174 protein-coding genes, 1 tRNA gene, 7 pseudogenes and 4 riboswitches (2 of these 186 running past the window's edge) are annotated in these 230,686 nt (G+C 68.0%); of the genes and pseudogenes, 74 read left to right on the forward strand and 108 right to left on the reverse strand.

Annotation, left to right across the window (positions count from 1 at the left end; all coding sequences use genetic code 11):
- The 4 genes from Bsp3421_RS21165 to fliD all read left to right on the forward strand — a co-directional run.
- Positions 1 to 107, forward strand: partial view of a hypothetical protein gene (locus Bsp3421_RS21165; protein WP_274003109.1) — the end only. It extends 292 nt beyond the left edge of the window; only the last 107 of its 399 coding nucleotides appear in the window; its start codon lies beyond the left edge, outside the window; the stop codon is at positions 105 to 107.
- 407 nt (positions 108 to 514) lie between these two features.
- The gene (locus Bsp3421_RS21170; RefSeq protein ID WP_274003111.1) at positions 515 to 1,597 is read left to right on the forward strand and encodes a hypothetical protein; all 1,083 of its coding nucleotides are present in this window, start codon (positions 515 to 517) and stop codon (positions 1,595 to 1,597) included.
- A gap of 724 nt (positions 1,598 to 2,321) precedes the next feature.
- The gene (locus tag Bsp3421_RS21175; protein WP_274003112.1) at positions 2,322 to 2,489 is read left to right on the forward strand and encodes a hypothetical protein; all 168 of its coding nucleotides are present in this window, start codon (positions 2,322 to 2,324) and stop codon (positions 2,487 to 2,489) included.
- A 263-nt stretch (positions 2,490 to 2,752) separates the two neighbouring features.
- Positions 2,753 to 4,270 (forward strand): flagellar filament capping protein FliD, encoded by a 1,518-nt coding sequence (gene fliD / locus Bsp3421_RS21180; RefSeq protein ID WP_274003114.1) that lies wholly within the window; start codon positions 2,753 to 2,755, stop codon positions 4,268 to 4,270.
- Here the strand turns inward: fliD and Bsp3421_RS21185 are convergent.
- Positions 4,247 to 5,758, reverse strand: a complete 1,512-nt coding sequence (locus Bsp3421_RS21185) for a hypothetical protein (protein ID WP_274003138.1) — start codon at positions 5,756 to 5,758, stop codon at positions 4,247 to 4,249. The two genes, fliD and Bsp3421_RS21185, sit on opposite strands and share 24 nt — an antisense overlap.
- Positions 5,759 to 6,099: 341 nt before the next feature.
- Between Bsp3421_RS21185 and Bsp3421_RS21190 the strand changes: the two are divergent.
- Positions 6,100 to 6,297: pseudogene (locus tag Bsp3421_RS21190) on the forward strand (ISNCY family transposase); the annotation flags it as partial.
- A 79-nt stretch (positions 6,298 to 6,376) separates the two neighbouring features.
- Here Bsp3421_RS21190 and Bsp3421_RS21195 read toward each other — a convergent pair.
- The 6 genes and pseudogenes from Bsp3421_RS21195 to Bsp3421_RS21220 form a co-directional block, all read right to left on the reverse strand.
- Positions 6,377 to 6,712, reverse strand: a complete 336-nt coding sequence (locus Bsp3421_RS21195; RefSeq protein ID WP_274003140.1) for a hypothetical protein — start codon at positions 6,710 to 6,712, stop codon at positions 6,377 to 6,379.
- 396 nt (positions 6,713 to 7,108) lie between these two features.
- Complete coding sequence (locus Bsp3421_RS21200) at positions 7,109 to 8,698, reverse strand: YadA family autotransporter adhesin (RefSeq protein WP_274003142.1); 1,590 nt, start codon at positions 8,696 to 8,698, stop codon at positions 7,109 to 7,111.
- Positions 8,699 to 9,729: 1,031 nt separating this feature from the next.
- Positions 9,730 to 12,117, reverse strand: a complete 2,388-nt coding sequence (locus Bsp3421_RS21205) for an RICIN domain-containing protein (protein WP_274003144.1) — start codon at positions 12,115 to 12,117, stop codon at positions 9,730 to 9,732.
- A gap of 457 nt (positions 12,118 to 12,574) precedes the next feature.
- Positions 12,575 to 13,177 carry a hypothetical protein gene (locus tag Bsp3421_RS21210; RefSeq protein ID WP_274003147.1) on the reverse strand — a complete coding sequence of 201 codons (603 nt, stop codon included), beginning with the start codon at positions 13,175 to 13,177 and terminating at the stop codon, positions 12,575 to 12,577.
- Between the two features lie 135 nt (positions 13,178 to 13,312).
- Positions 13,313 to 14,023, reverse strand: a complete 711-nt coding sequence (locus Bsp3421_RS21215) for an OmpA family protein (protein WP_274003150.1) — start codon at positions 14,021 to 14,023, stop codon at positions 13,313 to 13,315.
- Positions 14,024 to 14,125: 102 nt separating this feature from the next.
- Positions 14,126 to 23,206, reverse strand: a pseudogene (locus Bsp3421_RS21220) (hypothetical protein); the annotation flags it as partial.
- A gap of 763 nt (positions 23,207 to 23,969) precedes the next feature.
- Between Bsp3421_RS21220 and Bsp3421_RS21225 the strand changes: the two are divergent.
- From Bsp3421_RS21225 to Bsp3421_RS21240, 4 genes are all read left to right on the forward strand, one after another.
- Entirely contained in the window at positions 23,970 to 25,463 is a 1,494-nt protein-coding gene (locus Bsp3421_RS21225; RefSeq protein ID WP_274003154.1) for a tetratricopeptide repeat protein, read from the forward strand.
- Positions 25,464 to 25,518: 55 nt separating this feature from the next.
- On the forward strand, positions 25,519 to 25,734 hold the full coding sequence (locus Bsp3421_RS21230) for a hypothetical protein (RefSeq protein WP_274003155.1): 216 nt from the start codon (positions 25,519 to 25,521) through the stop codon (positions 25,732 to 25,734).
- A gap of 262 nt (positions 25,735 to 25,996) precedes the next feature.
- Positions 25,997 to 26,443 (forward strand): hypothetical protein, encoded by a 447-nt coding sequence (locus Bsp3421_RS21235; protein ID WP_274003157.1) that lies wholly within the window; start codon positions 25,997 to 25,999, stop codon positions 26,441 to 26,443.
- Between the two features lie 218 nt (positions 26,444 to 26,661).
- Positions 26,662 to 27,429, forward strand: coding sequence for a 2-keto-4-pentenoate hydratase (locus Bsp3421_RS21240; RefSeq protein WP_274003160.1), 768 nt, complete (start codon positions 26,662 to 26,664; stop codon positions 27,427 to 27,429).
- 118 nt (positions 27,430 to 27,547) lie between these two features.
- Here Bsp3421_RS21240 and Bsp3421_RS21245 read toward each other — a convergent pair whose 3' ends face one another.
- The 5 genes and pseudogenes from Bsp3421_RS21245 to Bsp3421_RS21265 form a co-directional block, all read right to left on the reverse strand.
- Complete coding sequence (locus Bsp3421_RS21245) at positions 27,548 to 30,544, reverse strand: amino acid adenylation domain-containing protein (RefSeq protein WP_274003163.1); 2,997 nt, start codon at positions 30,542 to 30,544, stop codon at positions 27,548 to 27,550.
- Between the two features lie 286 nt (positions 30,545 to 30,830).
- Entirely contained in the window at positions 30,831 to 31,163 is a 333-nt protein-coding gene (cyoD, locus tag Bsp3421_RS21250; RefSeq protein WP_274003165.1) for a cytochrome o ubiquinol oxidase subunit IV, read from the reverse strand.
- Positions 31,164 to 31,770 (reverse strand): annotated as a pseudogene (cyoC, locus tag Bsp3421_RS21255) (cytochrome o ubiquinol oxidase subunit III).
- An 80-nt stretch (positions 31,771 to 31,850) separates the two neighbouring features.
- Positions 31,851 to 32,821, reverse strand: a pseudogene (locus Bsp3421_RS21260) (cbb3-type cytochrome c oxidase subunit I); the annotation flags it as partial.
- Positions 32,822 to 32,824: 3 nt separating this feature from the next.
- Positions 32,825 to 33,034, reverse strand: a pseudogene (locus tag Bsp3421_RS21265) (COX aromatic rich motif-containing protein); the annotation flags it as partial.
- Between the two features lie 269 nt (positions 33,035 to 33,303).
- Here Bsp3421_RS21265 and Bsp3421_RS21270 point away from each other — a divergent pair.
- The gene (locus tag Bsp3421_RS21270) at positions 33,304 to 34,095 is read left to right on the forward strand and encodes a class I SAM-dependent methyltransferase (protein WP_274003167.1); all 792 of its coding nucleotides are present in this window, start codon (positions 33,304 to 33,306) and stop codon (positions 34,093 to 34,095) included.
- A 12-nt stretch (positions 34,096 to 34,107) separates the two neighbouring features.
- On the opposite strand, the gene Bsp3421_RS21275 is transcribed toward Bsp3421_RS21270, so the two are convergent.
- The 8 genes from Bsp3421_RS21275 to Bsp3421_RS21310 form a co-directional block, all read right to left on the reverse strand.
- Positions 34,108 to 35,523 (reverse strand): UbiD family decarboxylase, encoded by a 1,416-nt coding sequence (locus Bsp3421_RS21275; protein WP_274003168.1) that lies wholly within the window; start codon positions 35,521 to 35,523, stop codon positions 34,108 to 34,110.
- Between the two features lie 13 nt (positions 35,524 to 35,536).
- Positions 35,537 to 36,796, reverse strand: coding sequence for an MFS transporter (locus Bsp3421_RS21280; protein WP_274003170.1), 1,260 nt, complete (start codon positions 36,794 to 36,796; stop codon positions 35,537 to 35,539).
- A gap of 23 nt (positions 36,797 to 36,819) precedes the next feature.
- Positions 36,820 to 38,040, reverse strand: a complete 1,221-nt coding sequence (locus Bsp3421_RS21285; protein WP_274003172.1) for a phosphoribosyltransferase family protein — start codon at positions 38,038 to 38,040, stop codon at positions 36,820 to 36,822.
- Positions 38,037 to 39,071 (reverse strand): anthranilate phosphoribosyltransferase, encoded by a 1,035-nt coding sequence (gene trpD / locus Bsp3421_RS21290; protein ID WP_274003173.1) that lies wholly within the window; start codon positions 39,069 to 39,071, stop codon positions 38,037 to 38,039. Before trpD ends, Bsp3421_RS21285 begins: the two co-directional genes overlap by 4 nt.
- Positions 39,068 to 39,664, reverse strand: a complete 597-nt coding sequence (locus Bsp3421_RS21295; RefSeq protein ID WP_274003175.1) for an isochorismatase family protein — start codon at positions 39,662 to 39,664, stop codon at positions 39,068 to 39,070. Before Bsp3421_RS21295 ends, trpD begins: the two co-directional genes overlap by 4 nt.
- Before the next feature lie 17 nt (positions 39,665 to 39,681).
- On the reverse strand, positions 39,682 to 40,758 hold the full coding sequence (locus Bsp3421_RS21300; protein WP_274003177.1) for an LLM class flavin-dependent oxidoreductase: 1,077 nt from the start codon (positions 40,756 to 40,758) through the stop codon (positions 39,682 to 39,684).
- Between the two features lie 618 nt (positions 40,759 to 41,376).
- A complete protein-coding gene (locus Bsp3421_RS21305; protein ID WP_274003178.1) occupies positions 41,377 to 41,568 on the reverse strand; it encodes a DUF3562 domain-containing protein in 192 nt (63 codons plus the stop codon).
- Positions 41,569 to 41,709: 141 nt separating this feature from the next.
- Positions 41,710 to 42,936, reverse strand: a complete 1,227-nt coding sequence (locus Bsp3421_RS21310) for a multidrug effflux MFS transporter (RefSeq protein ID WP_274003179.1) — start codon at positions 42,934 to 42,936, stop codon at positions 41,710 to 41,712.
- Here Bsp3421_RS21310 and Bsp3421_RS21315 point away from each other — a divergent pair.
- The gene (locus Bsp3421_RS21315) at positions 42,935 to 43,819 is read left to right on the forward strand and encodes an AraC family transcriptional regulator (protein WP_274003181.1); all 885 of its coding nucleotides are present in this window, start codon (positions 42,935 to 42,937) and stop codon (positions 43,817 to 43,819) included. The two genes, Bsp3421_RS21310 and Bsp3421_RS21315, sit on opposite strands and share 2 nt — an antisense overlap.
- A gap of 286 nt (positions 43,820 to 44,105) precedes the next feature.
- Here the strand turns inward: Bsp3421_RS21315 and Bsp3421_RS21320 are convergent, their stop codons facing one another.
- The gene (locus Bsp3421_RS21320) at positions 44,106 to 44,747 is read right to left on the reverse strand and encodes a DUF922 domain-containing protein (RefSeq protein ID WP_274003183.1); all 642 of its coding nucleotides are present in this window, start codon (positions 44,745 to 44,747) and stop codon (positions 44,106 to 44,108) included.
- A gap of 97 nt (positions 44,748 to 44,844) precedes the next feature.
- Between Bsp3421_RS21320 and Bsp3421_RS21325 the strand changes: the two genes are divergently transcribed.
- A complete protein-coding gene (locus Bsp3421_RS21325; RefSeq protein ID WP_274003184.1) occupies positions 44,845 to 45,381 on the forward strand; it encodes a hypothetical protein in 537 nt (178 codons plus the stop codon).
- A 16-nt stretch (positions 45,382 to 45,397) separates the two neighbouring features.
- Here Bsp3421_RS21325 and Bsp3421_RS21330 read toward each other — a convergent pair whose 3' ends face one another.
- From Bsp3421_RS21330 to Bsp3421_RS21345, 4 genes are all read right to left on the reverse strand, one after another.
- Entirely contained in the window at positions 45,398 to 46,153 is a 756-nt protein-coding gene (locus Bsp3421_RS21330) for a hypothetical protein (protein ID WP_274003186.1), read from the reverse strand.
- Between the two features lie 35 nt (positions 46,154 to 46,188).
- Positions 46,189 to 46,401: a hypothetical protein gene (locus Bsp3421_RS21335; RefSeq protein WP_274003187.1), complete on the reverse strand. Its 213-nt coding sequence runs from the start codon at positions 46,399 to 46,401 to the stop codon at positions 46,189 to 46,191.
- A gap of 361 nt (positions 46,402 to 46,762) precedes the next feature.
- Entirely contained in the window at positions 46,763 to 47,263 is a 501-nt protein-coding gene (locus tag Bsp3421_RS21340; protein WP_274003189.1) for a hypothetical protein, read from the reverse strand.
- A gap of 56 nt (positions 47,264 to 47,319) precedes the next feature.
- Positions 47,320 to 50,847 carry a CHAT domain-containing protein gene (locus Bsp3421_RS21345; protein WP_274003190.1) on the reverse strand — a complete coding sequence of 1,176 codons (3,528 nt, stop codon included), beginning with the start codon at positions 50,845 to 50,847 and terminating at the stop codon, positions 47,320 to 47,322.
- 415 nt (positions 50,848 to 51,262) lie between these two features.
- Between Bsp3421_RS21345 and Bsp3421_RS21350 the strand changes: the two genes are divergently transcribed.
- Together Bsp3421_RS21350 and Bsp3421_RS21355 are read left to right on the forward strand one after the other, a co-directional pair.
- Positions 51,263 to 51,568 (forward strand): HigA family addiction module antitoxin, encoded by a 306-nt coding sequence (locus tag Bsp3421_RS21350; protein ID WP_274003193.1) that lies wholly within the window; start codon positions 51,263 to 51,265, stop codon positions 51,566 to 51,568.
- A 167-nt stretch (positions 51,569 to 51,735) separates the two neighbouring features.
- Positions 51,736 to 53,085 carry an MFS transporter gene (locus tag Bsp3421_RS21355; RefSeq protein WP_274004312.1) on the forward strand — a complete coding sequence of 450 codons (1,350 nt, stop codon included), beginning with the start codon at positions 51,736 to 51,738 and terminating at the stop codon, positions 53,083 to 53,085.
- Positions 53,086 to 53,534: 449 nt separating this feature from the next.
- Here the strand turns inward: Bsp3421_RS21355 and cysS are convergent, their stop codons facing one another.
- On the reverse strand, positions 53,535 to 54,938 hold the full coding sequence (gene cysS / locus Bsp3421_RS21360; RefSeq protein WP_274003194.1) for a cysteine--tRNA ligase: 1,404 nt from the start codon (positions 54,936 to 54,938) through the stop codon (positions 53,535 to 53,537).
- Positions 54,939 to 55,232: 294 nt separating this feature from the next.
- On the opposite strand from cysS, the gene Bsp3421_RS21365 reads away from it, so the two are divergent.
- Positions 55,233 to 55,727, forward strand: a complete 495-nt coding sequence (locus Bsp3421_RS21365) for a cupin domain-containing protein (protein WP_274003196.1) — start codon at positions 55,233 to 55,235, stop codon at positions 55,725 to 55,727.
- A gap of 13 nt (positions 55,728 to 55,740) precedes the next feature.
- Here the strand turns inward: Bsp3421_RS21365 and Bsp3421_RS21370 are convergent, their stop codons facing one another.
- Positions 55,741 to 56,511, reverse strand: coding sequence for a class I SAM-dependent methyltransferase (locus Bsp3421_RS21370; RefSeq protein ID WP_274003198.1), 771 nt, complete (start codon positions 56,509 to 56,511; stop codon positions 55,741 to 55,743).
- Between the two features lie 293 nt (positions 56,512 to 56,804).
- Between Bsp3421_RS21370 and osmF the strand changes: the two genes are divergently transcribed.
- The 10 genes from osmF to Bsp3421_RS21420 all read left to right on the forward strand — a co-directional run bounded on the left by osmF (position 56,805) and on the right by Bsp3421_RS21420 (position 70,651).
- The gene (gene osmF / locus Bsp3421_RS21375) at positions 56,805 to 57,734 is read left to right on the forward strand and encodes a glycine betaine ABC transporter substrate-binding protein OsmF (protein ID WP_274003200.1); all 930 of its coding nucleotides are present in this window, start codon (positions 56,805 to 56,807) and stop codon (positions 57,732 to 57,734) included.
- On the forward strand, positions 57,731 to 58,909 hold the full coding sequence (locus Bsp3421_RS21380; RefSeq protein WP_274003203.1) for an ABC transporter permease: 1,179 nt from the start codon (positions 57,731 to 57,733) through the stop codon (positions 58,907 to 58,909). Before osmF ends, Bsp3421_RS21380 begins: the two co-directional genes overlap by 4 nt.
- Complete coding sequence (locus Bsp3421_RS21385; protein ID WP_274003204.1) at positions 58,906 to 59,835, forward strand: ABC transporter ATP-binding protein; 930 nt, start codon at positions 58,906 to 58,908, stop codon at positions 59,833 to 59,835. The genes Bsp3421_RS21380 and Bsp3421_RS21385 overlap by 4 nt, the downstream gene beginning before the upstream one ends.
- Before the next feature lie 17 nt (positions 59,836 to 59,852).
- Entirely contained in the window at positions 59,853 to 60,611 is a 759-nt protein-coding gene (locus Bsp3421_RS21390; RefSeq protein ID WP_274003205.1) for an ABC transporter permease, read from the forward strand.
- Between the two features lie 566 nt (positions 60,612 to 61,177).
- A complete protein-coding gene (locus Bsp3421_RS21395; RefSeq protein ID WP_274003206.1) occupies positions 61,178 to 62,425 on the forward strand; it encodes an MFS transporter in 1,248 nt (415 codons plus the stop codon).
- Positions 62,422 to 63,552, forward strand: coding sequence for a LuxE/PaaK family acyltransferase (locus Bsp3421_RS21400; RefSeq protein ID WP_274003207.1), 1,131 nt, complete (start codon positions 62,422 to 62,424; stop codon positions 63,550 to 63,552). The genes Bsp3421_RS21395 and Bsp3421_RS21400 overlap by 4 nt, the downstream gene beginning before the upstream one ends.
- A gap of 1 nt (position 63,553) precedes the next feature.
- Positions 63,554 to 65,959, forward strand: a complete 2,406-nt coding sequence (locus Bsp3421_RS21405; protein WP_274003209.1) for an acyl-CoA reductase — start codon at positions 63,554 to 63,556, stop codon at positions 65,957 to 65,959.
- 30 nt (positions 65,960 to 65,989) lie between these two features.
- A complete protein-coding gene (locus Bsp3421_RS21410; RefSeq protein WP_274003211.1) occupies positions 65,990 to 67,252 on the forward strand; it encodes a phenylacetate--CoA ligase family protein in 1,263 nt (420 codons plus the stop codon).
- Positions 67,249 to 68,163, forward strand: a complete 915-nt coding sequence (locus Bsp3421_RS21415; protein ID WP_274003213.1) for a GNAT family N-acetyltransferase — start codon at positions 67,249 to 67,251, stop codon at positions 68,161 to 68,163. Before Bsp3421_RS21410 ends, Bsp3421_RS21415 begins: the two co-directional genes overlap by 4 nt.
- Before the next feature lie 856 nt (positions 68,164 to 69,019).
- Positions 69,020 to 70,651, forward strand: coding sequence for a methyl-accepting chemotaxis protein (locus Bsp3421_RS21420; protein WP_274003216.1), 1,632 nt, complete (start codon positions 69,020 to 69,022; stop codon positions 70,649 to 70,651).
- A 25-nt stretch (positions 70,652 to 70,676) separates the two neighbouring features.
- Here the strand turns inward: Bsp3421_RS21420 and clpP are convergent, their stop codons facing one another.
- Positions 70,677 to 71,342 carry an ATP-dependent Clp endopeptidase proteolytic subunit ClpP gene (clpP, locus tag Bsp3421_RS21425; RefSeq protein WP_274003218.1) on the reverse strand — a complete coding sequence of 222 codons (666 nt, stop codon included), beginning with the start codon at positions 71,340 to 71,342 and terminating at the stop codon, positions 70,677 to 70,679.
- Positions 71,343 to 71,563: 221 nt separating this feature from the next.
- Here clpP and Bsp3421_RS21430 point away from each other — a divergent pair, with 221 nt between their 5' ends.
- Positions 71,564 to 72,469 (forward strand): sigma-70 family RNA polymerase sigma factor, encoded by a 906-nt coding sequence (locus Bsp3421_RS21430; protein WP_274003220.1) that lies wholly within the window; start codon positions 71,564 to 71,566, stop codon positions 72,467 to 72,469.
- Positions 72,470 to 72,550: 81 nt separating this feature from the next.
- On the opposite strand, the gene Bsp3421_RS21435 is transcribed toward Bsp3421_RS21430, so the two are convergent.
- Positions 72,551 to 74,296, reverse strand: coding sequence for a VWD domain-containing protein (locus tag Bsp3421_RS21435; RefSeq protein ID WP_274003222.1), 1,746 nt, complete (start codon positions 74,294 to 74,296; stop codon positions 72,551 to 72,553).
- A 483-nt stretch (positions 74,297 to 74,779) separates the two neighbouring features.
- On the opposite strand from Bsp3421_RS21435, the gene Bsp3421_RS21440 reads away from it, so the two are divergent.
- A complete protein-coding gene (locus Bsp3421_RS21440; protein WP_274003223.1) occupies positions 74,780 to 75,484 on the forward strand; it encodes a glutathione binding-like protein in 705 nt (234 codons plus the stop codon).
- 19 nt (positions 75,485 to 75,503) lie between these two features.
- Here the strand turns inward: Bsp3421_RS21440 and Bsp3421_RS21445 are convergent, their stop codons facing one another.
- Complete coding sequence (locus Bsp3421_RS21445) at positions 75,504 to 75,995, reverse strand: MarR family winged helix-turn-helix transcriptional regulator (protein WP_274003225.1); 492 nt, start codon at positions 75,993 to 75,995, stop codon at positions 75,504 to 75,506.
- A gap of 127 nt (positions 75,996 to 76,122) precedes the next feature.
- Between Bsp3421_RS21445 and Bsp3421_RS21450 the strand changes: the two genes are divergently transcribed.
- Positions 76,123 to 77,292, forward strand: coding sequence for an MFS transporter (locus Bsp3421_RS21450; RefSeq protein WP_274003226.1), 1,170 nt, complete (start codon positions 76,123 to 76,125; stop codon positions 77,290 to 77,292).
- Here the strand turns inward: Bsp3421_RS21450 and cobM are convergent, their stop codons facing one another.
- From cobM to cbiE, 4 genes are read right to left on the reverse strand one after another with little or no spacing between them, the layout of a single operon-like run.
- Complete coding sequence (cobM, locus tag Bsp3421_RS21455) at positions 77,293 to 78,021, reverse strand: precorrin-4 C(11)-methyltransferase (RefSeq protein ID WP_274003228.1); 729 nt, start codon at positions 78,019 to 78,021, stop codon at positions 77,293 to 77,295.
- A 31-nt stretch (positions 78,022 to 78,052) separates the two neighbouring features.
- On the reverse strand, positions 78,053 to 78,778 hold the full coding sequence (locus Bsp3421_RS21460; RefSeq protein ID WP_274003230.1) for a cobalt-precorrin-6A reductase: 726 nt from the start codon (positions 78,776 to 78,778) through the stop codon (positions 78,053 to 78,055).
- Positions 78,775 to 79,863, reverse strand: coding sequence for a cobalt-precorrin-5B (C(1))-methyltransferase (locus Bsp3421_RS21465; RefSeq protein WP_274003233.1), 1,089 nt, complete (start codon positions 79,861 to 79,863; stop codon positions 78,775 to 78,777). The genes Bsp3421_RS21460 and Bsp3421_RS21465 overlap by 4 nt, the downstream gene beginning before the upstream one ends.
- The gene (cbiE, locus tag Bsp3421_RS21470) at positions 79,863 to 81,086 is read right to left on the reverse strand and encodes a precorrin-6y C5,15-methyltransferase (decarboxylating) subunit CbiE (protein ID WP_274003234.1); all 1,224 of its coding nucleotides are present in this window, start codon (positions 81,084 to 81,086) and stop codon (positions 79,863 to 79,865) included. The genes Bsp3421_RS21465 and cbiE overlap by 1 nt, the downstream gene beginning before the upstream one ends.
- A gap of 783 nt (positions 81,087 to 81,869) precedes the next feature.
- Positions 81,870 to 82,062, forward strand: a riboswitch (cobalamin riboswitch).
- A 98-nt stretch (positions 82,063 to 82,160) separates the two neighbouring features.
- Between cbiE and cobG the strand changes: the two genes are divergently transcribed.
- From cobG to Bsp3421_RS21525, 11 genes are all read left to right on the forward strand, one after another.
- Entirely contained in the window at positions 82,161 to 83,555 is a 1,395-nt protein-coding gene (gene cobG / locus Bsp3421_RS21475; RefSeq protein ID WP_274003235.1) for a precorrin-3B synthase, read from the forward strand.
- Positions 83,548 to 84,174 (forward strand): precorrin-8X methylmutase, encoded by a 627-nt coding sequence (locus tag Bsp3421_RS21480; RefSeq protein WP_274003238.1) that lies wholly within the window; start codon positions 83,548 to 83,550, stop codon positions 84,172 to 84,174. The genes cobG and Bsp3421_RS21480 overlap by 8 nt, the downstream gene beginning before the upstream one ends.
- Positions 84,171 to 84,929, forward strand: a complete 759-nt coding sequence (locus Bsp3421_RS21485) for a precorrin-2 C(20)-methyltransferase (protein ID WP_274003239.1) — start codon at positions 84,171 to 84,173, stop codon at positions 84,927 to 84,929. The genes Bsp3421_RS21480 and Bsp3421_RS21485 overlap by 4 nt, the downstream gene beginning before the upstream one ends.
- A complete protein-coding gene (cobJ, locus tag Bsp3421_RS21490) occupies positions 84,926 to 86,917 on the forward strand; it encodes a precorrin-3B C(17)-methyltransferase (RefSeq protein WP_274004313.1) in 1,992 nt (663 codons plus the stop codon). Before Bsp3421_RS21485 ends, cobJ begins: the two co-directional genes overlap by 4 nt.
- 240 nt (positions 86,918 to 87,157) lie before the next feature.
- Positions 87,158 to 88,513, forward strand: coding sequence for a chitinase (locus Bsp3421_RS21495; protein ID WP_274003240.1), 1,356 nt, complete (start codon positions 87,158 to 87,160; stop codon positions 88,511 to 88,513).
- 542 nt (positions 88,514 to 89,055) lie between these two features.
- Positions 89,056 to 89,583, forward strand: coding sequence for a PAAR domain-containing protein (locus tag Bsp3421_RS21500; protein ID WP_274003243.1), 528 nt, complete (start codon positions 89,056 to 89,058; stop codon positions 89,581 to 89,583).
- Positions 89,580 to 90,353, forward strand: coding sequence for a VRR-NUC domain-containing protein (locus Bsp3421_RS34465; RefSeq protein ID WP_443111576.1), 774 nt, complete (start codon positions 89,580 to 89,582; stop codon positions 90,351 to 90,353). Before Bsp3421_RS21500 ends, Bsp3421_RS34465 begins: the two co-directional genes overlap by 4 nt.
- Positions 90,354 to 90,357: 4 nt before the next feature.
- On the forward strand, positions 90,358 to 91,476 hold the full coding sequence (locus Bsp3421_RS21510) for a DUF3396 domain-containing protein (RefSeq protein WP_274003247.1): 1,119 nt from the start codon (positions 90,358 to 90,360) through the stop codon (positions 91,474 to 91,476).
- Positions 91,477 to 91,617: 141 nt separating this feature from the next.
- Positions 91,618 to 93,063 (forward strand): IS1182 family transposase, encoded by a 1,446-nt coding sequence (locus tag Bsp3421_RS21515; protein ID WP_274003249.1) that lies wholly within the window; start codon positions 91,618 to 91,620, stop codon positions 93,061 to 93,063.
- A 324-nt stretch (positions 93,064 to 93,387) separates the two neighbouring features.
- On the forward strand, positions 93,388 to 94,398 hold the full coding sequence (locus Bsp3421_RS21520; protein ID WP_274003250.1) for a hypothetical protein: 1,011 nt from the start codon (positions 93,388 to 93,390) through the stop codon (positions 94,396 to 94,398).
- 1,247 nt (positions 94,399 to 95,645) lie between these two features.
- Entirely contained in the window at positions 95,646 to 96,491 is an 846-nt protein-coding gene (locus Bsp3421_RS21525) for a DUF2971 domain-containing protein (protein ID WP_274003251.1), read from the forward strand.
- Positions 96,492 to 96,681: 190 nt separating this feature from the next.
- On the opposite strand, the gene Bsp3421_RS21530 is transcribed toward Bsp3421_RS21525, so the two are convergent.
- The 3 genes from Bsp3421_RS21530 to Bsp3421_RS21540 all read right to left on the reverse strand — a co-directional run bounded on the left by Bsp3421_RS21530 (position 96,682) and on the right by Bsp3421_RS21540 (position 102,284).
- Positions 96,682 to 99,474 (reverse strand): ATP-binding protein, encoded by a 2,793-nt coding sequence (locus Bsp3421_RS21530; protein WP_274003252.1) that lies wholly within the window; start codon positions 99,472 to 99,474, stop codon positions 96,682 to 96,684.
- Between the two features lie 433 nt (positions 99,475 to 99,907).
- Positions 99,908 to 100,747, reverse strand: coding sequence for a DUF1460 domain-containing protein (locus tag Bsp3421_RS21535; protein WP_274003253.1), 840 nt, complete (start codon positions 100,745 to 100,747; stop codon positions 99,908 to 99,910).
- A 370-nt stretch (positions 100,748 to 101,117) separates the two neighbouring features.
- Entirely contained in the window at positions 101,118 to 102,284 is a 1,167-nt protein-coding gene (locus tag Bsp3421_RS21540; RefSeq protein WP_274003255.1) for an acyl-CoA dehydrogenase family protein, read from the reverse strand.
- 355 nt (positions 102,285 to 102,639) lie between these two features.
- On the opposite strand from Bsp3421_RS21540, the gene Bsp3421_RS21545 reads away from it, so the two are divergent.
- Positions 102,640 to 103,200: a GNAT family N-acetyltransferase gene (locus tag Bsp3421_RS21545; RefSeq protein WP_274003257.1), complete on the forward strand. Its 561-nt coding sequence runs from the start codon at positions 102,640 to 102,642 to the stop codon at positions 103,198 to 103,200.
- A 157-nt stretch (positions 103,201 to 103,357) separates the two neighbouring features.
- Here the strand turns inward: Bsp3421_RS21545 and Bsp3421_RS21550 are convergent, their stop codons facing one another.
- From Bsp3421_RS21550 to Bsp3421_RS21575, 6 genes are all read right to left on the reverse strand, one after another.
- Complete coding sequence (locus Bsp3421_RS21550) at positions 103,358 to 103,963, reverse strand: vWA domain-containing protein (protein ID WP_274003259.1); 606 nt, start codon at positions 103,961 to 103,963, stop codon at positions 103,358 to 103,360.
- Between the two features lie 62 nt (positions 103,964 to 104,025).
- Entirely contained in the window at positions 104,026 to 105,111 is a 1,086-nt protein-coding gene (locus Bsp3421_RS21555; RefSeq protein WP_274003261.1) for an ATP-binding protein, read from the reverse strand.
- The gene (cobN, locus tag Bsp3421_RS21560; protein WP_274003263.1) at positions 105,108 to 108,935 is read right to left on the reverse strand and encodes a cobaltochelatase subunit CobN; all 3,828 of its coding nucleotides are present in this window, start codon (positions 108,933 to 108,935) and stop codon (positions 105,108 to 105,110) included. Before cobN ends, Bsp3421_RS21555 begins: the two co-directional genes overlap by 4 nt.
- A 7-nt stretch (positions 108,936 to 108,942) precedes the next feature.
- Positions 108,943 to 110,016, reverse strand: coding sequence for a cobalamin biosynthesis protein CobW (gene cobW, locus Bsp3421_RS21565; protein ID WP_274003265.1), 1,074 nt, complete (start codon positions 110,014 to 110,016; stop codon positions 108,943 to 108,945).
- A gap of 56 nt (positions 110,017 to 110,072) precedes the next feature.
- The gene (locus tag Bsp3421_RS21570; protein WP_274003266.1) at positions 110,073 to 111,134 is read right to left on the reverse strand and encodes a HoxN/HupN/NixA family nickel/cobalt transporter; all 1,062 of its coding nucleotides are present in this window, start codon (positions 111,132 to 111,134) and stop codon (positions 110,073 to 110,075) included.
- Between the two features lie 158 nt (positions 111,135 to 111,292).
- Positions 111,293 to 111,550, reverse strand: a riboswitch (cobalamin riboswitch).
- Positions 111,551 to 111,569: 19 nt separating this feature from the next.
- Positions 111,570 to 112,067, reverse strand: a complete 498-nt coding sequence (locus Bsp3421_RS21575; RefSeq protein ID WP_274003267.1) for a GFA family protein — start codon at positions 112,065 to 112,067, stop codon at positions 111,570 to 111,572.
- Between the two features lie 81 nt (positions 112,068 to 112,148).
- Positions 112,149 to 112,382, forward strand: a riboswitch (cobalamin riboswitch).
- A gap of 141 nt (positions 112,383 to 112,523) precedes the next feature.
- Here Bsp3421_RS21575 and Bsp3421_RS21580 point away from each other — a divergent pair.
- From Bsp3421_RS21580 to Bsp3421_RS21590, 3 genes are read left to right on the forward strand one after another with little or no spacing between them, the layout of a single operon-like run.
- Positions 112,524 to 112,925: a cobalamin biosynthesis protein gene (locus Bsp3421_RS21580; RefSeq protein WP_274003268.1), complete on the forward strand. Its 402-nt coding sequence runs from the start codon at positions 112,524 to 112,526 to the stop codon at positions 112,923 to 112,925.
- 28 nt (positions 112,926 to 112,953) lie between these two features.
- Positions 112,954 to 113,556, forward strand: a complete 603-nt coding sequence (gene cobO, locus Bsp3421_RS21585) for a cob(I)yrinic acid a,c-diamide adenosyltransferase (RefSeq protein WP_274003269.1) — start codon at positions 112,954 to 112,956, stop codon at positions 113,554 to 113,556.
- Positions 113,557 to 113,560: 4 nt separating this feature from the next.
- Positions 113,561 to 114,877, forward strand: a complete 1,317-nt coding sequence (locus tag Bsp3421_RS21590) for a cobyrinate a,c-diamide synthase (protein WP_274003271.1) — start codon at positions 113,561 to 113,563, stop codon at positions 114,875 to 114,877.
- A 189-nt stretch (positions 114,878 to 115,066) separates the two neighbouring features.
- Here Bsp3421_RS21590 and Bsp3421_RS21595 read toward each other — a convergent pair whose 3' ends face one another.
- The 6 genes from Bsp3421_RS21595 to Bsp3421_RS21620 all read right to left on the reverse strand — a co-directional run bounded on the left by Bsp3421_RS21595 (position 115,067) and on the right by Bsp3421_RS21620 (position 135,604).
- Positions 115,067 to 115,909, reverse strand: coding sequence for a N(5)-hydroxyornithine transformylase PvdF (locus Bsp3421_RS21595; protein WP_274003273.1), 843 nt, complete (start codon positions 115,907 to 115,909; stop codon positions 115,067 to 115,069).
- Between the two features lie 169 nt (positions 115,910 to 116,078).
- Complete coding sequence (locus Bsp3421_RS21600) at positions 116,079 to 118,304, reverse strand: TonB-dependent siderophore receptor (protein ID WP_274003275.1); 2,226 nt, start codon at positions 118,302 to 118,304, stop codon at positions 116,079 to 116,081.
- Between the two features lie 42 nt (positions 118,305 to 118,346).
- Positions 118,347 to 119,741: a lysine N(6)-hydroxylase/L-ornithine N(5)-oxygenase family protein gene (locus Bsp3421_RS21605; protein WP_274003278.1), complete on the reverse strand. Its 1,395-nt coding sequence runs from the start codon at positions 119,739 to 119,741 to the stop codon at positions 118,347 to 118,349.
- 31 nt (positions 119,742 to 119,772) lie between these two features.
- A complete protein-coding gene (locus tag Bsp3421_RS21610; RefSeq protein ID WP_274003280.1) occupies positions 119,773 to 120,897 on the reverse strand; it encodes a GNAT family N-acetyltransferase in 1,125 nt (374 codons plus the stop codon).
- Positions 120,887 to 125,914, reverse strand: a complete 5,028-nt coding sequence (locus Bsp3421_RS21615) for a non-ribosomal peptide synthetase (protein ID WP_274003282.1) — start codon at positions 125,912 to 125,914, stop codon at positions 120,887 to 120,889. The genes Bsp3421_RS21610 and Bsp3421_RS21615 overlap by 11 nt, the downstream gene beginning before the upstream one ends.
- 12 nt (positions 125,915 to 125,926) lie before the next feature.
- On the reverse strand, positions 125,927 to 135,604 hold the full coding sequence (locus Bsp3421_RS21620) for a non-ribosomal peptide synthetase (RefSeq protein WP_274003283.1): 9,678 nt from the start codon (positions 135,602 to 135,604) through the stop codon (positions 125,927 to 125,929).
- Between the two features lie 255 nt (positions 135,605 to 135,859).
- Here Bsp3421_RS21620 and Bsp3421_RS21625 point away from each other — a divergent pair, with 255 nt between their 5' ends.
- Positions 135,860 to 137,614, forward strand: coding sequence for a cyclic peptide export ABC transporter (locus tag Bsp3421_RS21625; RefSeq protein ID WP_274003285.1), 1,755 nt, complete (start codon positions 135,860 to 135,862; stop codon positions 137,612 to 137,614).
- 85 nt (positions 137,615 to 137,699) lie between these two features.
- On the opposite strand, the gene Bsp3421_RS21630 is transcribed toward Bsp3421_RS21625, so the two are convergent.
- Complete coding sequence (locus Bsp3421_RS21630; RefSeq protein WP_274003286.1) at positions 137,700 to 138,503, reverse strand: alpha/beta fold hydrolase; 804 nt, start codon at positions 138,501 to 138,503, stop codon at positions 137,700 to 137,702.
- Positions 138,504 to 138,732: 229 nt separating this feature from the next.
- Positions 138,733 to 139,350, reverse strand: coding sequence for a histidine phosphatase family protein (locus Bsp3421_RS21635; protein ID WP_274003288.1), 618 nt, complete (start codon positions 139,348 to 139,350; stop codon positions 138,733 to 138,735).
- Positions 139,341 to 139,468, forward strand: a riboswitch (cobalamin riboswitch). (Overlaps the previous gene by 10 nt.)
- A 39-nt stretch (positions 139,469 to 139,507) precedes the next feature.
- Between Bsp3421_RS21635 and Bsp3421_RS21640 the strand changes: the two genes are divergently transcribed.
- A complete protein-coding gene (locus Bsp3421_RS21640) occupies positions 139,508 to 139,717 on the forward strand; it encodes a CbtB domain-containing protein (protein ID WP_274003289.1) in 210 nt (69 codons plus the stop codon).
- Between the two features lie 13 nt (positions 139,718 to 139,730).
- On the forward strand, positions 139,731 to 140,450 hold the full coding sequence (locus Bsp3421_RS21645) for a CbtA family protein (RefSeq protein WP_274003290.1): 720 nt from the start codon (positions 139,731 to 139,733) through the stop codon (positions 140,448 to 140,450).
- Between the two features lie 109 nt (positions 140,451 to 140,559).
- Here Bsp3421_RS21645 and Bsp3421_RS21650 read toward each other — a convergent pair whose 3' ends face one another.
- Complete coding sequence (locus tag Bsp3421_RS21650; RefSeq protein WP_274003293.1) at positions 140,560 to 140,682, reverse strand: hypothetical protein; 123 nt, start codon at positions 140,680 to 140,682, stop codon at positions 140,560 to 140,562.
- Positions 140,672 to 140,947, reverse strand: a complete 276-nt coding sequence (locus tag Bsp3421_RS21655) for a hypothetical protein (RefSeq protein WP_274003295.1) — start codon at positions 140,945 to 140,947, stop codon at positions 140,672 to 140,674. Before Bsp3421_RS21655 ends, Bsp3421_RS21650 begins: the two co-directional genes overlap by 11 nt.
- A 129-nt stretch (positions 140,948 to 141,076) precedes the next feature.
- Here Bsp3421_RS21655 and Bsp3421_RS21660 point away from each other — a divergent pair, with 129 nt between their 5' ends.
- The 3 genes from Bsp3421_RS21660 (at position 141,077) to Bsp3421_RS21670 (ending at position 142,873) form a co-directional block, all read left to right on the forward strand.
- Entirely contained in the window at positions 141,077 to 141,652 is a 576-nt protein-coding gene (locus Bsp3421_RS21660) for a hypothetical protein (RefSeq protein ID WP_274003297.1), read from the forward strand.
- A gap of 106 nt (positions 141,653 to 141,758) precedes the next feature.
- Positions 141,759 to 142,358, forward strand: coding sequence for an RBBP9/YdeN family alpha/beta hydrolase (locus tag Bsp3421_RS21665; protein WP_274003299.1), 600 nt, complete (start codon positions 141,759 to 141,761; stop codon positions 142,356 to 142,358).
- The gene (locus Bsp3421_RS21670) at positions 142,358 to 142,873 is read left to right on the forward strand and encodes an SRPBCC domain-containing protein (protein WP_274003301.1); all 516 of its coding nucleotides are present in this window, start codon (positions 142,358 to 142,360) and stop codon (positions 142,871 to 142,873) included. The genes Bsp3421_RS21665 and Bsp3421_RS21670 overlap by 1 nt, the downstream gene beginning before the upstream one ends.
- Before the next feature lie 408 nt (positions 142,874 to 143,281).
- On the opposite strand, the gene Bsp3421_RS21675 is transcribed toward Bsp3421_RS21670, so the two are convergent.
- The 7 genes from Bsp3421_RS21675 to Bsp3421_RS21705 form a co-directional block, all read right to left on the reverse strand.
- Complete coding sequence (locus Bsp3421_RS21675) at positions 143,282 to 144,298, reverse strand: ABC transporter substrate-binding protein (protein ID WP_274003302.1); 1,017 nt, start codon at positions 144,296 to 144,298, stop codon at positions 143,282 to 143,284.
- Positions 144,295 to 145,119 (reverse strand): siderophore-iron reductase FhuF, encoded by an 825-nt coding sequence (gene fhuF, locus Bsp3421_RS21680; protein ID WP_274003304.1) that lies wholly within the window; start codon positions 145,117 to 145,119, stop codon positions 144,295 to 144,297. Before fhuF ends, Bsp3421_RS21675 begins: the two co-directional genes overlap by 4 nt.
- Positions 145,116 to 147,233: a Fe(3+)-hydroxamate ABC transporter permease FhuB gene (gene fhuB / locus Bsp3421_RS21685; RefSeq protein ID WP_274003307.1), complete on the reverse strand. Its 2,118-nt coding sequence runs from the start codon at positions 147,231 to 147,233 to the stop codon at positions 145,116 to 145,118. The genes fhuF and fhuB overlap by 4 nt, the downstream gene beginning before the upstream one ends.
- Positions 147,230 to 148,099, reverse strand: coding sequence for an ABC transporter ATP-binding protein (locus tag Bsp3421_RS21690; protein WP_274003309.1), 870 nt, complete (start codon positions 148,097 to 148,099; stop codon positions 147,230 to 147,232). The genes fhuB and Bsp3421_RS21690 overlap by 4 nt, the downstream gene beginning before the upstream one ends.
- A 14-nt stretch (positions 148,100 to 148,113) precedes the next feature.
- Complete coding sequence (locus Bsp3421_RS21695; protein ID WP_274003311.1) at positions 148,114 to 149,127, reverse strand: TauD/TfdA family dioxygenase; 1,014 nt, start codon at positions 149,125 to 149,127, stop codon at positions 148,114 to 148,116.
- Positions 149,128 to 149,194: 67 nt separating this feature from the next.
- A complete protein-coding gene (locus tag Bsp3421_RS21700) occupies positions 149,195 to 149,440 on the reverse strand; it encodes an MbtH family protein (RefSeq protein ID WP_274003312.1) in 246 nt (81 codons plus the stop codon).
- A gap of 100 nt (positions 149,441 to 149,540) precedes the next feature.
- Positions 149,541 to 150,188, reverse strand: a complete 648-nt coding sequence (locus tag Bsp3421_RS21705; protein WP_274003313.1) for an RNA polymerase factor sigma-70 — start codon at positions 150,186 to 150,188, stop codon at positions 149,541 to 149,543.
- 453 nt (positions 150,189 to 150,641) lie between these two features.
- Between Bsp3421_RS21705 and Bsp3421_RS21710 the strand changes: the two genes are divergently transcribed.
- The gene (locus tag Bsp3421_RS21710; protein WP_274003315.1) at positions 150,642 to 153,020 is read left to right on the forward strand and encodes a tetratricopeptide repeat protein; all 2,379 of its coding nucleotides are present in this window, start codon (positions 150,642 to 150,644) and stop codon (positions 153,018 to 153,020) included.
- Between the two features lie 127 nt (positions 153,021 to 153,147).
- Here the strand turns inward: Bsp3421_RS21710 and Bsp3421_RS21715 are convergent, their stop codons facing one another.
- Positions 153,148 to 154,134, reverse strand: coding sequence for an NAD(P)H-quinone oxidoreductase (locus Bsp3421_RS21715; RefSeq protein WP_274003318.1), 987 nt, complete (start codon positions 154,132 to 154,134; stop codon positions 153,148 to 153,150).
- 179 nt (positions 154,135 to 154,313) lie between these two features.
- Between Bsp3421_RS21715 and Bsp3421_RS21720 the strand changes: the two genes are divergently transcribed.
- Positions 154,314 to 155,219, forward strand: a complete 906-nt coding sequence (locus tag Bsp3421_RS21720; RefSeq protein ID WP_274003319.1) for a LysR family transcriptional regulator — start codon at positions 154,314 to 154,316, stop codon at positions 155,217 to 155,219.
- A 70-nt stretch (positions 155,220 to 155,289) separates the two neighbouring features.
- Here the strand turns inward: Bsp3421_RS21720 and Bsp3421_RS21725 are convergent, their stop codons facing one another.
- The 5 genes from Bsp3421_RS21725 to Bsp3421_RS21745 all read right to left on the reverse strand — a co-directional run bounded on the left by Bsp3421_RS21725 (position 155,290) and on the right by Bsp3421_RS21745 (position 162,814).
- On the reverse strand, positions 155,290 to 155,580 hold the full coding sequence (locus Bsp3421_RS21725) for a hypothetical protein (protein ID WP_274003320.1): 291 nt from the start codon (positions 155,578 to 155,580) through the stop codon (positions 155,290 to 155,292).
- Positions 155,581 to 155,750: 170 nt separating this feature from the next.
- The gene (locus Bsp3421_RS21730; RefSeq protein WP_274003322.1) at positions 155,751 to 156,836 is read right to left on the reverse strand and encodes a hypothetical protein; all 1,086 of its coding nucleotides are present in this window, start codon (positions 156,834 to 156,836) and stop codon (positions 155,751 to 155,753) included.
- Between the two features lie 122 nt (positions 156,837 to 156,958).
- Entirely contained in the window at positions 156,959 to 158,455 is a 1,497-nt protein-coding gene (locus Bsp3421_RS21735; protein ID WP_274003324.1) for an efflux transporter outer membrane subunit, read from the reverse strand.
- Positions 158,455 to 161,589 carry a multidrug efflux RND transporter permease subunit gene (locus tag Bsp3421_RS21740; protein WP_274003325.1) on the reverse strand — a complete coding sequence of 1,045 codons (3,135 nt, stop codon included), beginning with the start codon at positions 161,587 to 161,589 and terminating at the stop codon, positions 158,455 to 158,457. Before Bsp3421_RS21740 ends, Bsp3421_RS21735 begins: the two co-directional genes overlap by 1 nt.
- A 19-nt stretch (positions 161,590 to 161,608) precedes the next feature.
- On the reverse strand, positions 161,609 to 162,814 hold the full coding sequence (locus tag Bsp3421_RS21745; protein ID WP_274003328.1) for a MexX/AxyX family multidrug efflux RND transporter periplasmic adaptor subunit: 1,206 nt from the start codon (positions 162,812 to 162,814) through the stop codon (positions 161,609 to 161,611).
- Between the two features lie 162 nt (positions 162,815 to 162,976).
- Here Bsp3421_RS21745 and Bsp3421_RS21750 point away from each other — a divergent pair, with 162 nt between their 5' ends.
- The 3 genes from Bsp3421_RS21750 (at position 162,977) to Bsp3421_RS21760 (ending at position 166,024) form a co-directional block, all read left to right on the forward strand.
- Positions 162,977 to 163,615, forward strand: coding sequence for a TetR family transcriptional regulator (locus tag Bsp3421_RS21750; protein ID WP_274003329.1), 639 nt, complete (start codon positions 162,977 to 162,979; stop codon positions 163,613 to 163,615).
- Positions 163,616 to 163,902: 287 nt separating this feature from the next.
- On the forward strand, positions 163,903 to 165,147 hold the full coding sequence (locus tag Bsp3421_RS21755) for a M23 family metallopeptidase (RefSeq protein ID WP_443111577.1): 1,245 nt from the start codon (positions 163,903 to 163,905) through the stop codon (positions 165,145 to 165,147).
- 115 nt (positions 165,148 to 165,262) lie between these two features.
- Positions 165,263 to 166,024, forward strand: coding sequence for a YoaK family protein (locus Bsp3421_RS21760; RefSeq protein ID WP_274003330.1), 762 nt, complete (start codon positions 165,263 to 165,265; stop codon positions 166,022 to 166,024).
- A 296-nt stretch (positions 166,025 to 166,320) separates the two neighbouring features.
- On the opposite strand, the gene Bsp3421_RS21765 is transcribed toward Bsp3421_RS21760, so the two are convergent.
- Positions 166,321 to 167,757, reverse strand: a complete 1,437-nt coding sequence (locus Bsp3421_RS21765; protein WP_274003331.1) for a DUF389 domain-containing protein — start codon at positions 167,755 to 167,757, stop codon at positions 166,321 to 166,323.
- A 219-nt stretch (positions 167,758 to 167,976) separates the two neighbouring features.
- On the opposite strand from Bsp3421_RS21765, the gene Bsp3421_RS21770 reads away from it, so the two are divergent.
- Positions 167,977 to 168,633, forward strand: a complete 657-nt coding sequence (locus Bsp3421_RS21770) for a phosphoribosyltransferase (protein ID WP_274003333.1) — start codon at positions 167,977 to 167,979, stop codon at positions 168,631 to 168,633.
- A gap of 9 nt (positions 168,634 to 168,642) precedes the next feature.
- On the opposite strand, the gene Bsp3421_RS21775 is transcribed toward Bsp3421_RS21770, so the two are convergent.
- Positions 168,643 to 169,092, reverse strand: a complete 450-nt coding sequence (locus tag Bsp3421_RS21775) for an Lrp/AsnC family transcriptional regulator (RefSeq protein ID WP_274003335.1) — start codon at positions 169,090 to 169,092, stop codon at positions 168,643 to 168,645.
- A 123-nt stretch (positions 169,093 to 169,215) separates the two neighbouring features.
- Here Bsp3421_RS21775 and Bsp3421_RS21780 point away from each other — a divergent pair, with 123 nt between their 5' ends.
- Positions 169,216 to 169,851: a LysE family translocator gene (locus Bsp3421_RS21780; RefSeq protein WP_274003336.1), complete on the forward strand. Its 636-nt coding sequence runs from the start codon at positions 169,216 to 169,218 to the stop codon at positions 169,849 to 169,851.
- A gap of 28 nt (positions 169,852 to 169,879) precedes the next feature.
- On the opposite strand, the gene Bsp3421_RS21785 is transcribed toward Bsp3421_RS21780, so the two are convergent.
- The 9 genes from Bsp3421_RS21785 to Bsp3421_RS21825 all read right to left on the reverse strand — a co-directional run bounded on the left by Bsp3421_RS21785 (position 169,880) and on the right by Bsp3421_RS21825 (position 181,813).
- Positions 169,880 to 170,620, reverse strand: a complete 741-nt coding sequence (locus tag Bsp3421_RS21785; RefSeq protein ID WP_274003337.1) for an amino acid ABC transporter permease — start codon at positions 170,618 to 170,620, stop codon at positions 169,880 to 169,882.
- Between the two features lie 2 nt (positions 170,621 to 170,622).
- Positions 170,623 to 171,348, reverse strand: a complete 726-nt coding sequence (locus tag Bsp3421_RS21790) for an amino acid ABC transporter permease (protein WP_274003339.1) — start codon at positions 171,346 to 171,348, stop codon at positions 170,623 to 170,625.
- A 124-nt stretch (positions 171,349 to 171,472) separates the two neighbouring features.
- Positions 171,473 to 172,288: an ABC transporter substrate-binding protein gene (locus Bsp3421_RS21795; protein ID WP_274003340.1), complete on the reverse strand. Its 816-nt coding sequence runs from the start codon at positions 172,286 to 172,288 to the stop codon at positions 171,473 to 171,475.
- 176 nt (positions 172,289 to 172,464) lie between these two features.
- Positions 172,465 to 173,622: a fimbrial protein gene (locus Bsp3421_RS21800; RefSeq protein WP_274003341.1), complete on the reverse strand. Its 1,158-nt coding sequence runs from the start codon at positions 173,620 to 173,622 to the stop codon at positions 172,465 to 172,467.
- Between the two features lie 53 nt (positions 173,623 to 173,675).
- Positions 173,676 to 176,687: a two-partner secretion domain-containing protein gene (locus Bsp3421_RS21805; RefSeq protein ID WP_274003342.1), complete on the reverse strand. Its 3,012-nt coding sequence runs from the start codon at positions 176,685 to 176,687 to the stop codon at positions 173,676 to 173,678.
- Between the two features lie 97 nt (positions 176,688 to 176,784).
- A complete protein-coding gene (locus Bsp3421_RS21810; protein WP_274003344.1) occupies positions 176,785 to 177,492 on the reverse strand; it encodes a fimbrial biogenesis chaperone in 708 nt (235 codons plus the stop codon).
- Between the two features lie 62 nt (positions 177,493 to 177,554).
- Positions 177,555 to 180,227 (reverse strand): fimbria/pilus outer membrane usher protein, encoded by a 2,673-nt coding sequence (locus tag Bsp3421_RS21815; RefSeq protein ID WP_274003345.1) that lies wholly within the window; start codon positions 180,225 to 180,227, stop codon positions 177,555 to 177,557.
- Between the two features lie 219 nt (positions 180,228 to 180,446).
- Positions 180,447 to 181,205: a fimbrial biogenesis chaperone gene (locus Bsp3421_RS21820; protein WP_274003346.1), complete on the reverse strand. Its 759-nt coding sequence runs from the start codon at positions 181,203 to 181,205 to the stop codon at positions 180,447 to 180,449.
- A gap of 23 nt (positions 181,206 to 181,228) precedes the next feature.
- The gene (locus Bsp3421_RS21825) at positions 181,229 to 181,813 is read right to left on the reverse strand and encodes a fimbrial protein (protein ID WP_274003347.1); all 585 of its coding nucleotides are present in this window, start codon (positions 181,811 to 181,813) and stop codon (positions 181,229 to 181,231) included.
- Between the two features lie 635 nt (positions 181,814 to 182,448).
- On the opposite strand from Bsp3421_RS21825, the gene Bsp3421_RS21830 reads away from it, so the two are divergent.
- Complete coding sequence (locus Bsp3421_RS21830) at positions 182,449 to 183,189, forward strand: hypothetical protein (protein WP_274003349.1); 741 nt, start codon at positions 182,449 to 182,451, stop codon at positions 183,187 to 183,189.
- Positions 183,190 to 183,467: 278 nt separating this feature from the next.
- On the forward strand, positions 183,468 to 183,926 hold the full coding sequence (locus Bsp3421_RS21835) for a YaiI/YqxD family protein (protein ID WP_274003351.1): 459 nt from the start codon (positions 183,468 to 183,470) through the stop codon (positions 183,924 to 183,926).
- 131 nt (positions 183,927 to 184,057) lie between these two features.
- Here the strand turns inward: Bsp3421_RS21835 and infA are convergent, their stop codons facing one another.
- The 18 genes from infA to Bsp3421_RS21925 form a co-directional block, all read right to left on the reverse strand.
- A complete protein-coding gene (gene infA, locus Bsp3421_RS21840) occupies positions 184,058 to 184,321 on the reverse strand; it encodes a translation initiation factor IF-1 (protein ID WP_252984958.1) in 264 nt (87 codons plus the stop codon).
- 383 nt (positions 184,322 to 184,704) lie between these two features.
- Positions 184,705 to 184,908, reverse strand: a complete 204-nt coding sequence (locus Bsp3421_RS21845; RefSeq protein WP_090549560.1) for a cold-shock protein — start codon at positions 184,906 to 184,908, stop codon at positions 184,705 to 184,707.
- 372 nt (positions 184,909 to 185,280) lie between these two features.
- Entirely contained in the window at positions 185,281 to 186,585 is a 1,305-nt protein-coding gene (locus Bsp3421_RS21850) for an MFS family transporter (RefSeq protein WP_274003358.1), read from the reverse strand.
- A gap of 242 nt (positions 186,586 to 186,827) precedes the next feature.
- Entirely contained in the window at positions 186,828 to 188,495 is a 1,668-nt protein-coding gene (locus tag Bsp3421_RS21855) for a SpoVR family protein (RefSeq protein WP_274003359.1), read from the reverse strand.
- A 6-nt stretch (positions 188,496 to 188,501) separates the two neighbouring features.
- Positions 188,502 to 189,767, reverse strand: a complete 1,266-nt coding sequence (locus Bsp3421_RS21860) for a YeaH/YhbH family protein (protein ID WP_274003361.1) — start codon at positions 189,765 to 189,767, stop codon at positions 188,502 to 188,504.
- A gap of 126 nt (positions 189,768 to 189,893) precedes the next feature.
- A complete protein-coding gene (locus Bsp3421_RS21865; protein ID WP_274003364.1) occupies positions 189,894 to 191,816 on the reverse strand; it encodes a PrkA family serine protein kinase in 1,923 nt (640 codons plus the stop codon).
- Between the two features lie 520 nt (positions 191,817 to 192,336).
- A complete protein-coding gene (locus Bsp3421_RS21870; protein ID WP_274003366.1) occupies positions 192,337 to 194,082 on the reverse strand; it encodes a methyl-accepting chemotaxis protein in 1,746 nt (581 codons plus the stop codon).
- Between the two features lie 217 nt (positions 194,083 to 194,299).
- Positions 194,300 to 195,247: a ribokinase gene (gene rbsK, locus Bsp3421_RS21875; RefSeq protein ID WP_274003368.1), complete on the reverse strand. Its 948-nt coding sequence runs from the start codon at positions 195,245 to 195,247 to the stop codon at positions 194,300 to 194,302.
- Positions 195,244 to 196,275, reverse strand: coding sequence for a LacI family DNA-binding transcriptional regulator (locus Bsp3421_RS21880; RefSeq protein WP_274003371.1), 1,032 nt, complete (start codon positions 196,273 to 196,275; stop codon positions 195,244 to 195,246). Before Bsp3421_RS21880 ends, rbsK begins: the two co-directional genes overlap by 4 nt.
- Positions 196,276 to 196,311: 36 nt before the next feature.
- Entirely contained in the window at positions 196,312 to 197,328 is a 1,017-nt protein-coding gene (locus tag Bsp3421_RS21885; RefSeq protein ID WP_274003372.1) for an ABC transporter permease, read from the reverse strand.
- Positions 197,328 to 198,929, reverse strand: a complete 1,602-nt coding sequence (locus tag Bsp3421_RS21890; protein WP_274003374.1) for a sugar ABC transporter ATP-binding protein — start codon at positions 198,927 to 198,929, stop codon at positions 197,328 to 197,330. The genes Bsp3421_RS21885 and Bsp3421_RS21890 overlap by 1 nt, the downstream gene beginning before the upstream one ends.
- 142 nt (positions 198,930 to 199,071) lie before the next feature.
- Positions 199,072 to 200,031, reverse strand: coding sequence for a sugar ABC transporter substrate-binding protein (locus Bsp3421_RS21895; RefSeq protein WP_274003376.1), 960 nt, complete (start codon positions 200,029 to 200,031; stop codon positions 199,072 to 199,074).
- A gap of 785 nt (positions 200,032 to 200,816) precedes the next feature.
- Positions 200,817 to 202,808, reverse strand: a complete 1,992-nt coding sequence (locus Bsp3421_RS21900; protein ID WP_443111594.1) for a S8 family peptidase — start codon at positions 202,806 to 202,808, stop codon at positions 200,817 to 200,819.
- A gap of 1,265 nt (positions 202,809 to 204,073) precedes the next feature.
- Positions 204,074 to 205,000, reverse strand: a complete 927-nt coding sequence (locus tag Bsp3421_RS21905) for a CysB family HTH-type transcriptional regulator (protein WP_274003381.1) — start codon at positions 204,998 to 205,000, stop codon at positions 204,074 to 204,076.
- 55 nt (positions 205,001 to 205,055) lie between these two features.
- Positions 205,056 to 206,117, reverse strand: a complete 1,062-nt coding sequence (locus Bsp3421_RS21910) for a sulfate/molybdate ABC transporter ATP-binding protein (protein WP_274003383.1) — start codon at positions 206,115 to 206,117, stop codon at positions 205,056 to 205,058.
- Between the two features lie 13 nt (positions 206,118 to 206,130).
- Positions 206,131 to 207,081 (reverse strand): sulfate ABC transporter permease subunit CysW, encoded by a 951-nt coding sequence (gene cysW, locus Bsp3421_RS21915; RefSeq protein ID WP_274003384.1) that lies wholly within the window; start codon positions 207,079 to 207,081, stop codon positions 206,131 to 206,133.
- Entirely contained in the window at positions 207,078 to 207,962 is an 885-nt protein-coding gene (gene cysT / locus Bsp3421_RS21920; RefSeq protein ID WP_274003387.1) for a sulfate ABC transporter permease subunit CysT, read from the reverse strand. The genes cysW and cysT overlap by 4 nt, the downstream gene beginning before the upstream one ends.
- 112 nt (positions 207,963 to 208,074) lie before the next feature.
- Positions 208,075 to 209,112: a sulfate ABC transporter substrate-binding protein gene (locus Bsp3421_RS21925; protein WP_274003389.1), complete on the reverse strand. Its 1,038-nt coding sequence runs from the start codon at positions 209,110 to 209,112 to the stop codon at positions 208,075 to 208,077.
- Positions 209,113 to 209,380: 268 nt separating this feature from the next.
- Here Bsp3421_RS21925 and lexA point away from each other — a divergent pair, with 268 nt between their 5' ends.
- Genes lexA through Bsp3421_RS21940 form a run of 3 tightly spaced genes read left to right on the forward strand, consistent with a single transcriptional unit; the run spans position 209,381 to position 211,037 of the window.
- Entirely contained in the window at positions 209,381 to 210,022 is a 642-nt protein-coding gene (gene lexA / locus Bsp3421_RS21930; protein WP_274003391.1) for a transcriptional repressor LexA, read from the forward strand.
- 47 nt (positions 210,023 to 210,069) lie between these two features.
- Complete coding sequence (locus Bsp3421_RS21935; RefSeq protein WP_274003393.1) at positions 210,070 to 210,387, forward strand: hypothetical protein; 318 nt, start codon at positions 210,070 to 210,072, stop codon at positions 210,385 to 210,387.
- A 38-nt stretch (positions 210,388 to 210,425) separates the two neighbouring features.
- On the forward strand, positions 210,426 to 211,037 hold the full coding sequence (locus tag Bsp3421_RS21940) for a DUF2939 domain-containing protein (RefSeq protein ID WP_274003395.1): 612 nt from the start codon (positions 210,426 to 210,428) through the stop codon (positions 211,035 to 211,037).
- An 87-nt stretch (positions 211,038 to 211,124) separates the two neighbouring features.
- Here Bsp3421_RS21940 and Bsp3421_RS21945 read toward each other — a convergent pair whose 3' ends face one another.
- Entirely contained in the window at positions 211,125 to 211,616 is a 492-nt protein-coding gene (locus Bsp3421_RS21945; RefSeq protein ID WP_274003397.1) for a universal stress protein, read from the reverse strand.
- 230 nt (positions 211,617 to 211,846) lie between these two features.
- On the opposite strand from Bsp3421_RS21945, the gene nodI reads away from it, so the two are divergent.
- Positions 211,847 to 212,761 carry a nodulation factor ABC transporter ATP-binding protein NodI gene (gene nodI / locus Bsp3421_RS21950; RefSeq protein ID WP_274003398.1) on the forward strand — a complete coding sequence of 305 codons (915 nt, stop codon included), beginning with the start codon at positions 211,847 to 211,849 and terminating at the stop codon, positions 212,759 to 212,761.
- A 3-nt stretch (positions 212,762 to 212,764) separates the two neighbouring features.
- On the forward strand, positions 212,765 to 213,592 hold the full coding sequence (locus Bsp3421_RS21955) for an ABC transporter permease (protein WP_274003399.1): 828 nt from the start codon (positions 212,765 to 212,767) through the stop codon (positions 213,590 to 213,592).
- Positions 213,593 to 213,610: 18 nt separating this feature from the next.
- Here the strand turns inward: Bsp3421_RS21955 and Bsp3421_RS21960 are convergent, their stop codons facing one another.
- The 4 genes from Bsp3421_RS21960 to Bsp3421_RS21975 form a co-directional block, all read right to left on the reverse strand.
- Positions 213,611 to 214,033, reverse strand: coding sequence for a hypothetical protein (locus Bsp3421_RS21960; RefSeq protein ID WP_274003401.1), 423 nt, complete (start codon positions 214,031 to 214,033; stop codon positions 213,611 to 213,613).
- A gap of 82 nt (positions 214,034 to 214,115) precedes the next feature.
- Complete coding sequence (locus tag Bsp3421_RS21965) at positions 214,116 to 215,174, reverse strand: permease (protein WP_274003402.1); 1,059 nt, start codon at positions 215,172 to 215,174, stop codon at positions 214,116 to 214,118.
- A gap of 285 nt (positions 215,175 to 215,459) precedes the next feature.
- Positions 215,460 to 215,645 (reverse strand): hypothetical protein, encoded by a 186-nt coding sequence (locus tag Bsp3421_RS21970; RefSeq protein ID WP_274003403.1) that lies wholly within the window; start codon positions 215,643 to 215,645, stop codon positions 215,460 to 215,462.
- 252 nt (positions 215,646 to 215,897) lie between these two features.
- Positions 215,898 to 216,836 carry a LysR substrate-binding domain-containing protein gene (locus Bsp3421_RS21975; RefSeq protein ID WP_274003404.1) on the reverse strand — a complete coding sequence of 313 codons (939 nt, stop codon included), beginning with the start codon at positions 216,834 to 216,836 and terminating at the stop codon, positions 215,898 to 215,900.
- 222 nt (positions 216,837 to 217,058) lie between these two features.
- Between Bsp3421_RS21975 and Bsp3421_RS21980 the strand changes: the two genes are divergently transcribed.
- Together Bsp3421_RS21980 and Bsp3421_RS21985 are read left to right on the forward strand one after the other, a co-directional pair.
- Positions 217,059 to 218,468: a M20 family metallopeptidase gene (locus tag Bsp3421_RS21980; RefSeq protein ID WP_274003406.1), complete on the forward strand. Its 1,410-nt coding sequence runs from the start codon at positions 217,059 to 217,061 to the stop codon at positions 218,466 to 218,468.
- 53 nt (positions 218,469 to 218,521) lie between these two features.
- Positions 218,522 to 219,808 carry an MFS transporter gene (locus tag Bsp3421_RS21985; RefSeq protein ID WP_274003407.1) on the forward strand — a complete coding sequence of 429 codons (1,287 nt, stop codon included), beginning with the start codon at positions 218,522 to 218,524 and terminating at the stop codon, positions 219,806 to 219,808.
- Between the two features lie 67 nt (positions 219,809 to 219,875).
- Here Bsp3421_RS21985 and Bsp3421_RS21990 read toward each other — a convergent pair whose 3' ends face one another.
- Positions 219,876 to 220,928, reverse strand: a complete 1,053-nt coding sequence (locus Bsp3421_RS21990; protein WP_274003409.1) for an NADP(H)-dependent aldo-keto reductase — start codon at positions 220,926 to 220,928, stop codon at positions 219,876 to 219,878.
- Between the two features lie 202 nt (positions 220,929 to 221,130).
- A complete protein-coding gene (locus tag Bsp3421_RS21995) occupies positions 221,131 to 221,568 on the reverse strand; it encodes a PaaI family thioesterase (protein ID WP_274003411.1) in 438 nt (145 codons plus the stop codon).
- On the opposite strand from Bsp3421_RS21995, the gene Bsp3421_RS22000 reads away from it, so the two are divergent.
- Together Bsp3421_RS22000 and Bsp3421_RS22005 are read left to right on the forward strand one after the other, a co-directional pair.
- Positions 221,483 to 221,764, forward strand: coding sequence for a hypothetical protein (locus Bsp3421_RS22000; RefSeq protein WP_274004462.1), 282 nt, complete (start codon positions 221,483 to 221,485; stop codon positions 221,762 to 221,764). The two genes, Bsp3421_RS21995 and Bsp3421_RS22000, sit on opposite strands and share 86 nt — an antisense overlap.
- Positions 221,751 to 222,257, forward strand: coding sequence for a winged helix-turn-helix transcriptional regulator (locus Bsp3421_RS22005; RefSeq protein WP_274003414.1), 507 nt, complete (start codon positions 221,751 to 221,753; stop codon positions 222,255 to 222,257). The genes Bsp3421_RS22000 and Bsp3421_RS22005 overlap by 14 nt, the downstream gene beginning before the upstream one ends.
- An 11-nt stretch (positions 222,258 to 222,268) precedes the next feature.
- On the opposite strand, the gene Bsp3421_RS22010 is transcribed toward Bsp3421_RS22005, so the two are convergent.
- Positions 222,269 to 222,685, reverse strand: a complete 417-nt coding sequence (locus tag Bsp3421_RS22010) for a hypothetical protein (RefSeq protein WP_274003417.1) — start codon at positions 222,683 to 222,685, stop codon at positions 222,269 to 222,271.
- Between the two features lie 184 nt (positions 222,686 to 222,869).
- On the opposite strand from Bsp3421_RS22010, the gene Bsp3421_RS22015 reads away from it, so the two are divergent.
- Complete coding sequence (locus tag Bsp3421_RS22015) at positions 222,870 to 223,175, forward strand: NIPSNAP family protein (RefSeq protein ID WP_274003419.1); 306 nt, start codon at positions 222,870 to 222,872, stop codon at positions 223,173 to 223,175.
- Positions 223,176 to 223,696: 521 nt separating this feature from the next.
- On the opposite strand, the gene Bsp3421_RS22020 is transcribed toward Bsp3421_RS22015, so the two are convergent.
- A complete protein-coding gene (locus Bsp3421_RS22020; protein ID WP_443111595.1) occupies positions 223,697 to 224,362 on the reverse strand; it encodes an ArsR/SmtB family transcription factor in 666 nt (221 codons plus the stop codon).
- Positions 224,363 to 224,468: 106 nt separating this feature from the next.
- Between Bsp3421_RS22020 and Bsp3421_RS22025 the strand changes: the two genes are divergently transcribed.
- Positions 224,469 to 224,972 (forward strand): DUF2938 domain-containing protein, encoded by a 504-nt coding sequence (locus tag Bsp3421_RS22025; protein WP_274003422.1) that lies wholly within the window; start codon positions 224,469 to 224,471, stop codon positions 224,970 to 224,972.
- Between the two features lie 82 nt (positions 224,973 to 225,054).
- On the opposite strand, the gene Bsp3421_RS22030 is transcribed toward Bsp3421_RS22025, so the two are convergent.
- Positions 225,055 to 226,041 (reverse strand): CPBP family intramembrane glutamic endopeptidase, encoded by a 987-nt coding sequence (locus Bsp3421_RS22030; RefSeq protein ID WP_274003424.1) that lies wholly within the window; start codon positions 226,039 to 226,041, stop codon positions 225,055 to 225,057.
- 297 nt (positions 226,042 to 226,338) lie between these two features.
- On the opposite strand from Bsp3421_RS22030, the gene Bsp3421_RS22035 reads away from it, so the two are divergent.
- The 4 genes and pseudogenes from Bsp3421_RS22035 to Bsp3421_RS22050 form a co-directional block, all read left to right on the forward strand.
- On the forward strand, positions 226,339 to 226,698 hold the full coding sequence (locus tag Bsp3421_RS22035) for a hypothetical protein (protein ID WP_274003426.1): 360 nt from the start codon (positions 226,339 to 226,341) through the stop codon (positions 226,696 to 226,698).
- Positions 226,699 to 226,984: 286 nt separating this feature from the next.
- Positions 226,985 to 228,013, forward strand: coding sequence for a tRNA dihydrouridine(20/20a) synthase DusA (dusA, locus tag Bsp3421_RS22040; RefSeq protein ID WP_274004315.1), 1,029 nt, complete (start codon positions 226,985 to 226,987; stop codon positions 228,011 to 228,013).
- Positions 228,014 to 228,079: 66 nt separating this feature from the next.
- Positions 228,080 to 228,155, forward strand: a tRNA-His gene (locus tag Bsp3421_RS22045).
- A 133-nt stretch (positions 228,156 to 228,288) separates the two neighbouring features.
- Positions 228,289 to 228,515, forward strand: a pseudogene (locus Bsp3421_RS22050) (helix-turn-helix domain-containing protein); the annotation flags it as partial.
- Here the strand turns inward: Bsp3421_RS22050 and Bsp3421_RS22055 are convergent.
- The 3 genes and pseudogenes from Bsp3421_RS22055 to Bsp3421_RS22065 all read right to left on the reverse strand — a co-directional run.
- Positions 228,470 to 228,790 (reverse strand): SOS response-associated peptidase family protein, encoded by a 321-nt coding sequence (locus Bsp3421_RS22055; protein WP_274003427.1) that lies wholly within the window; start codon positions 228,788 to 228,790, stop codon positions 228,470 to 228,472. The pseudogene Bsp3421_RS22050 and the gene Bsp3421_RS22055 overlap by 46 nt on opposite strands.
- The gene (locus Bsp3421_RS22060) at positions 228,787 to 228,996 is read right to left on the reverse strand and encodes a hypothetical protein (protein WP_274004463.1); all 210 of its coding nucleotides are present in this window, start codon (positions 228,994 to 228,996) and stop codon (positions 228,787 to 228,789) included. The genes Bsp3421_RS22055 and Bsp3421_RS22060 overlap by 4 nt, the downstream gene beginning before the upstream one ends.
- Positions 228,989 to 229,487: pseudogene (locus Bsp3421_RS22065) on the reverse strand (lysozyme); the annotation flags it as partial. The pseudogene Bsp3421_RS22065 and the gene Bsp3421_RS22060, both read right to left, overlap by 8 nt.
- 104 nt (positions 229,488 to 229,591) lie before the next feature.
- Between Bsp3421_RS22065 and Bsp3421_RS22070 the strand changes: the two are divergent.
- Positions 229,592 to 230,686, forward strand: the 5' portion of a protein-coding gene (locus tag Bsp3421_RS22070; protein ID WP_274003428.1) for a rhamnan synthesis F family protein. Its footprint extends 759 nt past the window's final position; the window shows 1,095 of its 1,854 coding nt (coding positions 1–1,095); it begins with the start codon at positions 229,592 to 229,594; the stop codon falls past the right edge of the window.

Consider the following 230,686-nt stretch of genomic DNA (forward strand, 5'->3'; position numbering starts at 1 on the left):
CGATCATGCACTGCCGCCGGACCATGCAGACGTCGGGCGTGCCTAATCGCGTGGTCGCGACGCTCGATGAGGCGTATGCAATCGCATCGCATCGGCTCGCGCGGTGAGGGGCCGGGGAAGTCGATGTCCGCAGGTTCGCCACGGGATGTGGAGTTGTTCCAGCGCAGGCTGACCAGATACGCCATACCTGTCTAGTTATAGGCGAACGGCGGGGGCATCTATTTTTATCAATAGTTTGCCGATTTATACGACATTGCCTCTCTTGGATTGGCAATTTCGCTCACCTCGATTATCCCTCTCCCTATCTTGGCCTGGTTGCCAATGGCAGCGATTTTATTCGATTGCAGTTAATTTTTAATGCAATGTCGCTCGCGGTCAAATTGACGTCGAATATCTTATGCATTACGAGAAGGTTTCATGCAAATAATAAAATGCCTTCATAGGCGTGCATTTTTCAATGCGGATAGTCGCGACTTGAGCGCTCTGTGTGTTTTTGCTGAGGGAGAAGGGTACCATGGATGGTAATCGTATGTTGCGGGTGAAAAAACTTTTATCACGCATCGCGGCTGGAATTGCCTGCATCAGCACTCTATGTTTCGCAACAGTGAGTTATGCGTATAACGAATCCAATCACAAACAAGCTGTCTCGGATGGGCTGAAATCATCTGGCGATATTTTTGACAACAAGACGATGAGCAATCTCACCAGAGAACTCATGAGGCCTGATAGTGATCAATGGTATAACTTGCCCGCACATTGTGATGGAGGGGACTATCTAAGCACCCAAAATAATGGCGGGAAACCATACCCGATTTCAAGGGAGCAGGCGAATGAGTACTTTAATCAGTGCGCCAGGGATATGGTTCGTTACCTGGATGCTGCCGTGAAGGCATCTGGCAAACTCATTTTACCCGCAGGCTCCGGATATGTAATTGACACCACTCAGCTGATCAACTCGAAAGATTGTGCAAATAATAACGAGTGGACCTGGGTTAAAGGGACTTATGTAAATGGTGTCTGGAAGATGGGCAATTACAAACCCTCGGGAGCCAGCCAGGATTTGAGGGCAAAATGTGTCGTTCTGAGAAATTTTGGGCGTATCCTTCATGCGACGACTGATTTCTATGCCCATACAAATTATGCCGACAAGGCGAACCCCGCGATGCCTATTGGCATAACCAATCCTCCGGGGCTTGATCTTGCCCCGACGCCGGCCCCCTTGCTGGAAATTTATTCCCTGTGGCAATATAGAAATACATTCTCGGATCCGAACGGCGCGCAAGCAGATCAGGCTCTGAAGGAGAAAATAAATAGCTCAAAAGATCGGCTTCCTGCGGACTTGGCATCGGGTTGCTGGGTTTATGGGGACGAGGAATATCAAAGCAAGTGTTTTAATAGAATTCGCGAGTCGGAGGACATGCAAAAAGATAGCCAGGGCGACAACCGATCCTTGGCTTCGCCGAATAATTTCAAAAATGCCTTTAACACCGCAGCCGCGGATTCCCGGAGGCAATGGGAGCTTTTGAAAAAAGCCTTAACTGAAAAATATGGCTTGGAGAAAGCAAGGCTGATGGCTGACGCGATTAGTAAAAATTAATCGCGCCAATGTTGACGAGCCCTGCGTGAGCAGGGCTTTCGTTTTGGTGAGTAGTAATTCGATCGATCGACAGGTTCGACGTCGCCGTGCAATCTGTAGGGAAGGGGATCCGGGTGGACGTCAATTAAACCTCGATTTGTGGGATTTTACTGGCTGAGATGTGAAGTAGACGTATACAGACGAACCACATCAGCCAATCGGACGCGCCACCACTGGCTGCGTCGCGCCAGCCGTTTGTCGGCCGACGAACAGGCACAACTCGAAGCGTTATCGGCGAGCCTGATCGAAACTGCTATTTAAAGAGCGAGCAAGAAATCTCTGGCATAAGCCCTTCACGTCTCACACTGGAGCGAAGTGGCGTCGTTGGGTAATAGCAGCTGTGGAAGCAGCTATACCTGCGCTCACGCGCGTTACCATATCGTCAGTGTGTGCCAGTTTTTTCTATTACGCAGATTGGATAGCCGTTTGGAAATCGCCCTCCGCCAGGCAGTTGCCCTCCACCCAGATCCAAACATGTATCGTCATAAGCAAAGCGCTCAAACTTTCTTCCCCCGTAGAATCCAAGAAGAACGCACACGATCATGCCTAAAGCCAATAAACCTCGTTTCATCTAATTTCCCCAAGCCCTAAACAAGACACTTCGATCGTGGGAAGGGTCTTTGGTTCATGCGGCAACAGGCATATTTTTCCTCTGGCTGAGGAAGGATCATCGCGGTGCAGGTCGGTGTGGCTCGTCGAGGCTGGCCGCGAACGCAGGTCCTGCGGCGCGCTGCTGCTCGACTCCTGCGACGACCGGGAGCGGGCGTTCATGTCCCCGCTGATCGAGCGCAGCCGGCAGGCCCGTCGACGGCGGCGGATGAGCCAATGCGCGGAGAACAGCGACATTGAGTGACGAAGAAGGCCCGAAGCGACCGAAAAAGGTGAGGCGCTGCATTTTTTCTACGGTCACCTTGCTGTCCGGCTCCGAGATGGAGGAGGGCGGAACTGTTTCCGAATGGGCAATCCACAGTGACAAAGGTTGACGCAGCATCCCTTCGAATGGCGGCAGGATGCCGCTTACGCAGAGCGTTTCACATCCAGGATGCTGACATTACGACGGCCTTTCCGAAAATTGCTGCCGTAATAGTCAGACCAATCAACTTGCGGGGGGAGTCCATGGCGATCGACAGGTTAACCAACAACACGACAATCAATTCCAACACCGCGCTGCAGGACGCGACGCAGTCGATCATCAACGGCACCACGGGCAAGAGCAATCTGAACATTGCGGGGCTGATCGGCGTTCTGGTCAATGACAGGACCAAGGGCTTGAACGTGGCGATCAGTTCCGCCACCACCCGGAACAACGATTTGTCCGCCGCGTTCGGCCGCGTGCGCACCGAACTGGCGTCGCTGCAGAAGACGCTGACCTCGCTGTCCGACGGCACGCTGCAGCAGAAATTCGCGGTCAACGCATCGGGCAAAGGCCTGACGGCCACCACCGAGAAGGGCGCGACGGCCGGCAGCTACCAGGTGGAAGTCAAGCAGGTCGCGACTTCCCAGACTCTCGTGTCGAGCGCGTTCGATCCGAAGCAGAAGCTCGGCACCGGCACGATGACGCTCAAGGTCGGCGACAAGTCGATGCAGCTCGACGTCACCCCGGAGAACAACACCCCGGCCGGCATCACCGCCGCCATCAACGCCTCGCAGAAGAACCCGGGCGTGACGGCCACGATCGTCAATGGTACCGACGGCGCGCACCTGGTGCTGCGCACGGTCGCCTCGGGCAGCGCGAACGTCATCAACATCGACGTCAGCAGCGTCAAGGACGACGGCGGCCTGTCGAAGTTCGCGGTGCAGTCGGTGGTCGATCCGAAGGGCGGCCCGTCGAAGGTGATGGACGGGGCTCACACCTGGACCCAGAGCAAGGACGCGGCGGCCCAGGATGCGATCGTCTCGGTCGGCGGCATCACGGCGCGCCACGCCGACAACGCGATGAAGGACGTGATCGCCTGCGTGACGCTGAACGTCACGCAGGAGGCGCTCGGCTCGACCCAGACGCTCACGATCTCGCCCGACATCGATGCGCAGGCGAAGGTGGTCACCGATTTCGTCACCCAGTACAACTCCGTGATGAAGACGGCGGCAGATTACTCGAAGTTCGACAAAACTGCGGAGAAAGGCAAGCAGGGCGGCATCCTGCTCGGCGATCCGACGCTCAACGCGATCCGCAACTCGCTCGGCAAGATCATGGCGGGCGGGATCGACAACGGCACGGCCAAGGCCGGTTTCGCGGAAATCGGTGTGAAGTTCGCGCCGGCGGGCTCGAACCTGCCGGACGGCTCGCTGGTGGTCGACAACGCCGCGTTGAAGGCGGCGCTGCAGAACAAGCCCGCGGTCGTGGCCCGGGTGTTCAACGCAACCGACGGCCTCGGCAAGCAGATGAGCAACCAGATCAACCAGCACATCCGCGACGACGGCACCAAGTTGACCGACAAGGGTACGCTTGCGGTCCGCCTCAGCGAGATCGATACGAGCATGAAGAGCCTGTCGCAGCGCCGGGAACAGCTGGCGGGCTACGCCGAGCAGCTGACCACGCAGTACAAGTCGCAGTTCACGATGCTCGACGCGCTGATGGCGAAGATGAAGACCAACGGCGACTACCTGACGCTATTGTTTGGCGGCAATAAGTAAGCGCCCGGCGCGCGGCGTGCGCGCCTCTTGCGGTTCCGTCGTCGCGACAGGATCATCGCCCGATCCTGCCGGCGGCCGGTGTGACCGGTCCGATCGCGCGCCACGCAGCACGGGCGCGCCCGCCAACTCGTATTCGGAACGCTGGCGGTCCCAAACTCGCATGGTCACGGCACGATAGTGGCCGTGCTGCGCGGGAAAGTGCACGAACCGATGTTCGCGGGTCGCATAGATCGGCGATGCAGCGAGCGTAATCGCATCGACGATATAGCGGGCATCAAGCATTCCAAAATGTTTCATGCCCTCCTGAATAGCCTGCTGATCGCCGCCATTCGAATAGACGGACGAACGGTCGCCGATTGATTCGATACTCGCACACAGGTGATCGACCAAGTTGCGCATCTCCGCTGTGTCACGCACCCCGATCACGCAGGAGTTCACCGCCCACGCCGTGTGGTCGGTCCCAATCACGAAGTCGCGTTCAACGATCACTGGGTCGATCGGCTCAGCCTGATTGACCGCCAAAATATCGGAATCCACCCAGAACACGAACGCGTGGTCACGCAAATGATGTCGAATCAAGTGCAGTTTCGCCCAGTTCGCGGTTACGCCCGGCGGCAAGAATTCGGGCGGCACACGATATGAGTGGTATCCGTAGCCATGGCGAAGACAGTAGCGCTCGAAATTCTCTTCGTGGATATCACCATAGCCAGCAACATGTGCGGTGTGGAGCGTGACGAATGCAATCGATGCGTTGGGGTTGACGTGCAACTCGGGCTCGCGTGCGCGTTGTCGCGCCGCGTCCCACGACCCTGCGGCATCGGGTCGCCCCCCGCCTTTGACCACACGGGCATCGTCCAGCAGGGCAGTGACGTAGCGGAAATCGTAGTCCGCAGTCGGACGCCAGTGTCCGTCCACGCATTGCCAGCGCGGCGCGTTGTGCGCAACCAGCGGCATCGCGTCGGCTAGAAAATCAATCGAGAGCCCCTGATCCCAGATAGTCTGGACGGCCGCGAGATGGCCGTTGGAAAGAACGTCAGCAAACGGAAGCGGATGAAACGCTTCCCGCAGATACGACACTTCACAGCCCTGTACGTAGTCTGGCAGGTACATGGCCCAACGCCCGAACTCAAGCACCAACTTGCGAATGCGTTCCCGCACCTCCAACGTATTGCGAAAAATCATCCCGCTCGCCGCAGGCCAAGGCGACCCAGGCTCCTGATTGGTCACGATGGCATCGTATCCCCGCGCAACGTCATCCAGCGGTTGTCTGCCGAAAACGACCGAGAATGCGTCCAACACGAGCAGCAAATCGCCATCGCGCAAGCAGGTAAGCTCGTGGAATATTGCTTGATACTTGAAGAGCACCGGCTGCCGAGGTCCATAGACATGCGTCACGTCCACGACCGCGTGACGATACCCCTTGACGTGCGCGTAATCGGCGTGATTATCGAGCAATCCGTCGACCGGGCGATTCAAAAGTACCGTCATCACTGTATGCATACCTTACCCTCGGGCATCAAAATGGGACTGCCGCGCTGTTGCCGGGCGCGAGATCGCCAGCAGCAGGGTTGCTTTGATTGCCCGCATCGCCTCGACAAGCTTGCGCATGATATTTGACATAATCAATATTATCACAAAAAAGCATGCGGGAACTTGACCGACTCAACGTGATCCAGACCATCGTGGAAACGGGTTTGAAGCCAGGCCGAGCCGCGGAACGGCCTGAGTGTTCCGCCAAGTCGAACGGCTGGTTGCGCTATCAGGAATCCGGAGCCGCCGGATTGGCTTCGGGCAAGCGCGGTTTTGCCGGCAGTCAGGAAGCTCGTGAGTTGCAGGACCGCCTGGCCAAGGCGTTGCGCTTGCGCGGCATCCAGACGATCGAGGTGGAAAATGCCTCTGCGTCCTCCTTCATCGGCCTGTATAACGTCCGCTTCGCGAAGCCGCCGCGCAGCGAGTTCGATGCGCACCGTCGGCTGCGGGACGACGAGAATCTGTACACGCTGCTGACTTGGCGCGACATGCGTCGTCAATGAACTGCACGCTCATCCCTTGGATTCCCTTGCTCAGGTATCCAAATCGAGCCGTTTTCACGAATGAAAACGGCTCTTAAAGCTGGCACCCCGGATCGCTTCTGTCTTTATTGCAGGCCAGCGCCCAGCACTTCAGATCCTGGGTGTTCTTCAGCATGTCGTTGCTCACTTGATCCTTGACGGCTTGAGAATACGAGGCGTTTTTCAGTACCTCCAGACGGTTCTGCGCCATATAGGCAGCGGCTCGCTCGTAACCACCGTAGGTGCGTGCCTGGTCCTTGAGCAGGATCGATTGCCGGGCCGTGATTGCTTGGCCGTCGTTGCTGATCGCCCCTTTGACGCCCGTCAAGTCGCAAGCCATGGCAGACGAGGCAAGGACGAACAACGTGCATGTGGTCAGAATGATTTTCATACCTGGGTTTCCTCGTTGTTTGAACACGCCAAGCTATTCATCCTGGCGGTTTCAAATTCTCCATCGTCGTCGCATCTGATTTGATCGGCGCGCTGGCACTTCACGAATGCATTTCTTTGGTTTGCCCGCCCGCTCATCTGTCGGAACAGCTTGAAACGAGCGGAGCCGGTTTTATAACCGGCCCCTACTCTTATGCCTTCCAAGCAAGAGGCTATGCCCGGTGTTTCAGGAGGCGGCTTCGTTTTCCCAATGAACACCACCGGCACTTGCTCGCAGCAGGCTCGGCGGCTCGGGCCGGCATTTGCGGCGTTTTCACCCTGCTCCTGTCGCGCCTGATGCCACGGCCGTCAGACAAACGCGGCAATGCGTAAAGACAACCGCCCTTCGTCCGAGTTGTCACCATGAATATCCAATGCCGCCGTTAACCATCGCGCGAGATCCATTTACCGTACCGACACCAAGCTTGACGATGGTATTCTCGGTCAGTCGCGCGCTCCCACCTATCGCGACGGCCGTGTAACCTCCGTAGTTGCTGAATCCCGCGCCCATTGAAATGGTTTTTCCTGTATCAACTTGCGGCAGACCGGCCAAAGCGCCTGCGATGGCAATCCCGGAGTAAGCGTTGCGTGTAACATCCGATACGCTTTGCTGTAACGCCCCGACGCGTTGATCCGTGTACGAATTTGCCGCCGCCTGCGTAGCATTCAATTGATTCAGATTGACTGCATCGGTACCCTGCGTACCGGGCGCGACGTTGATGATCTGCCGCGGCTGCGTGTCGCTGCCGACCGATACGACATTCGAGCGGCCGCCGTTCGTCGAATTTGCGCCGACCGCCACCGAGTTCGAGCCGGCGGTGACGGTCGGCTGGTCCGAGCCCGTGCCGTTCATGTCGGCCGCGATGCCCGATGATTTCTGCGCAAGCGTCGTGTTGTTGAGCGAGGTCGAAAGCGACGTCAACTGGTTGTTGATGTTCGACACCCCGGTCGACAACGAACCGATGCTGGTCGACGTGGAACTGGACAACTGCGCCACCGTGCTGTTGGTCGCGTTCAGGCTCGTGGACAGCGAACTGACCCCTGTCGACAGCGAGCTGATGCTGGTCGACGTCGACGTCGACAGGCTGTTGAGGGCCTGGTTCGTCGCGTTCAGCTGGCTGCCGTTGACCGCATCCGTGCTGGTCGCGGAGACCCGGCCGGCGGCGACATTGGTGATCTGGCGCTCCGCGCCCGGTGCGCCCACGCTCACGACGCTCGTCGGCAAAATGCCCGCGAAGCCGTACGAGATGCCGCCGATCATCGCGCTGGCCGTCGGGTTCGGCGCGGCCGTGACCGAGCCGGAGCCCAAAGCAACCGCGTTCGCATTGGCGGCCGTAGCACCTTGGCCAATAGCCGTGGCTGAAGTGGCGGAAACATTTGCCTGTGAGCCAAGCGCCGTACCATTGTCTCCTGTCGCAGTTACAACGGCATACTGGCCAAGCGCAGTTGCATTGGTGGCGAGCGCATTTGCCTGATAACCTACCGCTGTCGCAGCGGATTCCGAGGCATAGGAAAGCGTTCCAAGTGCAACAGAAAATGTGTTACTTGCAGTTGCTTGATCCCCAAGCGCTGTCGACGCGAAACCACTTGCGGTGTTGAGGTAACCAACCGCGACTGCGAGTGAGCCCGTGGCGCTGGAATTCAAGCCCATAGCGATTGCCTGGGTCTGGTTTGCCACCGCCCCGTTGCCGATTGCGATAGTATTTGCGGCCGAGGCATTCGGTCCCGTGCCAGAATTTGAACCGATTGCTATTGCCTGTGCAACGGCCGAACCGCCAGACGGAGCGTATTGCGCGAGCGCATTACCTTGAGCGATCACAAACAAAGCGATTGCGGTGGCAGCGGCAACGGCCGACTTGTTCGGCTTCCCCCGCGCAGCATCCAGTTCCGACGCGGCCACCCACGCCCCAAGCGACTCATTCCACATCGTCCGGTATGACTTATTCATCTCGACTACTCCATCGAATCATGCGTTATCTCACGCCCAGGCGTGGATTACGTGCATCGTAAAAATATTGGCTAATTTTAAAATCAGAGCGACGGCACGACTCTTGAGGATGTGCCATATCCTGCTCTCAAACTCAAACCATCAGATGCGAAGTAAGAGAGATGGATACGGCTCGCGTCGATCAAAAAATAATCAAATCAATCAAATCGATTAAAATCAAATCAGCCAACTCGGTTAGAATTGATCGCATCATATTTGAGAGTTGTTTTTAAAAACAAAACTTTTGTCACATATTTAATAAGAAATGTTAGTACCGAGGTGCGCATCGGAATTTCGCCTCGACCCCACGTGTAGAAGCCCTGCATTGACGAGTGATTTGGATTCAACAAAGATGCTCTTTCCTTGAAGGTCTGACGGTATGTCAATGGTCAAGGCATTGGCAGCCGGGGCTCGGCGCTCGAATCGAAAGGACAACCGTGGAGGCAATGGGGGGGCGCCATGGAAGCGGATGGCATAGACGGCAATCCGGGCGGCAAATCAACAATGGCGCATGCGCTTTGTGACGATCGACCCGGTGGACCAGCTGTGCAACATCAATAGGTCGTATCAATGACTCATCCGGACTAAGCCCGGATGACTGGAAATCGCCGAACACCCAATCTTTCGGGAATGCACTTTCACGCGTCGACTCGAAATGCTTCAGGGGAACACCGAATCGGGTTCGAGCGCGCCCCAATCACGGGGTGGCCGCGCCAACCGTGTGCAAATGGCTTGAACGCTACCCGGCCGCCTTCAGCTGGCGCCAGGCAGAAGCCTTATAACGAGACCTCTCGTTCTTCGCGCTCCATTGCCCCGGCGCCTGCCTTGTTGATCGTGAAATTGCGCCGGCAGCGTTTGACAGCGTGAGATCGCCCGGCAGGTGGGTGCGTCTGCCTCGACTGTCAACCAGCCTGGCAACCAATCTGAATGAAGGCCCGGCCGTCCAGACCTGACCTTCATCCGCGAGCATCACGCCGAGACAGCCGACCGCATCAACCGATCTTGATCGCTTTCGACACGCTCGGCACGCCGTTCGCATCGAGTGCGAACAGCATGTAGTAGCCCGGTAGCACGACGCCCGCATCCGCCGGAATCGTCAGTTGGTACGCCGTGCCGCTCGACGCCGCGATCGCGAGCGGAATCCGGCGCTGATCGTTGTTAACCGTATGCGTGATCGACGCCATCCGCATCAGCACGAACGACGAGACCGCGCCCTGCGTCGACACCGCGATCGTCGTGCCGTGCGTCGTGCTGGCGGGCGCCGACACGATCGTCGGGCGCGCGGCCGGCGTGCCGTCCGCGTTGAGCAGATACGGCGGCGTCAGGATTTCCGCGTTCAGGTGATTGGCCGCGCAGCCCGCGCCGCACTGGCCGCCGCCGCCCGAGAACACGCGCCCGTCCGCCATCAGGATCGCCGTGCTGTGATAGGTGCGCGGCGTCTGCATCGGCTTGAGCAGGTTGAAGCGCTGCGTGGCCGGATCCCAGATCTCCGGCACCAGTACGGCCGTCGAATCGGTGAACGGCACCGCCACGCTCTGGCCGCCGATGATCACAATGCTGCCGTTCGGCAGGATCACGCTGCTCGCGAACCCGCGCTGATAGGTCATGCCATTGATGCGCTTCACGCCGACCGCCTGGTTCGGGCCGCGCGTGATGTCGATCATGTACGCCGCGTTCGACGCATAGTTCGGCACCGTGCCATGCTGCTCATACGACTTCGCACCACCCGTCTTCAGGATCTGGCCGACGTCGTAAAGTGACGCGTTGCCGTTGATCGCGAACGGATCGACGCCGCGTTTGCCGGCCGACTGGATCGAACCGCTGCCGTTCGTCGAGATCCAGTTCATCTGCGAACTGGGCCCCGCGTGGAACACGCTGCCGTTCGATTGCGCGAACAGCCACGGATGGTTGTCGCCGCGCGCCACGCCCGCCGGATCGGGGCCGATGATGTTGGTTTCCGGCACGCCGGACAGCACCGTCCAGCTTCCGCCATTGGTCCAGACCTCCCCGTTCTTGCCGCCGGAACCGCCGCTCCACGAGCCGCCCAGCGTCAGCACCGAGCCCGTCGACAGCACCGTGTCGCCCTCGTAACCGCGCGGAATGTTCATCCGCGCGGCGGTACTCCAGGCATTGGTCGACCAGTCATAAAGCGAGGTTCTCGGGCTGCTGTCGCCGCCGTTCACGAGCAGCCGGCCGTCGGACAACATCGCGGTGCCCGGACAGAACATGTCGGCGCCCGCCGAGGTTTCGATGAATTGCGTGGCTGTATTGGTCGCGGGGTCGAACACGGCCGTGTACGTCTGGGTCGCATTACCGCCGACGTCGCCCTGGAAAGTGAACGGCTGATTGGACGACCACATCACGAGCTTGCCCGCCGGCGTATTGGCGAGGCCGATCGGATTCACCGGCAACGGAATCACCGCGCTCCACGCGGACGGCAGCGTGACCGGGAACGTCTGCGGCAACGTCAGCAGGAACTGGTCGTTCAGCGCGGTCGCGCTTTGGCAGGGCCACTGGACGATCAGCGCGCCATCGGCTTTCGAACCGCCGTTCACGGCCGCGCACATTCCGCTGAGCGCGGACACCAGCCGGTAACGTCCGTTGACGGGCAGGACTGTCCATTGCCCATTCAGCCTGGTATCGCCGCATGCCCACGGAATCACTGTCGCGCCAGCCGCGAGACTGTTGCCGTTCACGGCAAGACACTTGCCGGTGTTCGACACGATCTGATAACCGCTGCCCGCCGGCATGAAGCTCCAACTGGTGCTGCCCTGGCTGTTGCATGCGCCTTGCACGGCGGTATTGCCGTTCTCCACCATGCAGCGCCCGCTGTGGGCGGCCACCACGTTGGTGGCCGCCTGCACGGGCAGGTAGAGGTTGAACTGATCGTTCAGCGCGGTCGCGCTCTGGCAGGGCCACTGGACCAGCTGCGCCCCATCGGCATTCGAGCCGCCGTTCACGGCCGCGCACATCGCGCTGACCGCCGATACCAGCCGGTAGCTGGCGCCGACCGCGAGGAACGTCCATTGCCCGTTCAGCCCCGTGTCGCTGCATGCCCACTGAACCAGTGTCGTGCCGGCCTTGCTGCCGCCACCGTTCACCGCGAGACACAGCCCCGTGCCTTGCAGCACGACGTGATAGCGATTGCCGGCCACCGGCACCAATGCCCAGGTGGTATTGGCACTCCCCGAGCAGGAAGTCTGGACGATGACCGCGCCGGCGGTCGACGCATTGCCCGCGCTCGACAGGCAGAGCCCGCTGCTCGCGGACACGATATCCGTGTAGGACGGCACCCCGGCCGCTCGCGCGCCCGTGGACAACAACAGTGCGCAGGCAAGCGCGACGAGCCAGGCCCACCCCCGGCGCCAATCGTTTTTCATGAGCCACTCCGTAGCTTGTTGGAATAGCTCGAATAAATACGATAATGCAGGACAGCCAACTGTTCGTTGTATGACCGAGCGTCGGAGGATTGATTGAATGATGCGCCCTGACGCGAATCGTGCAGCCGAACGGAAAGTCAGTTCTCTTATTCCGTCGATCAAGGGGAACTTGATGAAGCGGCGCTGCGCCGACGAACAGATCATCCGTATCCCCTGGGAGGCTCACAATCCATGAGCGACCTGTGACGGATTCTTGCTGCGTAAACAACGAATACCGGTCCATAAATGGCGAAAGCCTCAGTGGGGAAACTGAGGCTTTCTGGGCTACATCGTCTCCCGCACGAGTCGATCAGCTTGGAATCCAGTGTAAGAGATCGCTCCGGCCGGAATGTGAACCTTCGTCACATGGGCCGCTCGATTCCGCATGGCGTGCAAGCCAAGGTCGTGCGGCGAGGCATCATTGCGTGGCCCCCCACCGGTATTGCACTTGCCGGCGCACGATCACGCAGGCGGGCGGCGTATCGACCAGCGTCACCGTCTCGCGCGGCCGGCTCGGCTCGGTATAGACCGTCACGGCTTTCACGAGCGGCGTGCCCCGATAACCGGGCAGTTCCGAATGAGCATACTCCCGGCACGACTGCGTCGAACTCGAGATCCGCTCGACCAGGATCGTGCAGCCGCCGCTCGGCGCCGGCACGGTGGTCAGCGACAACACCGCCGAGGTATTCGGGTATTCCAGCCCCGACAGCGCAAACAGGGGCTCGTTGTCCGGATCGCCGCGATCCCAATCGAGCGCCACGTCCGCATGCCGGGTATTCGCGAACATGCGGGTCGACACCTGATCCACCGCCGCGTAGCAGCGCCGGACCCCGACCGCCTGCGCCGCCTTCGCGAGCACCGTGGCCGTCGGCGGACTCGCCGGCGGCAGCATGGATTCGGGCTCCCCCGCGAACGACTGGACGGGTTGGACGAACCACGCTGCCGCGAACAAAACGCACGCGACAGCGCACCCCAGCTGGCTTGTACGGAACCGTTGTTCCTTGCCTACGTGCTTCCCCATCACCGGCTGCCTCCTTGGAAAAGGGCTGGCATCGAGATGTGACGGCCCCTGCCACGAAAATACCGCTTATCGGACAAACATGCCTAGGAAAATATTCGTCCCGTCACAAGCCAGTGGCGCGCGGTCAGGCATGGCTTATTGCTTGTCGATATCGAGCAGCACGTCAACCCGGCGATTGCTCGCCCGCCCCGCCGCCGTCGCGTTCGAAGCAACCGGGTTGGCCTCGCCATAACCCCGGCCGGCAAACTTGCCGGCCTGCAATCCGTGGTCCCGCAGATAAGCCAATACCGCTTGGGCCCGGCGTTCGGACAGATCCAGATTGTAGACGTCGGAGCCGACGGAATCGGTATAGCCGTTGACCGTCACCGTCCTGATCGAGGTGCCGCGCGCATCGCCAATCAACTGGTCCAGTCGCACGCGGGCGGCCGGCGTCAGGTTCGCCTGCGCCGTATCGAAGTTGGCATCGACGTTGAGCGTCGTGATTGCCTTCGGCATCGGCGCAACGGCGGCCGGTGCGGCCGGCGCGGCTGCCGCGGGAAGCACGGAAGGCTTTGCTCGCGGCGCGCCGCATTGGAACAGCAGATTCCGGGTGTCCGGCTGACCGCCTGACGTGGCGCCCAGCAGCGACTGCCCCTCCAGCGCCGTGACAGGCTTATCCTTGCAGATCGCCTCCGCTGCCTTGCGGCACGAACCGGGGCCTTCCAGCAGGCCGTAGCAGGTGACTCGATACGCTTGCACGCCGTCCGGCATCGACACCGAATAGGCGGTGTGAGTCGGGCTCGAGAAGGTTGTGCAACCGACGAGCGCCGTGGCGCCCAGCAGTACGGCTCGTTTTGCGTTGAACATGATGTCCCTCTTACTGTTCCTGTGTTTGACGTTCCGATTCATATCCGGATGACGCTGAGATGCAGCGCGTCCGGACCGAACCGCATCCGGACGCGCCGCGCATTACCACTGATAACCCGCGCCGATGCCGTACGTGTAGCCGGCGCTGCTGCCGCTCACCCCGCCCTTCAGCTTGAGGTTGTCCGTCAGACGCGCCGTGAAGCCGATCGCCACGGCGCTGTAGCCCTGGTAGCTGCCGCCGCCGATGCCCACGGCGATCGTCTTGCCGACGTCGACGTCCGGAATCATCGTCAGCGCGGTCGCCGCCGCGACGCCCGAGTACGCCGTGCGGGCGACGTTGTTCACGCTCGACTGCACCGCGTTCAACTGGGACATGTTCACCGCGTCGGTCGGGTTCACGCCCGCCGCGACATTGGTGATGCGGCGTTCACTTCCCGGCGCGCCGACCGAGACCGTATTGGCCTGGTCCGCCACCGAGTTCGCGCCGAGCGCCACCGCGCCAGCCGCCGAGGCGGTCGCCCCCTTGCCGATCGCCGTGCCGTTCGCGGCCGACACCACCGCGCTCGCACCGATCACCGTGCCGCCGTCCGCGCTCGCGTTCGCACCGTTGCCGAGCGCGACGCTGTTGGCGCCGGAAGCCAGTGCGTTCGGACCGAGCGCCATCGCGTTCATGCCGGTCGCGCCGTTGTTGTTGTAGTTGCCCTGCTGCGCACCGCCGTCGTTGATGCTGTAGTAGGTGCTGCTGGGGCCCGTCACGGTCGAAGTCGACAGCGTGATGAGGGACGTGGACAGCGACGACTGGCTGGTCGACAGCGAGGTGATGTCCGACCTCGTCGAGGTCGACAGGCTGTTGATCGCTTCGATCGCCGTATAAAGCTGCGAGCCGTTGATCGCGTCCGTGCTCGACGAGGTCACCTGACCGGCCGCCACGTTCGTGATCTGACGTTCCGCGCCCGGCGCGCCCACGCTCACCACGCCCACCGGCGCCGTGCCTGCGTAGTTGTACGTCACCCCGCCGACCGTGCTCGTGGCCGTCGGCGTTGCCGCCGCCGTCACCGAGTTCGAGCCCAGCGCCACGCTGTTCGCGATGCTGGCGACTGCGTTCTGACCCAGGGCGACCGAACCGGCTGCGCTGGCGTTCGAACCATCGCCCACCGCCACCGCGCTTGCGCCCGCTGCCGTGGCGTTCGTGCCTGCCGCCAGCGCGTTGATGCCCGTCGCGCCGTCATTGGCGTAGTTGCCCTGCTGCGTGCCGTTGTCGTTGACGCTGTAGTAATGCGTCTTCGACGCATTGATGGCGGTCGACACCGAGGTCGACAGCGACGAGATCGAACTGGTCGCGGTCGACAAGCCGGTCGACAGCGAACCGATCGAGCTGGTGGCCGACGACAGGCCGGTCGACAGCGAACCGATCGAGCTGGTGGCCGACGACAAGCCGGTCGACAGCGAGCCGATCGAGCTGGTGGCCGACGACAGGCCAGTCGACGTCGAGGTCGACAGGCTGTTGATCGCCGTGTTCGCCGCGAACAGCTGCGAACCGTTGATCGCGTCCGTGCTCGTTGCCGTCACCCGACCCGCTGCAACGTTCGTGATCTGGCGTTCTGCGCCCGGCGCGCCCACGCTCACCACGCCTGCCGGCGTCGTACCTGCGTAGTTGTAGGTCACCCCGCCGATCGTGCCCGTGGCCGTCGGGTTGGCTGCCGCCGTCACCGAGTTCGAACCCAGCGCCACGCTGTTCGCGATGCTGGAGACTGCGTTCTGACCCAGGGCGACCGAACCGGCCGCGCTGGCGTTCGAACCATCGCCCACCGCCACCGCGCTTGCGCCCGCTGCCGTCGCGTTCGTCCCTGCTGCCAGCGCGTTGATGCCCGTCGCGCCGTCGTTGTTGTAGTTACCCTGCTGCGTGCCGTTGTCGTTCACGCTGTAGTAGTGCGTCTTTGCCGCGTTGACGGCGGTCGACAGCGACGAAATGCCGGTCGACGTCGAGGTGGACAGCGACGCGATCGAGCTGGTTGCGGTCGACAGGCCCGTCGAGGTCGAGGTCGACAACGAGGTAACCGTGCTGTTCGTCGTGGACAAGCCCGTCGACAGCGACGAGATGCCGGTCGACGTCGAGGTGGACAGCGATGCGATCGAACTGGTCGCGGACGACAGACCCGTCGAGGTCGAGGTCGACAGCGATGCGATCGAACTCGTCGCCGACGACAGGCCCGTCGAGGTCGAGGTCGACAACGAGGCGATCGAACTGGTCGCGGACGACAGGCCCGTCGAGGTCGAGGTCGACAACGAGGCAACCGTGCTGTCCGTCGTGGACAAGCCCGTCGACAGCGACGAGATGCCGGTTGAGGTCGAAGTCGACAGCGATGCGATCGAGCTGGTCGCCGACGACAGGCCGGTCGACGTCGAGGTCGACAGGCTGTTGATCGCCGTATTCGTCGCGAACAGTTGCGAACCGTTGATCGCGTCCGTGCTCGTCGCGGTCACCTGACCCGCTGCAACGTTCGTGATCTGGCGTTCCGCACCCGGCGCGCCCACGCTCACCACACCCACCGGCGTCGTGCCTGCGTAGTTGTACGTCACCCCGCCGACCGTGCCCGTGGCCGTCGGGTTGGCTGCCGCCGTCACCGAGTTCGAGCCCAGCGCCACGCTGTTCGCGACGCTGGCGACTGCGTTCTGACCCAGGGCGACCGAACCGGCCGCGCTGGCGTTCGAACCATCGCCCACCGCCACCGCGCTTGCGCCCGCTGCCGTCGCGTTCGTCCCTGCTGCCAGCGCGTTGATGCCCGTCGCGCCGTCGTTGTTGTAGTTGCCCTGCTGCGTGCCGTTGTCGTTCACGCTGTAGTAGTGCGTCTTTGCCGCGTTGACAGCGGTCGACAGCGACGAGATGCCGGTCGAGGTCGACGTGGACAGCGACGAGATCGAGCTGGTTGCCGTCGACAGACCCGTCGACGTCGACGTCGACAGCGAAGCAACGGTGCTGTCTGTCGTGGACAAGCCCGTCGACAGCGACGAGATGCCAGTCGACGTCGAGGTGGACAGCGATGCGATCGAGCTGGTTGCCGTCGACAGACCCGTCGAGGTCGAACTCGACAGCGATGCGATCGAACTCGTCGCCGACGACAGGCCCGTCGAGGTCGAGGTCGACAACGAGGCGATCGAACTGGTCGCGGACGACAGGCCCGTCGAGGTCGAGGTCGACAACGAGGCAACCGTGCTGTCCGTCGTGGACAAGCCCGTCGACAGCGACGAGATGCCGGTTGAGGTCGAAGTCGACAGCGATGCGATCGAGCTGGTCGCCGACGACAGGCCGGTCGACGTCGAGGTCGACAGGCTGTTGATCGCCGTATTCGTGGCGAACAGCTGCGAACCGTTGATCGCGTCCGTGCTCGTCGCGGTCACCTGACCGGCCGCCACGTTCGTGATCTGGCGTTCCGCACCCGGCGCGCCCACGCTCACCACACCCGCCGGCGTCGTGCCTGCGTAGTTGTACGTCACCCCGCCGACCGTGCCCGTGGCCGTCGGGTTGGCTGCCGCCGTCACCGAGTTCGAGCCCAGCGCCACGCTGTTCGCGACGCTGGCGACTGCGTTCTGACCCAGTGCGACCGAACCGGCCGCGCTGGCGTTCGAACCATCGCCCACCGCCACCGCGCTTGCGCCCGCTGCCGTCGCGTTCGTCCCTGCTGCCAGCGCGTTGATGCCCGTCGCGCCGTCGTTGTTGTAGTTGCCCTGCTGCGTGCCGTTGTCGTTCACGCTGTAATAGTGCGTCTTCGCCGCGTTGACAGCGGTCGACAGCGATGAGATGCCAGTCGAGGTCGACGTGGACAGCGACGAGATCGAGCTGGTTGCGGTCGACAAGCCCGTCGAGGTCGAGGTCGACAGCGAGGCAACCGTGCTGTTCGTCGTGGACAAGCCCGTCGACAGCGACGAGATGCCGGTCGACGTCGAGGTCGACAGCGATGCGATCGAGCTGTTTGCGGTCGACAGACCGGTCGACGTCGAGGTCGACAACGAGGCAACCGTGCTGTCCGTCGTGGACAAGCCCGTTGACAGCGACGAGATACCGGTCGAGGTCGAGGTCGACAACGAGGCAACCGTGCTATTCGTCGTGGACAAGCCCGTCGACAGCGACGAGATACCGGTCGACGTCGAGGTGGACAGCGATGCGATCGAGCTGTTCGCCGACGACAGGCCAGTCGACGTCGAGGTCGACAGGCTGTTGATCGCCGTATTCGTCGCGAACAGTTGCGAACCGTTGATCGCGTCCGTGCTCGTCGCGGTCACCTGACCTGCCGCCACGTTCGTGATCTGGCGTTCCGCACCCGGCGCGCCCACGCTCACCACGCCGACCGGCGTCGTGCCTGCGTAGTTGTACGTCACCCCGCCGACCGTGCCCGTGGCCGTCGGGTTGGCCGCCGCCGTCACCGAGTTCGAGCCCAGCGCCACGCTGTTTGCGACGCTGGCGACTGCGTTCTGACCCAGGGCGACCGAACCGGCCGCGCTGGCGTTCGAACCATCGCCCACCGCCACCGCGCTTGCGCCCGCTGCCGTCGCGTTCGTCCCTGCTGCCAGCGCGTTGATGCCCGTCGCGCCGTCGTTGTTGTAGTTGCCCTGCTGCGTGCCGTTGTCGTTGACGCTGTAGTAGTGCGTCTTCGACGCGTTGACAGCGGTCGACAGCGACGAGATCGAGCTGTTTGCGGTCGACAGGCCCGTCGAAGTCGAGGTCGACAGCGAAGCAAGGTTGCTATCCGTCGTGGACAAGCCCGTCGACAGTGACGAGATGCCGGTCGACGTCGAGGTCGACAGCGAGGCAACCGTGCTGTTCGTCGTGGACAAACCCGTCGACAGCGACGAGATGCCGGTTGAGGTCGACGTCGACAGCGATGCGATCGAGCTGGTCGCCGACGACAGGCCAGTCGACGTCGAGGTCGACAGGCTGTTGATCGCCGTGTTCGCCGCGAACAGCTGCGAGCCGTTGATCGCGTCCGTGCTCGTCGCGGTCACCTGACCCGCTGCAACGTTCGTGATCTGGCGTTCTGCGCCCGGCGCGCCCACGCTCACCACACCTGCCGGCGTCGTGCCTGCGTAGTTGTACGTCGTTCCGCCGATCGTACCCGTTGCCGTGGGGTTGGCTGCCGCCGTCACCGAGTTCGAGCCCAGCGCCACGCTGTTCGCGATGCTGGCGACTGCGTTCTGACCCAGGGCGACCGAACCGGCCGCGCTGGCGTTCGAACCGTCGCCCACCGCCACCGCGCTCGCGCCCGCTGCCGTCGCGTTCGTCCCTGCTGCCAGCGCGTTGATGCCCGTCGCGCCGTCGTTGTTGTAGTTGCCCTGCTGCGTGCCGTTGTCGTTCACGCTGTAGTAATGCGTCTTCGATGCGTTGACGGCAGTCGACGTCGAGGTCGACAGCGAGGCAATTGAACTATCCGCCGTCGACAAGCCGGTCGACAGCGAACCAATGGAGCTGGTGGCCGACGACAGACCCGTCGACAGTGAGCCGATCGAGCTGTTCGCCGACGACAGGCCGGTCGACGTCGAGGTCGACAGGCTGTTGATCGCCGTGTTCGCCGCGAACAGCTGCGAACCGTTGATCGCGTCCGTGCTCGTCGCCGTCACCTGACCGGCCGCCACGTTCGTGATCTGGCGTTCCGCACCCGGCGCGCCCACGCTCACCACACCCGCCGGCGTCGTGCCTGCGTAGTTGTACGTCACCCCGCCGACCGTGCCCGTGGCCGTCGGGTTGGCTGCCGCCGTCACCGAGTTCGAGCCCAGCGCCACGCTGTTCGCGACGCTGGCGACTGCGTTCTGACCCAGGGCGACCGAACCGGCCGCGCTGGCGTTCGAACCGTCGCCCACCGCCACCGCGCTCGCGCCCGCTGCCGTCGCGTTCGTCCCTGCTGCCAGCGCGTTGATGCCCGTTGCGCCGTCGTTGTTGTAGTTGCCCTGCTGCGTGCCGTTGTCGTTCACGCTGTAGTAGTGCGTCTTCGATGCGTTGACGGCAGTCGACGTCGAGGTCGACAGCGAGGCAATTGAACTATCCGCCGTCGACAAGCCGGTCGACAGCGAACCAATGGAGCTGGTGGCCGACGACAGACCCGTCGACAGTGAGCCGATCGAGCTGTTCGCCGACGACAGGCCAGTCGACGTCGAGGTCGACAGGCTGTTGATCGCCGTGTTCGCCGCGAACAGCTGCGAGCCGTTGATCGCATCCGTGCTCGTCGCCGTCACCTGACCGGCCGCCACGTTCGTGATCTGGCGTTCCGCACCCGGTGCGCCCACGCTCACCACACCTGCCGGCGTCGTGCCTGCGTAGTTGTACGTCGTCCCGCCGATCGTACCCGTTGCCGTCGGATTGGCTGCCGCCGTCACCGAGTTCGAGCCCAGCGCCACGCTGTTCGCGATGCTGGCCACTGCGTTCTGACCCAGGGCGACCGAACCGGCCGCGCTGGCGTTCGAACCATCACCCACTGCCACCGCGCTCGCGCCCGCTGCCGTCGCGTTCGTCCCTGCTGCCAGCGCGTTGATGCCCGTCGCGCCGTCGTTGTTGTAGTTGCCCTGCTGCGTGCCGTTGTCGTTGACGCTGTAATAGTGCGTCTTCGCCGCGTTGATGGCGGTCGACAGCGACGAAACGCTGGTCGACGTCGACGTCGACAACGACGTAATCGAGCTGGTCGCCGACGACAAACCCGTCGAGGTCGAGGTCGACAACGAGGCAACCGTGCTGTTCGTCGTGGACAAACCCGTCGACAGCGACGAAATGCCGGTGGACGCCGAGGTGGACAACGACGTGATCGCGCTGTTTGCGGTCGACAGGCCCGTGGACGCCGAAGTCGACAACGACGTGACGGTGCTGTTCGTCGTGGACAAGCCCGTCGACAGCGACGAGATACCGGTCGACGTCGAGGTGGACAGCGATGTAATCGCGCTGTTCGCCGACGACAAACCCGTCGACGTCGAGGTCGACAGGCTGTTGATCGCCGTGTTCGTCGCGAACAGTTGCGAGCCGTTGATCGCGTCCGTGCTCGTCGCCGTCACCTGACCCGATGCAACGTTCGTGATCTGACGTTCGGCGCCCGGTGCGCCCACGCTCACCACGCTCGCAGGCGTCGTGCCCGCGTAGTTGTACGTCGTCCCGCCGATCGTGCCCGTCGCCGTCGGATTCGACGCGGCCGTCACCGAACCGGAGCCCAGCGCGACGTCGCCTGCATTGGTCGCCACCGCGTTCGGGCCGATCGCGACACTATTCGTTCCCAACGCCTGGCTATCCGGCGCCGTCGAATTCGCGTGGAAATACTTGATGCCCTGGCTGTTGATGTTGTTGATCGCCGAACCGACATTGTTCGCCGTGCTGGTCGTGCCATTGGCGTTGTATGTCGTGTAGGCGGGCGCGCTGATCGTTCCGGTCGCCGGGTTGTAGGTCGCCCCACCGCCCAATGCCGAAGCCGTGCTGCTGCCCAGGTTGCCGGTCACGGTCGACAGTGATGCGATCGAACTGACGGCCGTCGACACGCCCGTCGACAGCGACGAAATGCCGGTCGACGTCGAGGTGGACAGCGACGTGATCGCGCTGTTCGCCGACGACAGGCCCGTGGACGTCGAAGTCGACAACGACGTCACGGTGCTGTTGGTCGTGGACAAGCCCGTCGACAGCGACGAAATGCCGGTCGACGTCGAGGTGGACAGCGACGTGATCGCGCTGTTCGCCGACGACAGGCCCGTGGACGTCGAAGTCGACAACGACGTCACGGTGCTGTTGGTCGTGGACAAGCCCGTCGACAACGACGAGATGCCGGTCGACGTCGAGGTGGACAGCGACGTGATCGCGCTGTTCGCAGATGACAGGCCCGTGGACGCCGAAGTCGACAGCGACGTCACGGTGCTGTTGGTCGTGGACAAGCCCGTCGACAACGACGAGATGCCGGTCGACGTCGAGGTGGACAGCGACGTGATCGCGCTGTTCGCCGACGACAGGCCCGTGGACGCCGAAGTCGACAGCGACGTCACCGTGCTGTTCGTCGTGGACAAGCCCGTCGACAACGACGAGATGCCGGTCGACGTCGAGGTGGACAGCGACGTGATCGCGCTATTCGCAGATGACAGGCCCGTGGACGCCGAAGTCGACAGCGACGTCACCGTGCTGTTCGTCGTGGACAAGCCCGTCGACAACGACGAGATGCCGGTCGACGTCGAGGTGGACAGCGATGCAATCGAGCTGTTCGCCGACGACAGGCCCGTCGACGCCGAAGTCGAGAGCGATGCGATCGAGCTGGTGGCCGACGACAGACCGGTCGACGTCGAAGTGGACAGGCTGTTGATTGCCGTGTTGGTCGCGAACAACTGCGAACCGTTGATCGCATCCGTGCTGGTTGCTGTCACCCGACCTGCCGCGACGTTCGTAACCTGCCGCTCGGATCCTACTGCACCCACGCTCACCACGCTGCCAGGGTTCGTGCCTGCGTAGTTATAGGTGACGCCTCCAACGGTTCCTGTCGCGGTCGGATTTGCAGCCGCCGTCACCGAACTGGAGCCCAACGCAACCGCGTTCGCATTAGCGGCCGTAGCATTTTGGCCAATGGCCGTGGCTGAAGTGGCTGAAACATTTGCCTTTGAGCCAAGCGCCATACCATCGCCTCCTGCAGCAGAAACAACGGCGGACTGGCCAAGCGCGGTTGCATTGGTTGCGGCCACATTTGCCCCAGCACCTACCGCGGTTGCGTTGGTTCCCGATGCATTTGCCTGTGTACCTAACGCTGTTGCACTGCTTCCCGATGCATAGGAAAGCGTTCCAAGTGCAACAGAATATGTGTTAGTTGCAGTTGCTTGATCCCCAAGCGCTGTCGACGCGAAACCACTTGCGGTGTTGAGGTAACCAATCGCGACTGCGAGTGAGCCAGTGGCGCTGGTATTCAAGCCTATAGCGATTGCCTGGGTCTGGTTTGCCAATGCCCCGTTGCCGATTGCGATAGCATTTGCGGCCGAGGCATTCGGTCCCGTGCCAGAATTTGAACCGATTGCTATTGCCTGTGCAACGGCCGAACCGCCAGACGGAGCGTATTGCGCGAACGCATTACCTTGAGCGACCACAAACAAAGCGATTGCCGTGGCAGCGGCAACGACCGACTTGTTCGGCTTCCCCCGAGCGGCATCCAGTTCCGACGCCGCCACCCACGCCCCAAGCGCTTCATTCCAAATAGTTCGATACGACTTATTCATTTCGATTACCTTATCGGTTCATGCGCGGTCTCACGACACTGGCGTGGGTTTTTCGCATTGCGCTAGATACTGTGCGCAGTTTTTATCAAATATATTGAAATTTGAATATTCCGGGATGTTCGGCAATGTCATTCAATCTTTTAAAATACTTGTAATTTCTTTGAAAGAATTGAATTTATGCCCCATCTCCAATCGAACCGAATGATATTTATCGGCGAGACCGACAAAGAAAACTTTTGTCACGTAAATTTATAATAAGCGTTAATTGTGATAATTAGTTCAGATTCTCGCCTCGACCCTTTATACAGGGTGCCTCGCCAAAGGTAGGCTCTCCATCAACCCATCAAGGGGCGGAGCATTCCCGTCAAAGCAAGCCAGGCCTGGAACTCTTATCAAGGCGGTGTGCCGCAAGATGGATATTGCCTAGACGACGTCATGCTGAATGGAAGACATACAGTGGACTGGGCACATCCAGGCGACGTCACCCACTTAAGAATTATTTGCGCAAGAAACACGGGGGACCGGAGGCAGCACAGAACCATGGCCGTGGTCATATCGTCGGATGATAATATGCGTCCGAGGCCAGTCTGACAGCCGCGCGCGAAGCGTCGCAGCACGACTGCCAATCCATGACTCACTTGGTTCAGCGATTTTGTCTGAGCAAAACCGAGCCCTGCGGCAATGCCATGACCTAACCAGAAAGCTGTAAAGCGATCTGCATTGAAAAAGGCGCGCAATGACTCATGATCAACATCGAAATATTGCTTTCGTAAAGGAACGCTATCTCTGCAGGCAATTTTCCGAAGCCCTACGCGCGGCGCAAGCGGCTCTTGAGGTTGATCCCGACGATGCGGAACTGCTTAATCTGGCGAGCGCCTGCCACTTGGCTTTGCACAACTACGCCGACGCCCTGACCCATCTGACCCGAGCGATTCAAGAGAAACCGTCATTCGCCGACGCTCACAACAATCTTGGCGTGCTCCATCGCGCCCAGGCGCGGCACGATGCCGCCGAGTCCTCGTTCCGGCGCGCGCTTGTCGCCCAGCCGGATCATCCGGACGCGTTGTTGAATCTGGGTAGCCTGCTGCGATCGATGCGACGCTTGAAAGAAGCCGAATCGATGATTGCGCAACTGATCACAGCGGCACCGGATCGCCCTGATGCGCTGAATTTGCTCGGCCTTATCCTGACGGACCAGGGCCGCCTTGATCACGCCAAGACTGCTTATCGACGCGCGTTGGCGCTTCAGCCGGATCACGCGCCCTATCAGCTGAATCTGGCCAACGCATTGCTCGCCGAGGGAAACTGGACCGAGGGGCTGCTGCTGTTCGAAGCACGCCACGCGCCTTTTTTCCAAGGTGCCCATTCCAGCCCGCCGACGGTACCCTTCCCTCAATGGCGCGGAGAGCCCATCGCGGGCGCGTCGCTTCTGATCTGGCCGGAGCAAGGGCATGGCGATCTGATCCATCTGGTGCGCTATATCCGCAGACTCAAGGCACTCGGTAGCGCGCGAATCACGCTGGTTTGCAGCTACGCGACGCTGCCGTTGTTTGCCGCGCTACCCGGCGCGGATGCAGTCGTCCCGCGCGAAGCATTTCATGCATCGGCATGTCCGATGCACGATTTCTGGACCTATGCCTGGAGTATTCCCTATCATCTGCGGGAACAGCCATCCACCATCCCGGCCGAACTGCCCTATCTGCGCGCACCGGCGAATGCGGCATCGAAATGGGAGCGCTTCCTTCCCAAGGGGCGTCTTCGCGTCGGCCTGGTCTGGCGAGGCAACCCGCTCAACCCGAGCGACTCGGTCAGGTCGCTGCCGGGGCTGAAGGTGCTGAAGCCTCTATGGGAGAGTGGGAACGTCACCTTCGTCAGCCTCCAAAAGGATGCGACTGCCGTTGAGCTACAAGCGGAAACCGACCAACGCTTCATCGTCAATCTGGGTAGCCGGGCCGCCAACTTTGCCGACGTCGCGGGCATGATCTCGCGGCTCGACCTCGTGATCGGCGTCGACACCGCCGCGATGCATCTTGCCGCGGCGCTCGGCAAACCCACCTGGATACTGATTTCAAATGTCGCCGCGGATTGGCGATGGGCGGCACAGGGCTCGACGTCGATCTGGTATCCCGGTGCCGTGACGTTGTTTCGGCAGGAAGTCGATGAAACGGATTGGTCGGGTGTCGTGTCGCGGGCTTCCCAGGCATTGTCTGGTATGCGAACAATCCGCTAGCGCTGTCATGCCGAACGCCACGTGCTGGCGAATCCGTTCGCCGACGCCAATATGCATGGGCACGCACCGCGCCTTTACCGAAAGCGAAGGTCTGCGGCGACGCACGATCACGGATGACGCGCTGCGGCCGGTCGTCGATGCGCCGGTATATTCGCCGAACGAGCAGATGATGCAGGTACAGCACGTAATGGTTTCATTGTCTGCTTGCTCTGGAACAGCACTCGCGTTGTCGTGGAAATCTGCAATGCAGGCGCACAGCGCTCCTGCTTGATCAATAATCTTTGAATCATTAAATTCAACCATAAATCAAATCGATTTCAATCGTACGCGGCCTTCTCAATCACACGAACATCTCCCGACGCGCATCAAATCGATTGCGATTAGTGATTGATGGTGCCTGCCGCTTGAAATAAAGTACTTGAGAGGGTTTCTGATCGGACGCCCTCGAATCCAGCCTGGCTGAGAAAATTCCGATTCGCATCTTTGAAACAAACCCATAAACCGACCAATTTTCTTTAACTTGGGGGAATTCAATGAGCATTTCAAATACCGTTTCGATCGGCAAGCTTGCGAAGCAGGCTTGCTCCACGCTGCGCGCGAAGAAACTTGCGCTCCTGCTCGCCGCCCCGGCGCTCATGCTCTCCTCTCACGCGGCGCTTGCCGGCGTGATCGGTACGATCGATTCGGCCAACAGCAACGGCGTCGTATATGGCTGGGCCTGCGCGCAAGGCAACTATCAACCGGTTACCGTGCAGATCTACGTCGGCAATAGCCCGGAAAACGGCGGCATGTTGGCCGGCGTGGGTATTGCCAATCAAGCGAACGAGCCCGCAGTCAACGCCGCCTGTAATGCCGGCGGCTCCCATCGGTTCGGTATTCAGTTGGGCGCAAGCTATCCGCCGGGCACCCGCATCTTCATTTATGGCGTTTCACCGGGCGGCGCCGCGTTGGTGAACTCCGGATCGGTTTATATCCCTTGATTCGTCGATCCAATCCATCCGTCACGATGACCGGATGAGAGGGCGAGGTGCATCGTTTTCAACGATGCACCTCGATTGCGCCTGATGCGAGCCCCGGCCGGGTTCCGGCAACCACGCGGCCGGGCTCGACGCCGGCACGGGCAGCGCCCGGCGCCCGACACGGCATCCGCCGCCGGGCATAGAATGCTCGCTTCGCCTCGCGCCCCTCCCGCATTCCCATGACCGCCACGCCCGACAACACGGAAATCGCCGCCCTGCACCTCATTGCCCTACACCGCGCGGGCATTCCCGGCGCGCGGCTGCCGGACGCCGCGCGCCCGGACGACATCGACTCAGCACTGGCGATCCAGCGCCGCGTCGTCGCGTTGTCGGGGGATGGCGTCGGCGGCTGGAAATGCGCGCTGCCGCCGCCGGGGCGCGTCGTCGTCGCGCCCATCCTCGCATCGCGGATCCACGACGCATCGAACGCGCCGTTCCCGGTCGCCGGAGACGCGCCCATCGTGCGCATCGAACCCGAACTTGCTTTCGTGCTCGATCACGACCTGCCGCGTCGCGATCGTCCCTACGACGAAGCCGAGGTACGTGACGCGATTCGCGACGTGCGGCTCGTGCTCGAAGTGCTGGGCTGCCGTTACGCGGAGCCCGAACGGGCATCCGCCTTCGAGCTGCTCGCGGACAACCAGTTCAATCAGGGGCTATGTGTCGGCCCCGTGGTGCCGGACGGCCTGCACGTCCCGCTCGACGCCATCGCGCTCGATTTCCACGGCGCGCTCGATCGAACGATCGACGGCCGCCATCCGGACGGCGATCCGCTCAAGCCCTTGCTCTGGCTCGTCAACTTCCTCGCCGCACGCGGCGAACCGGTTCGCGCCGGCCAGATCGTGACGACGGGCTCCTATGCAGGCGCACTCGACGTACCGCGCGGCCAGCCGCTCCGCGTGAACTTCGGTGCGCTCGGCGCGCTCTCGATGCAGGGATTCGCCTGAACATCGGCGGCCTCCCCTGCCGGATTCGCCGGCCATCCACGCGGCATGGGCGAGGAGCGCCGCGATTCCGCCCGGGCGCGCCGCCGGCTGCGCGCCGGTTCTCCACTCGCCAGAACGCTCAACCCGCCGCAGACCACCCGATCGACCGCTTCAGATACAACGCGAGCTGCGCGCGCGAAAACGTAGGCTGCTCGATCCCGCTGCCGGCGAGGCATTCGATGACGTTGCGGCAATCCCACTGATAATTGTCCTGATAAAGCTCGACCGTGCTCAAGCCGTTGCGGATGTTGTCGTTGAACAGGCTCAACAGCGGATAAAGCGGCGCATCGACATCGCCCTTCCAGGAATCGAGCCATTCATGGAACGGTACGATGCGCAGGTTCAAACCGAAATCCCGATTCAAGCGCGCAAAGAATTCCAGGAGCGTCAGATTGGTGCCGGGTGAATTGATCAAGTTGAATTTCCGTCCCAGCGCCTCGGGCTTGCGCGAAATGTACGCGAGCGCCTTCGTCATGTAGTCGACCGTGCTCAAGCCTTCGCGCAGATCGTGCAGATCGGGCACGGTGCCGCGCGCGAGGCAGGTCTTGACCAGCCTCCCCCACCATTGATAATCCGCGCTCACCCCGGTTTCGCTGTGGAACGTCGCGTAGCCCAGGCGGAACGTCATCAGCGGCAGTCCGCGTCGCGCGGCCAGGTCGGCGATCTTTTCCATCACCCACTTGCTGCGCGTATAACCGATGTCCTCGAGCACGGCGCCCAGGTTCTGGTCGATATCGTCCGCCTCGGTCATCGAGGTCTTGCCCGTGAAGCGATGCCCCCAGCTGTAGACCGAGATCGTCGACAGCATGACCAGCGCCTTGGTGCGCCGGCTGCCCGCGAATGCCACGATCTGCAGCAAGCCGTCGACGTTGATCTTCTTCATGTACGAGTAAGGCTGGATGAAGTTGACCGCGCTCGCCGAGTGATAGACCACATCGATCTCGTCGCTCAACGCCGCGTAGTCGGACGCACTCATGCCGAGGTGGGCCTTCGTGATATCGGCCGGCCAGACGCGGATGCGCGCCATGTCTTCCGCCTTCACAGGCAGGTCGTACTCGCGTCGCTTCGCCTCGATGCGCGCACGGCCCGCACTCGCGTCCTCGGCGCGGACGAGGCAATGCACCACCGCCGACGTCGTCGCGAGCAGTTCGGCGAGCAAGTGGACTCCGACGAAACCCGTCGCGCCGGTCAGCAGGATCGCGCGGGGCCGGCTCAGCCGGGCCGGGTCGAACGGGCCGCTGAAATCCGCCTGGGCGGGCACGCGGATGTCCTGCTCCAGCGCATAGGTCGGCTCGCGTTCGAGTTCCGGCGCGGTCGCGGCCACGCGCCGCTCGATCTCCGCCGCGAGCCCCGCGACCGAGGCGTGCTCGTAGACCTCGCGAATCAGCATCTTCACGCCCGCCGCCTCCGACAACGCCTTGACGAGCTTCGCCGTCAGCAGGGAGTTGCCGCCGATATCGAAAAACGAATCCGTCTTGTGGAAGTGCGCATGGCCGATGAGCGCGGCGAATGCATTCGCGACCTGACGCTCGGCGGCGCTGTACGGTTCGCTTTCCGCCCAGTCCGGTTGCTGTTGCGCATGAAAGCGCTGCCGGAGCGCGTCCCGATCGGTCTTGCCGTTCACCGTGGTCGGCATCTCGTCCAGCAGCAGATAGCGGACCGGCCACATGTAGTCGGGCAGGTAGTGCCGGACAGTCGCCTTGAGCGCAGCGATGACGCGCGCGGGCGATGCCGTGGCGTCGCGCGGCACGACGAACGCGACCAGATCGACACCGCTCCCGGCCGCGTTGGGCACGGTCAGCACGCTCGCCTTGCGCACCTCGACCGCGCGCATGAGCGTGCTCCGAACCTCGTCCGGCTCGACCAGGTTGCCTCGTATCTTGACCTGGTCGTCCCGGCGACCGAGGAACTGGATCGCGCCGTCGTCGAGCGTGCGTCCCAGATCGCCCGTGTGATAAACGATCCGTCCGGGCTGGTTCGGATGCGGGCGGAATTTCATGTGGGTCAGATCGGGGTTGCCCAGGTAGCCGCGCGCCAGGCACGGTCCACCGATGCAGATTTCACCGACTTCGGGCGTGGGCACGATGCCCCCCGCCTCGTCCAGGATCAGGATTTCCGTGTCGTGGATCGGGCGGCCAATCGAATCCGGCCGACCCAGCGTCGCGCTCGGCACTGGATGGCAGGTTGCGAAGATCGTCGCTTCGGTCGGGCCGTAGTAATCGATCAGCGTGTATCGGATGCCGTCCGTATCGACCGGGCCGAGCTTCTCGCCTCCCGTGAAAAGATACCGGAGGGCGAGCCCCGCCGGCTGACCGAGGGCGACCACATCCGCGACCAGCACGGTCGGCACATAGGCATGCGTGATCCGGTGGCGGATGAAGAAACCGACCAGCGCGTCGACGTCGAGGCGCGTTTCGTCGTCGGGCAGGAACAAGGTCGCGCCCGCCGTGAGCGTGGACCAGATCTCCCACTGCGAGACGTCGAATCCCAGGCTGGCCATCGACGTCGCCCGGCTCTCGCCGGTCATCGCGAAACGCGCGTTGTGCCAACGCATGAGCGCGGCCACGGCCGCGTGCTCGACGATCACGCCCTTGGGCGCGCCGGTGGAGCCCGACGTAAAGATCACATAGAGCGCATCGTTCGCCGCGCTCTCGTGCGGCGTCGGGCTCGGCGCATCCTGTTCCCGATGCTGCGAGCACAACTGCGCGATGCTGATGTACGAACCCGTTCCGCTTGCGGCCGGCTTGCGCGTGGTCAACGCAAGCGGAGCGTTGCACTGCGCCAGGATGTGCTGCCTGCGCGCGTCGGGATAGCGCTCGTCGATCGGCACATAGGCGGCGCCCGCCTTCAGCACCCCGAGTATGCCGACGATGAAATCCGCATTCCGTCTCGCCTCGATCGGCACCAGGCTGCCGGGCCCCGCGCCGTGCGCCGTCAGCGCGGCGGCGACCGTGTCGCTTCGTCGGTCGAGGTCGCGGTAGTTCAGCGTCTCGTGTTCCGAGACCACGGCCGGCGCATGGCCCGCGAGCGATACGCGGCACCGGAACAGTTCCAGCAAGTTCGTCTGAGTGGACATGGTGCGCGCCTCCCTGTCAAAAAGTAAGCACACCTCAGATAAAGAAAAGAACCAGTTCCATGCGGGCCGCATGCGGGAGACGCTGCATTTCACGCGTATTTTTCGCTATCCACTATAGGAAGCCCTATTGCTCATTTCCAGGAAATTCCGGCAGTGCGATCGAGACCACGGGCGTGCGGGCGATACGCATTCCAGGTTGTGCACGCCGCCCCGTCGCGCCGGCGAGCGCACATGAAAAAAGCGGCTCTTTCGAGCCGCTTTCAGCCTACCGTCCCGCGCGTGTCGCTCAGCGCGACATCATGTTCATGCTGACGTTGTGCATGACCCATATCGTGCCGATGATCAGGATGCCGGTGGTAAGCACCGTATAGCTGAACGCCATGACGTTCCAGCGCTGCCCCGACGAGCTGTTCATGTGCAGGAAGTACACGAGGTGCACGACGATCTGCACGAACGCGAGCACGGCCGGCGCGATCAGTGCCGCGTGCGGCGGCAGGCCGCCCCACGTCACGACCCCGAACGACGCCGCGGTCAGCACGACCGACAGCACGAAGCCCGCGGCGTAGCTGCCGACGCTGCCGTGCCCGGCATCAAGTTGAGAGGGATGCGACTGGTCCATTCAGATCACGCTCGCGAGATAGACAAAGGAAAACACGCAGATCCACACGATGTCGAGGAAGTGCCAGAAGAGGCTCAGGCAGGTCAGGCGACGCAGGTCGCGTTCCGACAGCGTCGCGCGGCCGACGATCTGCGCGGCCAGCACGACCATTCACACGAGGCCCACGGTCACGTGCAGCCCGTGCGTGCCCACCAGCGTGAAGAACGCGGACAGGAACGCGCTGCGCTGCGGCCCCGCGCCTTCGGCGATCAGGTGCGAGAACTCGCGCATTTCCATCGCGAGGAACGCCGCGCCGAGCACGAAGGTCACGGCGAGCCAGGCGAGCAGCGCGCCCTTCATCTGGCGATGCGCGGCCAGCATGGCGAAACCGTAGGTGATGCTGCTCAACAGCAGCGCCGCCGTCTCCAGCGCCACGCCGGGAATGTCGAACAGGTCCTTCGTGGTCGGGCCGCCCGCGTAGCACCGCGAAGGTGGCGAACAGCGCCGCGAAGATCACGTAGTCGGTCATCAGGTACAGCCAGAACCCGAACACCGAATGGGACGGCGGATGATCGCCATGATCGTCGGCGTGATCGTGCAGGTTCACGTCGAGAGTTTTCTGCAACATCAGTTGACCTCCAGTTCCAAGTCGTCGACGCGCGTCTCGATGCGCTTGCCGAGGCGGTTGTCCTCGATCTTCCGGACCGTCGACGCCGTCGTGAAGAAGTGATGCAGCCACACGAGGAACGACAGCACCATGATCGCGCAGGTCGCGTAGACCATCGTCCGGTAGCCGAACAACGGCTTCTTCGCGAAGGTCGCGATGACTTCCGAGAAGATCCCGAACGCCGGCAGGATCAGGATGTGCACCTCCGTATGCCCCCACGCCCGGATCAGGTTCAGGTACAGCATCGCGTTGCCGCCGGCGTCATTCGTGAAGAAATGCATGCCGAGGTAGCGGTCGAGGGCGAGCAGCGCGAGCGTCGCGGTCAGGATCGGGAACGACGCCATGATCAGCACGTTGGTGCGCAGCGCGGTCCAGGTGAACACGGGCATCTTCATCAGCGTCATGCCCGGCGCGCGCATCTTGATGATCGTCACGAAGAAGTTGACGCCCGAGATCTGCAGCGCCCACAGATAGTAGTCGCCCCCCCGGGCTGAACTGCAGCTCGGACAGCGGCGGATAGGCGAGCCAGCCGGTCCGCGCGAATTCGCCGATCACGAGCGACAGGTTGATCAGGATCGCGCTGACGGCCGTCATCCAGAAGGACAGCGAGTTGATGAACGGGAACGCGACGTCGCGCGCGCCGATCCGCAGCGGCACGATCAGGTTCATCAGGCCGACCATGAACACCATCGCCATGAAGAAGATCATGATCACGCCGTGCGCGGTGAAGACCTGCTCGTAATGGTGCGGCGGCAGGTAGCCGGGCCCGTTGGCGCATCATGATCGCGTCGGCGAAGCCGCGCAGCAGCACGATGAACGCGATGATGATGTACATCACGCCGATCTTCTTGTGATCGACGCTCGTGAGCCATTCGCCCCACAGCCATTTCCATCGGCCGGTGATCGTCAAGGCCGCGAGAATGCCGATCACGACCAGCTCCATGAAGGCGCCCGCCCCCATGATGATCGGCTGGTCGAACGGAATCGCCGAAAGTGTCAGTTTGCCGAACATGCGTTATCCCTTCGTGCCGCAGGCGGCGTCCTTCAGGTCGAGGACGTGGCCATCGTTGTATTTCGCGATGATGTTGTGGAAGAGCCGGGGATCGACCGACGAGAAGTAGCGCACGGGCGCCTTCTCGCTCGACTCGGCAACCGTGCGGTACACGCTCATGTCGAGCCGGTCCGACGACGCCCTCACCTTCTGCACCCAGGCATCGAACTTTTGGCCGACAAAGGGGGCGCCTGACCGGATTCGGTGCGCTGCGGGAAAGTGAGTCCTGCTGTCGGGCTCGGAGACGGATGCGGTCCGACGGGGGGGCGAAGCAGAAACCCGGCGTGCCGGGCTGCATGGATTCATTCAAAATACTTTCAATACGGATGTCGCAGCCGTGCGTCCCGCACCGCGCCTTACGCGTCACGCGCCGGAGTACAATGCCGGCACGGGGTGATCCGCACGCCACCGCCTTTCAAGATTCCGAATCAAAAGAGGTAGCCATGGTGTTGCTCAGTGATCTGGCGGTCAGCCCGCCCGTCACCCGCTGCAAGTGTTGCGACGGGCCCGCCCGCTTGTGCGGCGTGGTCGATTTTTCCCGCAGTTGTCTCGATCTGGTCGGCCCGCGGGTCATGCCCTACGCGGGCGTCCCGATCTATTACCACCGGTGCGAGCAATGCGGCTTCGTCGCGACCCACGCGTTCGACGCGTGGTCTCACGAGGATTTCGCCGCGCACATCTACAACGACGAGTACGTGCGCGTCGACCCCGACTATCTCGGCGCGCGGGCCGCGCAGAACGCCGAGATCGTCGCCGGCAATTTCCCCGAACTGGCCGGCGTCGCGATCCTCGACTACGGCGCGGGCCTCGGCCTGTTCGAACGCGAACTCAAGGCCAAGGGCTTCGCGCACGTCGACTCGTTCGATCCCTACACAGGCAACAGCATCCGCCCGACGCGGCGTTACGATCTCGTCGTCGCGTTCGAGGTATTCGAGCATCATCCGCAGCCGCAGGCATTGATCGACGAGCTGGCGGGATTCCTCGAAGACGGCGGCGCGCTGTTGTTCAGCACCACCCTCGCCACCGACGCCGCGCTTCAAGCCGGACTCGAACGCTGGTGGTACTGCGCGCCGCGCAACGGCCACATCTCGTTCTTCACGCTGCATGCGCTCGCGCGGATCGGCGCGCGGCACCAGTTGATCCCCGCGTCGTTCACCGACGGCATTCATTTCTATTTCCGCGGCGAGCCGCCCGCATGGGCGAAGCGCTTCACCCATCAGGTCTGGCAAGAATGACCCCGCGCGCGGTCACGCCGCGCTGAAGGCGCGCCGGAAGCGCGCGCGCTGGTCGAGCGGCACGAGGCAGTCGATCACGCACTTGCGGGTATGGCCGCGCACGCCGCCCGCGCAATACTCGGCGGACTGGGTCGGGTCGAGCGAGGTGCCGCGCAGGCTCCCCGTGACCGTGAGATCGTGTTCCAGCCGGCAGCGCGTCGCGATGGCCCACAGCACGTCGTCCGCCGCGTGCGCTTGCACGTCGGCATCGACGAGCACCAGGTTCTTGGTCGACGCAACCTGTTCGAGCGCCAGCCGTGCCGCCTCGCGCAGCCGCGCGTCGTCCCCGGCGTCGCGCGGCGCGCATTGCAGCACCGTGAACAGATGGCCGCCGCCCGCCGCCAGCGCGCCGACGTCACGCACCAGCGAACCTGCGCCGCCCTGCTGCAGCACCCGCCACACCGCCGCTTCCTGGCCCGCGCCCAGCAATTCCGACTGCTCGCGCCCCGGCCCGCTGACCGCCTGATAGCACGCGCCCTCGCGATACGCGAGCGCGCTGACGGCCAGCACCGGCACCACGCCCGCCGGCGAGTAGTAGCCGAGGTATTCGGGCATCGCATGGCCGCCCGGCGTATCGCCCTCGCTCGCCTGTTCCGCGCCGAGGCTGCCTTCGAGCACGATCTCGGCGTGGTCGATGCACCAGCCCGGCTGCGACGCGCATGGGGCCAGCCCCACCGGCCGGCCGCGCAGCGCGCCCGCGACGGCCAGTTCGTCGTCGCCGAAGCCGAGCGCGGGCGCGCTCAGCGCCGCCGCGTAGTAGAGCGCCGGATCGAGCCCGATGTTGATCGAGACCGGCAAGCGCTCGCCGCGCGCCACGCATGCGTCGAGCATGCGCCGCAGATGGCCGGACGAGCCGAGCGCGATCGTCGCCGAACCGTGCTTGAGCGTGATCCGGTGCACCGAGGCATTCGCCGCCCCGCTCACCGGGTCGCGTGCATAGGCGAGCCCGAGCGTGACGGTCGGCCCCGGATCGCCCGCCGAACACGTCAGCGCCGGCAGCCACGCGCGCAAATCGGGATCGCGCACCACATGGCGCGGCGTCGGCGCGCGCACCGGTTGCGGCGGCAACGGCCGCGCGAGCGCGTCGGCGAGCAGCGCGCCATGCGGCGTGCGCGGATCGGCGCGACCGTCCGGATCGAGCCAGAAGCGCGTGCGCGCGCGGCTGCCGAACACGCCCAGCAGCACCGGGAACGCGCCGCGCGCCGGCGCATGGTAGCGCCGCAGCGGCTGCTCGGCGCTCATCCACGCGCCGTGCGATGTGCGATACGACGCGAGGTAATCGTCGAGCAGCGCAAGCTGCGGATCGAGGCGCGCATCGATCTCCTCGATGCGCCCGCCGTGGCGTTCGAGCGCGGCGAGCGCGCTGCGCAGGTCGACGATGTCGCTCATCGCAGGCGCCCGCTCATTCCGTTGCGCGCGCAACCGCGCGATGCGGCGCATCCGCCGCGCGCCGCGAGCCGGCGATCGCGAGCAGCGCGACCGACGCGAGCGCGCACAGCGCGCTGAACACGATCGACACGGCGTAGCTCTGCGACAGGTCGAACAGCAGGCCGCCGAGGCTGCCGCCCGCGATCGCCGCGATGCCGACCGAGATGTACAGCGCGCCCAGGATCGCGCCGAGGTTCGCGGTGCCGAACCAGCTGGCCGCGACCGACGGATACAGCGAGATGCAGCCGCCGTTGGCCGCGCCGAACAGCAGCGCGAACACGGCGAGCGTCGCGAAATCGTGCGCGCCGAGCCAGCACAGGTTCAACACGGCGAGCGCGAAGGTCAGCCACCCAAGCAGCTGGCGCGCGCCGAGCCGGTCGGCGAGACTGCCGAGCAACAGGCGGCCGCCGACGTTGCCGACGCCGATCAGGCCGATCAGCAGGTTCGCCTCGGCGGCGGACAGGCCCAGCTGGCGCGCATACGGATTGATGTGCACGAGCGCGAGGAACAGCCCGACCGAGCCGAGGAAGATCGCGCCGAAATACCACCAGAACCGCGCGCCGCGCGCGGCCTCGGCCAGCGTCAGATCGGCGCCGCCGCGCGCGGGCGCGGCCGTCGCGCCGGCGGGCGCGGTGTCGCCGTCCGGCAGCAGGCCCAGCTCCTGCGGCTTGCCGCGCATCTGGGTCGCCGCCGCGAGCCCCACCAGCGCGATCGCCGCCGCGAACACCCGCATCGTCGAGGCCCACGACATCTGCTGCATCAACCAGCCCGCGGCGCTCGGCCCGATGAAGGTGCCGAGCCCGGTGCCCGCGAGCGCGAGCCCGGACGCTCGGCTGCGGTAGCGCACGAACCAGCGCTGCACCGCGGTCACGCTCGGCACGTAGACGAGCCCGACGCCCAGCCCGACCAGCACGCAGAACGCGCCGAGGAACACCGGCAGCGAGCCGCCCGCGAGACTGCTGACGAAGAAGCCGAGCGCGAGCAGCACGATGCCGATGCCGACGACGGTGCGCGTCGAGGTCCGGTCGGCGACCGCGCCGGAGAACACCCCGACCGTGTAGTAGATGAACGCGGTCAGCGAGAAGACCGACGCCACGGGGAAGCGCCCCGCGTCGAACGTCGCCTGCAGCGGCACGAAGAACGCGCCGAACGAATAAGCCGCGCCGAAGATCAGCGCGAGCAGCAGGTGCGCCGCGATCACGACGCTCCATCCCTTGAAGAAACCTGTGCGCATGGTCGTCCTCCTGTCCGCGTCGCTCAGTAATTGACGTCGAGCACGCTCGACGCCGTCCCCGCCACGCTGACCCGCACCAGCGTGCGCACCTCGATGCCGGTCGCCGCGCGCACCCGCTCGACGCCCGCGTAGTCGGCCTTCTCCGCCACGCAGACGATCTGCTCGACGCTCGCGCCCGCGCGCCGCACCGCCTCGACCAGCCCGATCAGCGTGCCGCCCGTGCTGATCAGGTCGTCGACGATGATCACGCGGTCGCCCGCTTCGACGCCGTTCAGGTACAGCTCGCCCGAGGTGTACTCGCAGCCGAACTCGACCTTCACCTGCCCTTCGAGGCCCGACGGATACCAGCGCGCGATGCCGAACGGCAGGCCGGACAGCAGCGACACCGCGGCGAGCAGCACGCCGCCCTTGTCTTCCTCGCCGACCAGCTTCATGCCGGGCTGCACGTCGAGCGCCTCGCACACGCGCCGCGCGGCCTCGCGCAGCAGCGGCGCCGGCGTGGCCGGCACCTGCTCGGTCAGCGAGTTGACCAGGAACTGCCGGCCGTTGATCTCGACGAGCGGCCGCGCGTCGAAGGCGTCGCGCAGCAGGTCCGGGGCGTCGGCGCTCGGCTGCGGGCGCGCATCGCGATCCGCATCGCGCACCGCCGCGACGAACGCGCGCAGCTTGTCCGGATCCTTGCGGGTCGCGCTCGCGCCGACGCCCGAGCTGACGTCCACCCCGGCCGGCGCGAGCCGCGCGACCAGCTGGCCGACGTTGTCCGCGTGCAGGCCGCCCGCGACGATCACGGGGCGCGCGAAGCGCACGCCGTGCAGCCGGTCCCAGTCGAAGCGCTGCCCGGTGCCGCCCGTGAGGCCGGCGACGGAAGCGTCGAACAGATAGGCGCTGACCCGGTAGCCGTTGGCCACGGCGGGATCGAAGTCCGCGCCGACGCGAAAGCCCTTGATCACGGGCCGGCCGACCTGCTGGCAGTACGCGTCGGTTTCGCTACCCTGCAATTGGACGGCCGCCACGCCCGAGATCTCGGCCATCGCGCGCACGTGCTCGATCGGTTCGTCGACGAAGATGCCGACCGTGGTGACGAACGGCGGCAGTTGGTCGACGATCGTGCGGGCGTCGCGCGCGCTGATCTGGCGCGGGCTCGCGGAAAACACGAAGCCGAGTGCGTCCGCGCCGGCTTCGAGCGCGGCGAGCGCGTCGACGAGGGTCGTGATGCCGCAAATCTTGATACGCGTGTTGATCATGCTGGAATCTCGCTGAGAAAACGCTGGAGCAGCCGTTCGGCGGCCCCGCTGTCGAGCGCGCCGCGTGCCGCGGCTGCGCCGTCGATGAAAGTGGTGGCGCGCCCGCCAAGCACGAGCAGCGCGCCCGCCGCCGCGACCGCGGTGTCGCGGCGCGGCCCGGGCTCGCCCGCGAGGATCGCGCGGCACAACGCGGCGTTGCGGGCCGGATCGCCGCCCGCGAGATCCTCGACGCGGCATGCCGGCAAACCGAAGTCGCGCGCGCTGACGCTGAAGGTGTCGAGCGCGCCGCCGCGCACGCGCGCGATCCGCGTCTCGCCCGCGCAGCTGATTTCGTCGAGGCCCGCCGAGCCGTGCACGACGAACGCCGCGTCGCGGCCCAGGCGCAGCAGCGCGGTCGCGATCACGTCGAGCAGCTCGGGCTGCGCGACGCCGACGATCTGCCGCCGCACGCGCGCCGGATGCACGAGCGGGCCGGCCAGGTTGAACAGACTGCGCACGCCGAGCGCGCGCCGGATCTCGCTCACGCGCGGCGGGAAGCGGTGGTAGCTCGCGGTGGCGACGAACGCGAAGCCGCAGGCCGCGAGATCCGCCGCGATCCGCGCCGGCGTGCTGCTGCGCGCGACGTCCGCGCCGAGCGCGGCGAGCAGGTCGCTGCTGCCGCACGCGCTCGTCACGCCGCGATTGCCGTGCTTGATGACCGGCACGCCGGCCGCGGCCGCGATCAGCGCGGCGACGGTCGAGATGTTGAAGGTGCCCGCGCGGTCGCCGCCCGTGCCGCCGATGTCGAGCGCGTCGCAATCGGGCGCGAGGGGCGGCGGCGCGCTGCGCGCGAGGATCGCGTCGACGGCGCCCGCGACTTCGTCGGCCGTCTCGCCCTTGCGCGCGAGCGCGACCAGCAGCGCGGCGCTTTCGAGGTCGGTGTAGTGCCCGTCGAGGAGCGCGGCGACGAGCGCCGCCGCCTCGGCGCGCGCGAGGTCCGCGCGGGTCTCGACGAGCGTGCGGATCAGCGCGCGATAGGTGGGCGCGCTCATGCCGCCGCCCGGGACCCGGCGCGCAGCTGCGCGAGCACCTCGTCGAGCGGCAGCACGCGCCCGAGCACGTAGCCGACATGCTCGAGCGCGGCCTCGTGGCGCGCGGGCGTCGTGCCGGCCACGCACTCGCGCGGCACCAGCACGCGATAGTCGAGCTGCAGCGCATCCTGCGCGGTGGCCCGCACGCAGACGTCGGTGGCGACGCCCGTCAGCACCAGGGTGTCGACGCCGAGGCCCTTGAGCAGCAGATCGAGATCCGTCGCGAAGAAGCCGCTGTAGCGGCGCTTGACGAGCACGTAGTCGGAGGCGGCGGGCGCGAGCGCGTCGATGATCTCGATGCCGGGCGTGCCTTCGACGCAATGCTCGGTTTCGCCGTATTCGAGTTCGAGGCCGAAGTCGACCTTCTGGCGTCGATGCGCTTCCTGGGTGTAGATCACGGGCAGCCCGGCGTCATGCGCGAACGCGCGCAGCCGCAGGATCGCGGGCACGATCGCGGGCGCGCCCGCGCATGCGATCGGCGCGCCGGGCTCGACGAAATCGCGCTGCATGTCGACGATCACGAGTGCGGCGCGGTGGGAATGGGCAGATTTCATGGCGACTCCGGGCGCGGTCACGCGAAATGGGTGGCGACGATCTCGGCGAGGCCGGCGTAGCTGTCGCGGATCAGGTCCAGCTCGTCGAGGTGGTCGAAGCCCATCACGTGCAGCACGCCGAAGCCGCCCGAGAGCGCCTGCATCTCCTCGATGCGCGCGCGCACCGTCGCGGGCGAGCCGACGATCCAGCAGTGCTTCGCGACATACTCGACCGTCACGTCGCTGTCCGGCACCGCCGGATCGTGCTTGAGCAGGCCGAGCGCCTGATTGCCCGCCAGCATCGGCAGATAGTCCTCGCGGAAATAGCGGCCCATCTCGCCGTGCACCGCGCGCCGCCACGCTTCCTGATCCGTGTCGGCGACGAGGAACGGCCGGCTGACCCGCCACATGTCGCGCGACGGCACGGCGCGCCCGGCGTCGCGCGCGCCCTGCTCGACCACCGCCCAGTGCGTGTGCAGGTATTGCGGCGTGAAGCAGAAGCTGATCGGAATCCAGCCGTTCGCGCCGGCGATCCGCAGCGTCGCCGAGCTGGCCGACAGCCCGGTCACGCCGATCGGCGGATACGGCTTCTGCCAGGGCTTCAGGTGGTAGCTGCTGCGTTTTTGCGGCTGGTCCGCCGGCCGGCGCGCGGTCCAGAAGCGGCCGCGATGCTCGAACGGGCCGTCGCTCTCCCAGAAGCGCGTCATGATCGCGATCGACTCGGCCGTCATCTCGCGATGCACGCCCGACGCGTAGTCGATGTCGAACATCTCGAGGTCGAGGTTGGTGCCGCTCGCGCCGATCCCGACCATCAGCCGACCCTGCGACAGGTGATCGAGCAGGCAGATCCGGTGCGCGAGTTCGGCCGGATGATGGAACGGCAGCATGAACGCGCCCGGCGCGAGCCGGATCCGGCGCGTGCGCAGGAACGCCTGCGCGAGCAGCAGGTCGGGCGACGGGCACGGCTCGGCGGGCATCATGTAGTGCTCGCCGATCCAGGCTTCCTCGAAGCCGATCCGGTCGAGATATTCGAGCGTGTCGAGATCGTGATGATGGCCGTCGTAGAGCGAACGGGACGGCGGATGCGCAGGCATCAGGAAAGCGCCCAGCTTCATGGGTGTGTGTCCTCGGAATGGACTTCGCCTCACCCGGCGGCGCCGGGCGCGAAGTTCTCGGTTATCGACCCGCGCCGCCGGCAGCGGACGTGCTCGCGCACCGCCCGGCGAGCGGTGTCGCGCGTCCGGACGCCGGGGCCCGGGGTGCGGCGGTACAGCGGGAAAACCAGTGCTGGAACGGGAAAGCGATCGACGTGCGGCGGCCGGCGTCAGCGGCCGCCGCGCGGACGCGTGCGACGCGCGGCGCAGGGGTGCCGGGCGGGAGCGGGATGGCGGCGCTCGAACGGTTCCACGGTGCTCATCGATATCCTTGCGGTGAACTTCACGATTCAACGAGACATCCCCGCTCGCGCGGGTGTGACGAGGTCCTACAGATTGCCAGGGCGTGTTCCGGGGCCGGCCTCCCCCGGGCGCTGGCATCGGCGCGTGGGTCGGGATCGGGCGAGGCGGCGGGCCTTGCTTGTCTATACAAGGCGGAGAGACGAAAGCAGTCTATTAAGCCGACTGTCGAGTGACGATTCGTGTAAACCCTTCATCTGTTAATTAACGTGGCGCTTGAAAATGCGCGCGATCGTTAATCGCGGGTCAATATCCCGATAAGTGAACAGGCGTTACAGGTCAGTGGGCGGCGCGGTTGCGCAGGTTTTCGCGTACGCGCTTGGCGACGAGCACGGCGAGGTAGTCATGGATCCGCGCGCCCTCGCTGTATTGCGCGAGCGTTTCCTCGTACAGCCGCGATACGGTTTCAGGGGGGACGCGGGTTTCCGCCGCAATGGATTGGACCATTTCTGCGACGTCGATTTGGGCCATGAAGGTTCTCCGGAATGAACACGCGGACGCCCATTTAAATCCGATAAAATCCCGGCCGCCAATTGAATCGAGCAATCGCGCGCGGCCGGCTTTGCCTGCCGCGCTATCCGGTTCAGGGCGGGATGCCCGGCGTGCGCGGCCTCACCCGCCCAGCCGGTCGCCGTCGACGGGTCGGCCGGCCTGTGCGTTTGCCGCCCCGGGCTGGGACGCTCCGCGGTGCAGGACGAACATCGCGATGGCCAGGCACGTCCAGAACGCACTCAAGGCGATCGGGGTGTCGAACGGCAACAGCGTGGTGGCGGCAAGCGCCATGCCGAGCATCAGGTAGTAGGTCACGCCGAACAGTGCCCCGGCGCGTCCGAGGCTCGCGCCGTAGTGGCGCAGCGCGGGCGCCAGGAGGTTCGGAATGGCGAGACCGAATCCCGCGAATACGGGCAGCGCAGTCGCGGCCCACAGCGCGCCGGGGCGTGTCGACACGAGCCCGCAGGCCAGTTGGCCGACTACTCCGAGCAGTACGAAGATCAGGCCGAGCCGCACTCGGCGATCCGGGTCGATCCCGCCGGGCAGCCGACGGTTCCAGGCAGCGCCTGCGCTGCCCGCGAACGCCACGGCGAGCCCGACCCAGCCGAAGCCGAGACCGGGCAGTTCGCCGACCATGAACGGGCCGGCCGCGTAGAACGAGAAAACCAGCGTATTGAGGCCCGCGACCAGCGCCGCCGCGCGCCACAAGGCGGAATCGCCCGCCATGCGCAGCGCCAGCTGTTTCAGCGGCGTCGGGATCGGGGTGTCGGGCCGGGTTTCGTCCAGCCAGCGCGCGCCCGACAGCATCAGGCACAGCACCAGCGCCGCGATGGCCCACAGCACGCCCGGATAACCCTGCCGGTCGGACAGCCATTGTCCGGCCAGCGGGCCCACGGCGGGCGACCATGCCAGCACGATGCCGAGCGTGACGAAATACTGCGTCAGCGCAGGGCCGCTCAGGCGGTCGCGCAGGATCGTCTGGGTGGTGATCGAGCAGGTCGCCATGCCGAGCGCCTGGACGAAGCGGCCGAGCAGCAGCCATTCGTAGCGCGCGGCGACGAGCGCGATCAAGGTGCCGGCCAGTGCCAGCGCGAGACCGGACAGCAGCGCGGGACGTCGCCCCCAGCGATCCGACACCTGCCCCCAAAGCAGGACGCCCGCGGAAAAGCCGAGGAAGAACACGCTCATCACCCATTGCGTGTGAGCCGGGTCCAGGCGCCACGCGTGAGCGAGGTCCGGCAAGGCGGGCGCAAGGATGGTCTCCGCGATCTGCGGCAGCGCGAGCCACGCGATGACGAGCCATTTAGGCGGCAGTGTGGGGTTGAGGGTGGGTCGAGACGGTTGCATGGCGCTTCTCTTTGGTGCGATTCGAGTCGGGAAGGCCGGTAGCGTAGCCGCTGCGCGAAAGTTAAAATCACGCGACTCAGGCAAAAAACATCGCAAGACAGCCATGCCGTATTACGCGCCCGACGCCGTGGTCGATCCCGATCTCGCGACGTGCCCGATCGTCGGGCTCGCGGTGGACACGCATGGGCACGGCTCGGACTGGCACACGCATCGGCGCACGCAGTTGCTTTATCAGGCGGCGGGCGCGGTGACGTTGTATACGGGCGATCGGGTCGGACAGCTGGCGCCGTCGCAGGCCGTGTGGCTGCCCGCCGGGCTGCGGCATCGAACCACGATGCACGGCACCTTCATGTATCGAAGCCTCTATTTCGATGTCGAGACGTATCGCGGCTTGCCGACCTTCCCCGCCATCATCGAAATCAATGCGCTTGCGCGCGAGCTGATACTCCGCGTGACGGGATGGGCGGCCGACGCCGTGCTGACGCCCGCGAAGCGACGCCTCGTCGCCACTCTGCTCGACGAACTCGCGGCCGCCCACCGTGCGCCGCTGCATCTGCCGATGCCGCGCGACAAACGCTTGGCGGCGGTATCGCAGGCGCTGCTCGACGAGCCTGCCTTGCCGCTGTCGCTTCACGAGTGGGGCGAGCGGGTCGGGGCGAGCGAGCGAACCCTGGCCCGGGCCTTTGTGCGGGAAACCGGGATGACGTTCGCGCAGTGGCGCACGCAATGTCGTCTGGTGGTGGCGCAGTCGCGATTGGCGGAAGGCGAATCGGTGACGGCCGTGGCGCACGGCGTCGGTTATGCCAGCGACAGCGCGTTCATTGCGATGTATCGGCGGGTGTATGGGGTGTCGCCGGGGAAGTGGGTGCGCGGGGCTGGGTGATGTATGCGCGGGGCGGTATCGCTTTCGGGTACTGACCGGGGAGTCGAGCCGCAGTCGCATGGACCTCCCCTCGAATGCAGCAATGACATCGTCGGGCAGCAGAGTATCGAAACCTTGCGCTGTGCAAGTCGAGACCTGATCTATCAATCAGCGTTCAGATCTGATATTGGTTGGATTTCACCTCATCAAAGTCGATAATCGACCCACTGCCGCCGCTCCTATCGGAGCCATAGCAGCGTCCGTTCAAAGCATATCGGTCAGCACTGCATCTTCTAGATTCGATATATCAACCGAAACAACGATTTCGAACTTTGGCAGCGTAGTCGGATTCCTTCGGTTTATCGAGCCCATACGCCCTCCACTGCTCTACCCCATGGGCGGTGACAGCATCATAGTTGTTTTGCTCGTTGATCATTTTCTGGACGTCGTGGTTCACCAACTGAACGATCTCCCTACAGTCCATGTTTGGCGAAGATCTAATCTTGACTTGCAGCGCCTGCATTTCATGCACGGCAATCTGAACATGCCATTCCTCATGATCAGAAAGAGATCGATCGTAGAATGCCCAACATTCCTGATCTTGTGGCTGCAGTTCCCGAGTCGTCAACTTTGGCACTTTGACGACTAGATTGACGGCAACGATTGCCGTATCGGAGGAACACGTATTGTTTTCGACGAGAGATTCCGGTCCCAGTTTGACGGAATATGATGTGATCCCCTCATACCGTCCCTGAAGGTCCTTCTCCCTTTGGAGGCTGACCTTAATTGAATTCCATATTTCATTCCAGGTGCTACCAGACACGTTGTAGTAGTCCATCTTAAAGCTTAATTGGACATCTTTGTCGGTGGGCCCAGCAGCTCCGGCCATGGTGAGCAGGGAGATGCCCGCTACGCCCAAGCCAATCACTCTCCGCAGGACGGATCCCATAGAAAAGGCTCCTGGAAAAATTAAAGTTGCTCGGAGATTTAAGTCACCCCGGTGCACAATAAACTAAACTATACGTTGCTCCTCCGGAGGCTAAAACATGCGCTCCATCGTGCAAATGGTGTTAGGCCTTGTATTTTTGGCAGTTCTCGTTGGATCTGCGCAGTCAAAATCGTTTGTGAACACTTATGTGAGTTTCGACATACCAGACGATTGGCAATGCCGCCTCGAAGAGACAGAGTATGTCTGCCAGCCGCCCGCCGATCCGGATGGCAAGTACAGCATGATCGTGATCCTGGCGGCGAAAGAAATCGGGCCGATGGATAGCCCGCAACTCTATATTCAATATCTTCAGGATGATGTCGGCACGAAAGCTGGTGTTGAGACGGTTCGGGCGCCAACGAGCACACTGATCGGCCAAGTAATCTGGATCGATGCAATTTATTGGAACTCAGAGGTCAAAGACTACCAGACCCGCTATCTGGCCCGGACGGAGGGCAACCTTGGCGTTCTCGTGACATTCTCGGCTCATCGCAGTGTGGCCGATCAGTCCCAGGCCATTTCGGACCGGATCGCCAAGTCCCTCCAGGTCAACAGCTATCGCGCCCGGCCGGAGCTTGAGGAGGACAGGCACTGAATTGACTTCTCGGGCGTCAACTCTTGGCATGGGCATCCGTGAATCCTGGCATCAGGATGTTGAGGATGCCGTTGAAGCTCGGAATGGCGCCGAACACGTAATACCGGGCTTTATCGTGCCAGTTGGGCGTCACGTAGAGGGTCTGGGTGGCGGCAGGATTGCTCATCTGCTCAATCGCGCGCGTCAGCCACGTCGGATAATCGCCGTCTGGAGCTTGCGACAGATCGTACAGGACCATGGAACCGCTCACCCGTCTTGCCGTCAGGATGAAGGGACCACTTTTTAGAGTGTCAATATCCCGGCCGCCCTGAGCCGCGATCGTCTGTTGAGCTTGCTTCAAGAACGTTCTAGCCCCAGAAATGTCGTAGCGATCACCTAGGGTCTTGCAGTCGGCCTTGTCATCCTCGGACCAGGTTGTCACCGGCCAGACGAACGGGGCGATTTGCACATCCTGGCCGTAGGAATTGATCCGCATAGGCGTCCCTTGGTTGAGGGTGCCGCTGAAGCTCATGTAATTCAGGAACAGAGGGCAGAAGCGATCGATCTCCTCGCGACTTGTGAAGATCGGAACGGCATATCCGATCGCGTTGGCGGGCACCTGATCTTTGTGCGCCAGAACGTAGCCGTGAACTTCGATCAGTTTCTCGCCGGTGGGTGCCGGCGAATTGTTCCAGCCAATCGGCGGCGGCGCTCCGAGCAATCCGCCCCCTGCCGATGAGTTGGCGTCCGAGGCGGTTGTGCAACCCGTAGTCAAAGCCAACACCGCGCTCATGATTGCGCATCGCAGCCATGGGATTTTTACGGAGGTCATTTTTCGTCTGCCGCCTGCTTATCGTTCGCTGTCTGCGCGCGCGGATTTAGCAGTCTAAAGATCAACTCTGATCCGCCAGCGCCGATGACGAAAGCCATGAGGGCAACAGAAGTGCCAAGGCCGTTGAGTGGCCAGAAAAACGCCAAAGCGATGGCGCTCAGGACTACGCCAATCGCAACGGCCTTCACCGATAAGAGCTTGATCAGCATGACGACTCCCCATGTCCCCAAGGGCTCATCAAAAGGCAACCAGACCGAGCGCGCGCTAGCTGCGATCACCTCTCGGCTGACGCCAATCGCAGACGTTCCTCTGCTCGAAGCGAGTGTATCGAATTTCGCTACCAGGAGCCACCGGGCCACCGACGTTCACCTCACTCCGACGAGGGCTGCAGGGAGAGCCGGTATTTCCGCGGCTCTAACAGATTGAGCCGCCGGATGTTTACGTTACGTTCACAATCCAGATTTCCCGCCACCTGCCGCCGCGTCGACCAAGCGTAAAAGCTGACTCTTTGCCTCACGGATATCGATAGTCCGCATCCCTCAAGCTAAACCCAGCCAATCCCTCCCCGCCTCACTCCTCCCCATCCACCCCGAACAACTTCAACAACTCCCGCACCTTCGCCCCCAGTTCCACATTCACCTTCACCGACCGCTGCTCCGACACCGACCCATCCGGTTTCTCGTCGCGCTTGCGCTCGATCGTCACGCTGCCCTTGCTGGTCGCGAGCAGCAGCAGCCCGAACACGAGCGCGTTCTGCAGCACGTCCGCGCCTTCGAGAAACGCGAGCTGGCCGGCCTGCCCGACCGCCGCCTCGGTCTGCGCGCGCAGCGCATCGTCGTCCGCCGCACGCGCGAGCACCGCGCGCGCGAACGCGTCGACCTCCTGCCCCGAATCGGCGAGTTCGCCGATCAAGGCCTGTGCCCGCGCATAAGCATCGGCATCGACCCGTTCGCGCAGGCGCGCGTCGGCGTCCTGCGCGTCGTCGAGTGCGAGCGTGTCGATCGACAGCGCATACAGCGCCTCGATCACGGCATGGCCCGGCAGGCTGCTGATGGTGTGTTGGAGCGTCATCGAATCATTCCTTGTGTCTGTCTAATGGAGAAGCGTCAATCAAACCCATCGATCGGTTACAGCGTGGCCAGCCCGAACACGCTCAGCGAGCGCGCGATCCAGCGCGGCATGCCGTCGCGCTCGCGCGCGTCCGCCAGCCGCGTGACGAGTTCGGCGAGCGTGGCGGACGGCTCGTTCAGCCACGCGTCGAACAGCGTCGCCGACAACGGCTGGACATCGTTCATCAGCACCGGCCACTGCGGCGCGACGTAAACCAGCGTGCCCGCCAGCAGCATCGCGCGCTCGATGCCGAGCCGCTCGCGCGCCTCGGAAAAGATCGCCTGTCCGGAATCGCAGGCGCCCGAGACCACCACCTTCGGCGCATGCCGCAGCGTGGCGAGCGCGCCCCAGTCGAGCAGATGCCGCACCAGTGCCTCCGGATGGCGCGGCAGCGTCTTGGACGGCGGCAGATTGCCGTCGTGCGCGACCAGCAGTTCCGCGGTGTGCTCGGACACGCGGCCGTGGCAGGCGATCCGCGCCGCGTCGCTCGCAGCAAGCCCCGCGAGAATCGCCGGGCCGGTCGCCTCCGCGCCCGTCGCGCCGCGCCACGCGATCGCGTGCGCGTCACAGCTCGCATGCCAGCGCCGCGACGCCGCCGTGATCGCATCGATCGACTCGGGCAAGTCGCCGATGCGCCAGACCGCCGCGTCGAACACGCTGCGCGGCCGCCAGCCCGGCCTCACCCCCGCCGCGCGCGCCGCATGCTGCAGCCCCGCGTAGGCGAGCAGCGACGGCGCGAACGTGATCGATTGCCCCGCGGGCGCGGCCAGTGTGACGGGCGCCGTCGGCAAGCGACCGGAACTCCAGATCACGCGCGGCCTGCCGAGCGACACGAGCAGCCCGTACAGCGCCGCGTCGAGCTCCGGCCAGCCGCGCACGGTCGAGAGCGCGCCGGGCGCGGGGCGCATCATCGCGAACGGCAGCCTGAAGTGCAGCCGCCTGGCCACCTCGTGCCAGACCGCGGTCGGCAACGGGAAATCCACGACCCGCGACGTGAGGGCCGCGCCCTCGCGCTGCGTGACGACGAACGTCAGCCCACGCCCCCGTTCGACCGGCTGCACGATCACGGTGTCGTCGGATAGCCACCCGGCGAGCACGGCTTCGTCGAGCCGGTCGCACAGGCTGTCGATATCGTCGAAGCCCGCGCCCGAGCGTTGGCAGATCCGCTGCGACAGCACGAGCGACGATTGCAGATCCCCGAGCGCGCGCTGCATCGTCGCCTCCGTGCCGGACGTCGGGGCGTCGCCCGCTTCGCCGACATGGTGCGCGGCCCAATCCACGATCGGCTGCAAGGGGGCCAGCGCGTGATGCGGATCCGCCTGCGGATCGAGCACCGCGGCGAGCCGGATCACCTGGTCCAGCCCTTCGAGCGCATCGTCGGCCGCCGCATCGGCCTCGCCGCCGCCATAGCGCGCGAGATGGTAGCGCGCGGACGCATGAAGCGGCGTCGACAGATCGGACCAGCGCGCGAGATACGCGCGCGCGAAGTCCAGCACGTCGGCTTGCGATGCGCGCGCGATCGGCAGGGTCAGCAGTTTCGACAGGATCAGCGAGGCGGTCGGGTACTGGAGCAGGTCGATGTCGTCGTAATAGGCCACCAGCACCTCGACGTCCTGATCGTAGTCCGCCCGCTGCGCGTCGTCCGCCGCCCCGTCACGCAGCATCAATGCCGCGATGCCGCGGCACAGCAGGTCGTCGTCGCGGCTCGCCGACGCATGGATCGCGCGCACGATCGCTTCCGCCGTCGCGCGGTCCTTCGCCGTGTCGCGCGCGTCGAGCTGTCCGGCGATCCCGAGCCCGATCTGGCGGCGGGTCGGCAAGGCCCAGCCGTCGACCGGCACGCGCGCGACCAGTTGGTCCACCGTGCGCCGCATCACCGTCTCGTCCCGCTGAATCGACAGCACGGAGAGCCGGCTGTTCTGGACTTGCAGCCATTCCTCGCTCGTGGTCACCGCGGCCAGCGCGTCGAGAATCCGCATGGCCTCGCTCAAGTGGTTGCTTTCGCGCAGCGCGATCGCGCGGTTGCGCTCGTTGACGCGGACGTCCGCGTCGCGCAGGTCATCGCCAATCAACGCGCGGCACGCGTCATAGGTCGCGAGCGCGGCGGCGCTCTGCCCCGCATAGCGCTGCGCGTTACCGTATTCGGTCAGGAATGCGGCGCGGGTCTCGACGCGCAGGCTCTCCCAGGCCTCGCCGAGCGCAGCGCGCGCGCCGTCGAGCGTGGCCGGCGTCATCTTCACTTCGCCCATCTGGTGCAGCAGCCGAACGGCGTCGCACAGCAGCAGGATCAGTTCGTCCGCCCTGCCCGCGGCCAGCAGTCGCGCAGCGCCGGCTTCGGCGATACGCATCAGGTCGTGAGGCGTCGTGACGCCGTGCAGGTACTCGCGACACACGCCATGAAGCTGGTCGATCTCCACCTCGGCGATCACCTTCAGGAGCGTGGTCAGCGCATCGTCCGCGAAACGCAGCGGGAGCGCCGCGCGCGCACTGCTTTCGTCGAAGACGCGCAGCACCGAGAGGCCCGCGACCGACAGCGCGGTCCGCCCATCCTCCGCCGGCTCGGACGCGAGCTTCAGCACGGCGGCCAGCACCTGGTCGAAGCTCAGCGTGCGCCGCGCGAACGCGAGCGGCACGTGCTCGGCCGGGTCTTCGCGTTGGGCCTGGGTCAGCATCAGCTGGTACGCGACATAGGCCTCGCTCCACTGCACCACGCGCGGGTTGGGAAACGGCAGGCCGTCGTACTGCGCCGCATGCACGCCTTCGTAGGCGGCGATCGCGCGGCAGCCGTCGTAGTGCGCACGATCGTAGTGGACCATGCACGGGCCGAAGGCCTCGGCGATCTTCTCGCCGAAGGCGGCGAGCGTGGCGGGAATCAGCAGCTTTGGACGCGCCAGCACCTCGGGCAAGGGTGTGGTCCAGCGATGATCGGCGCGCGCGCAAAGGCCGAGCGCATACACGAGCACGCTGATTTCCAGCATGTCGGCGCGCGCGCGTTCGCGCCCTTCGTCGGTCATCAGCGGCGCGGCCTCGTCGGGCGGCAGATACGGCCGATCCCGCAGGTCCTCGCGGCCCGCCGCGACGGAGATCTGCACGTAGCCCGCCAGGATGCTCCATACCGCCGCCTGGAAGCGCGCCCCGATCAGATCCGGTTCGTTCAGGAAGCGCTGCATGAGGGCGGCGCGCCGCGCCGGATTGCCGGCGGCTGCCTTGAGCTGGTTGAGCAAGGCCACCTGGCCTTCGCAGCACCAGCGCAGCAGATGGGTCCGCCAGGCCCGCGCGTCCGCCATGACCTCGATCGCCGTGATCGGCCGCCCGAGGAGCGCGGTGAGCGTGCATGCGAGCGTGGCCGCGTCGATCTCCGCCGTCGCGCCCGGGTGGACCGCGGCCGATTCGCTGTCACTTGGCACGAACACGCTGGCGAAGCCGTGCCGCCCGAACTCGCCGCAGCGCGGACAGCGCCACCAGCCGGCGCCGCGCCCGGCGAACGCGTCGAACGGCGCCGCGTTGGCGGGAAAGTCGCAGATGATCAGCCCGACCCCGTTCATGTCGGGCATCGCGGCGACGTATTGACAATGCGCGCACGTCAACGGCGCGCGCCCGGGTTGAAGAAATGGTTGGTTCACGCGTGTTCCCCGAAGTTGATCGATGAGTCGATTCGGTTTCGTCTTGGCGATGCGCTGGCAGGCGCATCGCGATCTTCAGCGCACGCAGAGTATGGATAAATCGTCTGGCGATTGCCAGTGCTCACGGCGATTTTTCATGCCTTTTTCGTGCATGTCTGTTTCAGCCCATTTCAGCCGTTTTCCTGACGTTTTCCCGACGTTTTCCTGCGACGCACCCGAAGCACACGTTTGCACGCAATCGCCCGTGCATCGGGCGTCGCGCGGTCACAACCCCCCGATGAAGACAAGCGACACTTGACGATTGACCCTGGCACGATTTGCCGATACCTTATGCGCCATGGTCAACCCTGAATTCCTTCATCCCGGTACGCTGATCCGCCAGGTCTGCCTTGCGCGCTTCAACCTGAGCGTGACCGAAGGCGCGCGCGTGCTCGGCGTCAGCCGACAGGCGCTGACCAACCTGCTGACCGGCAAGGCCGGCATCTCGCCCGAGATGGCGCTCCGGCTCGACAAGGCCTTCGGCGGCGGCGCGGAGACCTGGCTGCAACGCCAGCTGCTGCACGATCTCGCGAAGGCACGCCTGCGGCTCGACGAACTGCAGGTCGTGCAGATGGTGCCCGAGCAGCAGCCCGGGCTGTTCTGAGCAACCGGCATGACGAGCGCGCCGAATCCGCCTGGCTGCTCGCCCGCCCGATTCGCGGGCATCATGACGGTCGCCCCCGCCACCCCGCCTCGACCGTTCATTCCGCCGCCGTGAGCAGCCAGACCAATTTCCGCGTCATCGCCGCCGTCGTCGCCAGCGCCCTGTTCATGCAGAACCTCGACAGCACGGTCGTCGCCACCGCGTTGCCGAGCATCGCGCGCGACCTGCACGTGAACGTGGTGTTTCTCAGCAGCACCATCACCGCCTACCTCATCGCGCTGACCGTGTTCATCCCGGTCAGCGGCTGGATCGCCGACCGGCTCGGCGCGAAGCGCGTGTTCGTCGCGGCGATCGCGCTGTTCACCGTGTCGTCGGTGCTGTGCGCGGCCGCGCACGACCTGCCCGCGCTGCTCGCCGCGCGCGTCCTGCAAGGCGCGAGCGGCGCGCTGATGGTGCCGGTCGGACGCTTGATCCTGTTCCGCGGCGTGCAGCGCAGCGAGATGCTCGCGGCCACGACCTGGCTCACCATGCCCGCGCTGCTCGGGCCGCTGCTGGGCCCGCCGCTCGGCGGCTTCCTGAGCGACGCGCTGTCGTGGCGCGCCGTGTTCTGGATCAACGTGCCGGTCGGCGTGCTCGGCTGCGCGCTCGCCGCGTGGCTGATCCCGGCCGGCGAGCGCGCGCCGGCGCGGCCGGCCGACCTGCGCGGCCTGCTGCTGGTCGGCGCGGCGCTGACCACGCTGATGCTCGGCGTCGAGACGATCGGGCGCGGCCTCGCGCCCGCGTGGCTGCCGCCCGCGGGTATCGCCGCCGGCGTCGCGCTCGGCTGGCTCGGCGCGCGGCATTGCCTGCGCACGCCCCATCCGGCCGTCGACCTGTCCTTGCTGCGGATCCCGACCTTTCACGCGGCGACCGTCGCGGGCAGCCTGTTCCGCGCCGGCGCGGGCGCGCTGCCGTTCCTCGTGCCGCTGACGCTGCAGGTCGGCTTCGGCGCGAGCGCGTCGCGCAGCGGGCTGATCTCGCTCGCGAGCGCGCTCGGCTCGCTGTGCATGCGCCCGCTGACGCGCATCGCGCTGCGCTGGCTGACGATGCGCGCGGTGCTGATCACGGGCAGCCTGTCGTTCGCGGCGATGCTCGCGACCTGCGCGACCCTGTCGTCCGGCTGGCCGGCCGCGGCGATCTTCGCGCTGCTGCTGGCGGGCGGCCTGAGCCGCTCGCTGAGCTTCGCGTCGCTCGGCGCGCTGGTGTTCGCCGACGTGCCCCCCGCGCAGCTGTCCGCCGCGACTTCGTTCCAGGGCACCGCGCAGCAACTGACCAAGGCGGTCGGCGTCGCGCTCGCGGCCGGCTCGCTGCACCTGACGATGCTCGCGGGCGGGCGCGCGCAGCCCGCGCATGCGGATTTCGCCTGGGCATTCGCCGCGCTCGCCGTGGTGGTGCTGGCCTCGTGGCCGATGTTCGCGGCGCTGCCCGCCGACGCGGGCGCGGGCCTCGACGGACCACGGCGCGGGGCCTCGGCCTGACGGCGGCGGCGGGAGGGGTGCATGGGTGCATGGGCGCGCCGCGCGCACCCGCCGCCGGGCAACCCGCCTCGCCCATGACGCGCCCGCCCGATTCCTCGGTCACGCATTCTCGCGGCTCAGGCAAGGGCTTCGGCACGTCTCTTATCGACCAGCGTCGGCACGCCCTTCGTCGTTCCTGTTGCGCCCCCTCGACCGTCGCATCCGACCGCAGCGTGCGCGGCCGCAGCGCTAACGCAACATGTCTTGCATCGGCCCGGCGATCGTGCGTCGCCACCGTTCCGATGCCGCCCCCTTGACCATCATGAGCGGTCGCGGCATTAACGCAACACGCCTTTCATCGACCCGGCGGCCATGCGTCCATCACCGCTCGACCTCGTCCCCTCGACCACCACGCGCGACCGCAGCGTCAACGCAGCACGCCTTTCATCGACCCGGCGGCCATGCGTCCATCACCGCTCCGACCTCGTCCCCTCGACCACCGCGCGCGGCCGCAGCGACTGCCCCGTCGCCTCATCCACGACGTGCCATCCTTGCTCGGCCAGTTCGTCGCGCAAGGCATCGGCGCGCGCCCAGTCGCGGGCCGCGCGGGCCGCGATCCGCGCCTCGGCCAGCGCGCGGATCGCCTCGGGCGCGACGGCCCCGACCGGCCGCCGCGTGCCGAGCCCAAGCCCCAGCACCATATCGAAGCGATCGAAGCTCGCGCGGCGCACCGCTTCCGGCAAATCGCCGCGCGCGACCGACCACGCCTGGGCAAGCGCGCGCGGCAGGTTCAGATCCTGGTCCAGTTCCGCGCCGAAGCGCGCCACCGCCGCCGGATCGGCCTCGCCGCCCTCGGGCCAGCTCGCGTACAGCGCGCGCAGCCGGTCGAGCGCCGCCTGCGCGGCATCGAGCGCATCCCAGGTGAAGCGCAACGGGCTTCGATAATGCGCGGTCAGGCACAGATAGCGGTACGCGAGCGGATCGATCCCGCGCGCCACGAGCGTTTGCAGGCGCAGGAACGCCCCGCCCGACTTCGACATCTTCTCCGCGTCCAGCGTGAGGAACTGGCCGTGCAGCCAGAAATTGGCGAGGCGCGTGCCGTACGCGGCCTGGGTCTGCGCGATCTCGTTGCTGTGGTGGACCGCGACGTGATCCTCCCCCCCGCAATGGAGATCGAACCACGGGCCGAGATAACGCGCCGACATCGCCGAGCATTCGATATGCCAGCCCGGAAAACCACGACCCCACGGGCTGTCCCATTCCATCTGCCGGCGCGCGTCGGGCGGGCTGAACTTCCACAGCGCGAAGTCGGTCGGCAGCCGCTTGTCGCCGAGCGCGACGCGCTTGCCCGGCTGCAGGCCGGCCCGGTCGAGCCGCGCGAGGAAGCCATAGTCGGGCTGACGCGCGGTGTCGAAGTACAGGCCGTCGCTCGTCCGGTAGGTGTAGCCGTTGCGCTCCAGCGTGGCGATGAAGTCGATCTGCTCGGCGATGTGGTCGGTCGCGCGGCACCAGACCGCCGGTTCGAGCAGGTTCAACGCGCGCCAGTCCGCGAAAAACGCCTGCGTGTAGCGCTCCGCGATCACCCACGCGGATTCGCCGGTGCGCCGGCTGCCCTTTTCCATCTTGTCCTCGCCCTCGTCCGCGTCGGACACGAGGTGGCCGACGTCGGTGATGTTCACGACATGCCGCACCGCGTGGCCGTGCCATTCGAGCGCGCGCCGCAGCACGTCCTCGAACACGTAGGTGCGCAGGTTGCCGATATGCGCATGGTCGTACACGGTCGGACCGCAGCAATACAGGCCGACGGCGTCGGGCTGCAGCGGTTCGAACGGGCGCACGGTGCGCGACCAGGTGTCGTAGAGGGCAAGCGGCATGAACGGTTCCGGTGAGGGCGGCGGAGCCGAATCGGCAGTCCGCGCGCCAAAAACAAAAAGGCCACCGGTTTTTCAACAGGTGGCCAGTGGGCGCTTCGTCAGGATCGCGCGAATCGACGCGCTACACGCAGCCTCCCCCCGGCCGGCTCGGACAGCAGGCAAGCGCGACGGCGGTGACGAACGGGAGGGTGTGCATGAACGGCATCGTAGCGGCTGGCGGCGCGACGGTCAACGCATGGACAAGCACCGCCGCGCGTGGTCAGATGATGGCCCCACAATCGAAGGAGCGCCGCCATGAGCCGCCCCGACTGCATCCGCCACTGGACCGAACTCGAAGATCCGGACCGCGCACACTATCCCGACTCCAGCGAGCGGATGGGCATCAACGCCCCGCTCGCCCGCAAGCTCGGGCTCACACGCATCGGCATCCACCACCAACGCCTGCTGCCCGGCCGCCGGACCTCGTACCCTCACGCGGAAAGCACCGAGGAGGAATTCGTCTACGTGCTGGAAGGCACGCCCGACGTCTGGCTCGACGGCCACCTGTACCGGCTCGCGCCCGGCGACGCGGTGGGTTTTCCGGCCGGCACCGGCCAGTGCCACACGTTCATCAACAACAGCGAAGAGGAAGTGCGCCTGATGGTGATCGGCGAGCGGCCGAGGGACGACAACCGGATCCGCTATCCGCGCAACGAAACCTACGAGGCCACCCGCGCGGACCGCTGGACCGACTGGCCCGCGCGTCCGCTCGGCCCGCATGACGGGCGGCCGGACCGCGAGCCGTCGTAGGCGCGAGGCGGAATCAGGCCGCCGGCCGCGTCGCCGCGAGGAACAGGATCGGCGGGCGCCGGCAATCGGCTTCGAGGTCCGGGCGCACCGCGAGCGCATCGGACACGGGCGCGGGTTCGCCGAGGTGGGTCAGCACGAAGCCGGCCTTCAGCAGCGTGTTCACGTAGGTTTCGACCGTGCGGTGGTACTTGATCACGCCGTCGACGAACCAGCGCGTGTCGCGCCGCCCTTCCTGCCGATAGCGGTCGACCGGCCAGTGCTGCCTGCGGCCTTCCTCGTCGCGCACCCAGCCGCTCGGATACGCGGTGCAGATCGGGTGCTCGACCGAGAACACGAGCCGCCCGTTCGAGCGCAGCGCGTCGCGGATCCGCTCGATCACCTCGACGTAATGTTCGACATAGTGCAGCGCGAGCGACGAGACGACGAGGTCGAACGCGCGCGGCGACGGTTGGTAGGTTTCGATCGAGCGCTGCAGATAGACGATTTCGTCATCGTCGGTGCGCGCGCGCGCTTCGTCGAGCATGCGCGACGAGACGTCGACGCCCGTCACCGACGCGGCGCCGTGCGCGCGCGCATAGCGCGCGAATTCGCCGAAGCCGCAGCCGAGGTCCAGCACGTGCAGGCCCGTCAGGTTCGGCAGCAGGCGCCGCAGCGCCGGAACTTCCAGCGCGCCGTTCAGGCCGCTGTCCTCGTCGCGCAGATCGCGGTAGCGCTCGAAGAAGGAAGCGTCGTCGTAGATGTTCTGTGGGGGATGCGAAAAATGGATGCTGGGATCGCTGCTCACGATGAACGCTCCTTGACCTAGGCGCTGTCCGGCGCAACGGGCGGCGGGCCGGCCGGAATGGAATGGAATCGCCGCGACGCTGATTGTATCGCTCTGCTTGAGAATTGAGCAGGTCGGGCCCCGCGCGCCGCGCGTTTTTTTGACCTGAACCCGCATGCAACCGGTTCCCCGCGCACGCATCCGGGTTTGCCAAAGGCCGCCCAGTCCAGTACCTTGACCGGCACGCCCGCCCTTTGCCCCTTATTTCCGGGCGGGATTTCGCCATTCGCTGCCCCGCAGGAGGTTTGTCTACCATGACGTTCCGCTTTCCGCTCCACGCCGCGCTGCTGGCGTGCGCCGCCGCCGGCGTGCTGGCCGCCGCGCCCGCCCGCGCGGCCGACGCCATCGTCGTCGGCTCGAAGATCGACACCGAGGGCGCGCTGCTCGGCAACCTGATCTCGCAAGTCCTCAAGGCGCACGGCCTCGCGGTATCCGACAAGATCGGCCTCGGCGCGACGCCGATCGTGCGCAAGGCGCTGACTACCGGCGAGATCGACATCTACCCCGAATACACCGGCAATGCGGCGTTCTTCTTCAACCGCGCCGACGACCCGGTCTGGAAGGACGCCGCGCGCGGCTACGCGCAGGCGAAACAGCTCGACTACGCGGCCAACCGCATCGTCTGGCTCGCGCCCGCGCCCGCCAACAATACCTGGGGCGTCGCGCTGCTCGCCTCGGTCGCGAACGCGCACCACCTGAAGACCTTCTCCGAGTTCGGCAAGTGGGTCGGCGCGGGCGGCAAGGTGAAGCTCGCGGCGTCGGCCGAATTCGTCAACAGCGCGTCGGCCCTGCCGTCGTTCGAGAAGACCTACGGCTTCAAGCTGCGCCAGGACCAGTTGCTGGTGCTGTCGGGCGGCGATACGGCGGCGACCATCAAGGCCGCCGCCGCGCAGACCGACGGCGTGAACGCCGCGATGGTGTACGGCACCGACGGCGCCATCGCGGCGGCCGGCCTCGTCGTGCTCGACGACAACCAGCGCGTGCAGCCGGTCTACGCGCCCACGCCGATCATCCGCGAGGCGGTGCTCAAGGCCCATCCGGACATCGCCGGCTACCTGCAGCCGGTGTTCGCGAGCCTCGACCTCAAGACGCTGCAGACCCTCAACAGCCGGATCCAGGTCAACGGCGAGCCGGCCGCGAGCGTCGCCGCCAGCTATCTGAAAGCGAAGGGCTTCGTGAAATGACGGATGCCGCGCGACGCGCCGCACGGCGCGCGCGCGTCGACGCCGTCGGCATGCTGGTCGCGCCGCTCATCGTCGTCGCGCTGCTCGGCCTGCCGTGGCTCACGCTGCGCGCGAACCGCATCGCCGCGGGCGCCGACCTGGGGCTGTTCCAGGCCTATCCGGCCGGGCTCGCGGGCCTCGCCCTCGCGCTCGGCGCGCTCGTGGCCGGCTGCGCGCTGCTGGTCGGCCGCGCCGGCTGGCGGCTCGCGGCCGGCGTCGCGCTGCTGGCCGCGCTCGGCCTCTCGCTCGGCGCCGCGCCCGCGCGGCTCGTCACGCCGGACACGCCGCTCGCGCGGGTCTCGCCCGCCGCCGGCGCGTGGCTGTTGCTGTTCGCGGGCGCGGTGCTGAGCGCGGACGCGCTGGCGCGGCTCGCGCTGTCCCCGCTGGCCCGCCTCGGCGCGCTCGGCGCCGCGCTGGCGGCGCTCGCGGCGGCGCTGCACGGCGGCCTGTGGGACGGCCTGTCCGTGATGCAGGAATACGCGGTGCGCGCGGACAGCTTTCATGCGGAAGCCGCGCGCCATCTGGCGCTCGTCGCCGGCTCGGTCGCGGCGGCGCTCGCGGCCGGCCTGCCGCTCGGCATCGCGTGCGCCCGCTCGCGAACGCTGCGCAGCGCCTGCCTGCCGCTGCTGAACATCGTGCAGACGATCCCGAGCATCGCCCTGTACGGCTTGCTGATGGTGCCGCTCGGCCTGCTCGCCGCGCACCTGCCGCTCGCGGCGGCGCTCGGCGTGAGCGGCATCGGCGCCGCGCCCGCGCTGGTCGCGCTGTTCCTGTACGCGCTGCTGCCGATCGTCTCGAGCGTCGTGGTCGGCCTCGACCAGGTGCCGGCCGAGGTCGCCGAGGCCGCCGCCGCGATGGGCATGACGCGCGCGCAGCGGCTCGCGCGCGTCGAGCTGCCGCTCGCGCTGCCGGTGATCCTGAGCGGCGTGCGGATCGTGCTGGTCCAGAACATCGGGCTCACGGCGGTCGCCGCGCTGATCGGCGGCGGCGGCTTCGGCACCTTCATCTTCCAGGGTCTCGGCCAGTCCGCGACCGACCTCGTGCTGCTCGGCGCGCTGCCCACGATCGCGTTCGCGCTCGTCGCGGCCGTGGTGTTCGAAGCCGCCACCCGCCTCGCGCAAGGAGCCCGGGCATGATTGAAATCGACCACGTGAGCCGCGCGTTCGGCACCCTCCTCGCCGTCGACGACGCCACGCTGACGATCGCGCGCGGCACCGTGACCGTGCTGGTCGGCGCGTCGGGCAGCGGCAAATCCACCCTGCTGCGCATGATCAACCGCCTGGTCGAGCCCGGCCGGGGCGCGATCCGCATCGACGGCGTCGACACCGCCACCGTGCGCGAGGAAACGCTGCGGCGCGGCATCGGCTACGTGATCCAGGGCAACGGCCTGTTTCCGCACTGGAGCGTCGCGCGCAACATCGCGACCGTGCCGCGCCTGCTCGGCTGGCCCGCCGCGCGCATCGCCGCGCGCGTGCAGGCGCTGCTCACCCTGCTCGAACTCGACCCCGAGCGCTACGCCGGCATGCTGCCGCACCAGTTGTCGGGCGGCCAGCAGCAACGCGTCGGCGTGGCGCGCGCGCTCGCGGCCGAGCCGGCGATCCTGCTGATGGACGAGCCGTTCGGCGCGCTCGACCCGATCATCCGCGGCAAGGCGCAGGACGACCTGCTCGAACTGCAGCGCCGGCTCGGCATCACGATCGTGCTCGTCACGCACGACATGGACGAGGCGCTGCGGCTCGGCGACCAGATCGCGGTGATGGACGCCGGCCGCATCCTGCAGGCCGGCACGCCGGCCGAGATCCTGTCGCGCCCGCAGCCGGGCTTCGTCGCGCGGCTCGTCGCGGGCGCCGACCGGCCGCTGCGGCTCTTGTCGCTGACCCGCGCCGATACGCTCGCGGAGCCGGGCGCGGCCGACGGCGCACCGCTGCCGGCCGACGCGACGCTGCGCGACGCGCTGTCCGAGCTGCTCGCGCGCGGCGCCGACGTACTGCCGCTTGCGGGCGCATCGGCGAGCCGGATCTCGCTCGCGGCGATCCGCGCGCACGCGGGGCGGATCGCGTGACGGGGCGCGCGTCGAGCATGAGCGGCGGACGCATCGTGGTGGCGGCGGCGCGCGCGCTCGCGGCCGCCGCGCTGCTCGCGCTGCTGCTGCGGCCGGGCTGGTTCGCGCCGTTGTTCGCGCCGCTCGTGGAGCACGGCGCGCCCGCCATCTACGATCGCGCGAGCCTGCTCGACCTCGCGCTCGCGCACCTCGCGCTGGTGGCCGTGTCGAGCGCCGCGGGCGCGCTGGTGGCGCTGGCGGCGGGCGTGTTCGTCACGCGGCCGGCGGGCGCGGCGTTCCTGCCGATCGCGCGCAGCATCGCGAACATCGGCCAGACCTTTCCACCCGTCGCGGTGCTGGCGCTCGCGGTGCCGGCGGTGGGGTTCGGGGCGAAACCGGTGCTGCTCGCGCTGACGCTCTACGGCCTGCTGCCGGTGTTCGAAAGCACGCTCGCGGGCTTGCAGCAGATTCCCGCGCCGACGCTCGACGCCGCGCGCGGCATGGGCCTGAACGGGCGGCAGCGGCTGCTGGCGGTGGAGCTGCCGCTCGCGCTGCCGGTGATCCTGAACGGGCTCCGGCTCGCGGTGATCATCAACCTCGGCACCGCGACGATCGGCTCGACGGTGGCCGCGCAAGGGCTCGGCGACGTGATCATCGCCGGCTTGCAGACGTCGAATACCGCGTTCGTGCTGCAAGGCGGGCTGGTGGTCGCGCTGCTCGCGGTGCTCGTGTACGACGCGCTGGGATGGGTGGCGCGGCGGCTCGCGCCGGTGACGGCCGCCGAGCCGCGCGGCTAGGTTTTTCCCGCGCGCTTGGATCGCGCGCCGGCCCCTCCCGGCGCGCGATCCAAGCCGCGGATGATCGACGGTCCGCCTCACGCCTGTCGATTTCATCGGCTTCCCGCCGTCGGCTGGCCCAATCGGTCAATTGATTTATCGCACCGTGGCTCGCCTAAAATTTTCAAATCCATTTCATGTGCATTACAATACATCGCATGACATTTGATTTTTAAATTTATCGCGCCAACTATTCATTTTTATAAAATTATCCAAAGCCGGCTTTCCCTTGGGAAAATCGGCCTTGATTAATTTCAAGCATTCGGCCGCCCGGGTGGGCGGCCGGATTTCGTCGTCCTAGCCTCCATTACCGGCAAGGCCTCCACTGAATCTCGCTCCTTCCCGGAGGGGCCGAGGCGGCGTCGTCACGCCTCGCGGCGGAATAATTCAATTAATCCGCCGCCAATCGATCGATTATTTACCGATATCGCAAAACCCCTCATGCACCGCGCACGAAACTAAAGCGCGCGCCATCGGGCCGATTAATTTTTTATCCGACGCCATTCTCAATCGCGCATTGATCGCTCATGCCTGAATTCGTGTTTCGTCCATTGCTGGATATTTCCCGCCGACAAGCCGTGCTGTTCTGCCTTGCGCTGACCGCATTCGAACTGCTCGCCTATCTCGCCAGCGACATGGTGATGCCCGCGATGCTGCAGGTCACCCACGATCTGTCCGCCGCGCGGCACCACGTGCCCGGCGCGCTCTATGCGTTCCTGCTCGGCGGCATCGCGTTCCAATGGCTGCTGGGTCCGCTGTCGGACCGCTTCGGTCGCCGGCCGCTGCTGCTCGCCGGCACCCTCGTATTCTCGGCCGCCTGCCTGGCCACGGCCGCCTGCCAGCATATCGCCGGCTTCAACCTGCTGCGATTCGTCCAGGGCACCGCGCTCGGCTTCATCGTCGTGGTCAGCTACCCGGCGCTGCAGGAGACCTTCGCCGAACGCGACGCGGTGCGCCTGATGGCGCTGTTCGCCAATATCGCCCTGCTGTCGCCGCTCGCGGGCCCTCTGGCCGGCACGCTGCTGCTGCGCGTGCTGTCGTGGCGCGAGCAGTTCGTCGCGCTCGGCATGGCCGGCGCGCTGATCACGCTCGCCCTGTGGCGCTGGATGCCGGAAACCGCGCGCGCCGCGCCGGCGCCCGGGTCGCTGCGCGCAAGGACGATGCTGGCCAACTATGCGGCGCTGCTCCGTCAGCGCGACCTGGTGTGCGGCAGCCTCGCGCTCGGCCTGCTGCCGCTGCCGCTGATCGCCTGGATCGGCCTGTCGCCCTTGCTGATCCGCGACCTGGGCCAGGACGGACTGGCCTACGGACTCTGGCAGCTTCCCGTGTTCGGCGCGGTGATCGCCGGCAACCTGGCATTGAACCGGCTTGCCGCCCGGCTCGACCTGCCTCGCCTGCTGCGCGTCGCGCTGTACCCGACGGCGGCCGGCGTGCTGCTGCTTCTGGTCGTCGCGCCGCTGTCGCCCACGCTGCCGGCGCTGGTCGCCGCGCTCTCCGTCTACGCGTTCGGCGTGGGTCTCGGCAACGCGACGCTCTACCGGCTGACGCTGTACAGCACCGGCGACGCCACGGGCAGCGTCGCCGCGCTGCTCGGCATGCTGTCCACCGCGATGCTGGCCGCCGGCGGCTCGGTCCTGACCTGGGCCGGCGGCGGCGATTCGCCCGCCCGCTTCGCCGTCTGCGCCGGCTTGATCCCGCTGCTCGGCGCGCCGCTACTCCGGCGCGTGCTGCGCCCCGCCCCCGCCGCAACCCTTCCCTGCTCTCCGAACCGATGACTACGCTGCCTCATGTCGACGCCCTGTGCGCGCTCGACCATCCCTACCGCGCCGACGACGCCTGCGACCGCCTGTTCGACGCCGCCATGCGCGAACTCGTCGCCTACCACTGCGACGCAAGCCCCGGCTACCGCCGCTGGCTGGAACGGAACGGCTGTCCGCCCGAGCGCCTGGACCAGCTATCCGACTGGTCGGAGCTGCCGCCCGTGTTCGCCAACTACTTCAAGCGCAATCTGCTGCTCAGCGAAGCCGGGCGCGACGCGCTCGAGCTGACGTCGTCCGGCACCACCGGCCAGAAGAGCCGCATGCGCTACGACGCGCGCAGCATGGGCGCCGCCCAGCACATGGTCGACCGGATCTTCGCGCACTACGGCTGGCACACGCCGCAGCAGCCTTGCAACTACCTGTTGCTCAGCTACGAACCGCGCGGGGCGATCACGCTCGGCACGGCCTATACCGACCAGTTTCTGTGCAAGTACGCGCCGGTCAACCAGGCGGTCTACGCGTTGCGCCACACCGGTTCGGGCCATGAGTTCGATCCGTTCGGCGCGATCCGCGCGCTGCAGCGCTTCGCCGAGGAAGGTCTGCCGGTGCGCATCCTCGGCTTTCCCGCGTTCCTGTGGTTCACGCTGCAACGCATGGACGACATGGGCGTCCCGCCGCTGACGCTGCATCCCGACTCGCTGGTGTTCCTCGGCGGCGGCTGGAAAACCCACGCCGATGCGGCGATTCCGAAGCACGAACTGTATCGCCGGCTGGGCGAACAGCTCGGCGTGCCGGATCCGCGCTGCCGCGACGGCTACGGCTCGGTCGAGCATCCGGTGCCCTACGTCGAGTGCGCCCACCATCGCTTTCACGTGCCGAGCTGGGCGCGCGCCTGGGCGCGCGACACCGCCACGCTGGCCCGGCTGCCTTACGGGGCCGCGGGCTTCCTCCAGCTGGCGTCGCCCTACATTTCCTCCAGCCCGGCGCACAGCCTGCTGTTGAGCGATCTGGCCGTGCTGCAGCCGGCCGAGCGCTGCGGCTGCGGCCTGCCCACCGACTGGTTCGAGCTGCTGGGCCGCGCCGGCACCAGCAAGAACCGCAGCTGCGCGATGGCGGCATCCGAACTCATCAAGGAGCATTGACATGTATCTGCTGCACGGCATGCTGCACGCCGACTACGCGCTCGACACGGCGCTCGCGACGCTGCGCGAGCGACTCGCCGAGACGCTGGCCGAACCGCTCGACCACGAGACCGTGCTCGCCTGCGCCGAACGTTTCGCCGCCGCGCTGGACGACGGCGCACCGTCCGCGCTGCCGGACGAGGCGGCGCGCGCCCAACTGGCCGCGTTCTGCCGCCGCCCGGCGCTGCAGGCCAAGCTCACGCGGGAATTGGGCGGACAGCCCGGCTCGCTGCGCCGCGCGAATTACCGCGAGCCGCACTTCGAGGCATGGCGCCCCCTCGGCGTGGTGTTGCACGTGACGCCCGCCAATGCCGCGCTGCTGCCCTTCATGGCGGTGCTGGAAGGCTTGCTGGCGGGCAACATCAACTGGCTGCGCCCGAGCAGCCGCACCGACGACCTGAACGCGCGCCTGCTCGCCGAACTGCTGCGGCACGACGCCAGCGGCCGGCTCGCCGCGCACGTCGCCGTGCTGCCGGCGCCGAGCGCCGGGCTCGGCGCCTTGCTGGCCCATGTCGACGGCGTATCCGCGTGGGGCGGCGCAACGGCGCTCGCGGCCCTGCGCGCGCAACTGCCGCCCGGTTGCCGCTGGATCGACTGGGGGCATCGGATCAGTTTCGCCTACCTGGATCCGGACGCCGCGCGCGATGCGCAACTCGACGCCCTCGTCGACGACGTGTGCCGTCACGATCAGCAGGCCTGCTCCAGCCCGCAGGCCGTGCTCGTGGACAGCGACGATCCGGCGACGCTCGGGGCGCTCGCGCGCCGGCTCGCCGATGCGCTCGGCCGCCGGGCGCCGCATTGGCCCGCGCTGCGGGCGGATCGGCAGGAAGCGGCGGAGATCAGCACCCGCATGGCCTTCCATCGGCTGGACCAGGCGTTCGCCGACGCGCCCGGCGAGGTCATCGACGGCGACGGCTGGCGGATCGCGTGGGCGTGGCGCGAGGAATTGACGCCGTCGCCGCTGTTTCGCACCGTCGAGTTGCGCCCGGCTCCGCGCGCGCGGCTGGCCGGCATCCTGCGTCCGTGGCGCACGCACCTGCAAAGTTGCGGTCTGATCGCCCCCGCCGAGCGCCTGCCCGGCCTGTGCCGGCTGCTGCTCGCGGCGGGCGTGAGCCGCATCGCGCCCGTCGGCCGCATGCACGACGGCTATGCCGGCGAACCGCACGACGGCGTCTATGCGCTGCAACGCCTGTCGCGCCGCGTGTCGGTGAGCCTCGACGCCGCCGTGCTGCCCGGTCACGCCCACCTCGATGCGCCGCCCGCCGCGCCGGAGGGCCTGCACGCGCTGCCGGTGATGGACAGGGCCGCGTTCCAGAGCCAGCCCGATCACGCGCGGGCCCAGCTCTACTTCCGCAGCGGCGGCAGCAGCGGCGCGCCCAAGCTGGCCCGCTTCAGCTATCGCGACTACCACCGCCAGATGCGCGCCGCGGCTGACGGCCTGTTTGCCGCCGGATTGGATCCCGCCACCGACCGGGTCATGAATCTCCTCTACGGCGGCAATCTGTACGGCGGCATGCTCAGCTTCTTCACGATCCTCGATGCGCTCGGGGTGCCGCAGTATCCGATGGGCGGCCCCGTCGGCGACGATTTCAGCGAGATCGCCGCGCTGATCGTCGAGCAGCGCGTCGACACGCTGATCGGCATGCCGAGCACCGTGCACCGGTTGTTCGAGCGCGAAAGCGAGGTGCTGCGCCGCTATGGCGGGGTGCGCAAGGTGTTCTGCGGCGGCGAGCACGTCGACGCCGGGCAGCGCGCCTATCTCGCGGGCTTCGGCGTCGAATCGATCCGCTCGGCGATCTACGGCTCGGTGGACGCCGGTCCGCTCGGCCATGCCTGCGCGTGTTGCGCCGACGGCGAATTCCACCTGCTGGCGGACACGCAATGGCTGGAAGTGCTGGAACCCGGGCGCGACGCCCCGGCCGCGCCCGGCGAGATCGGCCGCCTGGTGTTCACGTCGCGCCGCCGCGAAGCCCAGCGGGTGCTGCGTTACGACCTGGGCGATCTGGGCCGGTGGTTGCCGGGCGCCTGCGCCTGCGGCCTGGAGACGCCGCGCTTCCGGCTCGCCGGCCGCCACGGCGCGCTGCTGCGGATCGGCACGATCTTCGTCAATCCCGAGCAATTGAGCCGGCCCATCGGCCGGCCGATGCAGTGGCTCATCGATCGCGACGACGCGGGGCGCGACCGCATCCAGCTGCTCGTCGACGGCGATCCGGCGTCGATCCGCGCCCGCCTGCTGGACGATGCCAAGTTGAGCATGGTCGTGAACGGCGGACTGCTTCGCTTCGAGGTGAGCGCCCATCCGGCCGCCACGTTCCGCCGCCATCCGCACAGCGGCAAGACGCCGCTGGTCCTGGATCTGCGCGGCTGAGTCCCCGTCGTCCATTCATCCACCATCACCATGCATCCACGCCTTCCCCTCCTCGTCGAGCATGCGCGCGCGCATTCGCCGCACTATCGCGCGCTGTACCGTGCGCTGCCCGCGCACGGCTGGCGACTGGCCGACCTGCCGCCGACCGATCCCGCCGACTACTGGCTGGATTCCCAGGACCTGACCCGCTGGCCCGTGCTGACCGCCGCGCTGGACGACGCCCATGTGTTCAAGACGGGCGGCTCCACCGGCGACGGCAAGCTGTCGGTATTCAGCCGCGCCGAATGGCGCGCGTTCGTCCAGGCGTTCGGCGCGGGCCTCGCGCACCAGCTGCGCGACGGCGACCGCGTCGCCAATCTGTTCTTCGCGGGCGATCTCTACACCAGCCTGCTGTTCATCCACGGCGCCTTGTCGCATGCGCCGGCGGCGATCGTCGAATATCCGTTCACCTGCCAGGTCGACCACGACGTGCTGGCGGCCGCGATTCACCAGCACCGCATCAATGTGCTGGCCGGCGTGCCCGCGCAACTGCTGCGCTTCGCCCATCACCTCGCGGCGCAGGGCCAGGTGCTGCCGGAGGTGCGGACCGTGCTCTACGGCGGCGAAAGCCTGTTCGACGAGCAGATCGCGCTGCTCGCACAGGTGCTGCCGCACGCCCGGTTCGGCTCGGTGGGCTGCGCGAGCGTCGACGCGGGCCTGATCGGTTACGCCGATCCCGCCTGCGGGCATGGCGAGCATCGCCGGTTCGACGACGACAGCCTGATCGAGATCGTCGACGAGGACAGCGGCGAGCCCATCGACGAAATCGGCCGCCCCGGCCGCCTGCTGGTCACCAACCTGCAGCGCCGGCTGATGCCGGTGATCCGCTATCCCAGCGGCGATCTCGCGTGCTGGCGCGAACCGCCGGGCCCCGCGCGCAAGTTCGCGCTGCTGGGGCGCGCCGCGCAGGCGCATCGGATCCGCGTCGGCACGCTGTCCTTGTTTCCGGACGCGCTCGGGCGCGCGCTCGACGCCGCGGGCGCGCTGCTGGGCTGGCAACTGGAACTCTCCCGTGCCGACGGCGCGGATTGCCTGACGTTCCTGCTCGCCGCGCGCGCGCCGCTGGATCTCGCGCGGATCCGCGCCGAGGTGCTCGCCGCCCAGCCGGCGCTCGCGCAACAGTGCACCGGACATCAAGTCCGCGTGACGCTGCGGCAAACGCCGCTGAAACACATGCTCACCCACCCGCGTTCGGGCAAGCTGCTGCGGATCGTGGACCGGCGCGACTACGCGCACGCGGAGGCCGGGCGATGAGCGCGGCCGATCAGTTGAAGGCGTCGGTGCGCGACTATCGGGCGAGCGACGCCGAGCCCGTCAGCGCGTTGTTCCGCGCGGTCTACGGCGAGCATTACGTGTATCCGGACGTCTATCTGCCGAGCCGCATCGATGCGCACAACGTCAGCGGACAATGGCGCTCGGCGGTGGCGGTGCGCGACGGGCGGCTGCTGGGACACGCGACGCTGTGGCGGGACGCGGCGCAGCCCGGGCTCGCGGAACTCGCGTTGAACGTGGTGCATCCGGACGCCCGCGGTCAACGCATCGCGAGCCGGCTCGCCCGCCACCTGCGCGCGACGGCGGCACAGCTCGGCGTCGGCATGATGACGATCAAGCAGGTCTGTTCGCATCCGCGCAGCCAGCATGTCGCGCTGGCGCTCGATTTTCGCAGCACGGCGCTGCTGATCGACTACGTCGAATCGCCGTTCGGGCGGGCGGAACGGGAGAGCATCGTCGTCGGGTGCCTGCCGTTGCGCGCGTGGCCGCTGCCCCGGCTCGACTGGCCGACGCATTGGCATGAATGGCTGGACGGCCTGCGCGCGGTGTTCGGCGAGGCGCCGCCGACGCCGCACGCCGCCGCGGCGGACTTCAGCGTGACGCAGGACGGCTTGCGCGTCGTCCTGGAGGCGTCACGCGCCAGCGACGCCCAGTTGGCCGAAATCGCCGCGCTCCCGGCCCGCTCGCTGCTCGATCTGCTCCTGCCGGCCACGGCGGAAAACCTCGCGCACGCGCCCGCCCTGACGCGCGGCGGGTTCCGCTTCGGCGGCCTGCTGCCCGCCGCGAGCGGCGGCTGGCGGCTGCTTTGGCTGCGCGGTCGGAGCCCGCGGCCGCTCAACCTGTGCGACCGGCAAGGCGAACGCTTGTATCGGCTCTACGCGGGGCCGGCGTAAGCGCCGCGCCGGCGCGTCTCACGATGCGCGTTCGCCGCGGGCCGTGCCATCCCGAACGATCGCACGCCGCGACGCCCCCGCTTCCATCCACAAGGCGGCTGCCGTCGATGTCCGGCGCGGGCGTCCTGGACCGGCATTCTCCGTGATCAACATCGACATCGACCGCGGCCCGGCATCGCTCCTCATCTGCGCCGGCACGAACGCGTCCACGAGCCGGCTCGCGTGTTCGCCGCGCTTCGCCTGTCGGTTGCGGTATACCTCGCCGTAAGCCGCCCGTCGGCTCGCGTTGCCGCTCGCGCCGACTTCACGCCGCGGGTTCTTCCCGGCGCGCCGGCCCCCACGCGCCGCCGCGTGATTTTCTGTGCCGGGCCGTCGCTGTTCAGGGGCCGGTGCGCCCGGTTCTCGCCCGAACCTCGTTGATTTGATATCGAGACGGTTGCCCGCGCACCGGCTTATTTGCCCGGTCATTCGCGCGCCATTATCTCGATAAAATTCAACCACGAGAGATATGGATCATGAATAAAAAGGAAATTCTTTGCTTCCGAATTCCATATTGAATGCCTCAAAAACCCGATTATCTGTCCCGCGCGGACACTATAAATCCCACCAAACCTCCGGCCATCAAGCCTCCAAGCCTTTCACCCGGGCCACCGAAAGCATCGCGAAAGTCAGCTAAATTTAGTTAAGTCAACCAATAAATAATTTGTTTATTTCGATCAAAAAAGATTTTCACATTTCCGGAAACTAGGGTTTATAAGGCTAAAGAAAAGCCCACTCACCCCGTTAATTCACGCACGACATGGGCTTCCGTCGCGAGTCAATCACCACGCGCAGTCTTCCTTGCAAGGGGCAAACGATGAAATCATTTCGGGTGACCATCAGGATCAAACTCCTCGGTGGTTTCGGCGTGCTGGCGGCGATCGTCGCGATCGTCTCCGGCATGTCGCTGAAGGCGCTGTCCGAATCGAACGACGCGTTCAACCGCTATGCGCAGGGCATCAACGCGCGCGCGAACCTGGCCGCGCAGGTCCGCACGGCCGTCGACCGGCGGGCGATCGCCGCCCGCAACCTGGTGCTCGTGACCCGCCCCGAGGACATCGAGCAGGAGAAAGCCGATGTGCAGCGCGCGCATGCCGACGTGCAGTCGCGGCTCGGCGACCTGAACGCGATGATGGCCAAGGCCGACGACACGACCGACCGCGCCCGCGCGCTGGTCGCCGATATCAACCGCGTCGAGGCCAGCTACGGCCCGGTCGCGCTCGAGATCGTCAATGCGGCGCTCGCCGGCAACCGCGACGCCGCGATCGCGGAGATCGACACCAAGTGCCGCCCGCTGCTCGTCGCGCTGATCCAGGCCACCAACGCCTATGCCAGCTACACGCACGAGCGCGAGGCGGCGATCGCGCAAGACTTCACCGACCGCTACATGTACGAGCGCAACCTCCTGCTCGCGATCTGCGCGGCCGCGATCGCGCTCGCGATCGTCGCGGGGCTGTGGATCACCCGCTCGATCACCGGGCCGATCGGCGAGGCGGTGCGGGTCGCGCGCACGGTCGCGGAAGGCGACCTGCGCAGCGAGGTCGTCGTGCACGGCCGCGACGAGACCCGCGACCTGCTCGACGCCCTCAACATCATGAACGAGCGGCTGACCGGCATCGTCAGCCGCGTGCGCGACGGCTGCGGCAGCATCGCGACCGCGGTCGGCGAGATCGCCGCGGGCAACATCGACCTGAGCCAGCGCACCGAGGAACAGGCCGCGTCCCTGCAGGAAACCGCCGCCACCATGGAACAGTTCACCTCGACAGTCCGGCTCAACGCGGAGAACGCCCAGCAGGCCAGCCAGCTCGCCGCGAACGCATCCGACGTCGCGCAGCGCGGCAGCGCGGTGGTGGGCCGCGTGGTCGACACCATGACCGAGATCGGCGACCGCTCCTCGAAGATCTCCGACATCACCGGCATCATCGAGGGCATCTCGTTCCAGACCAACATCCTGGCGCTGAACGCGGCGGTCGAAGCGGCGCGCGCGGGCGAACAGGGGCGCGGCTTCGCGGTGGTCGCGAGCGAGGTGCGCAGCCTCGCGCAGCGCTCGTCCAGCGCCGCGAAGGAAATCAAGGAACTGATCTCGGCCTCGGTACAGACGATCCGCGACGGCTCGACGCTCGCCAATCAGGCCGGCGAGACCATGGGCGAGGTGACGCAGGCGGTCGCGCGCGTGACCGACATCATGGGCGAGATCGCCGCCGCGTCGGCCGAGCAGAGCCGCGGCATCGACCAGGTCAACCTGACGATCACGCAGATGGACCAGACCACCCAGCAGAACGCGGCGCTCGTCGAACAGGCGGCGGCCGCGTCGAAGTCGCTGGAAAGCCAGGGGCACGCGTTGAACGATACGGTCGCGACCTTCCGCCTGCCGGCGGGCGGCGTCGCGCCGCGCGGCGCGGCGGCCGACTGGGACGAGCCCGCCGTGTGGCGCCCGGCGGTGGCCTGAGCCATGTGCGACGCCGAACGCGGTTTCAGGTTCGCGTGCCGTCCGCCCCCGGCGGGGCGGACGGCGACAGCGCGGCGCGCTGCGCGAGCACGTCATCGATCAGGCCGTAGGTGCGGGCTTCGTCCGCCGACATGAAATGGTCGCGGTCGGTGTCCCGCGCGATCTGCTCGACCGAGCGCCCGGTGAACGCCGCCATTTCCGCGTTGAGGCGCTCGCGCTGGTACAGCACCTCGCGCGCCTGGATCTCGACGTCGGCCGCCGTGCCCTGGCTGCCGCCCGACGGCTGGTGAATCATGATGCGCGCGTTCGGCAGGGCATGGCGCTTGCCGCGCTGCCCCGCCGCGAGCAGGAAGGTGCCCATGCTCGCGGCGAAGCCGGTGCACAGCGTCGACACCTCGGGCCGGATGAAGCGCATCGTGTCGTAGATCGCGAGCCCGTCGTAGACCGAGCCGCCCGGCGAGTTGATGTAGAGCGAAATGTCCTTGTCCGGCTGCTCGGACTCCAGGAACAGCAGCTGCGCGACCACCAGGCTCGCCGACTGCTCGTTCACCGGTCCCGTGAGGAACACGATGCGCTCGCGCAGCAGGCGCGAGTAGATGTCGTACGCGCGCTCGCCGCGCCCGGTGTGTTCGATGACGGTCGGCACGAGACCGAGGCCCGACGCCGCGGGAGAACGGGGAATGGAGATCATGGGGGTGGCCTTTCGCCTTTCGGGCGGGAAGATGAGCGGGAGACGCCTCGGGTGGCGCGTCACCCTGTTGACGGGCCGGCGCGATCCCGCGTGACGAGGATTTTTTTGCGTCCCGCTGTCACGCGGCGCACGCGTCATCCGTCATGTACGGATTTCTTCGCGTTCTGGCAGACTGGCGGCGCGGCCGCCGTCGCCCGCGCCCCGTTTCCGGAGCTTTCCGCATGACGATCACGTTGCGCTTCTCCCTTCCCGACGCCGCGTTCGAAGCCGAGCGCGCGCGCCTTTTCTCGCTCGCCTACCGGATGCTCGGCAGCCGCGCGGAAGCCGAGGATCTGATTCAGGACGCCTGGCTGAAATGGCACGCGGCGCGCGCGGATGCGATCCACGTGCCGGCCGCGTGGCTCACCACGGTCGTGACCCGGCTCGCGATCGACCGGCTGCGGCAGTTGCGCACCGAGCGGGCCGCGCAGCACGACGGCGCCCTGCCCGAACCGTGGCTCGACGCGCTCGCGCCGTCGGCCGAGACCCGCGCGCTGGTCGGCGCGCAGCTGTCGTACGGGCTGATGCTGCTGCTCGAACGCCTGACGCCCGACGAACGGGCGGCCTTCCTGCTGCGCGAGGGGTTCGACTGCGACTACGCGGACATCGGCGCGGCGCTCGGCAAGCCCGAGGCGCACTGCCGGCAGCTCGTGCATCGCGCGAAAGGCCGTCTCGGGCGCGCGGGCGACGTGCGGGCGCCCGCCGATCCCGCGCGCCAGCGCCGCATCGTCGACGCGCTGCGGGCCGCGATCGACGCGCAGGATCGAACGGCGCTGCTCGCCGTGCTGGACGGGGTCCGGATCGTGAGCGACGCCCCCTCGCCGTCGGCCGCGCCGGTGCTGGCGGCGGCGCGCGCGGAACCGCTCGCGCTCGGCGGCGAGGCCGCGCTCGCGCTGTTCTCGGCGCACACGCCGGAGATCGTTGCGCTGCTCGTGCCGCTCCTGGATGACGACGGGCAGACAATGCTGTGCGTGATCGCGCGGCCCGGCGCGCTGGCCGCCGTCAATCGCGTGTTCGGGCGCGCGGCGCTTGGCGCGCTGCTCGCGCGCATCGCTCATGGTATGTCCGTCATCGCGTTGGCCGGCTGAGCCGGCCGCACCCTTACCGCCTCGCGTTCCCGACCCGGCATGCGCACCGCCCAGGCGGACGGTGTGCGCCGTACGGTGCTGCTATTTCGGTTCGATCGCGCTGATCGGGCCGACCGGGCGCAGCGCGATCCGTGGTGGAATCGCATGCGTAAACGCCTTGACTGCGATCGTGTTCTTCAGCACGGCTGCGTCGAGCGTGCAGGCATCGAGGTGGGTGCCGTCGGTCACCCCTGCCGCCGCGCATGCGGCACGTGCCTGCTCATACACCTGCGGCGCGAGGTCGCTGGCATAGAACAGCTTGGCGGGTGCGACATACTTCACAGTCTGTTCGGCGAACAGCGACTCCTTCGGTTGCACGAGCCAACTCGGCGCGTAGCGCTGATAGAGATCGACGGCCGATACCGGCTGCCGGAGCTGCGTGCCGTTGCGCATCGCCAGCGCGACATTGCTGGGGCTCGCTAGAATTCCGTGTGTGTTCGCCCGGGGGCGGTGCCCCAGGCCAACCGTCACGTCCAACCAACCGTTATATAGTTGCGCGCGCATCATCTCACCCGTGGCGCGCGTGACGACATAGGCGCTGCCGCCGCGCATCAGGTACACGTCGCCCGGCAGCGTCACGATCGCGTTGTCGGCAACGCTCGTGAGCTTGCCGTTGATCAGCACGCGCGGCGGGTCGTCATAGATCGCGATCCGGTTCGCGCCCATCCGCACCGCGACCGCGGTGTTCATCGTCACGTTCGGGTTGTTGAACACCTTCGCGCCTGACTCCTGCCGCGCCTGCACGATGAAATCCGGCCCGGCATCGGCCAGGATGAAGTCGCCGCTTGCCTGGAAATCGTAGTAGAGCCCGTCGAACGTCGTCACATGGGTGTCGCCGACGCTCGTCGAACACGAGGCGGACGACGTCCCCGCAGCGTTGCTCTCATCGAACACGATCGACGGGTACTGCTGCTTCGGCACCACGGTCGGCGTGCTGACCAGATTGAGATTGTTGGTCTCCAGGGTCCAGCCGCCGATCACGCAGTCGGGCAGGATATTGCTGCCGGTCTCGACCTGGGTGCGCACCACCAGCGTCGCACCGCTGTTGAACACCGCCTGCCCGCCGCCGCCGTCGCCGAACACGTTGAACTCCGCGTCGCCCCAGTTGCTGGCGAGGTCGGGCAGAATGTCGTCGCCCGGCGTCGAGACCATCGAACCGCCGACATATAACATCAGCGAGCCGCCCGAGGCAGCGGAGCCGGTCAGCTTCATGTCGTGCAGATCAGCGACGCTCAGGGCCATCGGCGCCGCCACACCGTTGGAAGCGTTGCGCACACAATCGCCGCCATACGCGCTCCAGCCGCCCGGGCAAGCGGCGGAGCCGTAACTCACCAGCCAGTACTGGATATAGGCGCTGCTCGACGAATTGTCGTACACGAACTGCGCGAAGCCCTTGCAGGACGACGCGCCTCCGCTGCAGACCGACGTCGTGAAGAAGTTCGAATTGAGCTGCAGCGTGAAGAAGTTGTTGCCGTTCACGCCCCCCGTTCCTGCGCCCTGGGTCGCGAGGCTGGTCGCGTTGGTCACGCTGTCGAACGAACCGTTCGCGAGCGTGATCGGACTTGCAGGCTGAGCGACATAGTCATTGCCGTTACCGACCGTATCGAGCATGGGCCCGCGTCGCGGTCCGAAGAAACGATGCGGCGGAATCGTGCAGGCTACCTCGCGCCACTGGGTTTCCGGATAGGTCGCCGTATAGCAGGCTTTCTTCGGGCGCGCCGTGTGCACCAGCTTCAGCCGCCACGTCTCGCGCTGCGCGGCCGTGGAAGCGGCGATCTCGGGTGTCACCGCCCGAATGCCGGCACTCGTCGCCGGCGTAAGCTGGATCGGCGTGTGTGTCACAGCCGGTGCATCCTCCGCACCGGCCGCGATGACCCGAGCTGCGCCCAGCAACAGAGCCAGCACCGCGAGCCGCGTGCTGGATTTCGTATTGAAGCTCGGCATTGTCATCCCCCCACTTTGGCAACGCGCGATGTACCGCTTCGCGCGAACTCCCCCCGACCCAAGCTGGCCAGTCCCGTCATGCCATTTGATTCGCATCTCCGCAACCGGTCGTCGCTACGTCGAGAGATTGTTTAGGCCTACTCTAGGAAATGGTATCGGGGTGCGCAAGCGCCTATGCGGTGCGGCGCCGGTGCGCTCAACAGCCTTTCGGCGCGCTGACGGCGGCCCAAGCGAAATCGCGACGAATCGGCTACATTGTGCGGTCCATCGTTGGGCGCCCAACCGCCACGCGCCGATTTTTCTCCCCCCTTCGACACGAGCCTCGCCATGCCCGATCTTTCCGCCTTCCCGATTACGCAGAAATGGCCCGCGCAGCATCCGGACCGCATCCAGCTCTATTCGCTGCCGACGCCGAACGGCGTGAAGGTGTCGATCATGCTGGAGGAAACCGGGCTCGCCTACGAACCGCACCTGGTGCGCTTCGACACCAACGACCAGCTGTCGCCCGCCTTCCTGTCGCTGAACCCGAACAACAAGATTCCCGCGATCCTCGATCCCGACGGCCCGGGCGGGCGGCCGCTCGCGCTGTTCGAATCGGGCGCGATCCTGATCTACCTCGCCGACAAGAGCGGCCAGCTGCTGCCGCAGGACCCGGCGGCGCGCTACGAAACGATCCAGTGGCTGATGTTCCAGATGGGCGGCATCGGCCCGATGTTCGGCCAGGTCGGGTTCTTCCACAAGTTCGCGGGCCGCGACTACGAGGACAAGCGTCCGCGCGACCGCTATGTCGCCGAGGCGAAGCGGCTGCTCGCGGTGCTCGACGGCCATCTCGCGACGCGCGCCTGGATCATGGGCGACGCCTACACGATCGCGGACATCGCGACCTTCCCGTGGATCCGCAACCTGGTCGGCTTCTACGAGGCGGGCGAGCTGGTCGGCTTCGACGCGTATCCGCACGTCGCGCGCGCCCTCGCCGCGTTCGTCGCGCGCCCCGCCGTCACGCGCGGCCTCGAGATTCCCGCCCGCGCGTGACGCGTCCGGACGCGCGCGGCTAGGCGCGCGTCTGCCCCTGCAACAGCTTGTCGAGCAGCGCCGCCAGCTGGGCCTGCTCGCCCTCGCTGAGCGGGCTCAGCACCGCGCGCTGATTGTCGACGTGCGCCCCGACCGCCGCCTCGATCAGCGCGTACCCCTCGTCCGTCAGCCCCACCAGCGTGCCGCGCCCGTCGGCGGGATTCGGCCGGCGCTCGACCCAGCCCGCCTGCTGGAGCCGGTCGATGCGGTTCGTCATGCTGCCCGACGAGATCATCGCGGCGTCGTACAGCGCGGTCGGCGTCAGCGCATACGGCCTGCCGCTGCGACGCAAGGTCGCAAGCACATCGAATTCCCCGGGCTGCAAACCGTAGCGCGCGAACAGCGGCGTGAGCCGGTCGCGGGCGATCACGAGGGCCGTCTCCTGCAGGCGGCCCAGCAGCAACATCGACATCGGATCGAGATCCGGGCGCTCGCGACGCCACTGCTCGACCGCATGGGCGGCTCGGTCCATTAACCCTCCTGATCGTCCCAGTTATCTTGACCTCAAGATAAATCACCACTATCTTGATATCGAGATAATTATACGCAACGGTCGGCGCGCTTCTTGAGGCGCGCCGCGCTTCAGGGATTTCCGCCTCATGCCACTCCTGCTTTCCCCCGCCTGGCGGCTCGCCGCGATCGTGCTGGTCGGCCTCAACCTGCGGCCGGTGCTGGCCTCGCTCGGCCCGCTGCTCGACACGATCCAGCGCGCGACCGGGCTCAGCGACAGCACTGCAAGCCTGCTCACCACCGTGCCGATCCTGCTGATGGGCGCGGGCGCGCTCGGCGCGCGCTGGCTGCAGCGTCACGCCGGCGTGCGCGCGGGCGTCTGGCTCGGCGTCGCGCTGATCGCGCTCGCCTGCGCCGCGCGGCTCGCCGCCGCGCATCCGGCCGTGCTGCTCGCGAGCGCGCTCGCGGCCGGCGCCGGCATCGCGATGGCGCAGGCCTTGCTGCCGACTTTCATCAAGACGCATTTCGCCGCGCGCGCCGGCAGCGTGATGGGCTTCTATTCGACCTCGATCATGGGGGGCGCGGTGTTCGCGAGCGTCGTCACGCCGTTCGCCGCGGCGCGCGTCGACTGGAGCGCCGCGCTCGCCGGCTGGGCGCTGCCCGCCTGTGCGGCCGCCGTGCTGTGGCCGCTCGCGAGCCGCGCCCGGGCGGGCGGCCCCGCCGCGACGACAGGCCGCCACGGCGCGCGCGGTTCGCGCGCGTGGCTGCTCGCGCTGTTCTTCGGGCTCGGCACCGGCGCCTATACGCTGGTGCTCGCGTGGCTGCCGCCGTACTTCGTGTCGCTCGGCTGGTCGCCCGAAGCCGCGGGCGGCCTGCTCGGCGGCGTGACGGTCGCGGAAGTCACCGCGGGCCTGCTCGTTTCCAGCTTCATCGACCGCCTGCGCGATCGTCGTCCGGCATTGTTCGCGGCGATCGGCTCGCTGCTCATCGGCCTGCTGGTGCTGATCGCGTCGCCGCTCGGCCTCGCGCTGCCGGCCGCGCTGCTGATCGGTCTCGGGATCGGCGCGCTGTTTCCGCTGTCGCTGATCGTCGCGCTCGATCACGTCACGCAGCCGGCCGAGGCCGGCGCGCTGACCGCGTTCGTGCAGGGCATCGGCTACCTGATCGCGGGCCTGTTCCCGTTCGCGGCCGGCCTGATCCGGCAGAACCTCGCGGACCTCACGCCCGCCTGGGCCTTCATGGCCGTCGTCTGCCTCGTGATGTTCGCCATGGCCGCACGCTTCGCGCCGCTGCCCGTCGCGGCCGCGAGCCGCGCCTGATCAGTCCGCGCTCGCGTACAGCGTCGAGCGCGCGAACCAGTCGGCGGTCAGCACCCGGCCGATCAGGATCAGCGCGGTGCGCTCGATCGGCGTCGCCGCGATCTTCCCGACGATATCCGCAAGCGTGCCCGTCACGCGCACCTCGTCCGGCCAGCTCGCGCGATACACGACCGCGACCGGGCAATCCGCGCCGTAGTGCGGCAACACCTCGTCGACGATCTTCGCGAGATGGCGCACGCCCAGATGGATCGCCAGCGTCGCGCGGTGCGCGGCGAGGCCGCCCAGCGCCTCGCCCGCCGGCATCGTCGTCTTGCCCGCGTAGCGCGTGAGGATCACCGTCTGCGCGACGTCGGGCAGCGTCAGCTCGACGCCGAGCGTCGCCGCGCAGGCGGCCGTCGCGGTCACGCCCGGCACGATCTCATAGGGAATGTCGAGCGCGCGCAGCCGGCGGATCTGCTCGCCGATCGCGCCGTACAGCGACGGGTCGCCCGAGTGCACGCGCGCCACGTCCCGGCCCTTCGCATGCGCAGCCGCGAGCAGCGCGACGATCGCGTCCAGATCCAATTCCGCCGTGTTCACGACCTGTTCGGCGCGATGGCCTTCGAGCACCGCCTCGGGCACGAGCGAACCCGCGTAGAGAATCACCGGGCAGGTGCGCACGAGGCGCTGCCCCTTCACCGTGATCAGTTCGGGGTCGCCCGGCCCCGCGCCAATGAAATACACCGTCATGTCCTGCTCCGTCTGGCCTGTCCGACAGGCGTTAAAGGTCGAGCGCGGCGCGCAGCGCGGCGACGCCGTCGAATTCGCGATCGGCGGCCGGCAGCGCCGGACGCTCGACCATGATCACCGGCAGGCCGCGCTCGCGCGCGACCTCGAGCTTGGCTTCCGTCGCCGCGCCGCCGCTGTTCTTGCTGATCACCACGTCGATGCCGTACTGCGCGAACAGCGCGCGTTCGCCGTCCGGCGTGAACGGGCCGCGCGCGGCCAGCACCCGCGCGCGCGCGCGGCCCGGATGCGCGTCGAGGCAGCGCACGGTCCAGTGCTGGTGCGGCGGCACCGCGTCGAGATGCGCGAGCGGCTCGCGGCCGAGCGTAAACAGCGGCCGCGCGAACGGCGCGAGCCGCGCGCGCACCGCATCCCAATCGCGCGCGCCGCGCCAGTCGTCGCCCGCGCCCGGCTGCCACGGCGCGCGCCGCAGCGCCCAGTACGGCACGCGTGCCCGCCCGCAGGCGCACGCCGCGTTCGCGCTGATGCGCGCCGCGTACGGATGGGTCGCATCGATCAGCAGGTCGATGCGGGCCTCGGCCAGATAGCGCGCGAGCCCGTCCGCCCCGCCGAAGCCGCCCACCCGCACCGCGCAGGCCAGGTCGTCCGGCACCTTGCCGAGCCCGGCCAGGCTGTAGACCGCCGTCGGGCCGAGCGCGCGCGCGAGCCGCAGCGCGTCGCCCGTGCCGCCGAGCAGCAGGATGCGCGGCGCGGCCGTCATCGCGCGATGCCGACGATGCCGCCCTGGCGGTCGATCGCGAACATCTCGACCGCCACCGACGGCGGCACGATGTCGCGCGCGACCCGCAGCGCGCGGGCGCAGACGGCGTCGCCCAGGGCGACGCCGTCGGCATGCGCGAGCGCGAGCGCCTGCTGGCTGGTGTTGCTGGCGCGGATCGCGTCCAGCAGCGCGGCGGCCGCGCCCGCCTGCGCGGCCCACTCGGCGAGCTGCGGCAAGTCGATGCTCGAATGGCGGCTGTGCAGGTCGAGATGGCCGGCCGCGAGCTTGCTGAGCTTGCCGAAGCCGCCGCACAGGCTGACCCGTTCGACGGGCGCGCGGCGCAGGTGCTTGAGCACCGCGCCCGCGAAATCGCCCATCTCGATCAGCGCGATGTCGGGCAGGCCGTAATACGCGCGCATGGTGTCCTCGCTCGCGTTGCCGGTGCAGGCGGCGAGATGGCGGATGCCGTTCGCGCGCGCGACGTCGATGCCCTGGTGGATCGACGCGATGTAGGCGGAACACGAGAACGGCCGCACGATGCCGGTCGTGCCGAGGATCGACAGGCCGCCGACGATGCCGAGGCGCGGGTTCATCGTCTTGAGCGCAAGCGCCTCGCCGCCCTCGACGCCGATCGTCACCTCGAAGCCGCCCGCATAGCCGTGCTCGGCCGCGAGCGCGCCCAGGTGCTCGCTCATCATGCGGCGCGGCACCGGGTTGATCGCCGGCTCGCCGACCGGCAGCGTGAGCCCCGCGCGGGTCACCGTGCCGACGCCCGGCCCCGCGTGGAAACGCACGCCGGGCGCGGCCGCGAGCCGCACCCTCGCGAACACCAGCGCGCCGTGGGTGACGTCGGGATCGTCGCCCGCGTCCTTGATCGTGCCCGCTTCCGCGCCGTCGTCGGTGCGCCGGCAGAACGCGAGCCGCATCAGCACGCGCTGCCCCTTCGGCAGCACGATCTCGACCGCGTCGCCGGGCACGTCGTCGAACAGCAGCCGCGCGGCCGCGAGCGAGGTCGCCGTCGCGCAGCTGCCCGTCGTGTAGCCGCTGCGCAGCGGGGCGGGCTGTTCGGGGGTCTCGTCGCGCATCAGCGCGCGTCCTCGCGCGGCTTGTCCACCGCGTACAGCGTGACGGGCAGCGCCGCGCGCCAGGTCTCGAAGCCGCCGAGCGGCTGGGCCTCGGCGAGCGCGATGCGCGTGAGCGCGCCGCCGTGCCGCGCGCGCCACGCGACCAGCGCGGCCTCGCCTTCGAGGGTGACCGCATTGGCGACCAGCCGGCCGCCCGGCTTGAGCGCCGCCCAGCAAGTGTCGAGCACGCCCGCGCCGGTCGCGCCGCCGCCGACGAAGATCGCATCGGGCGCGGCGAGGCCCGCGAGCGCATCGGGCGCGCGGCCCGCGACCAGTTGCAGCGCGGGCACGCCCAGCGCATCGCGGTTGTGCTCGATGAAGCGGTGGCGCGCAGGATGCGATTCGATGGCGATCGCCCGGCAGCTTGGGTGCGCGCGCATCCATTCGATGCCGATCGAACCGGCCCCCGCGCCGACGTCCCAGAGCAGTTCGCCGGGCGCGGGCGCGAGGCGGCCGAGCGTGAGCGCGCGCACGTCGCGCTTCGTCAGCTGGCCGTCGTGCCGGTAGGCGTCGTCGGGCAGCCCCGGGGTCAGCGCGAGTCGCGCGGCAGGCGCGTGCGCCGCCGCGCGGCAGTCGAGCGCGACGAGATTGAGCGCGGCCACGTCCGGCGCGCACCAGGCATCGGCGCGTCCGTCGATGCGCCGTTCAAGTGGACCGCCCAGGTGCTCGAACACACTGAGGCGCGTCGCGCCGTAGCCGTGCCCGACGAGCCAGGCGGCAAGCGCGGCGGGCGTCGCACCGTCCGCGCTCAGCACGATGAGACGCCGGCCGTCGTACAGCGCGCGCCGCAGCGCGGCGAGCGGCCGGCCCACCAGCGACAGCGTGTCGACTTCGTGCAGGGCCCAGCCGAGGCGCGCGGCGGCCAACGACGGGGACGACGGCGCGGGCAGGATCCGGAGTTCGTCGACGGGCAGCGCGCGCGCGAGCGTCGCGCCGACGCCGAAGCACATCGGATCGCCGCTCGCGAGCACGCAGACGCGTTCGGCGCGGCGCGCGAGCAGCGCGGCGAGATCGAACGGCCGCGGCCACGCTTCGCGCCGCGCGCGCAAGCGCGCGGGCAGCATCGCCAGATGCCGTTCGCCACCGACGACCAGCGCGGCGTCGAACAATGCGCGGCGCGCGGCGCGGCCAAGGCCCGCGTAACCGTCGTCGCCGATCCCGACCACCGTCAGCCAGGTGGTCATGCTTGCTTCCCGTTCCATGATTCCGTCGACGTTGCTGGCGGTGTGGTGACAAAGGAGGAATGATACAGCGCGATGCGGCGCGGGCATGCGCTTGCGGCGACCTCGGCCGGGTTGCTGTCGCGGCGTGGCCGGCGCGTGTCGCGACGGTTTTCGGATTCGACGGCGCCTGCAAACGGCGCGTTGCTTCGCGCGGCCGTGCGGCACGCCGACGCCGGTCGCAACGGAGCCGATGAATGAGTCCGGCGCTTCCACTCAGCCCGTGCCGGGCAGCGCCGTCGGGCCGCTGCCGGCGTATGCCCGGCGCGTATAGCGTCCGCTTTCGGATTCGACGACGTGCTCAGCCGGTCGCAAGAGAGCCGGTGAATTGAGTCCGGCGCTTCCGCCAGGCCCGTGCCGGGCAGCAGCCTCGGGCCACTGCCGGCGTATGCCGGCGCATATCGCGCCGGTTTTCTGGTACGACGACGTGTGCAATCAGCGCTTCGCTTCGCGCGGCCGTGCGGCACGCCGACGCCGGTCGCAATGGAACCGATGAATGAATCCGGCGCTTCCGCCAGGTCCGTTCCGGGCAGCGGCGCGATACGCATGCCCGCATGCGCAAGCCGTATTCACGCGGCGCGCGGGCACGCCGCGGCCGTCGGCCCCGCAACGTCGCGCCGAAAGCAGATCCGTCGTCCCGCCCGATGCTCGGCGGCATCCGCATGCCCCCCGCCTTCACGTCCCCGCCGAATTTATTTGATTCCCTGCAAACCCTTACCCGGCAAGGCCCGACCAGAATCGGGTATGCTACGGCGTTCGTTCGCCGGTGCCCGTCAGGGCCTAACAGGGAACGCAGGATGCCGCTTCGCGCATCGCTGCGGCTGCCCCCGCAACTGTGCGCAGCGAGTCCGCGCGCCAGCATGCCACTGGCCCTGCCGGGAAGGCCGCGCGCGGGCCCCGACCTGCGAGCCAGGAGACCTGCCGGCGTGGTTTTCGTATGTGACGGTCCGCGTCGGACGGGGTGTGCCGACGCCGCCATGCCAGCCGTCCGCGCGCGCGGACGGCGCGGGCCGCCGCGCACACCGACCCGGTGCCTCTTTGACTCCAGCCGACTCCACTGCCGCCTCCGCCCTGCCCCGCGCGTCCGCGTGCCCGGGGCTCGTGCGCATCGTCGCGGCGCGCGACGGCGGGCTGTGCCGGATCCGCCTGCCCGGCGGCGCGCTCGACGCCGCCCAGGCGCGAGCGATCGCCGCGGTCGCCGAGCGCGACGGCTCCGGCGCGATCGAGGCGACCAACCGCGCGAATCTCCAGCTGCGCGGCGTGCGCGCCGGCCGCGAGGCCGCCGTGACCCGCGCGCTGCGCGACGCGGGGCTCGGCCCGCGCGTCGCCGACGATGCCGACGACGCCTGCGTCGCCGCGCGCGACGACGTGCGCAACCTGTTGCTGAGCCCGACCGCCGGCCGCGACCCGCACGCGCTGCTCGACAGCGCCGCGCTGGCCGGGCCGCTGCTCGCGATGCTGCAGAGCGAGCAGCGCCTGGCCGCGCTGTCGCCCAAGTTCTCGCTGCTGCTCGACGGCGGCGAACGGCTCGCGGCGCTCGATCATCCGCATGATCTGTGGCTGTCCGCGCTGCTTGACGCGCGCGGCGAACGCTGGCTCGCCGTCGGCCTTGCCGGCTGCCCGCCCAGGGCGGGCGCGCCCGATGCGCGCCCCGCGCTCGCCGCGATCCGCCCCGAGCACGCCTGCGCCTTCACGCACGCGCTGTTGTGCGCGTTCGTCGCGCTCGCGCCGCCCGACGTCACGCGCATGCGCGCGTTGCTGGCGCGCGAATCGGCCGAGGCCCTGCTCGCGCATGCCGCCGCGCATACGCCGCACACCTGGCGCCGCGACCCCGAGCTGCACGCCTGGCGGCGGCCCGATCCGGACCTCGCGCGGCGCTTCGGCATTCACCCCGAACACACGCCCGACACCTGCCATGTCGGCGCGCAGGCGCCGCTCGGCCGGCTCGACGCGGCCGGCCTGCGCGCGCTCGCCGGGCTCGCCGCCCAGGACGGCGACGGCACGCTGCGCATCACGCCGTGGCAAGGCGTGCTGCTGCCGGGCGTGCCGCGCGCGGCGGCCGGGCGCGTCCTCGCGCGGCTGCATGCGCTCGGCTTTGCGTGCGACCCCGCGCAGCCGCTCGCCCATCTCGTCGCCTGCGCGGGGTCGGCGGGCTGCGCGCGCGCGCTCGCGGACACCAAGCAGGATGCGCGGCAGCTCGCCGCGCGCCTCGCGCGCGCGCGCGACGTGCACCTGAGCGGTTGCGCGCGCAGCTGCGCGCTGCCGCACCCCGCCGCGCACACCTTGCTCGCGGCCTCGCCCGGGCACTATGACCTGTATCGGCGCGACGGGACGACGGGCTTCGGCCGCGTCCTCGCGCGCCATCTGACGATCGATCAGGCCGCGCTCCATCTCGACGGAGCCGGCCAGCTTCAGGACTTCACCGATGCTTGACTACCTACGCGACGGCCAGGAAATCTACCGCCGGTCGTTCGCGACGATCCGCGCCGAAGCGGACCTGCGCGACATCCCCGCCGACCTCGAAAAAGTCGCGGTCCGCGTGATCCACGCGTGCGGGATGGTCGATATCGTGCGCGACCTGCGCTTCTCGCCGGGCGCGGGCCACGCGGGCCGCGCGGCGCTCGCGGCCGGCGCGCCGATTCTCTGCGACGCGCGCATGGTCGCCGAGGGCATCACGCGCGCGCGGCTGCCCGCGGCCAATCCGGTGATCTGCACGCTCGGCGACGCCGCCGTGCCCGATCTCGCCCGCGCGCTCGACAACACCCGCTCGGCGGCCGCGCTCGAACTGTGGCGGCCGCATCTGGCGGGCAGCATCGTCGTGATCGGCAACGCGCCGACCGCGCTGTTCCATCTGCTCGACCTGCTCGATGCGGGCGCGCCGCGCCCCGCGCTGATCCTGGGCTTCCCGGTCGGTTTCATCGGCGCGGCCGAATCGAAGGCGCTCCTGGCCGCCGACAGCCGCGGCGTGCCGTTCGTCGCCGTGCTCGGCCGGCGCGGCGGCAGCGCGATGGCCGCCGCCGCCGTCAACGCGCTCGCCTCGGAGGCCGAATGAACGGCGTCCCGCTCGACGACGGCCCGCGCGCGGCCGGCCGGCTGTACGGCGTCGGCGTCGGCCCCGGCGACCCGGAGCTGCTCACGCTGAAGGCGCTGCGCGTGCTGCGCGCCGCCCCCGTGGTCGCGCACTTCGTCGCGAAGGGCAAGAAAGGCAATGCGTACGGCATCGTCGAGACGCATCTGCACGACGCGCAGACGCAGCTGCCGCTCGTCTACCCCGTCACCACCGAGGCGCTCGCGCCGCCGCTCTGCTACGAAACGATCATCGCCGATTTCTACGACGACGCCGCCGCGCGGGTCGCCGCGCATCTGGACGCGGGCCGCGACGTCGCGGTGATCTGCGAGGGCGACCCGTTCTTCTACGGCTCCTACATGTATCTGCACGACCGGCTCGCCGCGCGCTACGACGCGGAAGTGATCCCCGGCGTGTGCTCGATGCTGGGCGGCGCGGCGGTGCTCGGCGCGCCGCTCGTGTATCGCAACCAGAGCCTGTCGGTGCTGTCCGGCGTGCTGCCCGAGGCGGACCTGCGCGAGCGCCTCGCGCGCGCCGACGCGGCCGTCGTGATGAAGCTCGGCCGCAATTTCGCGAAGGTGCGGCGCGTGCTCGACGAACTCGGGCTCGCGCAGCGCGCGCTCTATGTCGAGCGCGCGACGATGACGAACCAGCGCATCGTGCCGCTCGCGGAGGTCGATCCGATGGCCTCGCCGTATTTTTCACTGCTCGTCGTGCCGGGGAAGAAATGGCAAGCCTGACCACCGCACCCGCGATCATCGTCCTCGGCCCCGGCGCGCTCGACGTCGCGCGCCGCATCCAGGCCGGCCAGCCGGGCGCGCAGGTGCACGCGCTCGCGAGCCGCGCGCGCGCCGACGTCGCTTTCGACGAACTGGGCGCGCACCTGCGCGACCTGTACCGGCGCGGCACGCCGATCGTCGCGCTGTGCGCGGCGGGCATCGTGATCCGCTGCATCGCCCCGCTGCTCGCCGACAAGGGCGCGGAGCCGCCGGTGCTGGCCGTCGCTGAGGACGGCAGCACCGTGGTGCCCTTGTTGGGCGGGCTCGCCGGCGTCAACACGCTTGCCCGCGCGATCGCCGCCACGCTGGCTTGCGCGCCCGCGATCACGACGAGCGGCGAACTGCGCTTCGGCGCGTGCCTGCTCAATCCACCCGACGGCTACACGCTCGCGGACCTCGACCACGGCAAGCGTTTCGTGTCCGACCTGCTCGCCGGCGAGACGGTGCGCATCGACGGCGCGGCGCCCTGGCTCGACGCGGTGGCCTTGCCGCGCGACGATGCAGGCGCGACGCGCACGATCCAGATCTCGCCGCGCGCGCATGCGCGCGCCGACACGCTGCTGATTCATCCGCGCAGCGTCGTGGTCGCGTTGACGCTGGAGACGCGCGCCGCCAGGGCGGACGGGCGCGCGCCGCAATGCGGCGCGGGTGATGGAGCCGGATTTGGGGCTGAGGCTGAGGCTGAGGCTGAAGCCGGGGCCGAAGTCGGAACTGAAGCTGGAGTCGGGACTAAAGTCGAAGTCGAAGTCGAAGTCGAAGCTGAAGTCGAAGTCGGAGCCGGAGTCGGTTACGGTGTCGGGGCCAGGGCCGAAGCTGGAATCGGGACTGAAACCGAAACCAGAACCAGGGCGCATGCCGAAGCCGAATCGCTTGCGCAACAGGTCCGCGCCGCACTGACCGAAGCCGGGCTCGCGTCGCACGCCCTCGCGGCCCTGGTCGCGCCCGCGTCCGCACTGGGCCACCCGGCGCTCGCGCAGGCGGCCGGGCAGCTCGGCGTACCGTTGCGCTTCGCGACCGGCGCGGCGCACGACGCCCCCGCACTGCTCGCCGACACGCTCGCGACGATCGCGCCCGACTGCACGCCGGCCGCCGGCGCGACGCCGACCCTCGCGATCGCCGTCTGCGCGCGGCCCGTGCCCGTCGAACGGCTCGGCCGCGCGCGCGGCCGCCTGACCGTGCTCGGCCTCGGCCCGGGCAGCGCCGCGCTGCTGACGCCCGCCGCCCGCGCCGCGCTCGACGATGCGACCGACATCCTGGGCTACGCGACCTACGTCGAGATGGCCGGCCCGTTCCACGCGGGCCAGCGCCTGCATCCGACCGACAACCGCGAGGAAATGCAGCGTGCGCGCCATGCGTTCGCGCTGGCCGCGCAGGGACGGCGGGTCGCGATGGTGTCGTCGGGCGATCCCGGCGTGTTCGCGATGGCCGCGGCCGTGCTCGAAGCGCTCGACGCCGCGGCCGGCGCGCCGGCGGCCGGCGCTCCTGCAATGGGCGACCCCGCCTGGGCGACGGTCGAACTGGAGATCATCCCCGGCGTCTCGGCCGCGCTCGCCACCGCCGCCGTCGCGGGCGCGCCGCTCGGCCATGATTTCTGCATGCTGTCGCTGTCGGACAACCTGAAGCCGTGGGACATCATCGAAACCCGTTTGCGGCACGCGGCGCAGGCGGACCTCGTGATGGCGTTCTACAACCCGATCTCGCGCGCGCGCCCCTGGCAGCTCGACCGCGCGCTCGACACCGTGCGCGCCTGGCGCGCGCCCGACACCGTCGTCGTACTCGGCCGCGACATCGGCCGGCCCGGCGCGACCCTCGTCACGACGACGCTCGGCGCCTTGCGCGCCGATCAGGTGGACATGCGGACGATGGTCATCGTCGGCTCCTCGACCACCCGGCGCGTTTCCCTGAACAATGGCCGCGATTGGGTCTACACCCCCCGCTGGTATCGCTGAAACGCCCGCCGCACGGGGCGCGCGGGATGTCTCATGAGGTATTAGATTGGTATCATGCTGGCATTAAATTGGTTCATTATTTCTGATTTCAAATCAATCAACAAAAATAACAACCAACTATTCACTAAACGATTGGAATCCTCCAAGATGGGCACGCCGCGCCCGGGACCGGCCCTGTCCGGCCCGCCGCGGTGGCGATGCGCAGGTCAGCGCACCGTTCATAACCATGGAGAGAACACAATGAAATCCAGCGTGTTGTCACATCTGCTCCCGCGCGCGCTTGCCGCGGGCGGTCTGTTCGCGGCGGCGAGCCTGTCACAGGCGGCGGGCGTCTATGCGCCCTACATCGACTTGACGCTCTATCCGACACCGCTCGTCGACCAGATCGGCGTCCAGCAGGGGATCCAGCAATTCACGCTCGCGTTCGTCGTCGCGGGCAACGGCTGTCAGCCGTCGTGGGGCGGCGTGCAGCCGATCGGCAATGGCGCGACGGGCGACCTGCTCACGACGATCGCGACCTCGATCAGCAACTACCGGGCGAAAGGCGGCGAGGTCGCGGTCTCGTTCGGCGGTGCGGCGGGCACGGGGCTCGCGCAGGCCTGCACGACCGTGCCCGCGCTGAAGAGCGCGCTGCAGACGGTGATCGACACCTACGCGCTCACGCACATCGACTTCGACATCGAAGGTTCCGCGCAGGACGATGCGGCGGCGCTCGCGCGCAACTTCCAGGCGGTCGCGCAGCTGCAGGCGGACTATGCGGCGAAGGGCAAGCCACTGCACGTCACGCTGACGCTGCCGACGCTGCAAAGCGGCCTGATCGACGAAGGCCTGGGCGTGCTGAACGCGGCCGTGAAGAACAACGTCGCGCTCGATTCGGTGAACATCATGACGATGGACTACGGTCCGTCGGGCGTCGACATGGGCGCGGCCGCGATCAGCGCGGCGCAGGGGCTGTATTCGCAGCTGGACACGGCGTACAAGTCGGTCGGGCAGCCGAAGACGAACGCGCAACTGTGGCAGCTCGTCGGCGTGACGCCGATGATCGGCCAGAACGATACGCAGGGCGAAATCTTCACGCTCGCCAACGCGCAGAGCGTGGTGAACGCCGCGATCAACAACGGCTACGGCTTCTTCGCGATGTGGTCGGTGGCGCGCGACCAGCCGTGCGCGAGCAACACCGGATCGGCGTCGGACACCTGCTCGGGCGTCACGCAGACGCCCTATGCGTTCTCGACGATCTTCAAGAAGCTCGACGGCAAGTGGGGCACGGGCGTGACGCAGGACCCGAGCTACGGCGGCGGCACGAATCCGGGCAATCCGCCGCAACCCGGGCCGTGGGTGCCGGGCGTCGCCTATCAGGCGGGCGCGACGGTCACCTATCAGGGGACGACCTATACGGCGCAATGGTGGACCCAGGGCGACACGCCGGGCCAGGCTCCGGTCTGGAAGGCCGTGGGCGGCGCGCTGCCGAACTGGTCGTCGACGGTCGCGTATACGGGTGGCTCGTGCGTGATGTACCAGAGCGCGAAGTATTGCGCGCAGTGGTGGACGCAGGGCGATACGCCGGGCGCGGGTGGGGTGTGGGTGAAGTCGTGATGGGGTGAGTTGCTGCGGCCTGCCTTCCGTGCGGTCTCGGGGGCGGGCCGGGTGAGCCTGGGGTCGACGCGCTGTCGGCCAGTGGACAGCGGATGGCTCGTCGAGCGGATGATCGCCTGTGTCCACGACGTCTGAATGCCGCCATGAGATACATAGGGCGAAACCTGATCGGTCAGTCAACGTTAGAGTCTCGCGCTGCTGACCGCTCGATGATCCACTGCTGTCGTTCGAGCCGAAGCGGTAAGGAGACCGAGCGAATTCGCAGCGGCCTCCGGCTGCAAAATCAACAATCTTTAACCAATTTATTGATTCAAAACGAAAATAGAATCGACGACTGGAATACGCGCCCCCAAACATACCCCTATCGGTTAAGCCCCGAGGCGACGGCAAAAACTGGCCTGTTGTTCAACGAAAAGCGCCTTTGGACCGTCAAGATTTGCCCGTCTCCACCCACCTTCGAAGCCTCCCGCCAACTTTGACAGGATAGTTACCCTGATTCGGCGCGTGTACAGTCCCCACACGATTTCTACAGAGGACTCGGCATGGGTTCTGCGTTCATTCGGGAAGGCGACACGACTTCGCACGGTGGCCGGGTGCTCGCCTGCACATCGACCAACATCGTCTTCGGCAAGCCTCTCGCGCTCGAAGGCGACATGGTGTCGTGTCCCAAGTGCAGCGGCGTCTACCCAATCATCGGCGTCCGAGTCCGCAGCATGACATTCGGAGGCCGGGCTGTGGCTACCGAAGGCGACAAAACTGCATGCGGTGCAACGCTGATCGCATCACAAGACATGGCGACGGTAGAACCGACCTCTGGCGCAGGCGGTTCGGTCGGTGCTGGCAAAAGCGTTGTCACGCAGACGACCGCGCGGGACGATGGCGGATATCGCGGCCGCTTCCAGCTCGTCGATGATAAAACACGCACGCCGATCCCAAATCACCCTTACACGGTAACGTCGGCAGACGGCCAAACGATCACCGGTACAACGGACGCCAGCGGCCACACTGATTGGATCAGCAGCCACCAAGCCTCATCGCTATCGTTCCACCACCCCGGGAGCGACGCGTGAGTGGCAATGATGCCGGCGGGAGCGGTGGTTACTCCTCAGGATCGTCAATTGGGGGCTCAAACTCGACCGGCCAGACAACGCAGGTAGGTTTAAGCGCATCCAAACTTTCCGCGAAAGATCGAAAGGTTCTATGTCACACGTTCTGCGAGTGCAGGCGGATCGGCGTTGCGACGAAGGCGGGAACCATCCAGCGACAGCGATGCGTCGAAATGCGTCTTGGGCTGCCAAATGAAGTGTCGAAGATGCAGACAGGGGTTCCAACGGAATACCGTCCAGAACAACCGTACGATATGACGACGAGTCCGCCCGAGCCGATCATGGACTATCACGATCCGCTTGAGCCCAATACAGGCATTCGCCAGTGGATCAAGGACCTGTGGCCCAGCAAGGGCAAGAAATACGAAAAGGGCGACGTCCGCCGCCCTGACGTCGTCATCGTGAATGACCCGTCGAAGCCTCCCGTTCAATCGAATATCAGGACCGTCGTCGAAATGAAGTTCCCCGGCGACCGCTACGGCCCTGACCAGGAAGACGACTACATCGAAATCGCTGGCGGCCCGTCAAAGTTTGTCCACCTTGGTGCGGCCGATTGCCGATGCGGCGACGACGATGGCCAGAAGGAAACTTCGCGCTCGAGGCAATCCGCGCGACAATCCGAACTCGACGACTTGTTCGACGGCAGCAGCAGCGCGCCTGGGGGCCGGTTGCTCCCGCCGGTGCCCGGGCCCGGACCCGGGCCGTCTTTTCCTATACACGCCGGCCCGTTTTAACGCCATGACGAACGACGAGATTGCAGCTTGGGCGAAGGATCCGCAACGCGCGGACACCATGCCATTCGGACTTTACGAGCCCGCGCATCAAAAAGCGATTCCGGGTGCCGCTCTAGTCGTGCGGGGCGTGCTCTACTTCCGCAACGGCTTCACCCCCGAGGTTCGCCAAGCGCTGGTGCGCTGCTTTAAGCAGTACGGTGCAACGATCAAAGAGTATCAGCACGCAGTCGAAAAGGCAGCCGGCCAAACGCCGTCGAAGTTGGGGCCGCTGCGCTGGTTTTATTCCGAGGGAGAAGAACCGATCCAGTACGATAAGTCGCCTGGATTCGAAAGTCTCGCAACGAGCGTTCCTGCCGACGAGACCCTTGCGGTCGCGATGACCAGCGCCGGCCACAAGCTCGCCACAGGGTTCTATGAGTTCACGGTGTTTGCGCTTAGCGAAAAGAAGGCTGCGCGGAAACGTGGGCTCGACGGGCTGGCCTTCACAGTGCCGCGAGCATTTATCGCACACCGCCCCGACGTATTCGAAGCAATGTTCCGCGCGTTCGCTGAAGCGCTGCCGACGGTCAATGGCCATGGCGGGCTAGCCGTGAACGTACCTCCGATGGGGCGTCGGCCGAACGAAGCCAGCGAGTATTTCTACGCGCGCCGCTTCGGCCCTGGCATTGACGTCGGCGATCCAATGCGCTCGGCCCTCCGCAAGCTCTACACGAAGATCAAAACAGTTGACTGGCTCAACGCGCTCGATGCGGACTTGGTCGCGGCTGTCGGCGGCGCATCGGCGCTGGGACTCCCACCAGATTGGTTCGCCCGTATTCCGCTGAGCAACGGGGGCTTAATCATTCAGGCCGGTGTCGCACCGCAATCCGGAGTATCCAATGGACCAGGCATCCCCATATCGCCGCCCGCCGCGTATGTCATTCTGAACCGGGCACTGCGGCCGATCATCGCGGATGACGTCGATATCCTGCAAGACGGAACACTGGACACTACGGCACCTCTGCTCAATACGGTCGTAGCAACCGAAAGTTGGCTGCGCCGGTTCAACGTCCAAGACGATCAACTCGACGGCTTCTGGGTCGAGCTACATAAGACGCCGAGGCTGCGCGGAGAAACTGCGTGATGCTGAGACTGGAGAGCGGCTTGTGATCGATCGTACGCAACAACGACGCACAGGCTTCCATGAATGTCTCTCACCGACCGAGGCTGTGTGAAAACGCGTTGATCGTCTAGACTGAATCAACGCATTCAGGATGGGCTGCCCATGAAGCGATTCGTTGAAGGCGATGACCGCAAGCAGGTAGCGCTATTGCCCGAATGCCTGGACGATTTCGTTGCCGAGGATAACCCGGTCAGGATCGTCGAGGCCTTTGTCGAAGAGCTTGATCTGCACACACTTGGCTTCACCAGTGTTACGCCTTCGACGACAGGCCGCCCCTCCTACCATCCGGCAGTGCTGCTGAAAATATACATCTACGGCTACCTAAACCGGATTCAATCAAGCCGACGCCTGGAGCGCGAATGTCAGCGCAATATCGAGCTGATGTGGCTGACTGGCCGCCTGGTGCCAGACTTCAAAACGATAGCTGACTTTCGACGCAACAACGGCGCAGGTATTCGCAACGTCTGTAGTCGGTTTGTCGTGTTGTGCCGCGATCTCAAGCTGTTCTCCCAGGCCATGGTCGCCATCGATGGAAGTAAGTTCAAGGCCTCCAATACACGCGACCGAAACTTTACGACGGGCAAGATCGATAAGCGGCAGCAGCAGATCGAGGAAAGCATCCATCGTTACCTGAGCGCATTAGAAACGGCAGATCGAACGCAGCCGCCCGAGGTGGAAGCCAGAACGACTCGACTCAAAGAGAAGATTGCTCAATTGCAGGGGCAAATGCGTCACCTTGAGCAGATCAAAGAGGAGTTGAAAACGCTGCTTGACGGACAGATCTCGCTGACGGATCCTGATGCACGCTCCATGGCGACCAGTGGCCGTGGTTCTGGGATGGTCGGCTACAACGTGCAGATCGCCGTAGATGCCAAGCACCATCTAATCGTTGCGCATGAAGTTACGAACGCGGGTAGTGACCGCGCGCAGCTAAGTCCAATGGTGCAAGCTGCTCGTGATGCCATGGGTAGAACCAAATTGAAGGCCATCGCTGATCGCGGGTATTACAGTGGCCCACAGATAAAGGCTTGCGAGGACGCAGGCATTGCCGCCATTCTGCCGAAGGTTACGACATCCAGCGCGAAGGCTGATGGCCGCTTTGATCGGGCCGACTTTATTTACATTGCCCGGGATGACGAATATCTATGCCCGGCCGGGCAACGTGCGATCTATCGCTTTACTGGCCTCGAACATGGCATGTATCTACGTCGTTACTGGAGTAGCGCCTGTATCGGCTGCGCCATGAAACCACAATGCACGCCAAGCAATTACCGGCGGATCACGCGCTGGGAGCACGAATCAGTGCTGGAAGCTGCGCAGCGAAGACTGGACCGAATGCCGAATGCGATGACGGTGCGAAGGCGGACAGTTGAGCATGTGTTCGGGACGTTCAAACACTGGATGGGCTACACGCACTTCCTGACTCGCCGGTTTGCCAACGTGAGCACCGAAATGAATTTGCATGTACTGGCATACAACCTCAAACGCGTCATAGCGATACTCGGGTTCTCGAAAACCATGAAGGCGATGCGGCTGGTGGGTGCGTGAAGCACTCCAGGGTGCGCTTACATTGCCGAGGGACCACAGCAACTCAGCACTGAAGCTATGGCGACACTCCTCGTTCACCTGAAGGCTGCGAAAATGCGGCACGGGATCTGCTCCCGCCGACGCTGAGTTACGTGTTTCCACACAGCCTCGACCCACTGCCGCCATTTGAGACAACACGACGTCAATGGCGGCTTCCAAAGTAGTACAGTCACTCGCTGGGCAACGTCGGCTTGAAGCCGACAATCCGAGTCGCAGGTTACAACGGAACAAACGTGTGCAGCTTCAGCGCTATGATCTTGCAATCAGACAACTGAGCGAGCGCGAATGGACATTGATCAACTGTGCCGCGCAGTCAGAACGCCTGCCGATCTTCGAAACTTGCCCGGCTACGTGGAGAAGGTCAATCCCGCGCAGGTCGGACTGCGTCGCGTTATCTGGCCATACGGCTTCGCATCCGAGACGCATTGTGCCTTGACGAACTGCGGTACTCTGCACAAGGTCGGGGTGATCATCGAGCTCGAGGACGGCACTATCTCCAACATTGGGCACATCTGTGGCGGTGACAATGACAAGTTCTCGTCAAAGTTCACCGCGGAGATGCTCAAGTTATCTGAGTCACGACGTCGGGGGGCAATGCTGCCGACGCTTCTCGACCGCCCAGCGCTTGAAGGAACAGAACGCAAAGTACGTGCCGCATATCACCAGGCCGAAATTTGGGTTCGGCGCGTCGAAGCGTTCGCTAAACTCTGTCCAGAGGCGGACCGGGAACTGAGGCGTCGGATCAACGGTGGCGCCAGTATGGCAGTAGTCGAGGTAGTCGAACGCACGGAATCCGAAGCCAGTGACCTGATTGCGTCCGGGCAGGCACGAAGCCGCGCTGCCGCACGCTACAAGGAAATTGAAAAGGGCGTCATCCGTGGCTCGGCTGCACTTTCGCTCACGGAGCAACGTATTTCCTCGCTCTGGCGCCGCGCTGATGCGCTGCTTGCTGCTGATCCGCAAGCCATCGAAATCGCAGCGCTCCAGAAACTATTCAACGAATCAGTCCATTTGCCAGAGGATGCGAGGCGCATCCTTGACGAGTGCGAGGCAGCGCGATTGTTCTTTACTGCAGAGAACTTTGCGTTGATAGCCATACTGCCGATGTCACAAAATGGCAGGGACAACCTGAATGCCCTTACCGTAGACAAACTCGACAAGTCAACCACTGTGCCGCTCGTGCGCCAAGCGTTTGGGAATGCAGGAGGAGATAGGCCGCTTAACAAAAAGCAGCGTGATTTTCATCGGAAGATGGAAGCGATCACGCGCGGAGCGAGACGCATGACGAAACGATAGCGTGGCTGACTGATGTGGGATGCACTTGCCGCCGACATCGGCGAGCGTAAAAGTTGAACAGAAATCCTATTGTCAACGACCCGCGACGCTTCGTCGAAAGACCGGAAGTCGCCGATCTCGGAAGTTCGAAGCTTGTCGATGATTGCATGTCGCCGAGCCAACCCCGACTTCCGGAGTCGACTCACATCAGTCGGTGGAGGCGGCATCAGGTCACTGGCGGCTTTCGAAGTTCTACGGACGTCCGAGGCCGTGCGACTGCGGGGTATGTTCTCGGCCAAACTAGCGCTCAGTTCAAACAGCCTTATAAGTCCGTTTTCTACCCGCGACCCGGCACTAGCCACTCGCCTCGCCGCAGCGACGATGTCACGATCGTAGGGAAATTCGATGTCTCGCTGTAGGGACCGCGCAGTTTATACTTAGCTACTACTCAAAGTCTGTAATGAGACAGCGGCTGTCACTGCTCGGGAAATCGACATGAAATGCTGGATATGCGGGGATGAGGCGACGACTGGCGAGCATCTGGTTAAAGCATCGGACCTTCGGCGATACTTCGGATCGGTTTCACAAAAAACGCCGTTGTTCTATCACACGTCTCAGTGTCACAATGTTCGGCTAGGAAGCACAAACGCCGATCGCCTCAAATCAAAAGCGCTGATCTGCAATCGCTGCAATAGCAACCTTACTCAACCATATGATCGAGCGTGGGAGCGATTCTCCTCCTACCTCGAGCACCGATATATCCCAGCCCCGAATCTTGGATATATCGATCTCGGTCATGTATTTCGCGTGCACACCAAGCGCTCGGCGATAAGCCTACAGCTTTACTTTGTCAAATTGTTCGGTTGTCGCATTGTTGAAGAAAACGTTCCGATCGACACTGAGTCATTTGCTCATGCGCTATTGAATGCTACAACGCTGAGCACCATCCACTTGGGATTTGCGTTGCTGCCGAATGGGTCCGGAAAAAAGGTGGCTGGAGTTACCCCTATTGAGGGGCTGAAAATTGACGGGGTCGTCCGATGCGCGACCTGGCTATATTCGGTTGGAGATCTCAGTGTGTTCGTAACTTATTCAACTCTGCCTAGGCTCACAAAATCTGTGAGTTGGTGGCGCCCCACCCGATACGGGCGCACGGTCCCGCTTACGAATACAGCACGGTGGCAATAAATAGGCAAGTGGCTCGCAGATGGCCTTGGAAGTGCTGGTGGCCGCGAGGTAGCGGCACGAATTCTAATAAAGGTACTCGAATGACGATCGCATATCATTACTGTGACGCAACAGCATTCCAATCAATTATTGAATCTAGAAGACTCCGCCTCACGAATGCGAGGAAGACGAATGATCGACGGGAACTTGAATTTTTTAAGGAAAAGGCGTTCGAGTACATCGCCGAGTTTGCGGAAAAAAACGAATCGTTGGAGACATTTCACACCGCCCTAGGTTTTCATTTCGACGTCTTGGAGGATCTCAGTGAATACCATATTTGCTGCCTATCAAAAGAAAAGGATTCTGTCGGTCAATGGGTCGCATATGCAGACAAGGGCGCGGGATTCGCAATCGGTTTCGACATCAACGCCCTTAGATTGGCAGTAGGCGCACCAATCTTAGATAAAGACTTCGCCACGGCACCTTTAGCGAGTGCGGCAGGTGACTGGCGGTTTGCGCCAGTAATTTATGGTGACGACAAAAGCTTAAGGCCACACCTCGATAAAATATTAGAGTTCGGGAGAGCGCAAGAAGGAGCCGAAATCGGTACAACGCAACAGGCACGCGATTACATCAACCTGATGTGCGCTTATTTCAAGCACCCTGCCTTTCGAGACGAACACGAATGGCGCATCATTTACGATGCTACGCGACCAGTTCGCTTGACCAAGCTGCTCGACAAAGAACCTCAACCTGACATCCGGTGGCGCTACGGGAAATATGGTCTCACTCCGTATTGCGAGACGCCTAATATCTTGAATTGTATTCGCGAGGTGGTAGTCGGACCAAGTAATCTAGATCGAGGGACCGACAGTTATATATCTAAGTTCTTGAGATCCCATGCGATCGACGCCAAGGTCGTAAAGTCAGAATGCCCTTATCGTTGAGGCGATCGGTTTTATCTCGGTGACCTGCATCGTCGCCAGTCGAACGACCGCTTACTGATTGCGAAGCGGTCGCGCGAATGTCTCGGCGGTGGCGTAGGCTAATGACGGCTGTTGGCCGAACTGAGTCAACCGATCTGACGCTGCCTGCTTGATCTAACCCAACCTTTTACACGCGAAATCGCACAAGCCATCACTTAGCCCTACCCCGCCTCCGACCCGGCAAGCACCACCGTTTCCGCTTCCCCTGCCGTTCCGCCGCTCCAACCTCCCTGCCCTTCCGCTCTTTTTCAAGAGCAACGATAACCTCCAACTGCATCGGCCATTCGAGCACCTTCTTCCACTCGGGTCCGACTTCATCATCCTTCTTGCTCGCACAGGATCGCTCGAATTCGTCGACCCGGTCGTCCCATTTGCACAAGCTGTGCCATTCCTCCCATTCGCGTTCGGCAAACCGGCCGGTTCCCCGCATGTCGTCGCATTTGTCTTCCGGCTCCGGGCTCACGTTCCAGTCAGCACACTGACCATAGATATACGCTGTCGGGCCCCTGCTCAGATCGCTCTTGTCACCGCACCTGAACCAGCCGGCCGATGTTGCCAGGGTCATGCCGATCGAACGGGTGCGGGCCACGACGCGCACGAGCCGGCTCAACTTGTCGTCGCCGGGACTCCAACGACGCGCATCGGCATGCGCCAGGTCGCCGGCCACCCGCGCAAAGTAGCCGGCGCGGGACAGCGGATCCGGCGGATAGATGCCGATCACCTCGTCGAAGCGCCCCTTGCGAATGGCTGGGACATCGAGCGTGCCGACCAGATTGGTGATGAGCGCATAGGCAACCCGGCGCTCCTTGGCGCGTTCGTGCAGCGCCTTCAGCTTCGGCAGCATGCCCGGCGTCAGGAATGAATAGAAGTTCGTCGCGCGCTTGCCGGACGCATCGCGTCGCCTCAGAATCGGATCGAATTCGTCGAACAGGATCACGACGCGCGACAGCATCGACAAGGTTTCGAACACCGCTCGCGCGCGCCCTTCCACACTGTCCTCGCCGCCTTTCACGAGATCGCTCGGCGTCACTTCGACGAGCGGCGCCTGACAGGTGTGCGCCAGCGATTCGATCAGCATGGTCTTCCCGGTGCCGCCCGGTCCATGCAACACGAGCGACATGCATTCCGATTTCGCCCATCGCGTAACATGGGTTCGCATCTGCTGAAGCGCAATCGCCACCGACGGCCGCCGCCCGACCGGCTTATCCGCGCCCGGAGTCCCGACCGCCGCCTGCACGAGCCCATAGTCGGGATAAAACAGCTCGCCGAGCCCGACCCCGGACGAACGCGGCCAAGACACCTTGAAGTGATCGAGGATCATGTCGTTGATCCCCGCATCCAGCATCCAGTTGAGCGACGCCAGGCTTTCCACGGCGTCGACCGATGCGATCAGGCCGGCTTTCGTCCGGTGGCGGTCGAACTCGCTGAACCAGCCTTCGATCTTCGAGCCGTCCTCCGAATAAGCGCACTGCCGTTCGAAGTAATGCAGCAGATGTTTCGCGAGCCGCTTGTCGAGTGGAAAATGGGCGAACCGGATCAGCTCCGCGACCGCCCCGAGCAATTCGTCGGTTTGTACCGAGTACTGGCTGCATTCATCGGCATGAAACGGCATCCGGCTCGACAACGTACCGTCGGCGGACAAGTCCGCGCAAATCAGCTTCGCGGCGAGTTCGAGGCGGGCGAGCGCACCCGTATCGAGTTCCCGATCCTTGCCCAGAAGGCGCGCATAGGCCGGCGCCGCATAGGCGAGTTCGATCGGTTCCCAGGTGCGGGTATCGGCGTGGTTGCTCGCGGCGAGCTGCGCGTCGATGACCGACGACAGGAAATTCCGGCACGCATCCATGCTGTCTCTCACACCACGTGCCGCGCTCCTGAAGTGTTGCCCCGCCTCTTTCATCCAGTGACCGTCGGCGGGCAGATGCAGTGCGTCGTCAGCCATGCGGATCCCGACCTTGATCGCACCGATCGCAAACTCGTGGCCGGTGAGCGCCGGCCAATCCGGCTTGCTTTTCAGCTCCAGTTCGAGCTTCACCTCCTCGAGATTCTGCACGAGCAACGTCAAGCTTTCTTTCGCCATGCCTTCGAACGCCTTGACGATGTCGTCGATGCTCGACTCGGACTTGATCAGGCCATCCACATCGAACACGACCTTACGCGAAGCTGACGCCAACTCGTTTCTCAATTCGAGGCTCAGCCGTTCCCTGTCGAGCGTCAGCCATTCCTCCGGGATGCCCGGGTATCGCAGCGTGTTCAGGTAAAGCGAAAGACCGTGCATATAGGCGAGCAACGCGCCCGTACGCTCGAGCGTGTCGGCCAGATCGCACAGTGCGCGCACGCACTGGCAGGTCGAATAGGCGGTGACCCAGCCCCGCTCGCCGGCGCGCACGCCGCCAATGCACCAGTCCGGCTTCGCCGCCGTGAAGATCTCGCGCACGATCCGGTACCAGGCCAGCATCGTCGGACGGGAAATGGCCAGGCGGCCGGTGGCAACGAACATCCGCATCGCTTCCGCAGCCGCCAGCACGGGGGCATAGTCCTTGTCGATCACGGCGAGCGAGAACTCGGATTGCCAGCGCTCGATTTCGGTTCGGTATGTGCCGATCTGCTCGGGGTCGCGCGCAAGCTGCAGGCCCAGCCGCGCATACTTGTATTTGTCATACAGAATCATGCTTGCCTGGCTTTTGGCGAGAAATTCACGCAGCGCCGCGTGCCCCTGTTTCGTCATGTTGGCGCAGCGCTCGCGGATCGCGTCGAGCGTCCGCAATTCTTCCATATGCGCTTCGAGGTCGTGCGACGACCCGTGGCCCTCTCTGTCACGCAGCGCCGCGTCACGCGCCTCCATGGAAGGGCTCGCCCCGGGCAGGGTCGGCTTTGGCATGGCGGTCTCCTTCGATAGCGCATCGCCCGATGCCGACCCGTCGCGCATCGTCTTCAGGACGATCACCGGCCGCCGATCTGCAATGCCTGCCCCGTAGCAATCACGAATCGCGGCGGCGAAATATCCTGCGAATCAGGTTTCAAGAAATAATTCTAGTAATTAAATCCGCCGCAAACGGGACTTACAAAAATAACGCGCAGTCGATTTTCCCGATTCAAGCATCGGCTAAATCCGTGTTTATTCAAAGTCAGCGGCGTTGCGCGCGCAATGGTGGACGCAGGGCGACACCCCGGGTGCGAGCAGCCTGTGGGTGAAGTCGTGACGGCATGAGTTGCACCGGCCTGCCCGTGTCATCCACGAGCGGGGCCGGGCGAAGGGGTGCGGAACGTCGATGCCGGGGGCGTGTCCGGATGGGCGCCCCTTCGCAGCCGATGCAAGCGGGCGACGACAGCGCGCACCGCGTGCAGGCCGGCCCCCATCCCAGGAAACAAGGCGTCGCTCAAGCCTTCGTCCGCAGCACGACAATGCCCGGCGTATCCCTCACATAGTCGAGGAAGGGCGTATCCACGACGCTCATGTTCGCTTGCCTCGATGACGCATTCCGGAATACCGGCTCTGCGCTCGTCTGGATAAAGAAGCCAACGTGCGTCACATCGAGCCCTTCGGTCTTTGCGTAGATGCCGATGAAATCACCGCTCCGCAGCTGCCCGACGACATGCGCGTCGACGTATTCGCCCGGGATGTAGACGACCGTCCGGGCCCTGACCGGCAAGCCCGGTAGATAAGTACCGCCGTCGGCCTTGAGGTTCAGTTGCTTGTCCACCGAGACCGCGTGCGCGCTCAGCGTCGCCGTGATGTCATCGGCGAGCACCGGGATCCGGTCCGACCAGTCCGTGAAGAAATGACGCCGCGTGGCAAAGCCGACCTGGCCGTCCACGTAGCGGGTCGAGATCAGGCTGTCGGTGAAGCTCTGCGTCGCGCTCGTTCTCCGGATCGCCTCGACGTAGTCGAGATACGTGAAGCAGTCCAGCCCCCTGAAATCGATGACCAGCCGCTCCGGCGCATCGGGCGACCCGACCAGCATGCCACCTTGATAAGGCGTATCGAGAAACTCGCGTGACACGATATCGATGACGTCGGCGACGCTGGCGTGCCGGTTCAGCGCCCGTAATGTCAGCAAGGTCTGAAGCTTGGTCGAGGTGATCGCGTCGAGACCGGCCGGTGCGACTCGCGCGTGATCCACGTGGCCGGCCGGGCTGATCGGCGAGGCCGGTTCGTTGCCGCCGCAGGCCGCGAGCGTCAACATCAGGGCGCTCGAAAGAATCGTCTTGCTCAGCACAGCACATCATCCTGTTCAGTTGACACGGCGTGCTCCCGCCCCACCCATGCGGAATCGTCCGCTTCCAACGGGAGCACGAATGCTCGGGCGCCGAAAAGATCGACCGGTCCAACCTTTTCCATAGGAGGATCGGCCCTTCGGGCCGGTGCGATATCAGCCGTACGCGCGCACGGCTGACTGACGTGAAGCCGCTGCCGGACCTGTCGCGGCGGCGCAAGCGCGATCAAACTTCCTCGCTTGCTAAGTCCACCAAATCATTTTCCGGATGGATGCCCAAGCTGGCGTCATTGTAGTGTCGAATTATCCCGAGGTCTTATGTTTATGCCCTCTTGCCCGGATCAGGACGCGCGGCGCGCCCGACAACGGGCATTCAATAGGATTTCGGCAAGCCCAGTACTTTTTCCGCGATGAAACACAGGATCATCTGCGGACTGACGGGCGCAATCCTCGGGATCATGCACTCGCGCAAATAACGTTCGACGTGATACGCCTTCGCGTAGCCCATCCCGCCCAGGGTCGCGAGCGCGGTCTGGCACGCCTGGAACGCCGCCTCCGCCGCGAGGTACTTCGCCGCATTGGCCTCCGCGCCGCACGACGCCTGCGCGTCGTAGCAAGCCGCCGCCTTCATCACCATCAGCCACGCCGCCTCCAGCTGCATCCACGCGAGCGCGAGCGGATGCTGGATCGCCTGGTTCTGTCCGATCGGCCGGCCGAACACCACGCGTTCGCCTGCGTAGCGCGTCGCGTGCCGCAGCGCGACCTGTCCGAGCCCGACCGCCTCCGCCGCGATCAGGATCCGCTCCGGATTGAGTCCGTGCAGCAGATATCGGAAGCCCTCGCCCTCGACGCCGATCCGGTCCGCCGCCGGCACGCGCAGTTCGTCGATGAACAGCAGGTTCGAGTCCACCGCGCGACGGCCCATCTTCTCGATCTCGCGAACTTCCACGCGCGCGCGATCGAGCGTCGTATAGAACAGGCTCAGGCCCTCGGTCGGCTTCGCGACCTGTTCGAGCGGCGTCGTGCGCGCGATGATCAGCATCCGGTCCGCGACCTGGGCGGTCGAGATCCAGATCTTGCGGCCCGTGATCAGGTAATGGTCGCCCGCCCTCACCGCCCGGGTTTTCAGATGCGTGGTGTCGAGCCCGGCGTCGGGCTCGGTGACGGCGAAGCACGCCTTCTCCTTGCCCGCGATCAGCGGCGGCAGGAAGCGCCGCTTCTGTTCCTCGGTGCCGAACACCTGCACCGGATTCAACCCGAAGATGTTCATGTGCACCGCCGACGCGCCGGACAAGCCCGCGCCCGACGCGCTGATCGTGCGCATCATCAGCGCCGCCTCGGTCATGCCGAGCCCCGCGCCGCCGTATTCGGGCGCCATCGCGATGCCGAGCCAGCCGGCCTCCGCGAGCGCCGCATGAAACGCGTGCGGAAACCCGCCCTCGCGATCGCGTTCCAGCCAGTAGTCATCGTCGAAGCGCGCACATATCCGCGCGATCGCGGCCTCGATCGCGCGCTGGTCGTCATTCAGCGTGAAGTCCATCCGTGCCTCCCTGGAAACCGTCGTCACCGCGCAACCCGAGGGGCGCGGGCAGCGCCCCGAACACCTCCGGCTCGCGTTCGATGAGTGCGGGCGGCGGTCAGGGCGCCATTGGAATCGACATTAAAATTCCCATGCATGAATTTATATTTATATTCAGGACTTATGAAGTCAAGTACGCGGAGCCGGCGTCCGGGCCCGATGCCACACGCAGTTCGCGCCGCCCCGCGAATCGCCTTGAGTCCTCGAATACGTTCGCGCACAATGTCGGCGCTGCACCGCATGCGAACGGAACGGCGTCTTCCGCGCCGCGCGCAGTCCGCATCCCGGAACCTAAAAAAACCAAGAACACGCACCGATGCCTACCGAGACAAAACCCATCCTGAACGGCCCGCGCGTCACGCTGCGGCCGCTGACCCGCGACGACGCGCCCGCGATGTTCGCGTCGCTCGACGATCCCGAACTGCGTCGCCTGACCGGCACGCATGCCTCGCACAGCCTGGAAGACGTGACCGCGCATTGCGCGCGGCTCGAAGCCAGCCCCGACCGCTGGGACTACGGCATCGTCGTCGACGGCCGGCTGATCGGCGAAGTCGTGCTCAACGATTTCCAGGCGGCCAATCGCAGCACGTCGTTCCGGATCGGCATCTGGGATCCTGCGGCGCGCAATCAGGGATACGGCTATGAAGCGACGCGCCTGCTCGTCGAGTTCGCGTTCGAGGCGCTCGGCGTGAACCGGGTCGAGCTGGAGGTCTTTTCGTTCAATCCGCGCGCGCGGCGCGTCTATGAGAAAGCGGGCTTCCGCGTCGAGGGCGTGCGGCGCGAGGCGCTGATCTGGGAAGACCAGGTGGTCGATTCCGTGCTGATGGCGCAGTTGCGCCGCGATCGCGCGACGCACGAGGAAGCGGCGCAAGCCTGAATCCGGCCGACGGGTTCACTCCCCTGGGCAGACCCGGTGGTCGATTCCGTGCCGATGGCGCAGTTGCGCCGCGCCCGCGCGACACATGAGGCATCGGCGCAAGCCTGAATCCGACCGGCTCGCCCCCGCGCGACGCCCCTCACCGCCGCGCAAACGCTCAGCCCCGCACCAGATCCTCCGGCGCGCAGCACAGCGCGCCCCACGCCTGCGCGAGGCGTTCGCCGCGTCCGAGCCTGAGCGACGCGTCGTCGAAGTCGACCCACACGATCTGGTCGACCTGGGTCGGGCGGGCCGGGGTTTCCTGGCTGCGCCCGTCCGACAGCACCCACAGCCAGCGCTGCTGCGCGGGCTGCCGGCGCGCGGCCTGCGCGAGCACGCGCTGGGCCGCCGCCACGCCGCGCGCGAGCGGCGTGCCGCCGCCGCCGCCGACCGGCGCGAGCCAGCGCGCATTCCACCAGCGCGGCACGGCCGGCCCGAAGCGCTGCTCGGCCGACTCGCCGCCGAAGCAGACGAGCGCCACCGTCTCGCGCCGGCGCGCGGCGCGCTCGAACAGCGCGACGATCAGCCCTTTCGCGCGCGCCAGCCGTTCGCCTTCGAGCATCGACGCGGAACAGTCGAGCAGGAAACAATGCAGCACGCCGCCGCGCGCCGCGTAGGGCCGATAGCGCAGATGCGCGGCGCGCAGGCGCTCGCCGCGCCGCGCGGCCAGGGTGGCCGGCCATGCGATGCGCGCGCCGGGCCGCCCGTGCGAATCCGGCGTCACGCCCTTGCCTGCGCGCCATCGAAGACCGCTGCTCGACGCAGCGGCGGCATCCGTTCGATGGCTCAGCGTTTTTTTAGCGGCAGCGGCACCACGCCCTTCACCGTTGCGGTCGCAACCGGTTCGGGCGGCAGATAACCCCAATCGCCCTCGCCGCCCGCCGGTCCGGCCTCGGGCGGCTCTCGGTCCGGCTCGTCCTGCCCGTGCGCGTCGTTCGGCATCGCGGCCGGCTCGCGCGGCGGCGCGGACGGCGCGGGCGGCTCGCGCGGCGGCGCGGGCGGCACGCCGCGCCGATGCCGCAACACCTCGGCCGCGACCCGCTCGACATGCGCGACGTCGATCGCCGCCGCGCCTTCGAGCGCCGCGAGCGCGCGCGCCGCGCGCAGCATCACGAGGTCGCCGCGCAGGCCGTCGATCGCCGCCTCGATGCACAGCGCGCTGACGCGCGCATGCACCGCATCGCCGAATTCAAGCGCGGGCAACGCCTCGCGCGCCGCGCGCAGCCGCTCGGCCAGCGCCGCCTGCGCATCGCGCCGCCCCGCGCAAAACCCTTCCGGGTCCGCGTCGAACGCGAGCCGCGCCTTGACGATCGCCTGCCGCTGTCCGCGCTCAAAGCAATTGTCGAGTTCCACCATCAGGCCGAAGCGGTCAAGCAGTTGCGGACGCAACTCCCCTTCCTCGGGATTCATCGTGCCGACCAGCGCGAAGCGCGCCGCGTGGCGATGCGAGACGCCATCGCGCTCGACCGTGTTGACGCCGCTCGCGGCGACGTCGAGCAGCGTGTCGACGAGCGCGTCGGGCAGCAGGTTGATCTCGTCGACATACAGCACGCCCTGGTGCGCGCGCGCGATCAGCCCCGGCGCGAACCGCACCGCATGGTCGGCGAGCGCGCTCGCGAGATCGAGCGTGCCCGTCACCTGCTCCTCGCTCGCCGACAGCGGCAAGGTGACGAAGCGGCCCTCGGGCAGCAGTTCGGCGAGCGCGCGCGCGGCGGTCGACTTCGCGGTGCCGCGCGGCCCGCTGATCAGCACGCCGCCGAGCCCCGGGTCGACGGCGACGAGCAGCAGCGCCTGCTGCAGCGCCGCCTGGCCGACCAGCGCCGTGAACGGAAACACCGGGCGCGCGGCCTCGGCGTGAACGGGGTGCGTCATCGTCGGATTCCTTCCAGATGCTGTTCGGTCGCGAGCAGGTGCGCCTCCACGGTCTCGCGGTAGGCGCCCGGCTGCTGCCAGAGGCCGCGCTGCATCGCTTCGAGCAGCCGCTCGCAGATGCCGTGCAGGGCCTGCGGATTGTGTTCGCGCAGGAACGCGCGGGTGGCGGGATCGTTCAGGTAGGCGTCGGTGACGAGCGCGTACTGGTGATCGGCGATCACGCGCGCGGTCGCGTCATAGCCGTACAGGTAGTCGACGGTCGCCGCGATCTCGGCCGCGCCCTTGTAGCCGTGCCGCTTCACGCCGTCGATCCATTTCGGATTGACCACGCGCGAGCGGATCACCCGCGCGATCTCCTCGCGCAAGGTGCCGACCCGCGGCGCGGCCGGATTGCTGTGGTCGCCGTGATACAGCCCCGGCTGCCGTCCCGAGCGGTGCCGCACCGCGGCCGCCATGCCACCCTGGAACTGGTAGTAGTCGTTCGAGTCGAGCAGGTCGTGCTCGCGGTTGTCCTGGTTCTGCACCACCGCGTCGATGCTCGCGAGCCGCGCGCCGAACGCATCGTGCGCGGCCTCGCCCGCGCTGTTCTGCGCATAGGCGTAGCCGCCCCAGGCCTGGTACGCGTCGGCGAGATCCGCGTCGGTCTGCCAGCGCCGTTCGTCGATCAGCTGCTGCAGCCCCGCGCCGTAGCCGCCCGGGCGCGCGCCGAACACGCGCCAGCCCGCGCGCCGGCGCGCCTCGTCCGGCGCGATGCCGCGCGCGGCCAGCGCGGCCGCCTCGCGCGCGATCCGCGCGCGCACCGGATTCAGGTCCTCCGGCTCGTCGAGCGCCGCCACCGCCTGCACCGCCGCGTCGAACAGGTGCATCAGGTTCGCGAACGCATCGCGGAAGAAGCCGGACACGCGCAGGGTCACGTCGATGCGCGGCCGGTTGAAGATCTCGATCGGCAGGATCTCGAAATCGGTCACGCGATGGCTGCCGTGCGCCCACTTCGGCCGCACGCCGAGCAGCGCGAGCGCCTGCGCGACGTCGTCGCCGCCCGTGCGCATGGTGGCCGTGCCCCATACCGAGAGCCCGACCGCGCGCGGATAGTCGCCGTGCTCCTGCAGGTGCCGCTCGACCAGCTGCTGCGCGGACTTGAGGCCGATCGTCCAGGCCGCCCGGGTCGGCACCGCGCGGGTGTCGACCGAATAGAAGTTGCGGCCCGTGGGCAGCACGTCGGGCCGGCCGCGCGACGGCGAGCCGCTCGGCCCCGGCGGCACGAAGCGGCCGTCGAGCCCGCGCCGCAGTTGCGTCAGCTCTTCCGGGCCGCAAGCATCGAGGCGCGGCAGCAGCGTGCCCGCGAGCCGGTCGAACACGGCCTGCGCACGCGGCCAGCGCGCCGCGAACGCGGCGCTGCCCGGCGCGGGCTCGGCGGATGCGTCGCACTCGGCCTCGTCGTCGCCGCACAGCCGCGCGACCTGGCGCGCGGCCAGCCATTCGAGCCGCTCCCGCGTATCGCCCGCATGCCGCCACGGCGCGTCGCCGAACGCCAGCAGTTCGGCCGGCCGCGGGCCGGTCCACGCCGCGGCCCAGTCGGCCGCGAGCGGATCGAAGTCGCCGAGCGCGAGATCGCGCGCGAGCGCGCCGATCAGCCCCGCGTTCGCGCCCGCGCCGTCGCCGCTCGGAAAGCGCGCGAGCGCGAGCAGCGTGTCGCGCCGCTGCCGCCCGCGCGGCGACGCGCCGAAGGTATGCAGCCCGTCGCGGATCTGCGCTTCCTTCAGCTCGCACAGCCACGCATCGACGCGCGTGAGCAGCGCATCCTCGCCGCCCGGGTCGCGCGGCGCCTCGATGCTCAGTTCCTCGTGCAGGCGGTGTTCGACGATGGTCGCGAGGATCGTCTTGCGCAGCAGCTTCGCGCGGCGCGCGTCGACCATCAGCGCCTCGTAGTATTCGTCGACCTGCCGCTCCAGGTCCTGCAGCGGCCCGTAGTTCTCCGCGCGCGTGAGGGGCGGCATCAGGTGGTCGATGATCACCGCCTGCGCGCGCCGCTTGGCCTGGCTGCCCTCGCCCGGATCGTTGACGATGAACGGATACAGGTGCGGCAGCGGCCCCAGCGCGAGGTCCGGCCAGCAGGCGTCGCTGAGCGCGACGCTCTTGCCCGGCAGCCATTCGAGATTGCCGTGCTTGCCGAGGTGGATCACCGCGTCGACGCCGAACGCGTCGCGCAGCCAGAAGTAGAACGCGAGATACGCGTGCGGCGGCACGAGGTCCGCGTCGTGATAGCTCGCGTAGTCGTCGCCGTCGCGGGTGCGCGCAGGCTGGATGCCGACGAACACGTGTCCCGCGCGCCAGCCCGCGATCGTGAAGCGCTCCCGGCGCAGCGTCGGGTCGGCCTCGGGCGGCCCCCAGCGGGCGTTCAGCGCGTCGCGCACCGCCTGCGGCAGGCGCGCGAAGCGCGCGCGGTAGTCGTCGAGCGCATAGCTCTGGAACGCCGGGCGCAGCGCGCGCCGCGCCGGATCGTTGGTCACGCCGGCCGTGAGGCGCGCGATCAGCGCGTCGCCGTCGGCCGGCAGGTCCGCGACCCGATAGCCGGCCTCGCGCAGCATCGCGAGCACGCCGAGCGCCGAGGCCGGCGTGTCGAGCCCGACGCCGTTGCCGATCCGCCCTTCGCTCATCGGATAGTTGGCGAGGATCAGCGCGACCCGCTTGTCGGCGTTCGCGCGCGTGCGCAGCGCGCACCAGCGGCGGCTCAGCTCGGCGACGAACGCGATGCGCTCCGAGTCCGGCTGGTAGCGCACCACGTCGACTTCGGTGTGCGGACAACGATAGGCGAGCCCCTTGAAGCTGATCGCGCGCGTGATGATGCGCCCGTCCACCTCGGGCAGCGCCACGTGCATCGCGATGTCGCGTGCGTGCAGCCCTTGCGGATCGGCCTGCCAGGCGTCGCGATTGCCGCCCGACAGGATCACCTGCAGCACCGGCGCGTCGCCCGCGAGCGCGGGGGGCGCCGGATCGTCGAGCGCGCCCGCCGCGAACGCCGTGGTGTTCAGCACGAGCGCGACCCGATGCTCGGCGCACAGCGCGTCGAGCACCGCGCGGCTCAGCGTATCCTTCAGCGACGTCACCGCGATCGGCAAGGGATTGAGCCCTTCCCGTTCGAGCGCCTCGCACAGCGCGTCGAACACCGCCGTGTTGGCGGCCTGCCAGTGCGCGCGATAGAACAGGATCGCGACGACCGGCGCGCCGGGCCGCCAGCGCGCGCGCCAATCCTCGCTGGTCGGGTGCGGATGGTCCGGGTGGTACAGCGCGGCGGCCGGCAGCGGGCGCGGCGGCGGCGGCTCCGCGCCGTGGCCGAGCGCGTGGTGCGCGATGCTGCGCAGCAGCGCCTCGGCGTTCTGCGGGCCGCCCTCGCGCAGGTAGCGCCACCACTGCCGGCACAGCGCCGGATCGACGGTGCTTTTCGCGATCAGGTTCGGGTCTTCCTGCAGGTCGCCCGAGAACATCGCGAGCGACTGCCGCGCGCGCGCGGCGAGCGCGACCGCCTGCTCGATCCCGTACGGCCAGTAGCTCTCGCCGCCGAGGTGGTCGATCACGACGACGCGCGCGTGGCGCAGCACGTCGTCGAGGTAGAAATCGACCGACGCGGGCTGGCGCAGGAACGTCACGTTCGCGAGCCGCACGCTCGGAAAGCCCTCGCCCAGCCGCGGCACCGCGGCCGCGAGCAGCGACAGCGTCGTGTCGGCCGAGCTGAGGATCACGATGTCGGCCGGACGCTGGTCGATCCGGATCACGCCCTCGGTGTCGTCGACGAAGCCGCCCGGCGTGGTGCGCAGCAGATGCATCGGTGCGTTACGCCTGTTGCGGCTCGGCCGCGAGCGCCGCGTCCAGCGCCCGCTGCAGCTCGGCCTGGTCGAGATCCTCGCCGATCAGCACGAAGCGGCTCAGGTCCGCCTCGCCGTCCGCCCAGCGGCGGTCGAAGTAGCTGTCGAAGCGCCGGCCCACGCCCTGGATCACGAGCCGCATCGGCGCGCCGGGCAAGGCCGCGAAGCCCTTCGCGCGGTAGATCGCGTGGTGCTCGACCAGTTGGCGCAGCGCGTTGAGCGCGGCCTCGCGCGAGCCGACGCGCGCCTCGACCGTCACCGAGTCGAACGCGTCGTGATGATGATCGGCGTCGTCGGCCGAGCCGTGGTGATCGTGGCGCAGGTGGATGGTTTCCTCCGACGCGGCCTCGATGCCGAGCAGCGTCGCAAGATCCAGCTCGCCGCGCTGCGCGTGCACGATCTTGACCTGCGGCGGGATCTCGTCGCGGATCAGCGCCTCGACCGCGCCCAGGTGCGCGGGATCGAGCAAGTCGGTCTTGTTCAGGATCACGAGGTCGGCCGCCGACAGCTGGTCGGCGAACAGCTCGTGCAGCGGCGATTCGTGGTCGAGGTTCGGATCGGCGCGGCGCTGCGCGTCGACCGCGCCAGGATTCTCCGCGAACTGGCCGCTCGCCGCGGCCGGACCGTCGACCACGGTCAGCACCGCATCGACCGTGAAGCTGTTCTTGATCGACGGCCAGTTGAAGGCCTGCACGAGCGGCTTCGGCAGCGCGAGGCCCGAGGTTTCGATCAGCACGTGGTCGATCTCGTCGCGGCGCTCGACGAGCGCCTCCATCACCGGGTAGAACTCTTCCTGCACCGTGCAGCACAGGCAGCCGTTCGCCAGCTCGTACAGCGTGCCGGCCGTTTCGCCCGCCGCGTCCTCGCAGCCGATTCCGCAGCCCTTGAGGATCTCGCCGTCGATGCCCAGCTCGCCGAACTCGTTGACGATCACGGCGATGCGCCGGCCGCCCGCGTTCGACAGGATGTGACGCAGCAGCGTGGTCTTGCCGCTGCCGAGGAAGCCGGTGACGATGGTCACGGGAATTTTGCGCATCTGCATGATGGAGTCCGTCGAAGGTAGTCGAATGAGAAGGAAGCGGGATGGATCGCGCGGCCTCAGGAGGCGAGCGTCACGTCGATCCGGTCGTAGCCCTTGAAGCGGTAGATCAGCGCGGACACGAGCCAGCTCAGCAGGAACAGCGCGATCACGCCGTAGCCGAGGATGCCGAAGTGATCCGACAGCATGCCGATGAAATCCCAGAAGCCGCCCTTGAGCGCGAGCTTGTCGGCGATCAGCGCGAGCGCCTCGATGCCGCCGATCAGCACGGCCACCAGCACCGAGACGAAGGTGATCGTCATGTTGTAGTAGAGCTTGCGGATCGGCCGCACGAACGCCCAGCGATACGCGCCCATCATCAGGATGCCGTCGGTGGTGTCGACGAGCGTCATGCCGGCCGTGAACAGCACGGGCAGCGCCATCACCGACCAGAACGACATGCCGCCCTGCGCCTGGGTCGCGGAGATGCCGAACAGCGCGATCTCGGTCGCGGTGTCGAAGCCGAGCCCGAACAGGAAGCCGACCGGATACAGGTGCCAGCTGCGCGACACCACGCGGAACACCGGCCGGAACAGCCGCGCGAGCACGCCGCGCCGGTTCAGCAGCAGGTCGAGGTCGGCCTCGACGAGCGGCTCGCCGCGCCGCACCGCGCGGAACGTGCGATGCACCGACACCAGGATCAGCAGGTTCGCGAACGCGAGCAGCAGCAGGAAGAACGCCGACACGCTCGTGCCGATCACGCCGCCCCATTCCTTCATGCCGTCGAAGCGCGTCGCGAGCGACGCGGCGGTCAGCGCCACCGCGACCGACAGCAGGATCACCACGGTCGAGTGGCCGAGCGAGAAGAACAGCCCCGCGCCGAGCGGGCTCTTGCGCTCCTGCATCAGCTTGCGCGTGACGTTGTCGATCGCCGCGATGTGATCGGCGTCGACCGCGTGGCGCAGCCCGAACGTATAGGCGAGCAAGGCGGTGCCGAGCAGCACCGGCTGGCCGTGGAACGCGGCGAACGCCCACAGCCACGCGCCGATGTTGAACGCGATCAGCAGCGCATAGATGCCGACGATCTTGGCGCGCAACTCGGCCGGGCTGTCGTTGAAGAGACGGAAAAAAGCCTTGAGCATGGTGCTTCCCTGTGCGAACGGTCGACCCTGGAGCGCGCCGGCACGCCGCCGTCGTGTCACGCCGGGCATCGCGCGGGCGATGGCGGCGGGAACGATCGAGGCCGCCTGACGGCGCTCGGCATGACGCGGCCGTGGACAATGCGCCGCCTCCCCGCGGCGCTGAACCCGATGTCTCGGCCGGTATCCGGGCTGGCGAACACGCCGCTTCGCCTTCCCGGGCGCACGCGTCCAGTGGCGGATCCGCGCGCCGGGCGGCGCGCGTCGAAGCGGGCGGTGCATCGCTCGCGCGATGCGTTCGCTTACCGTTGCGGGGGCAGCACAGGTTGGCGGCGGCCGCGATGCGGCGACGCGCCCTGTTTCCCGTTTAACTGCGCGCGAAGATCCCGCGCGCGAGCACCAAAACGCCTGCGAGTGTAGGTGGGGGGGCCCGGCGCGTCAAGGCGCGGCGGGCGCATCCGGCGTGTGCGGCGGGCCGCCCCGGGATGGGGCATCGCATGACGGGCCGTCCCATAACGGGCCGTCCCAGCCGTCGAGGTACTTGGGCAGCGCGTCGTCGAGGTCGAGCACGCGTACGCGATAGAACAGATGCATGGTGGGCCGCAGCGCGGCGGGCAGCGCGCCGTCGTGCGCGCGCATGAACAACGCGTTCGGCACCACTCGCATCCCGAGCCGGTTGGTGCCGTAGAGCACATCGCCGCAGCGGCGGCAGAAATGGCGCGCCATGCGCTTGGTCGGATGCGCGTGGCGGCCGAGCGCGTCGCCGTCCGCATCGACCGCCATGCACGCGGCGTCCCACGCGGTCGCGGCCCAGACCACCACGCCGTAGAACAGGCGACAGGTCTCGCAATGGCACAGTGCGGCCGCGGCCGGTTCGCCCTCGAAGCGCAGGCGCACCGCGCCGCAGGCACAACCGATCTGTCGGGTGAAGCTCATCGAATCTCCCTGTTCGTCATTGTCATCGTCATTGGCTGCGTCGCGCCGCGCTCCCGGGGCCGGATCGGACGCGCGCCTATGCTATCGTATGCGCGCGTCTGGTGCCCGCGTGCGATGTCCTTCGCGCGCAGTTAAACGGGAAACAGGAGGCGGCTCGCGCCGCCCGGCCTGTGCTGTCCCCGCAACGGTCAACCGCCCGCGCGCGCCCGTGTCGGCGTGCGCAGGCGCCGCTCCATGCCACTGTCCGACCTCGGGCGGGAAGGCGGCGGCGCCCCGGCGGCCAGCCCGGATACCGGCCAGCGCACGGGGCGAGCGCCGCTCGCCGAACGCCCGGCCCGCGAGGGAACGGTCCCGGGCGCTGAATTCCGCCGGCCGCGCGCCGGCGTTTCGCTTCGATCGACTGATGACTCACCTGCTTTCGCGCCGCCCCGCTTTCTCGTCCGGGCCGCGCCGCGCATGACGACGCGGCTCGCGGTCGGCATCGGCTGCCGCGCCGGCGTGACGGCCGACGCGATCGACGCGGCGATCCACGCCGCGCTCGCCTGCGCGCCCGGCGCGACGGCCGCGCAGATCGCGGTCGTCGCCACCGTCGAGGACAAGGCGCGCGAACCCGGCCTGCTCGCCTGCTGCGCGCGCCGCGGCTGGCCGCTCGCCGGCTTCCCGCGCGCCGCGCTCGCCGCGCGGCTGGCCGCCGCGTCCGCGCACGATTTCAGTGCGCCGTCGGCCGCCGCGCGCGCGCGGCTCGGCGTCGACGGCGTGTGCGAACCGTGCGCGCGGCTCGCCGCGCACGGCGCGGCGCTGCGCGTGCGCAAGCTGCGTCACGCCGGCGTGACGGTCGCGCTCGCCGGCCCGTTCTGACTTTTCCTTCCTCACAGGACCCGTTCCGATGAAAACCGATCCCGAATCGCATCAGCGCATGACCGAACGCCGCCGCGCCGGCCACGAGAAAAAACAGGCCGCCGCGACCGTCGAGAAGGGCCTGCTGATCGTCCACACCGGCAACGGCAAGGGCAAGAGCACGGCCGCGTTCGGCATGGCCGTGCGGGTGCTCGGCCACGACATGCGCCTCGGCGTCGTGCAGTTCATCAAGGGCGCGCTGCACACCTCGGAGCGCGACTTCCTCGGCGCGCACGCGCAATGCGATTTCGTGACGATGGGCGACGGCTATACCTGGAACACCCAGGACCGCGACGCCGATGTCGCGACCGCGCGCAAGGGCTGGGACGAGGCGTGCCGGATGATCGCCAGCGGCGCATACCAGATGGTGATCCTCGACGAGCTGAACACCGTGCTCAAGTACGAGTATCTGCCGCTCGACGAGGTGCTCGCGACGCTCGCGGGCCGCGCGAGCGAGCTGCACGTCGTCGTCACCGGCCGCCACGCGCCCGATGCGCTGATCGAGGCCGCCGACCTCGTGACCGAGATGCGGCTCGTCAAGCACCCGTATCGCGAACAGCACGTGAAGGCGCAGCGCGGCGTGGAATTCTGACGCGATGGCCGCCTGTCCCGCGCTGCTCGTCAGCGCCCCCGCGTCCGGCCAGGGCAAGACCTCGGTCACGGCGGGGCTCGCGCGCCTGCATCGGCGGCTCGGCCGCCGGGTCCGGGTATTCAAGGCCGGCCCGGACTTCCTCGATCCGATGCTGCTCGCGCGCGCAAGCGGCGCGCCCGTCTACACGCTCGACCTCGGCATGGTCGGCGCGCACGCGTGCCGCGCGCTGCTCGCGCGGGCCGCGCGCGACGCGGACCTGATCCTGATCGAAGGCGTGATGGGGCTCTACGACGGCACGCCGAGCAGCGCGGACCTGGCGCGCGCCTGCGACGTGCCGGTGGCCGCCGTGATCTCCGGCAAATCGATGGCGCAGACCTTCGGCGCGGTCGCGCTCGGGCTCGCGCGCTTCCAGCCGGGCCTCGCGTTTCACGGCGTGCTGGCGAACCACGTGGGTTCGGCGCGTCATGCGCAGTTGCTGCGCGACGCCCTGCCCGCCGACCTGCGCTGGCTCGGCCACCTCGCGGCCGATGCGGCGCTCGCGCTGCCCGCGCGCCATCTCGGGCTGCACCAGCCCGACGACATCGCCGATCTCGACGCGCGCCTCGACCGCGCGGCCGACGCGCTGGCCGGGACCGCGCTCGCGGCGCTGCCGCCCGCGATCGACTTCGATGCGCCCGACGATGCGCCGGCGCTCGACCCGATGCTCGCGGGCCGGTGCATCGCGATCGCCCGCGACGCCGCGTTTTCGTTCGTCTACCCGGCCAATCTCGACCTGCTCGAAGCGCTGGGCGCGCGGCTCGCTTTCTTCTCGCCGCTTGCCGACGAGACGCTGCCCGACGCATGCGACGCGCTGTACCTGCCGGGCGGCTATCCGGAACTGCATGCGGCTCGGCTCGCCGGCAACGCGCGCAGCACGGCCTCGATCCGCGCGCACGTCGCGGCCGGGCGGCCGGTGGTGGCGGAATGCGGCGGCCTGCTCTATCTGTGCGACACGCTGACCGGTGTGGACGGCGCGACCACGCCGATGCTCGGCCTGCTGCCGGGCCACGCCACGATGCAGCGGCGCTTCGCGGCGCTCGGCATGCAAACGCTCGACACGCGCTGGGGCGCGCTCGCCGGGCATGCGTTCCATTACTCGCGCTTCGCCACGCCGCTCGCGCCGGCTGGCGTCGCGCACCGGCCCGGCGGGACGGACGACGCGACGCCCGCGCCCGGCGAGCCGCGCTACCACCACGGCCCGATCCACGCGAGCTACATGCATGCGTATTGGCCGTCGAATCCGCGCTGCGCGGCGGCGCTGTTCCGCGGCGAGATGCTCTAGGCCAACGCCGAACGCAGCAGCGTCAGCGCCTCGGGCCTCCTGCCCGCCCGTCGGCCCACGAACATCGCGAACCCTGCCGCATCCATGCGCACCACTCGTGAATCCGTGCTGCGCAGCCCCGCTGTTTCACGACGAGGCGCTCCAGGCCGACGCCGAACGCCGAACGCCGCGCGCAGCGGCGTCAGCGCCTCAAGCCTCCTGCCCGACCGGCTGCCCCGCGAGCATCGCGAGCCCTTCGTGCAGCGCCGGGAACAGGCTGCGGTTGAAATTGTTCCAGCGCAGTTCGAGGATCGTGTCGTTGCGATCGATCTCGGTGTTCAGCACGTCGTGGATCACCTCGCCCGAATCGATGCCGTTGTCGACGTAATGGAACGACGCGCCCGTCAGGTACAGCGGCTCGACCGGCACGGTCGCCATCGTCTTCCAGTCGACCACCTTCTGGCCGCGCGCGCCGTACAGCGCATCGAGCGTCGCATACGCGCCGCGCCGCTCGTACGGCGATTCCGCGCGCGTCACGCCCGGATGGATGTTGACGACCTTGCGGCAATACGGCGCGCCCGGCCGCACCAGTTCGTCGAGGATCACGAGCAGCCCGTCGAGCACGACGAGGTCCGCGTGCAGGCCGTCGAGCGCATCGCGCAAGCGGCGCTCGAACACCTGCTTGCCGGCCGGCCGCAGCGGCGAATCGAGCGGCTCGCGCCGGTACTCCGACGGAATCGCCTGCAGCAGGTCATTGACCGGCGTGCCCTGCACGCGCAGCGCCGGCGGATAGAACCAGCGCTTGCCGCTCTCGTAGGCGAAGCCGTATTCGCGCAGCTTCTCGCGATCGAGCGGCGAGCCCGCGTCGTCGTCGTAGATCACGCGTTCGAGCGAGTACAGGTCGCCCAGCTCGGTCTCGTTGAGCGCCTCGACCAGCGATTCGAGCACGGACTTCATGTAGCGCGTGCCACCCTTGTACTCGACCTGCTGCCCCGCCCGGTCGGCGGCCGCGTTGCGCAGGGACCAGATGTATACGAGTTTCTTCTTCGTCATGGCCGTCATCAGTTTCCAGTGATGCGGCGCGCGATCGGCGCGCCGTCGTTGCGGATCCGGAGCGTCGCTCCGGGGCCGGCGCCGCGCGCGGCCCGGCGGATCGGCCGGGCCGCGTGCGCGGCGAACCGCGCGGCCGGCCCGGCGCGCGTGACGCCGGGCCGGCCGCCGCTTACCAGTTGTAGCGCGCCGAGGCGATCACGGTGCGCTCGTTGCCGTAGAAGCACACGTTCGCGGACTGGCACCCGCTCACGAACTTCCGGTTGGCGAGGTTGGTCGCGTTGACCGCGAAGCGCCAATTGCGCAGCTCGTAGTGCACGGCGGCGTCGAACAGCGTGTAGCTGCCGACCGTCAGCGAGTTGTCCGCCGCGCCCGCGACCGCGCTCTGATAGCGCACGCCCGCGCCGAACCCGAACCCGGCGAGCGGGCCGGTGCGCCACGTGTAGTCGCCCCACAGCGACGCCATCTGGCGCGGCCGCGGAATGTCGACCGGCCAGTTGTTGAGCGTGACGTCGGTGGCCTTGATGTTCTTCACGTCCTGGTACACATAGGCCGCGATCACCGACAGCTCGCGCGTGATGTTGCCGACCGCGCTCAACTCGATGCCGCGCGACCGCACTTCGCCCGCCTGCACCGAGTAGGTGTTGGTCGGATCGTTCGGGTCCGGCACCACGACGTTGGTCTGGTTGATCTGGTAGATCGCCGCGTTCAGCATCAGGTTCTTGCCCGGCGGCTGCCAGCGCAGGCCGGCCTCGATCTGGCGGCCCTTGGTCGGCGCCGCGATGCCGCCGCCCGTGATCTTGGTGCCGACCGCCGACGGATTGAACGAGCTCGAGTAGCTGAGGTACGGCGAGAGCCCGTAGTCGCCCTCGTAGGTCACGCCGACCCGCCCGGTGAACGCGTGCGCGCTCTGCGACTGCTGCAGGCTGTTCGCGATGTCGTTCTGGGTGGTGTTGACCCAGTCCTGGCGGCCGCCGAGCGTCAGGGTCCAGCGCTGCCACTTGATCTGGTCCTGCGCGTACACGCCGAACGCATTCATCGTCGTCTTGATGTCGGTGCGCGGATACGCGTTCGGGCCGGCGAAGATCGCGGTGGTGACCGGCAGGTACACCGGGTTGTACATGTTCAGGCTCGGCGCGAGCGCGAGCCATTCGCTGTCGGTGGTCGACTGGCGGTTGTACTCGAAGCCGAACAGCAGCGTGTGCGCGAGCGGGCCGGTGCGGAATTTCGCCTGCGCCTGGTTGTCGATGTCGAAGCGGCTGTAGTTCATCTGGAACAGGCCCGCATAGCGCGTCATCGTCTGCTGGGTCGGATCCGAGGCGTCGAGGCCGCCGCCGTACACCGACGCATTGTCGAGCGACAGGTGCATGAGCCGGGTGTTCTGGCGGAAGGTCCACACCGGGTTCAGGCGGTGCTCGAACTGATAGCCGACCGACCACTGCTTCTTGCGGTAGTACGAATAGTTCGGATCGCCGACGTACAGGTTCTCCGAGATCGGGCCGTTCGGGTTCGGCAGCACCGTGCCCTGCGCGGGCAGGAAGTTGTTCGACGCGTCGCTCCAGTCCTGCAGGTAGGTCGCGGACACCGTCAGCGAGGTGTCGGCGTTCGGCTGCCAGCGCACCGACGGCGCGACCGAGAAGCGCTTGTCGCCGTGCGGGCCGGTCAGCGCGTTGCCGTCGCGGCCGACCGCGACGAAGCGGTACGACAGCGTGCCGTCCTTGTCGATCTTGTCGCCCACGTCGAGCGACAGCTGCTTGCGCGCGTAGTTGCCAAGCTGCATGCCGACCTCGCGGATCCGCTCGCCGTTCGCGAGCTTGGTCTGCACGTCGATGATCGCGCCCGGATCACCCTGCCCGTACAGCACCGAGGTCGGGCCGCGCAGCACGGTGATGCTGTCGATCATGTAGGGGTCGATGCGCCAGCTCGCGAGATTCAGCGTGTTGGGCACTTGCAGGCCGTCGGCGTACACGGTCGGCGTGAAGCCGCGCAGCACCGAATACCAGTCCGAGCGGTTCTCCGAGCCGTAGGTCGAGAAGCCCGGCACGTAGCGCAGGGCCTGGTTGATGTCGGTCGCGCCGGTCGCCTCGATCTGCTGCGCCGTGACGACGTTGATCGTCTGCGGGATCTCGGTGATCGGCGTGTCGGTCTTGGTGCCGCTCGTGCTGCGTCGCGCGACGAGGCCGACCGTGGCCGCCTGCTCGCCCGACGCGGTGACGGAGATAGCGGGCAGCGTGCTGCCTGGCTTGGCGTCCGTGGTTGAAGTCTTGCTTGACCGCTGTTGTGCATCGCTCGCTGGCTGCGCCGCTTGCGCGTGCGCTTGGCTGGCTGCCGCTGCGTAAAATGCCACGCTCACCGCGGCTGCGATCGCACGCCGACGCGTGCCTGTTGCCCACTCCATCATTGCTCCATTTGCTTTGGCGGCCGGGAGGCCGCGCCTTTGTCAAAGAGCGATGGCCACCCGGCCGTCGCTCGCCCCGTTTTCTTGTGTCGCGGACCGGTTGCGGTCCGTCGTGTCTGGTCCGTTGTCGTTCTGTGCGCCCGCCTCGCCCTGTTCGAGCGAGGTGACGATCTCGTCGGCGCGCATGGCGAGCACCGACAGCAGCGTGTCCGACAGCCCGTGGCTGTCCTCGCAGCAGCCTTGCAGATAGATGCGCGGCTTGAAGTGCCCGGGCGTCGCGAGCTGGTAGTCGCGCGTCACGTCGCCGTTCGCGAGCGCGTCGCCGAGGTGCGGCGCGAGCCCGTCGAGCAGCGCGAGATGGGTGTCGCGGCGATAGCCCGTGGCGAGCACCAGCGCGTCGAAGCGCTCGGCGCGGCCCTGGCCCGTGAGGCGATCGCGCAGCGTCAGCTCGATCTGGCCCGTCGCGGTGCGCGCCGCGGCCTCGATCGCGGTGTTCGCGAGCAGCCGGTGGCGCGGCGTGTCGGCCACGTTCTGCAGATACAGCATTTCGTAGATCTGCTCGATCAGCGGCCGGTCGACCACCGCGTAGTTGGTGTCGCGGTAGCGTTCGAGCAGCGCGCGGCGGCTCTCCTTCGGCTGCGAATAAACCACGTCGGTGTAGGCCGGACTGAAGATCTCGTTGACGAACGGGCTGTCGTCGGCCGGCTTGAGCGCGCCCGAGCGGATCACGAGGCTCGCGTCGACCTGCGGGAAACGGCGCGTGAGGTCGACGAACACCTCGGCCGCGCTCTGGCCCGCGCCGATCACCGCGACCCGCTTGCGCGCGGCCGCGCCCGGCGCGCCCACCGCGTGCTCGATCTGGTTCAGGTACTGCGACGAATGCACGACGTTGTGCGGGCCGAGCGCGGCGAACGCTTCCGGCACCTGCGCGGCGCCGCCGATGCCCACCGACAGCGCGCGCGTCACGCGCTGCCATTCGCGGCCCTCGGCGTCATGCGAGCTGACGCGCAGCGCGTCGATCTCGCCCGCGCGGCCGGCGGCCGCGACCGGCTCGATCGCCGTCACGGTCTCGCCATAGTGGACCTGCTCGTCGAACGCGTCGGCGACCCAGCTCAAGTAGTCGTGGAATTCGACGCGGGTCGGATAGAAGTTCTTCAGGTTCACGAAGTCGGCGAGCCGGCCGCGTTCGAACAGGTAGTTGATGAAGGTGAAGCGGCTCTTCGGATCGCGCAGCGTCGCCAGATCCTTCAGGAACGAGATCTGCATCCGGCAATCGTCGAGCAGCATCCCGCGGTGCCAGCCGAACGCCGCTTGCCGCTCGATGAAGCAGTGCGTGGGCCGCGCGCCGCGCGCCTGCTCCGCGAGCCGTACGGCGAGCGCCAGGTTCGACGGCCCGAAGCCGACGCCGATCAGGTCGAATACGGTATCTCTCTGCATGTCTCAGGTCCTATGACGGTATGGCCGCACGTCAGACGTGGCGGCCTGAAAAAAACGTGTCGCGTTCCGCGCGCATCGGCACATACCGGCCGGACGACGCCTGCGACGAGGTGAATTGGTAGCGTGCGAGGTAATCGATCATCCGGCTGTGATCGGCCCGGGGCGCGCAGTACACGGCTCCGGTGCGGGTATCGTCGAGAAACAGGTAGTGCACGAGCGACGGCAGCCACGCCGCGACATGGGCCGCGCCGCGCCAGCGCGATTCGCCGACCAGCGCGCGCCAGCCGCGGTCGTGGTCGCGCGCGTCGGCGAACGAGACGCCGCCCGGCGGGGTGCCGCCCAGCGGGGTGCCGCCCAGCGGAATGCCACCCAGCGGAATACCACCCAGCGGAATACCACCCAGCGGGGTGCGGCCCAACGGCGCCACGCTCGACGGTTCGCCGCCCGGCGCCCCGGCGCGGTAGGTCTCGACATAGCCGAACGGCTCGTCGTCGAACGCCGCGATCAGCGGCGCGACGCGCGGATCCGCAAGCTGGCGCGCCAGGTAAGCGCACGCCGATTCGCGCGCGAGCCGGCCGTCCCATTGGGCGGCGATGCGCGGCGTGTCGAGCCAGCGCGCGACGCGCGCGCCGTCCGCGACGAGGCTCGCGCCGCGCAGCGTGAGCCGGCGGCCCAGCGCGGGCACGTCGCGCGCATAAAGGATGCCGTCCGACGGCGCGGCGCGGCGGCGCGTGCGCGCCCGGCCCGCCTGCGCGGGCAGCGCCGCGCGCGGCACGCGCCACAGCTCGGCCTGCTGCGCCCAGCGCTCGCGCAGGCAGCGGTCGCCGTCCAGCACGCCGTCGGCGCGCAGCGCGTCGGTCGTCTCGCGCGGCCATGCGGCCGGATCGATGCGCAGCGCGGTCAGCCTCGGGTTGCCCGCGAAGCCCGCGGCGAGCGCCGCCAGCAACGCGCGCCGCTGGTCCGGCGCGTCCGCGCGCGCATTGCACGCGACGAGCCGCAGCAGCGCCTCGTCGGTCAGTTGCACACGCAACAGCTGCGCGGCCAGGCCGTCGCCGCGCCCGACCGTGATCTGGTCGCCCTGGCGGGTCGCCGTCAGGTCGCCCGGGAAGGTCAGGGTGAAGGCGTCGGCCAGCGGCGCGCGGGTCTTAGTCAGCATCGCGCGCCTCCGTCACGGCGGCCTGCGCCGCGACGCGCGCGCCGAGCGCCGCGAACGCGGGCGCGGCGAACACGTCGGCCAGGCTCAGCACGAGCCCCGCCGCGCGCGCGGCGTCGACGAAGCGCACCACGTCGAACGAGCTGGCCCCCGCCTCGAACAAATCGTCGTGCGGCGCGGGCGCGTGGCCGTCGAAGACCGTGCGCCACACCTGCTCGAACGCGCCCGCGAGCTGCGCGGCCTGCGCCGCGTGCGTCGGCGCGGCGTTCGCCGCCGCGCCCGCGCGCGACGCGAGCGCGAAGCCGGGCTCGGCCTCGCCGAGCGGCGTGCGCGGCGCGTCGACCATGCGCCCGACCTCGATCAGGTAGGCGTCGAGCAGGGTCTGCACGAACCCGCCGTCGACGCGCTCGCGCGCATACGAGAACGCCCCCGTCACGCGGCCGTCCGGATGCTCGACCACGTCGAGTTCCAGCTCGAACACGACGCGGTGCCGCACGTCGTTGAAATCCTCCAGCGCGAGCCCGGCCCAGTCGCCGTGCGCCGCGCCGCTCGGGCGCAGGTAGTTGAACATCACCTGGAACAGCGGATTGCCGTGCGCGTCGCGCGGCGCGCCGAGCGCGGCGACCACCTCGGCGAACGGCGCGTCGGCGTGCGCATAGGCGGCGAGCGCCGCGTCGCGGACCGTCGTGAGCAGGCTCGCGGGCGTGTCGGCCGGCGCGAGCCGGGTGCGCACGACCACGGCATTGATGAACAGGCCCAGCGCGCGCTGCGCGGCGTCGCCCGACAGCTCGCGGGTCGAGGCCAGCACGCCGACCGGCTGGTCGGTCTCGCCCGTCACGCGGTAGAACGCCGCGTTGAATGCCGCATGCAGCAGCATCGGCAAGGTGGCGTGCGCATCGAGCGCGCGCGACCGGGCCCGCTGCGCGAGCGCGTCGTCCAGCGCGAACGCGAGCCGCCCGGCTTCCCAGCGCGGCACGGCGGCGCGCCCCGTCGCCGGGGCCGGCAGCACGCGCGCCGGCGTTTCCGCGAGCGCTTCGCGCCAGAACGCGAGGCGCGCCGCACCGCCCGCGACCGGCAGCACCGGCAGGTCGGACGGGATCTCGTCCGGCAGGACGGCGCCCGCGCGCAGCGCGACATAGGTCGCACGCAGTTCGTCGAGCCACACGTCGATCGACTGGCCGTCCGACACGATGTGATGGATCGCCAGCGACAGCACGTGGTCGTCGTCGCCGAGGCGCAGCAGCCGCGCGCGCCACAGCGGCGCGGCGATGTCCGGCGCAGCGGCGCCCGACGCAGCGGCGCCCGACGCATCAGTGGCGCAAGATCCAGCGGCGTCGGCGCGCAGGTCGAACGGCGTCAGCGCGTCGTCGTCGGTCAGCGCGAGCGCCGCCTGCCGCGGATCGGGCGCGGGCGCGAGATCGACGACCGGCAGCGACGCCTCGACGTGCGCCTCGATGCGCTGGCCCGGCAGGCGGCCGGGCCGCTCCACGAGCCGCGCGCGCAGCGCCGGATGCCGCGCGACGGTCCGCGCGAAGGCCGCGCGCAGCGCCGCGACGTCGAGCGCCCCGCGCAGCCGCAGCGCGACCGGAATCAGATAGGCCGCGCTGTCGGGCTGCGCGCGCCACAGGTACCACAGGCCCAGCTGCGCGGCGGACAGCGGCCATACGCCGTCGGCGTCCGCCGCGAGCGCCGCGGCGCCCGGCGCCCCGCTCGTCTCGACGGTCGCGGCGCTCGCCACGCGCTGCGCGTACTGCGCGAGCAGCGGCGTCTCGAACAGCGCGCGCACCGGCACGTCGCGCCCGAGCCGGTCCGCGACGCGGGTGGCGACGCGCACGGCCGCGAGCGAATGCCCGCCGATCTCGAAGAAATGATCGCCGCGGCCGACCCGCGCGACCTCGAGCACCTCGCGCCAGATCTGCGCGAGCGCGCTTTCGAGCCCGGCCGCCGGCGCTTCATAGGCGCGCTCGACGCGCTGCGGTTCCGGCAGCGCGGCGCGGTCGACCTTGCTGTTCGCGTTACGCGGCAGCGCGTCCAGCACGACGATGTGCGCAGGCACCATGTAATCGGGCAGCGTGCGGCGCAGGTGGGCATCGAGCGTCGCGGCGTCGGCGCGCTGCGCGCTGACGCGCGCCTGCTCGCTCAACTCGACATAGGCGACGAGCGCCGCCTGTACGCCCTTGCCGCGCACCACCGCGACCGCCTCGCGCACGTCGTCGTGCGCGGCGAGCTGCGCCTCGATCTCGCCCAGCTCGATGCGCAGGCCGCGCAGCTTCACCTGGTGGTCGACGCGGCCGATGAAATCGAACACGCCGTCCGCGCGCCGCTTGACCAGGTCGCCCGTGCGATACAGCCGCGCGCCCGGCGCGCCGTACGGGTCGGGCACGAAGCGCTCGGCCGTGAGCCCGGGGCGGTCCAGGTAGCCGCGCGCGACGCCGATCCCCTCGCCGCCGAGATACAGCTCGCCGATCACGCCGACGGGCAGCGGATTGAGCCGCGCATCGAGCACGTGTGCGCTGCGTGCGCCGACCAGCGTGCCGATCGGCAGATAGGCCGCGTCCGCGAGCTTCGCGGGGTCGTCGCCGGGCGCGAACATCCACAGCATCGGCGTGATCACGGTCTCGGTCGGCCCATAGCCGTTGACGACCCGCACCTCGGGCAGCGCGCGGCGCAGCAGCGCGAACGCCTCGCGCGAGGTCGCCTCGCCGCCCACCGTCAGCGAACGCAGCGGCGGCGGCGCGCCGTGGTCGAGCGCCCACTCGGCGAGCTGGGTCGCGCAGCCGGGCGGCACGTAGGTCATCGTCACGCCGTACTGGCGGATCAGGCGGAAGGTCTGCGCGGGCGGCCACAGCGTGTCCGCCGTCACCGCGACGGCCGCGCCGCTCATGTACTGCGAGAACCAGCCCTCGTGCGCGCCGTCGAAGTTGACCGACTGGAACAGCATGAACACGTCGCGCTCGGTCACGCCGTAGCGTTCGGCAATCGCCGCGCAGTGCGCGGCGAACGCGCCGTGGTCGACCACCACGCCCTTCGGCTTGCCGGTCGAGCCCGAGGTGTAGATCACATAGGCCGCCTGATGCGGCGAGACCTCGGGCAGCGCCGCCTCGGGCGCATCGGTCCGTTCCGCGTCGACGAGCCACAGCTGCATCGCGTCGTTCACCGGCAGCGCGGCGACGCTCGCGCGCTCGGTGATCACGTGCGTGATGCGCGCATCGTCGAGCATCTGCGCGAGCCGTTCGCGCGGATGCGCGGGATCGAGCGGCACGAACGCGCCGCCCGACTTGAGCACCGCGATCAGCGCGACCGGCAGTTCCACCGAACGCGTCAGCGCCACGCCCACCCGCATCTCGGGGCATACGCCCGCCGCGACCAGCCGGCGCGCCAGTCGCGCGGCGCGCGCATCGACTTCGCCGCGCGTCAGCGTGCGCGCGCTGTCGGCCACGCCGAGCGCGTCGGGCCGCGCGCGCGCATGCGCCGCGATCCGCTCGTGCACCGCGCTGAACGGTTCGAGCGCCTGCGCGGCGACGTTCCAGTCGCGCAGCTGGCGGCGCTCGTCGTCGGGCAGCCACTGCAGGTCGCCGAGCGCGCGCGCGGGGCCGGCCAGCGCGTCCTCGAGCAGCACCACATAGCGGCGCGCGAGCCGTTCGATCGCCGCCGCGTCGAACAGGTCGGTGGCATAGACGAAGCGCGCGCCGAGCGTGCCGTCGTCCTGTTCGTCGATGCTCAAGGTCAGGTCGAACTTCGCGAACGGCGCACCCGACGGCAATTCGGTCATCGTCACGTCGGCCAGCGCGGGCATCGCGCGGCGCGCGCCGTACGCGGCCATCACCTGGAACAGCGGATGATGGCTCGCGCTGCGCGCGACGCCGAGCGCCTCCACGACCTGCTCGAACGGCACGTCCTGGTGCGCCTGCGCATCGATCAGCGCGCGCTGGGTGGCGTCGACGAGCGTGTCGAAGCGCTGCGCCAGGGGCGTTTGCAACGCGATCGTCAGCGTGTTCACGAAGAAGCCGATCAGCCCCGCCGTCTCGCCGCGCTCGCGGTTCGCCGACGGCACGCCGAGCTGCAGCTGCGCATCGCCCGACGCACGCGCGAGCAAGGCGCCGAACGCCGCGAGCAGCACCGAGAACGGCGTCGCGCGGCGCGCCAGCGCGAACGCGCGGACCCGCTCGGCGAGCGGCGCGGCCAGCACGAACGGATGGCGCGCGCCGCGCGCGCTGCGCTGCGCGGGACGCGGCGCGGCGCCCGGCAGCATCAGCACGTCGCGGCCCGCGTCGAGCGCGCCGCGCCAGTAGTCGAGCTGGCGCTCGCGCTCGCCCGCGTCGAGCCAGCGGCGCTGCCACAGCGCGTAGTCCGCGTACTGGATCGGCAGCGGCGCGAGCGAGACCACCTCGTTCTTCGCATAGGAACGGTAGAACGAGGCCAGCTCCGCCAGCATCACGTCGGCCGACCAGCCGTCCGACACGATGTGGTGCACGGTGAGCGCGAGCCAGTGCGTGCGCGCATCGAGCCGGATCAGGTGGGCGCGCAGCAGCGGCCCGTGCGCGAGATCGAACGGCCGCGCCTCGTCCGCCTGCGCCAGATCGGCCGCGCGCGCCTCGCGCCCGGCGGCCGGCAGCGCGTCGAGTTCGCTGCTGCGCCATGGGCAGCGCGCGGGCGCGTGCACGGTCTGCTGCACGCCGTCCGCGCCTTCCTCGAAGGTGGTGCGCAGCGCCTCGTGACGCGCGATCAGCGCGTCGCACGACAGCCGCAGCGCATTCGCGTCGAGCGCGCCGTCGAGCCGCAGCCGCTCGGTGATGTGGTACGCCGCCGGCTCGTCGATCATGCGCGCATGCAGCCACAGCCGGGTCTGCGCGAACGACGCCGGCACGCTCGCCGCGCGTTCCGCGCGCGGCGGGATCGGCAGCAGGCGGAAATCGATGCCCGCCGCGTCGAGCTTCTGCAGGAACACCTGGCGCTGGGCCGGCGGCAGTTGCGCGAAACGCGCGGCGAGCGACAGCAGATCCGGTTTGGCAGTGGTCATCCTCGGTCCTTGTTATTGAATTTCCAGCTCGCCGAGCAATGCATCGATCGCGTCCGCGGCGTCCTGCCCGGACAAGCCGCCGCGCGCGGCGAGCGCGTGGTCGATCACCGCCGCGCAGCGCGCGAGCGTGCGTTCCTCGAACAGCTGGCGCAGCGGCAGCGTCAGCGCCCAGTGCAGGTTCGCCTGCGCGTTGACCTGGGTCGCGAGCAGCGAATGGCCGCCGAGCGTGAAGAAATCGTCGTCGCAGCCGACCGCGTCGAGCTTCAGCGCGCGCTGCCAGATCCCGGCGAGCGTGCGTTCCGTCTCGGTGCGCGGCGGCGTCACCGCGCGCGCCGCGCGCTCGGGCGTCGGCAGCGCGCGCCGGTCGCACTTGCCGTTCGGCGTGACGGGCAGCGCCTCCAGCGCGATCAGCTGCGACGGCACCATGTAGGCGGGCAGTTGCGCGCGCAACGCATCGAGCAGCGCGGCGGCGTCCGGCGCGGGGTTCGCGCCGTGCGCGACATAGCCGACCAGCTGGTCGTCGTGCACGATCACGACCGCGTCGCGCACGCCCGGCGCGGCGCGCAGCAGCGCCTCGATCTCGCCCGGTTCGAGCCGCTGGCCGCGCAGCTTGACCTGCGCGTCGAGGCGGCCCAGGTAGTCGAGCGCGCCGTCGGCGCGGCGCCGCACCAGGTCGCCCGTGCGGTACAGGCGCGCGCCGCCGCCGGACGGGTCCGGCACGAAGCGCTCGGCCGTCAGCGCCGCGCGGCCCAGGTAGCCGCGCGCGAGGCCCGCGCCGCCCAGGTGCAGTTCGCCGATCCCGCCCTCCGGCGCCGGATGGCCGGCCACGTCGAGCACGTGCAGCTGCAGGTTCGCGATCGGATGGCCGATCGGCACCGCCGCCGCGCGGCCGTCGTCGGCCGTGCAGGTCCAGTGCGACACGTCGATCGCCGCCTCGGTCGGGCCGTACAGGTTGAACAGCCGCGCGTGCGGCAGCAGCGCCTGCACGCGCGCGACCAGCGCGGGCGCGAGCGCCTCGCCGCTCGCGACGATCCGCGTGATGCTCGCGCAGCGCGCCGCGACGCCGAAATCGTCGAGATGCGCGACGAACGCGGCCAGCATCGACGGCACGAAATGCAAGGTCGTGACCCGGTGCGCGGCGATCGTCTCGACCAGCCGCGCCGGATCGCGGTGATCGCCCGGCGCCGCGATCGCGAGCGTCGCGCCGATCGCGAGCGGCCAGACGAACTCCCAGACCGACACGTCGAAGCCGAACGGGGTCTTGTGCAGCACGACGTCGTCGCGCGTGAGCCGGTACGCGTCCTGCATCCACGCGATCCGGTTCGCGAGCGCCGCGTGCGTGTTGCCCGCGCCCTTCGGCTTGCCGGTCGAGCCGGAGGTGTAGATCAGGTAGGCCAGCTGATCGGCCGCGACCGCGGTGCGCGCGCCGGGCTCCGGCGCGCCCTGCAGCAGCGCGTCGACGGTGACCACCGGGGTCGCGCCCGCGACGGCCGCCGCGACCCGCTCGCGCAGATGCGCCTGCGTGAGCACCACGGCGGGCCGCGCGTCGCGCAGCAGGTAGTCGATGCGGTCGGCCGGATAGTCGGGGTCGACCGGCAGGTAGGCCGCGCCGGCCTTCAGCACGCCGAGCAGCGCGATCACCATGTCGAACGAACGCTCGACGCACAACGCGACCGCCGTGTCCGGCAGCACGCCGGCCACGCGCAGCGCGGCGGCCGCGCGCTCGGCCTGCTGGTCGAGTTCGCGATAGCTGAGCCGTCGCGCCGCGCCGGACGGCTCCGTCATTTCCAGCGCGATGGCGTCGGGCGTCGCCTGCGCGGCCGCCTCGAATTGCCGGTGCAGCGGCGCCTGCTGGGCCGCCGGCCAGTCGCGCGCGGTCGCGTTCGCCTGCGCGGCCCGTGCGAGCGTCGCGTCGCTCGCGCAGGCCAGCGCGCCCAGCGGCGCGTCCGGCGCGGCGACGAGCCCGCCCAGGCAGGCGACGAACGCGTCGTGCAGCGCCGCGACGCGCGCCTCGCCGAGCCGCGCCGTGTCGTAGCCGTAATCGATCGTGAGCGTCTGCCCCGCCTCGATCACGAGCGTCAGGGCGAAATCGGTCGCCTCGATGTTGCGCAGGTCGCGCTTTTGCAGTGCGCGCGGCTCGCGGCCCTGCCAGGCCTCGTCGACCGGATAGTTCTCGAACACGACCAGCGTGTCGAACAGCGCGCGGCCGCCCTGGCCCGCCCACTGCTGGATCTCGTAGAGCGGCGTGTGCGCGTGGTCGAGCGCGGCCGCGTTGTCGCGCTGCAGGTCCGCGAGCCACCCGCGCGCGCTGCGCTGCGGCAGCGGCGCGGCGATCACGGGCAGCGTGTTGATGAAGAGGCCCAGCACCGTGTCGATCTCGGCCAGCGCATCCGGCCGGCCCGCGACCGTCGCGCCGAACGCCACCGCCGCGCGATTCGTCACGCGCTGCAAGGCCAGCGCCCAGGCGCCCTGCACGAGCGTGTTGACGGTGATCTTCAGCTGTCGCGCGGCGTCGCCCACGCGCGCGGTCGTCGCCGCGTCGAGCGTGGCGCGCCAGGTGCGGTTCGCGCCCGTCTCGCCCGGCTGCGGCTCGCGCTCGGCGATCAGCGTCGGTTCGTCGAGACGCGCGAGCCGGTCGAGCCAGAACGCGCGCTCGGACGCCGCGTCGCGGCTCGCGAGCCACGCGATGAAGTCGCGATAGCGCACCCGCGCCGGCGCGGCGAACGGGTTCGGACGCGGCGGTTCGAGGTAGTCGCGCAGCACGTCCGCGAAGCAGCGCGCCGTGCTCCAGCCGTCGAGCAGCAGGTGATGGCGCGTCCACACGAGACGCCATTCCGTGTCGCCGAAACGGATCAGCGCGACCCGCATCAGCGGCGGCGCGGCGAGATCGAAGCCGCGCGCCCGGTCGGCCGCGAGCCACGCGTCGAGCGCCGCGTCGCGCTCGGCGAGGTTGCGCCAGTCGAGTTCCTCGACGGGCAGCGTCGCCTGCCGGTGCACGACCTGCATCGGCGCGGCCTCGTCGGCCGTGAAGCCGGTGCGCAGGATGTCGTGGCGCGGCGGCGCGGCCTCGAACGCGGCGCGCAGGCGCGCGATGTCCGGCGCGTCGAGCGTCGCGACCAGCTGGTTCACGTAGGTCGACTGCTCGGGCGCGAACAGCGCGTGGAACAGGATGCCCTGCTGCATCGGCGCGAGCGGATAGATGTCGTCGATCGTGCGCAGGTCGAACGGCAGGCGTTCGAGCGCCGCCTGCGTGAGGCCCGCCGCGCGCGCGAGCGGGTAGTCGCCCGGGGTCGCGCCCGCGCCGCGAGACGCGAGACGCTCGGCGCAGGCGTCGGTCAATTCGGTCAGCGCGGCCGAGAAGCGCGCGGCCAGCGCGTCGATGGTCGCGCGCTCGAACTGCGTCGCGCCGTACACCCAGTGCACGCGCAGCGTGCGGCCGTCGTGCGCGTCGATATACGCGTGAATCGCGAGCGCGTTGCCGATCGGGCCGCCCGGATCGCGTTCGAGGCCCGCGCCGCCGAAGCGCGGCACGAGCGCCGCGTCGCGCGGCGCGTCGAACTGTCCCAGGTAGTTGAAGGTCACGCGCGGCCGCGGCACCGCCGCGAGCGCCGTGCGCGCGGCATCGTCGCCGTAGTGGCGCAGCACGCCGAAGCCCAGCCCCTTGTTCGGCACGTCGCGCAAGCTGTCCTTCACGCCCGCGAGCGTCGCGAGCGGCGTATCCGCCACCGCGAACGCAACCGGATAGTGGCTCGTGAGCCAGCCCGGCGTGCGGCTCGCGTCCAGCTCGTCGAACAGCGCCTCGCGGCCGTGGCCCTCCAGCTCGATCCGGCAGGCGGCCTGCCCGGTCTGGCGGCCGAGCGCCTGCGCGAGCGCCGCGATCAGCAATTCGACCATCTGCGTGCGGTATGCGCCGTTCGCCTCGGTCAGCGCGCGGCGCGTCAGGTCCGCGTCGAGCGCCTGGATCACGACCGCCGCGTCGGCGTTGGTCGCGCGCGCGTCCGGATGATCGAGCGGCAGGTCCTCGTGCGGCGCGGCGAGCGCGGCCCAGCCCGGCAGCTCGGCCGCGAACGGCCCGTGCGGATCGCGCGCCGCGCGCGCGAGGCGCGCCGCCCACTGCGACGCGCTTGCCCCGGTGGACGCGAGCCGCACCGCGCGGCGCTCGGCGGCCGCGCGATAGGCGGCGTCGAGATCGTCGAGCAGCACGCGCCAGGTCACGCCGTCGACGATCAGGTGGTGAATCGCGAGATAGAGGCGCGTCGCGCCGTCCGGCAGCGCGGCGGCGAATGCGCAGGCGAGCGGACCGCGTTCGAGGTCCAGCCCGGCCTGCAGCGCGTCGAACTGCGCGAGCGCGTCGGTTTCGTCGCGCGCCACGCCCGCCGCGAGCGGCAGCGTGTCGAACGCGCGCGGCGCTTCGCTCGGTTGCCACTCGCCTTGCGGGCCGGTCGGCGTGAAGCGCTGGCGGAATACCGCGTGATGCGTGAGCACGGTGTCGAACGCGCGCGTGAACGCGTCGAAATCGAACGGCGCGGCGGGCGTCAGCTCGATCGACTGGTTCCAGTGGCCGCGACGCGGGATGTCGAGCGCGAAGAAGCGTCGTTGCGCGGGCAACAGCATGGGCGCGTCGGCCTGCGCCGCCGCGGGCGCCGCCCGGGTCGCGGCGGCCGGCGCGGCCGCGTCCGTCGCGACCGCGACGCGCGCGAGCTTCGCGACGGTCGGGCCGTCGAACAACTGCTTGGGTGTGAATTTCACGCCGCGCTTGCGGGCGCGTGCGATCACCTGCAACACCAGGATCGAATCGCCGCCCAGCGCGAAGAAATCGTCCTCGCGGCCGATCCGCCCGGTTTTCAGCACCTCCTGCCAGACCGCGGCCAGCACGGTCTCGACCGGCCCTTGCGGCGCATCGGCCGGGCGGTCGGCGACCGGCGCGGGCGCGGCGGCCAGCACGCGCAGCGCGGCGCGATCGATCTTGCCGTTGGCGGTGACGGGCAGGCTCGCGCACACCTGCAGCACGGCCGGCACCATGTAGTCGGGCAGCCGCGCGGCCAGCGCGCAGCGCAGCGCGGCGTCGTCGAGCCGCGCGCCGGCCGCCGGCGTCACGAACGACGCGAGCCGCAGCCGGCCCTCGTGCTCGACCGCGAGCGTTTCCGCCTGCGCGACGCCGTCGAGCGCGCGCAGCGCGGCGCTCACCTCGCCCGGTTCGACCCGGTAGCCGCGAATCTTGACCTGGTCGTCGAGACGGCCGAGGAACGCGATGCGGCCGTCCGCGCGCAACCGCACGCGGTCGCCGGTGCGGTACAGGCGCGCGCCCGGCGTGAACGGGTCCGGCACGAAGCGCTCGGCGGTCGCGCCCGCGCGGCGCAGATAGCCGCGCGCGAGCCCCGGCCCGCCCAGGTACAGCTCGCCGATCCCGCCCGGCGGCACCGGCGCGCCGCTCGCGTCGAGCACGCACGCGTCGGCGTTCGGCAGCGGCCGCCCGAGCGGCACGCCGAGCGCGCCCGGCGCAGCCAGCGCGGCCTCGCGCAGCACGGCCTGGGCCGGCGCGGAAAGGTCGCACACGAGCGCGCCGACCGTCGCTTCGGTCGGTCCGTAGTGGTTGATCACGCGGCACGCGGGCTTGAGCGCCGCGAGGCGCGCGACGAGCGACCACGGCAGCGCCTCGCCGCCCGTGACGAGCGCGTGTGCGGGCAGCACGTCGGCGGCCGCCTGCGCGTCGAGCAGCGCATGCAGGTGGCTCGGCACGATCTTCAGCACGCCCACGTCGCGGCTGCGCATCTCGTGCGCGAAACGGTCCGGGTCGAACGCGCAGGACGCGGGCAGCAGATGCAGCGTGCGCCCCGAGCACAGCGCGCCGAACAGCGTCGTGTGCCCGAGGTCCGCCGCGACCGTCGACACCATCGCCATCGACGCGTCCGGCGCGAACGCCAGCTCGTCGAGCAGGCCGTCGACATAGTCGGCCAGCGCGCGATGGTCGATCACCACGCCCTTCGGCGTGCCGGTCGAGCCGGACGTGAAAATCAGATAGGCCGCCTGCCCCGGCAGCGGCGCGGGCAGCCGCGCCTCGGCCGGCGCGGGCTCGCCGCCCAGCGCGTCGACGTCGAGCGGCGTCGCTGCGTCGCCGAGCGCCGCCGCGGCGGCGGCGTCCAGCCCCGCGCCCTCGACCAGCAGCCAGCGCGCGCCGCACGCGTCGAGCGCGGCGGCAAGCCGCTCGGGCGGCGCGGCGGGATCGAGCGGCACCGCATAGGCGCCGGACTTCAGCACGCCGAGCCACGCGGCGACGAAGCGCGTCGTGCGTTCGAAGCGCAGCGCGACCGCCTGCTCGGGGCCCGCGCCGCGCCGGCGCAGTGCGTGCGCCAGCCGGTCGGACCAGGCATCCAGCGCCGCGAAGCTCAGGCTCGCGTCCGCATCGACCACGGCCGCGCGCTGCGGCGCCTCGGCCGCCGCGCGGGCGAACCGCGCCAGCACGTGTTCGGTGGTTGCAAGCGCGCGGCCGCGCTGCGGCGCGCGCGTCGCCGCGCTCGCGCAGGCGAGCGCCGCGATCGGCTGGCGCGGATCGCGCACCGCGTCCGCGAGCAGCGCCGCATAGCTGTCGAGCCAGGCGCGCGCGGTGTCGGCGTCGATGCCGTCGAGCGCGAACGCGGCCACCAGCTCGATGCCCTGCGGATCGTCGGTGAAATCGAGCGCGTAGTCGAAGCGCGCGCCGAGATCGAGCCCGGCCGCCATGCGCGCCGTCGCGCCCGGCAGCGACGCCGACAGCGCCAGATCGAACTGCTGCGCGAACTTGACCTTGAGCCAGGCCTCGCCGCGCCGCGCGGGCGGCTGCACCGCGTCCAGCACCTGATCGAACGGCACGTCCTGGTGCGCGAAGGCCGCGACCGCGTCGCGCCGCACCGCGTCGACCAGCGCCGCGAAGCGCTGCGCCGGGCTCACCCGCGCGCGCAGCGCGAGCGTGTTCAGGAACAGGCCCACGAGCGGCCGGGTCTCGGCCTGCGCGCGGTCCGCGACCGGCGCGGCGACCACCAGGTCGCGCTCGCCCGTCAGGCGGAACAGCCACGCGTCGAACGCGGCCAGCAGCAGCGTGAACGGCGAGGCGCGCAGTTGGCGCGCGGTGTCGCGCAGCGCCTCCGACAGCCCGGCGGACAAGCGCAGCGCCACGCGGCCGCCGCGATGATCCGCGGCCGCGCCGCGCGCCCGGTCGAGCGGCAGCGCGAGCGGCGCGGGCGCCTGCGCGAGCGCCTCGCGCCAATAGTCGAGCTGGCGCGCGCCCTCGCCCCCGGCGAGCATCGCGCGCTGCGCCTGGGCATAGTCCGCGTACTGGATCGGCAGCGCCGGCGACGCCGGCTCCCGGCCTTCCGCGAACGCGGCATAGGCGCGGGTCAGTTCATCGAATGCGCAGCGCGAGCTCCAGCCGTCGCTGACCGCATGGTGGGTGGTGAGCAGGAAATGCTGCGCGCCGCCCGTCAGCGTGACGAGCGTGGCGCGCACGAGCGGCCCGCCCGACAGGTCGAACGCCGCGCCCGCGTGCTGGCGGGTCAGGTCGGCGAGGCGCGCCGCGCGCACCGCGTCGTCGAGACCGCGCAGGTCGACCGTCGCGAGCGTCACCGGCAGGCGGCGGTGGATGCGCTGCCACACCACGCCGTCGTCGTCCTCGACGAGCGTCGTGCGCCATGCTTCGTGGCGCGCGAGCAGATGGTCGAGCGCGCGTTGCAGCACGGCGGGATCGAGCAGGCCGTCGATGTCCCATTGCACGGCGACGTGATAGGCGTCGCCCGCGTCCTGGGTGCGCGCGAGCACCCAGAAGCGCTGCTGCGCGAACGAGGCGGGACGGTCGCGGTACGGCGTGGACAGGTCGGCGCTCGCCGCCTCGATCTTCAGCGCGCGCGCGGGCGCGGCGGCATCGGGCTCGCCCTGCTCGATCGCGGCCGCCAGTTCGGCCAGCGTCGCATCGTCGAACAGCGCCTCGAGCCGCAGCGCGACGCCCCATTCGGCGCGGATCGCGGCCTGCAACTGCATCGCGCCGAGCGAATCGCCGCCGCGCGCGAAGAACCGATCGGTGCGGCCGAGCGGCGCGGCCTCGTCGAGCAGGCGCTGCCACAGCGCCGCGAGGCGCGTCTCGGTCGCGCCGACGGGCGCGACATGATCGTCGTCGGCCACGGCCGGCAGCGCCGCGACCGAATCGCGCAGCGCGACGCGGTCGAGCTTGCCGTTCAAGGTATACGGCAGCCGCGTGAAGCGCGCGAAGCGGTGCGGCAGCCACGCCGCCGGCAGATGCGCGCCCAGGTGCGCCTTGAGCGCCGCATCGGCGAGCGGCTCGGTCAGCACCACGCAGGCGGTCAGCTGAGTGCGGCCGCCCGCCGTCTCGGCGAGCACGCCGGCGTCGCTGACGGCCGGATGCGCGAGCAGGCATGCGGCGATCTCGCCGGGTTCCACGCGCACGCCGCGCACCTGCACCTGATCGTCGATCCGCCCGAGGTAGTCGAACGACCCGTCCGCGCGTTCGCGCGCGAGATCGCCGGTGCGATAGATGCGCTCGCCCGGCTCGCCGCCCGGATCCGGCAGGAAACGCTCGGCGGTCAGCCCGGGCCGGCCGTGATAGCCGCGCGCGAGACACACGCCGCCGAGCAGCAATTCGCCGTCGGCGCCCTGCGGCGCGCCGCCGTCGATGCGCGCGACGCGGCGTCCGATCGGCCAGCCGATCGGCAGCGACGCATAGCCCTGGCTCGGATCGAGCGCGGGCGTCGCGCCCGGATCGACCGGCCACAGCATTGGCGAGATCACCGCCTCGGTCGGCCCGTAGCCGTTGACGAGCCGCTGCGCGGGAAACACCCGGCGGATCTCGTCGAAGCTGTCCTGCGACATCGCCTCGCCGCCGAACAGCAGCACGCGCAGCGACGGCGGCACGCCGTCGCGCGCGCACACCGCCGCGAATTCGCGCAGATAGGCGGGCGGCAAGGTGGTGTTGGTCACGCCCTCGCGCACCATGAACGCGTGCGCGGTCTGCGGCGCGAACGGCGGCGGATCGCTGATCACGACGCTGCCGCCGACCGCGAGCGGCACGAGCCAGGCCTCGATCGCGACGTCGAAATTGACTGACGCGAAATGCAGCACGCGGTCGTCCGCCCCGATCGGCAGCGAGGCCGCGAGCGCGTCGCCGTGCGCGGCGAGCGGGCCGTGCTCGACCACCACCGCCTTCGGCGTGCCGGTCGAGCCGGAGGTATAGATCATGTAGGCGGCCGCGCGCGGGTGCACGGGCGCGTCGCCGGGCGTGCGCGGCGCGGCCGGATCGGGCTCGGCCACGCTCGCGACTTCGAAGCAGCGCGCGAAGCGCGCGCGCATCGCGGCGTCCGCCGAGGCGTCGACGATGCCGTGCGCGAGGCCCGCGTCGCGGGCCACCCAGTCGAGCCGCGCGCCCGGATGGCGCGGATCGAGCGCGACGAACACGCCGCCCGCCTTGAGCACCGCGAGCAGCGCGACGAACAGGTCGCACGAGCGCGCGACGCACACCCCGACCCGCACCTCGGTCGTCACGCCGGCGGCCGTCAGCTGCGCGGCGAGGCGCGCGGCGCGGTCGTCCAGCTCGCCGCGCGTGAGCCGCACCGTGCCGGGGGTGAACGAGGCGAGCGCCGGGGCGTCGGGGGCAAGGCGCGCAAGCGCGTGAATTCGGTGGTGCAGCGCAGTCGGAAAGCTCGTCATGGCGTGAAGTCCGGTGGATCCGGCCGTTTCCGGCCCTGTCGTTCAGGTCGCCGCCCGCATTGGGGGCCGCTTCACAAGTGAGACGAACCACGCGCGCAAATCTTTACCGTGACCGCGCAATCATTTGCGCGCCCGGCCTGTGGTAAAGATTTGCCGCGCCCGTTCGTCATAGTGTCGAGAGGCGCCCCGGAAACCGCTGTCATCTGCGTGTCATGGGGCCGCCATGCCCATCCGCCCTATTCGCCCCTGTTGCCGATGACATCAGCCACCGAGCAGTTCGACCCTCCCTCCGCCGACCGGCGCGCCGCCCGACCGGCGATCCGGCTCATCCTCGGCCTCCTGAAGCGCTCGCGCGGCGCGTTCACGATCGCGCTCGTCGCCTGCGTGCTGAACGGCATCGCGAGCGTGCTGCTGGTCGCCACGCTGAGCAAGGCGCTGTCCCAGCCCGACGCGGCCGGCGCGACGCTCGCGCTGCGCTTCGGCCTGTGCGCGGTGATCGCGCTCGTCACCCGGATCATCACCGGCGTGCTGTTCGCCCGGCTGTCGCAGGACACCATGGCGCAGCTGCGCGAGCACGTCGCGCGCCGGGTGGCCGCGGCCGAGCTGCAGGACGTCGAACGGATCGGCGCCGCGCCCGTGCAGTCGGTGCTGACCGACGACGCCACCAATGTGTCGATGCTGTTCTTCGCGCTGCCGAATCTGGTGATGCACGGCTCGATCGTGTTCGGCTGCCTCGGCTACCTCGCCTGGCTGTCGTGGCCGGTGTGCCTGCTCGCGGTCGCGGCGATCCTGGTCGGCTCGCTCGGCTATCACGCCGGCGACAAGCGCGCGATCGCGCTGCTCGAAGCCGCCGGGCGCTCGCAGGACAAGCTGTTCGGCTATCTCGGCGCGCTCTTCACGGGCGCCAAGGAGCTGAAGCTGCACCAGGCCCGCGCGCGGCAGTTCATCGACGGCCAGCTCGGCGCGGCGATCGGCGAGGTGCGCGACCATCGCCGCCGCGCGTTCAGCGCGTATGCGGTCGGGGTCGGCTGGATCGTGTTCCTGTTCTACGTGTTCCTCGGCGTCGCCGCGTTCTGGCCGGCGCTGGGCGTGCGCGGCGACGGCCCGGCGGCGTCCGGCTACGTGGTCGTGTTCCTGTTCATGCTGCTGCCGCTCGACGGCCTGCTCAACAACGTGCCCACCCTCAACGCGGCGCGCGTCTCGCTCGACCGCATCGAGAAGCTGATGGCCCAGTTCGGCGCGCTGCGCGTGGTGCCGCCGCCGCCCGAAGCGGCGTCGCATGCGCCGTTCCGCACGCTCGCGCTGCGCGACGTCACGCATTCGTATTTCCATGAGCGCGACGAGCGGATGTTCCGCGTCGGGCCGATCAACCTGACGCTGCAGCCGGGCGAACTGGTGTTCATCGTCGGCGGCAACGGCAGCGGCAAGACCACGCTCGCGAAGGTGCTGACCGGGCTGTACGAGCCCGAAGGCGGCGCGATCGAGATCGACGGCCAGCCGATCGGGTTCGCCGAGCGCGGCGCGTACCGCGAGCGCTTCACCGCCGTGTTCAACGATTTCCACCTGTTCGACGCGCTGCTCGGGATCGTCGATCCGAACGACGCGTCGCGCGCCCAGGCCGACGCGCGCGCGAACGCGCTCGTCGCGAAGCTCGCGCTCGATCACAAGGTGCAGGTGGTGGACGGCGCGTTCTCGACGCGCGCGCTGTCGACCGGCCAGCGCAAGCGCCTCGCGCTCGTGGTCGCGTACCTGGAGGATCGCCCGCTGTACCTGTTCGACGAATGGGCGGCGGACCAGGATCCGCAATTCAAGGCGGTGTTCTACGAGCAGCTGCTGCCCGAGCTGCGCGCGCGCGGCAAGACCGTGATCGTGATCAGCCACGACGACCGCTATTTCCCGATCGCGGACCGCGTGCTGAAGCTCGACAACGGCAGCATCGTCAGCGAGACCTTCGGCACCGCGCATGCGGCGCTCGCGACGCCCGTCGCGGCGAACGGCACGGCCGGCTGAGCCGGGCGGGACCGGTCGTCCGGCAAGCAGAACGCGGCGCGTGCCCGATGGGGACGCGCCGCGTTTTTTCATGCGCGGCGCGGGCTCAGGCGGGATCCCCGCGCAGGAACGCCTCGATCAGCGTGACGAAGTACGGCGGGCACTCCTGCATCGGGTAGTGCCCGCAGTTCGGCACGACCGCGAGGCGCGCATTCGGGTGCCACGCGAGGAAGCTGCGCCGCATCGCCGCCGCGTCGAGCCCGGGATCGTGGTCGCCGACCATCACGAGAAAGCGCGTGGCGAGCCCGCGCACCTGGTCGACGAACCCGGGCCCGTTCAGCATCGCGAGATAGCCGGGCCGGCAGGCCGGCGAGACCGCCGCGCGGCGCTGCCGCAGCTTGGCCTCGATCCAGCCCGGCGACAAGCCGCCCGCGACATGACGGAGCAGCCGGCGCAAGGCGGCGTCGTCCGTCGCGACCTGCTCGAAGAACGCCCGCGCCTCGGCGTCGAGCCCCTGCCCCGCGGCGGACACCGGGCACACCGCCACCGCGCCCAGGATCCGCCCGGGCGCGACGGCCGCGAGCCGCTGCGTCACCATCCCGGTCATCGAATGGCCGATCACGTGGAAGCCCGTCCAGCCGAGCCGGTCGGCGAGCGCGAGGCAGTCGGCGCTCACCTCGTCGAGCGTATACGCGCCCGTCAGGTGGAACGAGCGGCCGTATCCGCGCAGGTCGGCGAACACATAGGTGAACGCGTCGCCGTCGAGATACGGGAGGATGGCGTCGTAGTTCGTGTGGTCGCCGAGCCAGTCGTGCAGCATCAGCACGCGCACGGGGCCGTCGCCGTGCCGGCGGTGGCCGAGGCCTTCGTCCGGATGGGCGGCGCGGGAGAGAGAAGAGACGGGATTCATGTCGCGCAATTCCTTTTCGGTGGGGGAAAGCCAAAAAGAAACGCCCTCCCGGCGGACCGGGAGGGCGTTGCGCGTGACGACAAAGTGCGGCGATCGTATCAAGACCGCGCACGCGAATCAAGCGTTGGGACCGGCCGGGGCGATAACCCACGGCGCGCATCACGCATCACGCATCACGCATCACGCATCACGCATCACGCATCACGCATCGCGGGCTGCGCGGCGCGGCTCACCCTTCGGCTGCTTCACGACGCATCCAGCCCGGCCCGGCGCGCACCAGCACCGTCACGGCCAGCGGCGCGACCTCCGGACCGAACGGCGCATCGGGCGACGTACCCAGCGCATGCGCGAGCGCGGCGCGCACCAGCGCCGGATGGGTGACGGCGACGATCCGACCGCCCGCCGGCAAGCCGTCGAGCCAGCCGCCCACCCGCCGCCGCGCATCCGCGAACGCTTCGCCGCCGTGCGGATGCGCGCGCGGATCCGCCAACCAGGCCCGCAGCGCATCCGGGGCCGTCTGCGCGAGGCGCGCGAGCGGCACGCCGCGCCAGCGGCCGTAGTCGAGATCCGCCAGCCCCGCCTCGGGCGCGGCAGGCAGGCCGAGCGCCTCGGCGGTCTGCCGCGCGCAGCGCGCCGGGCTGCTGCACGCGCGCGCGCCGGCGGGCGGCGTCCAGCGCGCGCGCAGCGCGGCCGCCTCGGCGAGACCGCGCGCATCGAGCGGATCGTCGTCGGGGAACGCGCCGCTCCGCATCGCGCGGGTCGCCGCATGCGCGACGAGATACACGACGAGGTCGGCGTCGGCCGCCCGATGCGGCTCGCCCTCCGATTGCTCCGGCAAAAAAATCACGCGTACAATGCCCTCCGAATACGAACGCGGAAGCCGGTGCGAATCCGGCGCGGTCGCGCCACTGTAACCGGCGATCCCTGATCCCGGAAGCCAGACCTGCGTTCCTTGCCTTTCCTCACCACCCTTGACGGGGCGCGATTCCCCCGGAGATCCCACCATGCACGAAGCTGCCCTCAACCCGGTTGCCGCCCCGGCGCCGATTCCCCTTGGCGAACTGTTGCCCTGGGCCCTGTTCGCCGGCCTGCTCCTGCTGCTCGCGCTCTACTTCGTCGGCGCGGAACAAGGCGCGACCTCGCTCGTTCCCGGCATGTACGTGCATGAGTTCGTGCACGACGGCCGGCACCTGCTCGGCTTCCCCTGCCACTGACGCGGAGGCACGGATGGTCGGAAAACTGCTGGTCCGCGGGATGCTCGCAGGCATCGCCGCCGGTCTTCTCACGTTCGCGTTCGCGCGGGTCGTCGGCGAACCCCAGGTCGCGCAGGCGATCGCCTTCGAGGAAAAGCTCGATGCGGCCAAGGGCGAGGCCCCGGAACCGGAGCTCGTCAGCCGCGGGACCCAGGCCGGGCTCGGCCTGCTCACGGGCGTCGTGACCTACGGCGCGGCATTCGGCGGCCTGTTCGCGCTGACCTTCGCCTATGCGTACGGCCGGGTCGGGCGGCTCGCCGCGCGGCCGCTGTCCGCGTGGCTCGCGCTCGCGGCGTTCATCGCGCTGGTGATCGTCCCCAATCTCAAGTACCCCGCCAATCCCCCCTCGGTGGGCGATCCGGAGACGATCGGCTATCGAACCGGGCTGTTCTTCCTGATGATCGCGATCTCGATCGTGACGCTGGTGTTCTCGCTCAAGGTGCGCGGCCGGTTGTCCGCGCGGCTCGGCGCGTGGAACGCGTCGCTCGCGGCGGGGCTCGTGTTCGTCGCGATCATCGCGGCCGTGCAGCACGCGCTGCCCGCGATCAACGAAGTGCCCGACGCGTTCCCTGCGACCGTGCTGTGGCAGTTCCGGGTCGCCGCGATCGGCATGCAGGTGATCATGTGGACGACGATCGGCCTCGTGTTCGGCGCGCTGGCCGAACGCGGCGTGCCGGCGGGACGGCGCACGTAGCGGCGCGGCCGCGCCGCCCCCGCCCCTTCCCGCCTCCGCCCCGCTCCCGCCGGTCCGGCGGGCGCCACGGCCACTCCGGTGGCCGTTTTCATTCATGCGCGCCGCGCGCTCAACGCCAGCCCTTCCAGCACGCCTTGTTCGTCGCGCTGATCGCGACGAACGTGATGATCCAGAACAGGATCGGGCCCGCCGCGCCCTTGATCCGGATGAACGTCCCGAGTTCAAACACCAACCGGCCCGTTGCTCATCCGCAGGGTCGTGACGATGAAGTAGGCGAACAGCCCGACATACGGCAACACGAAGAACACCAGGTAGTTGTCCAGGACGAACCCGATGAACTTGGAGTCCGCATGGCTGCTCCACGTCACGAGATAGCCCAGATAGAGCGGCCCCGCGACCATCGCCAGAATCACGAACGGAATCACGGCGCAGTGCAGCCTGAATTGCCAGGCCTCGATGGAACGGTTCGACAACGGTTCGTCGGCCGACGTATTCATGATGCTTTCTCCGTTGGTCTGCACGCCGGCCGCCTCGCGCCCATGGGCCGCGCCGGCCTCGATCGACCCCGCCCGGCAGGCCCCGGGAGTCGACTCGATATAATCAAAGCAGACCTATTTCAAAACAGAATGAACATAAACCCTCGCTTTTCACGCGCACGGCGTGCGCTGGCCGCCTCCCTCCTGCTGCTCGCCTGCGCCCGGACCCCGGCCGCGCCGTCCCCGGACACGAACGCAGCCCCGAACAACGAAGCGCTGATCCAGCGGATCATCGTCCTGAACGAACACGGCGACCCCGCCTCGCTCGAAAAGGCGACGGCCGGCTACCTGCTGAACGCGACGCGCAAGTTCAACCCGAACGTGTCGCCCGATGCCTGGAAAGGCGTCCAGGCCGACGTCAACGAGATCATCGCCAACAAGATCCGCTCCGGGTACGGCGAACAGGCGCTGCTCACGCGCCGCATGATCCGGAACGCGAAGCTGTCGGACGACGAGCTGCGGCACCTGATCGCGATGCTGGAGGACCCCGTGATGCAGCGCTACTACCGCGCGACCTGGGACGGCAAGACGGCCGGCTACATCGCCGACCTGTCGCAGCAGGTGAACAACCAGATGTGGTTCGTCGTCTCGATCGTGCTCAGAAAGCGCGGGCTGCAGACCAGCGACCCGGGTGCGACGCCGCGCCCGGCCGCCGGCGCGCATTGAGGCCGGGAGGCGCGCGGCGCTCGTGCAGTCCCGGCGCGCAAGGCCTAGAATGACGCGCCACGGCTTTCCTTCGCCCCGCGCGCCGCGCCTCGACACCCGGGACCTCATGACTTCCGCTCCGCGTTTCGCCGGCAAGCACGTCTTGATCGTGCACGGCTACACCGCATCGCCCGCCGCCAACTGGTTTCCCTGGCTCGCCGAGACCTTGCGCGCGGAAGGCGCGCGCGTCGACGTGCCGGCCATGCCCGCTCCCGATGAACCGACGCCGCGCGCATGGGCCGAGACGCTGCGCGCGATCGTGCCGGCGGCCGACGCGAATACCCTGCTGGTCGGCCACAGCCTCGGCTGCATCAGCGTGCTCCGGCACCTGCTGACGCTGCCGGCCGGCACCCGCATCGGCGGCCTGCTGCTCGTGTCCGGCTTCGACCGGCCCCTGTCGACGCTGCCGACGCTGCGTGCGTTCACCGACGCGCCGCTCGATCACGCCGAGGTGATCCGGCGCGCGCCGCGGATCGCGTCGATCTACTCGGACAACGATACGATCGTGACGCCGGCCGCGTCGCGCGACCGGTCCGCCTCGCTGCGCGGCGCCGATGAAATCGTGGCCGGCGCGGGCCACTTCCTCGACCGCGAGGGCTTTACCCGGCTCCCGCGGGCCCTGGCCGCACTCGTCGCGCTGCGGGCGAACGCGCGCGGCGCGTCATGATGAAGCGCGGCAGGCGCCTGCTGATCGGTTTCGCGCTCGGCGCCGCGGGCATGAGCGCGGCGCTCGCCGCGCTGCACGAGGATCTGGAAATCCGCGCCGACCAGTTCATTGCCCGGCCGCCCGCCGAGGTCTGGCGCGTGGTGACGGATCGCGCGGCCTATCCGGCGTGGAATCCGTTCATCACCGAGATCGACGGCCCATTCCGCGAGGGCGCGACGCTGCGCATCGTGCTCGGGCGCGGCGCGGACACGATGACCTTCAGGCCGATCGTGCAACGCGTCCGCGACGACGCGGAGATCTGCTGGCGCGGCAGCGTGGGCGTCGACGGTCTGTTCGACGGCACCCATTGCCTGCGCCTGACGGCTGTCGCGGGCGGCACCCGCTTCGAGCAGCGCGAACGGTTCTCGGGATGGCTCGCGGGCCGGCTGACGCGCACGGTGGTCGAGGACACCCGCCTCGAATTCGTCGCGATGAATGCCGCGCTCAAGCGACGCGTCGAATCAGGTATGCGTTGACCGGATCGCAAAAACAATGACGACGATGCGGACGCGGCAGGGCCAGCCGCGCACCGTGGACTGCGGCGCGCCTGACCGCGCGGCCGCGCGGGCAGGTACGCGCTGACCTGATCGAGAAAACGAAGACGACGATGCGGACTCGGCAAGGCCAGCCGCGCACCGTGTGACTCGGCCCGCCTGACCGTGCGGCCGCGCGGGCAGGTACGCGCTGACCTGATCGCAAAACAAAGACGACGATGCGGACGCGGCAAGGCCAACCGCGCACCGTGTGACTGCGGCGCGCCTGACCGCGCGGCCGCGCGGGCAGGTACGCGCTGCCTCGATGCGGTCGGCCGCGACCGCGCGCGCGACCCCGTCAGGCCGCGCGCCCTGCGCCCCACCCCGAAGCGCCGTCGCGGCATCAGCGCATCAACGCCCGCCCGCCTTCGGCAACGCCAGCAACGATTCCGTCATCACGTCCGCGAGCCGCAGCGCGGACATCGGCCCCCCGAACCCCCAGATATTGCGCTCGACGAGCGCGATCCGTCCCGCGCGTTGCGCGGGCACGAACCGCCACACCGGCGAATCGAGCTTCGCGGCGAGCGGCACGTCGGGCCCGGTCGCGCTGACGAACATCACCGCGAGGTCCGGCCGCTTCAGCAGGTCCTCCGAGGTCACGTAGGCAGTGCCCTCGCGGGTCGACTCGCCGGGCCAGGGCGTGAGCCCGAGCGCGCGCGCGACGCCCGCCGCCGTGCTGTTGCCGGTGAAGGCCCAGTAGCGATCGGGCAACCCCAGTTCCTGCAGCCACGCGACCGGCTCGCCGCGCCGCCCGGCCTCGGCGAGCCGCCGCGCGTTGCGCGCGAGCCCGGCCGCGAGCCGCGCGTCGACCGCGCGCGCCGCTTCCACGCGGCCGGTCAAACAGCCGAGCGTATGCAGGATCGCGCGCGCCCAGTCGAGCTGCGTCACCTGCCGGCCGTCGCGCACGAAGTTCGGACTGTAGGCGAACAGCACGGTCGGCGCGATCCGCTCCAGCGCCGCGAAGATCGCCGCATGGCGCAGCCCCACGCCGAGAATCAGATCGGGCCGCGCGGCCGCGATCGCCTCGAGGCTCGGCTCCTGGCGCGTGCCGATGTCCGGCACCCGCGCGAGCCGCGCGTCGTCGTAGCCGATCCAGCCCGGGTAGTACTCGGGGTCGGCCATGCCGACGGGCGTGATGTCCAGCGCCGCGAGATCCTCGGCGAACATGAATTCGAGCACGACGATCCGGGCCGGCCGCGCCGGCAGCACGGCGCTCGCCTGCGACACCACGGGATTGCCGGCGAGCGGCCCGCAGGCCGCGCCGGGCAGCACCTCGGCCGCGGCGCGCGCAAGCGGCGCGAACGCCGCGCCGCACGCCGCCGCCAGCACCGCGCCCAGCATGCGACGCCGGGGAGCCTGCACGCTCATCGCATCGCCTCCTGCAACGCGATCGCGTCGTCGCACATCGTCAGCAGCAGCGGACAACTTCCACACAGTTGGGTCTCTCCCGGAATTTCATTGCGCATGCAGCACACGCGGCGCGCGCGGAACGGATTCGGCAGCCGCGTCGAGCACGGCCGCGCGCGCCGCACCGGCAGGCGCAGCGGGTTCGCCTCGCCGTCCGCGTCGAGCGGGCCGAACAGCCAGGCGGCATCGTCGGCCGCGCCGGGAAGGTCCGCGCACTGCTCGAACAGGTAGTCGAGCAGATTGCCGGCATTGCTCCACAGCACGCGCGGCGAGAGTCGGGTCATCGCGGCCAGCTGCCCGATCACCTCGCGCAGGTGCGCGACGAGCGGCCCGTAGCGGCGCGCCGGATCGGGGTCGGCCGCGCCGAGCGCGGCCGGGTCGACGCCGAACGCGACCGGCAGGCCCGCGCGCAGCGCGACCCGCGCGCCCGTCAGGTCGAGCGGCCGGCCGAGCAGCAGCGCGGCGGCGAAACCCGCCGTGGCCGCGAAGCCGAAGTAGTACTTGCTCCATTGCGACAGCAGCGCGCGCGCATGCTGGTCCGCATCGCCGCCGTACAGCGCGACCATCGCGTCGAGCAGCGCATGACGCTCGCCGTCGAGCGCCGCCGCCGGCAGCACGACCGCGTGCGCGGACGCCTCCGCCGCGAAGGCGGGCTCGGCCGCGCCGGACGGCGCGCCGAGCCACACGTGTTCGAGGTAGTGGGCGATCGACGCGGGCACGAAGGCCGCGAAACACTGCGCGCCCGCGCCGTCCGGCCAGGGCGCGGCCGGGTTCAGGCTCATCCGCGCCCCCGCGCGCCCTTGCGCTCGCGCCGGGACTCGGCGACCAGCAGCGCGAGCAGGTAGGGGGCGCCGATCAGCGCGGTCAGCACGCCGGCCGGAATCTCGCGCGGCGCGAGCAGCGTGCGCGCCGCGATATCGGCCGCCGCGAGCACGAGCGCGCCGCACACGGCCGCGAGCCACAGGCGGGTGCGATGCGCGCGCGCGCCAAGCAGCGCCGCGAGATGCGGCGCCATCAGTCCGATGAAGCCGATCGGCCCGACCGCCGCGACCGCCGCGCAGGCCGCGAGCGTCGCCACCGCGAGCACGAGCGGGCGCAGCACGCCGAGCGGCAGGCCGAGCGCGGCCGCCTGATCGTCGCCGAGCGCGAGCAGGTCGAGCGGCTTCGCGAGCAGCGCGAACACCGGCAGCGCGAGCGCGCACCACGGCAGCAGCGCGGCGACCTCGCCCCAGCTGCGGCCGTAGGTGCCGCCGATCAGCCACACGACGAAGCGCGCGGGCTGCACGCTCTGCTGGGTGATCAGCCATTGCGACAGCGTGGTCCACAGCGTGCCGATCACGATCCCGGTCAACGCGACCGCGAGCGGCGCGTAGCGATGCCGGCGATTCAGCAGCAGCGTGAACGCGAGCGTCGCGCCGCCGCCCGCGAGCGACGCCGCGGCGAGCGCGCCGTGCCCGGCGAGCGGCCAGGCCACGAGCAGCACGAGCGTGGCGAGCCCCGCGCCCTGGGTGACGCCGAGCACTTCGGGGCCGGCCAGCGGATTGCGCACGATGCTTTGCATCAGCACCCCGCTCGCGGCGAGCAAGGCGCCCGCGAGCAGCGCGCACAGAAGGCGCGGCAGCCGCAGGTCGACGATCATGCGGGCCACCGCGTCCTGCCCGGCCAGCAGCGCCTGCCAGCGCGCGACGCCGAGCAGCGTCGGCCCCGCCGACACGCCGGCCGCCACCACGCACGCGAACAGCGCGAACAGCGCCGCGGCCAGGAGCGGCCACGGCCACCCGCCGACGACGCGCATCAGGCGCGTGCCGCCGCCGCCCGCCGCGCGCGCCTCGGCGCCCGCGTGCAGCACGCCCGACCAGGCCGCACCGCGCCGGATCATCGCGAGCATCAGCGGCGTGCCGGCCAGCGCGATCGCGACCCCGGTCGTCAGCGTGCCTTCGAGATCGAGCGCCTGCACGGCGCTGTCGGTCGCGAGCACGAGCGCGCCGCCGACCAGCGCGGACAGCGGCACGAGCGCCGCGAGCCGCGCGGCGCGCGCGCCGCGCACCTGCCGCAGCAGGTTCGGCGCGATCAGGCCCACGTAGGACAGCGGCCCGGCGATGCTGACCGCCACGCTCGCGAAGCCCACCGCGACCACCATCGCGGCGAAGCGCGTCGCGTCGACGGGCACGCCGGCCGCGGCCGCCGCGTCGTCGCCGAGCGCGAGCGGATCGAGCGGCCGGATCACGAACGGCAGCGCGACGAGCGCGGGCGCGAGCCACGCGAGCGCGCCGAGCAGCCCCGCAGCGCCGGGTTGATAGAGACTGCCGTTGGCCCACAGCGACGCGCCGACGATGCTTTGCTCGAAGAACGCGAGCGCGAGCGTGGTCAGCGCGCCGAACAGCAGCATGCAGACGCTGCCCGCCAACACGAGCCGCAGCGGCGTGGCGCGCCAGCCGCCCGCGGCGGCGGCGACGCAGGCGGCCGCGCCGAGCCCGCAGACGAACAGCAGCGGCACTTGCGCGACGCCGGCCAGCGCCGGCACGAGCATCGCGGCCAACAGGCCGAGCTGCGCGCCGCCCGTGATGCCGAGCAGGTCCGGCGAGGCGAGCGGATTGCGCGTGAGCGCCTGGAACAGCGTGCCCGCGACCGCGAGCGCGCCGCCCGCGACCAGCGCGGCGGCCACGCGCGGCGCATTGAGATCGAACAGCAGGATGTGCGCCAGGCGCGCGGCGTCGCTGCCGGGCGCGGCGGCCAGCCACGCGCGCAGGTCGGGCGCGAGGCGCAGCAGCGCGATGACGACGATGCCGGCGAGCAATGCGCCCGCCAGCATGCCGACCCGGCTGCGCGGACCGACGCGCCAGTCGTCGCGCAGCGCGGGGCCGTGCAGCCGCTTGCGGGCGGCGAGCGTCGTCATGCCGCGAGGCTCCGGTCCGACGCGCGCGCGGCGGCGGCGGTCCCGTCGGCGGCGTCGGGCGCATCGAGCACGCCCTCGTAGGCCGGCACGCACATCGGCGCGCCGGTGCGCGGATGGGCGAGCTTCAGCATCGACACGTCGAACGCGGCGTCGAGATGCCGCGGATCGAGCATCGCGTCGGGCGTACCCTGCGCGACGATGCGGCCCGCGCGCATCAGCACGATCTCGTCGCTGTAGGCGGCCGCCTGGTTCAGGTCGTGCAGCACCCACACGATGGTGAGCCCGCGCGTGCGATTGAGACGCCGCAGTTCGCGCAAGATGTCGAGCTGGTGATGGATGTCGAGATAGGTGGTCGGTTCGTCGAGCAACACGATCGGCGCCTGCTGCGCGAGCGCCATCGCGATCCACGCGCGCTGGCGCTCACCGCCCGACAGCGCGGCGACGTCGCGCCCCGCATCGGCCGCGAGCCCGCTCGCATCGAGCGCCTCGTCGATCGCGGCGTGGTCCGCGCGATCGAGCCCGCGCAGCCAGCGGCCATGCGCGTAGCGGCCGTAGGCGACCAGCTCGCGCACGGTGAGCCCGGCCGGAATCTGGTTGAACTGCGCGAGCATCGTGAGCGTGCGCGCGAGCGCGCGCCGCCGGTAGGAACCGAGCGGCGCGCCGTTGACGTCCACCTCGCCGGACAAGGCCGGCTGCAGTCCGGCCAGCGTGCGCAGCAAGGTGCTCTTGCCGCAGCCGTTCGGCCCGCACAGCGCGGTCACCCGCCCCGCGCGGATCTCCAGGTCGAGCCCGTCGAGCACCACGTGCTCGCGATACCCGACCGTCAGCGCGCGCGCCGCGAGCGCGACTGCCGCCGTCTTCTTCATCGTTTCGTCATCCGCTAACCGCTTGCCTTCTCGCTGTAGCTCTGCGCCATCGCGACCACCACCTTGCGCGGCCCCTCGAACGGGTCGCGCGCATGGGCCGTCAGCATGTTGTCGAGCATCAGGACATCGCCCGTGACCCACGGAAACACCACGCGCTGGCGGTCGAGCACCGCGCGGATCTCCGCGAGCGCGTCCGCCTCGAGCGGCGCGCCGTCGCCATAGTAGACGTTGCGCGGCACGTTCTCCAGCCCGACCGCGTCGACGAGCGCCTCCTGCATGTCCTCGTCGAGCGCCGACAGATGGAACAGGTTGGCCTGGTTGAACCAGACGAGATCGCCCGTGCGCGGATGGCGCGCGACCGCCTGGCAGCGCTCCTGGGTGCGCAGGAGCGGCTCGCCGTCGTCGCTCTCGCGCCATTCGCAGGCGATGCCGCGCGCCGCGCAGATGCGCTCCACCTCGCGCGGGTCGTCGGTGCCGAAGGCCTGATGCCACGGCAGGTCGAGCCCCTGCCCGAAGTTGCGCACGTACAGCAGCTCGCGTTTCGCGAAGCGCGCGACCAGCGCCGGATCGAGCGCGCGCAGCACCGCGCGGCTGTCCGCGATCGGCGTCGCGCCGCCCACGCGCGCGGCAAGCGCGCAATGGAACCAGATCCGCAGCGGCCATTCGCGCGTATACGACTGCTCGTTGTGCAGCGGGATCGAGCGGTGCGGCGGATACTCGGTCGACGTGTAAACCGCGCCCTCGACCTGGCTGCGCGGCGTCGACGCGAACTCATAGCCGATCAGCGGATCGCCGAAGCCGCGCGCGAACTGCTGGAACGCCTCGATCGAATCGACGCGAAAACCGGTGAACAGCACGCCGCCCGCGCGCTCGAGCGAGTCGGCGACGATCTCGCGCAGCAGCGGCGCGGCTTCGTCGAGCGACAGGTCCGCGCCGGCGCGCGGCGACACCACCGTCGGCAGGCCGGGCTCGATGCGCAGGTCGTCGAGCGTCGGTCGTGCGATGGCGGACGGGGAAAGCGAAGTCATACGAACTCCTGTGACGGAAAACGAACACCCGGCCAGGGCCGCCCGGCCCGGGACCGGGCCGGCCGGGTCACGATGCGCGCGCGTCGGACGCGACGCCGTCCAGGTGACGGCGCAGGCTCGCGGGCCGCATGTCGGTCCAGACCGCGTCGATATGCGCGAGGCAGTCGGCCTTGGGGCCGCGCACACCGACCTCGCGCCAGCCGGCGGGCACGTCGCGGAACGTCGGCCAGATCGAGTACTGCGCCTCGTCGTTGATGACGACCGTGTAGACGACGTCGTCCGCGTCGCTGGAGGAAGGCTGGGCTTGCGTCATGATCGGATGCTCGTTCGGAAAGCGTTCGGAGGGAATCGCGCGTCGCCCGACGGAGCGGGCGCGCGCCTGTACCGGATAGACGATTCGCGCGCGCGCTTTTTTACCGCCGGCGCGCGCGGCCGCTGCAGAATTCCGGGCAGTCATCGCCGCGCTCGCTCGCGTCGAGGCAATCGACGCAGTAGCGTTCGGCGTCGCGCACCATGAAATGCACGAGGGTCTGCGACACGTTCAGCGCGCGCGCCACGCTTTGCAGCGTCTCCTCGCGCAGGCGCACCATCTCGAACGCGACGCGGCTGCGCGCGGGCAGCTGCGCGAGCGCCTGCTGCACGCGGCGCAGCGTGTCGCGGGTCAGCAAGGCGGCTTCGGGCGAGGGCTCGGCCGACGGCACGTCGAGGCCGTCGTCCTCATCGGCGTGGTAGATGTTCTCGAGCGACTGGCGGCGGCACGCGTCGATCGACGCATTGCGCACCATCCGTGTCACGTAGGCGACCGGCTGGCGCACCGCATCCTGGTTCGGGAACTCGACGAGCTTGATGAACACGTCGTGCACGACGTCCTCCGCGCGGCTCGCGCAGCCGAGGAACGCGCGCGCGACATTGACCAGCATCGGCCGGTTCGAGATCAGCACGTCGAGCAGCGCGCCCTGCGCGCGGGCCGTTGGAGCGCCCGGCGAATAGGCGTCGCCGGAATGAAATATCGGCAGGGCGAACGCCGCTGCGGGTTCCGGTCTGACGAGCACTTCCGCCATAGATCTGCTCCGTATTTGTACGATAAGACGAAATCTAACGTAAACGCGAATCGTTCTCAATATGATTTAGAAATACCCATATCATTGTTAGTGATTTGTACGAAAGTTAGATGAAAGTTGTACCCGGGAGCACGCCGCCCCGAGGTGCCGGTCGGATCGGCGTCAAGCCCTGTCGCAGCGCGACCGGGCGCGCCGTACTGGATGCCCGACAAGAACCTGACACCTCGACGCCGCCAGCCGGATGCGAAGCCGCGACGGCATTGCGCCGATCGCTCCCTTGATAAAAATGAAAGCATGAGCGGGCCGCCTGTCAGGTTCCCGGGCGGTTCGGGACGACGGCTCGCCGCCTCCGCCGTGCCTAATCAATCCCTATTTGATGCCCGTCGGGCATGATCTCGCGCGAGAGACCTCCCCTTCCGCCCGCGCTTCATGCCCAACATCAAGAGAACAAGCATGCGCCCCATCCTGTTTTGCCTGTCCTTGTGCCTGGCGTTGCTCATGCAGACCGCGTTCGCCTCATCGCCGGACGACATCCGACAGCTTCAGGAACAGGCGCGCATGCTCGACAAGGACCTCGCCCACCTGAAGGAATCGACGGGCGACCGGCTCGACGCGCAGGACGAGCGCATCGGCGACCTCAGCCTCGCCACCTCGCAGCAGGCCAATTTCATGGGCGCGATTTCCAACCTGTCGACACTGGTTGGACTAGGCATCACGCTCGTCGCGGTCATTACCGGCTTCGCGGCTTACTTCAGCGCGAAACATCGCGCCGTGAGCGAAGCCAGGGAGGCGGCCAAAGAGTGGTTCAGCGATCACCGCAAGTCCATCGGCAAGCAGATTCACTCGTTGCAGACGGAAGCAGACTCCCTGAAACGGCAACTCGCGGCGCTCCAGCGGAAGGCCAGCGAAGCCGCCAGCGAAATCGAGCAGCGCAAGACGGAAGTCGATGCCCATGCCCAAAAAACCCGGCAAGCCATCGAGCAAGCGGCCTTGCAGGTCCGTCCGCGCCAGGAGAACGACGCTCAGCCGTCGCAACCGTCCCTGGACAAGGCAAGCCCGCAGACGGTGAGCGACGCCCCGGACGTCGGCGCAAAGCCGGACAACCGGTCCGCCGCCGTCAATCGCTACACCCAAGGCGCCGAGGACTATGAGGCCGGTCGTTTCGATGCGGCGTTGCACAGCTTCGAGACGGCATTGGCATGCGCCGACGCCGAACACAGCCCGCCGGAAACCCGCGCGATGATCATGCGCTATCAGGCCTTGGCGCTCGAAGCGCTCGAACGCAACGATGAAGCATTGGCCGTTTACGATGAGATCGACCGACGTTACGGAACGGATGACAGCCTCGCCCTGCGCGAACAAGTCGCCAATACGCTCCTCAGCAAGGCCACCCTGCTGGATGCACTCGATCGCCACGACGACGAGTTGGCTGTCTATGACGCAATCGTGAAACGCTACGGCCGGGATGAGAACCCCGTCCTGCGCGAGCAGGTCGCCAAGTCGCTCTTCAATAAAGCCATCCAGTTAGGCAGATCCGATCTCGCCGATCAAGAGACCGCCCTCTACGACGAAATTATTCAGCGCTACGGCCAAGACGCCGCGCCCATTCTGCGTCTTCAGGTTGCCAAGTCTCTTTTCAGCAAGGCGGTCCGGCTGGGCAAACTCGGCCTAAGCCACGAGGCCATCGCCATCTATGACGAGATCGTGCAACGCTACGGCGAGGATGACAGTCCGGCGATGCGCGTCCAGGTCGTCAAAGCGCTCTTCAATAAGGGATTCCGCCTGGGCGTGCTCAATCTGCGGGATCAGGAACTGGAGGTTTATCACGAGATCGACCGGCGTTACGGCGAAGACGACAACACGGCCTTGCGCACACAGGTCGCGAAGGCGCTCATTAACAAGGCAGCGTGCCTTGAGGCGCTTGGCCGCGGCACCGAAGAAACCGGCGTATACGACGAAATTGATCGCCGTTACGGTCGCGACGCCAGTCCCGCCGTACGAGAGCAGGTGGCCAAGGCCTTGTTCAACAAAGCCATCGACCAGGGCATCCTCGCCCACTACAAGGCAGAGATCGCCATCTATGACGAGATCGTGCAGCGCTATGGCCACGATGCGCATCCCGCGATACGGGAACAAGTGGCCAAGGCGCTCGTCAACAAAGGCTTCGCCCTGGGACGGCTCGGGCACAGCCTGGAAGAGATCGCGGTCTATGACGAGGTTGACCGACGCTACGGCCAGCACGGCAGCACGCCGCTGCGCGAACAGGTTGCGATGGCGCTGTTCAACAAAGGCGTCCAGCTGGGCCGGCTCGACCGCAGCGAAGACGCGATCGCGGTTTACGACGAGATCAGCCGCCGCTACGGCCTGGACCCTGCCCCCGCCCTGCGCGAGCAAGTCGCCTCCGCCCTGTTCAACAAGGGATTCCGACTGGGGGTCGTCGGACGCTATGCCGAGGAAATCGCGACCTACACCGAAATCGATCGGCTGTATCGCGATGACAGCGCGCCCGCCCTGCGCATGCAAATGGCCAAGGCGCTCTTCAATCGGGGATACCGCCTCGGCAAGCTCCATCGCAGCGACGAGGAGATCAAGGCCTATGACGAAGTCGACCAGCGCTATGGTCTCGACGACAACCTCGCCATGCGCGCGCAGGTGGCCAAGACCTTGATCAACAAGGGGCTCTCGCTTGCCGGACGCGGTCTCGCCGATGAGGCTATCGCCGTCTATGATGCGATCATTCTCCGTTACAGCGGAGATGACAGTGCCTCGCTGCGCGAATGGGTCGCCAAGGCGCGCGAAGCAAAACAGGCATTGCAGAAGAACCCGACGTAGCGCGGATCGAGGGATGCGCGCGGGCAAGCCGGCGTTCCGCATGCACGACGGCAGGGACGACCCACCTCCTCGATCCGCCTGTCGAACGACCTCGACCTTGCGCCGCGCCGCGCGGCCCCTCGCCCCGCTACGCCCCGGCGGTCAGCACGATCTTCCCGACATGCGCGCCCGAGTCGATCAGCGCATGCGCATCGCGCACCTGCTCGAGCCCGAAGGTCCGGTACACCTGCGGCTTGACCCGCCCCGCCTCGACATGCGGCCACACCTGCCGCTCCAGCTCGGCGATGATCGTCGCCTTGTCGTCGTAGCTGCGCGGGCGCAGGGTCGAACCGATATGCGTGAGCTGCTTGGCCAGCATCATCCACATGTCGACCCCGTTCGCCGGCCCTTTCAACGCGCTCACCTGCACGACCCGGCCGTTCATCGCGGCCGCCCGATAGTTGCGCGCGACATAGTCGCCCGCGATGATGTCGAGGATCACGTCCACGCCCCGCCCCTCGGTGAACGCCGCGACGCGCTCCACGAAGTCCTCCTCGAGGTAGTTGATCGCGTGATCGGCGCCGAGCCGCAGGCTCGCGTCGCGATGCGCGGGCGACGACACCGTGGTGATGATGGTCGACGCACCGAGCGCCTTCGCGAACATCGTCGCCGTGGTGCCGATACCCGACGCGCCACCGTGGATCAGCACCGATTCGCCGGCCCGGAACCCGCCGCGCCGCACGAGATTGAGCCACACGGTCATGAAGGTCTCCGGCAACGCCGCCGCCTCGACCAGGCTGAGGCCGGCCGGCAGCCGCATGGTCGCGCGCGGGTCGGCCACCGCGTACTCCGCATAGCCGCCGCCCGTCACGAGCGCGCACACCAGGTCGCCGGGCGCGAAGCGCTGCACGGCGCCGCCCACCGCCACGACCTCGCCCGCGATTTCGAGCCCCGGAATGTCGGACGCGCCCGGCGGCGGATCGTAGACGCCCTTGCGTTGCAGGACGTCGGGGCCGTTCACGCCCGCCGCCCGCACCCGGATCAGCACGTCGCCGGCGCCGGGCCGCGGCACGGGCCGCTCGACGGGCGTCAGCACCTCGGGGCCGCCGGGCCGGCTGATTTCGATCGCCGTCATCACGGCCGGAATGGGACAGGAAACGTCTGACACGATGCACCTCGCTCTGAATGGGAAATCGCCGCTCGCGCCGGCTGGCAGCGCGGCGTCGAAAAAAGTATATGCTTGGCGGTTGATGAATTCGCGCAGCGATTTTCACGCGCACAGATGCAAATTTGCATCACTTCGGGAGCCTGTTCTTGAACTGGGACGACACGCGGATCTTTCTTGCCGTTTATCGGGAGCGCAGCCTGCGCGGCGCGGCGCGCGTCGTCGGCCTGGACCAGGCGACGGTGGGCCGGCGACTTGCCGCGCTCGAGCGCGCGCTCGGCGCGACGCTGTTCCTGCGCACCTCGGGCGGCTATGCGCCGACGTCGGCCGGCGAGGTCGCGCTGCGCGCCGCGGAGAAAATGGAACAGGCGTCGATCGATCTCGTGCGGCAGACCCAGGGCGTGGACCAGCGCCTCGCGGGCGACGTGCGCGTGACGACGACCGATTCGCTCGGCGTCGAATTCCTGATGACGGCGATCCGCAACCTGCACGCCACGCATCCGGACGTGCGCGTGCTGCTCAACACCTCGACCCAGGTGCAGAACCTCGCCAGGCGCGAAGCCGATATCGCGGTGCGCACGGTCAAGCCCGACAATCCCGACCTGCTCACGCGCCGGCTCGCCGCCTGGCCGGTGGGGCTGTTCGCGTCGCCGGACTATCTCGACCGGCTGGGCGAGCCGACGCCCGGCACGGGCTTCGCGGGGCACGACCTCGTGTTCTACCTGCCGTATCTGCAGGCGCGTCGTTCGCTCACCCTGGTCGGCGAGCCGATCCACGCGGGGCGGATCGTGTCGGGATTGAATTCGAGCCTGATGGTGCGCGCCGCGGTGCGCGCGGGGCTCGGCATCGGCGAGGTGCCGCTGCCGATCGCCGAACGCGACGGCCTCGTGAGAATCTGGCCGACGCGCACGAGCGCGACGGCCTACGAGGTGTGGCTGGTCACGCACCAGGACTTGCGGCATACCGCGCGCATCAGCGCGATGATCGATCGGATCGTGCAGGTGTTCGAGGCGACGCCGGCGGCGGCGGCGCGCGGCCGCGCGCGCACGCGATGAGGCCGCGCCGACGGGCGTGGCCGGCCCGGCGTTCCATGACGGGAACCGTCACCCGGGGACGCCGCGCCGTTCATCCGGCCCGGCGCGCGTCCTGCCCTTCCAGCTCGAGCGCGTAGATCCCGCGTCGCGCCACGCGCGCGACCGGCGGATCGACGGCCCGGACGCCGGTCCGTTCCCGGCGGACATGCCCGGGACGCCGTGCCTCGCGCTGCGCGAACGCCGCGTCGGCCGTCCCGTCGCGCATGCCCGTCGCGTCGACCCGCGCGAGCGCCGTGACGGCGGGATCCGCCTGCCCGTCCGCGAGCGCCGTGACGGCGGGATCCGCCTGCCCGTCCTCGCGCGGATCAAACCGGGTCCGCACCAGGACCAGATCGGTCGACGGGAGGCGCGGCGGCGTCCAGGGCGGATCTCGACGCGCTCGCCGCCGGCAACGAGTCGACCGCCGGCGCGACGATCGACAGAGCAGAGAGCAGAGGGCGCGCCCCCGTTCCCGACGCCTGGAAACAACGGCTCAGGCGGCACGCCGCGCCCTTACCGCACCCCGCTCAGCGCCCGCTCCGCCTGCGGCGACGCGAACATCCGCGCGGCGTCGTGCCCGACCCCCGGCACCTCCAGCAGGCGCCACTCGAACGCCCAGCCCTTGCTGCGGGCCATCGCCTGCGCGCTGTGGTACGCGTTGAGCCCGCGCGCGAAGCGGTTCGGCCCTTGCGCGACCGCCTCCTTCTCCTTGGCGAGCAGATGGGCGTGCACATCGTCCATGCCGAGCAGGATCGTGATCGGCTGGCCCAGGTAGGCACGCATGGCCTCTTCCTGGTTGCGCCGCCAGCCGAGCCCGCCGAAGCCGAACGGCACGTCGTCGGTCGCGCGCGCCATCACCCAGGTCGACGGATTGGCGATCACGATCCGCGCCGCGCCGGACTGCGAATACGCAGCGACCCGATCGAGGAACTGCGCCCCCGCCGAATGGCCGAGCAGCACGAGCGGCAGGGTCGGCTGCCCCGCCGCGCGGCGGGCCCAGTCCGCGAGAGGCGGCACGAGCGCGAGCGAGGCCGAACCCTCGTCCTGGCCCGCCCGCATGCCGCCGTACTGATACGCGTCGCGCGGGAAGCGATCCTTGTCGAACAGCGGCGCGACGACCACCGCGCAGACCTTGTCCGCCAGCGGCTTCGCATGATCGCGATAGTCGGCGGGATTGCGCGACACGCCGTGGAACACCAGCATCAGCATGCGCGGCGCGCAGTTCGCCGGGCGATAGGTCCACACGGGCAGCGTCATGCCGTCCAGTTCCGCGCGCGACGTCGCCGAACCGTAAGGAATCACCTGGTGCGGATCCGCCGCGCCGGCCACCGGCGCGGAAGCGCCCGCCTCGACGCCCGCCGCGCCCGAGGCCGCGCCGCTGTCCGACGATGCGGGCGGCCCGTCCGCCCCGCGCCCCGCCTCCAGCGCCCCGCCGCGCGCCGGCTCGGCCGGCGCAGCGGCGGACGCCGCCGACGCTTCACGGCCCGCCGCGTCCGCCGCCTCGATTCCCTGCGCGCGCGCCGCGCCCGCGCCGCCCATGACCAGCGCGACGCCGAGCGCCGCCGCCCGCGCCCGCCGGTTCCTGATTACAGCCCACATACACATTCCATCTGAAAAATAGGTCAATCGACACGCTATCGTACTTATTCGACAACGGCCGTTACCTTACCCAATTTGCAGCCGATGCGTACGATCGCGGTTCGCCGCGCGGGCGGCTGCGCTCAGGCCGCCGCGCAGCCGGCTTGCGCGCACTCGGCCCGCGACCACCCGCCGCCGAGCGCGCGATACAGCGCGATCGCATTCGCGCACCGCAGTTGCTTGAGCCGGATCAGCTCCTGTCCGGACTCGAAGGTGCCGCGCTGCGCGTCGAGCAGTTCGAGATAGCTCGCCACCCCGCCGCCGTAGCGCCGCTCCGCGAGCCGCAGACGCTCGCGGTCGGCGTCGTAGGCCGCCTGTTGCGCGGCCAGTTGCGCGTCGATCTGGCCGCGCGCGGCGAAGCCGTCCGACACCTCGCGGAACGCGACCTGGATCGCCTTCTCGTACTCGGCGACCGCGATATGCCGGCGCGCCTCGGCGACGTCGAGATTCGCGCGATTGCGCCCGCCCGCGAAGATCGGCAGCGTGAGCCGGGGTGCGAACGACCACACCCCGGTACCGCCCGCGAACAGGCTCGCGAAGGTGTCGCTGACCGAACCGACCTCGGTCGTCAGCGTGATGCGCGGGAAGAACGCCGCGCGCGCCGCGCCGATGTTCGCGTTCGCGGCGATCAGGCGCGCCTCCGCCTGGCGGATGTCGGGCCGCCGTTCGAGCAGTTCCGACGGCAGCCCGGCCGGCACCGGCGCGACCGTCAGCGCATCGAGCGCGCTCGCGCCGGCCGCCACGTCCTGCGTGAAATCGCCGACGAGCAGCCGCAGCGCGCTGACGGCCGCCGTGTGCTCGCGCGCGAGCGCGGCCTGCGCGGCGCGCGCCGACGCGACCAGCAGTTCCGTGGTGCGCAGCTCGATCGCGGTGCTGGTGCCGGCCGCGTAGCGGCGCTGCGTGAGCGCATGGCTCCGCTCGCGCGCGTCGAGCGTGCGCTGCGCGAGCGCCAGCTGATCGACCAGCGCGCGCTCGTTCACATAGGCGGTCGCCACCTCGGCGACCAGGCTGATGCGCACCGCGCGCTGCGCCTCGGCGGTCGCGAAGTACTCGGCCAGCGCCGCGTCCGACAGGCTTTTCACGCGGCCGAACAGGTCCAGCTCGAAGGCGCTCACGCCCACGCCCGCACGATACAGGCCGCTGATCGCGCGCTCGCGCACCACCGGGTCGTACTGGCTCGCGCGTTCGAAGCCGAGATTGCCGTCCACCGACGGCAGCCGGTCCGCGCGCGCGACGCCGTACAGGCCGCGCGCCTCCTCGATGCGCAAGGTCGCGACGCGCAGGTCGCGGTTGTTGGCGAGCGCCGCGTCGATCAGCGCGCGCAACGCGGGCTCGGTGAAGTACGCGCGCCAGTCGTCGAGCTGCGCGGCACGCGCCGCCGCAGCCGCGTCCGCAGCCGGCGTCGCGGCGGCCGCGCCGGACGCGGCGTCGGTATACGCCGCCGGCACCGGCGCGGCCGGCCGTTCGTAGCGTGGCGCGAGCGTGCAGCCCGCGAGCAGCGCCGCGACGAGCGCGGCGCTCCAGGCCGGCGCGCCCGGCGGGGTCGGGAAGCGGCGTGCGCCGCTGATCCGCTCAGTCATCAATGATTCTCCAGCGCGGGGGCCGGGGCGCTGCCGCGCCGGCGCGGGCCGACGTTGAACAGACGGCCGACCGCCACGAAAAACAGCGGGACCAGGAACACGGCGAACACCGTCGCGGTGATCACGCCGCCGAGCACGCCCGTGCCGATCGCCATCTGCGCGCCGGACGCCGCGCCCGACGCGAACGCGAGCGGCAGCACGCCGACGCCGAACGCGAGCGACGTCATCACGATCGGCCGCAGGCGCAGCCGCGCGGCCTCGCGCGCCGCATCGGCGAGCGACAGGCCCTGCGCGTACAGATCCTTGGCGACCTCGACGATCAGGATCGCGTTCTTCGCGGACAGCCCGATCGTCGCGATCAGCCCCACCTTGAAATAGATATCGTTCGGCATGCCGCGCAGCGTGACGCCGAGCACCGCGCCGATCACGCCGAGCGGCACCACCAGCATCACCGCGAACGGAATCGACCAGCTCTCGTACAACGCGGCGAGCGCGAGGAACACCACCAGCACCGACAGCGCGAACAGCATCGGCGCCTGCGCGCCCGACAGCCGCTCCTCGTACGACTGCCCGGACCACGCATGCCCCACGCCGGCGGGCAGGCGCGCCGCGATCCGCTCCATCGCCGCCATCGCCTCGCCGCTGCTGTGGCCGTGCGCGGCCGAGCCGTTGATCGTGAACGACGGGTAGCCGTTGTAGCGGGTCAGCTGCGGCGGCCCGACGGTCCAGTGCATCGACGCGAACGCCGACAGCGGCACCATCTCGCCCTTCGCATTGCGCACCCGCAGCTTCTTCACGTCCTCCGGGTCGACGCGATGCCCGCCGTCGGCCTGCACGATCACGCGCCGCACCTGCGCGCCGTGCATGAAGTCGCCGATGTAGTCGGAGCCGAACATCACGGAAAGCGTCGCGTTGATCTCGTCCATCGACACGCCGAGCGCGCTCGCCTTCACGCGATCGATGTCGAGCTTCAGCTGCGGCGCGTCCTGCGTGCCGGCGAACATCAGGTCGGTCAGCGCGGGATCATCGCGGCCCTCGGCGAGCAGCTTCTCGCGCGCGGCGACGAGCGCCGCGTAGCCGACCCCGCCGCGATCCTGCAGCCGGTAGTCGAAGCCGCCCGTCGAACCGAGGTCCGGCAGCGCGGGCGAGTTCATCGCGAACACCACCGTGTTCGGCGTGGCCGAGAAACGCTCGTTGATGCGCGCGACGATCGCCTGCACCTGGTCGTGCGCGCCCTTGCGCGTCTGCCAGTTCTTCAGCGTGACGAAGATCATCCCGCCGTTCGGGCCTTCGCCGTACAGATTGAAGCCGCCGAGCGCGAACGTATACGCGGCGGGCTCCTTGCCGCGCACATACGCCTCGACCTCGCGCACGCTCTTCATCGTCTCCGCGAGCGGCGTGCCTTGCGGGCGGATCACCATCACCATGAAATTGCCCTGGTCCTCGTCCGGCAGGAACGCAGTCGGCAGCTTCGTCATCATCAGCACGGCCACCGCCGTCAGCGCGCCGTAGACCGCGAGCCAGCGCAGCGGCTTCGCGAGCAGCCGGCCCACGCCGTGCGTGTAGCGGTCGGTGGCGCGCGTGACGAAGCGGTTGAAGCGGCCGAAGAAGCCGCGCTTCTCGTGATGGCCCGCGTCGATCGGCTTGAGCAGCGTCGCGCACAGCGCGGGCGTGAGCGACAGCGCGAGGAACGCCGAGAAACCGATCGACACCGCGAGCGCCAGCGCGAACTGACGATAGATGTTGCCCACCGCGCCGCCGAAGAACGCCATCGGCACGAACACCGAGGTCAGCACCACCGTGATGCCGATGATCGCCCCGCTGATCTGCCCCATCGCCTTCACGGTCGCCTCGTACGGCGCGAGCCCCTCCTCGACCATCAGCCGCTCGACGTTCTCGACCACCACGATCGCGTCGTCGACGAGGATGCCGATCGCGAGCACCATGCCGAACATCGTCAGCACGTTGATCGAGAAGCCGGCCGCGAACATCACGCCGAACGTGCCGAGCAGCGCGACCGGCACGACCAGGGTCGGGATCAGCGTCGCGCGGAGGTTCTGCATGAACAGGTACATCACGAGGAACACCAGCACGCCGGCCTCGATCAGCGTCGTCACGACCTTCTGCATCGACACGCGCACGAACGACGACGTCTCGTACGGGATCTGGTATTTGACGCCGGGCGGGAAGTACTTGGCGAGGTCGTCCATCGTCTCGCGCACGCGCGCTTCCGTCGCGACCGCGTTCGAACCCGGCGCGAGCTTGATGCCCATCCCGGTCGCGGTCTTGCCGTTCACGTAGGACGGGTAGCTGTACTCGCTGCCGCCGAACTCGATCCGCGCGACGTCGCGCAGGAACAGCGCGGCGCCGTCCGCGCGGCTGCGCAGCGTGATCGCGCCGAAATCCTCGGGCGTCTTGAGCGGCGCGTCCGCGAGCACGGTCGCGGCGATCGGCGCGTCGTCCGGCACGGCCGAGCGGCCGATGTCGCCGATCGTCACGCGCGCGTTGTGCGCGCGCACGGCCGACACGATGTCGGAGGCGCTCAGGCCGAGCCCGGCGAGCTTGACCGGATCGGGCCAGATGCGCATCGCATACTCGGCGCCCCAGAACTGCACCTTGCCCACGCCCTCGACCCGGCGCAGCGCCTGCACCACGTTCGCGGACGCGTATTCGCCGAGCTGCACCGCGCTCAGGCGGCCGTCCTCGGAAGTCAGCGACACCACGAGCTGAATGTTGTCCGCGGCCTTCTCGACCGTGATGCCGTCGCGCCGCACCGCTTCGGGCAGGCGCGCGTCGACGGTCTTCAGGCGGTTCTGCACCTCGACCGCCGCGAGATCGGGGTTCACGCCCTGCTTGAAGGTCAGCGTGAGCGTCGCGGTGCCGGTGCCGCTCGTCGCGGAGGTGTACAGCAGGCCGGGCGCGCCGTTCATCTCGCGCTCGATCACCGCGGTGACCGATTCCTCGACGACCTGCGCCGACGCGCCCGGATAGGTCGCGTAGATGCTGACCACGGGCGGCGCGATGTCCGGGTACTGCGCGACGGGCAGCGAGCGGATCGCGAACAGGCCGCCCAGCATGATGAAGATCGAGATCACCCAGGCGAAGACCGGACGATCGATAAAGAAACGAGCCATGGTGTGTGCTGAATCGGAATCAGGATTGGGACGCGGCGGACGGCGCGACGCCGTCGGCCGCGCCGTTGGCCGGGCCAGTTGCCGGCGCCGCGCGCTCGACCGCCTTCACGGTGGTGCCGGCCGCGAACTGGGCGGCGTTGTCGACCACCACGCGCTCGCCGTTCTTGAGCCCGCGCGTGACGAGCCACTGGTCGCCCTTCATGCGCTCGGCCTCGACCTCCGCGTCGCGGATCTTGCCGTCCGGCCCCACGACCTTGACCGTCGCGTGGTCGGCGCTGCGCAGCAGCGCATCGCGCGGCACCCGCAACGCATCGCGGGCGACCGCGCGGTCGAGCGCGAGCCGCACGTAGCCGCCCGGCAGCAGTTCGCGCTCGGGATTCGGGAACAGCGCGCGCATCGCGACCGTATCGGTCGCGGGGTCGACCGCGAGATCGGCGAACAGCAGCTTGCCCTTGCGGGCATACGGCGTGCCATCGGCGCGCAGCAGCGTGACCTCGATGTCCTGCTGCGCGATGCCGGCCGCGCGGCCGCTGCTGACCGCGCGCCGCAGCGCCTCGACGTCGGCTGCCGGCTGCGAGAAGTTCACGTAGATCGGATCGAGCTGCTCGACCGTGGTCAGCGGCGTGGCCTGGTCCTGGCCGACGAGCGCGCCCTCGGTGACGAGCGCGCGCCGCGCGCGGCCGCTGATCGGCGCGGTGACGGTCGCATAGCCGAGCTGCAGCTGCGCGCGCGCCAGTTCGGCCCGCGCGGAGGTGACGGCCGCCTGCGCCTGGCGCTCGTCCGCGAGCGCCTCCATCTGATCGCGCTCGCTGACCGCGCGGTCGCGCACCAGATCGTCGTAGCGCCGCCGCTTGTCGCTGGCGGCGAGCAGCGCCGCCTGCGTCTTCGCGAGCGCGCCCTCGGCCGCGTCGCGCGCGGCCTTGAGCGGCGCCGGATCGATCCGGAACAGCACCGCGCCCGCCTTCACCTCCTGCCCTTCCTCGTAGGTGCGCGCGGTCACGACGCCCGCGACCCGCGCGCGCACCTCGGCCTGCCGATACGCGTCGAGCCGGCCGGGCAGTTCGATCGTCAGCGGCACCGCGCTCGTCTTCACGGTGATCACGGTCGCCTCCGGCGCCGCCGCCGCCGGCTCGCTCGCCTCGCGCCTGCCGCAACCCGCGACGACGAGCGCCGCGACCAGGATCAGCGACAACGGATGACGGGGGGCGGCACGGAGATTTTTCATGAACATCCTCAACGGGAGCGCAGCCCGTACAATGCGGGCCGCTCAGGGCGCTTGATTTTAATCAGTCATGACTGATTAAATAAAGGACAATCTGTGGCGAGAAGTTTGAATGTCGCTTGAAAGCGACAGCATTATGTAAGAAACGGACACGGGAGGTTCGAGATGGCCCGCAAAACCAGGGAAGAATCGCTGAACACCAAGAACCGCATCCTCGATGCGGCGGAGCTGGTGCTGCTCGAGAAAGGCGTGGCGCAGACCGCGATGGCCGACCTGGCCGAGTCGGCCGGGATGTCGCGCGGCGCGGTGTACGGCCATTACAAGAACAAGATCGAGGTCTGTCTCGCGGTGTGCGACCGCGCGTTCTCGCGGGCGGCCGAGGACTTCGAGCTGGGCGACGAGCAGCCCACGCTCGGCATGCTGCGGCGCGCCGCCCTGCACTACCTGCGGCAGTGCAGCGAGCCGGGCTCGTTGCAGCGCGTGGTCGAGATCCTCTACATGAAATGCGAGCGCTGCGAGGAAAACGCGCCGCTGATGCGCCGCCGCACGCTGTACGAACTGCAGACGCTGCGCATCGCGAAGGCGCTGCTGCGACGAATGGTCGCAGCGGGCGAACTCGACGCCGGCCTCGACATCCACCTCGCGGGGGTCTACCTGCTGTCGCTGATCGAAGGCATCTTCGGCTCGCTGATGTGGTCCACGCGCCTGCGCGGCGCGCGCTGGACCGACGCCGAGGCCCTGCTCAACGCCGGCCTCGATGCGCTGCGCACCGCGCCCGCCCTGCTCCGACCGTCCTCGCCGTGATGTGGTCCTGATTCCGCGCCATCACAAATAAGACGAGTACGAGGAACAACTGGCGCATCGCGCCGGTCACTCTACATGCGTCGATTCTCTCCCCGCGGCTTACGCCTGCCCATAGATGGATCGCCGTTCGGAGCGGATGCGTCCGCGTTGATGGGCCGAACGGCGCGAAGACGGTCCGATCCGATCGAACCCCGATTCGTTGAACGCCCTGTGCCGCCGGCCGCGCCGTGCGGATGCAGTTTTTTCGCCCACTCCCTGCTTGCCCGAATTCACCTTTTCAAACAAGGATGTGGACACTGTTGGCCCCCGTACATGACCCTGTTTCCGCGCGCCGCCTGATGCGGCGGGCCTGGCCCACCACCGGCGCGCTGGGCGCGCTGCTGGCTTTCGCATTCACCGCCGCGCTGCCCGCCGTCTCGAAGCCGCCGGCGGCCGCGCTCGAACGGGCGGCGCTCACGCCGCAGCGGGTGCTCGCCGACACCCCGTTCCCGAGCGCGCACCGGTTCGTCTCGCACGAACTCGAGCGGCTCGTGGCCGAGCGCAGCGCGCCGCCCGGGCTGTTCGCCCCGCTCACCGCCCACCGCAACGACCTGCTCGGCTATGGCGCCGACATGTTCGCCGCCGCGCCCGACGCGCTCGAAGCGGATTCCGGCCTGCGCGCGGGCGAGATCACCGCGAGCCTCGCCGACACCCTGAACCGGCTCGACCTGCCGCCCGAAGTCCGGATCCAGATCGGCGACCTGGTCACCGGCAAGCTGCGCCTGCATGCGCGCGCCCAGGCCGGCGACCGCTACCGGATCGCCTTCGACACCTCGGCCGGCGTGCCGCGCGTGACGGCGCTCGAGCTCCGGGCCGGCGGGCGCGCGTTCGGCGCGCTGTGGTTCAAGCCGCCTGGCGCGCCCGAGGGCGCGTATTACGCGTTCGACGGCCGCCCGCTCGACGGCGCGGCCTTCACGATGCCGGTGCGCAGCACGCGCATCAGCTCGTACTTCGGCGAGCGCGTCCATCCGCTGTCGCACCTGCGCCTGATGCATACGGGCGTCGACCTCGCCGCGCCGCGCGGCACCCGCGTGAACGCGGCGGCGAACGGCGTCGTGTCGTTCGTCGGCACCGATCCGGGCGGCTACGGCCAATACGTGATCGTCGACCATCCGGGCGGCTATTCCACCTACTACGCGCACCTGTCGGCGTTCGCGCCGGGCCTGAAGACGGGCGCCGCGATCGCGCAGGGCCAGCGGCTCGGCGCGGTCGGCGCGACGGGCGCCGCGACCGGCCCGCACCTGCACTTCGAGGTGCGCATCGCCGATCGGCCGGTCGATCCGCTCGTCACGCTCGCGCAAGCGCAGGATCCGCTGTCGGGCATGCAGCTGAGCGCGTTCCGCCACCATCTCGACGACATGCGCGCGACGCTCGCGGCGGCCGCGCCGGCGCCGCTCGGCTTCGCGCAGATCGACGCGCCGCTGTGGGCCGATTTCGCGCGCGACACCTCGACGCTGCGCGCGATCTTCGACACCCACTACGCCTCGACCTGAGGCCCGGCGGCGGCTTGTGCGCCGCACGCCGGTTTCGCTATCATGGCCCGTCGCCGGGCCACGCCGCCCACCCGCCGCGCCCGGGCGCGGCCCGTTTCAGAGGAAGGATTCGCCGATGGCGCCCACGCAGTACTTCCGCAGCCTCGCCGGCAAGGACCGCAGCGCCGGCGGCAACCGCCACCTCGGCTTCTCGCTCGCGTTCGTCGCGGGCGCCGCCAACGCGGGCGGATTTCTCGCGGTGCACCAGTACACCTCGCACATGAGCGGCATCGTGTCGTCGATCGCCGACGAGGCGATGCTCGGCAACCTCGTGCTCGCGCTCGCCGGCATTGCCTCGCTGCTCGCCTTCGTCGCGGGCGCCGCGGGCTCGGCGCTGCTCGTCAACTGGGGCCGGCGGCGCGGGCTGCAGAGCCAGTATGCGTCGCCGCTGCTGGTCGAGGCCGCGCTGCTGCTGTGCTTCGGCCTGCTCGGCAGCCAGCTTGCCGCGCATCGCACGCTGTTCGCGCCGCTCACGGTGCTGCTGCTGTGCTTCATCATGGGCCTGCAGAACGCGATGATCACCAAGCTCTCGAATGCGGAGATCCGCACGACCCATGTGACCGGCATGGTCACCGACATCGGCATCGAACTCGGCAAGCTGTGCTATCCGAACCGCGCGGACGACCCGGCGCTGCCGCCCGTGCGCGCCAACCTGCCGCGCCTGCGGGTGCTCGCGACGATGCTCGCGATGTTCCTCGGCGGCGGGCTGCTCGGCGCGGTCGGCTTCAAGCATGTCGGCTATTCGGTGACCATCCCGCTCGCCGTGATCCTCGCCGTGCTCGCGTTCGTGCCGCTCGTCGATGATCTGCGCGCCCAGGTCGGGAAGCGGTGGCGCTGAGGCGGCGCGCGGTGCGTGGCGGTTGGTTGACGGACGATGCCGGGCCGTGATCGGCGGGCTCGCTTTCCGGTCATTTCGGCGGGCGCGGCACGCGGGGCAATGACCCGCTCACCGATCATCTCGCCGCGCCCGCGCCGGTTCGTGTCGCTCGCCCGCGACCCGCGCGCCCAGGTCGACAAACTGTTGCGCCAAGCCGCGCTGTTGCGCCAAGCCGCGCGGCGCGGCTGTTTGTTGACGGACGGGGCCGGGCCGTGCCCCGGTCATTCCACCGTACGGGCACGCGGAAGAATGCTCCGCTAACCGGTCGTCGCGACGAGCCGCGCCTGCGCCGAGGCGAGCCTCACCCTCAGCCAGCGTTCGAGCCGCTGGCGATCGGCGCGCGGCAAGGGCCGCGCGGTCGCGATGCTGAACACCGGCACCGGTTCCGCTCCCGGCGCATTTACTCCCGGCGCACTCACCACCATCGCCCCCGGCGCCCACTCCGCCGCGTCCCCATACAGCACCTCGCGAATCTGCGGATACTGCGCATGCAGCTCGCGCGCGACCTGCGCGAATTCCGCGCGCCGCGCCGCATCGCGATCGAGCGCGCCCTGCAGGCGCACGATCGCCTCGTCCTTGTCGTCGAGATGACGCCGGGTCGCCTCGTTCGCGGCCACGAGGTCGCGCACGATGCTCGCCTTCAACGACGATTCGAGCCGCCCCGCGTCGATCTGCTCGTCCCCCGCCTGCCGCACCGCGAGCCGGCTGTCGGGCAGCCCGTAGGCGGGCAGCTTAAGCGCCAGCCGGTCGAGTTGCTGCTGATCGGCGCGCCGGCCGACCAGCGTCACCTCGATCGAACGCGCGGCCGGCAGGATCCGCGTATTCGCGACCACCGTTTGCGGCAGCGACAGCTCGTCCTTGATGAAGGTCTGCGCGCGCGCCGTGAACACCTCGTCCGCCACCAGCCGGTACGCGAGAAACACGCTCGGCACCGCCGTCAGCACCACCGCGGCGAGCACCGCGCGCCGCACGCGGCGCTGCATCCGCTCGTCGACCTGCTGCGCGGGTCGCATCCGGATCGCCCAGGTGACGAGCACCGTCGAGAACGCGATGAACACGCAGTTGATCGAGAACAGGTAGAACGCGCCGGCGAAGTAGCGCAGGCTGCCGTGCGCGAGCCCGTAGCCGGCCGTGCACAGCGGCGGCATCAGCGCGGTGGCGATCGCCACCCCCGGAATCACGTTGGTCTTTTCCTTGCGCGTCGCGCCGACCATGCCCACGAGCCCGCCGAACAGCGCGATCAACACGTCCCAGATGCTCGGCGAGGTGCGCGCGAGCAGTTCGGAATGCGCGCCCGTGAGCGGACTCAGCGAGAAATACAGCGTCGAGGTCGCGAGACTGATCAGCGTCGCGATCCCAAGGCTCTTCAGCGAGCGGCGGATCAACACGAAATCGTAGATGCCGATGCCATAGCCGATGCCCATGATCGGCCCCATCAGCGGCGACACCAGCATCGCGCCGATGATCACCGCGGTCGAATTGACGTCGAGCCCGATCGACGCGATGAAGATCGCGGCCATCAGGATCCACAGATTGGTCCCGCGCAGGCCGATCCCGCCGCGCAGGTCCTCGTCGATGACGGCCGGCTCGGCCTGCCCCTCACGCAGGCTGAAATAGCGGCGCAGCACCGCGCGCAGCCGCGTGGCGCGGCGGGAGGCAGATTCCGGGGAAACGTCGCGTTCGGTGTCGGTCATGGGGGCTCTCGCGTCGGCGGCGCGCGAACGGCGCGCGGGCTCCGGGCCGTTGCTGCGCGCCGCGCGTCCACCCGCCGGACGTCGCGCCGCCAACCCGGGTCGAATCCGCATTGAAGCATCGAAATTCCCCTCCGGCAACGGCGGGCCCGCCGTGCGTGGCGGCTGGAACGATCCGTCAGCGCCGCCTACACTGGAAGCGTCCCACCCGCCACGTTCCCGATGACCGCTCCATTCGCCAACCGCGTCGACGCCGGTCGCCAGCTCGCGCTGGCGCTGCCCGCGCGCGTGCTCGCGCAGCCCCTCGTGGTCGTCGCGCTGCCGCGCGGCGGCGTGCCGGTCGGCTGGGAAATCGCGAAAGCGCACGGGTTGCCGCTCGAGCTGTGCGTGGTGCGCAAGCTCGGCGTGCCCGACCATCCGGAACTCGCGATGGGCGCCATCGCGGCGGACGGCGTGCTCGTGCGCGAAGCCGCGGTCATCGCGGCCGAGCGTGTGACGGATGCGGCCTTCGCCGAGGTGCTCGCCGCGGAGCGCGACGAACTGGCGCGCCGCGACGCGCGCTATCGCGGCGGCGAACCGATGCCCGACCTGGACGGCCGCACCGCGCTGCTCGTCGATGACGGAATGGCGACCGGCGCCTCGCTGAAAGCCGCCGTGCGCGCATTGCGCCTGCATCATCCGGCCGCGCTCGTGGTCGCCGTACCGGTCGCGCCGGCGGACGCCGCGCATGAATTCGACGCCGATCCGATCGACGCCTTCCTCTGCCTGCGCACCCCACCGTTCTTCTTCAGCGTCGGCCAGGCCTACCGCGACTTTCGCGCGGTGGGCGACGAAACCGTGCTCGCGTGCGTCGCCGAGGCGCGTCGCGACGTGCACTGAGCGCTGCGTTCAGCGCCGCGCGCCGCGCGGCCGCGCCAGCGCGCGGGCGGCCAGCGGCGTCGACATCACGATCGAGGTGCGCGTCTCGCCATAGGGATTGAGCCGGGCCAGCAGTTGCTCCAGATCCCCGATGCCGAGCGCGACGACCTGGATCAGGTAGGAATCCGCGCCGGTCACATGGTGGCAGGCGAGCACCTCCGGAATCGCGTCGAGCAGCTTCAGGAATTTCGCCTTCGCGGGCTGCGGCACCGTGATGCCGATCAGCGCGGCCACGGGATAGCCGGCGGCGGCGGGATTCACGCGCGCCGCGTAGCCCTCGATCACGCCCGCCTCCTCCAGGCGCCGCACGCGTTCCGTCACGGCGGGCACCGACAGTCCGACGCGACGCGCCAGCTCCGTGTAGGTGGCGCGGCCGTGTTGCTGGAGCACGCCCAGCAGTTGCCAGTCGATATCGTCCATCTCTGCATGAAGATTTAAGGCGATCCGCGCATCCTGCCTTAAAAAACGCCTTCCACCAAGCCGGGCCGCCGCCTACGATGGAATCCGTCAAACCGGCCTCACGCCGGACGGGAGAGGTATCAGGTGGCCTTCGTCAACGCACTCGTGATCGGTTTTTGCATCGCCGCGCCGGTCGGCCCGATCGGCATGCTGTGCATCCAGCGCAGCCTGAACCACGGCTTTCGCACGGGCTTCGCGACCGGCCTCGGCGCGGCCTGCGCGGACGCGCTCTATGGGCTGCTCGGCGCGCTCGGCGTCGCGGGCGTCGCGACCGCGCTGCCGATGCTGACGGTCGCGCTGAAGCTCGCGGGCGGCCTGTTCCTGGTCGGCATCGCCGTGGCGATCGCGCGCGCGACGCCGGCCGCCGATGCGCGTGAGACCCGCGCGCCGCACGCCGCGCGCGCGTTCGCGACCACCTTTGCGCTGACCGTGTCGAATCCGATGACGATCGTGTCGTTCGTCGCGATCTTCGCGGCGCTCGGCCCGCTGCCGGGCGCGCGCGATGCGTCCGCGTGGCGCGCGATCACGCCGCTCGTCGGCGGCGTGTTCGCGGGCTCGGCCGCCTGGTGGCTGTGCCTGAGCGGCGCGAGCGCCGCGCTGCGCACGCGGGCCAGTGCCGGCCTCGTGCGCGGCGTATCGCTCGCGGCCGCCGGCGTGATCGCGCTGCTGGGCGTCGCGCAATGCGCGGCCGCGCTGCACGGCCTGCTGCAAGCCGTTTGAACGCAGCGGCGGTCCGCCGCGCCAGCCGCTAACCGCGCGCGCCGCTCGACGCGGGTTGCGGCGCGCCCCGCGCCGCGCCGTCGCGCGCCTGCGCACGGTCCGCGCGCGTCAGCAGCCAGGTGGCGATGCGATCGAGCGCCGTGCACATCACGAGGTAGATCAGCCCGACGAACAGGAAGATCTGCGCGGGATAGACCATCAGCCGGTTGTTGATCTGCGTCGCGATGAACGACAGCTCCGGTACGCCGACGATATAGGCCAGCGAGGTGTCCTTGACGAGCGACACCCATTGGTTGACGAACGACGGCGTCATGATCCGCGCCGCCTGCGGCAACAGCACGCAACGCAGCGTCTGCCAGCGCGTGAGCCCGAGCGACAGGCCCGCCTGCCATTGGCCCGCGCCCGCCGCGAGAATGCCCGCATGCACCGAATGCGCGAGATAGGCACCGCTCACGAGCGACAGCGCGCACACCACGGCCGCGAGCCCGGGCACGTCGACGTGCAGCAGCACCGGCAGCAGGAAGTAGGTCCAGAAAATCAGCATCAGCACCGGGATGCCGCGGAAGAAGCCGATCACGATGAGCAGCAGCGCGCGCCAGGGGCCGCGCGCGAGCGCAAGCGCGACGCCGCCCAGCACGCCGAGCAGCGCGGACGCGAGCGCGGAGATGACCGCCAGCACGAGCGACAGGGCGGCGCCGCCGAGCGGGCCGTCGGGGAATGCGCCGACGAGCAGGCGCGGCAGGTTGTCGACGAACAGGGAGAGGTCCATCGTCAGCGCCCCGCGAACGGTTGATCGCGCCGATGGGCGCTCCAGTGCGCGACGGCCTCGACGGCCGCGATCGCGACGATGTAGAGCACGGTCGCGACGCCGAACGAGGCGAAGGTCCGGAACGTCTCCGTCTCCACCTGGCGCGACGCGTACGACAGCTCGGCGACGCCGATCGCCATCGTCAGCGACGAGTTCTTGATCAGGTTCATGTATTGCCCGAACAGCGGCGGCAGCGCGATGCGCACCGCCTGTGGCAGCACGACGTGGCGGAACGCCTGCAACGGCGTGAGACCGAGCGCGGCCGCCGCGTGATGCTGCCCGGCGGGCACGCCGCGCAGGCCGGCCTGGAATTCCTCGGCGACGAACGCGCTCGTATAGGCGCTGAGCCCGACCCAGCCCGCGACGAACTCGAACGACGGCCAATGCAAGGTGAAGCCGGCAACGCTCATCGCATGACGCGTGTTGAGCCAGCCCATCACGGCCTCGGGCAGCAGCGCGGCGACGCCGAAATACCAGAACAGCAGTTGCACGATCAGCGGCGAATTGCGAAACGCGACGATATACGCGCCCGCCGCGCGGCGCAGCCAGCCCGCGCGCGCATGCCGCGCGCTCGCGAGCCCGAAGCCCGCGAGCGTCGCCGCGACGGCCGCGGCGGCCGACAGGCCCAGCGTGAGCAGGAAGCCCTGCCCCAACCACATCAGATACTTCGGCGCCAGACCGCTTTCCATGTCGATTCCCGCCGCCGGACGGCGGCGCTGTTCCGTGAGTTGCGTGAAACACCGCGCGCCCGGATTCGGGCGCGCGGCAGCGGCGCGACGTCGCGCATCGCGCCGCTCGGCGATGGCGGCCGGGTCAGGCCTTGTCGCCGATCCTGAAGATGCGCGTGAGCGGCGTCTTGGTGGTCGGACCGAACCAGGCGTTGTAGATCTGATTCGCGCGGCCGCTGGCTTCCAGGCCCTTGAGCGTGTCGTTGACGAACGCGACGAGACGGGGCTCGCCCTTCGGCACGCCAACGCCCATGTAGTCGTTCGAGATCGTGAATGCCGGGACTTCGTAGCGCTGCTTGTCCGGCACGTTGGCGAGCAGGCCGATCAGCTTCGGGCCGTCCTGCGTGATCGCCTGCACGTTGCCCGCCCGCAGCGCGGCGAACGCGAACGGCGTGTCGTCGTAGGCGACGATGGTCGCCTGCGGATATTTCTCGCGCAGCGTGATCTCGTTGGTGGTGCCCTTGTCCGCGCCGATCCGCAGGCTGTTCAGCTGGTCGGCCGATTTCAGCACGCCCTTCTTGGCGAGAAACTGCTGGCCCGAGGCGAAGTACGGGATGCTGAAGTCGATCTGCTTCGCGCGCTCGTCGGTGATCGTGAAGTTCGCGAGCACGAGATCGACCTTGCCCGAGGTCAGGAACGGAATGCGGTTCGCGGGGTTGGTCGGCTGCAGTTGCAGCTTCACGCCGAGCTTGTCGGCCAGCGCCTTCGCGTAGTCGACGTCGAGCCCGACGACGTGATTCGATTTCGCGTCGACATAGCCGAACGGCGGATTGCTGTCGAAGGTGGCGACGCGCAGCACGCCCGCCTTCTTGATGTCGTCGAGCCGGTCCGCGTGCGCGGCGACGCCGGAGGAAATGAGCGCGGCCCCGAGGAGCCAGGTAGCGAGAGTGTGGATTTTCATGAGCACGACCTGCTTGTTATGTTGACCGCCGCGGATCGCGCGACGGCCCGTTCCCGTTCGGCGGAGGGCTCGCGGCGGGTAAGGCCGCGAAGCCGCTAACGTACCAGCGCGGCGCGCCGATCCGAACCAACAAATCGTGCTTTGCTCAGCCATTTTCGTGATGACGCGGCGGGCCGTCACGGAAACGTGAAGGTGAACTCCGCCGCGCCGCCCGCGTAGCCCGGCTTGAGCGCGCCGTCGGCGCCCGTGCGGATGTACTGCGCGTGCAGCAGCATCTCGGCGGTATCGCCGATGCGACGCATCGGGTATTGCCGTGCGACGCCGGGCTCGTCATAGGCGATGCGCGCGCCCGACAGCGTATCGGTCATCACGATGTTGAAGCCCTGCGCGAGCGCCTGTCCGCCCGGCGCGCTCAGTTGCAGCAGCGTCTTGTCCGGATTCGGCTGCACCGCCTTGTCGCGGAAACTGATGGCCGGCTTCGCCGCGGCCGCGCAACGGTTCAGCACGATGCTGAAATTGACGGGCTGCGACGTGGCGTTGACGCTGCCGAACTGGCTCAACGAGAAGTGGCCGAGATTGACCGGCACGACGAAGTTCGACTGGACCTCGCAGGTATTCGGCACCTCGATCGGGCCACCGCCGCCGAGCGTCAGGTTCTCGACGCCGGTGTATTTGATCGAATGATTGCATCGGTTCGGCGGCATGATATAACCCGGCACCTCCACCGTCTCGCCCGGGATCGCCTCACCTTTCTGCAGGTCGATGGCATACACCTCGGTGATGGGGTTGCCGAGCAGGCTGCTCACGACGAGCTTGCCCTCCGGCAATTGCGAGGCCGGCTTCTCGAGAATCAGGTATTGCCGCAAGGTCGCCACGCCGGTGTTCGTTTGCGGCGGCCGGCCATCCTGCATCAGCCTCTCCGTCGCCAGCACCAGCGGTCTCGAGGTCTGCGGGAACGTGCGCTCGACCCCGTCCTTGCCCACGCCCACCCACTTGAAGCCGATCCCGTCCACATTCGTTTTCGCGATGCCGTTCCGGATGTAGGTATAAGGCCCCCAATGCCCCGCATAGACCAGTTCGTGCTCGTATGGCAGCGCGAAGCCGAATCGGTAATTGACGGTCAACGAGATCGTCCGCTGGTACAGGGTCGCGCCGACGGGCGTGGACTCGGTGAGCGGCGTGACCAAGCGCCAGGGCGTACCTTCGGTGTTGCCAAACCGGCAGTCGTTCGCCGTCGGCCCGGCATGAGCCGGTTGCGCGCCGCCCGCGAGGCAGAAGCCTGTGAGCGTCAGCCAGGCGAACAGGAACGTGCGCATGCGTGGCGAAATCGTCATATCGTTGCCTCCAGTCGTGGCGACGGCGCGCACAGCGCGCCGTCGCCCGTGTGTTACTCGATCACGCCGAGGTTGAGGCCGGCAAGCTGTTGCTGCGCGGCCTCGCCCGACGTGTAGCTGTAGCGGAACGTGCCGCGGTTGATGCCGACGAGGCCGCCGTAGGTCTGCCGCCAGTTCCCCGCGCTCGATCCCTTGACGCGCCCGCTCGCGGCCGACCGTTCGACCAATCCCATGTTCATGCCGACGAGGCCGCCCAGGGTGGCCACGCAACCGCCGCCGACCGCGCCGGACGCGGACGCGTCTTGCACGGTTCCGAGGTTGTCGCCGATCAGGCCGCCAACCGTGCTCGACTGCCCGCCCGTCACGTCACCCGTCGCCGACGCGCTCTCGATCGCGCCCGAGATCGCGTTGTAGCCGACCAGGCCACCGATGGAGGACGAGGTGCCTGCCGACACCTCGCCGCTCGCATCGACGCTGGCGAGCGTGGCCGCGTTGTAGCCCGCGAAGCCGCCGACCCTGCCATAGTGACCGCCGCTCGTCTTGCCGCGCGAGACAGCGTGCGTGATCGCACCGCCCAGGTGACTGCCGACGAAGCCGCCCGTGTTGCCCTGCCCCCCCGTCACCGCCCCGTGCGCCTCCGCCATGTCGATCAGCGCCTTGTCGCCCTGGTTGAGTCCGACGAAGCCGCCCACCGCGCCCGTGCCCGCGGTCGAGGTCGCGCCGAGCGCCCTGCTGCCGCGGATCCCGCCCTGGTTCAGACCGACGAAGCCGCCGATCGCCTGCGTGACGTAGCCCTCGACGATCCCGCGCGCTTCCGAATCGGCGATCGTTCCGCCGTTGATACCGGCGAGCCCGCCGACGGTGCCGCCCGACCCGCCGGTCGAGCGTCCCGACGCGGTGCCGCGCGTGACCGCACCGCCCAGGTTCGCCCCGACGAGCCCGCCGACGTTGACGCCCGCCAGGTTGTAGCCCGAGGTCGAACCGAGGCTGACGGCGTCGACGATCCCGCCCAGCCGGTTGACGCCGACGAGGCCGCCGATCGACGCAAGATTCGGGGCGCCGCCGGATACCGTCGCGTTGCTCGTGCCGCCCGCGATCAAGCCGCGCGACGACAATGCATTGTTTTCGCCGACCAGCCCGCCGACCGCATACGACAGGGCGTTGCCCATCACGATCCCGGCAAAGGACGCCTGCTCGATCGTCCCGTGATTGACGCCGATCAGTCCGCCCAGCGCGTTGTTCCGGTTCGCGCCCCCCCTGACGTCCGAGCCGGTCACCGTGACATTCGTCACGGTGCCGCGGTTCTCGCCCGCCAGTGCGCCGATCATCACCGGCCCGACGCCCACGCCGCCGCTGACCTTCATTCCTTGCAGCTTGAGATTGGCGATGCGGCCGGTGTTCAGTCCGAACAGGCCGGCATAGGGATCGCCGCTCGTGATCGACAGCTTGCCGATGGTGTTGCCGAGGCCGTCGAACGTGCCGGAGAACGCCGCGCCCGAACCGATCGTCTGGAAGGTGCTGCTGTAAGGGCCGTTGATGTCGTTGCCGAGCACGAACAGTCCGCCGAGATTCGTGTTGACCGACTGCAGCTGCGCGAGATTCTGGATCACCGTATAGCGGAAGCCGTTCGACTCGAAGCCCGGGTTCGCACCCGACATCGTGACGGCCGCGCCGCTCCCGATCGAATAGACGCCGCCGTAGTTCAGCGTGACGCGTCCGTTTGCGCCCGTCACCGCGACCGGCGCGGCGATCCGGACATCCTGCGCCGCATCGAAGCGTACCGCGCCGCCCGCGCCCGAACCGCGCAGCGCGCCGTTCACGGCGATGCTGCCCGCGCGACTCGCGAGCGACAGCTGATTGCCGCTCGCCCACGCGACCGGCCCGTCCACCGACAGCCCGCCGCGCTCCGCCACGAGTTCGACGTCGGTCGTCGCGAGGTTGCGCGCCAAGGTGTCCGCGATGATCGTGCCCGACTGGTTCGCGCCCGGCTTGACCGCCACGTCGGCGGCCGCGATGCGCCACACGCCGCCGCGCCCGTTGGTCGCGCGCGTGTCGGCCATCGCGCCGAGCGCCACCTGCACGTCTGCGCCGCGCGTGACGATCGTGCCGCCGTCGCCCGGCGTCGACGCGCTCGCGTTGAGCACGCCGGCGACGTTGACGACGCCGCGCTCACCGCCGTCGAGCGTGATCCGGCCCGCGGTGTTGCGCAGCGTGCGGGCTTCGAGGCTGCCCTGATTGTTGACCACGGTGGCCGCGAGATCCGACGCAGTTTTCGCGCTCATCAATACCAGTCCGCCATCGGCCTTCAGCAACTGCTCGTTGCTCGCGAGCGCCTCGACCGCGCCCTTGTCGATCTGCATGTTCAGCAGCCTGCCGCCGTCGAAATTGAGCGTGATATCGTTGCCCGCGCCCAGCGCGACCGTGCCCAGCTGCGCCCGCACGACGCCACGGTTGAACACCTTGGCGCCCAACAGCGCGATGGCCCCGCCTTCGCCGGCGACCAGATCGCCATTGTTCACGATGCTCGCCGGCGAGGAGCCGGAAAAACGGTAGCGGCCCGCCTCGAAATCCTCGTTCCTGATATCGAGCGTCGACGCGACCAGCCCGCCGACGTTGACGCGCGCGCCTCTGCCGAACAGCACGCCGTTCGGATTGACGAGAAACACGCGGCCGGACGCGTCGATGCTGCCGTGAATCTGGCTCGCATCGTTCCCGACCACGCGATTGAGCGCGACCGAGGCGGCGGACGGCTGGTTGAACGTCACGCGCTGCCCCGCGTCGACGCCGAACGCGGTCCATTCGGTCACGAGCTTGTCGCTGTGCTGGTTGATCGACATTTGCCGGCCGTCGTCAAAGCGCAGCACGTCGGCCTTGCCGGACACGATCTTCTCGCCCGCGGGCAGCGCATGCGCTGCCGTGACCGCGCCGCCCGCGAGCACCGCCACCGCGAGCGCTCCCCGCACGCCGGCGCGCGACTTGCCGCGCCGCCGCGTCCGTTCGCCTACCGCTTGCCAGCCCCCCCGGGTACGATTCCATACCAATGCATAGGTCGTGTTCACAATCATTCTTCCTCTTCTTGAGTTGCCAAAGCCCTGCCAACACCCGGACAGGACGGGTCCTGCAAACAGCGACGCCGGGCTTCCCCCCGCGTCGTCGCATCGGTCACGGCGGCTCGAGCCGCCCGCGGTATTCGTGGTGCGCGCCGTCGTCGCCGACCGCGTCGAACAGGAGGTCGCCGTCCTCCGGACCCGCGGGTCCGTCCAGCGGCAGATCCGCGCGCGCGAACGGCGCGATGTCGAGCGCGCCGCCCGCCAGCGCGAGCGGTGCGCCGCGCCACGACACGCGCGTCAGGGTCACGTAGTACGGCGTCGGATTGAACGCACTCAGCCGCGCACTCGCCTGCGCGTCGCGCGTCCAGCGCAGACGGCCGGGCGCCTCGTCCGGTACGCCGTCGAGATGAGGCGGCCGGTACAGCAACTTCATCCGCAGCCGGTATACGATGCGCAGCGTGCGATCGCTCGACGCGCCGGCCGGCGGGATTTCGAGCAGGTTGATCCAGAAGCGCGACTCGCGGTCCGTCGCGAGCGCATCGCCGCTCGACTGCACGCGCAGCGCGAGCGACTGGTGCGGCTCGATGCGCGCGACGGGCGGCACGACCATGAACGGGGCGCGCAGCGCGCTCGGATCGACGTCGGCCCGGCCGTCGTCGATCCAGGTCTGGACGAGGATCGGCGCGTCGCCGAGATTGCGCGTGGCGACCGTCAGCCGCGACCCGTCGCCCGGATAGATGAAGCGCGTGCCGACCACGGCCAGCGCCGCGCCGGCGCCGGGCGCGAGACCGGCGGCCAGCAGCGCGGCCAAGGCCCGCATGGCCCCGCCTCGGCGGCGCGCCGGCCCGCGGGCAGGGGCGCCGGGAAAACGCACGCGCCGCATCATGGCGCGCGCACGTCGACGAGGCCGGCCGCGGGCGCATCGGCCGAGCCCGGCGCGCCGACCATCCGGCAGACGCGCGTGAGCACCACGTAAGCGCGCGACTCGCGCTGTTCGACGGGCACCGCATAATCAAGCTCGCATTGCTGGCCCGGCCCGCGCCCCCACTCGACGCGGATCCGGCCCACCTCGTCGGGGCTGCGCACGAACAGCCGGCTGCCCTGCCCGACCCCGCCCAGCACCGCGCCCGTGCGCGCATCGACGGCCTGAGCCGCGAACGGCAGCGGACGCCCCGCCTCGGTCTGCGCGTCGATCAGCAGCGGGCGCGCCTTCAGCGTGTCGAAACCCAACATCACGACCGCCCCCGCTCGCGGCGCCACGGTGCGGGACGAGGTTTTCAGCTCGACATCGTCGGGCAGCTGCTTCGGATCGAGGTCGATCCGGTTGAGTTGATACGGCATGAGGCTCGGCACGACCGCATAGCCGAATCGATTCACGCGGGCGTCGGTATTGGCGACCATCGCGCCCTGCGCGTGCGGCGCGCGCACGATGCCCACGGTGTCGCCGATCGTCGGCCCGGCCGTCACGCCGCCCGGGTGCAGCACGAGGCCGCCGGTGGCCATCGCCGACATCTGCTGATAGTCCTGCCCGATGCCGACGTTCGCGTTGACGCTGGCCACCGGCAGGCGATAGCCGACGCCGAGGCTGCCCGACGGCGCGCGCCGGTCGCCGTCGTAGTTCACCGAGGCCGTCAACGACCCGTCTCCGCGTTCGCCGAAGCGGCTCGACAGGCTCGTCGTGGCGCTGACACCGGTATCGCTGTCGTGCGACACGAGCGTCGTCAAGGTGGGCGCACGCCGCGCGTTGCGCCCGAGCGGGATCGACAGGTTCAGGCTCGCGAGCGTGCTGTTCGCGCCGCCCCCGTAGGACGGCACGCCCGGCGCGGCGCTGCGCACGCGCTGCACCGACGCCGTCATCGTCATGTCCCGCCACTGCGTGCTGTAGTTGAGCGAGAGGCTCAGCGTCCGGCCGCCGCCCGCCCAGTAGCTGATCGCCGAGCCGCTCAGGTTCAGGCTGCCCGCGCGGCCCAGCTGCTGGCTCACATTGACGTCGACGCGGTTGCGCAGCCGGGCGAAGCGGTCGGTCGGCTGGTCCGCCGTGGTGCTGCCGTTCAGCACCAGCGCATCGCGCAGGCTGAGATAGCCCTTGGTCGAATAGCGATAGGCGAGCAGTGAGAAGTTCGTGCCGCTGTTCGGCATGTTGCGGCTGTACGACAGGCGGACGCTGGAGCCGTTCATCGCCTCGCGGCCCAAGGGCTGCGCGCGCGAGATCGTCACGTCGAGCGCCACCCCGCCCAGCGCCGTGTTCAGCGCCACGCCCATCAACGCCGACTGGTAGCGGTTCGCGAACGCGCCGCCCCCATACGAGGTCACGAGGTTGCTGACGCCACGCTGGAGCGTGAACTGGCCGATGTATTGCCGGCCGACGCTGGCGCCGTAGTCGATCGCCTGCCCGGCCATCGCGCTGAAGCGCGTGACGCCGGGCCGCAACGAGCTGGCGGTGGTCGCGAACGGCACGACGAAGCTGCGGGTCTCGCCGTTCGCCTCGGTCACCGTCACGGTCAGGTCGCCGCCGTAGCTCATCGTCCGCAGGTCGTCGATCTCGAACGGCCCCGGCGCGACCGTGGTCTCATGCACGATATAGCCGCGCTGGCGGATCGACACGCGCGCGTTCGTCTGCGCGACGCCGCGCACCACGGGCGCGTAATAGCGCTGCGAGTCGGGCAGCATGCGGTCGTCGCTCGCGATCTGCACGCCGCGGAACGAAATCGCGTCGAACAGCTCGCCGCTCGTCGAGCTTTCGCCCGCGAGCACCTGCGCGCGCCACGGGGCCACGTCGGTCTGCGCGTAGATGTAGCCGCGCTGATAGCTCACGCCGCGCTGCTGCGTCCAGGTGAAGTTGCCGCTGTGGCGCAGACGCAGCGGCCCCAGGTTCGCGCCCATCGTCAGGCCGGTGTAGAACTGCGAGAACTCGGTGCCCGCGTTGCGCGTCGTGAAGACGTTCGCGTTGTAGTTGGCCACCACGGCCGGCACCCCGTCGGTCCAGTGCGAGGGGTCGACGTAGGTGCTCTCGTTCGCCAGCCGCATGTAGAACTGCGGCACCGTCAGGTACAGCCGCTGCTCCGCCTGGTCGAACGCAAACGTCGCCCCCGGCACGTAGCGCGCGGGATTCGTGCACACCAGCCCATCCGGCAGCGGCTCGGACGGCGCGTTGCGCTCCTGGCCGCGCTCGCTGCGCGCGAGATCGACGCCGGCGCGCTGCAGCAGCGCACGGTCGTAGCACGGGAGCACGCTGCCGTCGTCGGCGCGCCGGAACGTGATGTTCTCGACGCCACGCCATTGCCCGTTGACGATCAGGTCCACGCGGTGCTCGCCCGGCATCACCACGTTCGGCCGAGAGAACATGCTCGTGTCGAGCGGCGCGTTGCCCGGGCCGCTCATCAGCAACGACTGATCGAATTGCACGGGATCGGTCGGAGCGACGCCGGCCGGCGCAGCTTCGGTCGGGGCGGCGCCGGAAGGCACGGCGCCCGTATGCACGGCGCCCACGTCCACTCCGGACGGTTCGAGCGTGACCGCGCCGTATTGGTCGTCGGCAACGGCGGCGGCGCTCATCGCCGTCATGGCCACGGGCGCGCACACCCTGGCAATCGCGCGCAGACGAAGGCCGCCCGGCATTCGTCGCGCCGTCATGCCGTGAACGCGCGAGGAGGTTGATCCTGCAGAACGCCGCATACTTGAGTTCGATTTAATTTAGCATGACGAAGCAAACGAATGGCGTGCCGCCGCGGCTCCGACACGCTAGACCATGCCTCTGGCTGATGCGTGAACTGGTTAGTTGGCCAGTTTCTTGGTTATCGTGCTGCGACCGCCGTAGTCGTCGATCACCATGTAGCGAACCGTGGTCGGACGTTTGGACGGCGAGGTAATGCCGGTGAAACGAAAACGCGCACTGCCGAACGGCGGCACCATGCCGCCACCGGCCGAGACGAAATGCCCTCCTGGATCGCTCTCGACGCGCCCGAACGACACGTAGTACGGCGTCGGATTGCTGACCTCCAGCGCGAGATCCGGCCCGGCGTCGGGCGAATCCTGCGCGAACGCCTTCCAGACCAGTTGCTCGGGTGCGAGATCAATGCCCTCCGCGAGTGCCGCCGGCCGGTAGAACAGCTTGATGCGGGTGCGAAAGCCAAACCGCAGATGATGATCCGCGTCCTCGCGCGCAACGGGCGCCTCGAGCACGTTGAGCCAGTAGAGCGATTCGCGATCGGCGGGTAACGACTCGTTCAACGACGTGATCCGCAATACTGCGCCGCGGCCCGGCTCGACGCGCATCAGCGACGGCGCGACGACGAACGGCGTCCGCATCTGTTCCGGCGGCACTTCGACGCGCCCGTCGTCGATCCAGGTCTGCGCCAGAACCGGCTGATGCTCGACGTTGTCGAGCCGGATCGTGACGTCCCGCGTGTGCTCCGGAAAGACCACGCGGGTGCCGTTCAGCACGAGCGCCGCCTGCGCCGGCCCGGCGCAGGCGGCCCATGCCACGACGCAGGCGACCGCCGCGCGACGAACAAGGCGAATGGACAAGGTCATGGCATGGGACATGCTGGCGACGCTTAGTGGTAGGCGAGCGAGTAGCGGATCGACGAATACGCCGAACCGGTGGAGATCGACGCGCTTTCGACCGTCGAGACATAGGCCGCCGTGTAGCTGAGCGTGGCGGTGTTGTTCTTCACCGTGGCAATCTGCGCGTCCGCGATGTTCTGCGGTTTGCCGAGCATGATCTTGCCGCTCTTGCCGTTGCCGTTGTCGTGGATCTGGATCTCGACGCCTTGGGCGGGCTTCGTCCCGACGAGCTTCAGGTGACCCGACACCGGGTTGATGTTGACGGACGACGGATCGAAGTCGATCACGACCTTGGTGTCGTCCATGCAGCCGGCGTTGCCACCGATGTTCAGCGCGAACGGAACGGGCGTGGTGGTGGCGCCGACCTTGGCGAACGCACTCGGGCTGATGCGATCGCCGAGCGACACGTCGAGCACGTTGCCGACGCCGGGCTCCTGCCCGTTGATGTTGCAGGTGACATCGGAGATGCTGCCGTTGAAGTTGATCTGGCCGTCAAACGCGTGCGCGGCCGACGGCGCGAGCGCGGCGCCGATGGTGCCGATAGCCGCCCAGCACCGCAGAAGGTTCGTATTCATCTATGCATTCCTATATAAGTTGGTCGCTTTCTCGATACAACACGATCGACGGGCGTGACGCCGCGTGTCGCCACGTGACGTTTCTGCCGCATTCGATCGCACCTCCCTTCGCGCCGGCCCGTTTGTGATTGGAATAAATCGCGAATTGAAGCAGCGCCAGTGTATTTAGACTGGATTCAGATTGACATCATACGAGTCAGAAACCTTGTCACCTTTGCCAACTTAACTCGTACGACGGATTGAATGTGAAATTATTTATTAATTTACACTCCGATCATTCGGAATGATCCGAGCCAGGTGCGCAAAAAATCGTGATGCAGTCAACGACACCGCAATCACCGAGCTCTCATGCGCGCCCTTGTCCTTTCTGTTCGGCACACTCTCACTCAGCCTCAATTGAAATTAAAAATCCATAAGCCGATTCTCAATTCCATTTCCATCGATAAATTGAGACTCATGAAATGAATATCCACGGAACAATAAAAAACACGACCGACATTCGGCCGCGGCGCATCTCTCGACGCCGCTCCCGCCACCTGATTCGCGTACCCTTTAGGTTCGGAAAACACACGTCCACCATCGCGCGTGTCCGTCCTGTCATTTACCGAAGCGATCATCCAACCGGACGTCAACCCTTGTACACCACCCTCCGTCGCCGGATCACCCACACCGCCATCGGAATCACCCTGGCCGGCGTCATCGGCCCGCTCCTCGCCGCATACGGCTACCCCGCCCTTGCCGCCACGATGTGCGCCGCGTGCTACGGCATGGAGCATGCAACGCCGCGCCTGATCGTTGATCGGGGCATGCCTCCCCGGATGCGCGATGCGCTATCCGCGCATGTCGGGGAAGCGGAATCGCGGGTTCGACGGTTCTACGGCAGGTTCGATCTCGCGCCGATCATCGTGGCCTGCTCCACGGACGAATGCGACCGGCGCATGGGCGGACGCGGCGCCCTTGCCTCGACCAGCACCACGCCGCTTGCGATCATCACCCGGGTTTCGCCTCGCGGCCAGACGCCCACGATCCTGGCGCACGAATTCTCGCTGGTGGAATTGCATCGGCGAATCGGCTGGTGGAGGTTGGTCAACGGCGCCATGCCCGTCTGGTTCGACGAAGGCGTCGCCGTCATCGTTTCCGACGACGGGCGCTACCTGAACTCCGGCGCGACCGCGGCCGGGCGTTGCGTCAGGGACGATGCGGGGCCGCTCCCGGCCAGCCCTGCCGAATGGGGGCCGCGCGCGGGCAAGGACCGGATGATCTACGCCGACGCCGCCTGTCGCGTCCTGCGGTGGATGGACGCCCACGGCGGCCGGGAGGGTTTGCTGCGCGCCATCGACGGCGCGGCCCGGAACGGCGCCTTCGACCCGCGATGAACCAAAAAAAAGCCCGCTGCGAAAGCGGGCGAGAATCCCAGTCAAGGAGGTATCACACGAACTACGGAGTCAGGTTAAGGCGCCTGCGTCAGGCGGACAACGAAGCATTTTCGATATGGTTATCGCGGGCGGTCAGCGGTCGATCGGATGAAACCTGCGCTGGCCCGTCGACCGCGCGACGAACGGCTCGCCCACCCGACGGGAACATCCCGAATGGTGGGGAAAGCACCGCCCGCCGTGTTATATGATCGGGGTTTATCGAAGTGGAAGCAGTCAACATGCAAGTGCTCGTCGACGCCGACGCCTGTCCCGTCGTCATCAAGGACATCCTGTTTCGCGCCGCGCGTCGCGCCGAAGTGCAGTTGACGCTGGTGGCGAATCAATTCCTGCGCACCCCGCCGTCCCCGTTCATTCGGTCGATCCAGGTGCCGGCCGGCTTCGACGTGGCGGATGCCCGCATCGTCGACATGGCTGCCTCGGGCGATCTGGTGATCACCGCGGACATCCCGCTGGCCGCCGCAGTGCTCGACAAGGGCGCGCAAGCGCTCGATCCGCGCGGAAACTGGTTCACGCCGGAGAACATCAAGGAGCGTCTGTCGGTTCGGGAGGTGATGGATCAGTTGCGGCAGGCCGGCATCGACACCGGCGGCCCGGCGCCCTTCAGCACGCGCGACAGCAAGGCGTTCGCGGGGCAACTCGATCGCTTCCTCGCACGGCGGGCTGCGCCGCCCCGCTGAGCGCTGCGCGCGTGAGCGGCGCGCCGGGACGGGATGTCGCCGGGGCGGATTGAATGCGCCGCGCGCTCGCGGCGCGCGACGCGGTGCCGGCTCGAACGGGTCTGAGAAACCCGCTCATGAGCCCGGCAGCGTTAGCGGCGACGCATCGGGCGCGGCTGGCCGCCCATTGCACGCTCGTCCTTGTGCCGGAAATTGATGCGGCCCTTCGACAGATCGTAGACCGACAATTCCAGCGTGACCCGATCGCCGGCAAGAATACGGATATGATTTTTGCGCATGCGGCCCGATGCATAGGCGCTCACCACCACGCCGTTCTCGAGCGTGACGCGGTACTTGCTGTCCGGCAGCACTTCGTCGACGACGCCGTCGAGTTCAAGCAGTTCTTCCTTGGCCAAATCAATTCCTCCAGTGAGCGTAATGCTGCGCCGATGCAAAGCGCCAGCCAATGCCGCCGACGCCGCATCGCTTCCACGCGGGGTGGATGTCGCCAGGTCGGGGGCGCGACATGCGCGGAGCCGAGACCTGACACGTCGACAAGGCGGCGAATGGCCTGCGAAACGCGCGTCAACCGCACGCTCGATTCGCGCCATCGGCGGAAATGCGACGTCAATGGCTTGCCCGCAGAGCGGGCAAGCCATTGACGCCATACCTTTGGCCCGCAGGCACGGTAAAGATGAATGCGGGAAAGGATCCCTGGGACGCGTGACGCCCGGGGGGCGTCACGGTTCGAGGCGAGAAAATCGCGCCGCCCCCGCCGGGACGACGCCATCCGGCCGCGTTACTGCGGCGTGATGTTCGAAGCTTGCAGGCCCTTCGGGCCGCGCTTCGTTTCGTAGCTGACCTTCTGGCCTTCGGCCAGCGTCTTGAAGCCCGTGCCGCGCACTTCGGAGAAGTGAGCGAACAGATCGTCGCCGCCCTTGTCCGGGGTGATGAAGCCAAAGCCCTTGCTATCGTTGAACCATTTAACGGTACCGGTTTCCACTGAGTATTTCCTTAAGCAGACAAATGAAGGTGCATGCCCTCGATAAAGGGCACATGAAGAATCAAGAAGGAGAGACCAACGAGAGCCGCGCATCGCGGCAGATGATGAGCAATCGAACAACTTGGAGACTGTGGGCGACGACAGTACGCGACAAATCACGTTGCGTCAAGGAATTTCGTTCCATACCGGGCGTCGCCCGTCATTTTTCGTGTCCGAACCGCGTGAGGCGCCGCGATTCCGGCGCACCGGGCCCGGCATCGCCCCTCCGCCCCGCGGCGCGCATGCGGCCGTTCCCGGCGCCTCCCGAGCCGCCCAAAAGGAAAGCGGCGCGTTCCGCCGGAAGCGCGCCGCCGTCGCCCGCTCAAGCCCGCATCACGGCTCGTGGCGCAGATAGCCATCCTTGCTCGGGTCGCGCATCTTGTACGACACGATCAAGGACACGGCGCACAGCGCGGTCACATACCAGTAGAAGGTCGATTCGCTGCCGATCGACTTGAACCACAGCGCGACGTACTCGGCCGAACCGCCGAAGATCGCATTGGCCACCGCGTACGACAGGCCGACGCCCATCGCGCGCACTTCCGGCGGGAACATCTCCGCCTTGATCAGCCCGCTGATCGACGTGTAGAAGCTGACGATCGCCAGCGCGACGATCACGAGGCCGAACGCCGCGTACGGGTTCGACACATCCTTCAGCGCGTGCATGAGCGGCACCGTGCCGATCACCGCGAACGAGCCGAACAGGATCATCGACATGCGTCGGCCGATGCGGTCCGACAGCGCGCCGAACAGCGGCTGCATCAGCATGTAGACGAACAGCGCGGCCGTCATCACGCTGCTCGCGGTCTTCGCGTGCATCCCCGCCGTGTTGACGAGGTACTTCTGCATGTAGGTCGTGAACGTGTAGAAGATCAGCGAGCCGCCCGCGGTGAAACCCACCACCGTCAGGAACGCGCCCTTGTGCTGCCACACGCCGCGGATCGTGCCCGCGTCCTTCGCCTTGCGCGATTCGCTGGTCGAGGTTTCGTCGAGCGACTTGCGCAGGTAGAGCGAGATCAGCGCGGCGAACGCGCCCACCACGAACGGAATGCGCCAGCCCCAGGCCTTCAGGTCGTCCGTCGACAGCGTCTGCTGCAGGACCACCAGCACGAGCAGCGCGCACAGCTGGCCGCCGATCAGCGTCACGTACTGGAACGACGCGAAGAAGCCGCGCCGGCCCTTCAGCGCGACTTCACTCATGTAGGTCGCGCTGGTGCCGTATTCGCCGCCGACCGACAGGCCCTGGAACAGGCGCGCGACGAGCAGCAGGAACGGCGCGAACGCGCCGATCTGCGCATAGGTCGGCAGCACGGCGATCACGAGCGAGCCGCCGCACATCATCAGCACCGAGATCATCATCGCGGCGCGCCGACCGTGCTTGTCGGCGATGCGCCCGAACAGCCAGCCGCCGATCGGCCGCATCAGGAAGCCCGCCGCGAACACCCCCGCCGTGTTCAACAGCTGGGTGGTCGTGTTGCCGCTCGGGAAGAAGGCCGGCGCGAAGTACAGCGCGCAGAACGAGTAGATGTAGAAGTCGAACCACTCGACGAGATTGCCCGACGACGCGCCGACGATCGCCATCACGCGGCGTCGGGTGTCGTTCGGAGCCAGAACGGTCTGGTCGGTCTGGACGTTCATGGATGGTCTGTTCCTTGAAGTTCTTGTGTTTGCACGGCGGCCGGATGGCCTGCCGCCGGCCCGCGCGCCGCGATGACACCGGTTCCAATCGCGTGCGCCCCCGCGATTTTAGCGAATTGTAAGTAAGCAGGATGTCCGGGATCGCCCCAATGTAGAAAAAAATTCTCCCTCGATGGCATCCATCAAACGAAAACGCCAGCCCGAGGCTGGCGTTTCATGCAAGCCTTGAAAGCCGCGAGCGGCTACAGACGAATCTCGGGCGCCGTATACCGGCACTCGTAGCGCTTGCGCACCGTCCCGTTCTCGTCGACGCTTTCGAGATACACGTCGAACTGCCAGAGCCGCACCATGTGCTTGAGCACTTCCTCGCTGTCGTTCGACAGATGGCGGTTGTCGGTCATGAAATGGCGCAGCGTGAGGCTGCGGTCGCCGCGGGTGTTGACCGACCAGACCTGGATGTTCGGCTCGCGATGATGGATGTCGTACTGCCGCGACAGGGCCTGGCGCACATACTGGTAGCCGCTGTCGTCATGGATCGCGGACACCTCGAGCGCATCGCGCATGTCGTCGTCGAGCACCGCGAACAGCCGCATTTCGCGGATCAGGTGCGGCGACAGGTACTGCGCGATGAAGCTCTCGTCCTTGAAGTTGCGCATCGCGTAGTGCAGCGCGGGCAGCCACGGGCTGCCGGCCAGCTCGGGAAACCAGCGGCGGTCCTCGTCGGTCGGCGCCTCGCAGATGCGGCGGATGTCGCTCATCATCGAGAAACCGAGCGCGTACGGGTTGATCCCGCTGTAGTACGGCTTGGTCACGGGCGGCTGGTAGATCACGTTGCTGTGCGAATGGAGGAACTCCATCATGAAGCCGTCGGAAAGCTTGCCCTGGTTGTACAGCGTGTTGAGCAGGGTGTAGTGCCAGAAGGTCGCCCACCCCTCGTTCATCACCTGGGTCTGGCGCTGCGGATAGAAGTACTGGCCGATCTTGCGCACGATGCGGATCACCTCCCGCTCCCACGGCTCCAGCAGCGGCGCGTTCTTCTCCGCGAAGTACAGCAGGTTCTCCTGCGGCTCGGGCGGATAGCGGCCCTCCTGCTCCTCCTGCTGTTCGAGCTTGCGCGCGGGCAGCGTGCGCCACAGTTCGTTGACCTGCGACTGCAGGTAGGTCTCGCGCTCGCGCCGCAGCGCCGCCTCTTTCGACAGCGACGGTTTCTGCGGCCGCTTGTAGCGGTCGACGCCGTAGTTCATCAGCGCATGGCACGAGTCGAGCAGCTCCTCGACCCGATCGAGCCCGTGGCGCTCCTCGCATTCGGCCACGTAGTTCTTCGCGTACACGAGGTAGTCGATGATCGCGTGCGCGTCGGTCCACAGCCGGAACAGGTAGTTGCCCTTGAAGAACGAGTTGTGGCCGTAGGCGGCGTGGGCGATGACGAGCGCCTGCATCGTCATCGTGTTCTCTTCCATCAGGTACGCGATGCAGGGATTCGAGTTGATGACGATCTCGTACGCGAGCCCCATCTGGCCGCGCCGGTAGCTCTTCTCGGTCGACAGGAAATGCTTGCCGAACGACCAGTGGCGATAGTTGACGGGCATCCCGACCGACGCATAGGCGTCCATCATCTGCTCGGCGCTGATCAGTTCGAGCTGGATCGGATAGATGTCCAGCTCGTACTGCTCGGCGACCTGCGCGATATGCGTGTCGTACTCCTCGATCAGCTCGAAGGTCCAGTCCGACGGACACGGCAGCGGCTTGCGTTCTGCAGCGTTCATACGCGCTTCCTTAGGCCCGCTCGCGGGCGCTTCTGGGGGTGACGTCCGCGCCGTCACGGCCTCGGGCTCGGGCCGCGCTGCGTCATCGTCCTTGCGGCGCGGCGCGTAGCCGCGCGCTTCGTTGTGCAGGTGGCGGGTCGTCATCGGCGCTCAAGTCTCCACGTGCTTCTCGAACAGTTCGCGGAACACGGGATAGATGTCCGCGGCCGATTCCACCTTCTTCATCGCGAGATGCGGCTGCGACAGCGCGAGCTGCGCATATTCGAGCCACAGGTTCTGCTCTTCCGGCGCGACCTGGATGTACGCGAAGTAACGCGTCTTGGTCAGGATCTCCTCGTCGAGGATCTTGCGGCACTTCGGCGAATCGTCGGTCCAGTTGTCGCCGTCGGACGCCTGCGCGCCGTAGATGTTCCACTCGGTCGGCGAATAGCGCTCGTCCATCACCTTGCGCATGAGCTCGAGCGCGCTCGACACCACGGTGCCGCCGCTCTCGGTCGAATGAAAGAAGGTGTCCTCGTCGACCTCCTCCGCGCGCGTGTGGTGGCGGATGAACACCACCTCGATGCGCTCGTAGTTGCGCTTCAGGAACAGGTACAGCAGGATGAAGAAGCGCTTCGAGAGATCCTTGCGCTGTTCGTCCATCGAGCCGGACACGTCCATCAGGCAGAACATCACCGCCTGGCTCGACGGCTGCGGCTGCTTCACGCGATTGATGTAGCGCAGGTCGAACGGATCGATGAACGGAATCCGCCAGATGCGCCCCTTCAGATGATGGATCTCCTGCTCGAGCAGCGCGATCTCGGCGCGCCGGTCGGCCGGATCGTTCTCGAGCGCCTCCAGTTGCGCCTCCAGCTCGCGCAGCGCGTTGACGAGCGGCGAGCCGAGCGCGATGCGCCGGCCCAACGCGCTGCGCAGCGAGCGCACCACGTCGATGTTGTTCGGCGTGCCCTCCGCCGCCCAGCCCGCGCGCACGCTCTTCCAGCTCGGCACGGTCAGCAGATGGGTCTTGACGAGGCGCGGCAGTTCGAGGTCGTCGAAGAAATACTGCATGAATTCCTCGCGGCTCAGCTCGAACACGAAGTCGTCCTGCCCTTCGCCCTCGTTGCTGGCCTGGCTGCCGCCGCCACCGCCGCCGCTGGGCGGGCGCGGAATCTTGTCGCCGCGGATGTAGTCGGCGTTGCCGGGATGGACGACTTCGCGCCGCCCGCCCGGGCCGTGCCGGAACGAGGGCTCCGCGATGTCCTTGCGGGGAATGGTGATGCTCTGGGTGTTCTGGATGTCCTTGATGCTACGGTCCCGCACGGCGTCCGAAACCGCGCGGCGAATATAGTTCTTGACGCGACGCAGGAAGCGTTCGCGGTTTGCAATGCTCTTATTCTTGCCGGCCAGCCTGCGGTCGATGATCTGATGAAGCACTCCCGGTCTCCCGCTCGAAAGTCGATGTGCCGGGAGGCGCGCCGCGCATGCCGGGATCCCGGATGCGGGCGGCGCCTCGCGGGCCGCCCGCGCGGCGCAGGCCGCGCGGACTTCGCGTGACGCAGGTCATGACGACTTGCGCACGCGCAGGTACCAATCGCACAGGAGCCGCACCTGCTTCGGCGTATAGCCCTTCGCGACCATCCGGTTCACGAAATCCTCATGCTTGCGCTGTTCCTCGGCGGAACCCTTCGCGTTGAACGAGATGACGGGCAGCAGTTCCTCGGTGTTCGAGAACATCTTCTTCTCGATCACGACGCGCAGCTTCTCGTAGCTCACCCAGGCCGGGTTCTTGCCGCCGTTCGCCGCTCGCGCGCGCAACACGAAATTCACGATCTCGTTGCGGAAGTCCTTCGGGTTGCTGATGCCGGCCGGCTTCTCGATCTTCTCCAGCTCGGCGTTGAGCGACGCGCGGTCGAAGCTCTCGCCCGTGTCGTGGTCGCGGAACTCCTGATCCTGAATCCAGAAATCCGCGTACGTCACGTAGCGATCGAAGATGTTCTGCCCGTATTCCGAGTACGACTCGAGATACGCCGTCTGGATCTCCTTGCCGATGAACTCCGCGTAGCGCGAGGCGAGCACGTCCTTCACGAACGACAGATACTTCTGCTCGGTTTCCGGCGGGAACTGCTCGCGCTCGATCTGCTGCTCGAGCACGTACATCAGGTGCACCGGATTCGCCGCGACCTCGGTCGAGTCGAAGTTGAACACACGCGACATGATCTTGAACGCGAAGCGCGTCGAGATGCCGGTCATCCCTTCGTCGACGCCCGCGAAGTCGCGATACTCCTGATACGACTTCGCCTTCGGATCGGTGTCCTTGAGATTCTCGCCGTCATAAACCTGCATCTTCGAGAACAGGCTCGAATTCTCCGGCTCGTGCAGGCGCGTGAGCACCGAGAACTGCGCCATCATCTTGAGCGTGCCCGGCGCGCACACGGCTTCCGCGAGCGACGAGTTGCGGATCAGCTTCTCGTAGATGCGGATCTCCTCCGACGAGCGCAGGCAGTACGGCACCTTGACGACGAAGATCCGGTCGAGCAGCGCCTCGTTGTTGCGATTGTTGCGGAACGCCTTCCATTCCGACTCGTTCGAGTGCGCGAGGATGATGCCGTCGAACGGGATCGCGCCGAACCCCTCGGTGCCCTTGAAGTTGCCTTCCTGGGTCGCGGTCAGCAACGGGTGCAGCACCTTGATCGGCGCCTTGAACATTTCGACGAACTCGAGCAGCCCCTGGTTCGCGAGACACAGGCCGCCCGAATAGCTGTACGCGTCGGCGTCGTCCTGCGCGTACTGTTCGAGCTTGCGGATGTCGACCTTGCCGACGAGTGACGAGATGTCCTGATTGTTCTCGTCGCCCGGCTCGGTCTTCGCGATGCCGATCTGCCGCAGGATCGACGGGTAGCGGCGCACGACGCTGAAGCGCCGGATGTCGCCGTTGTATTCGTGCAGGCGCTTCACGGCCCACGGACTCAGGATGCTCTTCAGATAGCGGCGCGGGATGCCGTACTGTTCCTCGAGGATCGGGCCGTCTTCGTCGTAGTCGAAGAGGCCGAGCGGCGATTCGTTGACGGGCGAGCCCTTCAGCGAATAGAACGGCACGCGCTCCATCAGTTGCTTGAGGCGCTCGGCGATCGACGACTTGCCGCCGCCCACCGGCCCCAACAGATACAGGATCTGCTTCTTTTCCTCGAGCCCCTGTGCGGCATGCCGGAAGTAGGCGACGACCTGCTCGATCACCTCCTCCATGCCGTAGAACTCCCGGAACGCGGGATAGACCTTGATGACCTTGTTCGCAAAGATGCGCGACAAGCGCGGATCGTTGCGGGTATCGACCTGCTCGGGTTCCCCGATCGCCTCCAGCATGCGTTCGCCCGCAGTGGCGTACGCTGATGGATCGTTTTTGCAGAGCGCGAGATACTCCTCCAGCGAGAGCTCTTCCTCTCGCGTTTTCTCGAAGCGGTTCGCGAAGCTGCTGTAAATATCCATGCTACCTCCTCGCCTGAGTCCGAAGACGTTCTTGCTCACTAAGATCACGTAGAAGCAGGACCGTTCGATTTCATCCTAAACCTATTTGGTTTTTTTTTCACGAAGAACCTCGGTGTCTTGCGTGTTGCGGGAAACGTGTCTTGGAAAGCAATTTTTGCTGCCCTACAATCTTCATCCCGACACACGTCGATCCATGCGCCGCGACGCCGATCCGCTCTCTTCGGGCATCGAATCGTCTCTTCCATTGGATGCCCGCGACACGCAAACCACCGCCCCCTGCCTCCCTATACGCGCGACGCGTCGCTCGCGACGACAGAGAAAACCCGACGTTACAATTTTTCGGCGCACAGCCCTTACGGAGATACCCGCCCCGCGCGACGTCAATCCCGCGCCGACAGCGTGGGTTGATGCGCGTCATGTCCGCGCGCCGCTTCGCATGCATCAAGCAAAACGCCCGCTTGAAGCGGGCGTTTTGCTTGATGCGGTCCATCCGAATTGGGGTGGATTCACGCGCGTGCGCTCAGAACGTCTCCCAATCGTCGCTGCCTGCCGCCACCGCGCGCGGCGCGGGTTCGGGCGCCGTCGCGCGCGGCGCGCGCTCGACGGCCGGCGCGGGTGCGCGGGGCGCGACAGCCGCGGGAGCGGGCGCCGGCGACGGCGCGACCCGCACCGCGTGCGCGCGGCTCGCCGTCGACACGACGGCGTCGGCCTGACGGCGCAGCGCGGCGTCGTCGATCTGGAACACGGCGACCGTCGCGCGCAGGCGGCCCGCCTGCTCCTCGAGCGACTGCGCGGCGGCGGCGGCTTCCTCGACCAGCGCCGCGTTCTGCTGCGTCACTTCGTCCATCTGCGTGACCGCGCGTGCAACCTGGTCGATCCCGGTGCTCTGTTCCTCGGACGCAGCCGCGATCTCGCCCATGATGTCCGTCACGCGCTGCACCGCGCCGATCACGTCGCTCATCGTGCGGCCCGCCTCGTCGACGAGCGCCGAGCCGCTGCGCACGCGCTCGACCGAGGTGTCGATCAATTCCTTGATCTCCTTCGCGGCGGCCGACGAACGCTGCGCGAGGCTGCGCACCTCGCCCGCCACCACCGCGAAGCCGCGCCCTTCCTCGCCGGCGCGCGCGGCCTCGACGGCCGCATTCAGCGCGAGAATGTTGGTCTGGAACGCGATGCCCTCGATGATCGCGATGATGTCCGCGATCTTGGCCGAGCTTTGGTTGATGTCGCCCATCGTGCCCACCACCTGCCCGACCACGACATTGCCCTTCTGCGCGATCTCCGATGCATTCGCGGCGAGCGCGCTCGCCTGGCGCGCGTTGTCAGCGTTCTGCTTCACGGTGCCCGTCAGCTGTTCCATGCTCGACGCCGTTTCCTGCAGCGCCGCCGCCTGCTCCTCGGTGCGCGACGACAGATCGATGTTGCCCGCCGCGATCTGCTTGGCCGCGGTCGCGATCGACTCGCTGCCGCCGCGCACCTCGGCAACCGTCTCGACGAGCCCCGTCTGCATCTTCGCGAGCCCTTCGAGCAGCAAGCCCATCTCGTCGCGCCGCGTCACGACGATCCGGCGGCGCAGTTCGCCCGCCGCGATCGCGTCGAAGTGTGCGAGCGCGTCGGTCAGCGGACGCGAGATCGCCTGGCGCAGCGTGACATACGACAGGAAAGCGGCCACGAGGCCCGCGATGAGCGAGGCGAAGGTCACGATGCGGGTCACGTCGAACACGCTCTGCGCGTGCTCGAAGCCCTGCTTCGCCTGGGTGAACTGGTAATCGCGCAGCGCCTGGCCCGCAACCGCGAAGTCGTTGAACACGACCTGCATCTGCTTGGCCTGTTCGACGATCCTGGCGCGGTCGTTCGAGAGCACCACCGGGCCGAACGCGTCGAACGACTGCTGGACCCGCTGCCGCTTCGCCGCCACGTCCTGCGCGAGACGGTCCTCGTCCTCGCCGCGCGGCAGGTCGAGATACTTCTTCCACCACATGTCGGAGGTCGCCCGCATCTCGTGCGAACGGTCGAGGGTCGCCTGCACGTCGGGCTCGCCCGCCATCAGCGCGGCGCGGTCGAGCGTAAGCCGCTCGCGCGCGGCGAACAGCTCGGCGGCCGCGACGTTGACCGCGCTCGGCATCTGGTTGGTGAACGTCTCGCGGTTGGCGTCGTTGGCCCGGCTCATCCCGATCAGCCCCAGTGCGCCGATCACGCACAGGAGGACCGAGAGAAACAGCATGGTGACGCCGATTCGTGCCCTGATCGTCAGGTTCTTCAGCATATCGTTCCCTGTCACGCTTCATGTAAACAAGACCGAAACAGGTGCGATTTCTCACCTTTTCGGGAGAAGCAAACGCTTCACTAGTTGCGTTTACGGCGCGAAACAAGAAGACTTAATGCGATTTTTATCCTATGACGAATAAAACAATCCATCGGTGCGCAATTCGAAACAATAAATAGCTGTCGAATTGCTTTCAAAGCGTCGCCGAGGGAAGCGCTCAGGCGTCGAGTTCGGCGCGTGTCGGGATCGACGGCTGCGCGCCCGCACGCGTGACCGACAGCGCGGCCGCGCGCTGCGCGAAACGGATCGCGCCGTCCGGGGCATCGCCCGCCGCGAGCCGGGCGGCCAGGCCGCCGATGAAGGTGTCGCCCGCCGCGGTCGTGTCGACCGGGGTCACGCGCGGCGCGGCGTAATGCTGCGCGCCGCCGTCGGCGAGGAGCGCGAACGCGCCCTGGCCGCCCAGCGTGATCAGCACGTTGCGCGCGCCCGCCGCCTGCAGCGCGCGCGCGGCCGCCTCCGCCTCGGCGGGGTCGCGCACCGGCAGGCCCGTCAGCGCGGCAGCCTCGACCTCGTTCGGGATCAGGTAGTCGACGAGCGGCAGCCAGTCGGCCGGCAGCGGCCCGACGGCGGGCGCCGGATTCAGCACGACCGTCTTGCCGTGACGCCGGCCCGCCTCGAGCGCGGCCTTCACCGTGTCGACCGGCGTTTCCAGCTGGCAGATCACCACGTCGGCGGCGGCGAACGCGGCGTCGTGCCGGGCGATCGCGTCGGGCGTGACCTCGCCGTTGCCGCCCGCGACGATCACGATCGTGTTCTGGCTCGCGTCGTCGACGACGATCAGCGCGACGCCCGTCGAGGCGGTCGTCGTGGTCGCGAGCGCGGCGCAGTCGATGCGCTCCGCTTCCAGCCCGGCGCGCAGCGCGGCGCCGTGGTCGTCCGCGCCGACGCAGCCGAGCATCGCGACGCGCGCGCCGAGGCGCGCGGCCGCGACGGCCTGGTTGCCGCCCTTGCCGCCCGCCGCCTGCGCGAAGGTGCGCCCCGCGAGCGTCTCGCCCGGCTGCGGCAGCCGCGGCGAACGCACCACGAGGTCCATGTTGAGACTGCCTACGACCAGCACCTGCCCGGCGTCGCCCGACGCCGCATCATTCTTCTTCACTTCAGTCATGCACCATATCCGGACCCCGCCGGCTCCACATACACCGCGGTCGATTCCCGCAATACCAGTCGCGGCGACACCACGCGCCGCCGCTTCGGTCCCGTCGTCGCGCCGCCGCTGATCCGTTCGATCAGCGTCTGCGCGGCCATTTCTCCCAGCGCCCGCACCGACTGGCCCACCGTCGACAGCGCCGGGTACGTATAACGCGACAGCTCGATGTCATCGAAGCCGATGATCGAGCAGTCGGCGGGCACGCGGATGCCGCGTTCCGCCGCCGCGCGCAGCGCGCCGATCCCCATCAGGTCGTTGCCCGCGAAGATTGCGCTCGGCCGGATCGAGTCGAACAGCCGCGCGGCCGCATGATAGCCGCCGACGCACGAAAAATCGCTTTCGGCGATCGCGCCCGGCACGATGTCGATGCCGCGCTCGGCCATCGCGCGGATGAAGCCGTGCACGCGCATCGCGCTCACCGCCGTCTCGACCGGCCCCGTGATGCAGCCGATCTTCGCGTGGCCGAGTTCGAGCAGATGGCGCGTCGCGAGGTATGCGCCGCGTTCGTGGTCGATCTGCACGAGGTCGGCCGCGAGGCCCTCGATATTGCGGTCGACCACGACGAGCGGCTCGCGCGAGTCGGCCAGCGTCTCCGCCAGCACCGCGTCGTCGCCGGCCGAGGCGATGATGAGCCCGTCGATGCGCTTTTCCTGCAGCACGCGCAGGTAGTTGCGCTGCTTCGCGGGATCGTCGTCGGAGTTGCAGAAGAACACGCAATAGCCGCTGATCGCGCACTGATCCTCGATGCCGCGCGCCAGCTCCGCGAAATACGGATTGGTGCTGTTCGGCACCACGAGGCCGATGGTCGCCGTCGCGCGCGCCTTCAGCGAGCGCGCCACGGCCGACGGCACGTAGTTGAGCTGGCGGATCGCCCGCTCGACTTTCGCCCGTACGTCGGCCGACACCGGCCGCGAGTTGTTCACCACGTGCGATACCGTGGTGAACGACACGCCGGCGATGGCCGCCACATCCTTGATCGTCGCCATTCCCGTTTTCTCTCTGGTTTGTTGTTTTCCCGCGCGCTAGGTCCGGGCGCGCCGGCTGCGATAGGTGTCGAGCACCACCGCCACCACGATCACCGCGCCGGTGATGATGCGCTTGGTCGGCTCGTTCGCGCCGATCTGCGCGAGCCCCGCCGCCAGCACCGAGATGATCAACACGCCGAAGAACGTGCTGATCACCGAACCCCGCCCGCCCATCAGGCTCGTGCCGCCGATCACGACGGCGGCGATCACCTGCAGTTCGAGGCCCGCGCCCGCGTTCGGATCGGCGGCTTCGAGCCGCGAAATCTGAAAGAGCGCAGCCAGCCCCGCCAGCGCGCCCATCAGCGCAAACACGAGGATTTTATACGGGCGCGGGTTAACCCCGGCAAGTCTCACCGCTTCTTCGTTGGTACCGATACCGATCAGATAGCGTCCGAATACCGTGCGCGTCAGCACGAACTGCGCCGCGATCATCACCGCGACCGCGATCAGGAACGCCGGCGAGATGCCGAGCGCGATCGGATTCGAGAGGAAATCGAACGCGTCGCCGATGTAGGCGGTGCGCGAATTGGTGAGCTGGTACGCGAGGCCGCGCGCGGCTTCGAGCACGCCGAGCGAGACGATGAACGACGGAATCCGCCAGCCCACCGTGATCGCGCCGGTCAGGGTGCCGGCGGCGGCCGCCGCCGCCATCCCGAGCAGCGCGGCGGGCAGCGGCCCCCATTGCCACTTGAGCGCGGCCACGCTCACGACCGACGCCGCGAGCGCGAGCACCGAGCCGACCGACAGGTCGATCCCCGCGATGATCAGGATGAAGGTCATGCCGACCGACATCACGACGAGATCGGGGATCTGGTTGGCGATCGTGCTGAAGGTGTCGTAGGTGAAGAAATGCGCGCTGAGCGTCGAGAACAGCGCGATCATCGCGACGAGCGCGCCGGCGAGGCCAAGGTAGTTGGACAGGCCGAGCCGCGCGCCGCTGCGGCGCGCGGCGGCCGGCTCGACGGACGGGGACGGGGCGCGGCCGTCGCGCCCAGAAACGGGTTGCTGGTTCATCACGAATGTCCTGGGTGTGAAACGCCTGCGCGATCGGCAGGCCGGGAAGCGTCGAGGGCGTGCAATTGGGCGTCGCGACGGGCGTAGCCGGCGAACGCGGCGGCGAGCAGCGCGTCCTGCGTCCACGCATCGCGCTCGAACACCGCCTCCATGCGGCCCGCCGACATCACGCCGATCCGGTCGCAGATCAGCATCAGCTCGCGCAGGTCGCTCGACACCACGACGAGCGCGCGCCCCTCGCGCGCGAGCGCGCCCATCAGCGCATAGATGTCGAATTTCGCGCCGACGTCGATGCCGCGGGTCGGCTCGTCGAACAGCAGCACGGCCATGTCGCGCGCGAGCCAGCGGCCGATCACGACCTTCTGCTGGTTGCCGCCCGACAGTTCGCCGACCGGCTGCGCCGCGCCGTGCGCGCGGATGCGCATCGCGTCGATCTGGCGCTGCGCGAGCGCGGCCTCGCGGCGCGCGTCGACGACCCCGCCGCGCGCCACGCGCGTCAGCTGCCCGAGCGAGACGTTCGCGGTGATCGAATGCGGCAGCAGCAGGCCTTCGCCCTTGCGATCCTCGGTGATCAGCGCGATGCCCTGCCGCACCGCGTCCGCTGGCGAACCGATCCGGACGGGTTGCGGCGGCGCGCCGATCGACACGGTGCCGCGCTCGGCGCGGTCCGCGCCGAAGATCAGGCGCAGCAGTTCGGTGCGGCCCGCGCCGATCAGGCCGGAGATCCCGAAGATCTCGCCCGCGCGCACCTCGAACGACACGTCGCGCACCGCCTGGCCGCGCGTGAGCCCGTCGACCTTCAGGTACGGCGCGCCGATGCGGCGCTCGCCGAGGTCGATCCGTTCGCCGATCTCGCGGCCGACCATCAGCGCGACGAGCCGGTCGGTGGACAGGTTGCCCATCCGGTCGACGTGCACGAGCCGGCCGTCGCGCAGCACCGCGACGCGCTCGGCGACCCGCGCCAGCTCCTCGAGGCGGTGCGAGATGTAGACGAGCGCGACGCCGCGCGCCTTGAGCCGGTCGATCTGCTCGAACAGCAGCTCGACCTCGCGCGCGGTCAGCATCGCGGTCGGCTCGTCGAGAATCAGCAGGCGGCAGTCGCCGATCAGGTTGCGGGCGATCTCGACCATCTGCTGATGGCCGATGCCGAGCGCGCCGACCGGCGTGTCCGGATCGATCGCGTCGAGCCCGACCTGCGCCATCGCGGCGCGCGCGTCGTCGCGCAGGCGGCGCCGGTCGATCACGCCGAAGCGGCGCGGCAGGCGGTTCAGGAAGAGGTTTTCGGCGACGGTCAGCGTCGGCAGCAGGTTGAGCTCCTGCATCACCATGCGCACGCCGAGCGCCTCGGCCTGGGTCCGGCTCGCGGGGGCATAGGGCGCGCCCGCGAGCTGCATGGCGCCGGTGGTCGGCGTGACGAGCCCGCCGACGATCTTCGAGAGCGTGCTCTTGCCGGCGCCGTTCTCCCCCGTCAGCGCCAGCGCCTCGCCCGGGTAGAGCGACAGCGCGACGTCGGCCAGCACCGGCTCGACATAGGTCTTGCCGATCCCGGACACCGTCAGCACGGGGGTCGTGGAAGTTGAATCTGGTGCAGTCGAATCCATCGCGATCCTGTTGCGCGACCGCGCATGGCGGCGGACGCGTATCGATGCAAGGACGGGAAACGCGAGGCGGCCGTCGTGATGCTCACTGCGGATAACGGCCGCCGCGCGTCGATCTTGAGCGGCGCCGCCGCCCACGCCCCGCTTACTTCTTGGTGACGAGATCGACCGGCGTCTCGACGACGCCCGACATTTCCGACTGTTTCTTGTGCTCGGCGATCGCCTTGAGCGCGGTGTCGATGCCGAACACCGCCTGCTTCGCCGCGTACTGATCGGCGGTGGCGAGCACGCGGCCGTCCTGCAGCATCGGCTTGATCGCGTTGATGTTGTCGTAGCCGACCACGTACACCTTGCCCTGCTTGCCGGCCGCGCGCACCGCGGACACCGCGCCGATCGCCATGTTGTCGTTGCCGGCGAGGAGCGCCTTCAGGTTCGGGTATTCGTTCAGCATCGCCGACGCGACCGTGTTGCCCTTGTCGATCTCCCACTCGCCCGACTGCACCGACACGACCTTCGCGCCCGCCGCCTTCATCGCGTCCTGGAAGCCCGCGGTGCGCTGCTGCGCGTTGGTGGTCGTCGACACGCCTTCGATGATCCCGACCTGGTCGCCCGACTTCAGCTTCTTGGCGAGGAAATCGCCGATCTTCTTCGCGCCCTTGCGATTGTCCGGGCCGACGAACGGCACGTTCAGGTGCTTCGACTTGAGCACGTCCGGATCGAGCCGGTTGTCGATGTTGACGACGATGATGCCCGCGTCGACCGCCTTCTTGACGACCGGCACGAGCGCCTTCGAATCGGCCGGCGCGAGCACGATCGCGTCGACCTTCGACACGATCATCTGCTCAACGATGCGGATCTGGTTCGCGGTGTCGGTCTCGTCCTTGATGCCGTTCGTGATCAGGTCGAACTGGCTGGCGTTGTGCTTCTGGTAATCCTTCGCGCCGGTCTCCATCGTCAGGAAAAACTCGTTCGCGAGCGACTTCATCACGAGCGCGACCTTCGGCTTGGGCGTGCTCTGCGCATGAGCGGCGGAAAACGGCGTGACGGCGGCGGCCACGCACAGAGCCGCGGCAGCCAGCACGCGACGACGGAGGGTGAATTCCATGCAGTTCTCCTTGCAAGGTGTGCCCGGCTGGACCGGGTGTCGTTTTAATGTTGAGCAAACGTTTGCGCGCGATAGCCCGACAATCAGGGGGTGGCATTGAATTCGACTTGGAGTCCCTGCGGAAAAGGTTGGCACCATCCCGTGATTACGCGCGCCGCGCGCCCCGGCCCCGTCTGACGGGTCTCGGGAAGCGCTTATGCTGACCTTTTCCCGCGTTTCGCGCAACGAAATCGACACAAATCTAGGGTTTATGCGGAGAAACGACTTCAGCTCCGTCGCACACCCGTCGCCATATAAATCAAACTTGTCTGATTTCGATTAAAAGACCCCGAGATTGCCGGCTCGGGTTGCCCTTCACGGCCCCGGGCGGCTCCCGCGGCTTGTCGCGTGGGACGCCCGGCCGGTCAGGATGGGGGGATGAAGCCGGCGAAGTCGCGCTGTCACGGCCCCGCCTCCCTGCGTCGACCGTCGGCCTGGCGGAACGACGGCACGTTCGTTTCCGGCTCAGCCCGCCCGACTTCGAGGCGTTGCTGTTCGAGCGCGGCGTAATGGTCCGCCACGAGACGATGCGCCGCTGACGCGGCCCATGCGGCGCGGGTTTCGCCCACCGGATCGCGGCCGGGCGTCGCCAGCCCGTTTCCGCCGCGCGTTCGACAGGACAGCAGCGGCGACCGAGGAGAGAATCGCGCTGCGTCCTGGCGAAAGTGATTCAAACCGAGGATCGATGAAACCGCGCTGCGGTCTCCGCAGCGCTTCGTCGACCTATTCCCGGCACACGGTCGCGACTACTCGGTGATTGCGCGATACGCCTTGTCCGCCTGGACGAAGCCGGCCCCGCTCTCATTGTCGCGACCCGGGGTTCCCATATCCTGGGCGGTCTTGCGCAACACGTCGTAGAGCTTCGCGGGCGTGGCCTGGGGCGCGGCCTGGCGCAGCAGCGCCGCGACCGCGGCAAGGTGGGGCGCCGCCGCCGACGTCCCGAAGAATTGCTGCGGATAGGCGTGGTAGTAGCGGCAGCTCAGGTTGTAGACGCCGAATCCTTTCGCGCTGTCAGGCTCCTTCCCGCCGAAGAACACCGAGCTCGCGCCGTCAGGTCCGACGAGATCCGGCTTGTTGTCGAGGTAAGCGCGGTCGAAAGGCCGGCCGTCGTTGTCGAACACCATCAGGCCGCCGCCGTGCGACGAGAAATTCTCGAGCTTCGCCGCGGTCAACGCGGGATCGCATTGAGGCGTATTCAGGTAGTCGGCCGCGCCCGCCGCGATCGCGTTCGGTGAGAGCGCGTGCCCATAGATGGACGCATCGGCGGTGCCGAAGCGATCGAGCACGACCTTGCCCCCCGTGAGCAGGCGGACGCGCCGGGGCGCCGGGCCGTCGAGCAACAGGATCCGCAAGGTCGCGGCGGACTCGCTGCCGACCAACTGGCTGCGCACGATGGCTTGCTGCCCGATGACCGACGCATCCGAGCACGAAGGATAGGTTCGCCCCTGGTACGTTACCTTGAGCGGCTTGCCGTTGCGATCGCCCAGGCAGAACTGGAGCGAACTGGCGCTGTTGTCGATCGGTTGATCCCAATACAGGCTGAAATTGAACGGCCACAGCGGCGCGTCGGAGAACTGTTTGACCGAATGAATCGGGATGACGTACAGCTTGGCTTTCCCCGCAGGATCGAAATCGAGCGGGCGACCAGGGGTGCCGGTGCCGTTCGGGTCCATCGGCTGATCCGAGAATTGCGCCGAATTGTTCACGTAGTTGGTATTCGCGGAACCCAGGGCGGCGTTGCCCGCCGCGCTGAAATAGGCCACACCGCGGTTCCTGACGACATGGTCGATCGCCGCGCCGACGATACCCGACTGAAAGGCCGGTTCATCGAAATAACCGATGTCGTCGACGATCACCTGCGCGCCGCCGCCCGCTACGCCCTGCGCATCGGTCTTGTTCCTGGGCAGGGCCAGCGTTTCGATGCCCTGGGCAAAATCGGCAATGCCTTCCCACGCGGTATAGAACGCAATGTTGGCGCCGGGCGCGACGTCATGGACGATTTCCGCCATCGCGCGTCCTTCGTCTCCGGTACCGGCATTCAGGCAATCCGAGGCGTCCTTCAGGATTCGGATCCTGCCGTTGCCCGGCAGGTCGCCGGTCGCGATGTCGTCCTCCATGGTGTCCTGGCGGCCGAAGTTCGCGACGTAATCCGCATCCTGGTTGAGTTGCTTGTTGCAGTTGAACGAGTCGGACAGAATCCCGACCGTGATCCCCTTTCCGTTCAACGCACTCCCTTGCTTGCCGAGCGCTTGCCTGAGCGAGCGGCTCAGTTGAGCGTAGTCCCCCTGCCCCTGAACGGAACCCGAGCGGGTGGCCCTGGCCACTTTGTTGATGCGCTTGATGTCCTGAATGGCGGCCGCCTGGTCGATTTTCGAGACGGGAAGACGGCCGCTGATGTAGTTGCCGTAGACCGCGATGGTCTTGAACCCGAGGCGTTCGAGCTGGGCCACCGTCTGCTGCACGTTCTGGTGAGCGATGACGTCGACGCTGATGTATTGCTCCGCTTGAGGCGCCGAGCTGCCGGCGTTTCTTGCCGCCTGGGCGCGCTGCGACGATGCGCTCAGATTCGTCAAGGCCGGGTCGAGCTTGGCGGTATTGTTCTGGATGCGTTCCTTGACCGATTGACCGGACGGCATGGATTCCAACGCTTGGGACAAGGTCGCGGACGCCCCGTCGGCAGGGGACGCGGACTGCGCGCTCGCGGCAAGGGAAAGCGTTCCGAGCGAAGCAATCAACATTGCGGCGGCGGTATTCGTATTGATTGGTTTCATAAATTGATATCCGAATCAAATTGCTTGATAGATAGCGGCGGCGATGCGCATCCATTCGGCGCAATGCAGGTCGATCAAGCAGGGACGATGAAATTCCATCGAGGGCGAATGACACGAGCACAGGCACGGAAAGCCCGTCTCGATGCCGGAGCCTCGAATCGGAAGCGCGCAGTCACGGCTTGCGGCAACGCAATCGGCCGCAATCCTCCCTCGCCGTGCGTGAATGGCGATGTGGAATGCGCGGGGGTATTTGGATAAGCCAGTGATTTACTAAGGCGATTTGTTCATGATCGATGGCCCTTTTGTTTACTGGATTTGATAAACACGTGATATATCGCAACGTGCATGCGCCGGCTTCTTGGTATGTCCGGCTTGCGGTTAAATATAATATGTAATTTTTAGTAATGGAACAAAAATATCGCTCGCCGCGAGTACCTCATTCAATTAAATCGCGCAGAGATTCAATTAAAAGAAAGTAAACCTATTCCGTAAGGTCGAACGATGATTTCGGATGACGAACGAAGGTGCGGGCGATCACGATGCACGGCGCACGTAGCGACGCTCGCGCCATCCAGGCGAACGGTCCTTCCCGGCCGGGTCCGGCCGGAAGACATCCCCTGCCCGGCGCCGACGAGCGCGTCGCGAATCCCGCGCGAGCGCGAGGCCCGCATGTCGCGCGTCCGTGCAGTGGCGCACGGCCACCGTCGTCAACAGCGTAGCGAGCGGCGTCTCGCATGTGCCCCGTTCGCGCGCGATGATCCTGTACTGCGACTTGCGCACGCTGCGCGCCAGCACGGCCGGCTCGCTTGATGTCAAGCGGCCGTAACTGACTGCCGGGGCTGGCCGGATCGTCGCGCCGCACGCGCGCTATGCGGCTGGCGGAAGGCCCGGGTGCAGCGCCAGCGCGAAATCGAACCAACCGGACAAGGCCCGCGACATGAGGGTGTCGCATCGACCCACTACGTTACGTCGACGCGCCCCGAGGCATTCGTCCGCCGAAGTCAAGCCGGGACATTTTGCGAAGTGAAGTGTGATCTCGGGCGATTTTTCAAGAAACCGCCCGTTGCGAGCGGGATTTTATGCTTGACGATCAACGAGATGAATTCGAACGGGATCGACTCGATGAGGGAAAGCTGCGCGTGCACGACGCGTCGCCCGCCGCTCGGCCACGCCGGTCGGCTGCGCGTCGCAGCGGGTCTTGCCGGACCGCGTGCGGCCCGGCGTGGCGCGCGTCAGGCGGCTTCGCGCAGCTGCCCGGCGATCTCCGCTTCCGTCAGGTGCGGCGCGAACATCTCGATCAGCCGGTAGGCATAGGCGCGCAGGAACGCGCCCTTGCGCAACCCGACCCGGGTCGTGCTCGCCTCGAACAGGTGCTGCGTGTCGAGCGCGACGAGCCCCGCGTCGCGCTGCGCGTCGTAGGCCATCGCGGCGACCACGCCGATGCCCATGCCCAGCTCGACGTAGGTCTTGATCACGTCGGCGTCGATCGCGGTCAGCACGACGTCGGGCACCGCGCCCGACTTTGCAAACGCCTGGTCGATGTGCGAGCGCCCGGTGAAGTCCTGGTCATAGGTGATGATCGGATACTCGGCGATGTCGTCGAGCGAAAGATTCTGCCGGCCGACCAGCGGATGATCCTTCGGCACGACCACCACGTGGTGCCATGAATAGCACGGGAACGTGACGATATCCGGATAGCGGTCGAGCGCCTCGGTCGAGATGCCGAGGTCCGCCTCGCCGCTCAGGATCATCTGCGCGATCTGCTGCGGGCTGCCCTGGCGCAGCGCCAGATGCACCTTCGGGTAGACCTCGGTGAACTGGCGGATCACCTTCGGCAGCGCGTAGCGCGCCTGCGTGTGGGTGGTCGCGACGACGAGATGGCCGCTGTCCTGGTCCGCATACTGGCGCGCCACCCGGCGCAGGTTCTCGGCGTCGAGCAGCATGCGCTCGATCAACTGGTGCACCGCCTTGCCCGGCTCGGTCAGCCCGGTCAGGCGTTTGCCGCGCCGGATGAAGATGTCGACGCCCAGCTCGTCCTCGAGATCCTTGATCTGCTTCGAGACGCCCGACTGCGACGTGTAGAGCACGTTCGCGACTTCGGTCAGGTTCATGTTCTGGCGCACGGCCTCGCGCACGAAGCGCAGTTGCTGGAAATTCATGGGTAAGCCTCTTTCCTAGGCGATTATCGTTGTTGGTCTGGACTGCCTGTTGAATTCATTGCGCCGGAAACACGCGCACCGCGCGCGGCACCACCGTCGCGCCGTCGCCGACCTCGAGCGACAGCGCGCGCCACGCGTCGCGGTCCAGCTCCGCCTCGAGCAGACGGCCCGCGGCGCGCGTGTGCAACTCGACCCGCACCGAGCCGCCGAGCGGCACCACGCGACGCACGTCGACCGCGATGCCGTCCTGCCGCGCATCCGCGCGCGGCACCAATTGAAGATCGTGCGGCCGCACGAACGCGAACGCGGGGCCGGCGAAATCCGCATCGACCGCGATCGGCGCGGCCGCGCCGTCGGCGACGAAGCCCTGGCCGCCGACCGTGCCCGACAGCCGGTTCGCCGCGCCCAGGAACTCGTAGACGAACGCGCTTTGGGGATGATCGTATACCTGCTGCGGGCTGCCGACCTGCTCGACCCGGCCGTGATTCAGCACGACGATGCGATCGGCGACCTCGAGCGCCTCCTCCTGGTCGTGCGTGACGAAGATCGTCGAGATGTGCAGGTCGTCGTGCAGACGCCGCAGCCAGCTGCGCAGCTCCTTGCGCACCTTCGCGTCGAGCGCGCCGAACGGCTCGTCGAGCAGCAGCACCTTCGGCTCGACCGCGAGCGCGCGCGCGAGCGCGATGCGTTGCCGCTGGCCGCCCGACAGCTCGGACGGATAGCGCTCGGCGAGCCAGTCGAGCTGCACCAGCTGCAACAGTTCGTGCACCTTGGCGCGGATCACGGCGTCCGACGGCCGCTCGCGGCGCGGCTTCACGCGCAGCCCGAACGCGACGTTCTCGAACACCGTCATGTGGCGGAACAGCGCGTAGTGCTGGAACACGAAGCCGACCTGCCGCTCGCGCGCGCCGACCGACGCGACGTCGAGGCCCTGCAGCACGACCTGGCCGCCGTCCGCGTATTCGAGCCCGGCGATCACGCGCAGCAGCGTGGTCTTGCCGCAGCCGGACGGCCCGAGCAGCGCGACCAGCTCGCCGGGCGGGAAATCGAGCGAAACGTGGTCGAGCGCGGTGAAGTCGCCGAAGCGCTTGTGCAGATTACGTACGGTGATGCCCATCTGGTGTGCCTCTTTACGGATTCGACGATGCGGTGACGGGGCCGGCATGCGCGGGGGCGGCGTCGCGCGCGCCCGCGAGTTCGGCCGACAGGTGGCGCTCGGCGAGCAGCTTGAGCGCGAGCGTCACGAGCGCGAGCAGTGCGAGCACCGACGCGACCGCGAACGCGGCGGCGAAGTTGTATTCGTTGTAGAGAATCTCGACGTGCAGCGGCATCGTGTCGGTCTGGCCGCGAATGTGGCCGGACACCACCGACACCGCGCCGAATTCGCCCATCGCGCGCGCATTGCACAGGATCACGCCGTACAGCAGCCCCCACTTCACGTTCGGCAGCGTCACGCGGCGGAAGATCTGCCAGCCCGACGCGCCCAGCACGCGCGCGGCCTCCTCCTCGTCGGCGCCCTGCGCCTGCATCAGCGGGATCAGCTCGCGCGCGACGAACGGGAAGGTCACGAAGATCGTCGCGAGCACGATGCCGGGCACGGCGAAGATGATCTGCACGTCATGCGCCTGGAGCCAGGGGCCGAACCAGCCCTGCGCGCCGAACAGCAGCACGTAGATGAGGCCGGAGATCACCGGCGACACCGAGAACGGCAGGTCGATCAGCGTCGTCAGGAGCGCCTTGCCGCGGAATTCGAACTTCGCGATCGCCCACGATGCGCATACGCCGAACACGAGGTTGAGCGGCACCGCGATCAGCGCGACCGTCAGCGTGAGCTTGATGGCCGACCAGGCGTCCGGATCGGCGAGCGCGTCGAGATAGAAGCCGACGCCCTTGCGCAGCGCTTCGACGAACACGGCGGCGAGCGGCACGACGAGAAACAGCGCGAGGAACAGCAGCGCGCTGCCGGTCAGCAGCCAGCGCACCGCGCGCGATTCGCTGACGGGATCGAGCCGGCGCGCGGCGCGGCGGGCGGCGTCGGCCGCGGGTGGGGTGGGCAGCACGGCGGTGGTCTCCCGGGTCATTGCGCGGCTCCCGTCGCCAGCGCGGCCGGCGCCGGGCCGCCCGCGCCGCGGCGCGTACGGCGTTGCAGATACCACTGCAGCGTATTGATCAGCAGCAGCATCAGGAACGAGACGACCAGCATCACGACCGCGATCGCGGTCGCCCCCGCGTAGTCGTACTGTTCGAGCTTGGTGATGATCAGGAGCGAGGTGATTTCCGACTTCATCGGCACGTTGCCGGCGATGAAGATCACCGAGCCGTATTCGCCGAGCGCGCGCGCGAACGCGAGCGCGAAGCCCGTCAGCAGCGCGGGCGTCACGGCGGGCAGCACGACCCGGCGGAACGTGAGCCAGCGCGACGCGCCGAGGCACGCGGCCGCCTCCTCCTGCTCGCGTTCGAAATCCTCGAGCACCGGCTGCACGGTGCGCACGACGAACGGCAGCCCGATGAAGGTCAGCGCGACCAGCACGCCGAACGGCGTGAACGCGACCTTGATGCCGAACGGCGCGAGGTACTGGCCGATCCAGCCGTTGCTCGCATACACGGCCGCGAGCGAGATGCCCGCGACCGAGGTCGGCAGCGCGAACGGCAGGTCGACGATCGCATCGACGACCCGCTTGAACGGGAACGTGTAGCGCACCAGCACCCACGCCACGAGAAAGCCGAACACCGCGTTGATCAGCGCGCCGCCCAGCGCGGCCGTGAAGGTCAGCCGGTACGACGCGAGCACGCGCGGCGAGGTGGTCGCCGCGACGAACTGCGGCCAGCTCAGCGTCGCGGTTTTCAGGAAGGTGGCGGCGAGCGGAATCAGCACCACGAGGCTCAGATAGGCCACCGTGATGCCGAGCGTCACGCCGAATCCGGGCAACGCGCTCGGCTTGCGGAAGGTGAACGTCGTCATGCGTCTTGCGGTTCCAGGGTCATGCACATGGGATTCACGCCGACAGGCGCGCCTTGCGGGCGCGCCTGTCGGCGGTTCGATGGGTCGGCGGCGTCGCGCGCCGCCGGCTCGCTCATTGCGGCACGTAGATCGAATCGAACACGCCGCCGTCGGCGAAATGCGTCTTCTGCGCATTCGTCCAGCCGCCGAACGTGTCGTCGACCGTGTACAGCTTGAGTTTCGGGAACTGCCTGGTCAGCGCGGCCGGCACGTCCTTCGAGCGCGGCCGGTAATAGTTGCGCGCGGCGATTTCCTGGCCCTGCGGGCTGTACAGGAAGTTCAGGTACGCCTCGGCCAGCGCGCGCGTGCCTTTCTTGTCGACCACCTTGTCCACCACCGCGACGGGCGGCTCGGCCAGGATGCTGACCGACGGCACGACGATCTCGAACTTGTCGGGCCCGAACTCCTTGAGCGACAGGAACGCCTCGTTCTCCCACGCGATCAGCACGTCGCCGATGCCGCGCTGGACGAAGCTCGTGGTCGCGCCGCGCGCGCCCGAATCGAGCACGCCCGCGTTCTTGTACAGCTTTGCGATGAAGTCCTTCGCGGTCTGCTCGTTGCCGCCCGGCTTGTGCTGCGCGTACGCCCACGCCGCCAGGTAGTTCCAGCGCGCGCCGCCCGAGGTCTTCGGATTCGGCGTGACGATCGACACGCCCGGCTTCACGAGGTCGTCCCAGTCCTTGATGCCCTTCGGATTGCCCTTGCGCACCAGGAACACGATGGTCGACGTATAGGGCGACGCGTTGTCCGGCAGGCGCTTTTGCCAGTCCTTCGCGAGCAGCCCCTTGTTGGCGAGCGCGTCGATGTCATAGGCGAGCGCGAGCGTGACGACGTCCGCCTGCAGCCCGTCGAGCACCGAGCGCGCCTGCGCGCCGGAGCCGCCGTGCGACTGCTTGAAGTTGACGGTCTCGCCGGTCTTCGCCTTCCACGCCTTGCCGAACGCCTGGTTGAAGTCCTGATACAGCTCGCGGGTCGGGTCGTACGACACGTTCAGGAAGGTGGTATCCGCGTGCGCATGGGCCACGACGCCGAGCGCCGCCGCCGCGCCGAGCGCGAATGTCGCCATCAGGCGGCGCACGCCGCTCGCTAACCCCGTGTTGCGCTTGACCATCCGTTGTTCTCCGGTGTGTGGTGGTTTGTTGCAGATGCCGAGCCAGTCTAGCGAACACCTTTCATCATTAAAAATAATCGTTCCTCATTTTTTAATACCCAAAAGTGGTAATGACGGCCTGATCGGCGGCTGAGGCAGATGGAGCGGCGCTGTGACGGCGCGACGAGACGGCGAAACCGGCGCGATAGCGACGAACTTCACGTAACACTTGAATTTCGCCGGATACTGTATAAAAATACAGATCACTGTCTATCCATACAGTCATGCCATGATCAAACTCACCGCCCGTCAGCAGCAAGTAGTCGACTTGATCCGCCGCGCGATCGAGCGCTCGGGGTTCCCGCCCACCCGCGCGGAGATCGCGGCCGAGCTGGGTTTCAGCTCGCCGAACGCCGCCGAGGAACATCTGCGCGCGCTGGCGCGCAAGGGGGTGATCGAGCTGGCGGCCGGCGCCTCGCGCGGCATCCGCCTGCTCGGCCTGGAAGATGTGCCGCACCAGCTCACGCTGCCGCACGCGACGCTGATGCAGCTGCCGCTCGTCGGCCGCGTCGCGGCCGGCAGCCCGATCCTCGCGCAGGAACATATCTCCCAGCACTACGCATGCGACCCGGCGCTGTTCTCCAGCAAGCCCGACTACCTGTTGAAGGTGCGCGGCCTGTCGATGCGCGACGCGGGCATTCTCGACGGCGACCTGCTCGCCGTGCAGAAGCGCACCGAGGCGAAGGACGGCCAGATCATCGTCGCGCGGCTCGGCGACGACGTCACGGTCAAGCGCCTGAAGCGCCGCCCGGGCGGGCTCGAGCTGATCGCCGAGAACCCCGATTACGACAATATTTTCGTGAAGGCCGGCAGCGCGGAGTTCGCGCTGGAGGGCATCGCCGTCGGATTGATCCGCTCGGGCGAGCTCTGATCGCCGCTGATCGTCATTCCGTCGTCCGTCAGGATCTGGAGAACACCATGGAACGCCTTGCCCGCCTGCTGCCTTTTCGTCCGTTCGGCCGTCTGCGTCACCTGCGCGGCCGCACGCCCTGCGCGCCGCTGGCGGCCGTGCAGCCCGCCGCGGCCCCCGAGGCCGGGCAGGCTTCGCTGCTGCCGTCGTCGCTGCCGGCGTTCGCGCGCGTCTCGCTGAATGCCGGGCTCAATCACGCCGAGCCGGCGCGGCGCGCGCCGGTCCGCGTCTATCACGGGCAATCGCGCGTGATCATGGTCGGCACGCTCGACGCCGTGTGCCGCATGATCGATCGCTGCATCGCAGAGGAACGTTCCGCGGCGTAATCGTGTCTCTGCTACGGAACATTTCCGACGGAGGCCGATTGAACCCATCCACGAGCCGGACCAGCCGGCTCAAACCGATACTGATCGTCGCCATAGTCGCCGCGATCATTGCGATTATCGTCTACGCGTATGTGTCGCCTTATCTCGCGCTCAGGCAACTGAAGCAAGCGGTCGACGCGCGCGATGCGCAGGCCATCAGCGCATACGTCGACTACCCGGCGCTGCGGGTCAGCCTCAAACAGCAGGTCACCGGTGAGCTGATGCGCCGTATCGACGCGCGGCAGCGCGACAACCCGCTCGCGATTCTCGGCGCGCTGGTCGGCTCCGCGTTGATCGGCCCGCTGGTCGACGCCTATGCGACGCCCGACGGCGTGGCCGCGTTGCTGAGCGGCATGCCGCCGCGCGGGCAGCCCGGTGAGCAGCCGCCGAAGCTCGACAACGCCCCCGCGCAAGCGGCCGGCGCCGCGCCGCCGGCGTCCAGCGCACCGCCCGACGCCGACGAGGCGTCGCCGCAAACCAGCGCGGGTTACCGGAATATCGACGAGTTCGTGGTCACGTATCAGCGCAACACGGGCGACGCGCGTTACGCGGCGATCTTCCACCGCGACGGCTTGTTCGGCTGGAAACTGTCGGCCATCGACCTGCATTGACGAATGCCGCGCAAGGTGCGACCGGGGTCGCGCCGCCTGCGCGCGGCATCGGGTGAGACGAGCATCTCACCCCGTCGCACGCCACGCTCAGTGGCTGGCGGCCGCTTCCTTCTCCTTCGCGCTCTCCGCACGCTGCTCCGCCGACGACGAGCAGGCCACGAGGATGCTGCACGACACGCGGTCGAGCAGCTGCGTATTGCCCGAGCCCATCCACCAGCGCGACAGCCCGCTGCGGCAGCGATGGCCGACCACGACAAGATCCGCGCCCAGCTGGGTCGCGAGATTCGCGATTTCGTCGATGGGATAGCCGAACGCGAAGTGGCCCTGCGCCTGTACGCCGCGCTCGGTCAGCCAGTTCACACCTTCCGCCAGGATCTCCCGCGCGGTTTCCTCGAAGCGCCCGCAGGCGACATCGGTCAGGAGTCCCGCGCTCTGCGCGATGCTCGTGCGCATGTCGACCACCGACAGCAGGTGGGTCTCGGCCTTCAGCTCGAGCGCCAGATCGGCGCCGCAGCGCAGCGCCTTGCGACCCTCGAGCGTGCCGTCGTAACACAGCAGGATTTTCTTGTAGCTAGCCATGACGCCTCCCATTTGTGACAACGCGGCCCTTGAATCAATCATGGTGCGTCGCAAATTTTGATGCAAGGGATGGAAAACGCTGATGCGCGGCGTCGTGCAAATCCGCGATGATGCACTGCACGAACACGGTCCGGCGCGCGCCGGACCCGTGCATCGCGCGCTGAAACCGGGCAGCCGATGCACTAGAATGGCCCGCTCGTCTCGACCGATTCCAACCACGCGTGCCGCCCATGCCCGTCGCACCGATCGATTTCCAGGAAGTGAAAAAAAGTTACGACGGGCGGCTCGTCGTCGACGGCCTGTCGTTCCGCGTGCAGCCCGGCGAGTGCTTCGGCCTGCTCGGTCCGAACGGCGCGGGCAAGACCACCACGCTGAAGATGCTGCTCGGCATCGCGCATCCGGATGCGGGCGCGATCACGCTGTGCGGCGAACCCGTGCCGCGGCGCGCGCGTCACGCGCGGCAGCGGGTCGGCGTGGTGCCGCAGTTCGACAATCTCGATCCCGACTTCACGGTGCGCGAGAACCTGGTCGTGTTCAGCCGCTACTTCGGACTGTCGGCCTCGGCCGCGCGCGCGCTCGTCGCGCCGCTGCTCGAATTCGCGAAGCTTGAGAACAAGGCCGACGCGAAGGTCGGCGAACTGTCCGGCGGCATGAAACGGCGCCTGACGCTCGCCCGCGCGCTCGTCAACGATCCCGACGTGCTGGTGCTCGACGAGCCGACCACCGGCCTCGACCCGCAGGCGCGCCACCTGATGTGGGAACGGCTGCGTTCGCTGCTCGCGCGCGGCAAGACCATCCTGCTGACCACGCACTTCATGGAGGAGGCCGAGCGACTGTGCGACCGCCTGTGCGTGATCGAGGAAGGCCGCAAGATCGCCGAGGGCGCGCCGCGCGCGCTGATCGAATCGGAGATCGGCTGCGACGTGATCGAGATCTACGGGCCCGAGCCCGCACGCCTGCGCGACGAGCTGGCGCCGCTCGCGGCGCGCACCGAGATCAGCGGCGAGACGCTGTTCTGCTATGTCGCCGATCCGGAGCCGATCCACGCGCGCCTGAAGGCCCGCGGCGGGCTGCGCTACCTGCATCGACCCGCCAATCTCGAAGACGTGTTCCTGCGGCTGACCGGCCGCGACATGCAGGATTGAACGATGGACACCCGCCACTACCCGCTCGCCGAGCCGCGTCCCGCGGACTCCCGCTTCGCGCTCGCGCTGCCCGCCAACGCGACCAACTGGATCGCGGTCTGGCGCCGCAACTATCTGGTGTGGAAAAAACTCGCGGTCGCGTCGATGCTCGGCAACCTCGCGGATCCGATGATCTATCTGTTCGGGCTGGGGTTCGGGCTCGGCCTGATGGTCGGCCGCGTCGACGGCGTGTCGTACATCGCGTTTCTCGCGGCGGGCACGGTCGGATCGAGCGTGATGATGTCCGCGAGTTTCGAGTCGATGTATTCGGGGTTCTCGCGCATGCACGTGCAGCGCACCTGGGAAGCGATCATGCACACCCCGCTGTCGCTCGGCGACATCGTGCTGGGCGAGATCGTCTGGGCCGCGAGCAAGGCCGTGCTGTCGAGCTGCGCGATCATGGTGGTGGCGGGCCTGCTCGGCTATGCGAGCTTTCCGTCGATGCTGGTCGCGCTGCCCGTGATCGTGCTCGCGGGCCTCGCGTTCGCGAGCGTGGCGATGATCGTCACCGCGCTCGCGTCGTCCTACGACTTCTTCATGTTTTATCAGACGCTCGTGATGACGCCGATGATGCTGCTGTCCGGCGTGTTCTTCCCGATCACGCAGTTGCCGGCGTTCGCGCGGCACGTCGCGTACGCGCTGCCGCTCGCGAATGCCGTCGACCTGATCCGTCCGGCGATGCTCGGCCGCCCGGCGAGCGACGTCGGCGTGCACCTCGCCGTGCTGGCCGCGTACGCGGCGGGCGGCTTCCTGGTGTCCGCGCGCCTGTTCAAGCGGCGCATGATGCGCTGACCGGGCGTCACGCGCGCGTCACTCGTCGTCGTCGCTCCAGGGGATGTCGACGTCGGTCAGGAACGCGACGGTCGCGAGCGGGCCGCCTTCGTAGCGGCCCGGCTTGCCGTCCGCGCGATGCCAGTCGACGCGGAACATCGTGCCCGGATCGTCGGCCACCAGATAGACCGTGCGCAGTTCCTCCTCGTCGGCTTCCTCGACCGGGCCGTCGAACGACACCAGCATCTTCTGCGGCCACAGGCCGTTGACGGGATCATAGATGCGCTCGCCCTGCGGAATCTCGATGCTCGCCTCGACGCCGATCGTCGCCGACGCCTCGATGATCATCTTGCCGAGCGCGTTCAGCACGGCCGTCGCGCGCGCCGAATTGGCCTGGCGGATCGCCAGGTCGCCGCGCGTGAGCGCCTGTTCGAGCTTGGGGTGTACCTTGTGTTGCGTCATGCGTTTTCCTGATTGCTTCTGAATAATGGCCGGGCCGGCGCCGATGACCGCCCCGGAAATCGACTGGCGCCGCGAGCGGCGCTCAGAAACCGAGCGCCACGGCGGCAAGCCCGCTGATGATCCCGAATCCGACCACCAGCAGCGCGACGAGCGTGAGCATGTACGGCTTGAACGAACGCGCGAGCATCGCGAGCGACGGCACGCTGATGGGCGGCAGCGTCATCAGCAGCGCGGCGGCGGGGCCGACGCCGATGCCGAGCGTCAGCATCGCCTGGATGATCGGCACCTCGCCCGCGGTCGGGATCACGAACAGCATGCCCGCCACCGCGAAAGCGACGATCCAGCCGAGCTGGTTGCCGATCTCCGGGCCGACGTGCGGGAACAGCCACGCGCGCGCCGCGCCCAGCAGCAGCACGAGCACGATGTACTCGGGGATCAGCCGCAGCGCCATCCGCGCGAACAGCTTGAACCAGCGCACGAACGCATGGCCGGCGGCGGCCTGCTCGGCGGTCAGCTGCGCGAGCCGCGCCTCGTCGAACGGACGCGCTTGCGGCGCGGCGAGCCGGTTCAGCAGATAGCCGATCCCGAACACCATCGCGACGCCCAGGACGAGCCGCAGCGCACTCCACTGCCAGCCGAGCACGAAGCCCATGAACACGAGCGCGGCGGGATTCAGCACCGTGTTGCCGAGCCAGAACGCGACCGCGCCGCCCGGCGACGCGTCGCGCTCGCGCAGGCCCGCCACCACGGGCGCCGCGCAGCAGGTGCACATCATGCCGGGCAGCGACAGCAGGCCGCCCGCCGCGACGCTGCCGAACCCGGTCCGGCCGAGCACGCGCGCGACCCAATGAGCGGGCAGCAGCGCCTGGACGCCGGAGCCCAGCAGCAGGCCGAGCACCATCGCCTGCCAGATCGCCTTGCCGTATGCCCACGCGTAATCGAGCGCGGCCTGCAGCGACGGCGACGGCGGCGTGGCGGCCCCGCCCGTCAGGATCGACTGGCCGATCGAATGATGTTCGGCCGCGGTGAAGGCCTTGTGGTAGTAGGGGAACCACTTGACGTAGAAGAGCCCCGCCACGGCGAGCAGCAGGAAGGTCATCCATCCCAGCGCCGAAGGCGGGGCGGTTCGGGTTGTATTCATCGTTGTTCTGATACGGAAACGGAATCGGAGCATGCGCATCGCCCATCGTCCCGCCCCAAGGCGCGCCGAGGGCCGCGACCCGAGCCGACGCACGGCGTCGGAACGACCGGCTTGCAACTGCGAAACGGTGGATTATCTCACGGTGGGGGCCGCCGGCGCGCCCTTCTCGCGACAGGCACGCCGCGCGCCCCGGTGGTCGCGAAGCGCGACACCGGGCTCATGCCGACGAGGCCGGCCGGTTTGTTGCGGCGCACGACGCCGCCCGGCCCGCCCTGATGCGCCGAGTTACGGCGCGGGATTCGGCTGCAATTCGTGCAGCGCGGCGATTTCCGCGAGGATCTCGGGCGTCAGCTTCACCTCGAAGCTGCCAAGGTTTTCCCGCTTCCGAATGCCTGCCGTGAATGCCTCGCTGTCGTCTGTCGCCGGACGACCCGCTTGCGCAAGCTGCGCGAGCCGCGACGTCACCCACATTGGGCCGGAGCCGGGATGTCAACGCCCGGGTCCGCTTGCCGAACTGCTCGTGGCTGGTGCGTACGCCGGCGGGATCGTAATGCCGGCCGCCCTGTTCCCAAATAGTTCGGCGCGCGCCAACGACGTGAACACGTCGATGATCTCGTCGAACTCGCCGGCACGATCGAGGGTGACAATCGGGTTCTCCAATTCAGCCTCAAGCGAAGACGAAGCGCCGCGGCGGGCAGCGTCGGCGCAGAGGGCCGACCGGTGTTATCTCGCGTGAGGGCCGCGCGAGCCTCCGGCCGGCACCGCCGTGATCGCATCGACCAGATGATCGCGGAACGCGCGCACCGAGGTCGGCAGGTCGCGCCCCGCCATCGTCTGCACCTGTATGCTGCGCTCGCTCAGTTGCGGATTCGAGAGCGGCACCATGACGAAACCGTCCGCGTCGCAGCGGTCACGCACCGACAGCAGGCCGGCGAACATCACGGCGCCCATGTGCTGCGCATAGCGGTACATCAAGGCCGTGTTGTTGCTGGTCAGGTCGGGCTCGAGCAGCACGCCGTCGAGCGCGCACGCGATGTCGATCAGTTCACGCACCGTGGTGCCCCGCTCCGGCAGCGCGTGCGGGTACTGCGCGATGTCGGCAAGCGACACCACATCGCGCGCCGCGAGCGGATGGTCGCGCCGCATCACCGCATAAATGGGCGCCCATTCGGTATGCTCGACGCGCACGCCCTTCTCCGGCGCGAGGCTGAAGGTCAGCGCGACATCCACGTCGCCGTCGCGCACGCGACGCGTCGCATCGGCCGGCGATACGACCCACACCGAGAAATCGACGCCTGGGTGGCGCGCCTTGAAGCGCGCAAGCACACGCGGCAGGAAGTCGATCGCGAACCCCTCCGAACTGGCGATCTTCAGCAGGCTGCCGTGCAACGCGTCGAGCCCGCCAATCACCTGCATCACCTGCTCGGCCTCGAGCAGGCTGCGCTGCGCGAAACTCAACAGTCGCTCACCCGCCTCCGACAGCGCCATCCCGCGTGGCCGTCGCTCGAACAACGGCGTGCCCAGTTCGCTTTCGAGCTTCGCAATCTGGCGGCTCACCGCCGACACGGCAACATGCAGCCGCGCGGACGCGTCGCTGAGCGAGCCGGTGCGCGCCACTTCGACGAAGTACCGCAATCCGAGACCGTGCAGAAAGGCCGCCATCGTTCTGTTCCTCGGCCGCATGCGGCCGTTACGCTTTGCTATTTTGGCAAATGAAGATTCGAAATTTTATCATTGTGGCAAAAAAAGCGACTTTCTAGAATCGATCTCATGTCGGCCCCCTGCATTGGCGCGCCGCCACCGGAAAGCCTTGCACGCGCCCAGCAGCAAGCGCCGGGCATGCGCTCCACCAACCGTCTTGCGCAGAACCACAGGAGACCCGTCGTGAGCCGCACTGCCGCCATCCAGCACGCCCTGAACCAGTTCGAATCCGGCACGTTCTTCGCCACCCTGAGCCGCCGCGTCGGCTTGCGCACCGAAAGCCAGGACAGCGGCTCGGCCGCCGCGCTGCGCGCGTACCTGACCGATGAGATCGCGCCCGAGGCTGAGCACCTCGGCTTTGAGATCCGCATCGTCGACAATCCCGTCGGCGGTGGCCCATTCCTGCTCGCATCGCGGCACGAGGACACCGCGTTGCCGACCGTGCTGATCTACGGCCACGGCGATGTCGTGCGTGGCTACGACGCGCAATGGCGTGCGCCGCTGTCGCCGTGGTCCCTGACCGTCGAGGGAGACCGCTGGTACGGCCGGGGTAGCGCTGACAACAAGGGCCAGCACTCGATCAATCTCGCCGCGCTCGCGAGCGTCCTGGCCGCCCGCAGCGGCCGCCTCGGCTTCAACGCGAAACTCCTGATCGAGATGGGCGAGGAAACCGGCTCGCCGGGCCTCGACGCGCTGTGCCGCCGCGAACGCGACGCACTCGCGGCCGATGTGCTGATCGCATCCGACGGGCCGCGCGTCGCCGCCGAGCGACCGACCGTCTTCCTCGGCTCGCGCGGCGCGGTTAATTTCACGCTGAGCCTGCACGTCCGCGACGGCGCCCACCATTCGGGCAACTGGGGCGGGCTGCTGCGCAATCCAGCGATCGTGCTGGCGCATGCGCTCGCGAGCCTTGTCGATGCGCACGGTGCGATCCGCGTCGACGACCTGCGCCCGCCGCCGATCCCCGCCGCCGTACGCGACGCGCTCGCCGACCTGGCGGTCGGCGGCGGGCTCGGCGACCCGGCCATCGACGCGAACTGGGGCGAACCCGGCCTGACCGCCGCCGAGCGCGTATTCGGCTGGAATACGCTCGAAGTTCTCGCATTCAAGGCCGGCAACCCCGAGCATCCGGTCAATGCGATCCCGCCCGTCGCGTATGCGCACTGCCAGTTGCGCTTCGTCATCGGCACCGACTGGAAGGCGCTGCACGCGCACCTGCGCGCGCATCTCGACGCACACGGCTTCGCCGACGTCATCATCGACGTCGAGCGTGGCACGCCGGCGACGCGCCTTCCTCCCGACGATCCGTGGGTATGTTGGGCCGTCGCGTCGCTGGCGCGCACGACCGGCAAGAAGCCCGCGATCCTGCCCAATCTCGGCGGTACGTTGCCGAATGACGTGTTCTCCAACACGCTCGGGCTGCCCACACTCTGGGTGCCGCACTCGTATCCAGCGTGCGCGCAGCATGCGCCCGACGAGCATCTGCTTGGCAGCGTCGTATGCGAAGGCCTTCAGATGATGGCCGGACTCTTCTGGGATCTCGGCGACGCCGCGCCACTCGTTTGCCGCGCGGTACCCGACGCCAAACGCTGACGCGCCACGCCTGCATGTCAATCGTCCACACCTCGACGGAACAAGGACAAACGATGAACACTACGACCCCGGCCACACTGGAGAGCGCTCGCCCCGGTGCCGCGACAACACGTCGGATCATCATCGCTGCGTCGATCGGCAACGCGCTTGAATGGTTCGACCTCATCGTCTACGGCTTCTTTGCGGTGACGATCGCGAAGCTGTTCTTCCCCGCGACGAGCGAAGCAACGTCGTTGATGCTCACGCTCGGCACGTTCGGACTGTCGTACCTGATTCGGCCGATCGGCGGCTTCGTGCTCGGCGCGTACGCGGACCGCGCCGGACGCAAGGCATCGCTGCTGCTGTCGATCGGCATGATGATGGGCGGCACGCTGCTGATCGCCGCGATGCCGACCTATGCGTCGATCGGCATCTTCGCCCCGCTCGGTATCATTGTGTCCCGGCTGATGCAGGGCTTTTCCGCGGGCGGAGAATTCGCCAGTTCGACGGCGCTCCTGGTCGAACACGCCCCGCAGCGGCGCGGCTTCATGTCGAGCTGGCAGTTCGCGAGCCAGGGGCTTGCGACCCTGCTCGCGTCGGGCTTCGGCGCGCTGCTGACGAGCACGCTAACGCCCGCGCAGCTCGAAAGCTGGGGCTGGCGCGTACCGTTCCTGTTCGGCCTTGCGATCGGGCCGATCGGGCTGTACATCCGCCGCTACCTCGATGAAGGCGTCGAGTTCAAGATGCATGCGCACTCGGAAGCGCCCGTACGCGAACTGTTCGCGGACCAGAAGATATGCGTGCTGCTCGCGATCGGTGTGCTCGTGATCTCGACTGCAGTCAACTACATGGTGTTGTACATGCCGACCTACGCGATCAAGCACCTCGGCCTGCCCGCATCGAGCGGCTTCACGGCGACGCTCGCCACCGGCATCGTGCTGACGCTCGTCACGCCGCTCATCGGACACTGGTCGGATCGGGTCGGGCGCATCCGCATCATGACGGTCGCGGCGCTGCTGATGCTCGCCACCGTCTGGCCGGCATTTGCATGGCTCACGCACCATACGTCGTTCGCGACGATGATCGCTGCGTTGATCTGGATCGGCGCGCTGAAAGCGATGTATTGCGGCGCACTGCCCGCGCTGATGGCCGAGCTGTTCCCGGCACAGACGCGCGCAACGGGGCTCGCGGTCAGCTACAACACGGGCGTAACTCTGTTCGGCGGCTTTGCGCCGTTCGTCGTCACGTGGCTCATCAGCGCGACCGGCAACCGGCTGTCCCCGGCGCTCTACCTGATGGGCTGCGCACTGCTGAGCCTCTCCGCATTGTGCGTCGTGCGCAGACGCATGAGGATACGCTGATCGACACAACGGCCATGGCCTGCGCGACAACGCCCGCCAACGCGGAGCCGATCGCCGCCCCAGCCTTTCACGGCGCGGGATTCGGCTGCAATTCGTGCAGCGCGTCGATTTCCGCGAGGATCTCGGGCGTCAGCTTCACCGCGAGGCTGCCGAGGTTTTCCCGCAGTTGCGCGAGCGAGGTCGCGCCGATCAGGTTGCTCGTCACGAACGGACGGCTGTTGACGAAGGCCAGCGCTAGCTGCGCGGGCGACAGGCCGTGGCGCTTCGCGAGCGCGACATAGCGCGACGTGGCCTGCACGGCCTGCGGCTTGCTGTAGCGCTGGAAGCGCTCGAACAGCGTGATGCGCGCACCGTCCGGGCGGGCGCCCTCCTCGTACTTGCCGCTGAGCCAGCCGAACGCGAGCGGCGAATAGGCCAGCAGGCCGATGCGCTCGCGGTGGCTGAACTCCGACAGGCCGTTCTCGAACGTGCGATTGAGCAGGCTGTACGGATTCTGGATGCTGACGATGCGCGGCAGGCCCAGGCGCTGCGCCGCCTGCAGGAACTGCGCGACGCCCCACGGCGTCTCGTTCGACACGCCGATGTGCCGCACCTTGCCCGCCTTCACGAACTCGGCGAGCACGCTGAGCGTTTCCTCGATCGGCACCGTATAGGCGTCGTCGATCCACGGGTACGCGGGCCGGCCGAACGTCGTCGTGCTGCGGTCGGGCCAGTGCAGCTGGTACAGGTCGATGTAATCGGTCTGCAGCCGCCGGAGGCTGCCGTCGAGCGCCTCGGTGAGATTGGCCCGGTCGAACTGATTGCCCTCGCCCCGGATATGGCGGGGATTGTGCGGCTGGCGCGCGGGCCCTGCGATCTTCGTCGCGATCACGACCTTCGCTCGCCGCGCCCGATCCTGCGCGAGCCAGCTGCCGATGTACTGTTCGGTGCGGCCCTGCGTCTCGGGCCGGGGCGGCACCGGATACATCTCGGCGGCGTCGATCAGCGTGACGCCCGCGTCGACCGCGTGGTCGAGCTGCGCGTGTGCGTCCTGTTCGCTGTTCTGTTCGCCCCATGTCATCGTGCCGAGCCCGATCAGGCTCACTTCGACGCCTGAATCGCCGAGGGTGCGGTATTCCATGTGCGGTTTCCTGGTGCGCCGGCTTCGCCGCGTCGTGCGCGGTCCGGCTGGGTGAAGGGTGGAAGGCGTTCATGCGGCGGATGCACCGGACCGGCGCGAACGCCCTGCCCGGCCGCACCCGGCCGCGAAACTTCCGAACTGTACCGTTAACGCGCCCCAGTCCGCACGACCCGCACCCTCCGTTCCGACCCGCCGCCCGGCATCACGCGGGGCGCTGGATCATGCAGGTCGCCGACGCATGCGCGACGATCTTGTCGTCCGGCGTCTTCAGCGTGCCCTCGGCCACGCCGAGATTCTTCGACAGATGAATCACGCGCCCTTCCGCGATCAGGTCGGTGTCGCGCGGCACCGGCCGCAGCATCTTCACATGCAGGTCGATCGTCCCGTAGCCGATGCCCGCGTCCAGCATCGTATGCACCGCGCACCCCGTGACGGAATCCAGCACGGTTGCCGCGAAGCCGCCGTGCACGCCGCCGAGCGGATTCAGATGGCGCTCGTCGGCGCGCGCGCTCATCTTCACGTAGCCGACCTCGACGGTCTCGGGGCGCATGGGCATGGTCTGGGAAATCGACGCGAGCGGCACATCTCCCGCAACGGCAGCACGCAGCAATTCAATGCCGGACATCGAAAGCGGATTCATCTGGGCGACTCCTGGAGGTGACATCGACAACGCGATCGTTGCCAGCGAGGTTGTGAGTTCCAAAACAGAACTCATTATTCGTATGCCGCCGAAACCTGTCAACGCGGAAATGCCGTTTCACTCGAATGTCCGTTCTACAATGGAACCCGCAATCCCGCGAACCCTCCTGGCGAGACTTGATCATGAAATGGGATGACGTCGGCTCGATGCCGTGTTCGGTCGCGCGTACGCTGGCGGTGCTCGGTGATCGCTGGACCATGCTGATCCTGCGCAACGCGTTCTGGGGCATGCGGCGCTTCGACGCGTTCCAGGCCCAGCTCGGCGTGACCCGCCACGTCCTCGCGGAACGCCTCGCGCGCCTCGTCGACGAAGGCGTGCTGGTCAAACACGCCTACCAGGAACGGCCGCCGCGCTTCGAATACCGCCTGTCGGACAAGGGACGCGATCTCTATCCGGTCCTGCTTGCACTGACGGCCTGGGGCGACCGCTGGAAGGACGACGGCGCGGGACCGCCGGTCGTGCTCCGGCATCGCAGCTGCGGCCATCTGATCGAGCCGGTGATGGTGTGCTCGGCCTGCGGCGAAGCGCTCGATCCGCGCGCGGTCGAAGCGCTGCCGGGCCCGGGCTGGCCGCGCGAGACGGCCGCCCCGGATGAAGAGCCGGCCGCCGGGGAGCCGGCCGCCGGATGACCGGCCGTGCGTTACGCCTGCACGTTGACACCGCCGGGCGGCGCGCTCTTGGTCATGCGCGCCACCATTTGGGCGATTGCCTGCTGCAGCGCGCCTGCAATCGCCTGCGCCTGTACCGTGAGCGCCTGACGCTCGGTATCGCTGCGCGCCTGCGCGATCTGCTGCTGGATCTGCTGGAGTTGCTGCTGCAGGCGCTTGATGTTCTCCTGCTCCAGGTTGGTCGTCGGATCGCTCGCGCCGCCGGAATCGCCGAGCCCTGCGATCGGACCCGGCCCCTTGCGCGGCGCGGCGGCGCCCTGCACCGGCGCCGCCGCGCCCGTCCCCGTTTGGGCATCGTTGCCGTTCGTGCCCGCGTGGGTCGTCGCGGGATTCGCCGCCGTCAAGTAGCCGGACGAACCGGATGCCCCTGCGACTGGTTGAATCGTCATGTCGTTAACTCCGTATGAATGAGCGCTCTCAGATGCGTGGAACGGCCGGCGCACCGGTTCTGCTTCACGCACGACGACATAACGGCCGGCCGCCGGGCAACTTGAGCGGCCACCGCGCACTTCTTGACCAGCTGACACCGTCATCGATAGGCTGGCGCTTCCGCCACCTCGCGCCGCTCACACCATGATCACCTGCTATCTGCGCTACATCGTCGACCCGGCGAAGCTCGATGAATTCGAGATCTACGGCAAGATGTGGATTCCGCTCGTCGAACAATTCGGCGGACAGCATCACGGTTATTTCATGCCGTCGGAGGGCGCGAACGATGTGGCGCTCGCGCTGTTCTCCTTCCCCAGCCTGGCCGCCTACGAGATCTACCGGGAACAGTCGAAGCACGACCCGGCGTGCATCGCGGCCTTCGACTACGCCGCCAGGACCCGCTGTTTCGAGCGCTACGAGCGCAGCTTCTTCAGGCCCGTGTTCCGCTAGCCGGCCGCGGCCGACAGCGGAAAGCACGGAAACTGGCGCCCCGCGCGCGCACGGCCCGCGCATGGCATGGCCATTGATCGCCATCGGGCCGCCCATCGTGCGGGTCGGACGATACAATTATTCACAAATCAGCCTCGCTACGCGGGAAGCCCCGCGCATATACTCGAAGCGCATCGTCTCCTCGTGCCGATGGGTCTGATGCAAAGAAAGCCCCCTGCTGCTCTCTCGCGGTTCGGGGCTTTCGCATTGGCGGGCGCGCAACTCGCCGGCTCCTCCGAGTTGCGTCGCGACAAGCGGCGAACCAATGGCGATTTTCATCGGCAAGGTTGCGCCGACGCGGCAATCAAGGAAGAGGCAGAGGCGGCCCGCCATCGCACCCTTGCCTCATCAGTTGCTTTCGAGATCCCCCATCGACGGAATCGTCTACGCCTGCCGCGATGGAAGTGCGCGGCGAAACCACCTCGACCGATCGCGACAACGCGCGCCGGACCGACGGTAGCGACAACCCCGTGGATGACGCCCTAGGCCGCGGTCTCGACGCGCAGGCCCGCGGCCTGCCACTCCGGGAACCCGCTCGCGAGCCGGCGCGCGCGCCGGCCCTGCGCGCGCAGGGCGGCGACCGCGTCGGCGGACAGCGTGCAATACGCACCCCGGCAGTACGCGACGATCTCCTGGTCGCGCGGCAATTCCGCGATCCGGCGCGCAAGCGCCTCCAACGGGATATTGATCGCGCCGGGCAGATGACCGAGCGCGTATTCATGCTCCGGACGCACGTCGAGCAGCGTCACGCTGTGCGCGTCGAGCCGGGTCAGCAGTTCCTCGCGCGAGATCGCCTCCAGGCGATCTCGGTGCGCGACGCTATCGGCAACGAATTCGCGCAACGCTGCGCGATTGGACTCCGCAAGCCCGCGCAACGCCGCCAGCACCGGCTCGATGGGCCCCGCCCCGAGCCGGTACAGCACCCGCTTGCCGTCTCGGCGCGCCTGGACCAAGCCCGCGCGGCGCAGCGACTGCAGATGCTGGGATGCATTGGCGACCGACAGCGCCGTCAATTCCGCCAACTGTTCGACCGAACGCTCCCCCTGCGCTGCATGCTCGAGCAGCGCCAGCCGATGCGGATGGCCAAGCGTTTTCGCCAACTCCGCCAGTTCGCCGAAAATCTGGGTCGGGATATCCATGCCTCGCATTGTCACAAAGACGGACGTCAGATTCAATCATTCAATCATTTAATTGAATGATGTGCTAGCATCGATCCCCTCCTATTCATCTCCACCTATGAACGGAAGAGCCTCGATGACACCGCTCCTGGAAATCTTGCTGCACGCGACGCTGATCGGCATCGGCGCGACTGCCGTACTTGACCTGTGGGGCGCGCTGCTGAAGCGCGCGCTGGGAATCGCACCGTTGAATCTGCGGATGGTCGGGCGCTGGATCGGCCATGTCGCTCAAGGGCGCTTTTTCCTTGGCAACGTGGCGGCCGCCGCGTCGATCCGAGGTGAGGCATTGATCGGCTGGGCGATCCATTACCTGAGCGGCATCGTCTTCGCCCTGGCGCTGGTCGCCGTGAGCGGCATGGATTGGCTGCGCGCGCCCACGCTCGTTCCTGCGCTGTCGGTCGGCATCGGCACCATCGTCCTGCCGTTCTTCGTGATGCAGCCGGGCATGGGCGCTGGAATCGCCGCATCCAACACGCCCAAGCCGAATCAGGCGCGCCTGCGCAGCCTGTTGAGCCACACGGTGTTCGGCGTCGGGCTCTATGGCGCGGCCGGATTGCTTGCCCTGTTGCGTACCGCCTGACTCCGCGCGCCCGGCGGCGAAGCGCGTCGCCGGGCATCGTCCACGCAGCGCGGCGGCCATTCCGGGAGGCCCGACGGGGAAATCACGCGCTTGATTTCCCCGGCCCCGCCGGCGGGGCAAGCCAGTCGCGTGTCCCAAACGGCGGGCGCGGCACGCGCGTGCGCCACCAGCGCCACATCACGAGCGCGCAGATCCCGAGCAGAGCCAACACCAGCACACTGCCTTCCGGCCCCGCCGCGCCGCCGCTCAGCAGCGGATAACCGAGCGGATGCGAGGTGAACAGTACGCCCTCGATCATCCGGCCGCTGTCCGCCGCGCCGTACACGAACGATTCGCCCCAGTCCCACGCCGCGTGGAAACCGATCGCCCACCAAAGCGAGCCGGTATACCAGAGCGACAAGCAGAACAGCAGGCCGAACAACATGGCCACGGCAAGCCCGACCGGCGTTTCCCCCGGGCTGAAGCCATGCAATGCGCCAAACAGCACGGACAACAACAGCGCCGCCCACCAGAATCCAAGCCCGCGCGCCAACGTGTATTGCAGATAGCCGCGCAGCAGCATCTCCTCGAACAGCCCGGTCATCGAGAAAATGAACGCCCATTGCAACCCGTGCACGAGCGCCTGCCCGACGTCGGCGGATGGCGCGTCGAGCCGGATCCAGCCGGCCTGAACCTGAACCAGCACGAGCGCCGAGATCGCGACGATACCCGCCAGCGCGCCCCATCCGAAGCGCCGCACGCGGGCTTCGCCGAGCAATCCGTAGAACCGCGGCGAACGACGCTCGAACCGCGCGACACCCCACGTCGCAATGAGTACGGCCGCCACCTGCACGCACTCCATCAGCGCCGCGCCCGCGATCGAAAACCCCGGGTCGCCCGGCATCGGCATCAAGCGGTGCGACGCGAACACGAGCCCGGCCGCCACGGCGGCGAACAGCACGGCAAACGACAAGGCCGCCCACCCCGCGCGCAAGCCGTCGCCGCCGAGGAACACGCGGCGGAAACGGGAACGCGGGGTGGCGGGCTGGAGAGACTCGGCGGATGCCGAAGGACGAACGGTAGGTTTCAAGCGCGCTCCTGGTCGTCATGAGGGAAGCCGCATCGTCTCGCCGATCGCAATCCGGTGCGGGCGCGGGTCATTCTGCCACTGCCGTTCGCCGAACACACCTGTCTCGCCCACGACGAACCGGACGGGCCCGGGCACGCGAAGGCAGCCGCGATCCGGCCGCCCGCCCCGCCGGACTTGCGCGGACGGGGCTGTGCTACGCTTCGCGCAGTCACGAACAAGAACGGGATTCGCGGGCGGCCACACCTGCGCGGCCGCCCGCGCCAATCCAGCACACACACTGAAACGCGGGGAATCACGATGAAACGAGGGCTCTGTGGCGCGCTTGCCGGCGCGGTGCTCCTGTCCGGATGCGCCACCCAGACTTACGACAGCATGAGCCCCGCGCTCGCCTTGATGTCCCAACAGCAAAAATGCTATCTGATCGCCCGGACCACCTCGGCGGCGGCCATCTGGCGCGACGACGGCATTTCCGTGCGCGAAGCGCACGCGCGACTGGATACGGTCATCACCCCGATGCGCGCGCCGGACGACTACAAGGCCAAGCTGCACGAAGGCATCGACGCCACCTACCAAAGCCACGTCACGGCGCAGCAGTTGTTCGCCAACATGAAGAGCGTGTGCCGGGCGGAAAGCGCCCGGGTTCCGGCGGTCAATTAAGCGCCGGACCACGGAAAATACGCGCGTTGGCCGAGGCCGGGGCGCGCTTGCCGTCCGTGCGCGGCCGCCGCGCCAACGCGCATGCGCCGCAACCGGACCATGCCGCGGCCCGGCGCGCGGAACCCGTCCAGCGGCCGCGCCGCGCGGTGTACTCTATACTTGCGTCCTTTTGCTGTCGCGGCGAGTTGCCTCCGCGCCCCGCGCCGGACCGATTCCGGTACGACGCACGCGGTGAGGCCTGAGCCGCCGAGCGTGCGCACGACTCGCCCCAATCGACCCAAGCATGATGAATTCGCAGGAACACCCCACTCGCCCCACGCCCCGGCGTGTCTCGGTCGCGCCGATGATGGACTGGACCGACCGCCATTGCCGCTCGTTTCACCGCGCGATCTCGGGCCATACCTGGCTCTACACGGAAATGGTGACGACGGGCGCGCTGATCCACGGCGACGTCGCGCGCCATCTCGCGTTCACGGCCGACGAAGCACCGGTTGCGCTGCAGCTCGGCGGCAGCGAGCCCGATGATCTCGCCCGCGCGGCCCGTCTCGGCGAGCAATGGGGCTACGACGAAATCAACCTGAATTGCGGCTGTCCGTCGGAACGCGTGCAGCGCGGCGCGTTCGGCGCCTGCCTGATGAACGAGCCCGCGCTGGTCGCGGACTGCGTGAAGGCCATGCGCGATGTCGTGTCGGTCCCGGTGACCGTCAAGCACCGGATCGGCGTCGATGCGGTCGAGGACTACGCGTTCGTACGCGACTTCGTCGGCACGGTGGCCGATGCGGGCTGCGAGGTATTCGTCGTCCACGCGCGCAACGCGATCCTGAAAGGCTTGTCGCCGAAGGAAAACCGCGAGATTCCGCCGCTCAAGTACGACTACGCCTATCAGCTCAAGCGCGACTTCCCGGATCTCGAGATCATCATCAACGGCGGCATCAAGACCCTCGACGAAGTCGCGCTGCACCTGCAGCACGTCGACGGCGTGATGCTCGGCCGCGAGGCCTATCACAACCCCTACGTGCTGGCGGACGTCGATGCGCGCTTCTACGGCGCGACGACCGCCGCGCCGAGCCGGGAGGAAGTGGAAGCGCGCCTGATCGACTATTGCGCAACGGAACTCGCGCGCGGCACCTACCTGGGTGCGATCGTGCGGCATGCCCTCGGCCTGTACCGCGGTGTCGCGGGCGCGCGCGGCTGGCGTCGCGTGCTGTCCGACAACAAGCGTCTGGCCCGCGGCGATCTCGCGATTTTCGACGAGGCGCGGGCCCACCTGACACGCCCCGATGAAATTTTTGAAAAAGGGGCTGTACAAGATTAAATAAGCTTCGTATAATCTCGCTTCTCTGTTGATGAACAAGCAGCGGAGAGGCAGAAAAAGCCAGTGGTGGCTGTAGCTCAGTTGGTAGAGTCCAGGATTGTGATTCCTGTCGTCGTGGGTTCGAGTCCCATCAGCCACCCCAAGAGATTCAAGCAAAAACAGGCACTTAGGTGCCTGTTTTGCATTTCACGATACGAATTTCGGAACGAAGCCCGCTCAACAAATGAACTGCACCCCAAAAGTTGGACACTGCTCCAACCTTTGGGGTGTTTTTCATGACGAAATATGACGAGCCGTTTCGGCCGCAGGTTGCTGGAAGGAAACGTGAGCACCCGAACGCTCGCGGTCCGTCACGGGGTTGGGCGCACGGTCATCCGGCGCTGGGTGGCGAACTATCGGGAGCACGGCATAGCCGGGCTGCGCCGGAAAGTCGGACACTACGACGCGCAATTCAAGTTATCGGTACTGCAACGCATACGGCGCGACGGGCTGTCGTATGGTCATACGCTTCATGACGGCGTGATCATCGGCGTTCATCGTCAACATCGCCATCGCGACCACCTCGGTGCCATCAGCCCCTTTCCATGCGCGCCACACACCGGCGACGCAGTACGGTTGCCAGTCGGCCCACCAGATCCGATACCGGGAGTGCTTGCCCGTCACCCAATTCGGCTCATAGACCCATTTGACAGGGATAAGGCAGCGCTGCCCCGTGCGCCAAGGCGTCCGATATGTTGGCTTCTCACCTACCGTTTCCGCGCGGGCGTTGACTGTCATGAACCGCTTTCGGCAGGCTGAACCTTGGGCATCATCCCGAAGTTCGCGATTACAGCGTCAGCGTCGTCACCTGCAGCACGCACGATCGGCGCGGCGTAGTCCGGCCAAATCTCGTCGTTCCACGGTGAGCGCCAGTGAAGGTCGCGAAAGGCGTCGACCCTTAACTCGCTCATGCCGAAACCCTCGCCCGGCGCGCGGTAGGCCACGCTCGCAGAGTGCGCGCTCTTCGGCGCGCCGTTTCACCAGGCCAGGAAGCATGCGTCCGCCCGAATAGACCCACTGCGGCCGACCCGCGTCCGATCGGTTCATCGCGCAGCACGCGCCTCGCCAGTCGCCAGCGTTGAAACGCCTCACTGCGGCACTGCCGCAGTACTCCGACGTGCCTACGTTGTAGGCGAAGCTCACCGCGGCCGCGAGTTGGTACGTGTGCCCCCTCAGCCCCGGCGTGCACTTCAGCACCGGCTCGGCGTGTGCGATGAGCTGTCGCTCGAGCGACTCGCGACACTCGGCCTCGCTGTACCGCTGGCCGACGACGACGTTCGTCGTGTCACCCATGCACTTCGTCGGGATGCCAACCGGATCGAGGTAGCCGACCAGCTTCGCCCCCTCGAACTTCGGGGACGATGGAAACAAGAAGGGCTGCCGCAGCAGCCCCCCCCTCGTAATGAAAAAGCCGCCCGAGGCGGCAGTGAAACATTTTTGAAAGCGTACGATTGTGTCAAAATACCCGCACTTTCTTTCATTTTTTAAACATATCTTTCGTTGTACGCCACACCGCACCATTGACAGATCGGGAATTTTGTGAAACGCCTCGCCATTTATATGTTCTACGACCCGGACGGCATCGTAGACGACTACATTTCTTACAAGCTCAAATCCTTGGCCGCACATTCTTGCGATCTATTGGTTGTGGTCAATGGAGCTTTAAATGAGGATGGTCGTGAGAAATTGACGCGTATTAAGGCGCAGGTGATTGTGCGCGAAAATAAGGGATTTGATGTCTGGGCTTACCGCGAAGCATTGCTCACCATAGGATGGAGCCGACTGTCCAAATACGACGAAGTCATCCTCTTGAATTACACATTCTATGGCCCTCTGTTTCCTTGGTCCGAAATGTTCGATGCAATGGATGGCCAATCTGTAGATTTCTGGGGTATCAGCGCACACAAAGCGATCGGGAACTCTTTCGCAGATGGCGTTGCGCTTCCTTATCATATCCAGTCGCACTTCATCGCAGTACGTCGAAAGATGTTAAAGACGGCGCATTTCCAGGAGTACTGGGAAGGCATGCCTCAAATCAAGAGCTACAATGACTCTGTGCTACTCCATGAATCGCGTTTCACAAAGCATTTCGCGGACCTGGGATTCTGTCATTCAGTTTACGTAAAAGATGAAGATAGTAGCTCGCCATACCCTATCTTCCATCATGTCGATGAAGCAATCCGGAATAGATGCCCCATTCTGAAACGCCGGATTTTCTTTCACAATCCAGTCTTCATGGACTTGAATGCCATAAATATCAACAAGGCGCTCGATGTTGTTCGTGATATGACGGACTATGATCTATCGTTAATCTGGAAAAACATTACTCGAACGTCTGTTCCTAGGGACCTTTACACAAACACATCTGGCCTACACATTCTTGCTCCGACTCCGTCCCCACAATTTCAGGGGAAGCGAACCGCAGCGTTAATACATGCAGTCGATGCGGAAGGACTCATCGGAAAGGTATCCTACCTCCGGAGCCTTCCCGACGATTGTCTACTTTTCATTTCGGCGCGTTCGGAGACTGCTGCCGAGCAGATTCGTGCCGCCTTAACAGAAAAGTGTGTGACCCAAAAGGCGCAAGTGATCGCACTTCCGGATGATTGCGACGACATGGACGCTATGCTTGTT

This window comes from Burkholderia sp. FERM BP-3421 (genome assembly GCF_028657905.1).
In the GTDB taxonomy this organism is placed as follows: Bacteria; Pseudomonadota; Gammaproteobacteria; order Burkholderiales; family Burkholderiaceae; genus Burkholderia.

What these genes read in the sequence shown, in the direction of transcription:
- Bsp3421_RS21170 (WP_274003111.1), top strand. Translation starts at nt 515, where the DNA reads ATGGATGGTAATCGTATGTTGCGGGTGAAAAAACTTTTATCACGCATC.
- fliD (WP_274003114.1), top strand. Translation starts at nt 2,753, where the DNA reads ATGGCGATCGACAGGTTAACCAACAACACGACAATCAATTCCAACACC.
- Bsp3421_RS21185 (WP_274003138.1), bottom strand. Translation starts at nt 5,758, where the DNA reads ATGACGGTACTTTTGAATCGCCCGGTCGACGGATTGCTCGATAATCAC.
- Bsp3421_RS21195 (WP_274003140.1), bottom strand. Translation starts at nt 6,712, where the DNA reads ATGAAAATCATTCTGACCACATGCACGTTGTTCGTCCTTGCCTCGTCT.
- Bsp3421_RS21200 (WP_274003142.1), bottom strand. Translation starts at nt 8,698, where the DNA reads ATGAATAAGTCATACCGGACGATGTGGAATGAGTCGCTTGGGGCGTGG.
- Bsp3421_RS21205 (WP_274003144.1), bottom strand. Translation starts at nt 12,117, where the DNA reads ATGAAAAACGATTGGCGCCGGGGGTGGGCCTGGCTCGTCGCGCTTGCC.
- Bsp3421_RS21210 (WP_274003147.1), bottom strand. Translation starts at nt 13,177, where the DNA reads ATGGGGAAGCACGTAGGCAAGGAACAACGGTTCCGTACAAGCCAGCTG.
- Bsp3421_RS21215 (WP_274003150.1), bottom strand. Translation starts at nt 14,023, where the DNA reads ATGTTCAACGCAAAACGAGCCGTACTGCTGGGCGCCACGGCGCTCGTC.
- Bsp3421_RS21225 (WP_274003154.1), top strand. Translation starts at nt 23,970, where the DNA reads ATGACTCATGATCAACATCGAAATATTGCTTTCGTAAAGGAACGCTAT.
- Bsp3421_RS21230 (WP_274003155.1), top strand. Translation starts at nt 25,519, where the DNA reads ATGGGCACGCACCGCGCCTTTACCGAAAGCGAAGGTCTGCGGCGACGC.
- Bsp3421_RS21235 (WP_274003157.1), top strand. Translation starts at nt 25,997, where the DNA reads ATGAGCATTTCAAATACCGTTTCGATCGGCAAGCTTGCGAAGCAGGCT.
- Bsp3421_RS21240 (WP_274003160.1), top strand. Translation starts at nt 26,662, where the DNA reads ATGACCGCCACGCCCGACAACACGGAAATCGCCGCCCTGCACCTCATT.
- Bsp3421_RS21245 (WP_274003163.1), bottom strand. Translation starts at nt 30,544, where the DNA reads ATGTCCACTCAGACGAACTTGCTGGAACTGTTCCGGTGCCGCGTATCG.
- cyoD (WP_274003165.1), bottom strand. Translation starts at nt 31,163, where the DNA reads ATGGACCAGTCGCATCCCTCTCAACTTGATGCCGGGCACGGCAGCGTC.
- Bsp3421_RS21270 (WP_274003167.1), top strand. Translation starts at nt 33,304, where the DNA reads ATGGTGTTGCTCAGTGATCTGGCGGTCAGCCCGCCCGTCACCCGCTGC.
- Bsp3421_RS21275 (WP_274003168.1), bottom strand. Translation starts at nt 35,523, where the DNA reads ATGAGCGACATCGTCGACCTGCGCAGCGCGCTCGCCGCGCTCGAACGC.
- Bsp3421_RS21280 (WP_274003170.1), bottom strand. Translation starts at nt 36,796, where the DNA reads ATGCGCACAGGTTTCTTCAAGGGATGGAGCGTCGTGATCGCGGCGCAC.
- Bsp3421_RS21285 (WP_274003172.1), bottom strand. Translation starts at nt 38,040, where the DNA reads ATGATCAACACGCGTATCAAGATTTGCGGCATCACGACCCTCGTCGAC.
- trpD (WP_274003173.1), bottom strand. Translation starts at nt 39,071, where the DNA reads ATGAGCGCGCCCACCTATCGCGCGCTGATCCGCACGCTCGTCGAGACC.
- Bsp3421_RS21295 (WP_274003175.1), bottom strand. Translation starts at nt 39,664, where the DNA reads ATGAAATCTGCCCATTCCCACCGCGCCGCACTCGTGATCGTCGACATG.
- Bsp3421_RS21300 (WP_274003177.1), bottom strand. Translation starts at nt 40,758, where the DNA reads ATGAAGCTGGGCGCTTTCCTGATGCCTGCGCATCCGCCGTCCCGTTCG.
- Bsp3421_RS21305 (WP_274003178.1), bottom strand. Translation starts at nt 41,568, where the DNA reads ATGGCCCAAATCGACGTCGCAGAAATGGTCCAATCCATTGCGGCGGAA.
- Bsp3421_RS21315 (WP_274003181.1), top strand. Translation starts at nt 42,935, where the DNA reads ATGGCGCTTCTCTTTGGTGCGATTCGAGTCGGGAAGGCCGGTAGCGTA.
- Bsp3421_RS21310 (WP_274003179.1), bottom strand. Translation starts at nt 42,936, where the DNA reads ATGCAACCGTCTCGACCCACCCTCAACCCCACACTGCCGCCTAAATGG.
- Bsp3421_RS21320 (WP_274003183.1), bottom strand. Translation starts at nt 44,747, where the DNA reads ATGGGATCCGTCCTGCGGAGAGTGATTGGCTTGGGCGTAGCGGGCATC.
- Bsp3421_RS21325 (WP_274003184.1), top strand. Translation starts at nt 44,845, where the DNA reads ATGCGCTCCATCGTGCAAATGGTGTTAGGCCTTGTATTTTTGGCAGTT.
- Bsp3421_RS21330 (WP_274003186.1), bottom strand. Translation starts at nt 46,153, where the DNA reads ATGAGCGCGGTGTTGGCTTTGACTACGGGTTGCACAACCGCCTCGGAC.
- Bsp3421_RS21335 (WP_274003187.1), bottom strand. Translation starts at nt 46,401, where the DNA reads ATGCTGATCAAGCTCTTATCGGTGAAGGCCGTTGCGATTGGCGTAGTC.
- Bsp3421_RS21340 (WP_274003189.1), bottom strand. Translation starts at nt 47,263, where the DNA reads ATGACGCTCCAACACACCATCAGCAGCCTGCCGGGCCATGCCGTGATC.
- Bsp3421_RS21345 (WP_274003190.1), bottom strand. Translation starts at nt 50,847, where the DNA reads ATGAACGGGGTCGGGCTGATCATCTGCGACTTTCCCGCCAACGCGGCG.
- Bsp3421_RS21350 (WP_274003193.1), top strand. Translation starts at nt 51,263, where the DNA reads ATGGTCAACCCTGAATTCCTTCATCCCGGTACGCTGATCCGCCAGGTC.
- Bsp3421_RS21355 (WP_274004312.1), top strand. Translation starts at nt 51,736, where the DNA reads ATGCAGAACCTCGACAGCACGGTCGTCGCCACCGCGTTGCCGAGCATC.
- cysS (WP_274003194.1), bottom strand. Translation starts at nt 54,938, where the DNA reads ATGCCGCTTGCCCTCTACGACACCTGGTCGCGCACCGTGCGCCCGTTC.
- Bsp3421_RS21365 (WP_274003196.1), top strand. Translation starts at nt 55,233, where the DNA reads ATGAGCCGCCCCGACTGCATCCGCCACTGGACCGAACTCGAAGATCCG.
- osmF (WP_274003200.1), top strand. Translation starts at nt 56,805, where the DNA reads ATGACGTTCCGCTTTCCGCTCCACGCCGCGCTGCTGGCGTGCGCCGCC.
- Bsp3421_RS21380 (WP_274003203.1), top strand. Translation starts at nt 57,731, where the DNA reads ATGACGGATGCCGCGCGACGCGCCGCACGGCGCGCGCGCGTCGACGCC.
- Bsp3421_RS21385 (WP_274003204.1), top strand. Translation starts at nt 58,906, where the DNA reads ATGATTGAAATCGACCACGTGAGCCGCGCGTTCGGCACCCTCCTCGCC.
- Bsp3421_RS21390 (WP_274003205.1), top strand. Translation starts at nt 59,853, where the DNA reads ATGAGCGGCGGACGCATCGTGGTGGCGGCGGCGCGCGCGCTCGCGGCC.
- Bsp3421_RS21395 (WP_274003206.1), top strand. Translation starts at nt 61,178, where the DNA reads ATGCCTGAATTCGTGTTTCGTCCATTGCTGGATATTTCCCGCCGACAA.
- Bsp3421_RS21400 (WP_274003207.1), top strand. Translation starts at nt 62,422, where the DNA reads ATGACTACGCTGCCTCATGTCGACGCCCTGTGCGCGCTCGACCATCCC.
- Bsp3421_RS21405 (WP_274003209.1), top strand. Translation starts at nt 63,554, where the DNA reads ATGTATCTGCTGCACGGCATGCTGCACGCCGACTACGCGCTCGACACG.
- Bsp3421_RS21410 (WP_274003211.1), top strand. Translation starts at nt 65,990, where the DNA reads ATGCATCCACGCCTTCCCCTCCTCGTCGAGCATGCGCGCGCGCATTCG.
- Bsp3421_RS21415 (WP_274003213.1), top strand. Translation starts at nt 67,249, where the DNA reads ATGAGCGCGGCCGATCAGTTGAAGGCGTCGGTGCGCGACTATCGGGCG.
- Bsp3421_RS21420 (WP_274003216.1), top strand. Translation starts at nt 69,020, where the DNA reads ATGAAATCATTTCGGGTGACCATCAGGATCAAACTCCTCGGTGGTTTC.
- clpP (WP_274003218.1), bottom strand. Translation starts at nt 71,342, where the DNA reads ATGATCTCCATTCCCCGTTCTCCCGCGGCGTCGGGCCTCGGTCTCGTG.
- Bsp3421_RS21430 (WP_274003220.1), top strand. Translation starts at nt 71,564, where the DNA reads ATGACGATCACGTTGCGCTTCTCCCTTCCCGACGCCGCGTTCGAAGCC.
- Bsp3421_RS21440 (WP_274003223.1), top strand. Translation starts at nt 74,780, where the DNA reads ATGCCCGATCTTTCCGCCTTCCCGATTACGCAGAAATGGCCCGCGCAG.
- Bsp3421_RS21445 (WP_274003225.1), bottom strand. Translation starts at nt 75,995, where the DNA reads ATGGACCGAGCCGCCCATGCGGTCGAGCAGTGGCGTCGCGAGCGCCCG.
- Bsp3421_RS21450 (WP_274003226.1), top strand. Translation starts at nt 76,123, where the DNA reads ATGCCACTCCTGCTTTCCCCCGCCTGGCGGCTCGCCGCGATCGTGCTG.
- cobM (WP_274003228.1), bottom strand. Translation starts at nt 78,021, where the DNA reads ATGACGGTGTATTTCATTGGCGCGGGGCCGGGCGACCCCGAACTGATC.
- Bsp3421_RS21460 (WP_274003230.1), bottom strand. Translation starts at nt 78,778, where the DNA reads ATGACGGCCGCGCCGCGCATCCTGCTGCTCGGCGGCACGGGCGACGCG.
- Bsp3421_RS21465 (WP_274003233.1), bottom strand. Translation starts at nt 79,863, where the DNA reads ATGCGCGACGAGACCCCCGAACAGCCCGCCCCGCTGCGCAGCGGCTAC.
- cbiE (WP_274003234.1), bottom strand. Translation starts at nt 81,086, where the DNA reads ATGACCACCTGGCTGACGGTGGTCGGGATCGGCGACGACGGTTACGCG.
- Bsp3421_RS21480 (WP_274003238.1), top strand. Translation starts at nt 83,548, where the DNA reads ATGCTTGACTACCTACGCGACGGCCAGGAAATCTACCGCCGGTCGTTC.
- Bsp3421_RS21485 (WP_274003239.1), top strand. Translation starts at nt 84,171, where the DNA reads ATGAACGGCGTCCCGCTCGACGACGGCCCGCGCGCGGCCGGCCGGCTG.
- Bsp3421_RS21495 (WP_274003240.1), top strand. Translation starts at nt 87,158, where the DNA reads ATGAAATCCAGCGTGTTGTCACATCTGCTCCCGCGCGCGCTTGCCGCG.
- Bsp3421_RS21500 (WP_274003243.1), top strand. Translation starts at nt 89,056, where the DNA reads ATGGGTTCTGCGTTCATTCGGGAAGGCGACACGACTTCGCACGGTGGC.
- Bsp3421_RS21510 (WP_274003247.1), top strand. Translation starts at nt 90,358, where the DNA reads ATGACGAACGACGAGATTGCAGCTTGGGCGAAGGATCCGCAACGCGCG.
- Bsp3421_RS21515 (WP_274003249.1), top strand. Translation starts at nt 91,618, where the DNA reads ATGAAGCGATTCGTTGAAGGCGATGACCGCAAGCAGGTAGCGCTATTG.
- Bsp3421_RS21520 (WP_274003250.1), top strand. Translation starts at nt 93,388, where the DNA reads ATGGACATTGATCAACTGTGCCGCGCAGTCAGAACGCCTGCCGATCTT.
- Bsp3421_RS21525 (WP_274003251.1), top strand. Translation starts at nt 95,646, where the DNA reads ATGACGATCGCATATCATTACTGTGACGCAACAGCATTCCAATCAATT.
- Bsp3421_RS21540 (WP_274003255.1), bottom strand. Translation starts at nt 102,284, where the DNA reads ATGGACTTCACGCTGAATGACGACCAGCGCGCGATCGAGGCCGCGATC.
- Bsp3421_RS21545 (WP_274003257.1), top strand. Translation starts at nt 102,640, where the DNA reads ATGCCTACCGAGACAAAACCCATCCTGAACGGCCCGCGCGTCACGCTG.
- Bsp3421_RS21555 (WP_274003261.1), bottom strand. Translation starts at nt 105,111, where the DNA reads ATGACGCACCCCGTTCACGCCGAGGCCGCGCGCCCGGTGTTTCCGTTC.
- cobN (WP_274003263.1), bottom strand. Translation starts at nt 108,935, where the DNA reads ATGCATCTGCTGCGCACCACGCCGGGCGGCTTCGTCGACGACACCGAG.
- cobW (WP_274003265.1), bottom strand. Translation starts at nt 110,016, where the DNA reads ATGCAGATGCGCAAAATTCCCGTGACCATCGTCACCGGCTTCCTCGGC.
- Bsp3421_RS21570 (WP_274003266.1), bottom strand. Translation starts at nt 111,134, where the DNA reads ATGCTCAAGGCTTTTTTCCGTCTCTTCAACGACAGCCCGGCCGAGTTG.
- Bsp3421_RS21575 (WP_274003267.1), bottom strand. Translation starts at nt 112,067, where the DNA reads ATGAGCTTCACCCGACAGATCGGTTGTGCCTGCGGCGCGGTGCGCCTG.
- Bsp3421_RS21580 (WP_274003268.1), top strand. Translation starts at nt 112,524, where the DNA reads ATGACGACGCGGCTCGCGGTCGGCATCGGCTGCCGCGCCGGCGTGACG.
- cobO (WP_274003269.1), top strand. Translation starts at nt 112,954, where the DNA reads ATGAAAACCGATCCCGAATCGCATCAGCGCATGACCGAACGCCGCCGC.
- Bsp3421_RS21590 (WP_274003271.1), top strand. Translation starts at nt 113,561, where the DNA reads ATGGCCGCCTGTCCCGCGCTGCTCGTCAGCGCCCCCGCGTCCGGCCAG.
- Bsp3421_RS21595 (WP_274003273.1), bottom strand. Translation starts at nt 115,909, where the DNA reads ATGACGAAGAAGAAACTCGTATACATCTGGTCCCTGCGCAACGCGGCC.
- Bsp3421_RS21600 (WP_274003275.1), bottom strand. Translation starts at nt 118,304, where the DNA reads ATGGAGTGGGCAACAGGCACGCGTCGGCGTGCGATCGCAGCCGCGGTG.
- Bsp3421_RS21605 (WP_274003278.1), bottom strand. Translation starts at nt 119,741, where the DNA reads ATGCAGAGAGATACCGTATTCGACCTGATCGGCGTCGGCTTCGGGCCG.
- Bsp3421_RS21610 (WP_274003280.1), bottom strand. Translation starts at nt 120,897, where the DNA reads ATGCTGACTAAGACCCGCGCGCCGCTGGCCGACGCCTTCACCCTGACC.
- Bsp3421_RS21615 (WP_274003282.1), bottom strand. Translation starts at nt 125,914, where the DNA reads ATGACCACTGCCAAACCGGATCTGCTGTCGCTCGCCGCGCGTTTCGCG.
- Bsp3421_RS21620 (WP_274003283.1), bottom strand. Translation starts at nt 135,604, where the DNA reads ATGACGAGCTTTCCGACTGCGCTGCACCACCGAATTCACGCGCTTGCG.
- Bsp3421_RS21625 (WP_274003285.1), top strand. Translation starts at nt 135,860, where the DNA reads ATGACATCAGCCACCGAGCAGTTCGACCCTCCCTCCGCCGACCGGCGC.
- Bsp3421_RS21630 (WP_274003286.1), bottom strand. Translation starts at nt 138,503, where the DNA reads ATGAATCCCGTCTCTTCTCTCTCCCGCGCCGCCCATCCGGACGAAGGC.
- Bsp3421_RS21640 (WP_274003289.1), top strand. Translation starts at nt 139,508, where the DNA reads ATGCACGAAGCTGCCCTCAACCCGGTTGCCGCCCCGGCGCCGATTCCC.
- Bsp3421_RS21645 (WP_274003290.1), top strand. Translation starts at nt 139,731, where the DNA reads ATGGTCGGAAAACTGCTGGTCCGCGGGATGCTCGCAGGCATCGCCGCC.
- Bsp3421_RS21655 (WP_274003295.1), bottom strand. Translation starts at nt 140,947, where the DNA reads ATGAATACGTCGGCCGACGAACCGTTGTCGAACCGTTCCATCGAGGCC.
- Bsp3421_RS21660 (WP_274003297.1), top strand. Translation starts at nt 141,077, where the DNA reads ATGAACATAAACCCTCGCTTTTCACGCGCACGGCGTGCGCTGGCCGCC.
- Bsp3421_RS21665 (WP_274003299.1), top strand. Translation starts at nt 141,759, where the DNA reads ATGACTTCCGCTCCGCGTTTCGCCGGCAAGCACGTCTTGATCGTGCAC.
- Bsp3421_RS21670 (WP_274003301.1), top strand. Translation starts at nt 142,358, where the DNA reads ATGAAGCGCGGCAGGCGCCTGCTGATCGGTTTCGCGCTCGGCGCCGCG.
- Bsp3421_RS21675 (WP_274003302.1), bottom strand. Translation starts at nt 144,298, where the DNA reads ATGAGCGTGCAGGCTCCCCGGCGTCGCATGCTGGGCGCGGTGCTGGCG.
- fhuF (WP_274003304.1), bottom strand. Translation starts at nt 145,119, where the DNA reads ATGAGCCTGAACCCGGCCGCGCCCTGGCCGGACGGCGCGGGCGCGCAG.
- fhuB (WP_274003307.1), bottom strand. Translation starts at nt 147,233, where the DNA reads ATGACGACGCTCGCCGCCCGCAAGCGGCTGCACGGCCCCGCGCTGCGC.
- Bsp3421_RS21690 (WP_274003309.1), bottom strand. Translation starts at nt 148,099, where the DNA reads ATGAAGAAGACGGCGGCAGTCGCGCTCGCGGCGCGCGCGCTGACGGTC.
- Bsp3421_RS21695 (WP_274003311.1), bottom strand. Translation starts at nt 149,127, where the DNA reads ATGACTTCGCTTTCCCCGTCCGCCATCGCACGACCGACGCTCGACGAC.
- Bsp3421_RS21700 (WP_274003312.1), bottom strand. Translation starts at nt 149,440, where the DNA reads ATGACGCAAGCCCAGCCTTCCTCCAGCGACGCGGACGACGTCGTCTAC.
- Bsp3421_RS21705 (WP_274003313.1), bottom strand. Translation starts at nt 150,188, where the DNA reads ATGGCGGAAGTGCTCGTCAGACCGGAACCCGCAGCGGCGTTCGCCCTG.
- Bsp3421_RS21710 (WP_274003315.1), top strand. Translation starts at nt 150,642, where the DNA reads ATGCGCCCCATCCTGTTTTGCCTGTCCTTGTGCCTGGCGTTGCTCATG.
- Bsp3421_RS21715 (WP_274003318.1), bottom strand. Translation starts at nt 154,134, where the DNA reads ATGACGGCGATCGAAATCAGCCGGCCCGGCGGCCCCGAGGTGCTGACG.
- Bsp3421_RS21730 (WP_274003322.1), bottom strand. Translation starts at nt 156,836, where the DNA reads ATGTGGGCTGTAATCAGGAACCGGCGGGCGCGGGCGGCGGCGCTCGGC.
- Bsp3421_RS21735 (WP_274003324.1), bottom strand. Translation starts at nt 158,455, where the DNA reads ATGACTGAGCGGATCAGCGGCGCACGCCGCTTCCCGACCCCGCCGGGC.
- Bsp3421_RS21740 (WP_274003325.1), bottom strand. Translation starts at nt 161,589, where the DNA reads ATGGCTCGTTTCTTTATCGATCGTCCGGTCTTCGCCTGGGTGATCTCG.
- Bsp3421_RS21745 (WP_274003328.1), bottom strand. Translation starts at nt 162,814, where the DNA reads ATGAAAAATCTCCGTGCCGCCCCCCGTCATCCGTTGTCGCTGATCCTG.
- Bsp3421_RS21750 (WP_274003329.1), top strand. Translation starts at nt 162,977, where the DNA reads ATGGCCCGCAAAACCAGGGAAGAATCGCTGAACACCAAGAACCGCATC.
- Bsp3421_RS21755 (WP_443111577.1), top strand. Translation starts at nt 163,903, where the DNA reads ATGTGGACACTGTTGGCCCCCGTACATGACCCTGTTTCCGCGCGCCGC.
- Bsp3421_RS21760 (WP_274003330.1), top strand. Translation starts at nt 165,263, where the DNA reads ATGGCGCCCACGCAGTACTTCCGCAGCCTCGCCGGCAAGGACCGCAGC.
- Bsp3421_RS21765 (WP_274003331.1), bottom strand. Translation starts at nt 167,757, where the DNA reads ATGACCGACACCGAACGCGACGTTTCCCCGGAATCTGCCTCCCGCCGC.
- Bsp3421_RS21770 (WP_274003333.1), top strand. Translation starts at nt 167,977, where the DNA reads ATGACCGCTCCATTCGCCAACCGCGTCGACGCCGGTCGCCAGCTCGCG.
- Bsp3421_RS21775 (WP_274003335.1), bottom strand. Translation starts at nt 169,092, where the DNA reads ATGGACGATATCGACTGGCAACTGCTGGGCGTGCTCCAGCAACACGGC.
- Bsp3421_RS21785 (WP_274003337.1), bottom strand. Translation starts at nt 170,620, where the DNA reads ATGGACCTCTCCCTGTTCGTCGACAACCTGCCGCGCCTGCTCGTCGGC.
- Bsp3421_RS21790 (WP_274003339.1), bottom strand. Translation starts at nt 171,348, where the DNA reads ATGGAAAGCGGTCTGGCGCCGAAGTATCTGATGTGGTTGGGGCAGGGC.
- Bsp3421_RS21795 (WP_274003340.1), bottom strand. Translation starts at nt 172,288, where the DNA reads ATGAAAATCCACACTCTCGCTACCTGGCTCCTCGGGGCCGCGCTCATT.
- Bsp3421_RS21800 (WP_274003341.1), bottom strand. Translation starts at nt 173,622, where the DNA reads ATGACGATTTCGCCACGCATGCGCACGTTCCTGTTCGCCTGGCTGACG.
- Bsp3421_RS21805 (WP_274003342.1), bottom strand. Translation starts at nt 176,687, where the DNA reads ATGATTGTGAACACGACCTATGCATTGGTATGGAATCGTACCCGGGGG.
- Bsp3421_RS21810 (WP_274003344.1), bottom strand. Translation starts at nt 177,492, where the DNA reads ATGCGGGCCTTGGCCGCGCTGCTGGCCGCCGGTCTCGCGCCCGGCGCC.
- Bsp3421_RS21815 (WP_274003345.1), bottom strand. Translation starts at nt 180,227, where the DNA reads ATGAGCGCCGCCGCCGTTGCCGACGACCAATACGGCGCGGTCACGCTC.
- Bsp3421_RS21820 (WP_274003346.1), bottom strand. Translation starts at nt 181,205, where the DNA reads ATGACCTTGTCCATTCGCCTTGTTCGTCGCGCGGCGGTCGCCTGCGTC.
- Bsp3421_RS21825 (WP_274003347.1), bottom strand. Translation starts at nt 181,813, where the DNA reads ATGAATACGAACCTTCTGCGGTGCTGGGCGGCTATCGGCACCATCGGC.
- Bsp3421_RS21835 (WP_274003351.1), top strand. Translation starts at nt 183,468, where the DNA reads ATGCAAGTGCTCGTCGACGCCGACGCCTGTCCCGTCGTCATCAAGGAC.
- Bsp3421_RS21850 (WP_274003358.1), bottom strand. Translation starts at nt 186,585, where the DNA reads ATGAACGTCCAGACCGACCAGACCGTTCTGGCTCCGAACGACACCCGA.
- Bsp3421_RS21855 (WP_274003359.1), bottom strand. Translation starts at nt 188,495, where the DNA reads ATGACGACCCGCCACCTGCACAACGAAGCGCGCGGCTACGCGCCGCGC.
- Bsp3421_RS21865 (WP_274003364.1), bottom strand. Translation starts at nt 191,816, where the DNA reads ATGGATATTTACAGCAGCTTCGCGAACCGCTTCGAGAAAACGCGAGAG.
- Bsp3421_RS21870 (WP_274003366.1), bottom strand. Translation starts at nt 194,082, where the DNA reads ATGCTGAAGAACCTGACGATCAGGGCACGAATCGGCGTCACCATGCTG.
- rbsK (WP_274003368.1), bottom strand. Translation starts at nt 195,247, where the DNA reads ATGACTGAAGTGAAGAAGAATGATGCGGCGTCGGGCGACGCCGGGCAG.
- Bsp3421_RS21880 (WP_274003371.1), bottom strand. Translation starts at nt 196,275, where the DNA reads ATGGCGACGATCAAGGATGTGGCGGCCATCGCCGGCGTGTCGTTCACC.
- Bsp3421_RS21885 (WP_274003372.1), bottom strand. Translation starts at nt 197,328, where the DNA reads ATGAACCAGCAACCCGTTTCTGGGCGCGACGGCCGCGCCCCGTCCCCG.
- Bsp3421_RS21890 (WP_274003374.1), bottom strand. Translation starts at nt 198,929, where the DNA reads ATGGATTCGACTGCACCAGATTCAACTTCCACGACCCCCGTGCTGACG.
- Bsp3421_RS21895 (WP_274003376.1), bottom strand. Translation starts at nt 200,031, where the DNA reads ATGGAATTCACCCTCCGTCGTCGCGTGCTGGCTGCCGCGGCTCTGTGC.
- Bsp3421_RS21900 (WP_443111594.1), bottom strand. Translation starts at nt 202,808, where the DNA reads ATGTTGATTGCTTCGCTCGGAACGCTTTCCCTTGCCGCGAGCGCGCAG.
- Bsp3421_RS21905 (WP_274003381.1), bottom strand. Translation starts at nt 205,000, where the DNA reads ATGAATTTCCAGCAACTGCGCTTCGTGCGCGAGGCCGTGCGCCAGAAC.
- Bsp3421_RS21910 (WP_274003383.1), bottom strand. Translation starts at nt 206,117, where the DNA reads ATGGGCATCACCGTACGTAATCTGCACAAGCGCTTCGGCGACTTCACC.
- cysW (WP_274003384.1), bottom strand. Translation starts at nt 207,081, where the DNA reads ATGACCCGGGAGACCACCGCCGTGCTGCCCACCCCACCCGCGGCCGAC.
- cysT (WP_274003387.1), bottom strand. Translation starts at nt 207,962, where the DNA reads ATGACGACGTTCACCTTCCGCAAGCCGAGCGCGTTGCCCGGATTCGGC.
- Bsp3421_RS21925 (WP_274003389.1), bottom strand. Translation starts at nt 209,112, where the DNA reads ATGGTCAAGCGCAACACGGGGTTAGCGAGCGGCGTGCGCCGCCTGATG.
- lexA (WP_274003391.1), top strand. Translation starts at nt 209,381, where the DNA reads ATGATCAAACTCACCGCCCGTCAGCAGCAAGTAGTCGACTTGATCCGC.
- Bsp3421_RS21935 (WP_274003393.1), top strand. Translation starts at nt 210,070, where the DNA reads ATGGAACGCCTTGCCCGCCTGCTGCCTTTTCGTCCGTTCGGCCGTCTG.
- Bsp3421_RS21945 (WP_274003397.1), bottom strand. Translation starts at nt 211,616, where the DNA reads ATGGCTAGCTACAAGAAAATCCTGCTGTGTTACGACGGCACGCTCGAG.
- nodI (WP_274003398.1), top strand. Translation starts at nt 211,847, where the DNA reads ATGCCCGTCGCACCGATCGATTTCCAGGAAGTGAAAAAAAGTTACGAC.
- Bsp3421_RS21955 (WP_274003399.1), top strand. Translation starts at nt 212,765, where the DNA reads ATGGACACCCGCCACTACCCGCTCGCCGAGCCGCGTCCCGCGGACTCC.
- Bsp3421_RS21960 (WP_274003401.1), bottom strand. Translation starts at nt 214,033, where the DNA reads ATGACGCAACACAAGGTACACCCCAAGCTCGAACAGGCGCTCACGCGC.
- Bsp3421_RS21965 (WP_274003402.1), bottom strand. Translation starts at nt 215,174, where the DNA reads ATGAATACAACCCGAACCGCCCCGCCTTCGGCGCTGGGATGGATGACC.
- Bsp3421_RS21970 (WP_274003403.1), bottom strand. Translation starts at nt 215,645, where the DNA reads ATGTGGGTGACGTCGCGGCTCGCGCAGCTTGCGCAAGCGGGTCGTCCG.
- Bsp3421_RS21975 (WP_274003404.1), bottom strand. Translation starts at nt 216,836, where the DNA reads ATGGCGGCCTTTCTGCACGGTCTCGGATTGCGGTACTTCGTCGAAGTG.
- Bsp3421_RS21985 (WP_274003407.1), top strand. Translation starts at nt 218,522, where the DNA reads ATGAACACTACGACCCCGGCCACACTGGAGAGCGCTCGCCCCGGTGCC.
- Bsp3421_RS21990 (WP_274003409.1), bottom strand. Translation starts at nt 220,928, where the DNA reads ATGGAATACCGCACCCTCGGCGATTCAGGCGTCGAAGTGAGCCTGATC.
- Bsp3421_RS22000 (WP_274004462.1), top strand. Translation starts at nt 221,483, where the DNA reads ATGGTCTGGGAAATCGACGCGAGCGGCACATCTCCCGCAACGGCAGCA.
- Bsp3421_RS21995 (WP_274003411.1), bottom strand. Translation starts at nt 221,568, where the DNA reads ATGAATCCGCTTTCGATGTCCGGCATTGAATTGCTGCGTGCTGCCGTT.
- Bsp3421_RS22005 (WP_274003414.1), top strand. Translation starts at nt 221,751, where the DNA reads ATGAAATGGGATGACGTCGGCTCGATGCCGTGTTCGGTCGCGCGTACG.
- Bsp3421_RS22010 (WP_274003417.1), bottom strand. Translation starts at nt 222,685, where the DNA reads ATGACGATTCAACCAGTCGCAGGGGCATCCGGTTCGTCCGGCTACTTG.
- Bsp3421_RS22015 (WP_274003419.1), top strand. Translation starts at nt 222,870, where the DNA reads ATGATCACCTGCTATCTGCGCTACATCGTCGACCCGGCGAAGCTCGAT.
- Bsp3421_RS22020 (WP_443111595.1), bottom strand. Translation starts at nt 224,362, where the DNA reads ATGCGAGGCATGGATATCCCGACCCAGATTTTCGGCGAACTGGCGGAG.
- Bsp3421_RS22025 (WP_274003422.1), top strand. Translation starts at nt 224,469, where the DNA reads ATGACACCGCTCCTGGAAATCTTGCTGCACGCGACGCTGATCGGCATC.
- Bsp3421_RS22035 (WP_274003426.1), top strand. Translation starts at nt 226,339, where the DNA reads ATGAAACGAGGGCTCTGTGGCGCGCTTGCCGGCGCGGTGCTCCTGTCC.
- dusA (WP_274004315.1), top strand. Translation starts at nt 226,985, where the DNA reads ATGAATTCGCAGGAACACCCCACTCGCCCCACGCCCCGGCGTGTCTCG.
- Bsp3421_RS22055 (WP_274003427.1), bottom strand. Translation starts at nt 228,790, where the DNA reads ATGACAGTCAACGCCCGCGCGGAAACGGTAGGTGAGAAGCCAACATAT.